Here is a 230,686-nt window from a genome sequence, read left to right as displayed (position 1 = left end):
TTACACGCAGGTTGGCGTCATTAAAGACGAAACCATTGCTGCTCTGCTGGCTGAAGATGAAACGCTGGATGGTTCAGAAATCGGCGATATCGTGCATAGCCTCGAAAAAACCGTCGTTCGTACCCGTATCCTGAATGGCGAGCCACGTATCGATGGCCGTGAAAAAGATATGATCCGCGGTCTGGACGTGCGTACTGGCGTATTGCCACGTACCCATGGTTCATCACTGTTCACCCGTGGTGAGACGCAGGCGCTGGTTACGGCCACGCTGGGTACAACCCGCGATGCGCAGAACCTGGATGAGCTGATGGGCGAACGTACCGACAGCTTCCTGTTCCATTACAACTTCCCTCCGTACTCTGTCGGCGAAACCGGCATGGTAGGTTCGCCTAAGCGTCGTGAAATTGGTCACGGTCGTCTGGCGAAACGTGGCGTGTTAGCCGTTATGCCAAAAGCGGAAGATTTCCCTTACACCGTGCGTGTAGTGTCTGAAATCACCGAATCTAACGGTTCTTCTTCAATGGCCTCTGTCTGTGGTGCTTCACTGGCGCTGATGGATGCAGGTGTGCCAATCAAAGCCGCCGTTGCGGGTATCGCAATGGGTCTGGTGAAAGAAGATGAGAAGTTTGTGGTTCTGTCTGACATCCTGGGCGATGAAGATCACCTGGGCGACATGGACTTCAAAGTAGCCGGTAGCCGTGAAGGTATCACCGCGCTGCAGATGGACATCAAAATCGAAGGCATCACGCGTGAAATCATGCAGGAAGCGCTGAACCAGGCTAAGGGTGCGCGTCTGCACATCCTCGGCGTTATGGAACAGGCTATCAGCACACCGCGTACCGAGATTTCTGAATTTGCTCCACGCATCTACACCATCAAAATCAGCTCTGACAAGATCAAAGATGTGATTGGTAAAGGCGGCTCAGTGATTCGTGCACTGACCGAAGAGACCGGCACAACGATTGAAATTGAAGATGACGGCACCGTTAAAATTGCTGCGACCGATGGTCTGAAAGCGAAAGAAGCGATTCGTCGTATCGAAGAGATCACTGCAGAAATCGAAGTGGGCCGCGTTTACAGTGGTAAAGTGACCCGCATCGTTGACTTCGGTGCCTTCGTCGCTATCGGTGGTGGTAAAGAAGGTCTGGTTCACATTTCACAAATCGCTGATAAGCGCGTTGAGAAAGTGACTGATTATCTGCAGATGGGTCAGGAAGTGCCGGTTAAGGTGATGGAAGTTGATCGCCAGGGCCGCGTACGTCTGAGCATCAAAGAAGCGACAGAATCTAAGCCGCAGACTGAAGAAGCTGCAGCGGTGATTACACCTGACGCGGAATAAGACGTTGCTGGTTTGCCCCTCTTTGCCTGGCAGAGAGGGGCGTTTGTATCATCGCGAGGGCGGGAATCCTTGTGCACAGCAGGCGGATGACAGGATGGTTATCCCAATGTTTGTATTCGGGAGTGGGAAATGAAGCCTTTTCTGCGCTGGTGTTTTGTTGCGACAGCTTTGACGCTGGCAGGATGCAGCAACTCCAATTGGCGTAAGAACGAAGTTCTTGCAGTGCCTTTACAGCCCACACTGCAGCAGGAAGTGATACTGGCGCGCATGGAACAAATTCTTGCCAGTCGCGCTCTCACCGATGATGAACGCGCACAGCTGTTATATGAGCGCGGAGTGTTGTATGATAGTTTAGGTCTGCGGGCATTAGCGCGGAACGATTTTTCGCAAGCGCTGTCTATAAGACCAGATATGCCCGAAGTGTTTAACTACTTAGGCATATATTTAACGCAGGCGGGCAACTTTGATGCCGCCTATGACGCGTTTGATTCTGTACTTGAGCTTGATCCAACTTACAACTATGCGCATTTAAACCGTGGTATCGCCCTCTATTACGGCGGTCGATACAAGTTAGCGCAAGATGATCTGCTGGCGTTTTATCAAGACGATCCTAACGATCCTTTCCGCAGTCTGTGGCTCTATCTCGTTGAACGTGAGATGGATGCTGACAAGGCAAAAGTGGCGCTTCAACAGCGTTACGACAAAGCGGCGAAAGATCAATGGGGATGGAATATTGTCGAGTTCTACCTTGGAGATATCAACGAGAAAACGTTGATGGAAAGTCTCAAGGCGGACGCAACGGATAACACCTCGCTCGCTGAACATCTCAGTGAAACCAACTTCTATTTAGGTAAGTACTACCTAAGTCTGGGGGAGAAGGACGACGCGAAAGCGTTGTTCAAACTGGCGGTGGCCAACAACGTCAATAACTTTGTTGAACACCGATACGCATTGTTGGAACTGGCGCAACTCGGCCAGGCACAAGACGATTTATCAGAATCTGACCAGCAATAGCTGACGAACTTAATTTGCCTGTAAAACCTGTTAAGTCATCATCTTAAAGGATGAAGGCTTTTCTGTTCGTCAAAACTTTTAATTTGAGCCGGTTCACACTTTTTGATGAAAATGACTGAAAGTTTTCACGACGAGTTATGTAGACTGGCCGCCGCAATCTAAGAGGCACGTGTACTACATGACTGATATTCAAACCACTTTTGCTGACCTTGGCCTGAACGCCGACATCCTTGAATCACTGAATGGCATGGGCTACGTAAAGCCATCCCCAATCCAGGCTGAGTGTATTCCTCACCTGCTGGCGGGCCGTGACGTGTTAGGCATGGCGCAGACCGGGAGTGGTAAAACTGCGGCTTTCTCTCTGCCGCTGTTACACAACATTGATCCTACTGTTAAAGCGCCACAGATCCTGGTGCTGGCACCTACCCGCGAACTGGCGGTACAGGTTGCTGAAGCAGTTACCGAATTCTCTAAACACATGCGTGGCCTGAACGTCGTCGCCCTTTACGGCGGCCAGCGTTATGACGTGCAGCTGCGCGCACTGCGTCAGGGTCCACAGGTTGTTGTAGGTACGCCTGGTCGTCTGCTTGACCACCTGAAACGCGGTACGTTAGACCTGTCTAACCTGCGTGGTCTGGTGCTGGATGAAGCTGATGAAATGCTGCGTATGGGCTTCATCGAAGACGTTGAAACCATCATGGCACAGATTCCAGCGGATCATCAGACTGCGCTGTTCTCTGCAACTATGCCGGAAGCGATTCGTCGTATCACTAAACGCTTCATGAAAGATCCACAGGAAGTGCGTATTCAGTCAAGCCTGACCACGCGTCCTGATATCAGCCAGAGCTACTGGACTGCTTATGGTCGTAAGACCGATGCACTGGTTCGCTTCCTGGAAGCTGAAGACTTTGATGCTGCTATTATCTTCGTGCGTACTAAAAACGCGACCCTTGAAGTGGCAGAAGCGCTGGAGCGTAGTGGCTATAACAGCGCCGCGCTGAACGGTGACATGAACCAGGCACTGCGTGAGCAGACGCTGGAACGCCTGAAAGATGGTCGTCTCGACATCCTGATTGCAACCGACGTTGCGGCCCGTGGCCTGGACGTAGAGCGCATCAGCCTGGTTGTGAACTACGACATCCCGATGGATTCAGAGTCTTACGTTCACCGTATCGGCCGTACCGGTCGTGCCGGTCGTGCTGGCCGTGCGCTGCTGTTTGTTGAGAACCGCGAGCGTCGTCTGCTGCGTAACATCGAACGTACAATGAAGCTGACCATTCCTGAAGTTGAACTGCCTAACGCAGAACTGCTGGGTGAGCGTCGTCTGGCTAAATTTGCCGCGAAAGTACAGCAGCAGCTGGAAAGCAGCGATCTGGATCAGTACCGTGCTCTGCTGGCTAAAATGCAGCCTGAAGATGAAATGGATCTGGAAACACTGGCAGCTGCACTGCTGAAGATGGCACAGGGCGAACGTCCTCTGATTCTGCCACCAGAAGCACCACGTCCTGCACGTCGCGAATACCGCGATCGTGACGAGCGTGATGGCCGTCGTGACAGCCGTGAAGCGCGTGGCGATCGTGCTCCGCGTGAAAACCGCGAAAGCCGTGATGGCGACCGTCCACGTCGCGAACGTCGTGACGTTGGTGAAATGCAGCTGTACCGCATTGAAGTAGGCCGCGATGATGGTGTTGAAGTTCGTCACATTGTTGGCGCTATCGCTAACGAAGGCGACATCAGCAGCCGCTATATCGGTAACATCAAGCTGTTTGGCACCCACTCAACTATCGAGCTGCCGAAAGGCATGCCAGGCGATGTGCTGCAGCACTTCACCCGTACGCGTATTCTGAACAAACCGATGAATATGCAGCTGCTGGGTGATGCACAGCCAAACGAAGGCCGTGGTGATCGTCGTCCAGCTGGCGGTGAGCGTCGTGGTCCAGGTGCTGGCGGTCCGGGCGCAGCTAACCGTGAAGGTGGTCGTCGCTTCTCTTCTGAACGCCGTGAAGGTGGTCGTGAAGGCGGTGGACGTACATTTAACCGTGAAGGTAGCCGTGGTCCACGTCGTGAAGAAGGCGCAGCTGCCGCTCCACGTCGTCGTGATGCATAACGACTTAGCGTCGTAGTAAAAAGGGAAGCCACTGGCTTCCCTTTTTTTATGCCCGTCAGGCACCGCCGCTAATCATGACGCGCTCTCCGCTGACATAGGCGGACTCCTCAGAGGCCAGAAAAAGCGCCACCTGCGCGACATCCTCTGGCAGACCAAAACGCCCCAACGGCGTAGCCGCCAGCAGCTGCGCTTTGAGCTGCGGACTCATCCTCTTCGCTGCCAGTAATCCCTCAGTCAGGATCATGCCAGGCGCCAGGGCGTTAACCCGTATGTTCCTGGCACCCAGCTCGCGCGCCAGTCCCTGAGTCAGGGTATCCACCGCACCTTTGGTGGCTGCCCAGAGTACGGAGCCCGGCGTGCTGTTTTTACTGTTAAGGGCGCTGAGGTTAATAATGCTGCCGCCGTGCGCGGGGAAGTGGCGAATCGCCTGCTGACAGACCATCAGCGTGCCGAGCAGGTTAACGTTAATTTGCTGCTGCATCTCCTCCTGTGTCAGCGCCTCAAACTCGCCGTGATGAAAGCTGCCTGCATTGTTCACCACAATGTCAGGTGCGCCGAAACAGTCTGCGGTGGTGGCGAACAGCCGTTCCACATCCCGCAGGCGAGAGATATCTGCCTGAACTGCCACGGCTTCACTGCCCAGGGTGATGATATCGCTGACTACGTCAGCGGCCCCGACTTCATCCTGACGATAATTGACCACGACGCGTGCGCCCGCTGCGGCAAAGGCGATAGCAATCGCCGCACCTATGCCTTTCGAGGCGCCGGTCACCAGTGCGATTTTGTTCTGCAGTGCTTTCATTATGTCATTCTCCGCCGTAATGATTGCGTCGAAAGACTATGCGCGCTGGTGCTGAGAAGCGGGTAGCGCAATCCTGCAAGCTTTTTGCACAATCCTGCAAAAGTGCCTTATCGCAACAGGTATTTGGCCGGAGGTCAGGTAATATCAGCACAGCGAGCAGGAGGGGGAAGAACAGAGTGACAGAGAGTGATAAGTGGCAGGCGCTGGCACAGTTAATTGCCCGTCATGCGCCGGAGGATGGCCGGCATTCCAGTGCCATCGATTGCTTGTTTTTTGGCCGGGTTTCAGCGCCCACTGAGCCCATGCACTTTGCTCAATGGGCCAGTTTTGCGCTGGTGGCGCAGGGCAGTAAAGCGCTGCATATGGGTGATGAGGTGCTGCACTATGGGCCGGGTGATCTGCTGCTGGTGACTCTCGATATGCCGGTACGCGCCTGCGTGACTGTCGCCACGCCGGAAAAGCCGAATCTGGGGATTGGTATTGCCATCAACGAATCCCGGCTGAGGCGCTATCTTGAAAAGTTTCCTCCCGCGCTGCCGCTGGCGATCGCACCTGATGAACGCGGCGTCACCGTACACAAAGTCTCACCTTTGCTGGTGGATGCGGTCATTCGACTGGTACGCCTGCTTGACCATCCCGAAGATATTGATGCTCTGGCTCCGCTCATTGAGCAGGAGATTTTCTACCGGTTGCTGACCGGGCCAGAAGGCTCGCGGATTTTAAACATGGCGCTGGCTGAGCGGCCGGGCAGTCGGGTGGCACAGGCTGCACGCTGGCTGCGGGAGAATTTTCATCAGCCGCTGAAAATCGATCAGCTTGCCAGTAATGTCGGCATGAGTATCTCTTCACTGCATCATCACTTCAAAGCCGTCACTGCCATGACGCCGATGCAATACCAGAAACAGCTTCGGCTGAATGAGGCACGGCGTTTAATGTTGGTTGAAAAGCTGGATGCCGGTACGGCAGGTTATCGGGTGGGGTATCAGAGCGCGTCACAGTTCAGCCGGGAGTATCGCCGCCTGTATGGGCAATCACCGGCGAGGGACAGCCGTGAACTGGCGGTGAGCACGGAGACCCGCCGCCCACCGCAAAACTGATTAGAGGCTGTTTGCCGCTTCCATCGCAATGGCAAAGGATTTGAGGCGCGCATCGCGGTTAAAAATCTGGCCGTTGACCATAATCTCATCCGCCTGGGTTTCACGCATCAGTGAGGCCAGCCCATGACGCACTTTATCAATATCGCCGACCAGTGACATGCTGAGTGCCTGCTGAACACCATATTGTTCTGACGGTGACCAGAGGTTATCCATGTTTTCAACCGGTGCCGGTAGCGGGCCCGGTTTGCCGCGGCGCAGGTTAATAAACTGCTGCTGCATTGAGGTAAACAGGAAACGTGCATCCCGCTCATTATCAGCGGCAACCACATTAATGCAGACCATGGCATAAGGTTTGTCGAGACGCGCCGATGGCTTGAAGTTCTCGCGATAGACGTGCAGGGCCTGGAACAGCTGGTCAGGCGCAAAGTGGGAGGCAAACGCAAACGGCAGGCCCATTTTTGCTGACAGCTGTGCGCTGTAAAGACTGGAGCCGAGCAGCCAGACCGGAATTTTCAGACCCAGACCGGGCACCGGTTGCACTGGCAGCTGCGCATCCGCGTCAGCATCGAACCAGTTAATCAGTTCAGCGACATCTTCGGGAAAGGTGTCGATGTGCATGTTGGCCTGATGACGGCGCAGCGCCATCATGGTGCGCTGGTCAGAACCTGGCGCACGACCTAAGCCGAGATCAATACGCCCAGGATAAAGGGAAGCTAGCGTGCCAAACTGCTCGCCGATGACCAGCGGCGCATGGTTAGGCAGCATGATCCCGCCCGATCCCAGCCTCAGGGTCTCGGTATTCGCCGCCAGATAGCCAATCAGCACTGACGTCGCGGCGCTGGCAATCCCTGTCATGTTGTGATGTTCAGCCAGCCAGTAGCGTTCGAAACCCAGTTTTTCCGCCTGACGCGCCAGCGCCAGTGAATTATGGAACGCATCCCTTGCGGTCGCGCCCTGTGGAATCGGCGCAAGATCCAGTACGGACAGGCGAAGAGGTTTTTTATCAGACATGACTACTCCCGTTGAATGGCGCAGGCATTAAGTGAAGGCCTGCACCATTAAGTATTACGCATCATTCCTTCTATTAAAACTGCTAACCTGTGCAGGAATATAGCCGGTATGTGCTTTTACTCAGGAGACCAGCGTCATACCCGCCAGTTTGCGCCAGTAACCGTTACAATCGCTGCCTTTCGCGACCATTAACGGTGCCTGGCCGTTTTCATTGGCGCGGAAACGGTCGATCTCCGCCAGCGTCGTGACACCCTGCGGCGAGAGCCGGACACAATCAACCCGATCGCGCATACCGGCCAGATCGTTACCCAGGTTATAGCAGTAGCCGCTCATGGTCTGAATGCCATTGAGGACGAACACCTGCTGTCCCTCCTGAGAGTTAACGCGACGGCCTGCTGGATAGTTGATGCAGCAGGTTTCGCAGTCATCTTTCGCGCGGTTTTCCGAGCGGGCGGTGAAGCAGCGCGCCGAGAGCGCCAGCGGCAGATGACCGTAGCCCAGCACCTCCACCTCAAATTGCTGCCGGATACCTCGTCTCTCGCACTGCTCCAGCAGCTGTAGCAGCCAGTCACGGGACATCTCCACCGGCATACACCAGCGCGTCATGCCCTCTTTGACCAGCAGTTGTAGCGTGTCAGCGTTATAGACATTCAGCGTCGGGCCCGCGACAAAAGGCAGGTGACGTTCAGCGGCCATATTGACCGCGCCGATATCATTAGCTTCAATCAGAAACTCGCCGTTCTCAACGTAACGCTGCAGCTCTTTCAGCTCAGAGGGTGACTGCAGCAATGCCAGCGTGCTCAGCACCACCTGTTTGCCGCTGGCCGCGACTTCGCGGGCCAGATCCATCCAGCGCGCATAGGGCGTGGCGCGGCGTTTACTGCACACCGCTTCGCCGAGATAGATAATATCTGCGCGACTGCGGACAGCCTGTTGATAGAAATCTTCCAGCGTATCGGTTGGCCAGTACCAGAGCACCGGCCCAAGGGCATATTGCATCATGACTCCTTATTGCCATTCACGGTGATAAGCACCCAGCGTGGTTTGCGTGCCCTCGGAGAGATCGCCCAGCGTCTGCATCCACTGCGGCGCGACGTCAAACTGTTCCGGCTGCGCTTTGCAGCGATCGATGGCCTGACGCCAGACGCGCGCCACGTCAGCAACATAGGCGGGACTGCGCTGACGGCCTTCGATTTTCACTGAGGCGATGCCTGCCCGCAGCAGTTCCGGCAGCAGTTCCAGGGTGTTGAGGCTGGTGGGTTCTTCCAGCACGTGATAACGCTGATTGTTAACCTCATAACGCCCTTTACATAGCGTCGGGTAACCTGCACTTTCGTCCGGCGCGTAGCGATCAATCAGCACTTCATTGAGACGTGACTCCATGCCCTTTGGCGTCTGCTGCCAGCGCACAAATTTCGCCGGGGAACAGGCGCCCGCGCTGTTAGGTGATTCGCCAGTCAGCCAGGAGGAGAGGTAGCAGCGGCCTTCGGCCATAATGCACAGGCTGCCAAAGGCGAACACCTCCAGCGGCACCGGCGTGCTGCGCGCCAGCTGTTTAACCTGATGAATCGACAGCACGCGCGGCAGCACGACACGTTGCAGATTGAAGTGGCGATGGTAAAAGCGAATTGCCTCCAGATTGGTCGCGGAAGCCTGGACAGAGAGATGACGTTCAACCTGCGGATAGTGCTTCGCGGCATATTCCAGCGTGGCGATATCGGCCAGGATCAGCGCATCGGCGCCGTTTTGCGCCGCTACATCGATTGCCCGCTGCCAGCGCCCCATACCATCCGGATGGGCAAACGTGTTAATTGCCACATGCAGTTTGCGCCGATGCTGATGCAGATAGCGCGCCGCTTCAGCCAGCTTTTTATCGGTGAAATTCAGGCCCGCAAAGTGACGGGCATTGGTGTCATCTTTCAGTCCCACATAGACTGCATCAGCCCCATTCTCTGTGGCGGTGCGGACGGCGGGTAAATTTCCTGCCGGACAGAGCAGTTCCATAGATGTTCCTCTCAACATGCGATGGGCGTCGAGTCTAGGCATCTGATCCGGCAAGAGTGTTGATTTGGGGCAGAAAAATTCCAGTTCATCCGTACTGGCGGCACTTTTTTCCTTGCCACCGCAGCCGTTTTTATTGATCTCAGAGGAGGCGCGCAGAAAAGGATATGGCAATATACGTAAAATTTTCTAAAGGGAGTGACGAAAGTGTTAGAGCGGATACATGCCCATTTTGTAAAAAACGGCCCTAAAATCTTAGGGTTACCCGCAGCACTCACCCCATTTCCGGTCAAACAGTTGATTCTGCAACAACTCTTAAACTGGCAATTTCGCCATGCTTTGGCTGAAGGTGAGTTAGACTTTCTGAACGGTCGCCTGCTGGGTATCGAGATTGCCGATCTCAATCTGCACTGGATCACCACGCTGCAGGACGGCCGACTGGCGGTATTGCAACAGTCCGAAGCGGATGTCTGGTTTCGGGGCAATGCCAATGATCTGTTGCTGGTGGCAGCACGTAAAGCAGATCCCGATATGCTGTTCTTTCAACGCCGGCTGGTGATTGAAGGTGACACTGAACTGGGACTTGAGGTGAAGAACGTAATGGATGCTATTGAACCTGAGGCTATGCCCACCGCGTTACGCACGGCAATTGAACAGATGGCGAAATTTATCGATGCCGGTATGAAACAGGACGCGAAGGCCGCACGGGCGCGCGCGGGTGCCGCATGTTGATCCGTAGCGAAATTGGTGTTGATGCCGCGGGCATCGACGCATTGCTCAAACGCTGCTTCAGCACCCCGGCAGAAGCGGAACTGACTCAGGCGCTGCGTGAAGATGGTCTGCTGACGCTCGGCGTGGTCGCCACTGATGAGGAAGGACAGGTGCTGGGTTATGCCGCATTCAGTCCGGTCAGCGTTCAGGGTGAAGATCGCGGCTGGGTGGCTCTGGCACCGCTGGCCGTCGATGAGACGCTACGCGGCCAGGGTCTGGCCAGCAAGCTGATTTATGAGGGGCTGGATACGCTCAATGAATTTGGCTACAGCGCGGTCGTCGTGCTGGGCGATCCGGCGCTGTTCAACCGTTTTGGTTTTGAACCGGCGGCACGTTACGGTCTGCGCAGTCGCTGGCCGGGAACAGAGGCCGCATTCCAGGTCTACCGTCTGGCGGAGAATGCTTATGACGGCGCGGAAGGGCAGATCGACTACGCCGAACCCTTTAATCGCCAGCCGTAATACTCAGCCAGCTCTCCAGACTGATCGGCTGAGCCGCCACCAGCAGTAATTTCTGTTGGCGGGGCAGTTGCTTAACCTGATACTCCAGTCTGGAGGCGCTGGCACGATCGCCCGCTGCACAGTGAAACACCAGGTCCAGCGGACCTTTGCCGCGTAGCGCACGTGCGCCACGCCCGCTCTGGTGCTGAGCGACCCGGCGCACCACATCCGTGGTGATGCCGGTGTACAGAATCCCTTTCGCCGTGCGGACGATGTAGAGTTGCCACTGCTGACTCATCGCAATCATTTCCCAAAAAAAGGTGCCGGGCAGTGTAGCGCGCTTCACGCTCTGGTGCACCGCCAGGAGTTTATCTTGTCCGATCACGCCCATCTGGTTCGCTACCTCAGAAAGCAGCATGTGCTTTCACTCTGCTGTACCGCCGACGATCAGCTGTGGTGCGCTAACTGCTATTACGTCTTTGATGAGACGCGCATGGTCTTCTGGATCATGACCGAACCCGATACCCGCCATGGCGAGTTGATGGTGCAGAATCCGCAGGTGGCGGGCACCGTTAATGGTCAGCCCAGAAGTGTGTTGCTGATAAAAGGGGTGCAGTATCGTGGCTGGATTAAAAGGCTGGAGGAGGCCACAGAGCAGATTGCCAGAGCCGCTTACCAGAAACGTTTTCCGGTCTCACGCAAAGTGTCGGCACCGCTGTGGGAGATTGAGCTGGATGAGGTGAAAATGACGGATAATGCGCTGGGATTCGGCAAGAAAATTGCCTGGGTGCGGGAAAAATAGAAACGCCCCTTTCAGCTGAAAAGGGCGTATCGGGTTTACAGCGCTTCGAGGATCCGCAGGGATTCACGATTAAAGGCCGGTAAATCGTGCGGCGTGCGGCTGGTGACCAGCTTATCGCCGTCTACCACCACTTCTTTATCATGGAAGTCAGCACCGGCATTGATCAGGTCAATGGCAACGGCTTTAACCGTGGTCATCTTGCGACCGCGAACGCCATTCGCGCTGATCAGCAACTGTGGCCCGTGGCAAATGGCAAAAATGGGCTTGCCGCTGGCAACAAACTCTTTGGTAAAGGCCACGAAACGATCGTCGCCGCGCAGGGCGTCAGGCGAGTGACCGCCTGGCAGAAGCAGGGCGTCAAATTCAGCCGGGCTGACGTCATCGATGCTGCGATCGATGGTCACTTCCGCTTCGCCTTGCTTGCCTTTAACAACATTACCGGCTTGTTTCTCAATGGTAACCACCTCAAAACCAGCGCGTTTATACACTTCCGCAGGTGAAGTAAATTCTGAGTCTTCAAATTCATCGGTAATTAAAACCGCAACTTTCTTGCTCATCTTTTTCCTCCTGAAATTTGTGGAGCGCGAGGCGCGCTTTCCGGATAACGCTGTAAGTCTGGTCGCTGAGAGTCAGAACGCAAGCCAGCCCGTGAAGATCAGCTATCTTTTAACCTATACGCAGTGAAATAAGGACGAATCTGAGATGAATCGCGTATTACTGACCGGTGCAACCGGCTTAGTCGGGTCGCATCTGCTGCGCTTACTGATTCAGGATCCGCGCGTCGATGAAATCATCGCGCCAACCCGACGGCCACTGCCTGTGATGCAGAAAGTCGTGAACCCGGTTGAAGCCGATCTCACCGATGTGCTGGGGCCGCTGGACTGTTCACTGGATACGGTGTTCTGCTGTCTTGGCACCACGCGTAAGCAGGCGGGCAGCAAACAGGCATTCATCCACGTCGATTACACTCTGGTCGTGGACAGTGCATTGTGCGGATTACGCTTAGGGGAGAAGCAGATGATGGTGGTCAGCGCGCACGGCGCCAGTCGTCACTCACCGTTTTTATATAATCGTGTTAAAGGTGAAATGGAGAATGCGCTGCGTCATCAGGGCTGGCCGCGCCTGACGCTGGTGCGGCCTTCACTGCTGCTGGGAGAGCGCAAGCAGAAGCGCGGCGGTGAAAGCCTGGCGGGGCCACTTTTCGCGCTGCTGCCGGGTAACTGGCGCGCCGTGCATGCGCGCGACGTCGCGCGCTGTCTGCACCAGCAGGCTTTCACCCAGGGAGGTGAGAGTGTCACTGTCATTGAGTCAGGCGATATCCCGCGTCACTCAGCGTAACGGCCAGATAATCTGATTACGACTGCCGCGCCATTGCAGCGTGGCATCTTTCTCTTCTTCGACAAAGCGACCATCGATCAGTACGTCGAGATAGTCCAGCACAGCGCGCTGCGCGCTGTTCAGCTCCTGCATCCGGTAACCGGTCCAGAGCCAGATATCTTTATCGGGGCACGCCTGCCGCACCCGTTTTACCAGACGGCGGATGTGCGGCACGTTTTGCGGATGCAGCGGATCGCCGCCGCTCAGCGACAATCCCTGGCGCGGAATGCGCGTATCCTGCAAATCCGCCAGCAGTTGCTCCTCCATCTCAAGTGTAAAGGGCACGCCGGAGTCGAGCCGCCAGGTGCTCTGGTTGTAGCAGCCGCGACACTGATGTTCGCAACCGGCGACAAACAGTGTGCAGCGGGTGCCGGGACCATTAATAATATCGACATCATAGTAGCGATGGATATGCATCATCCCAGCGGTCCCTCTTCAAGATGTTTTACCCGACGCTGCACTTCCTGCTGCTTACCGGCGTTAAACGGCCGTGCATCCGGACTGCCCAGATAGCCACAGACCCGTCGGGTGACAGAGACGCGCGCCGGATCGTGGTTGCCGCAGTTCGGGCAGGTAAAGCCGCGGCTGGTACAGGTGAACTCGCCGTTGAAGCCGCACTCGTAGCATTCATCAATCGGTGTGTTAGTGCCGTAATAGGGCACGCGGTCATAGCTGTAATCCCAGACATCCTCCAGCGCTTTGAGATTGTGCTGCACATTCGGGTATTCGCCGTAACAGATGAATCCGCCATTCGACAGCGGCGGATAGGGTGCTTCAAAGTCGATTTTGTCGTAAGGATTGACCTTCTTCTCAACGTCGAGATGGAAGCTGTTGGTGTAGTAGCCCTTGTCGGTGACGCCCGGCACCAGGCCAAACTGCGCGGCATCAAGACGGCAAAAGCGGTCGCACAGATTCTCGCTCGGCGTGCTGTAAAGGCTAAAACCGTAGCTGGTTTCCTCTTTCCAGCGCTCGGTGGCATCACGCATACAGGCGATAATCTCCACACCTTTAGCACGCAGCGCCGCGTCATCGTAAGGGTGTTTATGACCGCCGCTGAGTGCATTCAGGGTTTCGTGCAGGCCGATATAGCCCAGCGACAGCGATGCACGGCCGTTTCGGAAAATAGGACCGACTTCATCATCCGCATTCAGCCGGACGCCACAGGCGCCTTCCATGTAGAGGATGGGCGCGACGCGTGCTTTGGTTTTCTCCAGCCGCGCCACCCGCGTCATGAGCGCCCGCTTAGCCAGCAGCAGGCGCGCATCGAGCAGCCTCCAGAAACGCGCCTCATCGCCGCCTGCTTCCAGCGCAATGCGCGGCAGATTCAGGCTGATCACGCCGATATTATTGCGCCCTTCATGAATCTGCTCGCCATTCTCTTCATAAACGCCCAGGAAGCTGCGGCAGCCCATTGGGGTTTTAAATGAGCCGGTCACTTTCACAACCTGATCGTAATTGAGGATGTCGGGATACATCCGCTTGCTGGCACACTCCAGCGCCAGTTGCTTGATGTCGTAGTTAACGTCGCCCGCCCGGCGGTTAACGCCCTCGCGAATGCTGAACACCAGTTTTGGAAACACCGCTGTTTTGCGATTTTTACCCAGCCCCGCTAGTCGGTTGCGCAGAATTGACTGCTGAATCAGCCGCGCTGCCCAGTCAGTCCCCAGACCAAAACCAAAGGTGACAAACGGCGTCTGGCCATTGGCGGTGTGCAGGGTATTCACCTCATACTCCAGCGACTGAAAAGCGTCGTAGCACTCTTTCTCCGTACGCTGGCGTGCATACTCTTCTGCCTGTGGAATCTGCCACTGCTCAGCAATCGCCAGATGCCGGGTATAGCTCTGCTCAACAAACGGAGCGAGCACTTCATCAATGCGGTTTATGGTGGTGCCACCGTAAATGTGGCTGGCGACCTGGGCGATGATCTGCGCCGTGACGGCGGTGGCGGTGGCGATCGATTTAGGCGGCTCGATCTCAGCATTGCCCATTTTGAAGCCGTTGGTCAGCATACCTTTCAGATCGATCAGCATGCAGTTGAACATCGGGAAGAAGGGCGAGTAGTCGAGATCGTGATAGTGGATCTCGCCGCGCTCGTGCGCCAGCACCACATCGCGCGGCAGGATCTGCTGCTGCGCGTAGTGCTTTGCCACGATCCCGGCCAGCAGATCGCGCTGCGTCGGGATCACTTTGCTGTCTTTGTTGGCATTTTCATTCAGCAGCGCCGCGTTGGTCTGATCGACCAGGCCGCGAATGGCGTGATGTAACTGGCTCTGACGATCGCGAGCGACATCGCGATCGTGCCGGTATTCAATGTAAGCGCGCGCCAGCTGCGGGTATGGGCCCGCCATCAGCGTTTCTTCCACTGCACACTGAATCTCCCGGATATCCACTTCCGGACGATCGGCCAGCCGCAGGGCAACCTGCTCAGCGACCTGCGTGCACCAGGCCAGGTCATCGACCTCTGCTGCCTGTGCCGCCGCCGCGACGGCCTGCTCAATACGCTGCGCATCAAAACCCGTCCGACATCCATCACGCTTGATGACCACCGTCGCCATTTCTCTCTCCGTAAACTACATATAGGTGTTTGATGGATTCTATCCCCTACATGTAGTGATTGCTGCGAATTATTGCGTTCTGTTTTGACCTGAAACAAGGAAGATTCAACACGGCAGGGAATGCCGACTGAGGTAAGAATCAGGTTTTGAGATCAGGTTTCCGGGTGATTAACTGGCGTATTGGCGTGCAGCAACTTTAATCAACGTTATGCCCTGTTAAAACGTTGACGTCACAAGGATGCCCGCCAATGTGGTTACCCCGTTCTCTGCTCCTGCTTTCAGCCTTTTGTCCACTCGTCCTGGCCAGTCCGCTGCCACTGATGCCCTGGCCGCAGCAGGTGGAGCAGCCCGCCAGTGGCGGTGCACTTACCCTGACGCCGCAACTGACGCTGCAAATCTCAGGTGATCATCTGGCAGGTGCTGAAGCACGCTGGCTGGCGCGAATCAGTAACCAGACGGGCTGGCCGCTGTTGCCTGCATCCCAGCCGGTGGCCGCGCCGACTATACGTATCGTCATTGCAAAGGCGGTGGACCCGCTGCCACTGCCCGACAGCGATGAGAGCTATCAGTTGCAGGTCGATGGCGACGGTGTCCTGTTAACTTCACCCAGCCGTTTTGGCGCGATGCGCGGTATGGAAACCCTGCTGCAACTGATCCAGAACGGTGCACAGGGCACGACGATTCCTTACGTGACCATCCACGATCATCCCCGCTTTCCGTGGCGTGGTGTGCTGATCGACACAGCGCGCCACTTTATGCCGGTAGAGACACTTAAACGTCAGATCGACGGCCTGGCCGCCGCGCGAATGAACGTCTTTCACTGGCATCTCACTGACGATCAGGGCTGGCGCTTTGCCTCCAGCCACTATCCCCAGCTGCAGCAGAAAGCCAGCGATGGCAACTACTACAGTCAGCAGCAGATGCGGGAGATTGTGAAATATGCCACCGAGCGTGGGGTGCGTGTGGTGCCTGAGCTGGATATGCCGGGACACGCCTCTGCGCTGGCGGTGGCGATGCCGGAGCTGATAAGCAGACCGGGAAATTATCAGATGGAGCGCGGCTGGGGCGTCTTTAAACCGCTGCTCGATCCCAGTAACGAACAGGTTTATCAGGTGATCGACACGCTGGTGGGTGAGATGGCGGCGATCTTCCCCGATCCCTGGCTGCACATCGGCGGCGATGAAGTCGATCCCACCCAGTGGAACGACTCACCCGCGATTCAGCAGTTCATGCGCGATCACAATCTGAAAGATGCGCATGCGCTTCAGGCGTACTTCAATCAGCGGGTGGAAAAGATCCTGGAAGCCCATCACCGTCAGATGGTGGGCTGGGATGAGATCGCCCATCCCGATCTGCCGCGCAGCATTCTGATCCAGTCGTGGCAGGGCCAGGATACGCTGAGTGCGCTGGCAAAAGAGAACACGCGCGGCATTCTCTCCACCGGGTTCTACCTCGATCAGCCCCAGCCTGCCAGCTACCACTACCGCAATGAGGTCACGCCGCGCGGGCTCAACGGCCTGGATCGTCTGCGGCCCGGCGATCAGGCGCAGAGCTGGTCATTCACGATGCCGCGCCTCAAAGGCAGCCCGGTGAAGGGCAGCTTTACGCTCATTCAGGGCGAGTCGGGCTGGCGCGGTTTTATCGACTTCGACGGCAAGTCCCGGCGGATGGTTCGTGAGATCAACTGGCTCTCGACGCAGCAGGTGCAGTTCAGCGTGGATAGCTGGATGGGACCGTTCCAGCCGGTGTTCACGCTGCAGCAGCCGTCCCTCAAAGGCTATGTGCTGGTAGGCAACGTCCGTTATCCCACCAGCGGTCAGCGCCTGATGCAGCCGCCGGCGGGCATCGCGCCCGTGCTGCCCATGCCAGAACAGGTGCAGCACAATCTGCTGGGTGGTGAGGCAGCGCTGTGGGCGGAAAACATCAACAGCCAGATTATTGATACCAAATTGTGGCCGCGCGCCTTTGTGGTGGCTGAGCGGTTATGGTCGGCAGAGGATGTCACGAACATGGATTCAATGTATTCGCGGCTGTCAGCGATGGATCGCTGGAGCACTGTATCGGTGGGAACGCTGCAGCAAGCCCAGACGGAGCAGCAAATGATGCGGCTGGCCAACGGGCACGATATTGCCCCACTGCAAATACTGGCTGAGGTGCTGGAACCGGCGCAGTACTACACCCGCCAGCATCTGAAGTTTCAGGCGGGCCATTACGACTATCACGAGCCGTTAAACCGGCTGGCGGATGTGCTGCCTGCCGAGAGTGAGGCGGTGCGCCAGCTGGCGCAGCATGTCGCCGTGTTAATCGCCAACCGTAATAACCCGGCCGCTGCCTCCGCAGTTCGTGCGCCGCTGCAGCGCTGGCAGGCCAACACGACTGCGGTAATGCCGATCATCAACGGTAGCGCGACGCTGAAGCCGCTGGCACACAGCGTGCAGCAGATTGAGGTGCTGAGCACCATGGGCCTCGCGCTGGTGAATGCTTACGTCCGCAATCAGGCGTTTGGTGCCAGTGAAGTGGCGGAGATGCATGCGACACTCGATGCCGCTGCGCAGGTGCAGGATGAAACGGTGATTGCGCTGGTCAGGCCGCTGGAGACGCTGTTGCGCGCCTTTCAGTAAATGCGGTGGCCGGTGCGGAACCGGCCACCGTGGCATCAGGCCGGGCCGCTGACTGAATGGCGACGCACCAGCGTCGGGCTGAACATGTGGGTGACTTCCGGCAGCGGCAGATCGTTAGCCAGTGCCAGCGCAAGCTGGGCTGCCTGCTGCGCCATGGTGACAATCGGATAGCGGACGGTGGTGAGGCGCGGTCGCACATAGCGCGACACCAGCACATCATCAAAGCCGATCAGTGACATCTCTTCCGGCACGCGAACACCGTTATCGCTCAGCACTGCCAGTGCACCTGCCGCCATGGAGTCGTTGTAACAGGCGACAGCGGTAAAGTTCCTGCCGCGCCCCAGCAGTTCCGTCATCGCCTGCTCACCGCCGACTTCATCCGGTTCGCCCCAGGTCACCAGCCGGTCGCTGCACGGCAGGCCGTGCTCTTTCAGCGCATCGTAGTAACCCTGAAGGCGATCTTCGGCATCAGAGATGGTGTGGGTCGAACAGATAAAGGCGATATTCTGATGGCCGAGCTGGATCAGATGACGGGTGGCAAGCCAGGCACCGTAGCGATCGTCAAGCGCAATACAGCGCTTTTCAAAGCCTTTTATCAGCCGGTTCAGCAGCACCATACCGGGCACCTGCTTCATCAGCACTTCCAGCTCTGCGTCGGGAATTTTCTTGGCGTGAACCACCAGCGCCGCGCAGCGATGACGCATCAGCTGTTCAATCGCCTGCCGCTCTTTTTGCTCATTATGGTAACCGTTACCAATCAGCAAAAAGTTACCGGTATCGCCTGCCACCTCATCCACGGCTTTAACCATCGCGCCAAAAAAGGGATCGGAGACGTCACCGACAATCAGGCCGAGCGTTTCGGTCGATTGTTGCGCCAGCGCGCGTGCGTTGGCATTCGGGTGATACTGAAGCTGCTCCATCGCCTGGCCTACGGCCTGTCGGGAGCTGTCGCTGGCTTTGGGAGAATTATTGATTACACGTGAGACTGTGGCGACAGAAACGCCCGCCAGTCGCGCAACATCCTTTATGGTAGCCATGCGTTGACCTGCTTTGGGGAAAACGTTTACACATCACATCAGTGTTACGGAAAAGGGCGGACACATCAACCCGACAGAATGTCAGCGTCGTCGCAAAAAGGGGCGAAATCGGGCACTCAGGCACATCTTCTGCTCAGCCGCCGCCCCGTGTTATGCTCAATCTCCCACCTGGCTACCGTGAAAAACAACGATGAAAACCAAAGTGCCACATCTGGCTCACTGGGGCGCCTTTACCGCCGTCACTGAAAACGATCGCCTGATTGGCTGCGAACCCTTCTTCGCCGATGCCGATCCGTCACCGATGATCCACACCATTCCTGAACTGGTCTACTCCGACAAACGCATTCGCCAGCCGATGGTGCGTCGGTCGTGGCTAAAGTCACGCGAAAAGAGCGATCGCACGCTGCGTGGCCGGGAAGATTTTGTCGCCGTCGACTGGGAAACTGCGCTGGACCTGGTGGCGGAGGAGAATCGCCGCGTGCGGGAGCGTTACGGTGCATCGGGCATTTTCAACGGCTCCTACGGCTGGTCATCGGCTGGACGTGTTAATCACGCCCGCACCCTGGTTCGTCGTTTCTACTTTCAGGGTGGCGGTGGCGTCGATCAGCAGGGCAACTACAGCTGGGGTGCCGCGCAGTTCTTCCTGCCCTATGTAATCGGCACGTATATGCCGCTGACCGGGCGCGTCACCGAATGGCCGCAGGTGGTGGAACACGCCGAAATTTTTGTCGCTTTTGGTGGGCTGGCGCTGAAAAACGCCCAGGTTGCCTCGGGTGGCGCAGGGCAGCACAGCCTGAAACCGGCGCTGATGCAGCTGGCGGCCAAAGGGACGCCGGTAATCAACATCAGCCCGATGCGCGATGACTGCCCGGAATTCGTTAACGCCGAGTGGATCCCGATTCGCCCCAATACCGACGTGGCGCTGATGCTGGCGCTGGGCCATGAAATCACCCAGCGCGGCGCGGTTGACGAAGCGTTTCTCGCCAGCCACTGCACCGGCTGGCCGCAGCTGCGTGCCTATCTGCTGGGTGAAACCGACGGCGTGGCGAAAACCGCTGGCTGGGCCAGTCGTATCACCGGCGTTCCAGCGGATAGAATTGTGCAGCTGGCGCAGCAGCTGACCGGCAAGCGCAGCTTTATTACCTGCTCCTATTCCGTTCAGCGCGCCCATCGCGGCGAACAGCCTTACTGGATGATGATTGCGCTGTCGTCGATGCTCGGCCAGCCAGGCCTGCCGGGCGCAGGTTTCTCCTTTGGTCACGGTTCAATGAACAGCGTTGGCAATCCGCGTCAGGAGGGGCCAGCCCCGATGATGAGCACCGGCCCCAATCCGTCCGGGCTGTCGATTCCGGTGGCGCGCATCAGCGATATGCTGCTCAATCCCGGCCAGCCGTACCGCTTCCAGGGCGAAACGCTGCACTATCCTGACATTCACATGGTGCACTGGGCGGGCGGCAATCCGTTCCATCATCACCAGCAGCTGAACCGGCTGGTGGAAGGCTGGCAACGGCCCGATACGGTGGTCGTGCAGGATATCGTCTGGACGCCTGCTGCGCAGATGGCGGATATCGTGCTGCCTGCCACCACCACGCTGGAGCGCAATGATATCGGTGGCTCCTCACGCGATCGCTTTGTGCTGGCGATGCATCAGGCGATCAAACCGCAGCACCAGGCGCGCAACGACTTCGATATTTTTGCGGACCTGGCCGAGCGCCTCGGCTATCGCGACACCTTCACCGAAGGGCGCAATGAGATGCAGTGGATCGCCCATCTTTATCAGCAGTGTGCGACCGCGCATCAGCGCAAAGGCATCGATTTCCCCGAATTTGATGCGTTCTGGCAGCGCGGCTTTGTGGAAATTCCGGAAGGCGGCAAGCCCTATCAGTTTATGGAGGCGTTCCGCGCCGATGCGCAGGCGAACCCGATTAAAACCGCCAGCGGCAAAATCGAGCTTTTCAGCCAGACCATTGCGGACTACCAGCTTGACGATTTTGCCGGTCATCCGGAGTGGCGTGAACCGCAGGAGTGGCTCGGCTCGCCGGTCAGCCACGACTATCCGCTGCACATGATCTCAATTCAGCCTTCGGACCGGTTACACAGCCAGCTGGATGCCACCGAAACGGTGCAGGGCAATAAAACTGCCGGACACGAAACGCTCTACATGCATCCACAGGATGCCGCAGCGCGCGGTCTGGTGGAGGGCGACGAGATTGAGGTGAGCAACGCACGCGGCGTGATGCTGGCGGGCGTGCGGATCACCGAGGGCGTGACGCAGGGCGTGGTCATTATCTCTACCGGTGCCTGGTTTGATCCTGGTTTTGGCAAGGCGTGGCAGCCGCACGATCGCGCGGGTAACCCCAATGTGCTGACGCTCGATATCGGAACCTCGTCGCTGACGCAGGGACCAAACGCCATGAGTTGCCTGGTGGAAATCAAAAAACATCAGGATTGCACAATAGCGTAAGGATCTCATGGCTGGTTACATTTTGCGGGTAACTGTTGCGTTTGAGAGATAGCAGCCGATTAATCCCTCTTGCTACATTCAGGGTCCCAGAGGTATTGATGGGTGAACATCAATAGATTTTCTTGATTACACCAACCTGCGCAGATGCGCAGGTTTTTTTTGCCCAAAATCTGCGGCCGATAACGAACTGATACACAGTTTTCCTGTTATACAGCCAGCGCTTTCTTTATAACTGCTGGCACCAGCCTCTTTCTCTTATTTTGCGCAGCGGAATGCCATGCCCCGGATTAAAAAACTACTGGGAAAAGACCAGATAAAAGCGCCATTTAACCCTTTTCGTTTTCGGCTGATCTGCCTGGGTGTCACGACCTGTCTGGTGGTGCTGCTGGCGCGCGTCGCGGACCTGCAGTTCCTGAATCAGCCGATGCTGGAGCACGAAGCCGATCAGCGATCGCTGCGTACCGTCACGCTGCCGACCAGCCGCGGTACCCTGCTGGATCGTAACGGTGAAGCGCTGGCGCTTAGCGTGCCATCGCGCGATGTCATTGCCGATCCGCAGCGAGTGCTTGAGAGTAACCCCGATTTCACCAGCGCTAAATGGGCCTATCTTGCGGCGGCGCTTAACACCCGTCCTGAAGAGCTGGCGGCGCAGATCACTGCTAACCCGAAACGTCGCTTCCTCTATCTGGGCCGTAAAGTTGAACTGGGCATCGCGAAAGATATTAAAGAACTGAAGCTGAAAGGCATCAGCGAAGTCTACGACGACAGCCGTTTCTATCCGATGAGCGAGGCCTCTGCGCCGCTGCTCGGCATTGTGGGTGCGGATAACGTGGGTCTTAATGGCCTGGAAAAAGGCTTTGATAAAGTGTTGCAGGGCGAACCGGGCAAAGAGGTCTATCGTCAGGATGCGGCGGGCAATATCATCGCCATGATCAACTATCAGCCGCCGACTCAGCCGCCAACGGTGCAGCTCAGCATCGACAAATATGACCAGTACACGCTTTACAGCAAACTGCGTGACGGCGTGCTGATCAACAAGGCGGATTCAGGCGCCGCCGTGCTGGTGAAAATTGACACCGGCGAGATTCTGGCGATGGCCTCCTATCCGTCGTTCAACCCTAATAACTACGAAGGGGCGACCCCGGCGCAGATGCGTAACTCGGCCATCAATGACAGCTATGAGCCGGGATCGACTGTTAAGCCGTTAGTGGTCATGGAGGCGCTGGAGCGCCACCTGGTGCGCCCGGATTCCGTCATCGATACCACGCCTTATAGCGTGAACGGCCACCTGATCCGCGACGTCGGTCACTGGCCGCGCCTGACCATGACGGGCATTCTGCAGAAATCGAGTGACATTGGCGTATCACACCTCGCGCTGGCGATGCCTGCGGAAGCGCTGGTGAATACCTATCAGGCGTTTGGCCTGGGTAAACCCACCGGATTAGGGCTGACCGGCGAAAGCGTCGGCTACTTCCCGCTGCACCGTACCCGCTGGGCCGATATCGAGCGGGCCACTTTCTCCTTTGGCTACGGCCTGCGTGTCACGCCGCTGCAGATTGCCCGTGAATACGCCACGCTCGGCTCTTATGGCGTTTACCGTCCGCTGTCGATCACCCGCGTTACGCCACCGGTCATGGGGCGGCAGGTTGCCAACCCGGAAACGGTAAAAGAGGTGGTGCATATGCTGGAGAGTGACGTCCTGCCGGGCGGAACCGGGCTGAAAGCCGCGGTGCCGGGTTATCGTCTGGCGACCAAAACCGGTACGGCGGAAAAAATGGGCACCAGCGGCAAGTATGATGGCGGCTACGTCAACTACACCGCCGGTATTGCGCCAGCCAGCCATCCTGAAGTGGCGCTGGTGGTGATGATCAACCATCCAACGGCAGGCGATCACTTCGGTGGCTCGGTTGCCGCACCAGTGTTCGGTAATATTATGGGGCCGGTGCTGAAACACATGAACATTGCGCCAGATGCCATTTACACGAAACCGGCGACCAATACTTCGGATAAATCTTAGTGGAATCAGAGTGTAAGCGAGACGTGAAAGATATTCACACCTCGTTGCACTTCCCCGAATTCGGTTGCGTTTTCTCGCTGTCCCCGGGCGGTCAATCAGTGCGAGGATAGCAGTCCCAGAGGTATTGATGGGTGTGAAAACAACACCGCTTCGGCAGTGAGATCTCTGTTATTACACCAACCCACGCAGATGCGTGGGTTTTTTTTGCCTGCTCGCCGGACGCTCTCTTCCCCGCTGTATAACCGCCGTTAAATCATCATCGTTCTTAACGAAACCCTGACAGTTTGCCAATAGAAAGGCGCGTCGGCTTTCACCGATAATGGCCGCCGTGAACCCTGGCGTTTTTTTGCTCGCCTCAGCCGGTTCACACTGCCGCATTCCGCATGTTCCGGGATTTCTTTTTCTGCTTACCTGAAGAGTTTGACGATGACTCACCTTTCTCGCCCCGGGCGTACTTTTGGGCTCAAATGGCTGCTCCTGTTGCTGGTGGTTGCGATTGTCGCGGGCGTTATCTGGCGTCTGCTGACGGCGGGTCATGGGCCGGGTGAGGGGATGCCGCCGGGCAGGCATGGCGCGCATGGCATGATGGGCGGCGGGGCGACGCTGGTTCACAGCGGTATGGCCAGCACGGCGGATGTGCCGGTGTGGCTCAATGCGCTCGGCACGGTGATCCCCAACGCCAGCGTGACGGTGACCAGCCGCGTTGACGGCCAGCTGGAGCAGGTTTTCTTTACCGAAGGGCAGAAGGTCAGTGCCGGGCAGTTGCTGGCGCAGATCGATCCGCGCAGCTATCAGGCGACGCTGAACCAGTATCAGGGCGAACTCAGCGAAAATCAGGCGCTGCTGAACAGCGCCGAACTGACGCTGGCGCGCTACCGCAAACTGGCGGCACAGGACGCGCTGGCGCGTCAGGATCTGGACAGCCAGATTGCCACCGTCGGGCAGTATCGCGGTGCGGTCGCCGCCGATCAGGCGCAGATCGCCAGTGCGAAGCTGAGCATTGAATATGCCCGCATCACCGCCCCGATCAGCGGGCGCGTCGGTTTGCGTCAGATCGACCCCGGCAACATGGTTCAGAGCGCCAGCAGCACGGGCCTGGTGACGATCACCCAGATGCAGCCCGCCGCCGTGACCTTTAGCGTGCCGCAAAGCGATATCCCGGCGCTGGTCAGCGTCCTGCATCAGGGCCAGAGCCTGCCCGCCACGCTGTTTGATCAGGACAACCAGCATCAGCTCGCCAGCGGCGAAGTAAAGTTCATCAGCAACCAGATCGACACCGCCACCGGCACCGTGGCGCTGAAGGCGGTGTTCGCCAACCAGGATGAGTCGCTGTTTGCTAACCAGTTTGTCAATCTGCGGCTGCAGCTCCGGGTGCTGAAAGGCGCGACGGTGATCCCGGCGCAGGCGCTGCAGCTCAGCAGCGACGGCAGCTTTGTCTTTGTGATCAATCAGGATCACACCGTCACGCGCAAAGCGGTCACCACCGGCCCCACGTTCGGCGACGATCAGCAGGCGATCCTCAGCGGCGTTTCGCCAGGCGATCGGCTGGTGACAGAAGGGATCGATCGCCTCACCAGCGGCAGCAAAGTCACGCTGGCCGATGAGACACCTGCTGCCGGTGCCGTGTCGAAATGAACCCGTCTCGCCTGTTTATCCTGCGTCCGGTCGCCACCATTCTGCTGATGGTCGGCGTGCTGATCTCCGGTATTTTTGCCTATAAATTTCTGTCGACCTCGGCGCTGCCTCAGGTCGACTATCCGACCATTCAGGTCACCACGCTCTATCCGGGCGCCAGCCCGGATGTCATGGCGTCGTCGGTCACGTCGCCGCTGGAGCGCCAGTTAGGGCAGATGGCCGGGCTGAGCCAGATGAGCTCCACCAGCGCCAGCGGCGCGTCGATCATTACCCTGAAGTTCAGCCTCGATCTGTCGCTGGATGTCGCCGAGCAGGAGGTGCAGGCGGCGATCAATGCGGCGAATAACCTGCTGCCCGACAATCTGCCCAATCCGCCGACCTATAAAAAGGTTAATCCGGCGGACAGTGCAGTGGTGACGCTGGCGGCGAGCTCCAGCACGCTGCCGCTGACCGAGGTGCAGGATCTGGTCAATACCCGGGTAGCACTAAAGCTGTCGCAGATCTCCGGTGTCGGGATGGTGACGCTGGCGGGCGGACATCAGCCCGCGATTCGGGTGCAGATGAATCCTCAGGCGCTGGCGGCGCATCATCTGACGCTGGAGGCGGTGAATACGCTGATTGGCAACAGCAACGTTAATGGCTCCAAAGGCGGCTTTGACGGGAAATATCATTCGGTCACCATCGATGCCAACGACCAGCTGCGCACCGCCGACGCGTACGGCAACCTGATTCTCACCTATGAAAATGGCGCGGCGCTGCGCCTGAAAGATATCGCCCATATTGAACAGGGCCCGGAGAACAGCTTCCAGTCAGCGTGGGCCAACAACCAGCCGGCGATTGTGATTAGCGTGCAGCGCCAGCCGGGCGCAAACGTAATTCAGGTGGTGGACAACATCAAGGCGCAGCTCCCCGCGCTGCAGGCGGCGCTGCCGGACGGGGTGAAGATGACGATTCTCTCCGACCGCACTCAGACCATCCGCGCCTCGATCAGTGATGTGCAGTTTGAGCTGATGCTGTCGATTGCGCTGGTGGTGATGGTGACCTTCCTGTTCCTGCGCAACGTGGCCGCTACGCTGATCCCCAGCGTGGCGGTGCCGCTGTCGCTGATCGGCACCTTTGGTGTGATGTATCTGGCAGGCTTCAGCCTGAATAACCTGTCGCTGATGGCGCTGACTATCGCCACCGGTTTTGTTATTGATGACGCCATCGTGGTGGTCGAGAACATTTCCCGGCGGCTGGAGCAGGGCGAGTCGCCGATGGAGGCTGCGCTGAAGGGCTCACAGCAGATTGGCTTCACCATCATCTCGCTCACCTTTTCACTGATTGCCGTACTGATCCCGCTGCTGTTTATGGGTGATGTGGTCGGGCGACTGTTTCGGGAGTTCGCGATCACGCTGGCGGTGGCGATTCTGGTGTCGATGCTGGTGTCGCTGACTCTGACGCCAATGCTGTGTGCGTATCTGCTGCGCCACATTCCGCCCGAACAGCAGTCAACTTTTTCCCGCAAGGGCGGCGAACTTTTCGATGCGCTGGTGCGCGGCTATGACCGGCTGCTGACCGTGGTACTTAACCATCAGAAACTGACGCTGCTGGTGGCGCTGGCGACCTTCGGGCTGACCGCGCTGCTCTATATGATGGTGCCGAAGGGCTTCTTTCCGACCCAGGATACCGGGCTGATTCAGGGCATTACTGTCGGCTCACAGGATGTCTCATTTAAAGCGATGGCCATGCGGCAGCAGGCATTGTCGGCTCTGATTCTGAAAAACCCGGCGGTGGAAAGCGTCTCATCGACGATTGGCATCGACGGCACCAACACCAGCCTCAACAGCGGACGGTTACAGATCAACCTTAAGCCATTTGGCTCGCGTGATGTGAAAGCGGATGAGGTGATTAAACAACTGCAACAGGCGACCGCCGATGTGCCAGGTATCCGGCTCTATCTGCAACCGGCGCAGGATCTCACCGTCAACGACCAGGTCTCGCCGAGTCAGTATCAGTTCACCCTGGACGACGCCGACAGTGAGAATCTGGTCAGCGGGTCGTCAAAAATGGTGGCAGCGTTGCAGCAGCGGCCCGAATTTAATGGCGTGGTAAGTAACCTGCAGGATCAGGGGCGCGTCTCATACGTTGAGCTGAACCGCGATAAAGCGGCGCGCTTTGGTATTACTGCGTCGGACGTGGACACCGCGCTCTATAACGCTTTTGGTCAGCGTCTGGTCTCGACTATTTTCACCCAGTCGAATCAGTATCGGGTGGTGCTGGAAGTCGCTCCGGCTTACCAGCAGGGTCCGGCGTCGTTTGATGATGTTTATCTGCAGCCCTCTTCCGGCAGCAGCTCGTCATCAACCACCAGCACGGCTTCATCCACCTCTTCGTCATCAACATCAACATCAATATCAACGTCTTCATCAACGTCGACGTCCAGCTCAGCTTCTGATAGCGACACGGCCAGCAGCGGCATGGTGAAACTTACCGCTATCGCCACTATTCATCAGCGCACCGGCTCGCTGATGCACATGCGGCTGAATCAGTTTCCGGCGGTGATGATCTCCTTCAACCTTAATCCGGGCTACTCGCTGGAGGATGGGCAGCGGGCGATCGCCGACGTGCGGCAGCAGTTGCACCTGCCAGAGAGCACCACGCTGCGTTACCAGGGCGAAACCTCGGCGTTCCAGAGTGCCACCGGCAACACGCTGTGGCTGATTCTGGCGGCGCTGATCACTATGTATGTGGTACTCGGCATCCTCTACGAGAGCTTTATCCATCCGGTCACCATTCTCTCAACGCTGCCGTCGGCGGCGGTGGGCGCGCTGCTGACGCTGTTGCTGGCAGGCACGGAGTTCAGCCTGATTGCGCTGATTGGGGTCATCCTGCTCATCGGCATCGTGAAAAAGAACGCCATCATGATGATCGACTTCGCGCTGGAGGCAGAACATAAGCAGCATCTCAGCCCGCGTGACGCGATTCATCAGGCCTGTCTGCTGCGCTTCCGCCCGATCCTGATGACGACCATGGCGGCGTTGCTCGGCGCGTTACCGCTGATGCTGGCTTCCGGCTCGGGCGCAGAGCTGCGGCAGCCGCTGGGGCTGGTGATTGTCGGCGGGCTGATTGTCAGTCAGGTGCTGACGCTCTTTTCCACGCCGGTGATCTACCTGCTGTTTGATGGGCTGGCGCAGCGCGGCAACGCCTGGGTGAAACGCCGTCAGCAGCAGGCGCGGAGTGGACAATGAATCTGACCCGGCTGTTTATCTTTCGTCCGGTGGCGACGCTGTTGCTGACGCTGGCGATACTGTTGCTCGGCGCGCTGGGCTACCGGCTGCTGCCGGTGGCACCGCTGCCGCAGGTCGATTTCCCGACCATCATGGTCAGCGCCAGCCTGGCGGGGGCCAGCCCGGAAACGATGGCCGCCACCGTCGCGACGCCGCTGGAGCGTTCGCTGGGGCAGATTGCCGGTATTAGTGAGATGACCTCCAGCAGTTCGCAGGGCTCCAGCACGGTCATCCTGCAGTTTGATCTGGACCGCGATATCAATGGCGCGGCACGCGACGTACAGGCGGCGATCAACGCGGCGCGCAGCCTGCTGCCGAGCGCGATGGCCTCGCTGCCAACTTATCGCAAAGCCAACCCGTCAGATGCGCCAATTGTCATGCTGGCGCTGACCTCCGCCACCCGCTCGCCCGGCGAGCTTTATGACCTGGCAGAGAGCAAAATCGAACAGGTGATGGGGCAGGTGCAGGGCGTCGGCGAAGTCTCGCTGATGGGCAGCGCTTTACCCGCGGTGCGCATCGATCTGCAGCCGCTGAAGCTGACGCATTACGGCATCTCGCTGGAGACGGTGCGCGCCGCTGTCGCCAACAGCACCACCAATCTGCCTAAGGGGATTTTGCAGAGCAGTGACCAGTCGTGGCTGGTGGACAGCAACGGACAGCTGGAAAAGGCCGCCAGCTACCGCGATCTGATCATCACCTGGCAGCAGGGCAAAGCGGTGCGGCTGCGCGACGTCGCCACGGTCTATGACTCGGTGGAAGATCGTTATCAGGCGGGATTCCTCAATGCCACGCCTGCGGTGATGATCGGCATTAAACGTCAGGCGGGCGCGAACATGCTCGAAACCATCGACGCGATCAAAGCGCAATTGCCGCTGCTGGAAAAAAGTCTGCCCGCTGACAGCCAGCTGAAAGTGGTGGTTGACCGTTCGCCCGGCGTGCGCGCCTCACTGTATGACACCGAAGAGACGCTGCTGATCGCGGTGCTGCTGGTGATTGCGGTGGTGTTTATTTTCCTGCGCAATCTGCAGGCGGTGATCATTCCGGCGCTGGCGCTGCCGGTGTCGCTGATCGGCACCTGCGCGGTGATGTACCTGCTGGGTTACAGCCTGGATAACCTGTCGCTGATGGCGCTGATCGTCTCCACTGGCTTCGTGGTGGATGATGCGATTGTGGTGCTGGAGAATATCACTCGCCATATTGAGCGTGGGCTGAGTCCGCTGCGGGCGGCGCTGCGCGGGGCGCAGGAGGTGAGCTTCACCGTGCTGTCGATGACCGTGTCGCTGATTGCGGTGTTTATCCCGATCCTGCTGATGGGCAGCATTGTTGGACGGCTGTTCCGCGAATTCGCCGTAACGCTCACCGTGTCGCTGCTGATCTCGCTGTTCGTCTCACTCAGCCTGACACCGATGCTCTGCGCACGCCTGCTAAAGCCCAAACCGCCCGTCAGCCAGCGACCACATCCGCTTTATCAGTTTATTGAAAATCAGCTGAACCGCCTGCTGGCTGCCTACGGACGCGGGCTGGCCTGGGTGATGCGCCATCAGAAGCTGACGCTGCTCAGCCTGCTGCTGACCGTGCTGCTGAACGTTTTTCTCTTTACCGTGGTGCAAAAGGGCTTTTTCCCCAATCAGGACACCGGGCTGCTGATGGGCGCGCTGCGTGCCGATCAGAACATCTCATTCCAGGCGATGAAGCCGAAAATGCTGATGTTTACAAAGATCATTCAGAAAGATCCGGCGGTCGAGAGTGTGATGTCGTCTATGGGCAGCGGGATGTTTGGCTCCCGCAACAGCGCCAACTTCTTTGTGCGGCTCAAGGATTTTAGCCAGCGCGATGCCACGGCTACTGAAGTGGCTAACCGACTGACGCGCAAAACCAGCCATATCGCCGGGGCGCAGATGTTCCTGATGGCGGCGCAGGATCTGCACATTGGCGGACGTAGCGCTAACGCGACGTATCAGTACAGCCTGCAGGCGGACGATCTTGCGCTGCTGCGGGTCTGGACGCCGAAAGTGCAGGCGGCGCTGGCAGCCATTCCCCAGCTTAACAGCGTAGATTCCGACTCGCAGACGGGCGGTCAGGAGGTGGAGCTGACGATTGACCGCGACCGCGCCACCCGACTGGGCGTCAACGTGAAAATGCTGGATACACTGCTGAATAATGCTTTCAGCCAGCGGCAGATCGCCACGCTCTATCACACTCTGAATCAGTATCACGTGGTGATGTCGTTGCAGGACAGCGACACCGCGAATCCGGCGACGCTACAGCAACTCTATGTGATTAACGACAGCGGTGATCGCGTGCCGCTCTCCGCCTTTGTCCGTTTCAGCGGTGGCAACGCGCCGCTGTCGGTAGCGCATCAGGGCCAGTCTGCCACCAGCACGGTGGCATTTAACCTCAATGATGGCGTTTCGCTGGAGCAGGCGCAGTTACTGATTAAACAGGCGATGGCTAAGCTGGGCCTGCCCTCGACCATTCATGCCGGTTTTGCCGGTACCGCCGCGGCCTTTTCACAGCTGACCGCCACCATGCCGTGGCTGATTCTGGCGGCGCTGGCGGCGGTCTACATCGTGCTCGGCGTGCTCTATGAGAGCTATATCCATCCGCTGACCATTCTCTCGACGCTGCCGTCAGCGGGCGTCGGAGCGATGCTGCTGCTGCTGCTGACCAACACGCAGCTCACGGTGATCGCGCTGATTGGCATCATCCTGTTGATCGGCATCGTGAAAAAGAACGCCATCATGATGATTGATTTCGCCATTGATGCGGAGCGGCGGCTGGGCATGTCGCCGCAGCAGGCGATCACCCAGGCGTGCCTGATGCGCTTCCGGCCAATCATGATGACCACACTGGCCGCCTTTTTTGGCGCCTTGCCGCTGGCGCTGGGCAGCGGCGGTGATGCCGACCTGCGCAGTCCGCTGGGGATAGCGATTGCAGGTGGGCTGGCGCTTAGCCAGCTGCTGACACTGTTCACCACGCCGGTTGTTTATCTTTGGCTCGATCGTCTGGGCCGTGCCACTCAACGTCAATGGCGTCGTTTGCGCCCTGCGGAATCCTGATCCATGAAACCTCTCATCCCGTTTGTTGTGATGCTGCTGTGCGGCTGTAGCGTGGGTCCTGACTATCAGCGCCCGTCTGTAGCGATGCCGGTTCACTATAAAGAGGCCCGAGGCTGGCAGCCGGCGACACCGCTGGATGCGCAAAGCAAAGGCGAGTGGTGGACGGTTTACCATGACGCCACGCTGAGCGGGCTGTTGAGCCAGGTCAGCGTGTCGAATCAGAACGTAGCAACCTATGCCGCGCAGTACCGGCAGGCGCAGGCTCTGGCGGCTGAGTCACGTGCAGCGCTGTTTCCCTCGCTGGACTATGACGGCAGCGTAACGCGCAGCGGCAGCCATGCCACCAACAGCAGCGTTCGCACCACCAGCAGCAGCCATCAGGCGGAATTGAGTGCCAGCTGGGAGCTGGATCTGTGGGGTAAACTGCGGCGCACGCTGGAGGAGAACCGCGCCAGTGCTTCGGCTAGCGCGGCAGAACTGGCCAACATCACGCTGAGCGCCCAGTCTGAGCTGGCGCAGGACTATTTCCAGCTGCGCATCATGGATCAGAAAATCGCGCTCTATCAGCAGAGCGTCGATGCTTATCAGCACTATCTGAACGTGATTATCAGCCAGTATCAGGCGGGCACCGCGTCGCGTGCCACGCTGGCCCAGGCGCAGCTGCAACGGGAGAGCGCCAGCGCCTCGGCGCAGGATTATCAGTGGCAGCGTGCGCAGATGGAGCACGCCATTGCACTGCTGATCGGCAAAGCTCCGGCCGACTTCAGTCTGCCCGCTGCGCCACTGACGGCCACATTACCCGCGATTCCGGCAGCCCTGCCGGGCGAGCTGTTACAGCGCCGTCCCGATATCGCGTACGCCGAACGTAATATGGCCGCCGCCAATGCCGCCATCGGTGTGGCGGTAGCTGGTTACTATCCTGACCTGACTCTGAGCGCGAGTGGTGGTGTCAGCGCCTCCGTGCTGCATTCGCTCTTCTCGCTGCCGAACCGCGTCTGGTCACTGGGACCGGCGCTAAGCGGTACGTTGCTCGATGCGGGTGCGACCTCGGCGAAGGTCGATCAGGCGCGGGCAAGCTGGGATGCCAGCGTAGCCACCTATCGTCAGACGGTGCTGACCGCGATGCAGGAGGTGGAAGATAAGCTGGTGGAGCTGAACACGCTGCAGGGCGAAATCGCCGCGCAGCAGCGCGCCACCGACGCGGCCCAGACTTCGGCGCGGGTGACACGCCTGCAGTATGAGGCGGGCATGATTGACTACCTGGATGTGGCGACCACTGAGAACAGCAGCCTGAGCGCACAGCAGAGTTTGCTGACGCTTGCGACCACGCAGTGGGTCAGCAGCGTCGCGCTGATTGCCGCGCTGGGCGGTGGCTGGCAGGCCCCCTGAAGCAGTATCAGATTGCCGATAATTCGGTTGTCGAACCGAGTCAAATCCTGCATCGTGAGGGCTATTTTTCACGATGCTAAGGAGCTGGCATGGCTTTCACATTTTTACGCCTGATATTTCGCCTGTTATGGCGGGTCGAACTGCGGGGCGACGTCGCCGAACTGCATAAGCAGAAGGTATTGATCACACCGAACCATATGTCGTTTCTGGACGGCATGTTGCTGGCGCTATTTTTGCCTGTTAAACCGGTGTTTGCCGTCTACTCGACCATCAGCGAAAGCTGGTTTATGCGTCTGGTTAAACCCTTTATCGACTTTGTGCCGCTGGATCCCACCCGGCCCATGGCGCTGAAGCAGCTGGTTCGGCTGATTGATACGGGCCGTCCGGTGGTCATCTTCCCGGAAGGACGAATTACTGTTACCGGCTCGCTGATGAAAATCTACAGCGGGGCAGGCTTTGTCGCGGCGCGTTCCGGCGCTAACGTCGTGCCAATGCGCATTGAAGGCGCTGAATACACGCCGTTTGGTCGTCTGGCGGGCGTGTTTAAACGTCGCCTGTTCCCGCGCATCACTCTCACCGTTCTGCCCGCCACCCGCATTCCGATGCCAGAGGCGAAACGGGCGCGCGATCGCCGCGTGCTGGCCGGTGAGCATCTGCATCATGTGATGATGGAAGCGCGCATGGCAGTGCGTCCGCGTGAAACCCTGTTTGAGGCGTTTCTGGCGGCGCGGACGCGTTACGGCGCGTTTAAGCGCTGCATCGAAGATGTGAATTTCAAACCCGACAGCTATAACGGCCTGCTGAAGAAGTCGCTGGGCGTAGGCCGTATTCTGGAGCGTTACAGCCAGCCGCGTGAAGTGGTGGGGCTCCTGCTGCCTAATACCACCGTGACGGCGGCGGCGATTTTCGGTGCCACACTGCGCGGGCGCGTTCCGGCCATGCTCAACTATAGCGCGGGCGTTAACGGCATGCGTGCAGCACTGACCGCGGCGCAGATTAAAACCGTCTTCACGTCGCGGCAGTTCCTGGACAAAGGCAATCTGTGGCATCTGCCGCAGGGGCTGGACGATGTGCAGTGGATCTACCTGGAAGATCTGAAAGATACCGTCACGGGCAAAGACAAGCTGTGGATCCTTGCCCATCTGCTGATGCCGCATCGCGCCCAGTTACCTCAACAGCCGGAAGATGCCGCGATGGTGCTGTTTACCTCCGGCTCTGAAGGCAACCCTAAAGGCGTGGTGCATTCCCATAAAAGTCTGCTGGCGAACGTCGAGCAGATCCGCACCATCGCCGACTTCACGCCGCGCGACCGCTTTATGTCGGCGCTGCCGCTGTTCCATGCGTTTGGTCTGACCGTCGGGCTGTTTACGCCGCTGATGACCGGTGCTCAGGTCTTTCTCTATCCCAGCCCTCTGCACTATCGCATCGTGCCGGAGCTGGTTTATGACCGTAACTGCACCGTGCTGTTCGGCACCTCAACCTTCCTGGGTAACTACGCGCGCTTTGCCGCGCCCTATGATTTTGCCCGTCTGCGCTATGTCGTTGCGGGTGCGGAGAAGCTGCAGGAGAACACCCGTCAGCTCTATATCGAGAAGTATGGCATTCGCATTCTCGAAGGCTACGGCGTCACCGAGTGCGCGCCGGTTGTGGCGATTAATGTGCCGATGGCAGCGAAGACACACACTGTGGGACGCATTCTGCCGGGCATGGATTCACGCCTGATGTCAGTGCCGGGCATTGAGCAGGGCGGACGCCTGCAACTGCGTGGACCAAACGTGATGAAGGGCTATCTGCGGGTCGAAAATCCTGGCGTGCTGGAAGCCCCGGCCGCCGACGATGGCGAAGGTAATCTGGAAGCGGGCTGGTATGACACCGGTGATATCGTCAGCTTCGATGAAGGCGGTTTCTGCCAGATTCAGGGACGTGCCAAACGCTTTGCGAAGATCGCGGGTGAGATGGTGTCGCTGGAGATCGTCGAGCAGATCGCGCTGAAGGCGTCGCCGGAGAAACAACATGCGGCGTCGCTGCGTCCGGATGGACAGCGCGGCGAGGCACTGGTGCTGTTCACCACGGACGCTGAACTGGTGCGCGACAGGCTGCAGAAAGCAGCCCGCGAGCTGGGTGCGCCAGAGCTGGCACTGCCGCGTGATATCCGCGTCATGAAGCAGTTGCCGCAGCTGGGCAGTGGTAAACCCGATTACGTCACGCTGAAAAAAATGGCGGAAGAGGAGCAGGCATGAGCCTTGATCGTAATGCGCCGCTGATGTCGCGCAGCATGATTGCCGTGATTATCGCCCAGTTCTTTTCGGCGTTTGGCGATAACGCGCTACTGTTTGCCACGCTGGCGGTACTGAAAAGTCAGTTCTATCCCGACTGGAGCCAGCCGGTCTTACAGATGCTGTTTGTCGCGGCCTATATTCTGCTGGCGCCGTTTGTCGGTCAGGTGGCGGACAGCATGGCGAAAGGGCGGGTGATGATGCTCGCTAATAGCCTGAAGCTGCTGGGCGCGCTGGTGATCTGCTTCGGCTTCAATCCTTTCATCGGCTATACCCTGGTAGGCGCGGGCGCAGCGGCTTACTCGCCGGCCAAATATGGCATCCTCGGTGAGATCACCCACGGCGAGAAGCTGGTGAAAGCCAACGGGCTGATGGAGGCATCGACCATCGCCGCCATTCTGCTGGGTTCGGTGGCGGGCGGCATGCTGGCTGACTGGCATATTCTGGCGGCGCTGGGCATCTGTGCGCTGACCTACGGCATCGCTGTGGTCGCGAACCTGTTTATCCCGAAACTGCAGGCGGCGCGGCCTGGTCAGAGCTGGCAGTTCGGCGTGATGGTACGCAGCTTTTTCAGTGCTGCCGCGCTGCTATGGCGTGATGCAGAAACCCGCTTCTCGCTGCTCGGCACCAGTCTGTTCTGGGGCGCAGGCGTTACGCTGCGTTTCCTGCTGGTGCTCTGGGTGCCGGTGGCGCTGGGGATCAATGACAACACCACGCCAACCACGCTGAATGCCATGGTGGCAATTGGCATTGTGATTGGCGCAGCGGCGGCGGCGAAGCTGGTGACGCTGGAGACCGTGCGTCGCTGTATGCCGGCTGGTGTGCTGATTGGTGTCATGGTGGTGGTCTTTGCGCTGCAGCACTCTCTGCTGAATGCTTATTTAGTGCTGATGCTGATTGGTGCACTGGGCGGTTTCTTTGTGGTGCCGCTGAATGCGCTGTTACAGGCGCGGGGCAAAGAGAGTGTCGGTTCAGGCAACGCCATTGCGGTACAGAACCTGGGTGAGAACAGCGCCATGCTGATTATGCTGGGGCTCTATACACTGGCGATTAAGGCGGGCGCGCCTGCGGTAGCGACGGGCGTCGGCTTTGGCGTGCTGTTTGCGCTGGCGATCGCCGTGTTGTGGCTGTGGCGACCTGCTAAGCGTTAAGTGATTCACCGCCGCTCTCCTGTATCCCCGGAGAGCGGCGGCTTACGCTTTAGCGACGAATCGCAATCGCTTCGATTTCGATTTTCACATCTTTTGGCAGACGCGCCACTTCGACACAGGAACGCGCCGGGAAGTGAGCTTCATGCTCGGTGAAAAACGCTTCATAGGTCGCGTTGACCGTGGCGAAATCATTCAGGTCCTTTACGAACACCGTGGTCTTCACGATGTCGCCAACCTTCAGACCCGCAGCTTCAACAATCGCCTTCACATTTTCCAGTGACTGACGCGCCTGTGCGGCAATGTCATCTGCCACCTGGCCGGTCGCCGGATCAACCGGAATCTGACCGGAGGTCATGATCATGCTGCCCAGATCGACACCCTGAACATAGGGACCGATAGCGGCAGGGGCTTTTTCAGTACTGATTTCACGTGACATCATGGCTCCTTTGATTACGTCGTCAGGCGGCGATGCCGCCAGTGTTGCCCATTATAAGGTCGGGCAGGGCGATTACCAGTGACCGAGCACCACATGGCGGGCGAACTCTTTCTCGCAATATTTGCACTTCAGATGCACATCGTCGGCGCGCTGCTTCACGGTAAAGCTGGAGAAGACCGGCTCGCTGCGGCTGATACAGTTGCTGTTGGGGCAGGTCAGCACCCGTTCAACATGATCCGGCAGCGTCGGGGCGATCTTCGCCACCACTTCATAATCGTCGATGCGGTTAACCGTGGCATGGGGTGCATAGACCGCCAGCTGATTGACCTGATCGTCAGTGAGAAACGTATTTTCAATCTTAATCAGGTCTTTGCGGCCCATCTCACCCGACGGCAGATTCAGACCGATGGTAATGCGCTGATCGGTTTCGGTCAGCCGGAACAGGGAGAGCAGTTTAAAGCCAATCTGCGCCGGAATGTGGTCGATGACCGTGCCGCGTTTGATTGCTTCGACCTGCAATTTGTTGTCTTGCGTCATGGGAAATCTCCTTACAGGGCGAGTTCGCTGTTTAAAACCAGAGCCAGCAGAGCCTGGCGCGCATAGATGCCGTTACCCGCCTGCTGGAAATACCAGGCGTAAGGGGTTTTGTCGACATCGGTGGTGATCTCATCGATGCGCGGCAGCGGATGCAGCACTTTCATGTTGTCACGTGCCGTCGTGAGATCGGTGGCGCGCAGAATAAACTGCGCTTTTACGTTGGCATATTCTGACGGATCGAGCCGCTCTTTCTGCACCCGCGTCATGTAAAGAATATCAAGCTGCGGCATCACTTCTTCAAAGCTGTCGTGACGTGACCAGGCGATATTCTTCTCATCCAGCATGTCAGTGATATAAGCCGGCATTGCCAGCGCATCGGGCGCGATAAAGAAGAAGCGGTTACCATCAAACTTCGCCAGCGCCTGCGTCAGAGAGTGCACCGTGCGGCCATATTTCAGGTCACCGACCATCGCCACATTCAGCTGACCAAGACGGCCCTGGGTCTCCTGAATGGTGAAGAGATCGAGCAGGGTCTGGGTCGGATGCTGGTTCGCGCCGTCACCGGCGTTGAGAATCGGAATGCCGCCAGAGAACTCCGTTGCCAGCCGCGCCGCGCCTTCCTGCGGATGACGCATCACAATCGCATCAACGTAGGTGCTGATCACGGAAATGGTATCGGCCAGGGTTTCGCCTTTCTTGCCCAGCGAGGTATTACTGCCGTCAGCAAAGCCTACCGCTGATGCGCCAAGGCGATGAATCGCGGTCTCAAACGACAGGCGGGTACGGGTCGAGGCTTCAAAGAAGCAACTGGCAATAACCTTGTGCTTCAGCAGTTCCGGCTGCGGATGGGCTTTCAGCCTGGCGGCGGTGTCCAGTGCCAGTTCCAGCTCTTCACGACTGAGGTCGTTGATTGAAATGATGTGCTTGCGATATAGCGGGTTAGGCATAGCTCTCTCCTCTGCGCGGCCGGATTGCGGACAAAAAAAAACCCCTCAATGAGGGGCTTTTTTTAAGATCGGTGACGCCAGGTAAGGAAAAACGACACTGCCCGCCTGCGGTGAGGCGCGTCTGGGCGACAATGTCAGCGGTGTTTAACAACATACTTCCTCCCGGCAAATCGCCGCAAAGTATACGCGGTTCCGCAGTGACTTCAAGACGTGATCCCGCTTCTTGTTGACATATCGGACCACGTTTCCTCATCTGCAGGGGGATTTAACAGTCTGAGGATCCGGCGATGCAACTGACGGGTTTGCTGCGTGTTACGTGGGGCAATCCAGATACTGTTGTTGGTGGCAACAATACCCAGTATCCCCGGCAGTTCGCCGTGTTCAATCACCCGGGCTATCGCACGGGCATATCCTGCAACCACATGAACTATAACAAAATTATCGTTAAAATCAGCGTCGATCACCATCGCGCAAAGCGGGCTGATTGCATCGGGTTTCGCCTGCGTTAACGGGTTTAAAGCGTAGATTCTCTCTCCTCTGGCATTGGCTATTTTAATCACGTCCAGCAAGGTTATCAGCTTTGAGATCGTTGACTGACTGATATCAGGCCAGCCACGCTGCTGGAAGGCCAGCCTGATCTCCTGCTGACTGTGAAAACTGTGGTTGGCGATAAGCTGGCGGCAAAGTGCCAGCTGCTGCTGTTCTCTCTCTAATGTTGCCCTGGATTTTTTTACCATCGCATTATTTTACGCTGTGGTGGGTGGGGAATAAGGCCGTAGTGAATCAATAAAGTTTTTATTAATTATGAGGTTATAATGCTGCCCCGAGGCCAATTACCGCCATCAGCAGCACGAAGAGGATCAGCAGCAGCGGGGCGATCCATTTCACCCAGCGCACGTAGGGTACGCGAGCAATCGCCAGGCCGCCCATCACCACGGCGGAAGTGGGGGTGATCAGATTAACCAACCCGGAAGCTGACTGATAGGCCGTCACGACCAGATCCCGGTTGATACTGGCGAAATCGGCCAGCGGGGCGAGGATCGGCATGGTTAACACTGCCAACCCGGAAGAGGAAGGTACCAGAAATGATAAGATCACCTCGAGGAGGAACATCACGCTGATAAAAGCGACGGATGAGAGGCCGGTGACGATCTCTTCAGCAGCATGCAGAACGGTATGGGTAATCATCCCGTTATCCATGACCACCACGATGCCGCGGGCGATACCAATAATCAGTGCCACCCCCAACAGATCTCGCGCACCGTCGATAAAGGTGGTGGTCAGCTCTTTCTCGCTCATCCGGGCAATCAGTCCAATCATAATCGCAGCCACCAGAAACACGCCGGAGATTTGCGCCATCCACCACCCCTGCACGGAGACGCCATAAATCATGATGGCAAAGGCTAAAGCAAACAGCAGCAGGATCACTTTACGCACCGGCGTGAAGGCCAGCATGTTGCCGCTGGGTTGATTACGCAGGAAAAACGATCGGTGTTCTTCCTGCAGATCTGCCACAATCGACCTGGCCGGATCTTTACGGATACCGATCGCATAGCGCATCACCCAGGCGACGCAGATCAGCCAGCCGAGCAACAGAATGATCAGACGCAGCCCGATCCCGGCGGTAAATGGGATCCCCGCAGCATTGGAGGCTATTACGGTAGCAAAGGGATTGATCGTCGATCCCAGGGTGCCGATTCCGGCTCCCAGCATTACTACAGCAGCGGCAACCACCGAGTCGAAACGGGCGGTAAGCATCACCGGCACTAGCAGAGAATAGAAAGGTAGCGACTCTTCGGCCATGCCATAAATGGTGCCGCCTGCGGCAAACAGCGCCATCAGTATCGGGATCATCCACTCTTCTTTGCCCCGCAGGCGCTGCGTCACCCGCTCAATACCGGCATCAATTGCCCCGGTTTTGGTCACCACGCCAAGAAACCCGCCAATCACCAGAATAAATAGCGCGACATCAATCGCCCCGGCCTGGTCGGTCTTGTGATTATAAAAACCGTCGCCTGGGGCCAGTACTATTGCCACCAGCCCCTGTGGTTGCGGGGCCGTTGGCTGCCAGGTTCCGGCAATGGGCACCTCTTTATTCAGGGCCGGGTTCATCTCCATCCGGTATTGCCCGGCAGGAATAACCCAGGTCAGGCCAGCCACCAGGGCAATCAGCACCAGCAAAATGGTATAGGCCGAAGGAAAGCTGAATTTATGCATAACGTCTTATCCTTTGTCGTCAGCCAGCCGCCCCCGCACCAGGTACGGCGGCGGCTGAGGGAGTTAACTGCCCAGAGTCGCCACCATCACCGATTTGATGGTGTGCATACGATTTTCCGCTTGGTCAAAAACAATCGAATGAGAGGATTCGAACACGTCATCGGTGACCTCCAGCCCCTTCAGCCCGTAAGCCATTTCGATTTCGCGACCTGTTTGCGTCTGCTCATTGTGGAAAGCAGGCAGGCAGTGCATAAATTTCACCTGCGGGCTTTGCGTGGCCTTCAGTACGGCAGCATTCACCTGATAAGGGGTCATCAGCGCCACTCGCTCGGCCCAGGCGTCCTTGCTCTCTCCCATTGAGACCCACACATCGGTGTAGAGGAAATCCACACCTGCCACGCCTTCTGCCACATCCTCAGTCAGTACGATCCTTGCGCCGCTCTCCTTCGCCAGCTCGCGACATTGCGCAACCAGCTCTTCCTCCGGCCAGAAGGACCGTGGGGCTACCAGGCGAATATCCATCCCCATCTTCGCAGCCCCCACCATCAGGGAATTTCCCATATTGTTGCGGGCGTCGCCGAGATAGGCAAAGGCGATTTGATGCAGCTGTTTGCCCGGCGCGTGTTCCAGCATGGTCATCAGATCGGCCAGGATTTGCGTGGGGTGAAATTCGTTGGTCAGGCCGTTCCAGACCGGCACGCCGGCAAAGGCGGCTAGCTCCTCGACGATTTGCTGCCCAAAGCCGCGGTACTCAATACCGTCATACATCCTGCCCAGCACACGGGCGGTATCTTTCATCGACTCTTTATGGCCAATCTGCGAGCCGCTGGGGCCGAGATAGGTCACCTTAGCGCCCTGATCGAAGGCCGCCACCTCGAATGCGCAACGAGTACGGGTGGAAGTCTTCTCAAAAATCAGCGCGATATTTTTCCCAATCAGCTTCTGCTCCTCGTGGCCGCTGTATTTGGCTTTTTTAAGCGAGAAGGAAAGATCAATCAGGAACTGAATCTCTGTGCGGCTGAAATCAAGCAGCTTGAGAAAATGGCGGTTATGTAATGAAACAGGCATGATTTTTTCCTTTTATTTTGTTGAATGGGTGGCAATAAGGGTGCCTTTATGGCCCCGGAGAATCTCTGTGGCATCGGCGAGAGAGCCAATCCCGGCTATCCCTGCGCGTTGTGTCACAAACTCACAGGCGGCGGCGATTTTCGGACCCATCGATCCGGCATCAAACGGAATACCCAGCAAGTCGGCAGGCGTCACGTGATGCAATGCGCGGCAGTCAGCTTTTCCCCAGTTGAGGTACACGGCATCCGCATCGGTGAGGATCAGCAGAGCATCGGCGGAAAGTTGGGTCGCCAGCAGTGCGCTTGAGAGATCTTTATCAATAACGGCTTCGGCTCCGTGGCGCTGGCCTTGCTGGTTCCGGATCACCGGAATGCCGCCGCCGCCATTGCAGATCACCAGATGTCCCAACTCCGTCAGCGCGAGGATCGCTTCGTGCTCTACGATGTGAACTGGCAGGGGAGAAGGCACCACCCGGCGGACGTACTCGCCATCGGCTTTCATCGTCCAGCCCTGTTCTTTCGCCAGTTGCCTGGCCTGCTGAGGGGAATAAACCGGGCCGATATATTTGGTTGGGTTGAGGAAGGCGGGATCGCTGACAGCGATTTCGACCTGGGTAAGCAGCATACTGATTTGGACATCCGGCAGATGGTTTTGCAGCGCCTGCTGCAGCAGATAGCCGATCATTCCCTGGGTCTCGGCCACAAGAATATCCAGTGGATAGGGGGCTGCCGCATCGCAGGCACTGTTCTGCAGAGCCAGTAAGCCCACCTGTGGCCCGTTGCCGTGTACCAGAATCACCCGCCATTCAGCGGTGAGGGCGGCAATGGCTTCTGCCGCCTGTTCGATATTTCTGCGCTGAACATCGGCTTCCAACGGCTCGCCCCGCTTCAGCAGGGCATTGCCGCCCAGCGCGACTACCAGTAAAGGTTTTTTCATTGCTCTCTCCCTGTTCAAAGGTCGTCACGTTCCAGCGGACAACTCATACAGCGTGCGCCGCCGCGACCTCTGCCCAGCTCGTTGCCGGGAATCGGCAGCACCGTGATGCCTGCTTTGTCATATTTTTCATTGGTATAGGTATTACGCTCGTAGCCAATTACCACGCCAGGACGCACAGTCAGCACGTTGTTGGCATCGTTCCACTGCTCGCGTTCGGCTTCAAAGCGGTCGCCTCCGGTGGTGATCAGGCACAGCTGGTCGAGATGGAGTGCCTGCTCAATAGCCTGCATAAAACTGCTCTCTTCTTTGCGGTTCAGGCCACCGCGTCCGTTGCTGGTCAGGGTCCAGCAGCGGGTTTGCTGATCGATGACCTCCGGGTAGACGGAGAAAATACTATGGTCGAGCTGGGTCATCACGGTATCGAGATGCATACAGGCGCGGTGTTTTGGCAGCTCGATGGCAATCACCCTGCTGGCCTGTTTATGCTGAAAGAGCGAACAGGCGAGGAACTCGATGCCGCAGGAGGTAGTGCGTTCCGACATGCCAATCATTACCGTGCCATTGCCCAGAACCAGCACGTCGCCGCCTTCCAGTGTGGCATGCTCATAATTGGTGGTTTCATCGCCGAAATATTTAATAAAGTCGCCGTGGGAAAATGCGGGGTGCCAGCGATAAATCGCCCGCAGGTTATTGGTTTCCCGCTGGCGGGCGGTTTTCGCCATCGGATTGATTGAGACGCCGTTGTAGATCCAGCAAGAGGTGTCGCGGGTAAAAAGATGGTTGGGGAGAGGCGCCATGATGAAATCATCCGGCGAATGCAGATCGATGGCCATATTGCTGAAAGCCGCTGGAATTTCACCGTAGGTCAGGCCGCCAGAGAGGTAGCGCGCTAGCTGGCGATGGTCGACATCTGCCAACCAGCCGCGGATATCGGCAGCGAAAGAGGGGCCGAGGTTATAATCTGAAACCTGATTATCCAGCAGCCAGGCTTTCGCCTGGGGAATGCCGAGCGTTTCAGCCAGCAGATCGGTAAAAAGCAGTACTTCAACACCCTGCTGACGCAGTGTTTTAGAGAACACGTCGTGTTCTTCTCCGGCTTTCTCTACCGAAAGCACGTCGTCAAACAGCAGCGACTGACAGTTGGAAGGTGTTAATCTTTTCAGGCTTAAATTGGGGCGGTGCAGCATCACGGATCGCAGCTGCCCAATCTCAGATCCGACATAATGTCTGTTCATCTTCAGTTCCCTACGTTTTAAGCAATAGTGGGCCCGGGTGAATATTTCTTTTCACCTTGTTTGACCCGCTTAGCGATTAAGTTTCGGGGGGATAATAAGCGTTGATGAAATGCTGAACGTGATTTTTATCACGTTACAAACAGTAGGGTGAAGGAATCTCAATGAAGTTGATAAACGTCATCAATAACAGATTTAAGTTTTATGCGTGAGTGAATATTTAAGGGTTGTTGATGACTTATTTTAAGGTGCATTCCCTTTTTAGAGCCGTTTTTGCCTTTTTTATTTATCTTATGCATATGAATTTAATAGGATTTATTCTTGATTTGAATTTTTATATTTTATGACTGAGTAAATATTTTTAATTAAATGATGAAAGTACAATAGATATTCAATCGCGTTATGGGTAAACAGAAATCTATTCCTGTGACCCTCTCGTGGTTTTAATTTTTTTAAGTCGTGGTTCAAAGAGTTAAAAATAAAACCGAAGCGGGTAAGTCGGGAATATGTTCAGGTGATGAATAATTATTTTGAAATGAATTCAGCAGAAGTGGGGGGGCGGAGATAATTATATCGGATCAGAAACTGGGAGGTTACTGTGGGCCAGCCAGGCTGACCCACAGTTCTGCCGTTAATGTTGGTCCGAGAGCGTGGCCACCATCACCGCTTTAATGGTGTGCATCCGGTTCTCGGCCTGGTCGAACACAATGCTGTGCGGCGACTCAAACACCTCGTTGCTCACTTCCATGCCGTTGGGCAGATCGTACTGCTCTGCCATCTGCTGACCCAGCGTGGTCTGATCATCGTGGAAAGCGGGCAGGCAGTGCAGGAATTTAACCTGCGGATTGCCGGTCAGATCGAGCATCGCGCGGTTAACCTGATAGTCACGCAGCAGGGCGATACGCTCGGCCCAGACTTCTTTGGCTTCGCCCATCGACACCCAGACGTCGGTGTAGATAAAGTCAGCGCCTTTCACACCGTCGGCAATATGTTCGGTAAGGGTGATTTTACCCCCGGTCTGCTGCGCGGCGTGACGGCACTGCGCCACCAGTTCGTCCTCTGGCCAGCAGCTTTTCGGTGCCACCAGACGCAGATCCAGACCCACCTGTGCCGCCGCTTCCAGCATAGTGTTACCCATGTTGTTGCGCGCATCGCCCACATAAACCAGCGTCATCTCACTGAGCTTTTTGCCCGGCAGGTGCTCCTGCATGGTCAGCAGGTCAGCCAGCAACTGGGTCGGGTGAAACTCGGTAGTCAGACCGTTCCACACCGGCACGCCCGCATGTTCCGCCAGCGTCTCCACCAGCGCCTGACCGTAGCCGCGATACTGAATACCATCGTACATGCGTCCCAGCACCCTTGCAGTGTCGCGCATCGACTCTTTATGGCCGATCTGACTGCCGCTCGGGCCCAGATAAGTGACGTTTGCACCCTGATCGTAAGCGGCAACTTCGAAAGAGCATCGTGTACGGGTCGAGTCTTTTTCGAAGATGAGCGCGATGTTTTTACCTTTCAGATACTGCACTTCGCTGGCGCTTTTTTTCGCCTGTTTTAATTCAGCGGAAAGGGACAGCAGATGATCAATTTCGGCGGGGGTAAAATCCAGAAGTCTGAGGAAATGGCGCTGATACAGCTGACTCATACAACACTCCGGTAAGCATTAAAATGAATTAAAATTCAATTTAACCGTATGAATATTCATTTTCAAGTGTGAGCTGAATAAACTTTTCGTTTTGTGTAGTGGCGCGACAGGCAGTGTGGGAAAATAATTGATTATTGCCGAACTCAGAGAGGACATTGTCATGGCATATGAAGCATTACTGGAAGAGCAGCAGGAAGAGACGCGGCAGGTTATTGAAGAGCTGCTGGAGGATGGCAGCGATCCTGATGCGCTCTATACCATCGAGCATCATCTCTCATGCAATAATTTTGATTCACTGGAAAAAGCCGCGGTTGACGCCTTCAAGCTGGGTTATGAAGTGACCGAGCCGGAAGAGCTGGAGCTGGAAGATGGCACCACGGTGATGTGTGTCGATATTATCAGCGAATCTGCACTGAAGCCGGAGCTGATTGATGCGCAGGTTGAACAGCTGGTGAACCTGATTGGCAAGTACAACGTCGATTATGACGGCTGGGGCACCTATTTCGAAGATCCCGATGCCGAAGATGAAGACGAAGATGACGACGCCATCGAAGATGAAGATGATAATGGTATTCGCCACTAAGTAGCTGGGGCGGAGAGTTCTCCGCCTGTCACCTCTGCCACACCTGTTTTGACATCATGAACTACGCACCGTTACTTGAACCGATCTATCAGTTTCTGCACTGTCGCACGCCACAGGCCTGGATTGATGAGGCGCGCAAACCAGAAAATCTGACTCTGCTGTTAACCGACCATCTGGTGTGCGAACTGAAAGCCGCGCAGACTGCGGTGTGGTTGATCCGCAAATATGTCGCCGACAAACCCAGCGGCGACGCTATTCTGGCGTGGCTGAAGCCCTATGAAGATTTTATCTTCCGCGAAGATGGCGACAGCGACTTTATCAATGCCCATAAAAACCTGACGAAACGCATCATTGTGCGCAATGCGCTGCCCTGGGCGGATGAGCTGGTGGAGAAGATGGTGTTGCTGATTAAAGAGGAGCTGCATCACTTCTATCAGGTGTGGGAAATTATGCAGTCGCGCGGGCTGGTTTATCAGAAGATCACCTCCAGCCGCTACGCCAAATCGCTGCTGCGTGAAGTGACGACGCATGAGCCGGAAACCCTGGTGGATAAGCTGATTTGTGGCGCTTACATTGAGGCGCGCTCCTGCGAGCGCTTCGCCAGTCTGGCACCCTATCTTGATGACGAACTGGCAAAGTTCTATCTGTCGCTGCTGCGCTCAGAGGCGCGGCACTATCAGGATTATTTAACGCTGGCGGCGCAGATTGCCACTAAAGACATTACGCCACGCGTGCAGGCGATTGGGATAACAGAAGGGCGGTTAATCAGCGAACCTGACACCGAATTACGCTTTCACAGCGGCGTTCCGGCGCTCTGAACCAATTATAGTCACGGGGCTGGCAGCCCCGATTTTCATAGCTGTTTAAGCATCCGCACTTCGCAGTCGACATGGCCGGTACAACCCATCGCGCTATCGATATGCTCAAAGCCCAGCGACTCATAGAGTTTAATCGCCCGCGTCAGGCTGGCGGTGGTTTCCAGATAGCAACGACGGAAGCCGTGGCCGCGTGCATGCTCCATCGCCCTCAGCGCCAGTTCGCGCGCCAGACCCTGCCCGCGCACCTCCGGCAGAAAGTACATCTTTTGCAACTCGCAGATATCGGGCGCGCTGCAGGCGAGAGGCGCAACACCGCCGCCACCGACCACCTTGCCCTGATATTCAATAATCCAGTAGGCGCTCTGGTCGGCACTGTAGAGCTCAAACAGGTGATCCAGCTGGGGATCGGAGACGGTGTAGCCCTTGTCAGCCGTCAGGCCGAACTCCGCAGAAACATCGCGAATCACCTGGGCAATATGCGGATTATCGGCGACAGTAATCGGCCGTATTATGAGTGAGGGCTGGGTTTCAGGGGTCATGGCAAAATAGCGTGGTTAAAATCGGTTAGACATTCACCAGAAATAGCATTATCGTCAGGGAAAAGCAATATTGATTGACGTGCATGGAGGCATTAAGTGATTTTCTCTCGATTTTTTAAAATCATCAAAGAGCTATTTCCTCTTTTTATTATCGCAGGTTTTATTAACGTATGGGGCTATTTAAAATGGATAGGCAGACTGGATGTTTTTCCGCTTATTATTAATAATGTGTCTGGCGTAATTGCTGTGTTAATTACTTCACTACTTTTCTTTAGTGTCTTTTCTATGACGCTACTCCTGCCTTCTGGATTTTGCACACTTTCAGGCACGCTGAGTAAGAAGAAAACAAAACTAAAAATCAGATATAATGAGGGATGCTGCGCAATTAGCGCGCTGACCGCGATATTGGTTGCTTTTTTTGCACTTCTCTTTTTGGGTAAATTATCTATCTGGTGGGTTGCAGGAGCGGCAGCTATCATCGCCTTTCTATTACATGTTTATGTTAATAACAAGTTCAATGGGCACAGACAACAGCATCGTCGTTTCCTGATAGCGCGTAGTAAAAGAATAAGAAGTTGCTCTGCGCCTCTGACGCCAAAAATCAGGTGGCGATTCATTTGGGAAAAGATAAAAGCGAGTAAGGCGTTTATTAATTTAATTTACACCCTATTTGCATTAATGGTCGCTCTTTTTTCCGTTTTGCCGCTTAGGTTTCTGGTGCAAGGAAATATCTATTTCACACATGAGAAACCGTGGGTGCAATATTTTATTGTAGTCGCAATTTATATTCTTCTTTTTATGCCGTCTTTACTTTCTCTTTTGACGAATAAGGTCAAAGCTCAGCATGGTTTTAAAGCTGTCATGGCTTTCTTTCCGGCGCTGGTAATTGCCATTTTCTGGCTATTTTCCGTTCAGCTTATACAGATTAATCAACGCGCGATTGAAATCGTCGGCATGGCTTCCTGGCATGATCAGGTTTTTGCTTTTAAAACGGAGAGCTTTCCAGCCTATTATTTCCCCCAGAATATTTGGGGAGTAAATAATATGAGGGGCACAGAACGTATGATAGTAGGGATCAAGGCTTTTTCAAACGGTGAAACGTATCTGATCTGCCCAAAACAGTTGGGCGCATTGAGGGAGATCGCATTAAAAAATAATGCCTTCACCTGGCAGGTCGATGAAAAAGCCAAAGCAGAACTTGTCGAAATGAGTCAGTACTGTTTGCTAGCGAAGAGCGATCAGGTCCGGTCTGGTGCCGCGATTAGCGCACTCTTTAGGTCGTTACCCTACACGTTACATTTTTATCCATAAAAAAACCCCGCGCCAGCGCGCAGGGTTTTTTTTCAGAGCAATGAATTAATCAGAGCGCCGCAATGACCGCCTGCTGTTCAATCAGTTTTGCTTTTGATTGTTGCAGGTCTGCCACGCGTTCGCGCTCTTTCGCAACGACCGCTTCCGGCGCGCGTGAAACAAAGCCTTCGTTCGCCAGCTTGGTCTCGATCTTCTCGATCTCCACATCCAGCTTAACCAGCTCTTTCGCCAGACGCTCGAGCTCAGCGGTTTTGTCCACCAGATCCGCCATCGGGATCAGCAGCTCTGCGCCTTCAACCAGCTTGGTCACCGACACCGGACCTTTCTCGCCCGCAGGCAGAATGGTCAGGCTTTCCAGACGCGCCAGGCGCGACAGGAAGTTGCGGTTAGCTTCAACGCGACGCAGCGCAGCAGGCGAGCAGTCACGCAGCAGCACATCCAGCGGCTTGCTCAGCGCGATGTTCATCTCGGCACGAATATTACGCACCGCGACGATCGCCTGCTTCATCCACTCAATGTCCGCTTTCGCTTCGGCATCTTCTTTCGACGCATCATAGTGCGGGAAAGGCTGCAGCATAATGGTGTCGTCGCTGATATTTTTCAGTCCCTTCACGCGCTGCCAGATGGTTTCAGTGATAAACGGAATGATCGGATGCGCCAGGCGCAGCAGCGCTTCCAGCACGTGAACCAGCGTATGGCGGGTGCCACGCAATTCAGATTCACTGCCGCTGTTCATCACCGGCTTGGTCAGCTCCAGATACCAGTCGCAGAACTGGTTCCAGGTGAAGTCATACAGCAGGTTAGCCGCGATATCGAAACGGTAGCTATCCAGCGCTTCACGGTAGGCTTTTACTGTGTTGTTGAACTCGGTCAGAATCCAGCGATCCGCCAGCGACAGCGTCATATCGCCGCCGTTCTGTCCGCAATCCTGGTCCTCAGTGTTCATCAGCACAAAGCGGCTGGCGTTCCACAGCTTGTTACAGAAGTTGCGATACCCTTCCAGGCGCTTCATGTCCCAGTTGATGTCGCGACCGGTTGAGGCCAGTGCTGCCAGCGTGAAACGCAGCGCATCGGTGCCTGATGGCTCGATGCCGTCCGGGAACTGCTTCTCGGTACGTTTGCGGATCTTCTCAGCCAGCTGTGGCTGCATCATGTTGCCGGTGCGTTTTTCCAGCAGCGCTTCCAGCGAAATGCCGTCGACCATATCCAGTGGGTCAATCACGTTGCCCTTGGATTTCGACATCTTCTGACCTTCTTCATCACGGATCAGACCGGTCATGTAGACGGTTTTAAACGGCACCTGCGGTTTGCCGTTTTCATCTTTGATGAAGTGCATGGTCAGCATGATCATGCGGGCAATCCAGAAGAAGATGATGTCGAAGCCGCTGACCAGCACGCTGGTCGGATGGAAGGTACGCAGCGCTTCGGTGTTTTCCGGCCAACCCAGGGTGGAGAAGGTCCACAGACCGGATGAGAACCAGGTATCCAGCACGTCGTCATCCTGACGCAGCGCCACATCGGCGGCCAGGTTGTTCTCAGCGCGGACTTCCTCTTCGGTACGGCCAACGTAGACGTTACCGTTGTCGTCATACCAGGCCGGGATGCGGTGACCCCACCAGAGCTGACGGGAAATACACCAGTCCTGAATATCACGCATCCAGGAGAAGTACATGTTTTCATACTGCTTCGGCACGAACTGGATGTCGCCATTCTCAACGGCTTCAACCGCCACTTTCGCCAGCGGCGCGGTACGCACATACCACTGGTCGGTCAGCATCGGCTCGATAACCACACCGCCACGGTCGCCGTAAGGTACGGTCAGGTCGTGCGGTTTGATCTCTTCAAGCAGACCCAGTTCATCGACGGCGGCGACAATCGCTTTACGCGCGGCAAAGCGCTCCATGTGCTGGAAAGCAGCCGGGATCTCATCGGAACAGGCATCGCTGGCTTCGCCGTTGGTGTCATACACCTGAGCGCGGTCGCGGATATCACCGTCGAAGGTCAGAATGTTGATCATTGGCAGTTTGTGACGACGACCGACTTCGTAGTCGTTGAAGTCATGCGCCGGGGTGATCTTGACGCAGCCGGTGCCTTTTTCCATGTCGGCATGTTCATCGCCCACGATCGGAATCAGACGACCCACCAGCGGCAGCATTACAAATTTGCCGATCAGATCTTTATAACGTGGATCTTCCGGGTTAACCGCCACGCCGGTATCACCCAGCAGGGTTTCCGGACGGGTAGTGGCGACCACCAGGTAATCTTTGCCGTCAGCGGTTTTTGCGCCGTCAGCCAGCGGATAGCGGATATGCCACATTGAGCCTTTGCTCTCGCGGTTTTCCACTTCCAGATCGGAGATCGCCGTGCGCAGCTTAGGATCCCAGTTTACCAGGCGCTTGCCACGGTAGATCAGGTTCTCTTTATAGAGGCGAACAAACACTTCTTTAACGGCATTGGAGAGGCCATCGTCCATGGTGAAGCGCTCGCGCTCCCAGTCGACGGAGTTACCCAGACGGCGCATCTGACGGGTAATGGTGCCGCCAGATTCTGCTTTCCACTGCCAGATTTTGTCGATGAATGCATCGCGGCCATAGTCCTGGCGCGTTTTGCCTTCTTCAGCCGCAATTTTGCGCTCAACCACCATCTGCGTGGCGATGCCCGCGTGGTCAGTACCCGCCTGCCACAGGGTATTTTTCCCCTGCATGCGCTGGTAACGGATCATGGTGTCCATGATGGTTTGCTGGAAGGCGTGACCCATGTGCAAGCTACCGGTGACGTTCGGCGGCGGGATCATGATGCAAAAGCTTTCCTGGCTGGTATCGCCATTCGGTTTGAAGTAGCCCTGCTTTTCCCAATGCTCGTAAAGCGGCTGCTCGATATCTTGCGGGTTATATGTCTTTTCCATTTCTGCTATGTCGTTTGCGGCTGTGGTGGCGCTGCCGTATTCAATTGGAATCCAACGCTGCGATACGCTTTATAGCGGTCGCGCGCCAGTTGTTTGAGAGCGTCTTCGTAAGGAACGAAGTCTATCACTTCATGGAAAGCAGTAGCAAAATCTGCGAAGTGGGGCAGCAGGCTAATCAGCAGGTCGCGCTGTGAACTGCCGCGACGCTGGGGCCAGGCCAGTTCGACCGGCGCACCGTAGCGCGGGCCTTCGCCCGCCAGGTTGTGCGGCACAAAGGCATTTGCTGGCCGTTGCCACAGTGCTTCATCAAGACGAATGGCTTGCTGCTCATCTTCGCAGGCGATCAACACCCGCTTTCCGGCCCGCCAGCGTGTTTCCGCCAGATTGCACACCAGCGCTTCAACGGCGCTAAGGCCATCGCTCGTTGCATCGGTTTCCAGCACGTAGAAGGTTGCGTTTTTCATCGGTTTGCTCATCAGAAGATCAAGGGCGGAATCAGATCCGCCCTTGCTGTCAGAAAAGAGGGCGCTTAGTCGTCGCCGTTCAATCCTGCCCGATTCAACAGAAACTGCGACAGCATCGGCACCGGTCGTCCGGTGGCGCCTTTGGCTTTACCGGAGCGCCAGGCGGTGCCGGCGATATCCAGGTGCGCCCAGTTATATTTGCGGGCGAAACGTGCCAGGAAGCAGGCGGCGGTAATTGCGCCGCCAGGACGGCCACCAATGTTCGCCATATCGGCAAAGTTGGACTCCAGCTGCTCATGGAACTCATCCGCCATCGGCAGACGCCAGGCGCGATCGCCTGACTGCTCAGAGGCGCTAATCAGCTCATGTGCCAGCGGATTGTGGTTCGACAGCAGCCCGCTGATGTGATGGCCCAGCGCAATCACGCAGGCGCCGGTCAGTGTCGCCACGTCAATCACCACTTCCGGGTCGAAACGTTCGACATAGGTCAGCGCATCGCACAGGACCAGTCGGCCTTCGGCGTCGGTATTCAGCACTTCAACGGTCTGGCCAGACATGGTGGTCAGCACATCGCCCGGACGCATTGAACGTCCGTCCGGCATGTTTTCACAGCCCGCCAGTACGCCGACCACGTTCAGCGGCAGATTCAGCTCTGCCACCATACGCATCACACCATAGACGGCGGCTGCGCCGCACATGTCATACTTCATTTCGTCCATGCTGTCGGCAGGCTTGATGGAGATGCCGCCGGAGTCAAAGGTCAGCCCTTTGCCTACCAGCACAATCGGCCGCGCTTCCGCATCCGGATTGCCTTTGTATTCAATCACCGACATCAGCGATTCGTTTTGTGAACCGGCACCGACCGCAAGATAGGCGTTCATGCCCAGCTCTTTCATCTGCTGTTCGCCGATCACGCGGGTTGTGACATTTTTACTGAAAGCGTCCGCCAGCTGACGTGCCTGTGACGCCAGATAAGCGGCGTTACAGATATTGGGTGGCATGTTGCCGAGATCTTTCGCTGCTTTCATACCGGCTGCAACCGCTAAGCCATGCTGGATTGCGCGTTCGCCGCTGGTCAGTTCACGGCGGGTCGGCACGTTAAACACCAGTTTGCGCAGCGGACGACGCGGCTCTGCTTTGTTACTTTTCAGCTGATCAAAGTTGTAGAGTGCCTCTTTAGAGGTCTCCACCGCCTGACGCACTTTCCAGTAAGTATTGCGGCCTTTGACATGCAACTCGGTCAGGAAGCAGACCGCTTCCATTGAGCCGGTATCGTTCAGCGTATTAATGGTTTTTTGAATGACTTGCTTGTACTGGCGTTCATCCAGCTCACGCTCTTTACCGCAGCCAATCAGCAGAATACGCTCTGACAGGATATTTGGCACATGATGCAGCAGCAGTGTCTGGCCCACTTTTCCTTCCAGCTCGCCGCGGCGCAGCAGGGCGCTGATATAGCCGTCGCTGATTTTATCCAGCTGCTCGGCAATCGGTGACAGACGACGCGGTTCGAAAACGCCAACGACAATGCAGGCACTGCGTTGTTTTTCCGGGCTTCCGCTTTTTACACTGAACTCCATGCACTCTCCTGAATCTTAAAGACAACGGCCGCTGCTGCCGCTAGAATGTAGCGCGCTCATGACCCATTTATTCATTGTCGCAGCATGACATTCTGCCGCTGGAGGTCATAATGAATCAGGGTGACAAGATGTTGTTTTTTCACCACCCGGACGCGTTTTTCATACAAATTTAGCTACGGCGACGGCCATTGATGAAGAAAAATGGCTGATAAGCGTTGAAACTAGCGATTTTCCTGCAAAAAGACAAGTTTTCACAGGCGTACTAAGCGTGATCATCATTAGATATCTGGTTCGGGAAACGCTCAAAAGCCAGCTGGCTATCCTGTTTATCCTGTTACTCATCTTCTTTTGTCAGAAGTTAGTCAGGATCCTGGGTGCCGCGGTGGATGGCGAAGTGCCGACAAACCTCGTTCTGACATTGTTAGGACTCGGTGTGCCTCAAATGGCACAACTTATACTGCCCTTAAGTCTGTTTCTGGCAATTCTGATGACGCTGGGGCGTCTCTACACGGAAAGTGAAATTACCGTGATGCACGCCTGCGGCCTGAGTAAAGCCGTCCTGGTGAAAGCCGCGATGATATTGATGCTGTTCACCTCCGTGGTGGCAGCGGTTAATGTCATCTGGCTGGGACCATGGTCATCCCGTTATCAGGATGAGGTGACGCAGAACGCCAAAGCCAATCCAGGCGCGGCAGCCATGGCCGCCGGACAGTTCCAGACCTCCGGCGACGGCAGCGCCGTGCTGTTTGTCGAGAATGTGAAGGGCAACAACTTTGGTAACGTGTTCCTGGCGCAGTTACGGCCAAAAGGCAACGCGCGCCCTTCGGTGGTGCTGGCTGACAGCGGCCACCTGGAACAGCGTAAAGATGGCTCGCAGGTGGTGACGCTGGATAAAGGCACCCGCTTTGAGGGCACCGCACTGCTGCGTGATTTCCGTATTACCGACTTCACCAACTATCAGGCGATTGTGGGCTATAAAGCGGCAACGCTTGACCCTAACGATTCAGAGCAGGCGAGCCTGAGCGACCTGGTCGCGAATAAAACACCTGATTTCCAGGCTGAGCTGCACTGGCGTCTGACGCTGGTGTTCGCGGTGCTGGTGATGGCGCTGATGGTCGTGCCGCTCAGTGTGGTGAATCCACGTCAGGGGCGCGTGCTGTCAATGCTGCCTGCGATGCTGCTCTATCTGATTTTCTTCCTGCTGCAGAGCTCGCTGAAGTCGAGCGGGGCGAAAGGGCGGCTCGATCCGGCGCTCTGGATGTGGGTAGTGAATATCAGCTATCTGGTGCTGGCGGTGCTCCTTAACCTGTGGGATACGGTGCCGATGCGTCGGATTCGCGCCCGCTTTACCCGCGGAGGGTCGGTCTGATGTTTCGCGTACTTGACCGCTATATTGGTAAAACCATCTTCAATACCATCATGCTGACGCTGTTCATGCTGGTGTCGCTTTCCGGCATCATCAAGTTCGTGGACCAGCTGCGTAAAACCGGCCAGGGCAGCTACAGCGCGCTGAGCGCCGGTTATTACACTCTGCTGAGCGTGCCTAAAGATATTGAGATTTTCTTCCCGATGGCGGCGCTGCTGGGTGCGCTGCTGGGACTGGGCGCGCTGGCGCAGCGCAGTGAGCTGGTAGTGATGCAGGCGGCGGGCTTTACCCGTATGCAGGTGGCGCTGTCAGTCATGAAAACGGCGATTCCGCTGGTGCTGCTGACCATGGCGATTGGCGAGTTTGTCGCGCCGTCGGGCGAGCAGATGGCACGTAACTACCGGGCGCAGCAGCTTTACGGTGGTGCACTGGTCTCGACGCAGAATGGTCTGTGGGCGAAAGATGGCAATAGCTTCATCTATATTGAGCGCATTAAAGGCGACAACGAAATTGATGGCGTCAGCATCTACAATTTCAATGACCAGCGTCGTCTGCAGAGTGTACGTTACGCGGCGACGGCCACATGGGACAAAGACAAAAAACGCTGGTTGCTGTCCCAGGTCGATGAGTCGAACCTCACCGATCCAAAGCAGATTACCGGTTCACAGAGCCTGAGTGGCGAATGGAAAACGAATCTGACGCCAGATAAGCTGGGTGTCGTCGCGCTGGATCCAGACGCATTATCGATTCGCGGTCTCCATAGCTACAGTAAATATCTGAAGCAGAGTGGTCAGGAAGCGGGAAGATATGAGCTGAATATGTGGAGCAAAATCTTCCAGCCGCTGTCCGTCGCGGTGATGATGCTGATGGCGCTGTCATTTATCTTTGGTCCGCTGCGCAGCGTGTCGATGGGTGTGCGTGTCGTCACCGGTATCAGCTTTGGCTTCCTGTTCTACGTGCTGGACCAGATTTTCGGCCCGCTAAGCCTGGTTTACGGCTTGCCGCCGATTCTGGGCGCGATTCTGCCGAGCTTTGCGTTCTTCGCGATCAGTATGTTTATGTTGATTAAGCGGCGCTAACAGTCAGCCGCAAAAAGGCCGCCTCTCAGGGCGGCCTTTTTCATGGCACGCACCCTGTGCCATTTCAGTCATCCCGCAGTGTCATAAATCCCTTCATTAATGCATCAACGCATCCAGTCGTTTATCACTGCACCATACAGCGTTTCCGCTTCTGCTAACCGGGTCAGCAGGCAATACTCATCGGTCTGATGTGCCATTGAGGGCTCGCCGGGACCCAGGATAATACAGGGCGGCGTGCCCAGCGCGGGCAGCAGTAATGATGCATCGGTAAAGTAGGGCACAATGCGCGGTGTCAGCGGGGCGTCATGTAATGCCTGACAGTGCTGATAAACCGACTGAATCCAGGCCTGATTCTCTTCGCTCAACACCGCTGGCAGATCCACCAGCGTCGTCACCGTGACGCTCTCTCCCAGTAATGTTGTCAATTGCTGACGAATTGCTGCGTGATGCAGATTGGGCGCGCTACGGATATCCACGTCAAACTGCGTACGATCGGGCACGGAATTAATGTTCAGACCGCCGGCAATGCGTCCGACGTTAATGGTTGGCTGCTTCATCAGCGGATGAGGTGCGCCGGGTGAGAAGTGCTGAATCTTGCCCAGTGCCTCCGCCGCCAGATAAATGGCATTAATACCCAGCTCAGGCATCGCGCCATGCGCTGTTTTGCCCCGGGTTTCACAGCGTAGCCAGAGTGCGCCTTTGTGGCCGATAACCGGATAGTTGCTGGTAGGCTCGCCGACAATCAATGCGCCAACCTCGGGCAGGTCGGTGGTATCAATCAGTGCTTGCGCGCCGTCGCACCCCGTCTCTTCCCCGCCTGTGATCAACAGGACAACACCCGACCCTTGCTGAATTGCCTGCTGGTGCGTCACACAGGCGACGGCAAAAGCCGCGACGGCGGCCTTCATGTCACTCGATCCCCGCCCATATAGCCTGTCGCCCACAACTTCCCCAAACGGATCGTACTGCCAGCCGGCGTTGCCGAGAGGAACCGTATCCAGATGGCCGGTAAACGCTAACTTCGGTCCAGGCAGGCTGCCAGGCAGGCTGGCAATCAGGTTCAGGCGGTTTTCACCGAAGGTCGACAGGGTGACGTCGAAGCCACGCTGCGTCAGCCAGTCTGCCAGGAACTGCATGCAGGCTGCTTCATTGCCCGGGGGATTAATGGTGTCAAAACGCAGCAGTTGCTGCGCCAGTATCAGGCTCTGGCTCATTCGCCACGCACCGTTAACCAGTCCAGACAGTTGATCCACAGCTGGCGATAACCCGGCCACTGTGCAAATTCCTGCGGCAGCCAGTGCGCCGACATATCACTGGTCCAGACCAGTGAACGGCCCTGCTGATATTCGCGCACCGCCAGCAGCGGATGTTCCGTGCCGGCAATGGTCGCCAGCAGTTTGCCTTCAGGGTGCATTTCCACCTCGTTATAACCCAGTAACCATGGCCATTCGTTGGGGATATCACTAAATAGCGGGTGAGATTCCGTGACGCTGGGATAAGCCCCTTCAGGCGTTTCAATGCGGTCATCCCAGGCCAGGCAGCGCACTGGCAAGACTTTCTCCACGGCCGTGTTGCGATAGCGCGCACCGCCATTGATACCCTGAAAACTAAAGTAGCCGCCAATCATCATCAGTGCGCCGCCTGCGGCCACATAGTCGTGGATCAGTGTCAGGCGGTTCGCTGTGCGCTGGCTCTTTAGCCAGGTATCCGGGTGCAGCAGCAACGTATTCGCACCGATGTCGGACAGAATGATCGCGTCCCACTGCGAAAGCCCATCAGGCGTGAGTGGAAACTCGGTGGCGGCAGCATGAGCGGGCATGTAGGTGATGGCATAATCACTGTCGGCCAGCGCTGCCATAAAGTCGGTTGCGCCATTATGCCAGGTAGCAGTGGCAAACTGATCGAAGCCTTTGACGTGAACGGACGTGCTGGTCCAGGACTCACCGACCAGTAAAATTTTCTTCTGCATTACGGTTCTCCCTTACCCACCAAAAACGCGCTGTGGGTTAGCAATCAGTAAGGTTTCAAGTTGTTCGCCGCTGACGCCATGGCGTTTCAGGCGCGGAACAAAATGTTTAAGGATGTAGCCATAGCCATGACCGCCGTAGCGGGTCAGCATGGTTTTCAGGAACACGTCCTGCGACAACAACACCTGTTCAATAAAGCCGTCATCAATCAGCTCGCGAATGGCGCGGGCATTCTCCTCATCGGACGGCGACTGCGCAGATTCATCGGCGTAGTAATAACTCATGCCGATCATGTCGTACTCCAGGAAGGCTCCGCGCTCTGCAAGCTCGCGCTGGTAACGCTTATCCGCAAAGCTGGGGTTCATATGGCACAGCACGACATGGCGCAGGTCAGCCCCTTCTTCTTCAAGAATATCCAGGACACGATGACCCAGACGCTCCCAGCCGGGCAGATGCACCTCAATCGGCACATTTGTCGCAGCGCTGGCGCGGCCTGCAGCCCGCAGGGATTTCTCTTCATTGGGTGTAAAGCGGCTGGAAACGCCGATCTCACCAATAAGACCTGCCAGCACGTCGGGTTTATCTTCTCTGCCGCCCAGGTCGTAAATCAGCTTGTCGGTCAGTGCTTCAATGCTGATCGTTTTCATCCAGTCCGGATGTGACGGTTCCAGATACAGCCCGGTGCTCATGATGATATTCAGCCCGGTCAGGCGCGCGATCCGCTGCAGGGCTTTGGGATCGCGGCCAATGCCGATATTCGTGGGATCCACCACCGTATCGCCGCCCAGCGCCCGGAACTTCATCAGCTCTTCAATCGCCAAATCCACATCAAACAGCTGACAGTTGTCGCGGCTGATAAGCGGGTTGAGTGACAGTTCGCCCAGGTTTTCAATGCTGACCGGCATTTCCGCCAGATGACGATCGCCGCAGCAGCAGGGCGGCACCCATTTGCCTGAGGCATCCAGCAGGATATGTTCGTGCATCAGCGTTACGCCCATTTCACTCACCGGCAATGGGCCGAGCACGGTCATCACATAGCCGCTACTGATACCCAGTGGCAGCGGATCGGGATGGCGAAAAATAGAATGTTTCATGCGCTATCCTTTCGCCGCCGACCGCGTCGGGTTGAGAATGCGGGTGTTCAGCCAGATGGCCAGCAGAATAATCGTACCGGTGGCGATCTGCGTATAAAACGGGGAGATATGCGACAAAATCAGGCCGTTCTGGATGATGGCAATCGACAGCGCGCCTAACAGCGTGCCAACAACGGTGCCGAAGCCGCCGAACAGGCTGGTACTGCCCAGCACCACCGCAGCGATGACCTGCAGCTCAAAGCCTTCGCCCTGGTTAGAAGAGCCGCTGCCCAGGCGAGCAGTGATGATCATGCCCGCCAGCGCCGCCGCCATACCACTGATGATGTAAACTTTCATGGTGACGGCTTTGGTATTAATTCCGCTACGGCGCGCACCTTCTGCATTTGCGCCAATGGCCGTGACATAGCGACCAAAACGCATATGGTTCAGCACGATATGGCCGACCACCAGCACCACGATGCCAATCAGCGCAGGCATCGGCACACCCAGCACCCATGCGCGTCCCATAAAGGCGAACAGGCTATCAGCGGGGATGGGAATGGAGTAACCCTGAGTGATCAGCAGCGCCACGCCGCGCACCACCGCCAGCGTCGCCAGCGTGACGATAAAGGCAGGAATGCCTTCATAGGCGATAAAAAAGCCGTTGATAGCACCGACCAGCGCACCCAGCAGCAGGCCGCCCAGCAAGACCACCGGCCAGGGCAGGCCCCAGTTATTCAGGGCGATAGCGGACAAGGCGCCGACAAGGGCCAGTGTTGACCCCACGGAAAGATCGATCCCACCCGTGGTGATCACCAGCGTCATTGCCGTGGCGACGATCAGCAATGGCGCACTCTGACGGATGATATTCAGCCAGTTAGCGCTACTGAGAAAGTTGCCGGTGATCAGGGAAAACACCACGCAGCAGAATACGAAAAACAGCGCGATGCTGACTACGCCAGAGTGGTTATGCAGAAGGCGACGCGGCAGCGAGTGCTGTGCCATACGGGAACTGCTCAGATTCATAATAGTCATCCTGTTACCTCGCTCAGTGCGCTGCGGCCGAGCGGGCGACAAATTTTTCACCCACGATCAAATTGACGATCTCAGTCAGGTCCGTATCGGCCACCCGGCGTTCCGCCACGTTGGTGCCCTCGTACATCACCATGATGCGATCGCAGACCAGGAACAGATCCTGCAGGCGATGCGTGATCAGGATGACGCTCACGCCACGTGCTGACACCCGGCGGATCAACTCCAGTACCGCCTCCACTTCGGCGACGGCCAGCGCGGCGGTAGGTTCATCCATGATCAGCACTTTGGGATCGAAAGCGGCCGCGCGCGCAATGGCAATCGCCTGGCGCTGCCCGCCGGATAAATTGCGCACCAGCAGCCGGGTGTCCGGGATAGAAATCCCCAGCCCTTTCAGCATCTCCCGTGCATCAGCGTGCATTTTCTCTTCATCCAGAAACGGAATGCCGAGAATGGACTTCATCGGCTCACGTCCCATAAACAGGTTGCCTGCCACATCGACGGTATCGCACAGCGACAGGTCCTGATAAACCATCTCGATATGGCAGCGGCGAGAATCCGCCGGGTTACTGAAATGCTGGTCCTCACCATCAATACGAATCGTACCGCTGGTTGGCACGACAGCCCCTGACAGCACCTTGGTCAGGGTCGATTTGCCCGCGCCGTTGTCGCCCACCAGCCCCAGCACTTCACCTTTAGCCAGTTGCAGGTTTACGCCGCGAAGCGACCGTATCGCGCCGTAGGTCTTGGTAATATTCACCATCTCTACCCGTGTCTGGGCAGTTTGTGCTTGCTGCATGTGATTACTCCCATCACCGCTAACAGGACTGTCAATCTGCATGTAAAAAGGGTTATCCGGCACGGTTTACACCCTTGTAAACCGGTTTACCTGCAGGATAAAACCTTTGTCTCAACACACAGAACAACACGCTACAACGATATTTGTTTGCCAGGTACGACATTGCAGCTTCCGTGCCAGCCTGTGAACAGGCGCTACACTCGCGGTCTAACTAACTGTAATAAAATGCATTTAACATTTTACTTTAGGTAAACCGGTTTACTTACTATAAACCTGAGAAATTAAAAAGCTCATTATTTGCGCCAAAGCTGTGCGCTTTTGCGCCATTCTGGGACGTTGTTAACAAATTTGGATCGAGTCACGCGCCACCCACTCTACCGGCAGGCGGGTTTCGGCGGGGATCGACAGGTCATCATTCAGAATACGCAACATAATCTCTACCGCCGTGCGGCCCAGCTCGCGTGCGGGCTGGCGGATGGTTGAAATACGGGGTAGGGTGAAGTCGGCATAGGTCGCGTCATCAAAGCCAACCAGCGACAGCGCTTCGGGTGCTTTGAGTCCGCGCGCGCGCAGGCCATCCATCAATCCCAGCACGAGAAAATCACTGGCAGCAAAGACGGCGGTAGGGCGCTCAGCGCAGCTAAACAGCCGTTCCAGCGCCTGTTTACCGAACTCGCGCTGGTATTCGCCATACATCACCCATTCAGGCAGGACATGCAGGCCAGCCTGCTCCATGGCGGTGCAAAAGCCCTGGTAGCGTTCACGCACACTCATCAGTTCATCCGGACCGCCGACAAAGGCAATGTGCCGGTGACCTGCGGCGATCAGGTTTTCGGTAGCAATCCGGCCTCCCTGAACGTTGTCGGCAAAGACCTTAGGCACCACGCTACCCGGAATATCTTCATCCAGCAGCACGATGCGCTGGTGGCGGTTAATTTCTTTACGTAACAGGCCGTTATCAGGATGGTTGGTGGTAAACAGCAGGCCGTCCACCTGGCAGGTATCCAGCCAGCGGATAAACTGACTCTCTTTGCCAGGGTGGTTTCGGGTAATGCAGAGCACCAGGCTGTAGCCATGGGCAGAGGCGGCTTCTTCGGCGGCATCCGCCAGTTCGGCAAAGAAGGGGTTGGTAATATCGGGTAGCACCAGCCCCAGGGTTTCACTGCCGCCCTTGCTCAGGCGACGAGCCAGGCTATTACCGCGATAATCCAGCTGGCGAATCGCCGCTTCAATGCGGTCGATCGTCTCCTGCGGCAGGATAATGCTTTGATTCATATAGCGGGAAACGGTCGCTTTTGACAGTCCGGCCAGCGCTGCAACATCGGATAACAGCACCCGTTTTTTACTCATATCATCTGCCATCTTGCCCGGAATCGGCTATCAGTAACACAGTTGCGCGCAGCGAATACAGTTTTTTCCCTGACCGCTGACGATAAAATAATCGCTTGACAAAATTTAAGCAGAAGCGAATGTTAGAGGCAGTTTACCGCATTACCCGGGAGTCACTCCCAAGCCCGATTACTCTCTTTCATACGTGCACCATAATGGACGGTGTGCAGAAAGTCGATTATTCAGGTCCTGGCTGAAGCAGCCATTCAGACGATATTTGCCCGCCAACAATAATCCCTCTGCATTTCGATGCGGAGATCGACTGGTTATCTCTCATTCCCGACGAGGAATTTTAAGATGATGGCATTTAACACCAGAAAACTGCGCGCTGTTGCACTGGCAACCGGCTTACTGTCTGCGGGTTCGTTATTTTCATTGGCGCAAGCCGCTTCCACATATGCGCTGGTTCAGATTAATCAGCAGGCCCTGTTTTTTAATCAGATGAACAAGGGCGCCCAGGAAGCAGCGAAAGCAAGTGGTAAAAATTTAGTGATCTTCAATGCCAACGATAATCCCGTGTCGCAGAACGATGCGATAGAAAATTATATTCAGCAGGGCGTGAAGGGCATTATGGTGGATGCAATTGACGTCAACGGCATTATGCCAGCCATAAAAGAAGCAGCGGCAGCTAAAATACCGGTGATTGCCATTGATGCGGTATTACCAGCGGGGCCGCAGGCAGCACAGGTGGGCGTGGATAACCTGGAAGGCGGCAAAATTATTGGTAAATATTTTGTCGACTACGTGGCGAAAGATATGGGCGGCAAAGCGCGGCTGGGCATTGTGGGCGCACTGAATTCGGCCGTACAGAACCAGCGTCAGAAAGGGTTTGAAGAAACCATCAAGAGCAATCCGGGTATCACCGTGGCGGATGTGGTTGATGGTCAGAACGTGCAGGATACTGCGATGACAGCAGCAGAAAACCTGATTACCGGTAACCCGGATTTAACGGCTATCTACGCGACCGGTGAACCCGCTCTGCTGGGTGCGATTGCTGCCGTTGAAAATCAGGGGCGCCAGAAGGAAATCAAAGTCTTTGGCTGGGATCTGACCTCAAAAGCCATCAGCGGCATTGATGGCGGTTATGTCACGGCCGTGCTGCAGCAGGATCCGAAAAAGATGGGTGAAGAGGCAGTAAAAGCGCTGAACGCGCTTACGTCGGGCAAAACGGTGGCAAAAACCATTCTGGTGCCGGCCACAGTGGTAACCAAAACTAACGTGGACAGCTACCGCGCGATGTTTAAGTAATCGCTGACTCGCCGCCTGACTGGAGCAGTGCGGCGAGCTCTTCTGCAGTGGGAAAGGCCTGACGTGTGCCATAACGGCTGACGGTCAGCGCAGCAGCCTGACTGGCATGCGCGAGTGCTAATGCATCAATGTCACCCTCGCGCAGGATCGCGGAAGCCAGCATCACGGCCAGAAAAGTATCGCCTGCGCCGGTGGTATCTACTGCATCGGCGGGGTGCGCCGGGCAGAATATTCGCTGGTCGCCCTGAGTGAGCCAGACACCTGCACTTCCGAGCGTAGTCACCACTGTGTTTACTGCGTCGGGCTGTAACTGTTGCGCTTCGTGCTGATTGACCACGGCGATATCCACCAGCGACCAGCATGCGGCAAAACCGGCGTGCACTGGCGAGGGGTTAAAGACGGTAATCAGTCCCTGGGACTTAGCCAGACTGAACAGCGCATGGGTTTTCTCAGGGGAGAAATTGCCCTGCTGCACCAGCAGATCGCCCGGACGCGCGCTGGCAAGATGGTGGCGAGGCGTATCAATATCCAGCGCCTCGGCCGCCGTCTTACTGGTAATAATGGCGTTATCGCCATCGGCGCTGTGCAGAATAAGTGAGGTGTCGCTCAACGCGGTAATGGACTGCGTGGGCAATAACGTCACGGGCTCGTTCATGAGCTGCTGACGGATCCATTTTCCATTGCTGTCATGACCGGTCGCGGCAAGTAAACAGGTCTCGATGCCGCAGCGGGATAATACGATCGCCTGGTTCGCGCCTTTGCCGCCGATATCCTGCGAACGTTGATAACCGTGAACAGAGGCGCCCTTAGCTGGAATATCGGTAACAGACCAGGTTTCATCGACAGTAATATTACCAGCCACATAAACACGCATAGTGTTTTCCTGAACAGGATTAAGAAGCGATGGTTGCTATATCAGCAGAAAAAATTGATGCAATACAAGCGATATTTTCCCGTCCTAAAGCTGTTATTGGTGTTATTCACTGTGACCCTTTTCCGGGTTCGCCTAAATATCGCGGTAAACCCGTCAGCGCGATAATTGATCGAGCATTACGTGATGCGGAAAACTATATTCTGGGCGGCGTTCACGGCCTGATTGTGGAAAATCATGGCGATATTCCTTTTTCCAAACCTGAGGATATCGGCCCGGAAACGCCGGCGCTGATGGCGGTGATTACGGAAAAAGTACGCGAACGTTTCGGCGTGCCGCTGGGTATTAACGTGCTGGCGAACGCTGCATTACCTGCTTTTGCCACCGCGCTGGCGGGCGGGGCGGATTTTATCCGCGTCAATCAGTGGGCCAATGCTTATATCGCCAACGAAGGTTTTATTGAAGGGGCTGCCGCGAAAGCGCTGCGCTACCGCAGCCAGCTGCGCGCCGAACATATTCGGGTGTTTGCCGACAGTCACGTTAAACACGGCAGCCATGCGATAGTGGCCGATCGCTCCATTCAGGAACTGACACGCGATGTTGATTTCTTTGAAGCAGATGCAGTTATCGCCACCGGACAGCGCACCGGTGACAGCGCCACACTGGAGGAAATCGACGAGATCCGCGCCGCCACCACCTTACCCCTGCTGGTGGGGTCGGGCGTCACACCCGCTAACGTCTGCCAGATTCTGGGCCGCACGCAGGCCGTAATTGTGGCCAGTGCACTTAAGGTGGATGGTGTCTGGTGGACCGATGTGGATCGCGAGAGGGTAAAACACTTTATGGCGATCGCACAGGCTGCGCTGGATCCGGCTTAACCACCTTTTATCACCTGGCGCAGACCACAAAAAAACCTGCTGATGAGGCGTAATGCTTGTCAGTTAAGCTTTTAAGAACGCCGCAGCGGGTAACGCTGCGGTTTCTTTTTTACCGCCCGCGGATAATGCTTCTTTAAGGATTTTCACTCAGCCACTGGATCGTTCAACCGATCATTTCTGTCTTAACTGATCGGCATTACGCGAAAGCGGCCTTTTTAGTTGGCTAACCGTGCCAGCTCAGGGAGCATACGTTTATTAGCCGTCTGCGAATGACAGTTTCAGCCGCTTTTCTCTATACCCACAGGCTGTTTATGCTTAGCGCCGGGTGGTCTCCAAAAGTGTCCTGATAAGTTGTTCTCTGCTGAGTGCGACACAATAGGCGGGTGTCGCACGCTCGAAACGCCAGCCTTCCGCTAACGCGCCCGCATCCACCGCATCAAACCCAAAGGCATCATAAAGCGCCGTGACGATAGCCTTTCCTTCGCTGTCATCTCCCGCCAGCGGTAGCGCCTGACGGTTCGCATCGCCCGGGGGCAGGCCCTGGGTTTCCAGATCGGTCATGCGGATGGCATTAAATGCCTTGGTGATCCGGCTGCCGGGAAACTGGCGGGCAAGCCGTTCACTGGTGCTGATGCCACCACTAAGTAGCTCTTCGATGTCGCCATCGCGGTCGGGATAGTAATTGACCGCATCAAGCACGATTTTTCCCCGTAACTCCGCTGCCGGGAGGTGCTCAGTTGCCGTGAGCGGCACAGCGATCACGACCACTTCGCCGAAGTTTGCAGCCTCGGTGGCAGTACCGGTTTCGCAACCAATCATCGGTTTCAGACTGAACAGCGTTCGTGGGTCGCGTGAGTTGCTGAGCATCACCTCATGTCCCGTTTTAATCGCCAGTTTTGCAATCGCCCGGCCAACAAAGCCTGCGCCAATAATGCCTATTTTCATGGGTTGTTCCTCGATGAGTTTCACATCCTGACCTTAATTAAAAACAGGAGGTGAATAAATCGACAAACGGACGCAATATAAACAACCAACAGGAGGGAATCATGGATCGGCTCACCAGCATGAACGTGTTTGTTACCGTCGCAGAATCAGGTTCGTTTGCCGCCGCTGCCGGGAAATTGCTCATCTCACCGCAAATGGTGGCGAAGCATATCGCCACGCTGGAGAAGCACCTTGGCACACTTCTTCTGCATCGAACCACCCGACGACAAAGTCTGACGGATGTGGGCCGCAACTATTATGAACGCTGCAAAATCGTGCTGGCTGAAGTGCAGGAAGCGGATGCAATTGCGCTGGATATGCAGCAGCGCCCGTCTGGTACGCTAAAGGTCAGCGCGCCGGTCACCTTTGGTTCTTTTAGCCTGGCACCGTTTGTGACCCGCTATCTTGATCGGTTTCCTGATACGCAGGTTGATCTTGAACTCAGCGATCGGCTGGTTGATCCGTTTGAAGAGGGATATGAGGTGGTGATCCGGATTGGTGCACTGCCCGATAGTTCGATTATCGCCCATCCTTTAAAGCCCTATGAGCTGATAGCCTGTGCGTCACCCGCCTATCTGGCACGGCACGGTTTTCCTGCCACGCCAGCAGATCTGGAGAACCACGCCTGTCTCGTTTATGGCATCTGGTCGCCTTCAAAACCCTGCCGCTGGGTGTTTACTCAGGCCGGGAAAGTCGAAGAAGTGCATCCGCAGGGAAGAATGCGATCGAATGACTGGAAAGCGCTCCTGCACGCAGCGCTGGAGGGCTACGGCATTACCCTGGGACCCGCCAGCATTCTGTCTGAGGAGATCAGGCAGGGACGACTGGTCCAGGTGCTACCCGATTATGCCGGGCCAGCACGTCCCATGCATGTGCTAATCCCAGCGGGCCGTCGCCAGACGGTGAAAATCCGCAGCTTTGTTAAGGCCATCATCACCGGGTTTGGCCTCTATCCACCTGCATCCGGCTAACCCAGGCGGTTAGCGGCTCAGCAGCGGGATTAACTGGGGTAGCTGCGACAGCAGATAGAGAATCAGCCCGATGGTGCCGCCAACCAGCGTGCCGTTGATGCGGATAAACTGCAGGTCTTTGCCGATATTGAGTTCGATCTGCTGCGACATGTCGCGCGCATCCCAGCTTTTCACCGTGTCGCTGATGTGACGCGTCAGGAAGCTGGCAAACTCCGGCGCCACGCTGCGCGCCGCCTGCTCCAGATGCTGATTCATGGAGTCGCGCAGCGCCGGGTCGGCTGCCAGGGTTTCACCCAGCCACAGCGCGGCACCGCGTACTTTCTCCTGCACCCGCGAATCCTCACTGCTGAGATCGGCTTTGAGCCAGTTGCGCATGTCATTCCACAGTTCGCCGATGTAGCGGTTGAATGAGGCATCCTCTTTCAGCCAGCCTTTGATCTCTTCGGCGCGCTGGGCCATTTCCGGATCGTTCTGCAATTTAACGATCAGCTTGTCTACCGCCCGATTGAAGCCGAGACGCAGATCATGGCCCTGATCCAGTGCCACATCATCCAGCAGCGAGTCGACCGCGTTTGCCACCAGCTCGGCGCTGTGTTCGCCCAGCCATTCGGTCGGCAACATTTTGGCTTTGATCGGATGCTCGCGTTTCAGCCAGCGCACCAGCTGCATGGCAATAAACTCGCGGGTCGCGGGTTTATGCAGCAATTTCAGCAGCTGTTCGATGGCCGCGTCCAGCAGCGCCTGATGACGGTTATTTTTGGTCAGGCTCTCCAGCACCATGGCGCTGGTCTGGCTGAGGTCGACCTTGTCAATCGCACGATGCACGGCGCGGCGCATAAAGGTCTGGATCCGCGCGTCATCGGTCAGATCGAGGAAGCCACGCATCACCTGCAGCAGATGGCGGCCAATGCGGTCCGCGTTGCCCGGCGCATTCAGCCACTGCGCCAGCAGGTTTGAAGGATCGTGACGGCGAATGAGATTCAGCAGTGAATCAGTATCAAGAAACTTCTCCTGCACAAAGCGCCCGAGGTTTTCGCCGATACGATCTTTGTTGCGCGGGATGATGGCGGTATGGCGTGAGATAAAGGGCACTGGCACGCGCCGGAACAGCGCCACCACCGCAAACCAGTCCGCCAGTGCGCCGACCATTGCGGCCTCCGCAATCGCTTTGACGCCGCTGACCCAAAAGCCAGGGGGCAGAAAAAGGGTGACGATAAAAGTGGCTGCGGCGAGCAGTAACAGCAACAGTGCCAGACGTTTCGTCCGTTTCAGTTCGTATTGTTTATCCATAACCTGATCTTAGCAGAGAGCCGGGTTCATCGGCGACGGCCACCCAGCAGGCTGCCGAGTACCCCACGAATGATCTGACTGGTGATCTGGCGGGTGGCGCTTTTCGCCATGGTTTGCACCACACCGTCGTGCTTACCGCCGCGCGGCCCGGTTCGGCCAAACAGGATCTCTTTCAGACCACCGATAATGCCATCGTCTGCCGCAACCTCGTCGCCTTTGGCGGGTGGCGCACCGGCTTCATCGCTGGCGGCCTGGACGCCTTTTTGCAGCTTTTCAAACGCCGATTCGCGATCGATTTCAGTGTCATATTTGCCATACAGCGGCGAATGGTTGATTAAGCCGTTGCGTTCATCGCCGGTAACCGGACCCATGCGCGAGCCGGGCGCAATCACCATGGCGCGTTCCACGACCGACGGGCTGCCTTTTGCATCCAGGAAGGAGATCAGCGCTTCGCCGGTGCCCAGTGCCTGAATCGCCTCAACACTGTTAAATGACGGGTTTGCACGCAGTGTATCGGCGGCGGTTTTTACTGCTTTCTGATCTTTAGGGGTGAAAGCACGCAGGGCATGCTGCACGCGGTTGCCGAGCTGCCCCAGCACCCGATCGGGAATATCTCCTGGGTTCTGGGTGACAAACCAGACGCCGACGCCTTTGGAGCGGATGAGCCGCATCACCTGTTCGATTTTCTCCAGCAGCACCACGGGTGCGTCGGTAAACAGCAGATGCGCCTCATCAAAGAAGAACACCAGCTTTGGCTGATCGAGATCGCCCGCTTCCGGCAGATGCTCATAAAGCTCCGACAGCAGCCACAGCAGGCTGGTGGCATAGAGTTTCGGCATTTGATAAAGCTTCTCGGCGGAAAGGATGTTGATCACCCCTTTGCCATTGCTGTCGACGCGCATCCAGTCGGCGATATCCAGCATCGGTTCACCAAAGAAGTGTTCCGCGCCCTGTTGCTCCAGCGTCAGTAATCCACGCTGGATCGCGCCGACCGAGGCGCTGTTGATGTTGCCGTAATGCGTCTGGAAACTTTTGGCGTTGTCACCAATGTACTGAGTCATGGCGCGCAGATCTTTGAAGTCCAGCAGCAGCAAACCCTGGTCATCGGCGATGCGGAAAATAATCTGCAGCACGCCGCTTTGTACTTCATTGAGGTTCAGCAGACGCGCCAGCAGCAGCGGCCCAAGGTCGGAGACAGTGGCACGCACCGGATGACCTTTCTCGCCGAAGATATCCCATAACACCACCGGACTGCTTTGCGGCTGCCAGTCGGTGACGCCGATTTTCGCCAGCCTTTCCTGCAGCTTTTCGCTGGACTGTCCCGCCATTGCCACGCCGGTCAGGTCGCCTTTGACGTCGGCCATAAAGACCGGTACGCCACTGGCAGAGAACGATTCGGCCAGCTTCTGCAGCGTGACGGTTTTACCGGTACCGGTCGCGCCGGTGATCAGGCCATGGCGGTTGGCCATTTGCGGTAACAGATGAAGTTCGACATCTGGCGTACGGGCAATCAGTAGCGGGGAAGTCATGATTTTCCACTCTCAGGCTGAAGGTTATGCCTGAAGGATAGCAAGCCAGAGCGGCACAGGAGGAGAACTATTCACCAAAAAAGGCCGCGGCTGCGTGAAGCAACGGCCTCAAACCAGGACTTACTTCTGCACCTCTTCAAAATTCAGCAGACTGACACCGATGCCCTGCTGCAGGTGATTAAGGTTGCTGCGCACCGCCACCTGGACGGCACCCTGTAGCAGCACAACAAACGGCGAATCCTGCTGAATGCGGGTTTGCAGCCTGGTGTAGAGGTTGCGACGTTTCACGATTTCGCTCTCTCCGGCGGCAGCGCGGGTCTGGGCGCTGAGTTCCGGAATGGACCAGCCGACGCGCCACGCCAGGGTTTTGCCGCCGCCTGGCACGTTAGAGGCAAAGGTGCTGGCATTCGTGTTAGGGTCGATATAGTCCGCGCCCCAGTAGGTGAAGATTGCCTGAAAGTCGCGGCTGCGCATTTTGCTCCACAGCTCTGATTCCGCCACCGGCTGGATATCGAGATTCACATCCGCTTTGGCAAAACTCGCCTGCAGTGCCTGCGCTACATCAATATAGGGCGGCTGGTTCACTACCGTGAGCGCGATATGCGTGCCGGGTTTAATGCCGCCTTTTTGCAATATTGCCTGCGCCTTTTTCAGATCGTAATGGAACGGCGTGCTGTTCAGCGCACCGTCAAAGCCGTCCGGCAGGAAGCTTTGATGGATGCGGTACTGACCTTTCAACAGCTGGTTTGCCAGGCTGTCATAGTCAACCAGCCAGCGTGCCGCCTGCCACAGCGCCGGATTTCCCAGCGCCGGTTGCTGCGGACTTTGGGTATTAAAGCCAAGGTAATAGATCAGGCTGGACGGAAAAGCATCGACCCGCACATTGGCAGTATTTTTCAGTGCGGCAATTTGATCCGGGCCGAGCTGACAGGCGACATCCACATCACCCTGCTGGATCAGCAGACGCCGGGATCCGGGATCGGCCACACCTTTCAGTAATACGCGCTTCAGATGCGGCTTCTGCGTGCTGTGGGGGTTGGCCTCCAGCACCAGCGCCTGCAGCGGCACAAACTGTTTTATGGCATAAGCCGTACTGCCAGCGGAGTGGTTCTTCAGCCAGGCATTGCCGTAATCGTTGCTGCTGGCGTGTTCCTGCGCCAGTTTACTGTCGACGATGGAGGCGACCGGCGCGGTAAGCAGGCGCAGCGCCAGATCGCTGCCGATCTCCGCGGGCCAGCGCAGCTCAAACTGGTGGTCATTGATCGCCGTGAATTGCTGATCGATATTTTCCGGCGTCCAGCCAAACTCGCCCAGGATAAAAGAGGGCGCTTTATTGAGTCTGACGGCGCGGGTTAAGGAGAAAACAACATCCTGCGCAGTGAGCGGATGACCGCTGGCGAAATGAGCCTGCGGGTTGAGGTCAAACACCAGGCTGTGGGGCGTTTTCCCGGCCTGCCAGCGTGTGGCAGCCAGTGGCGAGAGCTTCTGCGGGTTCTGGTGATCCGGCTCCAGCAGCGTCTGGTAGATATTGCGCAGGCTGCTATTACTGACGGTTTCAAAACTTTCCGCCGGATCGAAACTGATGATGCCATCGAGTGGCACAGCGACCACCAGAGTGTCAGCAGGCGTGGCGGCATGTGCCGGGTGAACCAGTGCCAGAGCAGTAACCAGTGACAAGAGTGTTTTGCGCATTGAGCATTATCCTGAGCCGTTGATTGCTCTACTCTATCGGGCGCCTGATAATCTCAAAATGCCGGTTTGTTATGAGCTTTGCACAAATATTTGCGCAGCGATTTGGGCAAAGAGACAAAATAAGATAGTGTCTGTCAGTAATTATTTCGTCGTTACTTTAAAATGCACAAAATTAATACGCTTTTACTCATACGATCACAAATTGCGCACTGTCTGATTGTGCGGCTGATAAAGCCACTATAGTGTTAGCGATAAGAAACGCTTTTCTTGTATGGAAGTATGATTTTTTTTTATCGGTTAGCAGACGTGATGATGACAGAGTGAAAATAACGCCCTCCATTCTGCGTCGAATCAGCCAAATACCCGATGTTTATGCGGTTTTATCCCCGATTTCAGCGATGTAAATCTTTTACCTCTCGATAACCCTTCTGCAACACCATGATAAACTTTCACTTCGACATCTTTTTAATTCAATTTTTACATTCAGAAATATTTATATCCCTAATATTGCCAGGTTATTAACCGATAAGTTCCGTTAGTCACCGAACCATAATTTTACCCGCCCTTGTCTGTTTTGCCGTCGTCAGTGCTGTTTGCATTTATCTCTGCGTGGAGTTTCCTGACTCTATTCAGCCTTTCAGCGACATAACAAATTAAACGGGTATTTAGCAGATGAGAGTCGTGCGGATATGCTTTTAGAAAAACCCACCACCAGGCGTAAATTTTTGCTCGGTTCACTGCTGGCGTTGCCATTAAGTGAGCTGGTCCTGAAAGGCATGACTGCGGCACAGGCTGCAGAGATGGCTGCACCCGAGTTAACCGATTACAAACCGATCTTTTTCAGCGCCGATGAGTGGCAATTCATTCTGGCTGCTACCGACCGCCTGATTCCGGCGGGCGGCAAAGGCAAAGCGCCGGGCGCGCTGGAAACCAACGTGCCAATCTTTATCGATCAGCAGCTGCACAGCGAGGCGTTTGGCAGCGAAATCTACCTGCAGGGGCCTTTTAATACCCAGGCGCCGGCCACCATGGGTTATCAGATTCCGTTCCGCCCACAGCAGATGTATCAGACCGGTATCCGGCTGATTAATCAGTGGTCGCAGAACACACATCAGAAAGCGTTTCATGCACTGACGCTGGAAGAGAAAGATGCGGTGCTGACCCAGGTCAACAAAAACGAGATCGATTTTGCCGCGCTGGGCGAAGCCGATCTTAAACCTTCCCATTTCTTCAGCCAGCTGCTTTCAGATACCAAGCATGGCTACCTGGCCGACCCGATGTACGGCGGTAATAAAGGCATGAAAGCCTGGATCGCCATCGGATTCCCGGGCGCCCGTGCCAGCTTCACCGAATGGGTGAAACAGCACAACGTGCCTTATCCGCTGGGCCCGGTCAGCATCAAAGGTGAACGCGCATAACGCGCTTCCACATCAGGTATTTGAAACAGGATTATCATGGCACAGGTTACTAAAAAAGAAGTCGACGTCGTGGTCTGCGGCCTCGGCTGGGCAGGCTCGCTGATGAGCATCGAGCTGGCGCTGGCCGGTCTGGACGTGCGCGCGCTGGAGCGTGGCGGCGATCGTGATTACGACGAGTTCGCCTATCCAAAACCGGCGGATGAATACGCCTATGCAGTGCGCAACAAAGTGTTTGCAACGCCCGCCGAAGTGGCGGTCACCGTACGCTACAACAGCAGCCAGACCGCATTGCCCACCCGTAAATGGGGCGCGTTTGCACCGGGCACCGGCGTAGGTGGTTCTGGCCTGCACTGGACAGCGGTACTGATCCGTCCGACGCCAACCGATATCAAACTGAAGACCTATGTCGACGAGGCGTATAAGCCGGGCATTCTGCAGGATGATATGCGGGTAATGGACTTCCCGTTCAGCTGGGAAGAGATCGAACCTTATTACTACAAATTCGAACTGATTTGCGGCCAGTCGGGCAACACCGGCAACCTGCGCGGCAAAATCATGGAAGGAGGCGATCCGTTTGAAGGCCCGCGCTCTGAGCCTTATCCGCTGCCTGCACTGGATGACACGTTAAACAACGTAATGTTCAAAGAGGTGGCGACCAAACTCGGTTACCATCCGTTCCCGAACCCGTCAGCCTGTGTGTCGCGTGCGTGGAAAAACCCGTACGGCAACCAGATCGCCCCGTGCAACTACTGCGGCTACTGCAGTAAATATCCCTGCCTGAACTATTCCAAAGCATCGCCGCAGACCGCAGTCATGGATTCGCTGAAGCGCATGCCGAACTTCTCGTATGAAGTCAACGCAGAAGTGATCAAGGTGGTGCTGAACGATGATAAGAAAACCGCGAAAGGCGTGATCTACATCGATGCGCAGGGCAACGAGTGCTTCCAGCCCGCGAAAATTGTGGTGCTGAGCAGCTTCCAGCTCTACAACGTGCGTCTGATGCTGCTCTCCGGCATCGGCAAGCCTTACAACCCGATTACCGAAGAGGGCGTGGTAGGGCGTAACTACGCGTTCCTGTCGAACGGCGGCGCGACGCTGTTCTTCAAAGATAAAAACTTCAATCCGTACGCCACGGCGGGCGCGACCGGCCAGATGTTTAACGATATCTCGCCAGGCAACTTCGACGGTCCTTCGCTCGGTTTCCTGGGCGGTGCGAAGATCCACAGCTCACAGGCGACCGGTACGCCGATCAGTACTGCGCTGCCAAAAGGCACGCCATCCTGGGGCATGGGTTACAAGGAAGGTCTGGAAGAGTGGTACGGTCATTCGATGAAGATCAGCATCACCACCACCTGCCAGTCTTACCGCGATATCTATCTGGATCTCGATCCCAACTACAACGATCACCGTGGGCTGCCACTGCTGCGCATGACGTTTAACTGGAAAGAGAACGAGCTGAAGCTGCAGCAGCATCTGAAAGGCATCGTCGGCAACATCGCCAAAGAGCTGAACCCGGACAGCATGAGTATGAGCTTCCTGCCGATGGGCGCGGATTTCGATCTCACTAAATATGTCTCTACCCACAACGTGGGCGGCGCAGTGATGGGCGATAACCCGAAAACTTCTGCACTCAACAAGTATCTGCAGAGCTGGGATGTGCATAACGTCTTTGTGCCGGGCGGTAATGCCTTCCCGCAGAACTTCCAGGCGAACCCGACCGATACCATCGGTGCAATTACCCTGATGGCGGCGCAGGCGATCAAAGATCACTACCTGAAAAATCCCGGCCCACTGGTACAGGCATAAGCGCATGAATAAGCTGAAACTGAAGTCTTTTATTTTTGCCAACGCGGTGCTGCTGGCCAGCGGATTTGCGCTGCCGGCTCACGCCGAAGATGAAGCGCAACTGATTAAGCAGGGCGAATATCTCTCCCGGCTGGGCGACTGCATGGCGTGCCACTCACTGCCCGGCAAGCCTGCCTATTCGGGTGGACTGGCGATTGAGTCGAACCTTGGCACCATCTTCTCCACCAACATCACGCCCGATAAGCAGCACGGTATCGGCAACTACAGCGAGCAGCAGTTCTCTGACGCGGTGCGCAAGGGAGTGTTACCGGATGGATCGCATCTCTATCCGGCGATGCCATACCCTGATTACGCCAAAATCAGTGATGCCGATATCCACGCGCTTTACGTCTACTTCATGAAAGGCGTGCAGCCGAGCGCAGAACAGCCGCCGGAAACCGATCTGAGCTTCCCGTTCAGCCAGCGCTGGGGCATGCGCTTCTGGAACTGGGCGTTCGCGTCAGATAAGCCGTTCCAGCCGATTGGTGGCGCATCAGCCGAGGTTAATCGCGGTGCCTATATCGTGGAGAGTCTGGGCCACTGCGGCAGTTGCCATACGCCGCGCGGTCTGGGCATGAACGAGAAAGCGCTGGACAGTGGTGATGATAAATTCCTGGCAGGCGGCAGCCTGAACAACTGGGATGTGCCGTCACTGCGCGGTGTGCCGCACTGGAGCGAGCAGGAGATCGTGGATTACCTCCAGACCGGCCGTAACGATAAAGCGGCAGTGGGCGGTGAGATGACCTCGGTGGTTGAGCACAGCAGCTCACACATGACCGATGCCGATCTGAAAGCCATCGCGGCCTACCTGAAGTTCCTGGGCGGCAATCCGCCATTGCAGGCGTTCAGCGTGCAGGCGCAGCAGGCAACGGAAGCGAAGCTCACGGCGGCGAAGAACCTCAGCGAAGGGGAGCGTCTCTATCTGGATAACTGCGGTGCCTGTCACTTCGTGACCGGCAAAGGCGCACCCGCGATCTTCCCGGAGCTGGATGGGGCAACCATCGTGAATGCGAAGGATCCAACCGGTCTGATCCATACCATTCTGGCCGGTGCGCAGCAGCCTTCTACGGCGAAAGCACCGTCTACGCTGGCGATGCCGGGCTTTGCCCAGCGTCTGAGCGATGATGAAGTCGCGCAGCTCGCGACTTTTATTCGCCAGGGCTGGAGCAACACCGCGCCAGCGGTGAGTAAAGATCAGGTTGCAGAGGTACGTAAAACGCTGAAGTAATCAGGCAGTCCCCTCTGCCCGTCAGGAGAGGGGACATTCCGGATCAGTGAAAGGTGCGCACCACTTCCAGCACGCCGTTAATGATGAACTGCACGCCCATGCAGACCAGCAAAAATCCCATCAGGCGCGAGATCGCCTCAATGCCGCTTTTGCCCACCAGCTTCATGATGGCTCCCGAACTGCGCAGAGAGATCCAGAGGATCAGGCTCACCAGCAGGAAGGTCAGCACCGGCGCCACGCTAATCACCCAGGCGGGAAAATCAACGCCACTTCTGACCGTCGAGGCGGACGAGATGATCATCGCAATGGTCCCGGGTCCCGCGGTGCTAGGCATCGCCAGTGGCACAAAGGCGATATTCACCGGCTCTTTGGCTTCATCCAGCTCATCCAGTTTCTGCTTTGCTTCAACCGAATGGCCCGCAGGCTTGGCCGGAAACAGCATCCGAAAACCGATAAAGGCAACGATCAGCCCACCGGCCATACGCAGACCCGGTATCGAGATGCCAAAGGTATGCAGCACCGCGCTGCCTGCGTACCACGCCACCACCATGATGGCAAAAACATAAATTGACGCCTGGCGCGCCTGCCGGTTCCGCTGCTGGTAATTCATATCACCCGCCAGCCCCAAAAACAGCGCCACGGTGGTGAGTGGATTGGCGAGCGGCAGGATCACGACAAGCCCCAGACTAACGGCTTTAATCAGCTCCAGCATGTCTGCACTCCCTGATTAGTGTTTCGGGCGCTCCAGCGCCTCAAGCAGCTCCGGGAAGAAGTCCTGCAGGATTTCTGGCGTCATCAGTTCGGGATACTGCATCAGATGTTCGCGGATACGCTCGTTGACGTCCGGCAACAGACGCTGAGCCGCAGCACTGGCGGTGATTTTGTGCTTCTTCATGGCGCGCAGCAGATCGCCTGGCAGCGTGTCTTCGTCGTCGGCGTCATCGACCATCTCCAGCGCATCGAGCTCGTCGAACATCTCCATCAGTGCTTCAGTCTGCGGCGTGCGGGACTCATATTCACGCGGATGTTCATCTTCCAGGAAGCGCAGCATGGCGCGCATAGGCGTGCCGTCTGGCGTGGACGGTGGTTCGGTGGCGAACCAGCTCAGCAGCTGATGCATGGTGACCTGATGGACGCGGAATCCACTGTCGACCAGCTCATCGGCCAGCAGTTCGGCCGTTTCGTTCTCAATCAGGCAGATGTGCGTGCGTTTGGGTTCATACTGCTCCAGCCACTGGTAGATCTCTTCTATCACGCCATCGTCATACTCGAATTTTTTGCTGAGATAGCTGTCATCCTGTTCGTGAACGCAGGCCTGAATCTGATCGGGGTCGAAGTAAAGTGCGATGTTGATGCCTTTCATGCGTGCTGTCCTGTAGAAACCAAAACAACACTATAGCGCTCAACCCCAGGTTATGGGAATGTCAGGCATCACAGCATGGCGGGGTTTAATGCTCCCCTCAGTGCTGCGAGGGGAGAGATGAATAGGGGGATCAGGAGATAAAGTTTTTACCCTGCTTCAGTACCACGTCGCAGGCTTTGGTTTTGAGCTTCTCACCCATGGGTGAGTTGCTCAGGCTTTGCAGATTCAGCTGCTGGCCATTTCCGGTATTCAGCAGGCCTGCCACGCCCTGGGTGTAATCGGTTTTCTGTTCCTGCGCGGTGGTGGTGTTAAGACCGAGCTTGCTCAGCACCTGATCTTTCACCGACTGCACATTGTTTTTCACCACGTTGTGTTCGACGCAATACTGCATCACACCAGCCGCGTTGGTCATGCTGTTGGCGCTGACCGCTTTGTCGCCGCCGCCCAGCATGCTGGTAATAGAAGAGAGCGACAGACCACCATTCTGCTGCGTGGTGCTGGTGGTGCTACCGTTGTTCTGCTGGCTGAGCTGCGACGCTGCACTGCTCAGCTGATCCTGCCAGCTTGCCGCTGTTGCACTGCCCGCGACCAGAAGTGCCGCCATGCCCAAAACCCATGCACTGCGTTGTGCCTGCTTCATCTTAACCTCAGTATCTTCTTATTTAGTTTTGCTAAGAGAGGCTGACGAGCAGAAAGTTCCTGAAATTTTGGTTTAAATAGCGCTTTGAGAATGTTCTGTAATTGAGCGGGGGGTATCTGGATGAGTGAGGATATTATTGTTTCGTGATGAGGTTTTATTGTTGGGTAATAATCGCGGTACTGCTGAGAAATTAATTGATATTCTTTTGGGGTTTGTCAGGAGTCGTGTTAGTTGAATTAATTTATCATATCTCTTATTTGAAAGTTCCAGCAGTCGATGCTTAAAGTTTGTTGGTATTTATATGTGAAATTATATTTTTATACCGGGTTGTATTGTGTTTTTATTACGGTGTAAATAAAAGTCGCATTAGTGAAATTAAATTCCAAAAGTAAAGTGCGGCTAAAAATTTCTTTATCCTGTCTGGCGAACATCACCCTATTCACGTTTTATCAATCCTGTTCCGCAAGAGGCAGGGCAGGGGGCGTAAAGTATCTGGTCTGAACTCACGACGACTTAAGCTGGTTTTCCGGGCTTAAGTCAGTGCAGGTTAATGGCGGTCTGGCTTTTCAGCAATCAGATGAGTCAGGCCATAAACAACCAGTCCCGCGACAAGAACAAGCAGCGGAGCAATGATGCGCATGGCACCTTCGTTCAGCGTGGCAGCCAAAAATATGCCCACGACCATAGCCATTAATACCAGGCCGCCGGACAATTCGGCGATGAGCTTACGAAGAAGTCTAATAATTTTCGATAGCATTAATAAATTCTCTGGAGGCCGAGGGGTTTTTACGAAGCATTTCACCCATTCTGATGAAGTTCTGCAGGGGTTCTTCAAACAAGAAATAGAGCATGTCGTAGTCGTTGACCCGCAGTTTCCGCCACAGTTCAGGATTTTGCATTTGAAGTCGCCTGGAGGCTTCACAGGCGCGGGAAATGACGCCCTGAGCGATAACGCCACCAGTCAGGCCACCGGTCAGGCCTCGGAGTGCCACGCGGGAAATGAATGACAGCATAACACCACTGATGACCTTTGATCCCAGGTAAGAAGACAATGTTAGTTGTGTAGCCGTCCGGCTTGTCATTGACGTTGCATTGCCTATAAGCTTGTCATAAACCTTACGCAGTGCGGGTTCGGGAAGGTACTGCAGCGAATCATCAATGATGATATTAACGATTTTCGCTATCTTATTTCTGTCCCTGAAAGCCTGGTAGACAGCCCGGCCAACGCGGACGTCGTCATGCATATTGCGTGACTGAATGCGTTTGCCACCGTCAGAAAGGTTTAAATCCTGAAAGGTTCGCTCCAGTCCCAGATAAAAATCCATTGGTACTGAAACCACGCCCGATAAGACTGAACTGGCGAGCATTTTTGCGTCCATTGCTTTTCCCCGGAAGCCGTGTCCTTTGATGCGTAAACATTAAAATATTGTAACTGTCATGGCAATCTTTTGACGGTCAGGGCCGCGCCAAAATGACAATTATTAAAGATTTTATGTAAAAACTTTCTGTAAAGTTTCTACGGATAACCGGCGTGCATAACCGTGACCACAAAGAGAGCCTGACTGAGAAGGTGAAGGATAAAGCCAGCGAAGTGAAGGATAAGGTCGAAAATAAACTGCATCATGACCATACGCATTGAGGCGACGGACCTGACAACAGGCGATGACGGGCAGATTTGATGCCCGATGCTGATAATGCAAGATGCAAGAAGGAGCCAACCGACAGGTTGAATCTTTGCGTTGGTGGGCGGTAAAAACTGATAACGGCGTCATATCTTCTTCGATATAATCAGGAGCTATCCGAACAGGTCGGGTCATTTAAATGCATCAGTTTGTTTATTTTATTTTCTCACTTCTGTCATTAGCTTTCTTCATTTTGCTCATCTGGTATTGCTTCAAGCCTTTGCCCCTTAAAAAAGGGCTCCCTCCTTCTCCAGGAATGATGAAAAAGATATCGGCTAACACCCCGATATTGAAAAAGTTGGGCATGAACACGGAAGATTATTACTATGACTGCGACTTCCTGTATCAGCAGCGCGAAGGCGAAACGCTTTGCAAAGTTCCGCTGAAGAATATTATCAGGATAAAAGTCAGCGGAACTGAAGTCAGTAATCGCCGGGTATGGCTTGTTCGTTACGTCACCGGGTCTTATAGCACCGAAAGGGAGTTCAGAGTCCTGAACAACTACACCCTTTTTAATCGGGAGTTTGTTGGTTTTCTTGCCGCCGTGAAAGAGGCCAATCCAGCGGCTGAGGTGCAGGAAATGACCCTGACGCGACTGTAAAACGGCAGGGAGGTGTGGCACTTCTGCGCCTGTTTTGACCCGTGGTGAGAGCGATATCAGCACTGATATCAGAAATAAAACATAAGGGAATAAAGTGAACTGTAAACCGATGCTTTTCATGCTGGCGATGCTATCCCTCTCGGCTCAGGCCGCGCAGAGCGCAAGAACCCTTGAGCACAAAGACTGGGAAGTTGCCTGTGATAACACGTTGACCTGCCGCATTGCCGGTTATGGCAAAGAAGAGGATCCCTCCGGCTCCATCCTGCTCACCCGTGATGCGGGTCCTGGAATCGAGCCAACAGGAGAAGTGACGCTGGGCGACACCGAAGATGACAGCGAACCGGCGGAAAAGCTGACGCTCTGGATCGACGGTAAACCAGCGGGCGATCTTCTGGCTGCTGATGACAACTGGCAAATGTCGGCCAGCCAGACCTCTGCGGTAATTAAGGCAGTGAAAGGCAGCGGTAAAGTGGAATTTAAAGGCGGTTCCAAACCTTTCATGCTTTCCAATGAAGGCGCTTATGCCGTGCTGCTAAAAGCGGACGACGTGCAGGGCCGTATCGGCACGCCAGGCGCGCTCACCAAAAAGGGCAATAAACCGGAAAGCAGCGTGGCTAAGGCTGTGCCCGCACCCGTAATACAGGCGGCAAAGACCCTTAGCGGTGAACCCCGTTTGTTGACCGATCCAGAAATCGCTGCGCTGAAAACCCGACTGCTTCCGACGGTTAATCGTAATGACGATGACACGTGCGACAGCCTGTTTACATCGGCAGAGAACATCGACCCGGAAACCGACGGACCCACGCTTACGCCACTGGATGACAGCCACGCGTTACTTTCGGCACTCTGCTGGCGAGCTGCGTATAACGAAGGCTATGGCTACTGGGTGATTGATAACCAGCTTAAAGGTCAGCCGGTGCTGGTGACCGTTTCGGGGTCGGATTACGACAAAGGCGAGATCACCAGTGTGCAGAAAGGCCGGGGCATCGGGGACTGCATGAGTCAGGAAAGCTGGGTCTGGGACGGCCAGGCATTCCGCAAAAGCTATGACGGCGGGACCGGCATGTGTCGTTATATCCATGCGGGCGGCACCTGGGATCTGCCGACATTCGTAACGGATGTGAAGCCTGTTTCGGGTTAGATGGTTTGTTATGTGAGTAGAACCTGCGAGCCAAAAGACGTTTTTTTCAGCAGTTGCACCATCGCCTGCGGATAAGGGTTGCGGAAACAGGGGGTAACGGTATAATCCTCAACGTTTTCCGCATACCCTTCAGTGCCGAAGTGGCGAAATCGGTAGACGCAGTTGATTCAAAATCAACCGCCGCGAGGCGTGCCGGTTCGATTCCGGCCTTCGGCACCATTTACACTTTTCTTAGTTAAATCAAGCAGATAGGATGTTTACTCTATCTTTCTTGCTCCTAGAAATTGTCTAAACTCTTTCCCGTATAAAAGCCACTGCGTTTGTTAATGGCTTTGGTATGTTATCACGCTGTGGCAAGTAGTTTCCAGGCTCAACCTTGTACTGCTGTTTCCTTTGAAGCCGGAAGATGTGCCAGCATCTCTAAACCTTATACCAAGACACGATTGATCACACGCATTTAAGCCCGATGTGCGGCCTTATGGCTGCGTAAACAGGTCTATGGTGGTATATGCCCCGGTAGCTACAGATCCGGCTCTGCCAGCGTCTCAGCCACGCTCCTAACGGTACACGGTTATCCTGATAAGGTGTGATCATTCTGGACAATTGATGAAGTCGCTTCGCTCCGCTTGTTGCTATTACCACCAACGGGGCTTTATGGCTGCTATTGTCTAAAAAATAGCTTTTATTTTACTATTCCTTGTTAGCCTTTTTTAAAAGCTTAAGGTGATTGGCGATAGCCTTGGCTATTTCTTCCTTCATCTTTAAGCCCCTAGCGCCACACTCCGCTTTAAACGTCCTGTATAGCTCTAAATCAATCTCAGCGCTGATCTTGAACAGCTTAGCCTTTGCTAATTCGTCTGCCGTGAGCGGGTGATAGTACTCTTTCTTCTGTGTCATTGGCTTACCCTCCAAAGATGTTTAGAGGGAAGGATACAAGAAAGGCCAGCACTATGCCAGCCCTCTAAATGTACTGATAACATTGTTTTAATGATTTCAATAAAAGCATTAAGTGGTGGTTAATTAAGTACGGGGGCAGGCGTAATAATCCTGCAAGGCGCTCCAGATAGGAACATAGGCATCTTGAGTGCTATATTCCGGGTGCGCAATCAAAAATTTTTTAACCTTGTCAGCTGTATCTACATAAGTTTCTTCGTCAGGAATACACAGCTTACTCCTCATAGCATCTGTAACCGATGCTACATAACCCAAGAAATACGCTGTACTGAAATTTCTGCCATTTGCTCCCTGATATCCATTAGCAAAGTCATATAAAGTGCGCGAATTGATCGCCAGCGCCGGAGCGCTCACCAACGAAGCCAATACAGCTACAGCTAATAAACGTTTAATCATTTCCATTTTCTCTAAAATTTTTATTCTAAATCTGGTCATTTCAAAATAGAACAGAGAGCACTAGGAGCAAGGGAAAGAATCAACTAAAGCAAATTCTACAAGAGTCTTACTTGTACCATTGTATAGTTCTTTGTGCCGGAGAATTGAGTAAGCAACCTTAGACAGGATTTCTCCATTGCTAGTGTCAGGCGGGACACATAGCTTGATTTGTGTGGCTTCTCCTATACCCATCACATAGCCCGAGAAGATATCGCTATAGAAATCACCGTCTTTCTTATAAACATAGGAATCTGCACCTTTGATGACGCTTTTAATCTCAATGGCAGAGGCAGGACCAGTAGCAAAAAACAGAGCAATAGCACTTCCTAGCATTAAACGTTTAATCACTTAAATTTCCTTTTCTGCAATTACTTACATTCGTAAGCGCTGCCAATGATCAGCTTACCGTCAGTTGTGTAGTCTTTGATTATGTACATTTTATTGGTTGTGCCTTTTACATACGGGCTATCGATCACTAGTTTATTAGAACCGTTGTTAAATTTCACCCACTGATCGCCAGTGTTATAAGTGATTAAGGTAACGTCTTTCCCTTGATAGAAGTCTTTACCTGCATAGATAGCGAACTTACACACTTCTACGCCTGTTATACGTGGGGTAACTGGAGCTGGAGCCGCTTTAGGGTTCACGGGCGCACGATGAGCACAACCGGATAATAATATAGAACTTAGCACCGCCAAAGACGCAATAATCTTAACGTTCATTTAACACCCTTTTGATTTTTAAGCTTATATTCTGATTTAATTTCACAAGCAAAACAACGAGTAATCAAGTTTCACACTCATTCCTAACTGAGAAGCATCCCCGAAGATTTTTAGCATTCTTGCAGTCCAGCTTATGTAAATTGCTTAGATTTCAATGTGTGACACTGCAATGCCAGCACTTTTAGCGCTCAGCTTTAGATAGGCTTTGGTACTCTGGAAATTGGTGTGATTCAGAAGATCGCTAACCTGTGCTAAGTCTTTTGTCTTATCTAACACCTGTGTAGCGCCATACTTGCGGAAGCTATGAGCGCTGATTGTTCCATCAATGCCTAGCTTTGTTGCCGCCTTCTTGATCGACGTTGATACGTATACGCGGCTTACTGGCGTATCCTTTTTGCAGCGGTTGCCCTTGCCCGCAAAGATAAAAGTATCTTTGGGGTAGGCCGCACGACGATTAGCCACCATTGACCTGCTCCCCGTTGATTAATACACCGCGATGTTAGTAATGTCTTCATAAGCCACATGAGGACATCCCCATGAAGAAGCGTTTTTCCGACGAACAGATCATCAGTATTCTCCGCGAGGCTGAAGCCGGCGTTTCTGCCCGGGAACTCTGCCGTAAGCACGCCATTTCCGACGCCACGTTTTATACCTGGCGTAAGAAGTATGGCGGCATGGAGGTGCCTGAGGTTAAGCGCCTGAAGTCACTTGAGGAAGAGAACGCCAGACTCAAGAAGCTGCTCGCCGAGGCCATGCTGGATAAGGAGGCGCTTCAGGTGGCTCTTGGGCGAAAGTACTGACGACAGACCAGAAGCGCGAAGTCGTGGTGTTGATGTGTGATGCGACCGGTCTGTCGCAACGTCGTGCCTGCAGACTCACAGGTTTGTCCCTGTCGACCTGCCGCTATGACGCTCAGCGTCCGGCGGCTGATGCCCATTTATCAGGGCGCATTACTGAACTGGCACTGGAGCGCAGGCGTTTTGGCTACCGCCGCATATGGCAGTTGCTGCGCCGTGAAGGGCTTCTGGTTAATCACAAGCGCGTGTACCGCCTTTATCATCTGAACGGGCTGGGCGTTAAACGCAGACGTCGTCGTAAAGGGCTGGCAACAGAGCGTCTGCCACTGCTCCGCCCGGCGGCGCCCAACATGACCTGGTCGATGGATTTCGTCATGGATGCGCTGGCTACTGGTCGCAGGATCAAGTGCCTTACCTGCGTCGATGACTTCACAAAGGAATGCCTGACGGTCACTGTTGCCTTCGGGATTTCAGGCGTGCAGGTCACGCGTATTCTGGACAGCATTGCGCTGTTTCGTGGATATCCTGCGACGATAAGAACCGATCAGGGCCCGGAGTTTACCTGCCGCGCGCTCGATCAGTGGGCCTTTGAGCATAGAGTGGAGCTGCGACTTATCCAGCCCGGCAAGCCGACACAGAACGGATTTATTGAGAGTTTTAACGGACGCTTTCGCGATGAATGCCTGAATGAGCACTGGTTCAGCGACGTCAGTCATGCCAGGAAAACCATCAGTGAATGGCGTCAGGATTATAATGAGTGCCGCCCGCACTCCGCGCTCAATTATCAGACGCCGTCTGAATTTGCGGCGGGCTGGAGAAAGGGTAATTCTGAGAGTGAAGGATCCGACATTACTAACTGAGCCTTGTATCTAATACTGGGGGCATGTCATTGAATGGTGTTGTGTTCTTGGATATCGGCGGCTTGCCTCAGTATGAAAAATACCTGGCAGACAAAGACGGCTTTGTTGCTGTTCCTCGCCTGATTGGTGCATCGCTGTTTGATCTGCACGTAGGGAAGGCTGTACGCCATATGGAAAGCCACGTATTAGATGATAACGGAATCGGTAGCTATCTCACCTATGATCAGCGCTGGGGCTTCCCTGGTGTGCATACAGAGGTTAGCATCCTGCCTGTTGTCCAGCAGCCGCAAGCAATCGTTTATGGTGGCGTTACAGGCGAAATCTAACATCTTTAGATCTTAGGGTCTAAGCCATAAGGGGCGGGGCTTAAAGGCTTCGTCCCTTTTGTTATTTATAAAGAGAGAGTGAATTAATAATGCAAATGATCCTAAAGAGTGCCGGAACACATATTGAAGTTGATTTAAACAAACACGAAAGCGCTATTAATGTTAGCTGGATGTGTAAGCTACTTGATGTGAAATACAGCACAGTTAAATCTTACATTCACAGAGACGGATTATCACTGGATGCAGCGCTAAAGAAAGCTGTAGACAACCAAAGCAAATAATCAAAGCGATTATGTAAACTACATTTAAATATTAAAGGGGAATCGTTAGGATGAATGTTCAAAAGCTAACGAACGTTGTAGATTTTAAAGTTGATAGAAAGTCTTTTAATGATGCAAAGAAATCTATTGAGCAACTAAAGAAATATTCTGAATCTGTCAAAGTGCGCCAGGCACCTGCTAAAAAGTTTAATGACAGTCAGAAGAAAGCAGAGCGTGAGCTAGCCCGAGTGAAGGCACAGAATGCACGTAAGCAACTTAGCGACCAGAAAGCCGCAGAACGCGCACAGAAGGCCGCAGACAGGGAAGCCCTTGCAGGGGCAAGACGTGCAGAACAAGCCGACTTAAAACGCCGCTCAGCGCTTCTACAGCTTAACGGCATTGTAGGACGCACAGCAGACGAAGAGAACAAAGTGAGTCGTGAGATTCACCGACAGGCTCGGGAACTGGAACACGGACGCCAGAGCGTTGCACGTACCAACTTAGAGATCAGGGAACAGATCACACTCTTGCGCCGTGCTGCTGCACAGAGACGTAAAGCGGAAGGCGGCGGCGCTGGTGCTGGCGGTGCTGGAGGCGGTCACGGATTTGCCGGAGGTGTCGCAGGTGGAGCCGCTAGAGACTTCGTGAAGAAAGGGAGCCTTTCAGAGGGCTTGTTAGGCGGTTTGGGCGCTGCTGGCGTAGGTGCTTTGGGTGTGGGTGCTGTGGGGCTGGGCTTAAGCAAAGCAATCGATACAGTGCGCGACACGACAGAAGCAAACCGCGAAGTAATCAACACTGCTAAATCTCTTGGGATCAATGCCAACAGTCTGCTAGCGATGACTCAGGCACAGAAAGCCGCTGGCTTCCTTGACGCCAACAACGAGAAATCAGGCGATCAGATTAAAGATACCAGGGAAAAGATCGGTGACTTCGTAAACAATGCCACACTGAATAAACAAGGGGAATGGAGCGGCGGCGGGGCCGTGGGCGATATTGCCAACCAATTTGGCTGGGATAAAGACACGATCAAAAGCTTTCAGCAAAACCCGCTTGATTTTATTCAAGCTACAGTGAATGCAGGACAGCAGAAAGGGCTATCAGATGCACAGACAGCCAACCTGATCGAAAGTTTAGGTGATCAGCTTACATACCTGTTGCCAGCGCTTAAGAACAACGGACAGGGGCTTGTAGACGTTATTAAACAGATGACGTATGCAGGGGCCAACCTCACAGACGAGACAGCCAACAACACAGAGAAGGCTACGCGGTTTAGCGCTGTACTCGATCAGGCTTCACAAGGGCTTAGCAACGAGTTTAGCAACGGTGTATTGGATGCTGTAGGCAGTAGTGACCAGTTGAAAGAAGCATTACACGATCTGCTTCCCGCTGCTAAGTGGATGGGGCAACAAGTGGGCGATTTCATCACTCAATTGGGAAGCCTGGTTAAGAGTATTCGAGAGACAAAAGAAAGCCTGTCTAATCTCTTCCATCGCAACGAAGTGACGCCAGAACAGCGCAAGGATGTGTCTAACGCTCTCAGCTTCAAGCCTGCACCTGTTAACCCTAATACTGGTATTGCTGGCGCTGATCCGGCTGCAATGGCTAACGCTAATGCGTCAGGAGATGCACTCTGGAACTGGATCAAAGGCTTTAGCGGTAGATCTCAGGAAGCAGCACAGAACACATCGAATATGTTCGCCCCTGTCCTGGGTGAAAAGCCTAACCAGCTTGATAGCAGCGCTCAACAGATGATCAGCGCATTTAGTCCTAAAGGGGCTATGTCACAGCCTGTAGGTTATCAGTCTGCACCGCCTGTTATTGTTAACATTCCTGACATTATCGTTAGGAGTGAAACAGGCGTTAATGATAGTGAGTTTAGCCGAGTTATTAACACTAACGTTACTGCAATCTTTGAAGCAGGACAGCAGCGCCAGACGCAGGCTCTACAATCTTCATATGCTGGATGGTGATCGATGTTTCAACGTAACAAGAAAGAAGAAGAGCCAGAGAGTAAGCTGGCTTTTGCCTGGTGCATTATCGCTGTGCTTTTTGTCTGGTATGAATCCACATTGCCAGCAAGCCAACAGCTTTCAATAGGGGATATCTTCAAGGTGTTAGCAGCAGTATTTCTATGAATAAGGCTAAGGCTAAGGCGCAGAACGTTCTTCTTATGCTCTCGCGCCGATAAATCTATCAGTTATCGCCTGATTTTATTTCGAAAGCGACTTTCTCAATATATTCTGATAACTCAGCAGGCGAAGCGGAGTTTTTCGAATATGTTTTAAAACTTTCCGTATTGCCGCGCTCGTGTCCTGCAAGCAAAGCGATACGGTCTTCAGGTATTTTTTCTCTATCCAACTGGCTTATAAACATTCCCCTTAACGAATGGAAAACTTTATATTCATTTCCATTTTCTCCCAAAGCCTTACGCTTAGCCCTGGTAAATCGTTGTGTGTGCCACGTAGAGCGCTTGCCGTCTGCACGGTCTGTGATTGATGCACGGTAGAAAAGGAAGCCGTCATAAGGCTTTTGTTGCAGCCTAATAACCAACCCCTTTAATTGACTATGCACAGGGACAATCCTTGCTGCTGATTTCGTTTTCCCCTCCTTGATTTCAAAACACAATACACCCTCGATTGTCTTGATACTTTCTGATTTCAGTGAACAGATCTCATTGAGTCGCATCCCGCTATACATCCCAATTAATGTAACTGCTTGCATCTCTTCGTCACCTTCCAATGCAGCAAATACTTTTGCTAACTCTGACACTGTGAACGGTTGATAACTCACCTTACTGCTTTTTGCCTCCAAAGCGTGACCACGCCAGGGGTTATCCTGTGGTGCATCGTGATACCGGTTCCTAGCCAGATCCCAAATCTGAGCAAGGGAGCTAATGTAGTTTTGTATTGTCTGTGCGGCCTTATCTTCCTTAAGGCTATCTATCCAGGCTGTTACTGTTGTTCTGTTCACATCCTTCAACTTCACATCACGTTTTTTGAGGTGCAATAACAGCACTTCAACCGCTTTATTGGTTTTCGATAGGGTAGTGAGCTTTCTCTTCTCACTGAATTTCAAAATGTAGATGTCACGCATCATAAGTAGGGTAGGGACACCGCCAGTTTGCACACTACTGAATTGCTGCATCGGCATTTCAAATGCACTTATACTGGCTGATTTTAGCTCTTCAATAGCCTTTTCAATCTTGCTGGCTTCTTTAGGTTTAACCTGTTCCCGTAAACGTGCCCATTCAACGGCTATAGCGTCTCTGAATAGCCTTGCTTGCCTTATGTCACTTGTTCCTGTGCTCTTTACGAAATAGCGCTTCTGTTCAAACAGATGACGCATATATGCAGGGATGGTGATCCTTACATAGTAGTTTCCGCATAAATCTAAGACGAGATAACGATCTTTCTTGACCTGCATATAAACCCCAGTTATTTTGCAGGTGCTTTTACACGGTAGAATTGCTTGTGTAGATTGTCGAAGTGGCAAAATTGTAGCTGTTGATTCAATAGCTTAGATCAGCTTGCTGGATAAGCGACCACCGCCGCGAGGCGTGCCGGTTCGATTCCGGCCTTCGGCACCATCGGAACATCAATAGACGTCAACGGACGTCTTTTTTTGTGCCTGAAATCCAGTATCCGCAAGGCTTTCCTCGCTTTTTCACTCAACCTAAGTCAACCTGATTCAATCTACATCAACTTACTGATGCGGGTACATCTGCGGGTATATCCCGGTTCGATAATGTTTGTACCCACACAGAACCCTTGAAAGGATACTCATCATGGCTCTGAGTGATGTGAAGGTTCGTTCGGCGAAACCGGAAGCAAAAGCCTATAAACTGACTGACGGCGAAGGCATGGTTTTGCTGGTTCACCCTAACGGTTCTAAATACTCGAGGTAAACCCATCCCTGACAACCGGGGTGATATCTCTACCCGATTGATGGAGCATATTCGTGATAATCCGGCTAAGGACGTTTACGAAGATAATTTTTTCAGAATTCGTTACTTTCAGAAGGGTACGGCTCATCTAACGTTTAAACGCTTGGAGTTGATTGAGCGTATGAACGACATCATCGCGAAGCACTATCCGGCACTGCTGAGGCAATAGCAGTAATTTTAAAGCCGTTGAAAATCGAATTGGGCATTTTGTAGAGTAACTGACTGAATTTATTGAAACACCTTTAACTAATTTTTTTGTTGCTTCCCTTGAACAGGTAGTGACTGAATTAAGATTAATCCGATAAGATGCAGATATCCCATTTCTAAATCGCCTTACACACGGAGTATGTGATGGTTCAGGATTCCTCTGCATTAGCCTCTTTCTTTCATTCTCATATCGCAAAAAATAATCAATACAGCCCCGATTGGGGCAAAGACTATCGTCAGCTTGTAGAACAGATTCAAGCCGAAAAACCCAACTTTTCTACGGATACAATTCGACAGATTTGGTACGAGCGTAGTAATGGCATCTCCAGCCTCCGACAGGGCGGTATGTCCCAATTTGAATTCGAAACGGCGCAAAAACAGCTGCTCTCTCTCACTCGCATGATGGCAGAAGAGTGTACGCAGGAGAATTACGACCGGGTGATTAAGCGCCTTATTAAACTTAAAGCGGACGAAATATTGAACAAGGTGTACTGGGCTCTCTGCCATCGCGCCTTTGCCGCTCTCTATCCGTCAAAAATTACGAATGTCGTGAATATCAGCAATTTTTTTAGCAGTTACAACTACTGCAATAACCATTTTCAACTTGGCCTTTCAGAGGATCAGGAGTGGTTCGCTCGCAATCTTGATCTCAAGAAAGCATTGCACCGCGCACTAGGTAATGATGTCGATCCTATCGAGCTGAATATGTCTCTCTGGCATCTCTATACGCAGGTTATTCAGAAGAACGATATTGGATTAATTGGTAACGAGACTACCTTGCCGGAAGACGATCAAGACGAGGAAGTTACCACCCCGCAACTGCCAAAAAATACTATCCTCTATGGTCCGCCAGGTACTGGTAAAACTTACCGCACAATCGATCTGGCCGTACGTGCTTGTGAACCGGCAGCCTACTCGCTTCAGGAAGGTAAAGAGGAGCACGAAAAACGCCGTGAGCTGAAAAAGATTTATGACCGACTTATTGCTGAAAAGCGGGTGCGCTTTATCACCTTCCATCAGAGTTTTGGCTATGAAGAGTTCATCGAAGGGCTAAGAGCAGAGACTACCGAAGACGGCAATGTGCGCTACGAAATCAAAGCGGGCATTTTTAAGCAAATTTGTGAAGATGCTGCTTTTGGTCACGCCGGTGTTCAGCAGAAGCTTGACGAGGCACTTGCCCGCCTACAAGAACGTTTATCTGAAACTGGAAGCATTACCCTTGAAACACTGCAGGGCAAAGCCTTCCAACTGGCTTACAAAAGCCAGACCACCTTCGGTATTTTCCCTTCGCAATCGAAAAAAGAAGATTTAGGGCAGGGCTACAATGCTTACCTTAAGAATATCAGTCTGGTTTACCAAAACCCTCAGGCAAAGGTACACAATCCGTCATATGTACGTAGCATCCTTAATTACTTGATTAAACAGGAAGGTTTGCCTTCCAATCCACAGGAATCAGTATCTGAAAAACGACAAAATTACGTTCTGATTATTGACGAGATCAACCGTGGCAATATCTCCAAAATCTTTGGTGAACTGATCACTCTGATTGAAACCTCAAAACGATTCGGAGAACCGGAGGCGCTTAGCGTTATGCTGCCTTACTCTTCTACCTCATTCAGCGTCCCGAACAATCTTTATTTAATCGGCACAATGAACACCGCTGACCGTTCGCTCACCGCACTGGATACCGCCTTGCGTCGCCGATTTGAGTTTGAAGCGATGCTGCCGGATATCACGGTTCTGAAAGATACGGTCGTCAAAGGCATTGATCTGCCACGACTGTTACAGACACTTAATGACCGTATTCAGGTGCTGTACGACAGAGAACATACTCTGGGCCATGCTTTTTTCATTCCGGTTGTACAGGCTAAAGAGGACGAAGAGCTGGCCTTCGAAAGGCTGAAGCGGATTATGCGAAATAAAGTGTTGCCTCTGCTGGAAGAGTACTTCTACAACGACTGGCAAAAAATCCGCATGGTGCTGGGCGACAATCAGAAAAGTGAAAACCCGCACCTACAGTTCGTATGCGAGGTGAAAGACCAGAAACAGTTTGCGGATCTTTTTGGCAATAGCGGAACTGAAGATCTGCATGATATCGGTGCCAGTTTCCATTTGGCCTCTGAGAGCGATGATGTCTGGAATAATCCGCTCGCCTGGCAACAAATTTATGCGCCAAAAAATAGTAAACCTGGGAGCAGGGAATGACATCTTGTCAAAACTTTACCGTCTTCGAGTACGGACTTCTGATTGATGAGAAAGATGGTGGCCGCATAAATAATGCGGTCGTTTTGCCCTCCAGGCTGTTTGAGTGGCTTGAGGAACGGTGTCTGAAAGATGACGCGGATAACACTCATCGTCTGCTAACCCTGCGCAGCCGGGGGAGTGTAAAAACTCTGCAAGTAAAAAATTATGCTGGTGTTATCTCTCTTCCAGGAAATGCGTTTATTGAAGTGTTGCCAAAAACGGGGCGGCGTGATGAGAACATTGATAATGCGCGTCAGCAGCTTTTGATGATGCTACGTACGCTAAAATCTTTTCGCCATATTGCCACTTCAGCATCCAGAGTTCGAACCTCGAAGATGCCGCTGATGGATGTATTTATTCAACAGTTTATCGATAGCGTACAGCAGATTGTGCGCCAAGGTTTAAAGCGTGACTATATACGTCAGCAGGACAATTTGCCCTGGATGAAAGGAAAGTTACGGGTCTCCGCACAATTAAGCAAAAACTGTGTGCGTCGGGATCGCTTTCAAGTGGAGTTTGACGATTACAGCGCTGAACGTCCGGAAAACCGAATACTGAGAGCTGCGATCGATAAAATTCGCCGTCAGATCAGCAATCCACAGTTACTACTACAAGTTAACTCTTTACAGGTCCACTTTGACGATATTGCGCCTGTTGGTGATTTTCGCATTGCCTTCGACCAGGTGTGTCTCGACCGACATATGCGTCACTATGAGCTTGCTTTGGCGTGGGCGCGGCTGATTTTGATGGGGCAGTCGCCCCACTGCATGCAGGGTGACGCCAACGCAATTTCACTGCTTTTCCCAATGGAAGCTGTGTTTGAATCTTTTGTGACTGCGTGGATGCGTCATCGTTGTAACGATAACTGGCATGTCAAGGCACAGGTGGATTCGCACACCTTGGTTCGTCTCAATGGCAAAGGAGTTTTTAAGCTTAGGCCCGATATCCATCTACGACCCCGTGGGGAGAATGGGGATCAGGCGATGATTTGTGATGTTAAATGGAAAATGGTGGAAAGCGGAAAGGCGACACTCGAACAGTCGCAGGCTGACCTCTACCAGTTGCTGGCCTACGGTTTGAACTATCAGGATGGAATAGGGGATATGCTTCTGATTTACCCTTCACATGAGGGTTTTAATCAGCCATCAGCTCATCCCTATGAATTCAGCCATCAAAAGGAAAACCCGCTGCGTTTATGGGTTGTGCCATTTATCATTGGCGACACTTTGCAAAATTCTGGCCTGCATTTCCCTGATGGGAAAAACTTGATATAAAATCCCTGTTATTCTCTTTTCACGGTTAGCCATATCGGTGATGGGTAATACCATTCCAACACCACGGGATGTCCACTTTTTGCTTAAGTGGACATCCCTGCGCATTTCTTGCATGTTTACTTTTTGGTTTCCACCTGTGGTAATTTTTCAAGTGTCAGCAGCTCCTGACTCTTTACCCTACGGCAATGAGAAACTGCATCCTGAAGTTTGCCACGAACGCTATCATCATAGGCGGTATCCAATAGTTGGTATTGAAGACTGTCTTTGTATGATTGAATGATATTTAGTGGACAGATAAGGCGTATGTCTCCGAGTGAATAAATTTTCACTGCCTTAAGTAAATAGTATTTTTCATCTGAAGATCGTACACTCTGCCAGGCCGAGTCTCTAAAATATTCAGCAGGATATGCGGCAGTCGGTACGCCATAAGTATGAGGTGTCAGGTCCATTATCCCTGATGTTTTAAGGAACATCGTTAGTATCAACGCTGGTACCATATGCACAAAAGTAAAAATGAGGAATAGTATTCCAGCCATGATTCCACCCGTAACAGTTACTTGATGTAACAAGCTGGTGCGGGTTCTTAACCTGAGGAAAACAACGCCGGGAATAAGTGAGAAAATAATCAGGAACATGGATAGCGCTATAACAGTCAACGCCTGCCAGATCTCGTTTGTTCCGTCCGGAAACTCCAACGTACGAAGAAATAACTCAAGAGGAAAAATATATATACAGGCTGTAAGGGAGAAGAGCACTGGTTGTAAAAAATGCATAGAAAGAACCTTTTTGATCTTCTTCCACTTACCCTCTGTGCTTATCAGTCTATAAGTAATAGAGCCATTGAACCACAGGGAAAGTATAAAGCTGCAAAGCCAAATAGTACTTAACTGAAGTGACACATTCTGTGCAACTTCTTTTCCAACGTTGTGCATGAGGAAAAAATAGCCAAAAAATATCAGTATTGACAATAGCGAGGTCAGAAGAACGATTTTGATGTTGTTTTCTGTCAGCTCATTCCGGAAACTGCTTTCCCCCTGATAGTTGGAAATAAAGAGTCCCGTCAGTATCGAGGGCATAAATAATACAATGCAAAAAAGGAGCATGCTGACACAAGCAAAGACCATCAGATAACTGAATAATGATGAAAAAGAGATGCTGTCAAAAAAAAGTCCTGTTTGTCCAATACGCGCAAGATGCGACCAGACAAACAATGCCGCAATAGAAGTTGACGCGAACGCAGGTGTAAGGATTGTTAAAAACCAAGAACGTATTTTTATAAAGCGTTTGTTTATTCTGTTATTTTCCATATTCTAGTATCCATCCAAGTTTGACATATGGCCTAAATAGCTGTTCCTAATTGTGCTACACCTTGTGTCGAGCCTTGCTGCGTAAGGGATTACTCATTATCGGCAAGAAATCCAGCTACCACAGTGCTTCACTGAACACTATGGTTAATTGGCTAAAAACCACTCAGTGCGTCAAGTGGAGCGGTATTCGGAACAGCTATTTAGCTAATGACTCCATTTTAGGTCATAGCTCACCAACTACCTCTCAGGTGATTATGTTCAGTTGTTGCCCTTCAGGAAAGCAGCTCTTCCTACCTGGATCTTGCATTCAAAGCTTTATAAGTGTTCTACTGATATAGCTTTATACCCACTAATGTTGTCTGTTTTTTATACGGATTGTAACTTGTGGGTACAAGTGCGGGTATAACCATTTATTCCTGCTTCTAAACTACATTGATATCAGTCTGTTGGGTGTGAAATTCGAGTCCGGCCTTCGCACCACGTATGCAAATTAAAGTCGCTCAAGGGCGGCTTTTTTTGTGTCTGAGCTCTGAAATTTGCAGCGTTTACCCCGTCTAATCCCTCAGCCTGTTTCAGTCAACATCAACTGAAAAGAGATATGCTCATCAACGGATATTGCATCATTCAATAATGTTTGTAATCACGCACATTCTCTTCAGAGCTCCCTCATCTGGTTAAAATAAGGTGAAGGTTAGTCCGGTCGAATCTGTAGGAATAGCCTGCAAATTACCTGAAATAAAAGGTGTAAAGGATTTAAGGCAGATTTATGAACATTAACGTTTTGATCGAAGGCCCCTCCCTGGACCTTCCTCTAATTTGCTAATAGCGAGCAGCTACCGTTTCATTGCCTCAACCAGTCTTAGCCGGTCAGATTTGCTCATATTTCCCGCCAGGCTATCCAGATCTTGCTGATTAAGCTGCGATGGTAAATAAGGCAGTAAAAAGATGGCTGTTGATAACCTGCTGTCACCCGTGCCATTGAGCATATTTACCGCATCATCCACGCTGATTTTAGCGGGCAAGACACTACCTAATGCTTCTATTGTCCGCTGGCGAGTACTGTTCTTAGTCATGCCCAAAAGTGTCAGAACTGATGTGCTATCCTGATCTTTTGCCAGTCGTGAAGCCAGTAAATAAACCCCGGAATACCACGAATCGTTCATGCTTCTTAAGATAGATTCTGTATCGCTCCCCTTCAGTCCAGCAGCTAAATGAGGAACCAACGATTCCAGGCCGCGTGAACGTGCGCTGTTTTGCGTATTACCTAACAAATGCGCTCCTTCAGCCGCAGTTAGATTATCAGGTAGCCTTGGCGCAAGTGTAGAAAGTGTAGCGGTCCAGCTGTCATTCGTATTTTCGAGTAGTTTCAGTGCGCCGGAAAGCGTCAGCGTTTTTGGAAGCACTGGTTGCATCGCTTCAATGGTATTGCTGCGCTGGCTATTATTAATGGACGTCAATAACATGCCAAAGCTCTCTTCGGGAAGCGGCTGAGGCAGCAAATTGACCAGCGTGCGAATGGCTCCGCTTCGGCTATCATTCATCGGCCTTAAGATTCTCTCGACAATGGCCAGGTCAAATGGTGCAACGGCTTTGGGAGCAATGTGCTCAAGTACGCGAGCGCGGCTTGAGGATGAAGTGGTTCCCAGCAATGCCAGAACCTCTTCACTTTTGAGGTTATCTTGTAAGGCCGGATTTAACGTAGTGACTGCAGATGCCCAGCTATCACCGGTTAAATTCAGTAGTTTCAGCGCGTCAGGAACAGCAATGGGTTGCTCTGTGAAAGGCAGCAGATTTTCGATTAGATTGCTACGCTGGCTGTTTTTAGTGCCGCTCAGCAGCGACAGCATTTGTTCCGCAGTGAGCTTCTGACTTTCCATTAGCGGACTTTTTTGTAATGCCTCAATACGATCACCAGGAGGCAGTTGTCTGGTGCTGGCTACCAATGTACTGATGTCGTCTGTTGCTGCTTCCTTTTCAGGTGCGGCAGAGCGGGTGGGATTTTGTGAAGGTGTCACCACTTTGGCTTCACGATGCTGTGGCTGCTCGGCTTCAGATGGCGCTGATTTAGTGGCAGAGGGAGCAGCCTGTGGAGACGGTGCTGGCTGAACGGTCTGCGTCTGAGGCGTGTCATCCCGCGATGTCACGATGACAACGCCAGAAATCGCTATGAGCGCTAGTGCACCGACGCCCATATAGATTTTATTATTGGATTTTGGTTTCTGTGAAGTAACCTTTTCAGAACGGGCATGCTTCGTGGGATCTTTAACGTCGCTGGATTTTAAACTTTCTGTCAGTGCCGGATTATCGACTACGATAGCGGGCCTCGCACCGGAAACATTCAGTTTACTGGCGGCTATCTGGCGGAGAAGCGCTTCCGTCAGTCGTGTCATGGTTCCTTCATAGTTAGCAAACAAATCAAGGAACTGAGCATTAGTCAGGCTATACACCAGCGCATTACGTGGGACTACATCTTCAATTCGTACCGGTATCATCGGTTTACTTTGGCCACTGGCAATGGCCATTTCACGCGGGATTTCTTTGGAATTATTCGCGTGGTCGCTAAATAACAGCACCATTGCTGGAGCCGCCTCAAGCGCATCAACAATAGATTTCTGATAATCGGCACCGGGTTCAATGTCACGTGAGCTAATCCAGCAAGGAACGCCACGTTTTTCCAGATCGTTAATGAGTCGATAGGCCCAGTCCCGATCGCGGGAAGAGTGGCTAATAAAAATTGGTGATGACATATCTATCTCTTTCCTGAAATCAAAATAAAGTCATAGTGGTAATTTGCTGGAGCTAGTGAAGATGTACCACTTATCCCTGTCATCCAATACTATTTCAAGGAACTGCTTAACTTCTTTGCGCAGCGCGGCTTCATCTGTCAGTAACCTCTGCTCGTTAACAACCAGTCCTTGTGCGAAGTTATCCAGCAATAGTTTTGTCTGATGGCACTGCTGCGCTAATTTTTCATATTCAGCGGTTGAGGCAATGCCGTGGCAACATGAGCCAAGCGCGGGAAGAATGGCAGAAAGGGCAGAAAGCGCGGCCGAGTGGACAAAAAAGTGCGCCAGGCAGCAGACCAGCGTCAGAATAAAGCTCCATTTGGCAATAGTATGAAGGCGATGCTGAACAAAATGATATTCGTTTTTTTTCTGAGCGTTGTAGGCCTGTTGTTCGGCGAGTATTACTTGTAAGCGGCGAAACATCGTTTCGGCGGAGGGAATGGAGGCATTCAGTACGGCATCCGGAATATGATACTTACGAATCACATTGTCTGGTTTAAGCCAGACTATCGCGTCCTGATAGCGTAAAATTTCACTATGAGTACGATGCCGCTGCCAGTTTCCCCGCCAGTTCTGAAATAGAAGACGGCCAGATCCATTATCTTTGTTTGACATGCCGGAAACATAGATGGCGATAATTAACGCAATTGCGATCAGTTCCAGTAATACAAATAAAAAGCCATAATGATGAATGGTTTCTTCCCGAATTATTCCAGAAATAGGGATGACTGCGAACACTACCGCAAGGAATCCAAGGGTATAACTTAGCAGAACGCCGCCACGAAATAAGCAACTGTAATGATGCGACTGTTCTTCATGCCAGTTCAGATCATGCCACTCATCGGTGTAGGAAGACGGAGAGGCTTCTTCATGATGGCTTTGCTCATGCTGGCTATGTTTTTTTAAATAGGCGTTATGCCATGTTGAGATTTTTTTAAGCGTAAAATGTAAAGGGTTCATTTATCCTGTACCACATCCAAAGGTATTAATTTGCGATTAGTCACTATTTTTTTTTTGCCCAGGGCTCGGAAATAATAATATTGCTCATTATTAACTGCGGTTTTCAAAACAGTAAAGTCCTGAAACAGATGAGTAATCTGGGCAGTGCCACCCATTCCCTGTGCCGGCTTGCCATTCCATGCAGAGAAAAGAACATCGGATTGGTTTGCGATATAAACGCCTACGCTAAGGTACTGAAAATTTCTGCCGTAAACATCAGGCTGAATCTCGCTTTCCGCTAGCCATGGGCAGCGCGGTAGAGTAAAGACCGTTTGCGCCCTTTCCAGTAAAGAATGAAATTCAGCGAGGGAATCTGGAAAATCATGTTCGTAATTTTTCTGTTCAAGGGGAAGTGGTACGCAATAAGGAATGCCCAGTTGTAATAATGCCTGAGCAAAAATGCGGTCTGCACCTTCCGCAAGCGGCGTTAAGCCACATACCGCATTACCATCAGCTAGCAGTAACTCACTCTGACGTAATATTGTTTTAAACAGATTTTCAGGATCTGGTATGCGCCGATGACCGGTAATTCCCCAGACGGATTTTCCCTCGGCAGGCATACGTTATCCCTTCAGTTAAGCAGGCTATTTTTCTCACAGAATACAGGATGCCTTTAACATTACAACTGCCAAAGTCAATAGTTTGAATCTCTAAGTCTGCATCAGCAGGCAGGAAAAAAAGCAATAGTGAACAGCCAGAGAGTACAGCCCGGATGTGATTACCTGTACACAGTCAAAAAATAAAATTGAGAGATCAGGCAAAGTATTGTCTCACTACAGGCCCATGTTTTGCATTCTGTATGCAGAATAGGGCAAAACTAAAGTCGCCTGCTCTCAAAGAGCAAAGGGATAATCGCTGTACAGTACTAAAATCGGACAGGTATCCCTTTCATGCTCCGGCTGGCGCAATAAAGCTAAATCAAAAAACGCATTATGAGTCTGTTTAAACAGGTAGTAAGAATCGGCCTGTTGAGGCACTGTTATCCATTGTTAAACACATTAGAAAAAGTTAAGCTAAAAAGTTACGGGTCTCAATAACGGAGAGGCCTGCACAGTGATGGATTGATACTGCTGATGACTAAATCCAGCTTTGAGTTTCTTAAAGGCGTCAACGACTTTACTTACGCTATCGCCTGCGCGGCGGAGAACAATTATCCGGACGATCCCAACACCACGCTGGTTAAGATGCGTATGTTTGGTGAAGCGACAGCTAAACATCTTGGCCTGCTGCTGGGTATACCGACCTGCGAGAATCAACACGATCTCCTGCGTGAGCTGGGTAAAATTGCGTTCGTTGACGACACCATCCTTTCTGTATTCCACAAATTGCGCCGTATTGGTAACCAGGCGGTGCATGAATACCATAACGATCTCGACGACGCGCAGATGTGTCTGCGGCTCGGTTTCCGTCTGGGTGTCTGGTACTACCGTCTGGTCACCAAAAATTATGACTTCGCGGTACCTGTCTTTGCATTGCCGGAACGTGGTGAAAACTTCTACTACCAGGAAGTGCTGACACTGAAACAGCAGCTGGAACAGCAGACTCGCGAAAAAGCGCAGAGTCAGTCAGAACTGGCAGCGCAGCAACAAAAACTGATCAGTCTGAATGGTTATATCGCTATTCTGGAAGGTAAGCAGCAGGAAACCGAAGCACAAACGCAGGCACGGCTCGCGGCACTTGAAGCCCAGCTGGCTGAGAAAAATGCGGAGCTGGCGAAACAGACCGAGCAGGAACGAAAAGCTTATCAGAATGAAATTACCGATCAGGCCATCAAACGTACGCTCGACCTGACAGAAGAAGAAAGCCGCTTCCTGATTGATGCGCAGCTGCGTAAAGCTGGCTGGCAGGCCGATAGCAAAGCATTGCGCTTCTCAGAAGGCGCACGTCCGGAGCCGGGTGTCAGTAAAGCAATTGCTGAATGGCCAACCGGTAAAGATGAAACGGGCAAGCAGGGCTTTGCAGATTACGTTTTATTCGTTGGCCTTAAGCCCATCGCGGTCGTTGAGGCGAAACGTAAAAATATCGACGTTCCCGATAAACTTAACGAGTCCTATCGCTACAGTAAATACTTCGACAATGCATTCTTGCGCGATACGTTACTGGAAGAGTTCGCTGCCGAAGAGGTGCACGAAGCGGTGCCAGCGTATGAAATCAGCTGGCAGGATACCAGCGGTGAACAGCGCTTTAAAATTCCCTTCTGCTACTCCACCAACGGGCGCGAATACCGCGCGGCGATGAAGACCAAAAGTGGCATTTGGTATCGTGACGTCCGTTACACCACCAACATGTCGAAAGCCTTGCCGGAGTGGCATCGACCGGAAGAGCTGCTGGATATGCTCGGCAGCGATCCGCAGAGGCAAAATCAGTGGTTTGCTGATAATCCGGAGATGAGCGAATTGGGCCTGCGCTACTATCAGGAAGATGCTGTGCGGGCGGTAGAAACTGCCATCGTGAATGGGCAGCAGGAGATCCTGCTGGCGATGGCCACCGGTACAGGCAAAACCCGTACCGCGATCGCTCTGATGTTCCGTCTTATTCAGTCCCAGCGTTTTAAGCGCATTCTCTTTCTGGTGGACCGACGTTCTCTCGGTGAGCAGGCACTGGGCGCATTTGACGATACGCGTATTAACGGCGATACCTTTAATAGCATCTTCGATATCAAAGGGCTGACGGATAAATTCCCGGAAGACAGTACTAAAATTCACGTTGCCACGGTTCAGTCGCTGGTTAAACGCACCTTGCAATCGGACGAACCCATGCCGGTTGGCCGTTATGACTGTATCGTCGTGGATGAAGCACATCGTGGCTACATTCTTGATAAAGAGCAGACTGAGGGAGAACTGCAATTCCGCAGCCAGCTTGATTATGTCTCAGCCTATCGTCGTATTCTGGACCACTTTGATGCCGTCAAAGTCGCGCTGACCGCCACGCCTGCACTGCATACGGTGCAGATCTTCGGCGATCCGGTTTATCGCTACACCTACCGTACTGCGGTTATCGACGGTTATCTTATCGACCAGGATCCGCCGATTCAGATCATAACTCGCAATGCACAGGAGGGCGTCTATCTTGCTCAGGGAGCGCAGGTAGAACGCATTAACTCGCAGGGTGAAATGATCAACGATACCTTGGAAGATGAGCAGGAATTTGAGGTTGCCAGTTTTAACCGCGACGTGATTATTCCCGGATTTAACCGCGCTGTCTGTAATGAACTGACCGAGTATCTTGATCCAACCGGGCTGCAAAAAACACTGGTGTTTTGTGTCACTAATGACCATGCCGATATGGTAGTGGAAGAGCTGCGTGCCGCGTTTAAGAAAAAGTATCCGCAGCTGGAACACGACGCGATTATCAAGATTACCGGCGATGCCGATAAAGACTCACGCAAAGTACAGACCATGATCACCCGCTTTAACAAAGAACGGCTGCCAAATATCGTTGTCACTGTCGATCTGCTGACCACCGGCGTGGATATCCCGTCGATTTGTAATATCGTTTTCCTGCGTAAGGTACGCAGCCGCATTCTGTACGAGCAGATGAAAGGCCGTGCGACGCGCCTTTGTCCTGCGGTAGCGAAAACGAGCTTTAAGATTTTTGACTGTGTCGATATCTATGGCTCGCTGGAAAGTGTCGATACCATGCGCCCGGTGGTTGTCCGTCCTCAGGTCGAACTGCAAACGCTGGTCAATGAAATCACTGATTCTGAGACCCACAAAACGATCGAGGCAGATGGTCGCAGCTTTGCCGAGCACAGCCATGAACAGCTGATCGCTAAGCTCCAGCGTATTATCGGCCTGGCCACGTTTAATCGTGACCGCAGCGAAACTGTAGATAAGCAGGTGCGTCGTCTGGATGAACTATGCCAGGACGCGGCAGGTGTTAATTTTAACGGTTTCGCTTCGCGTCTGCGGGAAAAAGGGGTGAACTGGAGTGCTGAAGTCTTAAACAAACTGCCAGGCTTCATTGGCCGTCTTGAGAAGCTCAAAGCAGATATCAACAGCCTGAATGATGCGCCAATCTTCCTTGATATTGACGACGAAGTGGTTAGCGTTAAGTCGCTCTATGGGAATTACGACACGCCGCAGGATTTCCTCGAAGCCTTTGATTCGCTGGTACAACGTTCCCCGAATGCGCAGCCCGCCCTGCAGGCAGTGATTAATCGTCCGCGCGATCTTACACGCAAAGGACTGGTCGAACTGCAGGAGTGGTTTGATCGCCAGCACTTCGAGGAGTCTTCCCTGCGCAAAGCGTGGAAAGAGACACGCAATGAAGATATCGCCGCCCGCCTGATCGGCCATATTCGCCGTGCAGCGGTGGGTGATGCGCTAAAGCCATTTGATGAACGTGTCGACCATGCCCTTGAGCGCATAAAAGGCGAAAACGACTGGAACAGTGAGCAACTGATTTGGCTCGATCGTTTAGCCACCGCGCTGAAAGAGAAGGTGGTGCTTGACGACGACGTCTTCAAAACGGGTAATTTCCATCGCCGTGGCGGCAAAACGATGCTGCAAAAAACGTTCGACGATGATCTCGATAACCTGCTCGATAAGTTCAGCGATTACATTTGGGACGAGCCTGCTTAACGCGTTATCATCCCCGGCAATGTCTTCTTCTGCGGCCCTGAACAGGGCCGCTGTTTATTTACGGAATACGCAATGAACAACAACGATCTGGTCGCGAAGCTGTGGAAGCTCTGCGACAACCTGCGCGACGGCGGTGTCTCCTATCAAAACTACGTTAACGAACTCGCCTCGCTGCTGTTTCTGAAGATGTGTAAAGAGACCGGTCAGGAAGCGGACTACCTGCCTGAGGGCTATCGATGGGATGATCTAAAAGCCCGCATCGGCCAGGATCAGCTGCAGTTCTACCGTAACCTGCTGGTTCATCTGGGCGCTGATAACCAGAAACTGGTGCAGGCGGTATTTCAGAACGTCAACACCACGATCACTCAGCCAAAACAGTTAACCGAGCTGGTCAGCAATATGGATTCGCTGGACTGGTATAACGGTGCGCACGGGAAATCCCGCGATGACTTCGGCGATATGTACGAAGGGTTGTTACAGAAGAATGCGAACGAAACCAAGTCGGGAGCAGGTCAGTACTTTACCCCGCGTCCGCTGATCAAAACCATTATTCACCTGCTGAAACCGCAGCCGCGTGAAATCGTACAGGACCCGGCAGCCGGTACAGCGGGCTTTCTGATTGAAGCCGATCGCTACGTCAAGTCGCAGACCAACGATCTGGATGACCTGGATAACGATACGCAGGATTTCCAGATCCATCGCGCTTTCGTGGGCTTGGAACTGGTGCCGGGCACCCGCCGTCTGGCGCTGATGAACTGCCTGCTGCATGACATAGAAGGGAATCTCGATCACGGTGGCGCAATCCGTCTGGGAAACACGCTGGGCAGCGATGGTGAAACATTACCGATGGCGCATGTGGTCGCGACCAACCCCCCGTTTGGCAGCGCAGCGGGCACCAACATCACCCGTACTTTCGTTCATCCGACCAGCAACAAACAGCTCTGCTTTATGCAGCATATCGTTGAAACCCTGCTCCCTGGCGGCCGTGCAGCGGTGGTAGTACCGGATAACGTGTTGTTTGAAGGTGGCAAAGGGACCGACATTCGTCGCGATCTGATGGATAAGTGTCATCTACATACTATTCTGCGCCTGCCAACTGGTATTTTTTACGCTCAGGGCGTGAAAACCAACGTGCTGTTCTTCACCAAGGGCACCGTGGCGAAGCCGACGCAGGATAAGAACTGCACCGATGACGTCTGGGTCTATGACCTGCGAACCAATATGCCGAGCTTTGGCAAGCGCACGCCATTCACCGACGACCATTTACAGCCGTTCGAACGTGTATTTGGCGAAGACCCGCACGGCTTAAGCCCGCGCAGCGAAGGCGAGTGGAGCTTTAACGCCGAAGAGGCGGAAATAGCCGACAGCGAAGAGAACAAAAATACCGATCAGCATCTGGCGACCAGCCGCTGGCGCAAATTCAGCCGCGAATGGATCCGCACAACGAAGTCCGATTCGCTGGATATCTCCTGGCTGAAAGATAAAGACAGCATCGACGCCGACAGTTTGCCAGAGCCAGGTATTTTAGCGGCAGAAGCGATGGGTGAACTGGTTCAGGCGATGGGCGAACTGGATGCGCTAATGCGTGAACTGGGTGCAAGCGATGAAGCCGATGCACAGCGTCAGTTGCTGCAGGAAGCATTTGGTGAGGTGAAGGAATGAGTGCGGGGAAATTGCCGGAGGGGTGGGTGCTCTCTAAATTTACAGATTTAATGGATGTACAAGGTGGAACTCAACCGCCTAAATCCGAGTTTATTGCTGAGGAAAAAGAAGGATATATTCGTTTATTACAGATTAGGGACTTTGGTAAGAAACCTGTTCCAACATATATTCCTGAGACAAAAAAACTAAAAACATGCCGAAAAGAGGATTTGCTAATCGGTCGATATGGTGCATCTCTCGGAAGAATATGCACAGGGCATGAAGGGGCATACAATGTTGCTCTTGCAAAAGTGATCTATCCTCAGGAATTAGAACGCTCCTATATTCGTTACTATCTTGAGTCCGAGATATTTCAATTTCCTTTGAAACTATTATCTCGCTCTGCACAAAATGGATTTAACAAAGAGGACCTTAGTAGATTCGATTTTTTACTTGCGCCACGTGACGAACAAAAAATCATCGCTGAAAAACTCGATACGTTGCTGGTGCAGGTTGACAGCACCAAAGCACGTCTTGAGCAAATCCCACAAATCCTGAAACGTTTTCGTCAGGCTGTGTTGGCTGCGGCAGTTAGTGGGAAACTAACAGAAGATTATAGGGAAAACCAAGTAATTACTAGCTGGGACAACACTACGCTGGGTACGCTCATTATCGATTCTTGTAATGGTCTTGCAAAACGAAGCGGAACTGATGGCGAAGATATTACTATATTACGTTTAGCGGATTTCAAAAATGCACAACGCATTCATGGTAATGAAAGAAAGATCACATTAGATAGTAAAGAAATAAATAAATACTCCCTAAAGAAAAGCGATATTTTAGTTATTCGAGTAAATGGTAGTGCAGACTTAGCCGGTAGGTTTATTGAATATAAACAGACTTATGAAATCGAAGGTTTTTGCGACCACTTCATACGTTTACGTTTAAATTCAGAAAAAATATCCTCTAGGTTTTTAACTTTCATAGCTAATGAAGGTGAAGGCCGCTTCTATCTTCGTAATAGTTTGTCAACAAGTGCAGGCCAAAATACTATTAATCAGACATCAATAAAAGGCCTTGCACTTTCTCTCCCCACACTCCCAGAACAACATGAAATCGTCCGCCGTGTAGAACAGCTTTTCGCCTATGCCGACACCATTGAGAAACAGGTCAACAATGCCTTAACCCGCGTCAACAACCTTACTCAATCAATCCTTGTGAAAGCATTCCGTGGTGAACTCACAGCCCAGTGGCGGGCAGAAAATTCGGAATTGATCAGCGGTGAAAAAAGCGCCGCCGCGTTGCTTGAAAAAATTAAATCCGAACGGGCAGCCAGCACAGGTAAAAAAGCCTCGCGTAAAAAATTCTGATCCTTATTTTATTGCGCACCTTTTCGGTGCGCGTCTTATTGTTTTCAGCCAGAAAAAATTAATATTTATATTCAAATGATTTTATAAACAGCTTATTTTACGCTGCTTTCAGCTGGACTTTTTTTCGCTTTCCTGATGATATGTACAGGTGTTTAGCGCGGTGCGAATGTGCGCCAACACACCCGCGCCGCTAATCAAAACTACTATTTACGGAGAATAGTAATCATGACTGACGCCCATTCTATTGCACAACTGTCTGAACCAGAAGTCTCACCTTCAAATAACCGTCAATTAACTGTTGGCTACGCGAGCCGCTATCCGGATTACAGTCAGATTCCCGCCATCACCATGAAAGGACAATGGCTGGAAGCTGCCGGTTTTGCCATGGGTACAGTAGTAGACGTAAAGGTAATGGAAGGCTGTATTGTGCTCACTGCCCGGCAGGAGAGCGAACTGATGCAGTCGCTGCGCCAGGTATGCAAGCTGTCGGCGCGGAAACAAAAGCAGGTGCAGGATTTTATTCAGGCCATTACCGGTAAACAGAAAGTCGTCTGAGGGAAAAGCCGCTCCCGACATCGCATCGGGGGCGGTTAAATATCAGGGTGTATAATGTTGAGCGAGGAAATTTCAGGCTGCATTTTCGCGGCCCGCTTGGTATATCGTTAGGCTACATCACTTTACAACACCGAACTGATTCCATGGCTATTCGGCAGGCATTACTCAATACCTCACAAGTAAAATTACGTAACGGGCTAATGTCTTTTGGCACAATTGAGTTGGTGTTAAATGGAAGCGAAACCTGTCAAGGCGGGGGGTTAGAATCCTTATCGCCGTCACCTTGCTCGTAATAACTTTCCTTCTGGTAAAGCCATCAGATCAATCTACAGAGGGAGAGCAGAATTTTTGGACAGCGTTAGCAAAGCTATACAATCAACGCGATATTGAAGGTTTGTGAGGGTTACGCTAATAGTCATCAGAACAGTGCTAACCCTCAACGGTTATCAGATCATAGTCAGAGTGATTGAGAAGAAGATGAATAAAAAAAACGAATTTTATAATAAGTGAAGTAGTTTTTTGCCCCTCGCATTGCCATAAGGTCGTAACAGGGAAGGAGCGTTGAACATGAAAAACAAAATATTGCTGGGTGTCGTATTTCTCTTAACGGGATGTCCTGGGCCTGGCGATCGAATGGTGGGGCGCGTATCTACAACGGCGTTTCTCAAAGACAATCGAGTTTGTGTAGTGTCGCCACTGGAGCCACAAGAAAGTATCACTGCCATTCAAATCAACAGCGATAAAAGTGACTCCTTTCACAGGGTTTTTGATGACAAGCCTGTTTATGTTCCAAAAGGTGAGTGCCTTCCTGTGTTCGGATTTAAATTCACAACAGGAGAGCGATACTATTTCGCCTATGAGGTTCAATCTGCTAAGTCAGTTTCGCATCTAGTCACAGCTGATTTCTCTTATCCCAAAGAATAAGAAGGCGGAGCGCCCGCTTTGTTGCCCAAACCGGCATGCAGCACACCTGGAATATTAATCAATGGTAAGCAGGTTAATGAAACAGCTTCCCGGCTGGACTGTCTGAAAAATCATCTATACCATTCACGAGCAAACTACATAAGGAGATGTAAGTATGAGCACCCGAAGAGAAATTAAGGATGGGGTATCCTTTGACGTACTCGACAGAGGCATAGTTTACACCGAGGTGTTGGGCTGGATTGATATGGGCCATGCCCGTGGCAATGACGTGGCTGCGTTGAGGCGTCAGTTCGCTGAAGGTGAGCGTAGCAGCAAGCCATCTTATCCAGTCATGTACCGGCAGGATATGGGCGTTTTTAAGTTCAAATCGCGGTTTGGCGTTGGGAAGTTTTCTCACTGGGAAATCAAGCGAGGCCGGGACACCGATGAGATTAACAGAATCATGCTGGCGATGATGATAAACACCGCATCCAGATTCGAAAGCCTGCAAAGTCTGCGTTCATTCTCATGGTATACAGACAGCGGTTTCAGTGGCGAGGATTTGGTTTCCGATTTGTTTGGTTTTTATCGGGCTATCATACCGGGTCGGTATGGCTATCGTCTCAAGCCAGTCAGCTATGATTCAGCTGTTCGGCGCTGGGACTACTATGGGGCTATCGGTTCCCATAAAAATCATGGATTCCGTCCGATTCTTTTTCCCGACCCGGATGATAAATGCCTGCGACATCAGCCGTATAAAGTATATCTTCCGCATTTTATGACTTGGCTCAGGCCGTGGAACGATTTCACATCTGGAATTGTTAAGGTCGTTACCAATGATGGGACATCACTCTCATTCATGGGGACGAAGCAATGAAAAACCTGTTTAAGTGGTCCGCGCTTATGGTTGCTACCGTGCTTATTTGTGGCGGTCTGTTTGTCTGGTTTGTTGCAGCGTGCTCAAATGAGGCGACTGTTTACACACAACACGATTTTTTTAAATACCATACACTGACAGACTCAGATATCGAAAAAGCACCACGTATAACGGACGAGTTCTATTTCGAGTCGCACCCTGGCGACGGTTATTCCCCTTCAAATAGCATCGTATTTAAAGGAGCTGCAGATACTGCATCGCTGCGCGCTTATCTCGAAAAGCTGGGATACACGAAGCAAAAGCGCAGTCTGGGTGAAAAGGAAATATGGGCAAGACCTGATCAGTTGGATGGGGATCAGTTCTATCTGTACTTTAATCCCATAACCCGTGAGGTTGAGCTGACCAAGGTTCTGAATAATTGAGTCGCCGAGGTTACGACTTTGAAAAACATTGACATAGCCGGACTGGATAGCCTTATTGCCATCTATTTTGGACAAGACTACGACCTGTTCGGTAGTGGTGAAAGTATCGATGCTCAAATCAACGCATGGATTGCAGATTCTACTCCCGCCTCTCGGCACGGCTTGATAGGTGATATTGAACAATTTATGAGGGAGAGTGACAACCTGGAGCAGGACTTCTAAAGCCGCTATGGCGCGGAATTTTCTACAGAATTATGGGAAACGACGCCAGCAGAATTCCTTAACCTTTTGAAGAAAAAGGTGAGTGCATCTCTTGCTTAAGGCTGAATGCTGATTTGCCATTCGGATAAAAAGCGCCCCCACTATAAACCCTTGCTAATGAGGTTATACCTGCATTGAGTCGCCTGACCGGACTGAATCCACTAAACGGGAAAATGCTATGGCGATGTCGGTCTCTGCCGCTGGTTATCGCGCTGCTGCTGGTCATCGCGCTGCTGCTGACAGGATGCGCCCGCTCTGACGCGTTGTGGACGGTCACGCATGACCTCTGCATGAATAACTATCACTATCGTCGCGATCCAGCTCCCTGCCAGCAAGTCTATCTTCCGCAGGACGCCACACAGGGCTACAGCATCATCCAGAATCCTCGCCATAAGCTGCACTTTATTCTGGTGCCTACGGTAGCGATGTCCGGCATTGAGAGCATTGCGCTGACGCGGCCCGGACGTCCCGATTATTTCGGCTACGCCTGGTTAATGCGTTATCGTCTGATGGCGGCCTATGGCGCTGAAGTGCCGGAGGATCGGCTCGGTATGGCGCTGAACTCCGCTTATGGCCGCAGCCAGAATCAACTGCATATTCATCTGACCTGCCTGCGGGAGGATGTCTATCGCCAGCTTCAGGCCGAGAGGCGCTATATTGGTGATGACTGGCGACCCTTGCCCGACCGTTTGCTAAACCACACCTACTATGCCCGACGCGTTATGCAGCCCACGGCGATGGGGATCTATCCTGTCTCCTCCGTAGCGAGCCATTTTCATCTGTCGCCGCCGCAGCTGGCGGAGTCTGGCGTGGCGCTCATCCCCACAACGTTCTCGGGAGAAAAAGGATTTATCCTGCTCACCACCCGGCGCGGCTGGGATAAGGGCAATCGGGCATCCGTTGAGTCGCTACTGGATAAACGCTGCGCTATTCTTTCAGCGCCGCCGGCTGACGTTTCAGTCAGGGAGTAACCAATCTTCATCACCCTGAACCTTCAACCAACCCAACCGCACTGCTGTAATTAAGCCCTCTGATAGCATGAACCCGGCTGAAGAGGACGAGATCACCCGCGCAGAAAAACCAGCTCATGGCTCACGCATGAATAAAGACCAGCGGCCCCGCGCGCTGCCAGTGGCATCCTGTCATGCACACGCTGTAAACCCTCCCTTTTTTAAACAGAGTCATCGACAGCAGAAAACTTCTGGTAGAATGCCGATAAAATGAAACGGTGTTTCATTTATTGAAAGTCATCGGAGGCAATATGTCCAAAAATGCAGCATTACTCCTGGCCACAGGATTTGAAGAAGCAGAAGCGTTTATTACTCTCGATATCCTCAGCCGGCTTGGCATCAAAGTCACCACCGTTGCCTGTCAGACTCAGCGCGAGATCGTCAGCTACCACGGTGCCGTCATTAAAGCAGATACGCTGATTGAAGAATTAGCGGACGCACATTTATTCGATGCGCTGATCATGCCAGGCGGGCCTGAGGGTTCTAAGAATCTGGCCGCCAGCTCTGCTGTTACTGCTTTAATTCAGCGACATGATGACGCCGGCATGTTGATTGCACCTATCTGCTCTGCCGCCGCCCGGGTGCTGGGTGGCAATAACCTTCTGAAAGGCCGTCGCTATACATGTTCAGGCGAGCTGGGGCTGGAGGTCAAAGATGGCGAGTATGTAATGGAGGATGTGGTGGAGGATGGCAATCTGCTCAGTGGCCGGGGGCTGGGTGTCGCCTTCGATTTTGCATTAACGCTGGCTCAGCGTCTCACCGGTAATAAAGGCGCGGTCGATTTCCAGGCTGAACACATTTATTACCGTCCGTGGCTGAAGAGGTCGCTTCGCTAAACGCCCCTGAATTTTAGTCAGCCGCACAGAGCGCTGAGTGTTGTGATAGCAGCAAAAGAGACACCGAATCCTCAGTGTCTCTTTGAATCGCAGCCGTGTTCCACTAGTCATTGGTGACTGGCTTACCGATACAGCCCCGCTTTCCCCACCGAACTAAACAGCGCCATCTTCGCTGCGACCACTTCACTTGCCGCCTGCATCGGTTTAACGAAGAGTGAATTAGGCTCGTGTCCGCCCTGTTTCAGCTCCTGATCCAGCGCCACAAAAAAAGCCTTCTTCATGTCGCTGGAGATATTAATCTTGCCGACGCCATAACGAATCGACTCCGCGACCTCACAGTCTTTGTTACCCGAACCGCCATGCAGCACCAGCGGAATATCCACCACCTTACGAATCTGCTGCAAACGCTCGATATCCAGCTTCGGCTGCTTCCCTTTGGGATAGAGGCCATGCGAGGTGCCGATGGCGACCGCCAGCGTATCGGTGCCGGTTTCGCGTACAAAGGTCTCGGCCTGCTGCGGATCGGTATAGAGAATCTCGTTGCTGCCGCCTTCGCCGCTGCCTTCCGCCACACCGATGGTGCCCAGCTCCGCTTCCACGGAGACATTAATCGTGTGCGCTATCTCGACAATCTTCTTCGTCAGCGCAATATTCTGCTCGAAAGGATGAGACGAGGCGTCAATCATCACCGAGGTAAAACCGGCGTAGATCGCTTTCATCACCTCTTCCAGCGAACGGCCATGGTCCAGATGGATTACCACTGGCACACGCGCCTGAATCGCCAGCGTCCGCAGATAGCCGATAAATTCCGGGCCGGTAAACGCCATCTCCTCAGGATGGATCTCCAGAATCAGCGGTGAATCCAGCCGCTCGGCAGTCTCAACCGCCACCCGTCCAAACTCCGCGCTGGCGATGTTGAACGCGCCCACACCAAACTGATGCTGTTGTGCAACGCTGAGCAGATCTTTCATGTTGTAAAGCATAGGTTTTATCCTTGTTGTTCAGGAACGGAGATATCTTTTTTCAGAAACAGCAGGATCAGCGCCGTCAGCAGACTGCCTGCAGCAATCGCAAACAGATAACCCATGACATTGCTGATCACGTTAGGAATGAAGATGACGAAGATGCCGCCGTGCGGGGCGCGTGAAGCACAGCCCAGCATCATCGACAGGGCGCCCGCTAAGCCGGAACCCGCCACAATGGCCGGGATGACGCGCAGTGGATCGGCGACCGCATAGGGGATCGCGCCTTCGGTAATAAACGACAGGCCGAGGATGTAAGTGACTTTGCCGGTCTCACGCTCTTGCTCTGTGAATTTGCGGCGGAAGAGGGTGGTTGCCAGCGCGATGCCCAGCGGCGGCACCATGCCCGCCGCCATACAGGCGGCAATCGGTCCATAGATGCCGCTCGACATCAGGCCAATCGCAAACATACAGACGGTTTTATTTAGCGGACCGCCCATATCGAAAGCCACCATCATGCCGAACAGCAGGCCGAGGAGGGCGGCGTTAGCGTTACCCAGAGAACTCAGGAAGGCGGTCAGCCAGCCGAGCAGCATTTTAATCGGTTCACCAATCAACAGCGCCATCAGTGCACCGGTCAGCAGCACACTCAGCAGCGGCACAATCAAAATGGGTTTCAGGCCGGCGACCGCTTTAGGCAGATGAATATGGTTATTGATCAACAGCGTGATGTATCCTGCCAGGAACCCCGCAATCAGTGCCCCGAGGAAGCCGGAGCCGGTGTGGATCGCCATCATCCCGCCCACTGCACCCGCCACGATGCCCGCTTTGCCGCTGATAGACTGGCTGATGCCCAGTGCCAGAATCGGCAGCATCAGGGCAAAAGCCGAACCGCCGCCGATATCAGAGAGCATCTTCGCTATCGGGCTGAAATTCGCGTCCCCTGGTGTGGCCGCGGTAATCCCGAATGAAAAGCTCAGAGCGATCAGAATGCCGCCCGCCACGACAAACGGGATCATCAGGTTTACACCGGTGATGAGGTGCACATAAATCTCAGACATCCAGGAGCGGGAACCTGACGTTTCACGGGCACTGTTAGCCGGTTCAGACGCATTCGGCTGCGATGCTGAATCCACCAGGCGGGGAGCCAGCTCACCGTTCACGATGGCGTTTAACAGGCCTTCGGCATCTTTTGCGGCTCGGGTAACGGGCACCTCAATCACGTTTTTGTGCTGGAAGCGCGCCATCTCGACTTTCTTATCCGCGGCAATTAACACCACGTCGGCCCGATGAATATCGTCTTCGCTGAAAATATATTCGCTTTCAATCGCGCCCTGGGTTTCAACTAATACATTCAGGCCCAGTTTTTTAGCCGCTTTTTTCAAATTACTTTCGGCCAGGTAGGTGTGGGCGACACCTGTAGGACAGGCGGTAATGGCAATAATGTTCATAAACGTTCTCCAGTGAAAATTTTATATTTATGTTTTTCGGTCTGAAGGAATGGCTACAACCTGGAATACCTCCTTAAGCTTTTTATCTCATTACATTCTCTGATTTATTCAGGATCCCGAGCGGGACAACAGTAAATGAAACATCTCTTCTCGATGCGGGACAGTCAGTAACTGTTCGACGACATCTTCATCGCCCAGCGCAATGGATATTCTGGCGAGCATTTTGATATGACCGACATCTTTATCAGACTCTTTTACCGCGAAAAGAATCACTAAACGAACACTGGTGCCGTCAATGGTTTCCCATGGAATATCGCGGCGTAAACGGCCCACGGCAATCCGGGTTTTTGCGACGGCAGCGGATTTACCGTGCGGAATCGCAATATGGTTTTCAAATCCGGTAGAGCCTAATTCTTCACGCAGATAAACATCCTTCAGAAATGCTGCTTTATCGGTGACCGCGCCGGTCTGGCAGAGCAGGTCAGTCAACTGAGAAATAATCTGCTCTTTTGTCTGGCAATCGACATCGAGAATAATGCACTCTTCTTTCAGAACTTCATTAATCGCCACGGCTGTTGTCATGTTACTTCTCCATTATTAATTAATTGAATTCGATACCAGACATTCTGTGACTCTTGCGATATCTTTCGCCGAAAACAGCGCTGAAACATAAACCACCGGTTTTTCCAGCGGCTCCAGCCGGATGGTGGATATCACCACATCACACTCATGGCGTTTCAGGGAGTCCGCGATATTTTTCCCAGGCACGATGTCGATGATCTTCCAGTCGGGAAAGGCGCGGATAATCCGCCCGTAAAGCAGCTGCGACGTGCCCAGACCGCTGGAGCAGACCAGCAGTACCCGCTTTACTTTGATGCTGTTTTCAATGGCCGCCTGGATATGCACCGTCAGGTACGCCACCTCATCGTCACTGATCTCATCCAGGCTGTACTCCTGCGTCAGCTGGTTGATCACCGCTTTGACGGCGGCAAAAACCGTTCCCAGCTCGGTCTGGATATCATGCAGCAGCGGATTTTTAATCCGGATGTGATATCTCAGACGGTTCAGCATCGGCTTGATATGCGAGGACAAGGACGCCTGCAGGTTCTGGTCGGTCGTGATTTCAATGTTGATGCGCTGCGCCACCCGGCTAATCAACTCCTGCGCAAAGCGGGTTTCACGTTCTGAAATTAGCGACTCATCCTGCAATGGCACCTCACCGCCCGCTTTACCGGAGGAGACAAGATATTGATAGATAGAGTGAGACTCTTCAGCCACCAGCACCGTATTACAGGCGGTCTCGATGCGCTCTACCACCGCCAGCGAAACCTGCCAGGCGTGATGATCGCTGACCCGGCTCATGGTCACAGCGCGCGCGTCGGTCCTGTGCGTCGGCGAGTGACTGCGGTGAATCAGCACCAGAATGTGGGTAAACAAATTAATGTAGTAAGGATCGCTAATCGTATAGTGCAGTTGCTGTTCAATAAAATTGATGAGTTGCAGGGTAAAATGGACAGCCTGCTGACCAAATTTTTCTGAAAGCTCCTGCAGTGTGCTTTCATCCAGGCGGCTTTCCATCATGTCCTGACGGTTATAAATCGATTTTAATACCAGCGCTTTCATCGCCATGCGAATATTCTGGTCACTGCCTTTAATACTGGTGCCGACGCGGCTTTTCAATAACGTTAAATTAAACTGATGCAACCAGACTTCCAGTGTTTTTAAATCATTCACTATCGACGCGCGGCTGATAAAATATTTATCCGCGAGTTCGCTAATGGATGAACTTTTTGGTGAAAGCATTAATAAATCCGATGCTATTTTCAGCATCCTGAAGTTGCTGCTGAAATCATCCACCTCGGTTGAAAAAATCCGGCGCGCAGCTATTTCTGCCTGGGCATCAGAGAATTTAATTGTGATCCCTCTCCCACTTTTTCCGCTGATATTGATGCCCTGTTCAGCCAGCTTTTCATTAATGTCAGCGATGTCGCGGCGTAAGGTTCGGCTGGTGATGGCTGTTTTTTCAGAAATAAATTGCAGGCTCACGTAACTGTTATGAGAAATAAGCTGTCGCATAATCGTCAGTTGCCGCTCAGTCAGCGCCTTCATCATCATCAGGTTCCGCTTAATTTGTTATTCGAGGTGTCAGTTATCATCTAAACAAAGGCCCTCAGCCATGTAAATATTAAAACATGGCCACAACAGAGTGGGCAGGCTGACCACCTGAAGGGGTATTTTTGAAATAATTCGGGTGGAGTGAAACATGTGAGGGAAGAGATTGGGAGGGTTTTGACAGCTCATCGACAGTGACCGAATTTGGTACGATACTCCGATGGCTATGGGCAGAACCTGTCGGGTCTGCGTGGCGAAATCACTACCTGTTTCAGCCGGGTTACGCTAACGCGAAAAAAGCCCGGCATACACCGGGCCAGATTTTATCTTTATGCCATCTTCAACGGCGGGACCTTTATTCGAAGCAGATCCCGGGCATCAGATCAATGCAGACAGCACTGCTTATATTTTTTGCCGCTGCCGCACGGGCAGGGATCGTTGCGGCCAGGTAGCTTCTCTGCCGCGACCGGTTTCTGAGGCACGGGAATCGCTTCCGGCTGAGAGATCCAGTGATCGTGCAGCGCCAGGGCGGCAGGGCGGATCGCCTCAATGCTGGCTTCCATTTCGTCTGGCGTCATGGCGTCGATCTTGTCGAGGTTCTCTTCCACGCCGTGCAGAGCGATAGCGTCCAGCGCAGGCTGCAGATCCGCAGGCAGGGCAGACCAGTCGGTCAGCGCGACACCGCGCATGTAGCCGAAGCACCACTCTTCCACCACGGTAAATTCCAGACCTTCCATCTCGCGGATGCCAAACAGCGGTTCAAACTGCTCCGGGAACTCAGATAAGCGGTCAGCCACATCATTCATATGCTGGAAGCACAGCGACATAAAGCGCGTCATTTCACGCTCGTTGCTCCATTTTGGAATCTGCTTCTCGCCACCCCAAAGAGCCACCAGCCACTGGCTGGGTTCAACGGTAGTGGGGCCGGAGAGAACGGCAGTCAGCAGACCATCCAGCTCGGAGACATCAATAATCGACGCTTCGCTGCCATATTTTTCCAGCATATCTTCCAGCCATTGCAGCTCTTTCTCGGACAGTGGGCCTTCTTTCATGCGGTTGCCTCCCGGGCATGTGAAAATTTCAGCGCGGCGTTGAGCCTTAAAACCGCAGCAGTGTACACCCTTGTGGGCGTTCAACACAGCTAACCCTGTCCGGCGCTGGCATGGGGTTAAACCGCGTTTAACACCATTTTGACCCCATTATGCAGGCGATAGCCTGCTGCACTTTGTGGTACATTTTTGCGCTACAGAGAGGCTGCTGCGTAGTAAATAAAATTAACCTGATGATTATTAAATGAAAAATGGATTTTCCGGCAGCCAGGCTTTAGCTGTATATCTCGCACCACTGGCCGAGAGCAGCCACGGGATCGGCAGAGTCATAATGCGATTTATGCCCGTCATGATCTTCCTGCTGGCGGGCTGCGGAACCCTGTCGCAAACCTCCGCGCCGGTGGGCGACCGTGTTTATTTGACCCACGCCACCTTTAAAGAAAATGTCGATGACATCGTGCATCACTACATGCAGCAGAAGCAGGTTCCCGGCATCAGCATCGCCGTTATTCATCACGGCGGCCCGACGCGCTATTACCCGTTTGGCGTCACTGACAAGGTGCATCGCTATCCTGTCACGCCCGATACCCTGTTTGCGCTGGGATCGCTGAGTAAAGGCGTGACGGCTGAAGTGATTATCCAGCTGGTTGAACAGGGTAAGCTGCGCTGGAGTGATACGCTGGCCGACCTGCTACCGAAAGAGGTTCATCTTAGTCCTGATGCGCAGCGCATCACCCTACTGCAACTGGTAACCCACACCTCAGGCCTGCCGCGTCAGGATATGGACCTGCCGATGCTGTTGCAATTCGTTCGTTATCTTGGCACTGGCGAGAATTTCTATGGCAATCTCGACAGTGACAGGCTGCTGACTTATCTGGCGGACTTCTCTGCACCTGCGGTACGCATGCCACACTACTCCAATCTCGGCTATGCGCTGCTCGGTTTTATCATACGCACCCGTTTTCATCAGGAGATTCAGACGCTGGCATCACAGCTTATCTTTACCCCGTTAAAGATGACTCAAAGCAGTTTTGTCCCGGAAACGCTGCCAGGCTATCCGCTGCGTGCGCTGGGCCATGCAGGCGATCAGCCAAAATTTATCCGCCGCGGCTCGCTGACGCCCGACTGGCATTTTCGCGGCAACATGGTGGCGGCGGCCAGTCTCTACAGTAATGCGCGTGACCTGAGTGCTTATTTGCGCGCACATCTTGATGCCACCGATGATACGGCGCAGGATCGGGCGTTTAGGGCGGTGAACCGCGCATGGTATCAGCAGGGTACGCAGGCGCAGAACATCGCCTGGGTTACCGACACGATTGAAGGTCAGCAGATCACCTATCAGGTGGGGTATATCGGCGGTTACGCCAGTTTTATCGGCTATGATAAACGTAACGGCAATGCGATCGTGGTGTTGCAGAACGGCTTTAACTGGAGCAACTATTTAGGCATTGCGTTGTTGGTCGATTTGGCAACTCAGGATAAAGTGGTCGAACAGTGATCCGTTACCTGAGCTGTGCACAGTAAAGTGAATCGCGCTGTGTTGCCTTACACATAGCATTAGCGTACCGGAACTGAAGTGCGATAAATTTTAGCCTGACTGTCAAAATTCAACGTGGAAATCATTATGCGCAGGACTCAACGTGTACTTTTATCAATGGGATTACTGGTTGGCTCACTGAGCCTGATCCCCGCTGTACAGGCTGCTGGCGAAGCAACGGATAGCGTTCCGCCACCACCGCAGATTCAGCCTGCAAACCCGGGTGCCCAGCCCGCTACGCCTGATACGGGCAGCGCTCAGCCAGACACCGGTGCCGCGCAAAACCAGCCGCAGACCAGCTCACAATCTAATGATGGCATTACGCCGACGACGCCGACTTCTCCGGCACCGTCCAACGGCGCACGCCCTAATTACGAACTCAGCACCATCATCATCGACTACAAAGAGTATAAAATCGGTGACATCGTGCCAGAGAAGTACACCGATAAAACGTACACCATCACCGAGTGGCAAAAGCGTAATCTGCCCGCCCCGCAGGCAAATACCCACTGGGCCTATATCAACGCCAACTACATTCTTATTACCAATGACACCGGCAAAATTGTCATGGGTAAATCAGGCGATATCTTCTTCCGCGGTTAACCTATGCGGTTAAAAAATCAGCCGGTCAGTCAGACCGGCTTTTTTTGCTGAAACGTCTGTCCGCAATGCCTGCCACCCTCGCGGGCTCTCTGCCAGGAGCAATGCTCTGCATCAACCTCCGGGCTGCACCAGAATCCCGCGACCACCGCACACTTTCTGTCATGACCTGACGCCTGACGCCTCACCGGGCAGGTTCATGAGGCCAGCCCAGTAACCGACTTAGCTGACGCATCGCTGACGTAATTTGTGTGTCGCTACAGTTACCGTATCCAATAACCAGACCCTGCTGCGCCGGTTCGGTCAGATAGAAGGTCGAGAGGGCTGTGGGTGCGTAGCCAGCCTGAAGCAGTTTGCGGGCAATGGCGACGTCATCCTGATGCGCATCGAGCGGCAGCACCAGATGCATCCCGCTGTTACCGCCCAGCAACGGCATTGCCTGACCCGCCGCGCGCTGCAGTTCGGTTCGCAGTAATCCCTGTCGCTGACGATAGAGACGACGCATTTTGCCCAGATGGCGGCGATACTCACCATTGAGAATAAAACGGGTCAGCGCCTGTTGCGCCAGACGATGACCACCACGCAGGATCTGATGAAGCGCCGGTCGCAGGCGGCTGACCAGCGGCGCGGGCAGCACCATAAATCCGATACGTAGCGCAGGAAACAGTGTCTTGCTGAATGAGCCGAGATAGATAACCGGCGCATTTTCGGTCATGCCCTGCATCGCCATGACAGGCTCGCCGTGGTAATGGAAGTCGCCATCGTAATCATCTTCAATAATCCAGGCTTGGTGCTGTCGGGCGGCGGCAATCAGCGCCAGACGCCGGGCCGCGCTCATCACCACGCCGGTAGGATACTGATGGGTTGGCGTCGTATAAATCAGGCGAGGTGGCGCCGCATTCCAGTGCTCCGGCTCGGGCGCCATTCCTTGTTCATCGGTGGGGATCGGGACAAGGTTAAGCTGCCCGGCCTGCAGAGCCGCTTTGGCATTGCGGTAGCCCGGCTCTTCAATCCAGCCCTGATCGCCCGGATTACTTAGCAGGGCGACACACAGCGCAAGCGCCTGCTGCACACCTTCAGTAATCACGATCTGTCCGGCATCACAACGTACACCGCGCGTGATACGTAACTGTTGCGCCAGCACGGAACGCAATTCTGCTTCGCCAAACGGATCGCCATAGCCGTGCAGATGCGGTGACGTGTGGCTCATGACCTGACTCAGCGCCCGGCGCCATGCCGCCATCGGGAAATGGTTCAGGGCAGGTATGCCGGGACGCAGGGGCAATGAGCCGGTGTCGATCCACTGGCCTTGGTTAAGGGCATCAATCCGTTTTGCCAGCGGCCAGCTGGCTAACGTGTCGTCATCCGCCTGCCGGGCCGGCAAAGCCAGTGAGCTGATGCGGCTGCCTTGCCTATCGCTCATCAGATAGCCCTCTGCCTGCAGCTGTGTCCAGACGTTCAGCACGGTATTCCGCGAAACCTGCAGCTCATGTGCCAGCTGCCGTGTCGCCGGTAACACCGTGCCGGCAGCCAGCTGGCCTTGCAGAATGCCTTGTTTTATCCGCTGATAGAGTTGCTGCTGCAGCGTCATTCCGGCTGCGGATCGTAAGGGAGCCAGCAGTAATGGCGGGATCACCGATTTCATTGTCTCTTCTCGTGGGTCTATCATTCTTCACGATAGTGGACCTTTTTAACCCACCAGGATAGTGGCAATCTGCGGCTATCATCTGCAGCCGGGAGGCGATATGTCACAACATCTGAATCAATACGGTCAGCCGGTCGGTCAGCCTTTACCAGACTGGCAAACCCGTCCATTACCGCAGCATCAGATTTTCACTGGCCAGGCGTGCCGGCTGGAGCCTTACAGCGTGGCACGGCATAGCGATGCCCTGTTTGAGGCGTGGTCGCTGGCGGAGGATGAGCGTGACTGGACTTATCTGTTTATGGGGCCGTTTAGTGACCGGCAGGCATTTCAGGATTATGCAATGCAACTGGAGGCCAGCCGCGACCCGCTGCATTTCGCTGTGATCGATCTCGCAACAGATCAGGCGGTGGGCACCCTGTCGTTAATGCGCATTCAGCCTGAACATGGCGTGATAGAGGTCGGACATGTCGCCTTTTCGCCCCGGCTGAAGCAAACCCGCATGGCAACGGAGGCGCACTTTTTGCTGATGCGCTACGCGTTTGAAACGCTGGGTTATCGCCGTTATGAATGGAAGTGCGACAGCTGTAATGCCCCTTCACGAAAAGCGGCGGCACGGCTTGGTTTCCGCTTCGAAGGCGAGTTCCGTCAGGCCATCGTCTATAAAGGGCGTTCGCGTGACACCCGCTGGTTCTCGATTATCGACAGCGAATGGCCACGGGTGAAAAAGGGGATGCAGCGCTGGCTGTCCGGGGATAACTTTACCGCCGACGGTCAGCAGCGCGAGAAGCTGGAAACGCTGCGCGACAGGCCCTGAGCGGGGAGCTGACCCGGTGAAGTCAGACAGGATTTGAGGTGATGGGCCTCTGCGGTAATCCGCAGAGGCGTGACCAGAAAAACGGGCGTTATGACTGTGGCACGATTTTAATTTCAACCATACCAATGCCTAATTTGCGCGGATCCTGACCGGTGATATTGCCGGTGTTACTCAGTTGCGGCTCCGGTGGTGCAATCACCAGACGATGGCTGGCCGTTGGGTTGTCAAAATGCAGGGTATGCGTCGAAACCTCTTCACCCAACGACAGCAACTGCTGCTGGTCGCCGACCCGAACCGGAATGGCGCGGTGTGCATTGGGGCCATACGCGCGCGCGGTGATCACCAGATCGAACTTTGCGGGCAGCGCATCGACATAGTCGATATGCACTTCTGGTGCGAGATTGGCGTTAGACCAGCGTCCCCAGATCTCTGGCCGTGAGATGCCGCTAAAGCTTTTAACACTTTCCGGTGCGCCAGGCACGTCGAGCCGGAAGCTGTCGGCGCTGTAGCGAATATTGTTATCTTCAATACGAAGCTGCGCCAGGTTCTGCTGGTAACGCGCATCGCTGACGGCGCCGTCCGGGAACTTCACGTTGCCTTTCCACTGCGCTTTATCGACGTGCGTCACCGACGGCGTGCCACCGAGCTGCCCCATCGCCACACAGAGATCGCCGGAGAGGGCCAGCGAAGGCTGCCAGAGCCGCGCCATTTTAAAACAGCGATCCACCCAGAGGAATTTATCAGCGGAGGTGAAATCGGCCAGCTGATAGCGCAGCGGAGCCGAATATTCTCCTTCCGGCATTGGCTCTACATGCTTGTCACTGATACGGAACAGAATCGGCAATTTAAAGGTGGTGCCTGAGAAGCTGAAGGTATTCTTCGCCTGATCCACCGTGAAGTTGTCTATCTTCTTCGGGAAGTTCCACAACTGGATGATGTCAGGTTTCCAGCTCGTCACCTTACTTTTCATATCGTCGAACTGGGTGGAGAGCGAAATCGAGGAGAGGCTGCTGCGGCCCAGACCAATCGCATTGTCACCACCGAGAATATCCAGCAGCGTGGCGCCATTATCCAGCGTGCTGCGCTTCGCTTCCATCAGCTCCGCCTGCGGTTTATCGCCGCGAATCACCATGAACAGATTGCGACGAGGCTGTTTAACCAGCCACGCATGCGCCGTGTTGTTCATCGCCAGATGATCGGAACTCACCACAATCACGGTATTTTTGAACCACGGTGATGCCTGTATGCGCGAAATCAGACGCGCAACATGCTCCTGCGAACAGGCGACTGCACTGAATGACTGGTTTGGTTTGCCCTCAATGCTGTAACTCCGGCGATCGCAGCTGCGCGAGATAAACCCGTCAGGATGATGGGTGTCGACGGTCAGGGTAAACAGCGCAAAAGGTTTACCGGCCTGTGAGAGTTCCTGATATTTCTCAAAGACTTCATCCAGCACGGTGTCGTCGTAATAACCCCAGTTATTGCGGTAGGTGGGATCGGCAACGCGGCTTTTCAGTTCCTGCGAACCATACAGGTTTTCGGGATCGAAACCGTGCGATTTCAGGAAGACGTCTTTACCGGCAAAACGCAGATCGGCGCCCTGAATAAACCAGTTCTGGTAGCCGGAGTTTTTCAGGATGTCGCCCAGACAGACGTTCTGGGGATAGAAACTGGAGAGTGACGCCGACGCATTGCCATCAAATGGCGCAAACAGCGGAATGCCACACTGTGAGGCAACCATGCCCGCGATAGTGTAATCGGTGCCAGGCAACTGTTCGGTTTCGCTGAAGTCGATGCTCTGCTCTTTCTGCCGGCTTAGCTCCGGCGCTAAACCAGGAAAAGCGATGGGGTTAAAATAGGTGCGCTCTAAGCTTTCACCATAAATGTAAACCACGTTGAGGTGCGGCTGCTCAATGCGATTACGCGGCACCCTGTAGAAGTTGTCGAAGTCAGAATCCGCCAGTTGGGTATGCGACACAATCAGCGTCGCGACCTGGCGAAAAGCCGGGGTGGTCTGCACGGAGCCGAGCGCGCAGACAGCCGCCAGCAGCGACCAGCCCATGTGATGGGGACGCTTACGCCGACGCAGAATCCACGACAGCAGGCAGAACAGCAGAAACAGTACGATGATCAGGCCAATCGCCGGCACCACATATTTACTGACGCCCGCGCCGGTCAGGCTATTGGTCAGGGTATACAGCACCGCATCGTTGATGCCGTCACCCGTAAAATAGTTGCTGGCATAAAGGGTGGCGTTCAGCACAACGAAAAGCACCAGCAGAATCAGAACAACAATAAACCAGAATTTGTTACGCCCGGCTTTACAGGAATAAATGGCAATAGCGGCCAGAAACAAGGCGACGGACACCAATTCGGACAATGGGAAATCCTCTTTTCAGGGTTACGCGAGGCTTCACGCAACCAGCCATCTTCGGGGGATGGTTTTTCGACAATCTATATTGGCTGTCATCCGGCTGCAACATATCCGGCCCGAATTGTGCGGTGGAGAGCAGATTGGTTAATTGTCATTCCAGAAGGGAGGTTATCAGGCGTGACGGTGGCTGGCGCGCACCGTCAGCAGAGCAGAGGTCAGGACGTTTTTCAGAGTTTGCCGGTGAGATATTGTGCTTCGCCGTCGGCAAAACTCCAGTCACCTTTGTCGTTGGTGATAAAGCTGATCATTAAATCGTTGCCCTGTACACCACAATGTTCGCGCAGCTCACGTGCCAGCTCCGCCATAAATTGCTGTTTCTGTTCGCTGCTGCGTGGGCTGGTATAGACCCGCACCATTACCAGATTATCGCTGCGTGTAAATCCCAGTCCGGTATCCTGAAACACCATCTGATAGCGCTTGTTTTCCTGAACAATCTGGTAGCGATCGCGTTCAGGCACGTTAAAGGCCGTAAGCACAGCGCGGTGCGCTGCATCCAGTAGTGTACGAAGTTCGGATTCTGAACGACCCTGAATAACATCAAATTGCAGCAGTGGCATAGCGAATTCCTCATCATGATTAATAACGCTATGGTGACCGCTTTATCCGGCGGGAAAAAGCGCGTAGCCTGAAATGATTATTCACTATAGTGAACAATCACAATGAAAGAGATGAAAACGGATGCGCTGTGGGATCATCTGCACTGGCTGACCGTACTGGCAGAGCAGGGCAGTTTTACCCGCGCGGCAGAGCGGCTCGATGTCAGCAAAGCGGCGATGAGTCAGAAAATCAAAGAGCTGGAAGAGATGGCTGGTGTGTTGCTGGTACAGCGCACCACGCGCAGTGTGCGACTGACGTCAGCAGGCGAGAAGCTGGTGGAGGAGCTCCGCGAACCGTTTTCCCGCATCGAGCAGAGTTTTTTCAGCGTGCGCGATACCGCCGGACCGGTGCGGGGTCTGGTGCGGATGACCGCGCCAGTGGCGTTTGCCCGTCAGCAACTGGTGCCAATCATTGGCGAGTTTCTGCGTGACTATCCGCAGGTGCGTCTGCAGCTGGATGTGACAGACCGCATCGTGTCACTGAGCAGCGAAGGCTTTGATCTGGCAATTCGACACAGTGACACGCTACCGGAAACCCATGTCGCGTTGCCGCTATGCGATACCCGGACGTTGCTGGTGGCCTCACCCGCCTATCTCAGCCTGCAGGGTGTACCGCAGTCGCCACAGGATCTGAAACAGCACAACTGTCTTTACTACCCACGTGGCATCGAGTCACCGCGCTGGCGGTTTGAGACGACAACGGATAGCGAACAGGTGCAGGTTCGGATTCAGGGCAGCTTTGCCACCAACAACAGCGAGTCAATACGCGATGCGGCGCTGCAGGGACTGGGGATTGCGATGCTGCCCGATTTCAGCGCCCGTGAGGCGCTGGCAGCCGGTACATTGCGGCAGGTGCTGCCGGCGTGGCAGCCTGTTGAGGCCTTTGCAGCCCGCCTGTGGATCGTCCGGCCCTGGGCGGCGCAGGTCCCCCGCGCGGTCACCACGTTCACGCAGTGGCTACGCGCGCGCTTTGACCGCTGAGGGCAATGCCAGCGCAGGCGGTGTGGTCTGCATCATCTCGCCGATCAAACTGCTGCGGTTATACAAACCCAGCCGCAGATTGAAGTCGAGATGCAGCCGCTCGTTGCCGGTTAATTTGATAATCGGCGGCGGCGTCTGTGGCCGCTGATGAAACATCACGGATTGCGCAAAGGCGCTGCTGCTGTCGGCATGTAAACGCTGATAGTACCAGGCGCTGGCTTCGCCTTTACGCAGATAGAGATTGGCCCGCCGGTATTCACGCATCGCAACCTGCTGTGCCAGCGACAGGAGCTGGCGCGAGGGATTATCAATATTCTGCACAATCAGCGGAAAATCATCGCGCTTCTTCAGTTCATGGAAATAGTTGCGGATACCGACGTTTTTAACCGGCGCCAGTTGTTTCAGCCATTCGCGAATAAACGGGTTTTGCGGTGGCGCGGCCAGAAACCAGCTCTCAGTAACCGGCGCCAGCAGGTTCATCGTTGACTGCTCGCGGTAGTAACCGATGAGATCCATTGGCCGTGCCTCGTGCGCGCGATGCACCCAGGCGAGGTTCTCAAACAGCAGGGTGCTGCAGTCGATGCCGATGCCACCATAACGGTGAATCAGCTCAAGCCGGATAATTTCACTTTTATGGGCCAGCGTCAGATCCGAAGAGATAAAGCTGAGTTCGGGCAGCCACTGCGACAGCGTGCGCTGTGTAATCAGATGCACCTGGTGATCGGGATTATCCCGCCGGATTTTACTGATGTTCAGCGCCATTGAGGTGGGCAGGTGATCGTTATGCCAGACCATCCAGACAATTTTTGGAATCTCCGGCAGATCTTTCTGCTGCGAGACCAATACGACATTATCTTCCTGTCCCGGATCATATTCCGGTGCCTGACAGAGTCTCTGCTGTTTCTTATTCCATAACATCTGGCTACTGAACGATATTCTTTTCCAGTTACGCCAGATTTTATGCGCTGGACGTTGGCGATGTGAAGTCATGGTGCACCTGTTATTTTTATTTTCCCGTCACAGTACAGGCTCTGCCCGTTCCGCGTGCGGCGGCAACGGCTGGCATTGCATACTGGCTGCAATTCCGATGAGTGCGGGAATGAATGAATGGTTTTCCCTGGTGGCGACGCAGTGGTTTAGCGCGCGGAAGTTTCCTCACGGCTGTTTAATTGCACTGCACCTTTTTAATAAAACATTATTTACACATTAGCTATGTCTTTTTTTGATTTTAGGATAATACGGAAATAATCCGGTCATCTTGTCTAAATAATAATATGGTCGCTGTTAATCATTTATTTAAATATAACGAAACCCTTAATTAAGGAATATCTTAATATCATGCTTTATTATCGGGCTGACATAAGGCCTGGTCACCGCAGTCGTGAATATTGCACTTAATAGGTGGGGTAAGCCCGGCTCATCAATCCGCAGCATCAGACAGGCTGAAGAGGATTGTCTACGCTTAAGAAGAACTTACTGAGAAAGGAGTGCGCATGCAGAGTGAAGCTTACGGTTTACTGGCGGTCGATAAACAGGGTAATCGCGTCCTGTTTCTTAATCCGGAAACCTTCGCGGTCGAGCGGGAACTGAACGCTTTTCCACCGCGGCCGCATGAACTCCTGATGCTGGCCCCCTGGGGTAAGGCCTATGTGCCTATTTATGGCGACGGCGTTCAAGGTAATAACCCGCATCCGGGTCATAAAGTGGCGGTCATTGATTTACAGCGTCGCGAGATCAGTGGCTTTATCGATCTGTCGCCGCTGCGGGCACCCCACAGCGGACAGCTGGGGCGCGATGGCAAAGTCTATCTATGCTGTGAGCAGAGTGCCGCCGTGGCGGTGATCGATCCGCAGACTGACAAAGTAGAAAAAATTATCCCGATTCCTTCTCACAATGCGCATCGCCTGACACTGTCACCCAGCGGCCGCAAGCTGTTCACCGATAACGAAGAGGATGCGACCATCACCGTCGTGGATCTCTGTGAAGCTGAAGGACGGGTGATCGATACCATCCTGCTTCCTGGCCCGATTGCGGGCATTGCCGCATCACCGAAACACCCTTATCTGGTCGCCAGTGCCGCTGACGCGCCGCTGCTCTATCTGATCGATCGGCAGAGCCACCGTATTCGCCAGCGCATTACGTTGCCGGGTCATCAGCAGCCTTGTCAGGTGGTTCGCTTCAGCGCCGATGGCGAACAGCTGGTGGCAATAGGGGATCAGGAACCGCGGGTGACACTGTTTGACGATCTGCTGAATCCGCTGGGCGATATCAGCGTGGGTAACATGCCGATGGATGGCTGCTTCACGCCCGACAGGCAACAGCTGCTGATTGCCAATCAGGATGATGGCACGCTGAGTGTGATCGATCTGGCACAGCGTAAAGTCATTGCCACGCCGCGTGTTGGCACGGGCTGTGAGGTACTGGGCTATTTTCCGCTCGGTCAGATAAACGGACGATGATAGATCGCAGTGCTCCAGTGCCGGCTGCTGGCATGCTTCTCTGCCTGCCAGCCGCGTTTTCGTAACTCACGCGCAATCATTTTGTTCATGATGCCGTGGCCCAGCAGCAGTACCGTGCCTTGCTGTGAATGATCGATCAGTTTTTCTGCCGCCGCCGAAGCGCGGCTGCGTGCATGTTGCAGCGACTCCGCGTCGCCTGCATAACCGCAAAACCACAAAAGCCGCAGCAGGGCCAGCCAGCACACGGTCGGTAATTGTACCTCACCGGTTTTCACCAGCGGCACGGCGACTTCGCTGAACAGCGCATCAACCTCATGGGGTTCCAGACCGAGCTGGCTCAGTGAGGATTGCGCGCGGGGCAGGGGACTGCAGACGATAAACGTAGCCTGACGGGCAATTTCGATGCTGCGCGGCGGCGGTCCGTCACTGACCTGTGACAGATCGTACGCTTCGCACCAGTCAGCCAGTGCCTGCACACTCTGGCGACCCGCCGCCTGGTGGTCAGGTTTACCGTGTCGCATCAGAATAATTTTCATCGTATCTCTGTCCGGCCTTTTGGTCAGGGTAACGCATTGCCTGTGTTTACGGTGATTTTTCAGAATAAACAGCCAGTGTCATTTGCAGGTAATCTGCGCGTGCGATAACTGAAAATGATGAAGGGAACGTTGCCCCTTTTATCGTGCTTAATGATTAGTGAATCAGATAACTTACAGGCGCTGGTAACTTTTTTTGTGCAATAAGAAGGCGTTTAACTCGCTGAATTTGCGCAAAAAATGGGTGATGACGGAATGTTATAATGAAGTTTTTCTAACAAATATCGTCAGGATCTATTGATTTATCTACGCGCGTAGATACACTAAGTCCCCAGTGATTGCTCACGGTGCCCGATGCACAGTAGGCTCCATCGATTGTTAAGTTATATTCGCTCAGTTTAAGCGACCGGTGAAAAATACACCGGCGAAAGGGGGCGATGAATACGATTCCAACACCAGGGAATCCTTTAACCTTTCATCATGGTTCGCCCACTGAACGTCGTCACCGGGGGATTCCGCTTTCATCAGGGAATCGACCCATGGACGGGCGTTTATCGATCTGCATACTCATTCAGGGATAGGGTTATGACGGCACACAATTCCGTTAAGCAGCAGGCATCACTGTCATCCACTTCAGCCGCCGATGAGCGGTTTGACACCCCTTCAGGCCGCAAAGATTTCTGGCGCGCCACTTTCTCATGCTGGCTCGGAACGGCAATGGAGTACGCGGATTTCGCGCTCTATGGCCTGGCTGCCGGTATCATCTTTGGCGACGTCTTCTTTCCCGAATCAACCCCAGCCATGGCGCTGCTCTCCAGCTTCGCGACCTGGTCAGTCGGCTTTGTTGCCCGGCCCATCGGCGCGTTGTTTTTTGGCTGGCTCGGCGATCGCAAAGGCCGAAAGGTCGTCATGATCTCCACCATTATTCTGATGGGTGCTTCCACAACCTTTATCGGCTTAATCCCGGGCTACGCCTCTATTGGCGTATGGGCGCCTGCCTGCCTGGTTCTGCTCCGCTTTACACAGGGATTCGGCGCGGGTGCGGAGTTATCGGGCGGCACGGTGATGCTGGGCGAATATGCGCCGACAGAGCGCCGCGGACTGGTCTCTTCTGTGATCGCGCTGGGTTCCAATAGTGGCACGCTGCTGGCTTCGCTGGTCTGGCTGCTGGTGGTGCAGATGGATCAGCAGAGCCTGCTGGAGTGGGGCTGGCGCATTCCTTTCCTCAGCAGTGCGCTGATTGCACTGGTTGCGCTGTGGATTCGCCGTCATTTGCGAGAAACGCCGGTGTTTGAGCGCAGAAAAGCGGAGATGGAAGCGGAACGTGCTGGCATGAAGGCAGCGTCGGTGGTCGATCAGCGGCCTTTCTTCCAGCGTACCCGCGCTTTCTGGACCATGGTTGGCCTGCGCATCGGCGAAAACGGCCCTTCCTATCTGGCGCAGGGCTTCATCGTGGGTTACGTCGCAAAAGTGCTGATGGTGGATAAGTCTGTACCGACCACCGCCGTGTTTCTCGCGTCGCTGCTGGGCTTCCTGATCATTCCTTTAGCGGGCTGGCTCTCTGACCGCTTTGGTCGCCGGATCGTGTATCGCGTTTTCTGTCTGTTGCTGATGTTTTACGCCTGGCCTGCTTTTACGCTGCTGGATACCCGTGAACCGATGCTGGTGATTCCGGTAATCGTGGTCGGTATGGCGCTGGCGTCACTGGGTATTTTTGGCGTGCAGGCGGCCTGGGGTGTCGAGATGTTCGGTGTTCATCATCGCTATACCAAAATGGCGGTGGCTAAAGAACTGGGCTCGATTTTGTCCGGCGGCACCGCACCGCTTGTTGCCGCTGCTATGCTTTCTTATACCGGTCACTGGTGGCCGATTGCAGTCTATTTCTCGGCAATGGCCGCCATTGGATTCTTTACTACCTTTGTCGCGCCTGAGACGCGAGGGCGAAATCTGAATCTGCCTGAAGATGCCATCTAGCAGTACCTGAGGATCTCATCTGCCAGAAGAGAGCGACAACCAGCAGGCCGTGTAAAGCGGCCTGTTTTTATGGAGGGACATGATGTGCCTAAGTCATTAACGGGAAAAGTGACCCGCAGAGAAGTTGCGAAAGCGGCAGGCACCTCAGTGGCAGTCGTCAGTTATGTCATTAACAACGGGCCGCGTCCGGTCGCTGAGGCCACCCGTCAGCGGGTACTTGAAGCGATTAAAGCGACGGGTTACCGGCCAAATGCCGCAGCACGCGCACTGGCATCCGGTAATACCAAGACCTTTGGATTGGTGGTGCCTAATATCGGCAATCCTTTTGTCGCCTCCATGGCGCACATGTTGCTGCAGGAGTCGATGAACCACGGTCACGTTATGCTGCTGGGAGATGCCGGTGATGACCGCAGGCGAGAACTGGAGTTAATTCAGGGACTGCTTAACCGTCAGGTGGATGGGCTGTTTTACAACAGCGTCGATCGCCATCCTTACATTGATTTGATTAAAGCCAGCGGTACGCCGCTGGTGATGCTGGAGCGGGTTGAGCCACAGCCGGGCGTTAACATGCTGCGGGTGAATGAACGTCAGGCCGCCTGGCAGGTAACGGCGCATCTGTTAAGTCACGGCTATCAGCAGGTCGGCATTATCAGCGGTCCGGTCGATATGCTCAATGCACAGGATCGCATCCAGGGCTGGCGTGATGCAATGCAGGATCGTGGCCTGCACATTGATGAGTCGCTGATGTTTCCCGCCAGCTACACCCCTCAGGGTGGCTACGAGGCAGCGCAGGCTATGATCGCGCGGGGTTGTGTGCCGCGTGCACTGTTTACCAGTAACGAAGGTCAGGCGATTGGTGCGCTTCGCGCCTTTTCCGAACATCAGATTCGGGTGCCGCAGGATGTGGCGCTGGTCTGCTTTAACGGAACCAATCACTCGTCATTTCATGTCCCGACATTAACGACTGTGCGCCAGCCACTGCGTGACATGGCCCGCTCTGCGATTCAGATGCTGAAAGAGGGCGAGAGCGAAGCGCAATTGAAGGAGTTTCCACACTATCTTGAAATCGGTGAATCCTGCGGTTGCCAGCCGCAAAGTCAGAGTTAACGTATAAAAATATGAAAAGAATCATTATTGATTGCGATCCCGGCAACGGTATCGCGGGTGCCAACACCGATGATGGGCTGGCGATTGCGCTGGCATTAGCTTCACCTGCACTGTCGCTGGAATTAATCACTACCGTGGCGGGCAATACACCCAGCGACGTGGGCGCGCGCGTCGCCAAAGATCTGATTGTCCGGCTGGGATCGTCTGTTCCGGTCATCCAGGGTGCGACGCAGGCGTTACAGGAAGATCCTGCGCCGTGGCGTGAAACGCTGGATAATCGGGTCAATCAGCTTGCGCTGAGTGAGCTGTGGAAGGGCGTGCGTCAACCAGCAGATGTTGCAGCGGATGCGTTTGATGCTGCTGACGCGATGGGCAAACTGATTTGCGACAATCCGGGCGAAATTACCCTGGTGGCGATTGGCCCGCTGACGAATGTGGCGCTGGCAATGCAGCGCTATCCTGCGATGGCAGACTCTGTGGCAGAAATTGTCATCATGGGTGGCGTGTTTACGCTGGATGATTATATCAAAGACACCAATTTTGGCCTGGATCCGGAGGCTGCGCATCAGGTATTGCACAGCGGTGCCGCCGTGACGCTGGTGCCAATGGATGTCACCACGCAGACGCTGCTGACCCAGCAGGATCTCACCCGTCTTACTGCTGTCGATCATCCGCTGGCCGATTTTGTGCGAGACACGCTGCGTCCATGGATCAACTATTCCATGGAAACGCGTCAACTGGCGGGATGCTGGATCCACGATGCACTGGTTGTGGCCTGGCTGCTGAACCAGCGGGTCGCGTCTGGCATCGATTACCGTGTCGATATCGAGCTACGTCCCGGTGCAACGCGCGGTAAAAGCTGGCGTTATCGTCAGCCGCTACGGCTTGCTGTCGGCGTACCTGAGCACTGCGGCGCATGGGTTCATGTGCTGCACCGCGTCGATAACACGATGCTGTTGTCGATCATCGAAGAAGCCTTTAAGCGGCTGACTGAGATGGGCGATTAACTCACCCGCTTACTGGCGCGCCTGATAGGTTTGCATGATGCGGCAATGACCCTCAAAGGCTGATAAACGCTGTCAGGAGGTGTGCAGCATCAGGGCTGGATCAAGAGATGCAAAGCATTACATCGCTTCGCACACGTCGATCCAGCGGGCGTTGGTCAGCTCAGCCATCTGCTGTGGCGAGATGCGGACGGCACTGTGGATAGCGCCAGCGGCGGGTAACACTTCGTCGAAACTGCGCAGTGAGACATCACAGTAAACGGTCAGCGGATTCTCCAGACCGAACGGACAGACGCCGCCAACCGGATGGCCGGTCCAGTTAATAACCTCATCAACGCTCAGCATCCGCGCTTTTGCGCCTAGCGCGGCTTTCAGCTTGCGATTGTCCAGCCGGGCATCGCCGCGTGTCACAATCAGCACGACGTCGTTTTTCACTTTCAGTGACAGGGTTTTCGCAATCTCTCCTGGCGTCACGCCATGGGCGCGCGCAGCCATTCCGACCGTTGCAGTGCTTTCTGCCAGCTCGATAATTTCAATTTCAGGGGCGTGTTCGGCAAAGAACTGGCGCACGGACTCCAGACTCATCTTTCTCTCCAGGCTGATCGAAGGCGTAAAAATTGCCACAAGCCTCAGTGCCTGTAAACGAGATAAACGGAGAATTCGTGGTAATTACGTCTGTTTAGCTGCCGCTCAGGGTGCAATTGCCGCATTGTTCGACATCAGGGATGCGATAACGCTGGCAACAGCTGCGACGGACCAGTTCGCCATTGCGCATGATCATGGTGCGGTAGAGCGGATTTTCGCTGCCATCCAGCAGTTTCTGGTTAAAGAATAGCGCCTGCTCCAGTTGCAGTACCAGCGTCTCATCGATCTGACTTTTCAGCTCACCCAGAAACCACTGCAATGAGTAGCCCATGTTGTTCCAGATGAGTCGGGCGTTGATATCACCATGCTGAGTAATACCATTAACCACCGGGATCAGATGCTGCTGAATCAGCCGATCAATACGCTGCTGAGGGTTAAGATAGCGGGCTTCTTCATCCTCCTGCACATCAATCCAGAACGTGGCCGGATGACCATTCTCATGAAAACCGACACGAATATGCTCTGGTGAGCAGTCCAGCGCGCGCGACTCCTGTAACAACGCCATGATCATCGGGGGCAGCAGCAGGCCAAAATACCATTGCGCCCACAGAGAGAGCACCGGCTTTGCTTCACGAACCGCATCAGGATGATCGCGATAGAGATAATCGCTGTAGCGCTGGATAAGTTGGGCAAAAGCCTCTGATTGTGACCAGGCAACGAGTGTCTGCGTGTCGTGCGGAGCGGGCTGGCTGAATTTAACAGAATCAAGAAGATAACTACGCTGTTGCTGCAGCCGCTCGTGCAGACTTTCCGCCAGTGGACGGTCATTCTGCCGAAAGATCATCGACTGAGCGTTGAAACGCTGTTCCTGAGCTGAAACGGTTGCCATGACGACTCGCGAAAAGTGTAGATAAGAAAGCAAATGATAATCGTTATTGATTAACTCTACAAGTCGCGTAAAAAAACGTCGCTGCCATCGGGGATTGGGTGGGGAATGCGATCAGCGAACAAACCCGTCTGCGCAGTGCAGAACCGGCCATAGCGCGGCAATGTCAGGGTTATTACCAGCCGAGTTGTGCTTAATCAGGCTGGTTCACTTAAGGTCTCATGCTGTTTTCGCGGAAGATCTTCCCAGGCAAGAATAGTATTCCGGCCCTGATTCTTAGCCACATATAATGCGCTGTCAGCATTGGCTACCGCCTGATCAAAATCATTATCGTAGATAGGCGCAATGCCGGCGCTGATGGTGACGTGGGTTGAAACAGTCTCATTAAAAAGATGGGGTATTTCTAAATCCAGCACATACTGACGGATGCGCTCTGCCAGTTTCATGGCGATGGAGCTGTTCACATTGGTCATTAACACCAGAAACTCTTCGCCGCCATAGCGGGTGACGACATCGCGTGAACGGACTGCATCCCGAATAGCCACAGAGACCCGCGCCAGTGCCTGATCACCCATCGCATGCCCATAATTATCGTTGTAGGCTTTGAAATGATCGATATCCAGCAGCAGCACATAGTGGCTGCCAGCATGGTTTTCCAGAATATTGTCCAGTCGGTTCTTCAGGCCACGACGGTTATACAGTCCGGTCAGTGGGTCGAGCATGCTGAGGTCACTGAAGGTCTCTTTCTCTTCATAGAGTTGGTGCATCAGCCGCAGGGTAAAGTTGTCGGCACGGCGACGCATAAGATGCTGGAGTGAGAAACCAATCAGCGGCAGCATAATGGTCAGCAGAATCAGCGGCAGGTGCTGCCCATTATCAAGTAGTAATACGGTGAGCACCGGTGGCGCGACATGGAGACAAAAAGCCCCCAGATAATCGCTCAGGGCGATGGCACTAACAAATAACACACTGATCAAACTGATAATAAGAAAGCCGCCATCAAAATAGAATACCTGATGAAAACGATAATTAATGTGCCAGGCCCAGAGCGCGCCCAGCACCAGCGCGACAGGATTTAAAAGGGGGAGTTTTACTTTAGACCATATTAAATGTGCAATTAACATTATGCCGCTAAAAGATGCGACACAAATTACCGGCAACGTGGTATCGATTTTCTCATTGCTCATTATTGGCAGCAGATAAAATAGCGAAACGGCGATATTTAAAAACAGAAAAAGCATCACTGAAAGCCGGTATTTACTCTGTTTCAGTTCTTCATATGATTGTAATTTCATTATAAATACTCGTGACGACCCTGAAATACCAAAGCGCAAGCCGGCATAAACAGGTTGTGCCAGACAGTGAGCAAATTATTGCTGGTGCTGTTATTAAAGGTGTTATCGGTCGCAATCTAGCATTTTCCAACTGGTCTGTCATCTTCGTTGCCAGGCGTGACAAAAACAGGCTGCAAGCAAAGCAAAACTGACATATGATAATGGGAATGCTTATCATTTGAGGTTTGCGTCATGGGAATAGCGATTATTGCGGCCTGCGGTTTGTGGGGCGTCAGTTGGGCGCTGGGTAAAAAACTGGATAGTGCGTGGGGCGTATTGTTGCCCTGCATCGCGCTGCCGCTGTTCGCGTTATGGGAACCCAGCTTCAGCCAGTGGCGGCTGGTGATGACAGTTGCGCTGCTGCTGACTGTCGTCATGCTATTTAACCAGCGTCTGCGTCACTATCTGTTATTGCCTTCGTGTCTGGCGTTAGCAGGTGGACTGGCGGCGATCTCTGTGAATTTTCATCTGAGTTAATACAGGCGTAAAGGCGTAAAGCGGGTGTTCAGGGTGTCGCGACCGGGAAAGTGAATGCCACGGGAAGAAAACAAAACAGGAAAGGGATAAAGCGACGCTGCAACAATGCAGCTGAGACCAGCAGGAAAGCCAGAGGATGACAACGTTGGTGCGAAGAGAGGGACTTGAACCCTCACGTCCGTTAAGACACTAACACCTGAAGCTAGCGCGTCTACCAATTCCGCCACCTTCGCATCGAGTTGTCTGTTCATATCACCGCAATGGTGCGAAGAGAGGGACTTGAACCCTCACGTCCGTTAAGACACTAACACCTGAAGCTAGCGCGTCTACCAATTCCGCCACCTTCGCGCAGTGCTCGCGATATGAAACATGTGATTTTGGTGCGAAGAGAGGGACTTGAACCCTCACGTCCGTTAGGACACTAACACCTGAAGCTAGCGCGTCTACCAATTCCGCCACCTTCGCATACCCGTAACATCCTGAGAATGTTACAACCACGGAGGCGCATTCTAGAGATTTTACTCTTTGCGTCAACAACTATTTCGTCGGGCTGAAACGATCGCTGTAAAAAGCAACGTTTTCAGCCCGGCAACGCGATTAATGACGTTAAAAGCCCTTATCGTGTTTTGGCACCACGACCATAGACGGCGCGATAAACTTTAAAGCGGCCGGTCTGTGCGATGACTTCGTGGCTGCCGAAAGCTTCATCCAGCACCTGCGGATAAGGCAGGAACGTGTTCGCAACAATACGCAGTTCGCCACCGGTGTTCAGGTGCTTTACTGCTCCCCGGATCAGCGCCTGTGCGGCGTCGAGGCTGGTCTGGGTGCCTTCATGGAACGGCGGGTTAGAGATAATCATGTCGAAACGGCCGGTCACGTCAGAGAAGACGTTGCTGGCGAAAACTTCGCCCTCGATGCCATTGGCGGCCAGCGTCAATTTACTCGCTTCAATGGCTGCGGCATGCACGTCGCACAGCCACAGGCGTACTTTAGGCGAACGGGCAGGCAGTGAGGCGGCAATTACGCCTGCGCCACAGCCCATATCCAGCACTTTACCTTTAGTGTGCGGGGTAAAGGTCGACAGCAGCAGGGCGCTGCCGCTATCCAGACCGTCACGGCTGAAGACGCCAGGCAGAGTGTGAATGGTCAGACCATCCAGCTGATACTGATGACCAAAGGTGCTGGCATCGAATGCAGGCTGTTTGTCGAGGCGACCATGATAGAGACCACAGCGACGCGCGCTGTCGATCTTCTCCAGCTTCACCCACGACTCCAGCATGCCTTCGGCACTGCGGACGCCGCTGCGGTTTTCACCCACCACGAACACGTCGCAGCCCACTGGCAGCATCGAGAGCAGGTTCTCCAGCTGGAACTGTACTTCCGGCTTATTTTTGGTCCAGAAGTAGACCAGGGTATCGCATCCCTGCACATCTTCCGGCTGCGCAACCATTCCGTAACGCGCCTGCTCGCCCATACGGCGGCTCAGGTTTTGCCAGTGATGATATTGCTGGGTGTGAACGCGCGATGAGGCGGTTTCCAGCTGAGCGGGCAGGTCATCCTGCAGATCGCCAGCAAATAAAACATGGCGGGCGGTAAATTCATCACTGTGGCGCAGAATGACTTCGCTGGCCGGGGTAAAAGCAGACATGTAGGGCTCCTGTAAGATCTGAGCGGGGATTATAGTGGTTTGTTGGCGCATGTTCGATGGGTTTGCTAGCATAGCGTCGCATTCAGCTAGCAGAACAGGTAACACCATGACGTCCAGGCGCGACTGGCTTTTACAGCAAATGGGAATTACGCAGTATCAGCTGCGCCGCCCGCGCGTGCTTCAGGGCGAAATTGCCGTCACGCTGGCACCGGACACGCAGTTAATTATTGTCGCTGACGCGCCACCCGGTCTGCATGAACCGCTGATGCGCGATGTGCTGCATACCCTCAATCTGCAACCCGCTCAGGTAATGACCGTGACGCCGGATCAGCTGCAGATGCTGCCGGAAACGCTGAACTGCGCGGGCTGGCTGCTCGGCGTAGAGAGCGAACAGACTTTTAATGGCGTGGCATTAACCAGCGCCTCTTTCAATGAACTGATCAGCAGCGGCGTCGCCAAACGCGCGCTCTGGCAACAGATGTGTAACCATGACAGCCATCTCTTTACTCACCCCTGACGACCTGGCGCAGGCCTTTGCCATTGAGCGTCGTAGCCACGCGTTTCCCTGGAGTGAAAAGACGTTTGCCAGCAATCAGGGCGAGCGCTTTATTAATTTACGTCTCGACGCCGACGGCAAAATGGTCGCCTTTGCCATTACTCAGGTGGTGCTGGACGAAGCCTCGCTGTTTAACATCGCGGTCGATCCTGACTTTCAGCGCCGGGGATATGGCCGCCAGCTGTTGCAGCATCTGATCGATGAGCTGATCAAACGCAACGTGCTGACGCTGTGGCTGGAAGTGCGGGCCTCGAACCTGCCCGCCATTGCGCTCTATGAGCAGCTTGGATTCAATCAGGTCAGTCGTCGCCCCAACTATTATCCCACCGCCAGCGGCCGTGAAGATGCCATTCTCATGGCCCTGACGCCGTAGTGGTGTTAAGGAGCTTTAATGACAGATAACTGGGACTGCATCCTGTTTGATGCGGACGATACCCTTTTCCATTTCGACGCCTATGCCGGTTTGCAGCGCCTGTTCGCCGGCTATGACGTGCAGTTCACCGACCAGGATTACAGCGATTATCAGGCGATCAACAAGCCGCTGTGGGTCGATTATCAGAACGGCGCCATCTCAGCGTTACAGTTGCAGACTCAGCGTTTCAACCACTGGAGCGAAAAGCTCAGCGTGGCACCAGAGATCCTCAACAGCGGCTTCCTCAGCGCGATGGGCGAGATCTGCACGCCGCTGCCGGGCGCGGTCAGCCTGATGAACCAGCTGCATGGCAAGGTAAAGATGGGGATCATCACCAACGGCTTTACCGCGCTGCAGCAGACGCGTCTGGAGCGCACCGGCTTCCGTGATTACTTCTCGGCGCTGGTAATCTCTGAGCAGGTTGGCGTGCCAAAACCGGCGGCCGCGATTTTTGACTACGCGCTGGAGCTGATGGGCAATCCGGATCGTGAGCGGGTGCTGATGGTGGGGGATACGCCAGAGTCAGATATTCTGGGCGGGATGAACGCGGGAGTGAAAACCTGCTGGCTCGATCATGGCACCCGACCGCTGCCAGAACATATCAAACCCACCTGGCAGGTTAAATCGCTGGGTGAGCTGGAAGCGTTGTTGATTGGCTAACGGAACACGCCTCGCAAATCCACATTTTTCCACTAATAAGGCCGCATTGCATGCCTTCAGACTGCTGAAAAACTCAAATCAAGGCACATCTGGCAACGATTGATTAGCTCAATACGCAGGGAACCGGGTCAGAGGAGGAAAGCGTCCCGCGCCATGGAGGGCGCGGGCCGAGCGGGCCAGGGATTGGCGTAAGCGACTTTCCGATCTGACCCGCTTTCCTGCGCAGGCTCGGTCTCACAGCGATCAGGCCAGGGTTTGTCAGCAGTCTGAGGCCCACACAGCGGGCCTTTCTCGTTTTATCTTTACCGCAGCGCAGAACACTACTCTTTCTTCTCGTCGTCCTCATCCCGGTCCTCTTTCACCGGGGTGCTGGCGGTAAGCAGGAACGGCGACTGCTGCCAGCGGGTGCGGCGATGGCGCAGCAGGGTGCGGGAGAGAATAATGCCGATCGCCAGTGCCAGCAGCATCATCAGACGCAGAATATTGGTGGTGTTATCGACCTGATGCGAGTCGGTGACCAGCACGTGGGTATCCAGCGTCACGCGCAGGAAGCCCAGCGGGCCATCGCTCCCGGCCAGCGGCTGCACAATCTGATGGTTGAAATAGCTGCCTGCGCGCTGACCATCGAGCGCCAGCCGATCACGCACATTAATATTTTCACCGCTGTGCGCCACCAGACTGCCGTCGCCGTCATACACCGACGCATCCAGAATACGACTGTTAGCCGTCATCTGGTTAAGAATGGCTTCTATCTGAGTGCGGTTATTTTCACTGTTGTCCATCAACGGCTTAAGACTAAACGCCACCTGGCTGGTCAGTGTATGTGCCAGCTCCTCGACCTGTTCAGAACGCGCCGCCTGATGACCAAGACTGAACCAGGATGCGCCCTGCATCAGCACAACCAGCAGCGCCATGGAGATCAGAACGATCACGGTCCGATGTAAGCGAAATTTCAGTGCGGTTTTAGCCATTACTCATCCGGGTCATATCACAACAGAAAGCCTGGAGATTATGTTGCCAGAAGCGGCGCAGACAAGGTAGCCTCTTGCGTGGTTTTGTTGTCCCTACAGGAGCTCTGATGCCAAATCGTTTAACCTGGTGCGATCTTCCCGCCGATGTTTCCCTCTGGCCGGGTTTGCCCCTTTCTCTTAGCGGTGATGAAGTGATGCCGCTGGATTATCGCGCTGGCCGCACCGGCTGGCTGCTGTATGGCCGCGGGCTGGACAAGCAGCGGCTCACCGATTACCAGCACCAGCTGGGGGCCGCGATGGTGATCGTCAGCGCCTGGAACGTCGATGAGTATCAGGTGATTCGACTGGCAGGATCGCTGACGCCGTTTGCCAGCAAGCTGGCGCACGATGCCGGGCTGGATGTTGCGCCGCTGGGCAAAATCCCGTATCTCAAGACGCCAGGCCTGCTGGTGATGGATATGGACTCGACCGCGATTCAGATCGAGTGCATCGATGAGATTGCAAAACTGGCGGGCTGCGGCGAGCAGGTGGCGGAAGTCACGGAGCGTGCGATGCGCGGCGAACTCGACTTCACCGCCAGCCTGCGTCAGCGCGTCGCCACGCTGCAGGGCGCAGATGCCAATATTCTGAAACAGGTACGTGATGCTCTGCCATTAATGCCAGGCTTAACGACGCTGACGCAGAAGCTGCAGGCGCTGGGCTGGCAGATTGCTATCGCTTCCGGCGGCTTTACCTATTACGCCGAATACCTGCGCGACAAGCTGCATCTGTCGGCGGTGGTGGCCAATGAACTCGAAATTCGCGACGGCAAACTGACCGGCAACGTGCTGGGTCCGATTGTCGACGCACAATACAAAGCCGATACCCTGAAGAAGCTGGCGGAGCGTTTTAATATCGCGCCGGAACAGACGGTGGCGATCGGCGATGGTGCCAATGACCTGCTGATGATCAAAGCCTCAGCGCTGGGCATTGCGTTCCATGCTAAACCTAAGGTGAATGAGCAGACCGCGGTCACCATTCGCCATGCCGATTTAATGGGGGTGTTCTGCATCCTCACCGGCAGCCTGATTCACGAAGAGCGTTAACTGAGGTATTGATTTGGCCAAAGCGGCAAAACGCGCATTTGTCTGTAACGAATGTGGCGCAGATTACCCACGCTGGCAGGGGCAATGCAGCGCCTGTCACGCCTGGAACACCATCACCGAGGTGCGCATTGCTGCCTCGCCTGCTGCTGCGCGTAACGAGCGCCTGAGTGGCTATGCCGGCAGCGCCGGAACCAGCCGGGTGCAGAAGCTCTCTGAAATCAGCCTGGAGGCGTTACCGCGCTTCTCGACCAGCTTCAAAGAGTTTGATCGGGTACTGGGCGGCGGGGTGGTGCCGGGCAGCGCCATTCTGATTGGCGGCAGTCCTGGTGCGGGTAAATCCACGCTGCTGCTGCAGGTGATGTGCCGGTTGTCAGAGGGGATGAAAACCCTGTACGTCACCGGTGAAGAGTCACTGCAACAGGTTGCGATGCGCGCCCATCGTCTGGGATTACCCACCGAAAATGTGAATATGCTGTCGGAAACCAGCATTGAGCAGATCTGCCTGATCGCCGAACAGGAGCAGCCGCAGCTGATGGTGATCGACTCGATCCAGGTGATGCACATGGCGGAGATCCAGTCATCACCCGGCAGCGTCGCGCAGGTGCGTGAAACCGCCGCCTACCTGACGCGCTTCGCTAAAACGCGCGGCGTCGCGATCATCATGGTCGGTCACGTGACTAAAGATGGCTCACTGGCCGGGCCGAAAGTGCTGGAGCACTGTATCGACTGTTCGGTGCTGCTGGATGGCGATGCCGACTCCCGTTTCCGCACCCTTCGCAGCCATAAAAACCGCTTCGGTGCGGTCAATGAGCTGGGGGTGTTTGCCATGACAGAGCAGGGCATGCGTGAAGTCAGCAACCCGTCCGCTATCTTCCTGTCACGGGGCGAAGAGGTTACCTCTGGCAGCTCGGTGATGGTGCTGTGGGAAGGCACGCGTCCACTGCTGGTGGAGATTCAGGCGCTGGTCGATCACTCCATGATGGGCAACCCACGCCGCGTAGCGGTGGGTCTGGAGCAGAACCGCCTGGCGATACTGCTGGCCGTTTTACATCGTCATGGCGGATTGCAGATGGCGGATCAGGATGTATTCGTCAACGTGGTTGGTGGTGTTAAAGTCACCGAAACCAGTGCGGACCTGGCGCTGATGCTGTCGATGGTGTCGAGCCTGCGCGATCGTCCGTTGCCGCAGGATCTGGTGATCTTCGGCGAAGTGGGACTGGCCGGTGAGATCCGTCCGGTGCCCAGCGGTCAGGAGCGCATCTCTGAAGCGGCGAAGCATGGCTTCAAACGCGCCATTGTACCGGCAGGGAATGCACCGAAAAAACCGATTGCCGGGATGCAGGTTTTCAGCGCGAAGAAGCTGGCCGATGCGCTGGCGATTCTGGACGATCTGTAATGCGCCTGCGGCCTGCCAGCCGGCGTCGCGGGCAGGCCGCTCCCACCTTAACCGCATTGATGCAGGAGGCACGACATGTCGTCGTTTGATTATCTGAAAACGGCTATTCGCCAGCAGGGCCATACGCTGCAACAGGTCGCTGATGCCAGCGGCATGACCAAAGGCTATCTAAGCCAGTTGCTCAATGCCAAAATCAAAAGCCCCAGCGCGCAAAAACTGGAGGCGCTTCACCGATTCCTGGGCCTTGAATTTCCGCGCCGCGATAAAACGGTGGGCGTGGTATTTGGTAAGTTTTATCCGCTGCACACCGGCCATATCTATCTGATTCAGCGCGCCTGCAGTCAGGTGGATGAGCTGCATATCATTATGGGTTATGACGAGCCGCGTGACCGTGAACTGTTTGAGAACAGCGCGATGTCACAGCAGCCTACGGTCAGCGATCGCCTGCGCTGGCTGCTGCAGACCTTTAAGTATCAGAAAAATATCCGCATCCACGCCTTTGATGAGGAGGGGATTGAACCCTATCCGCATGGCTGGGATGTCTGGAGCAAGGGCGTCAGCGCGTTTCTGAGCGAGCACGGCATTGCACCTGATTGCATCTACACCAGTGAAGCGCCCGATGCGGAGATGTATCAGCAGCACCTTGGCATTCAGACCGTGCTGGTCGATCCCAACCGATCCTTTATGAGCATCAGTGGCGCGCAGATTCGTCAGGATCCGTTCCGCTTCTGGGATTACATTCCTACGGAAGTGAAGCCGTTCTTTGTGCGCACCGTGGCGATTCTCGGCGGCGAGTCGAGCGGTAAATCGACGCTGGTGAATAAGCTCGCCAACATCTTTAACACCACCAGCGCCTGGGAATATGGCCGCGACTATGTCTTCTCCCATCTGGGCGGTGACGAAATGGCGCTGCAATATTCCGATTACGACAAGATCGCGCTGGGTCAGGCACAGTACATCGATTTCGCCGTTAAATACGCCAATAAAGTGGCGTTTATCGACACCGATTTTGTGACCACGCAGGCATTCTGTCTGAAGTATGAAGGGCGCGAACATCCCTTTGTGCAGGCACTGATCGATGAATACCGTTTTGATCTGGTGATTCTGTTAGAGAATAACGTGCCCTGGGTCGCAGATGGATTGCGCAGTCTGGGCAGTTCCGTGGATCGGCGGGAGTTTCAGTCGATGCTGGTGACAATGTTGCGTGAAAACAACATCGAATTCCTGCACGTGCAGGAAGATGATTATGATGCGCGTTTCCTGCGCTGCATTGAGCTGGTCAAAGCGATGCTGGGCGAGAAAAACGCCCAGCCGTAACGCCAGCTGTGACCCGGTCTGCCGCACGGCAGCCGGGTCAGCGCATTAATAGACCATGACCACTTTGCCGCGCATGTGGCCTTCCAGCACACGCTGATGGGCGGCAGTTAACGTCTCAACGCTTAAGCCGTGCAGCGTTTCGCTCAGCGTGGTTTGCAGTTTACCTTCATCCAGCAATGCTGATACCGCATCCAGAATCTCGCCCTGACGCGCCATATCCGGGGTATTAAACATGCTGCGGGTGTACATCAGCTCGAAGTGCAGTGCCGCACTCTTCAGCTTCAGTTGATCCATCGACAGCGGATGTTCGTTTTCCACGATGGTGCAGATATGACCCTGTGGTGCGATCAGCTTCGCCATCGTCTCCCAGTGACCGTCGGTATCGTTCAGGCAGAAAATATAATCAACCTGCTTAATGCCCTGTTTCTCCAGCTCACCGATCATATCTTTGTAATTGATCACCACATCGGCTCCGCGATCGCGGCACCACTGGGCGGAATCTTCACGCGAGGCAGTCGCAATGATCTTCACTTTGCTGCGCAGCTTCGCCAGGGGGATCGCCAGTGATCCAACACCACCTGCGCCGCCAACGATCAGCAGAGTCTGATCTTCCGATGCCGTCTCCAGGTTCAGTCGTTCAAACAAACCTTCCCATGCGGTCAGGGCCGTCAGTGGGATCGCGGCAGACTGTGCCCAGTCCAGACTCTCTGGCTTATGGCCGGTGATGCGTGAGTCCACCAGCTGCTCAGTGCTGTTGCTGCCTGGACGGGTCAGATCGCCGGCGTAGAAGACTTCATCGCCAGGCTTAAAGTTGCTGACTGAGCTGCCCACTTCCAGCACAACGCCGCTGGCATCCCAGCCCAGGATACGTGGCTGCTGTAAGCCGTTCTTCTTCGCCCCTTTGTGCACCTTGGTATCAACCGGGTTGACCGAGGCGGCTTTGACCTCGACACGCAGGTCATACTCGCCTGGCGTGGGGGTTTCAGGGAAAATTTCAGTAAAGTGTTCAGGATTTTCGGGATTAATTGCGATAGCGCGAATAGACATAACGTTTTCCTGTGTAGTTAAGCAAAGAGTCTGGCTCTTTTCTCTGACAGCCTGGTCGGGAGTCGGTGTACATACTCTCTATGGCAAGACCAGCTGTAATGATGAAGACAGGCCTTAAGTGTAGAACCTGATTTTAACGGTGATAAGATGGACAATCTTTCATAGAGTGTTCGTCTGAGGTGAACAATGGCATTTCGTCAGTGGCAGGACATGGCGCTGTTTGCGCTGGTGGCGGAGTGCGGCAGCTTTACCGGCGCGGCAGAACGCGCAGGCCTGCCTAAATCCAGTGTCAGTCAGCGTATCAGCCAGCTGGAGCAGCGGCTGGGGATTCGTTTGCTGAATCGCACCACCCGCCAGCTCAATCTGACTTTTGCCGGTGAGCGCTATCTGCTGCATTGTCAGGAGATGATGCAGGCCAGTGAACGCGCCGATCAGGCTATCGCCAGCCTGCGTGAAAACCCCAGCGGTCGTCTGCGCATCACCAGTCCGGCGGGCATTGGGGCCACACTGCTGGCGCGCTGTAATGCAGCGTTTTTGCGTCTCTATCCTGATGTGACGCTGGATGTCTCGATTTCCGATGAGATGCGGGATCTGGTACAGGAGGGCTTTGATGTGGCGCTGCGCACCGGTCAGCCGCAGGAGTCCTCGCTGATTGGCCGCCGGATAGGCAACTGCCCACGACTGCTGGTGGCTTCGCAGCACTATCTTAATCAGCACCCGCCGCTGCTTCACCCACAGCAGCTGTCAGCTCACCGCTGTATCGCGCATCGCGCATGGAATGAATGGGTATTGCAGCGTGATGGCGCGTTCTATCGCTGGCTGCTGCCGCCTGGCCATCTCACCGACAATTTACTCTATGCGCGCGAATCGGCGCTGGGCGATGCAGGCATTACGCTGCTGCCGCACTTTCTGACCGATGGGGCGATGGCGGATCCCCGGCTGGTGCCGGTGCTGCCGGAATGGGAAGTCGAGGGAAATGAGCTGTGGCTGGTCTATCCGGGCCGTAAACTGAATTCGCCTGCGCTGGCGCGCTTTATTGAGTTTGCGCTGCAGTCACCGGTGTTCAGAGAGTTTTATCGCTGAGTGAACCATCAAAAAGGGCGGCATCGCTGCCGCCCGTTTATTCGATTACTTCGTCATACGCTTGTACTTGATGCGCTTCGGCTCCAGTGCGTCGGCGCCGAGAGTACGCTTCTTGTACTCTTCATATTCGGTAAAGTTACCTTCGAAGAATTCGATATTACCCTCATCCTGGTAATCCAGGATGTGCGTCGCGATACGGTCCAGGAACCAGCGGTCATGCGAGATGACCATGGCACAGCCCGGGAACTCCAGCAGGGCGTTTTCCAGCGCGCGCAGGGTTTCGATATCCAGGTCGTTGGTCGGTTCATCGAGCAGCAACATGTTGCCGCCAACCTGCAGCAGTTTCGCGAGGTGCAGACGACCACGCTCACCACCCGACAGTTCGCCAACGCGTTTGCCCTGATCGACGCCTTTAAAGTTAAAGCGGCCAACATAGGCGCGGCTTGGCATCTCGGTGTTACCGATACGCATGATGTCCTGACCACCGGAAACTTCTTCCCACACGGTTTTGGAGTTATCCATGCTGTCGCGGAACTGATCGACGGACGCCAGTTTCACCGTCTCGCCCAGCACAATGCTGCCGGAATCAGGCTGTTCCTGACCGGACATCATGCGGAACAGCGTCGATTTACCCGCGCCGTTAGGACCGATAATCCCGACAATTGCCCCTTTTGGCACGGAGAACGAAAGATCGTCAATCAGCACACGGTCGCCATAGGACTTACGCAGATTGCTGACTTCCAGCACTTTGTCACCCAGACGGGCACCAGGCGGAATAAACAGTTCGTTGGTTTCGTTACGCTTCTGGTAGTCCGTGTTGTTCAGCTCTTCAAAGCGAGCCAGACGGGCTTTTCCTTTAGACTGCTGGCCTTTTGGCCCTTTGCGCACCCACTCCAGCTCTTTCTCAATCGACTTACGACGCGCGGCTTCAGAAGAAGCTTCCTGCGCCAGACGCGCATCTTTCTGCTCCAGCCAGGAGGAGTAGTTGCCTTCCCACGGAATACCTTCACCGCGGTCAAGTTCCAGAATCCAGCCTGCCACGTTATCCAGGAAGTAACGGTCATGCGTAATCGCGACCACAGTGCCTTCGAAGTCATGCAGGAAGCGCTCCAGCCAGGCGACAGATTCGGCGTCCAGGTGGTTCGTCGGTTCGTCCAGCAGCAGCATGTCTGGTTTTTCCAGCAGCAGGCGGCAGAGGGCGACGCGGCGACGTTCACCACCGGAAAGGGTGGCGATCTTCGCGTCCCAGTCTGGCAGGCGCAGCGCATCGGCAGCACGTTCCAGTTGGGTATTCAGGTTGTGACCATCGTGCGCCTGGATGATCTCTTCAAGACGGCCCTGCTCAGCGGCCAGCTTGTCGAAGTCTGCATCCTCTTCGGCATAGAGCGCATAAACTTCGTCGAGACGTTTCAGTGCGCCAACTACTTCTGACAGCGCTTCTTCAACCGACTCGCGCACGGTGTGTTCAAGGTTAAGCTGCGGCTCCTGCGGCAGGTAGCCAATCTTGATGCCTGGCTGCGGACGCGCTTCCCCTTCGATATCTTTATCGATGCCGGCCATGATGCGCAGCAGGGTAGATTTACCCGCGCCATTCAGGCCGAGTACGCCGATTTTTGCGCCGGGGAAGAAGCTGAGTGAGATGTTTTTCAGGATATGTCGCTTCGGCGGGACCACTTTGCCGACGCGATGCATGCTATAGACGAATTGAGCCACGTTGGATTGAGCCTCTGGGTCTGTTGGTCGTTGGAATGATGTCGAAGTTTAGCCTTTTTCACCGTTTAATCCCAGCCGGGGGGCGGCGAATAATGCCCTGAGGGCGGTGATGCCGGACAACGTATGAAATAACTGTCTGATTTCCGCGCGTAATCGCTGAAATGACGGCAGAGGCAGGCTCAGGGCAGGCGAAGCGGTATCGCCTGCTGCGCCAGCCAGTTCTGTAACGCCTGATCGGGTGCGCTGTCACTCACCAGCAGGTCAAAACGCTGCAGCCCGGCAATGCGGGCAGGCAGCACCTTGCCATATTTACTGCTGTCAGCCACCAGTACCGACGTTCGGGCACGCAGCATGGCGTGATGTTTCATCATCAGTTCATTGGTGTTGTAGCAGGTCGCCCCCTGATCTTTGTCGATACCCGCCGCAGAGATCAAAGCCAGCGTCGGACAAAGATCGTCCAGGATGGTGTGTACGCCAATCGGTGTAAACAGAGCGTTGTCAGCATGAAATTCACCGCCACTGAGAATAACGTTACAGCCAGGTTTCTCTTTCAGCGTCAGAAAGGTGTTCATAGCACAGCAGATGGCAGTGAACGACAGCGTGTCGGGAATCGCATCAACGATATAGGGCAGGGTAGTGCCGCAATCGAAAAAGACCGTATCGTTTTCGTTAATCAGGCTGGCCGCCGCCTGCGCCAGTCGCTGCTTTCTGGCCGCATTCTGCCCATGCTGATCGCTGACAAAATAGTGGCCGGTATGACTTTTTGGGTCGCTGACAATGTAGCCGCCCAGTAACACCACGCTGGAGCCCGGTTCGGTTAAATCGCGGCGAACCGTCATCTCTGAGACACCCAGCAGCTGGGCCGCGTCTTTGAGATGCAGTTTATCGGTGCGTTTAAGCGCCTGTGTCAGCTTGTGAATGCGTTCGTCGCGCCGGGTTTCCATGGTCATCTCTGTTTACCTATCCTGCAATGCGGAGGAAAGACGCCGGAACCGACGTCAATACGCGACAAACCTCACAGATTTTAATGAGTTGCGTCTCATCCGCCAGGCTGGCAACCAATCTTACCCGCATTCTGAAAGGCCCGCAAACCTCCGCTGTGCGGTGACTACCGCTCATCGCCGCAGGCGTTCACATTGCTCAGCCAGCAGGCTCAATGATGTTATTTTGTTATAATAGTAACACTTAAAATCCCGCTCCCTGTCGCATATTGTCGATTTTGCGCACTCATGTTGTGGTTTTTGTCACACATTTAACTTTTAAGAAAGGTTATTGTGACTTTAATAACATTTGAAGTTTGCAAAATATCCAGGAGAAATGGTCATGACAATTGCGGTCATCGGCTCAAACATGGTCGATTTGATTACCTATACCAACAGCCTGCCGAAAGCGGGCGAAACCCTTGAAGCGCCTGACTTTGCGATTGGCTGCGGCGGTAAGGGCGCTAACCAGGCGGTTGCGGCGGCGAAAATGGGCGGCAGCGTGATGATGGTCAGCAAAGTTGGCGACGATCTCTTTGCGCCCAACACCGTCGCGAACCTGCAGCAGCAGGGCGTGGACACGCGATTTGTCACCACTGCACCAGGCAACTCCAGCGGTGTGGCACCGATTTTTGTCGATGACCAGTCGCAAAACCGCATTCTGATTATCAAAGGTGCCAACCAGCAGCTGAAACCGGCTGATATCGACGACGCGGCAGAGGCGCTGAAAGCCTGTGAGCTGATCATCCTGCAGCTGGAGATCCCGCTGGAGACGGTCTATTACGCCATCGATTTTGCCCGCCAGCATCAGATCAACGTGATCCTGAATCCGGCACCGGCCGTCGCTTCGCTGGATATTCACTACGCCTGCAAATGCGACTTCTTTATGCCGAACGAAACCGAACTGGAGATCCTCACCGGCCTGCCCGTCAGCACCGATGACGAGGTGATCCTGGCGGGGCAGTCGCTGCTGAAGCGCGGCCTTAAAAATCTGATCATTACTCTGGGCAGCCGGGGCTCGGTCTGGATGAGCGGCGACAAGGTGCATCGCGTGGCCGCGACGCCGGTTCAGGCGGTCGATACCAGCGGCGCAGGTGATGCCTTTATCGGCTGCTTTGCCTATCTGCTGGTGAAAACCGGCGATGTGGCCGCCGCCATGACACAGGCGTCGGCCTATGCCGCCTGCAGCGTCACCGGGCGCGGCACGCAGCGCGCTTATCCCGACGCAGAGACTTTCCAGCGTTTTCTCAACCGTAACTGAGGTTCTGCTATGCAACAGAAAATTGTTCAGCAATCTGATGGCTATCTGAATAAAACGCCGCTGTTCCAGTTCATTCTGCTGTCGTGCCTCTTCCCGCTCTGGGGCTGTGCAGCGAGTCTCAACGATATCCTGATTACCCAGTTTAAAAGTGTGTTTGCCCTGAGCGACTTCGCCAGTGCGCTGGTGCAGAGCGCCTTTTATGGCGGCTATTTTCTGATTGCGATCCCCGCCTCGCTGGTGATCCGCAAAACCAGTTACAAGATGGCGATTATGATCGGTCTGGCGCTCTACATTGCCGGCTGTATCGCCTTTTATCCTGCTTCGCACATGGCGACCTACACCATGTTCCTCGCGGCGATCTTTGCGATTGCCATTGGCCTGAGTTTCCTGGAAACGGCGGCCAACACCTACAGCTCGATGATTGGTCATCGTGATCATGCGACGCTGCGCCTCAACGTCAGCCAGACCTTCTATCCGATCGGTGCGCTGATGGGGATTGTGCTGGGTAAATATCTGGTGTTCCAGGATGGCGACAGTCTGGAGAGTCAGATGGCAGCCATGACGGCAGAGCAGGCGCATGCTTTCCGCCTGACAATGCTGGAGCACACGCTGGAGCCTTACAAATATCTGGTGATGGTGCTGGTGGTCGTGATGCTGCTGTTTATGTTCACCCGCTATCCGCGCTGCAAACCAGAGAGTAATGAGACATCCCGGCCGTCACTGGGCGAGACCTTCCGCTATCTGGCGGCTAACCGTCACTTTAAACGCGGCATTTTGACCCAGTTCCTGTATGTCGGCATGCAGGTGGCGGTCTGGTCATTTACCATTCGTCTGGCGCTGACGCTGGGGGCGGCCAATGAACGTCACGCCTCTAACTTTATGATCTACAGCTTCGTCTGCTTCTTTATCGGCAAGTTCGTGGCGAACTTCCTGATGACCCGCTTCCGTGCCGAGAAAGTGCTGATCGCCTATTCGGTGCTGGGCGTGCTGACGCTGGCTTATGTGATGCTGGTGCCGAACTTTACCGCCGTCTACGCCGCCGTTTTTGTCAGCGTGCTGTTTGGGCCCTGCTGGGCAACGATCTACGCCGGTACGCTGGCGACGGTCGATAATAAATACACTGAAGTGGCGGGCGCGTTTATCGTGATGGCGATTGTCGGCGCGGCCTTTGTCCCGGCGCTACAGGGCCTGGTGTCTGACACGCTGGGATCAATGCAGCTGGCGTTTGGCGTCTCGCTGCTCTGCTTCGCCTGGGTCGGATTCTACTTCTACGGCGAACTGCGCCATAAAAAACAGCCGGTTGCGGCCGGTCGTCTGGTGGAGGAGTTACCATGAGAACCCGTTTACCCTTAGCGCGTGACCAGTTTCACACCACGCCCTCGCTGCTGCTGGAAAGCGATGACTTCCGGGTTGAGGTGTTTCGCTATCCGGCAGGAATCGAGGCAGTGCGCATTCATAACCGGCGCGGCAGCGTGACCGTGCTGCCGTTTCTCGGGCAGATGATCTGGGACGTGCAGTTTGACGATCATAACCTGACCATGGGCCACAGCTTTAAGCAGCCGCTGCCCGCGAATTCGATCATAGATACCTATGGCTGTTTTGCCTTTCATTCGGGGCTGCTGGCTAACGGCTGTCCCGCGCCAGAGGACAATCATCCGCTGCACGGGGAAATGGCCTGCGCCCGCATGGATAGTGCCTGGCTGGTGCTGGACGATCAGACACTGTCGCTGGAAGGGGAGTGTGAATATGTTAAAGGCTTCGGCCATCATTACCTTGCGGCACCCGCCGTTCGCATTCAGGCCGACAGGCCCCGTCTGACGATAGAGATGACGGTGACCAATCTGGCGGGTGCACCGATGCCGTTGCAATACATGTGTCACCTCAACAGCGCGTGGATCGATCAGGGGCGCTTCCGGCAGTCGATCCCCGAAGGGGCATTCCAACTGCGTCGCTCGATCCCGGCGCACCTGCGACCAACGCCCGCCTGGCGGGATTACACGGATCAACTGGCGCGCGTTCCGCAGGCGTTACAGCAGCTCGATCAACCGCAGCTCTGCGATCCCGAGATCGTCTTATTTGCGGACGATCTGCCGCAGTATGGTGATGAGGTACAGTTTGAGTTGCATGCGCCGCAGGGCTACGCGCTGATGACGCGCTTCTCTACCGCGCAGTTCCCGCACGCGACCCGCTGGCTGCTGCACAACCATGACCAGCAGGTGGCGGCCTATATTCTGCCCGCCACCTGTCGGCCAGAGGGTTTTCTTGCCGCGCAGCAGGCCGGCACGCTGATCACCCTGGCGAGCGGCGAGCAGCGTCACTTCTCTGTGGAGACCGGCCTGCTCTGAGTCGGGTTTAAATCGCCACCAGGCCGCGCACACCTTCTGCTTCCATGGTGTCGCCGCGGCCACGCTGCACAATTTCACCGCGCGACATCACCAGATAGCTGTCCGCCAGTTCTGCCGCGAAGTCATAAAACTGCTCAACCAGCAGGATCGCCATATCTCCCCGTTGCGCCAGCTGGCGGATTACCGCGCCGATCTCTTTGATCACCGAGGGCTGGATCCCTTCGGTCGGCTCATCAAGGATCAGCAGCTGTGGCCGACAGGCCAGCGCCCGGCCGATCGCCAGCTGCTGCTGCTGACCACCCGAGAGATCGCCGCCCCGGCGTGACTTCATCGCCAGCAGCACCGGAAAGAGCTGATAGATCTCCTCCGGCACTTCACGCGCCTGCGCCGCCGGAAAGCGCGACAGGCCCATCAGCAGGTTCTCTTCGACCGTCAGACGCGGAAAGATTTCCCGTCCCTGCGGCACATAGGCGATGCCCGCCTGCACCCGCTGGTGCGGCTTGCGGCCATTCATCCGCTGCTGCTGCCACTGAATCTCGCCTGACTTCGCCGGGATCAGCCCCATCAGGCACTTCAGCAGCGTGGTTTTTCCCACGCCATTGCGCCCAAGCAGACAGGTGATTTCGCCAATTTTTACCTCAAACGACAGGCCGCGCAGAATATGACTGCCGCCATAATATTGATTCAGTTCAGTAACCTGTAACATTTTAGCGCCCCAGATAAACGTCGATAACCTGCTCACTGGCCTGAACCTCGCGCAGCGAACCCTCGGCCAGCACCTGCCCCTGATGCAGCACCGTGACATGGTCGGCGATGGTCTCGACAAAGCCCATGTCATGCTCCACTACCATCAGGGAGTGTTTGCCCGCCAGGCTGCGGAACAACTCGGCGGTGTAGGCCGTCTCTGCGTCAGTCATGCCTGCCGCCGGTTCATCCAGCAGCAGCAGATGCGGCTCCTGAACCAGCAGCATGCCAATCTCCAGAAATTGCTTCTGGCCGTGCGATAGCAGGCCCGCACGGCGCTGGCGTTCGCCACCCAGCCGCAGCAGTTTCAGCACCTCATCAATTCTGTCGCGCTGTTCGCTGCTGAGACGAGCGCGCAGGCTGGCCCAGACCGATTTATTGGCTTTAAGCGCGATCTCAAGATTCTCAAATACGGTTAATGCCTCAAACACCGTAGGCTTCTGGAACTTACGGCCAATGCCGGCGCGGGCGATCTCTACCGGCGACAGACGGGTCAGATCGCTGTCCTGGTCGTAGATCACCCGGCCGGCGTCGGGGCGGGTTTTGCCGGTGATCACATCCATCAGCGTAGTTTTGCCTGCGCCGTTGGGGCCGATCACGCAGCGCAGTTCCCCGATGCCGATCTGCAGCGAAAGATCGGTCAGCGCCCGGAAGCCGTCAAACGAGACGCTGATCTTCTCCAGTTGCAGGACGGGATCGCGCTGCGCCCGATGGCGATCCGCGAGCTGAGGCTGGGTAAACAGGGCATCACTCATTTTTTCCTCCGGCGCAGCAGGCCAATCACGCCGTGCGGCAGAAACAGTGTCACCAGGATGAACATCAGTCCCAGGAAAAACAGCCAGTATTCAGGGAAGGCGACGGTGAAGAAGCTGCGTGCGCCGTTAACAATTGCTGCGCCCAGCAGCGGGCCAATCAGCGTACCGCGTCCACCCAGCGCCACCCAGATCGCGGCTTCTATTGAGTTGGCTGGTGACATCTCTCCCGGATTGATAATGCCGACCTGCGGCACATAGAGCGCCCCGGCAAGACCGCACAGCACGGCGGAGAGCGTCCAGACTAATAGCTTGAAGCCGCGCGGATCGTAACCACAAAACATCAGACGGTTTTCGGCATCCCGCACCGCAGTCAGTACCCGGCCAAACTTGCTGCGCGCCAGGGTGAAGCCAATCACCAGGCTCAGCAGCAGCAGCAGTACCGTGGCGATAAATAGCCCGATGCGGGTTCCGGTCGCCGTCACCGAAAAGCCGAGCAGGGTAGTAAAGCCGGTGAAGCCGTTGTTGCCGCCAAATCCGGTTTCATTACGGAAGAACAGCAGCATACCGGCGTAGGTCAGCGCCTGGGTCATGATGGAGAAGTAGACGCCTTTGATCTTTGAGCGAAAGGCGAAGAAGCCAAACAGCAGCGCCAGCAGGCCCGGCACCAGCATGCTCAGGCAGAGCGCCCAGGCGAAGTATTCGGTGCCGGTCCAGAACCAGGGCAGCTCTCGCCAGGAGAGAAAGGACATAAAGGCGGGCAAGCCTTCGCCTGCGGCCTGGCGCATCAGGTACATGCCCATGGCATAACCGCCGAGGGCAAAGAACAGCCCGTGGCCCAGCGACAGCAGTCCGGCGTAACCCCACACCAGATCCAGCGCCACGGCGACCACCGCATAGCAGAGGATTTTGCCGACCAGCGTCAGGGTATAAGTGGAGATCGCCAGCGGATGGGCGGCGGGCAGCAGCGCCAGAAACGGCATCACCAGTAACGCCAGAGTGATCGCCACGCCGATGCTGATCGCCAGGCGCGGCGCGGTGCGCGCCATGCGAAGTGTGATGGGTTGCGTCATCAGTCAGTCACCCTTCCTTTAACCGCAAACAGTCCCTGCGGACGTTTCTGAATAAAAAGCACGATAATCACCAGAATCAGGATCTTACCCAGCACCGCGCCAATCTGCGGCTCCAGCACTTTGTTCAGAATGCCCAGGCTGAACGCGGCAACCACGGTGCCTGCCAGCTGGCCGACGCCACCCAGCACCACCACCAGGAACGAGTCAATGATATAGCCCTGACCCAGCTCCGGTCCGACGTTACCAAGCTGCGACAGCGCCACGCCTCCCAACCCGGCAATGCCCGAACCAAGGCCAAACGCCAGCATATCGACGCGACCCGTTGGCACGCCGCAGCACTCCGCCATGGCGCGGTTCTGGGTCACGGCGCGCACGTTCATGCCAAGGCGGGTCCGGTTCAGCAGCAGCCAGGTGAGCGCCAGCACAAACACCACAAACAGGATCACCGCGATGCGGTTCCACGGCAGCACCAGGTTGGGCAGCAGCTGCAGGCCACCTGAGAGCCACGACGGATTCGCCACTTCCAGGTTTTGCGCCCCGAACAGCACCCGTACCAGCTGGATCAGCATCAGGCTGATTCCCCAGGTAGCGAGCAGCGTCTCAAGCGGACGGCCATAGAGATGGCGGATGATGGTGCGTTCCAGCGCCATGCCGATGGCGGCGGTGACCATAAAGGCGACCGGCAACGCCAGCAGTGGATACCAGGCTAAATAGTCCGGTGCAAACTGCTGAAACAGGCTCTGCACCCACCAGGTGGCGTACGCGCCGAGCATCAGCATTTCACCGTGCGCCATGTTGATCACCCCCAGCAGCCCGTAGGTGATCGCCAGGCCCAGCGCGGCCAGCAGCAGGATGGAGCCCAGCGACAGGCCGCTGAAGGCCTGCCCCAGCAGATCGCCCCACATTAGCCGTTTCTGAATCTGTTGCAGGCTTTCGGCCGCTGCCGCCCGTACCGTGACATCTGGCTCATTCGCGGGCTGGGTCAGGCGTTGCAGGCTGGCCTGCGTATTGGGATCGCTGGACTCACCCAGCAGTTTCACCGCCCGCAGGCGCACCATCGGTTCGCCATCCGCCAGTTGCAGATTCGCCAGTGCCAGCGCTAATGCAGCATGTACCCGGCTGTCCTGTTCAGCGGCCAGCCGCTGTTCCAGCAGCGGCAACTGGTCTGCGGCACCCTCATTTTGCAGCTGCTGCGCTGCGCGCAGACGCAGGGCCGCATCACTGCTCACCAGCTGGTGCGCAGCCAGCGCGTTGTTTACCAGCACGCGCAGGCGATTGTTCATAAATAGCTTTTTCAGGTTACCCGTGGGCTGTGCCACCGCATCCAGCGGCTGCAGCGTCGATCCCTGCTGGCTGAATGGCTGTTTGTTCTGGTCGATGACCACGGTTTCTGCTTTTAACGCTTCCAGCAGCGGCAGACGCTGACTGTCCGGCGCGGCAGCCCATTGTTGCAGCAGCGTGGCCTGCTGGCTGCGGCTGGCGGCGGCAAAGTCAGCCGCCGGTCCGGCGCTGGCAAACAGCGGCAGCAACAGAAGCAGGCTGAAAAAACAGCGACATAGATTCATAAAAGGAGCCTCGTTTGGGGAGGTCAGCACGGCAGTCGAATGACCACTGCCGTGCTGCCGCTTTACAGCGGGTGACGCTTTCTTATCAGCAACGAAAATTACTGCGCAGTCTTCACCGGGTAATCGGGCTTCTTGTCGTTACCGGCAATGTACGGGCTCCAGGGCTGGGCACGCACGGGTTTATCGGTCTGCCACACCACGCTGAACTGGCCGTTCTCTTCCACTTCACCAATCATGACGGGCTTATGCAGATGGTGGTTGGTCTGGTCCATGGTCAGGGTAAAGCCATCCGGCGCTTTAAAGGTCTGACCGGCCATTGCCGCCCGCACTTTGTCCGGGTCCGTCGTGCCCGCTTTTTCCACCGCCTGCGCCCACATATGGATGCCGACATAAGTCGCTTCCATCGGGTCGTTGGTCACCACGGTGGCGGCGTTCGGCAGGTTATGTGCTTTGGCGTAAGCGCGGTAATCGGCAACAAATTTCGCGTTGGTCGGATTATCGATCGACTCGAAATAGTTCCAGGCCGCTAACTGACCCACCAGCGGTTTGGTGTCGATGCCGCGGAGCTCTTCCTCTCCCACTGAGAAGGCGACCACCGGAATGTCAGTGGCTTTGATGCCCTGGTTAGCCAGCTCTTTGTAGAACGGCACATTGGAGTCGCCGTTGATGGTGGAGACCACCGCCGTTTTACCGCCTGCCGCGAATTTTTTAATGTTGGAGACAATGGTCTGATAGTCGCTGTAACCAAACGGCGTGTAGACCTCTTCGATATCTTTATCTGCCACGCCTTTGCTGTGCAGGAAGGCACGCAGGATCTTGTTGGTGGTGCGCGGATAGACGTAGTCGGTGCCCAGCAGGAAGAAGCGTTTTGCACTGCCGCCATCTTCGCTCATCAGGTATTCCACTGCCGGAATCGCCTGCTGGTTAGGCGCCGCGCCGGTGTAGAAGACGTTAGGTGACATCTCTTCCCCTTCATACTGCACCGGATAGAAGAGCAGGCCGTTCAGCTCTTCAAACACCGGCAGCACCGATTTGCGTGATACCGAGGTCCAGCAGCCAAACACCACCGCCGCTTTATCCTGGGTCAGCAACTGCCGTGCTTTCTCGGCAAACAGCGGCCAGTTAGAGGCGGGATCGACCACTACCGGCTCCAGCTTTTTCCCCAGCAGGCCCCCTTTGGCGTTGATCTCATCGATGGTCATCAGCGCCACATCTTTCAGCGGCGTTTCAGAGATCGCCATGGTGCCGGAGAGCGAATGCATGATCCCCACTTTGATGGTGTCAGCCGCCTGCGCACTCCAGGCGAAACCCATACTGACAACGGTAGCGGAGAGGGCGAAAGCCTTGATCAACGAACGTCTTTTCATCATTTAAACCCCTGAGTGGTTGTTATGTTATTCGGTGAGCTGGAGCCGGGCCTGCTGGAGGCGGTGCAGTGTGATCTTCCTGACCTCCGCCTTACTGACAGCGATGTGATCGGTCAGGATGCGTTGCGCCTCATCTGTCTGCTGCGCAAAAATCGCCTGTAAAATCTGAGCATGTTCCTGATAAGTCGCACAGATGCGATCATCGCGGGTGAAGTCGAGCCGACGGATGATGCGGATCTTCTCGGTGAGTTCGGCGTGTATGCGCGCCATCTCCGGGTTACCCGCGGCCGCGACCAGCGCCATGTGAAACGCTTCGTCATGCTGCGACACCACCAGACCTTCGGTGAGCGCCTCCGCTTCACACCAGAACTGGTTGAGTTCGTGTAACAGCGCGGCACACTGAGGCGCGGGCAGGGCGCAGAGGCGTTTTACCGCCTCGCACTCCAGCACGGTGCGCAGGTCATACAGCGATTCGAACCAGGCAAAATCGAAGTTTTTAATCTGCCAGCCGCTGCGGAACCAGACTTCGACAAAGCCTTCGCGCTCCAGCCGGAATAGCGCCTGGCGAACCGGCGTGCGGCTGACCGCCATCCGTCCGGCGATTTCGCTTTCGCTGAAGCGATCGCCCGGCATCAGGCGAAAGGCGAAAATATCGGCCTTCAGCGCCTGATAGACCCGTTCGGCCAGCGCTTCCGGGCGCGCTTTAGGGGATTGAGGTTGGGTTGTCATCGGCGCTCCTTATTCCAGCCACAGCAGGGTATCGCCAGGGCTGACCGGGCGGCCCGCCTGGCAGGCGATCCGCGTCACCCGACCGGCCTGCGGCGCGACAATCGCCAGCTCCATCTTCATCGCCTCGACGATAATCAGCGTCTGTCCGGCGCTGACCTCGTCGCCCGGCTGCACCAGCACTTTCCAGATGTTGCCATTGAGGTCGGCCTGCACCGCGAGTCCGCCTTCATCCACTTCACCCACGCTGTCAGGCACTTCATCTGCCGCCGGTGCGTTCTGTTCTTCCTGCGCCCATAACTGCACTTCCTGTTCAAAGGCGGTCGCCTGGCGCTGACGGAAGTCCGCAATCTCAGCGGCATGGTCGGCGAGGAACTGCTGGTGCGCGGCAAAATCAAACTGCGTCTCTTCGATGCGCAGGCTGGCGCGGCCTTCACGGAAATCTTCGCGCAGCTGGTTGAGCTCGGTTTCACTCACCGGATAGAAGCGCACCTGATCGAAGAAGCGCAGCAGCCACGGCGCATCGGCTGTGAACTGCGGATTCTTCAGGAAGGTGTTCCAGATGGGCAGCGTGCGGCCTACCAGCTGATAGCCGCCGGGCGAATCCATGCCGTAGATGCACATGTACATGCCGCCAATGCCGACCGTGCCTTCGGCGGTAAAGGTACGTGCCGGACTGTATTTGGAACTCAGCAGGCGATGGCGCGGATCGATCGGCACGGCGCAGGGCGCGCCGAGGTAAACATCGCCCAGCCCCAGCACCAGATAGCTGCCGTTGAACAGGGTGTCGCGCACCTCATCGCGGCTGCTTAAGCCATTAATGCGCTGGATAAAGTCCACGTTGTTGGGCAGCCAGGGCGCACTGGCACGCACCGTCTCCTGATAGCGGCTGACCGCACCCAGCGTGGCGCTGTCTTCAAACGCCATCGGCATCCACACCACGCGCGACGGGACTTTCAGCGTGCTGACATCGCCCAGCGTCGCTTCCAGCGCCAGCAGCAGCGACATCAGGGCGGACTGTGAAATAATGCGGCTGTCGTAGCGTACCTGCAGTGAGCGCACGCCTGGCGATAGCTCCTCAACGCCTGGCTCCGCCTGCGCCGTCAGCGCATTCATCAGCAGGTGCACGCGCAGACGCAGCGCCAGATCCAGCACGTTGTCGCCATACTCAATCAACACATATTTGTCGCCGGCCTGACGATAGACCACTTTCGGCGTGCTGCCGGTGGCCTCGATGGCGGACAGAATCGTGGCGGAGCCGTGGGCGGTTTCAGCCAGCGACGGCACGGCAAAGGTCGGGGGATGATCCGGCCGCAGGGTATCGATCAGGTGCATCTGCGCTTTTTCCCGCGCCAGTGCATCGTCTGCGGTAATCGGGTGGAAGCGGATGGTGTCGCCCGGTTTGACCTGGCCCACTTTCCACAGCTCGGCTTTGGCGATGGTCACCGGACAGACGAAGCCGCCCAGGCTCGGGCCGTCGTGTGTCAGGATCACCGGGAAGTCGCCGGTGAAATTGACCGCGCCGATGGCATATTCACAGTCGTGAACGTTGGAGGGATGCAGGCCTGCTTCGCCACCGTTGGCGCGGGTCCAGGTTGGTTTCGGACCCACCAGCCGTACGCCGAGGCGGTTGGAGTTGTAGTGCACCTGCCAGTCGCTGGCAAAGAATTCGTCGATGGCGGCCTGGGTGAAGAAGTCCGGTGCGCCGTGCGGGCCATAAAGCACGCCGATGCGCCATTCGCTGCCGTAGTGGGGAATCAGCGTCGCATCAAGCGGCTGCGGATCGCTGACCGGGGCCGGTGTAGTGCAGGCTGCCCGTTCAGGCCGGGAGATTGCCAGCATATCGGCCACCCGCAGGGTGCGTCCGGCGTGACCGCCAAACTGGCCCAGTGAAAAGGTGCTGCGGCTGCCCAGATATTCCGGCACGTCGAAGCCGTTGCGCACCGCCAGATAGCTGCGGCAGCCCTGCCGGGCGCGTCCCAGTGCCAGGGTCTGTCCCGCTTTCACCGCCAGCGGCTGCCAGGCGCTGACCGGTTCGCCATCAAGCCGGGCGTCGCAGTCCGCGCCGGTCAGCGCCAGAATGGCATCACAGTGGAAACGCAGCGTCGGCCCCTGCAGGGTAAACTCCAGGCCTGCTGCTGCCTCGTGGTTACCCACGATTCGGTTTGCCAGACGGAACGCGAAATCATCCATCGGGCCGGAAGGCGGCACGCCGATATCCCAGTAGCCGAGGCGGCCGGGATAGTCCTGCACCGAACTGAAGGTGCCGGGTTGCAGCACTTCCACCACGGAGGCGGCAGGCACAACGCTGTCGAGATAGCGCGTCCAGACGTTGCCGCTGCGAAACGCGTCGCTGCGGGTGATCTGGCGCAGATAGTCGAGGTTGGTGGCGATGCCATGCAGCTGAGTCGCATCCAGCGCATGATGAAGTTTTTCCAGTGCCGCCTCGCGCGTGTCGGCATGCACAATCAGCTTGGCGATCATCGGGTCGTAGAAGCTGGAGACCTCGCTGCCGGTTTCGATGCCGCTGTCGACCCGCACGCCGTCAGGAAAGGTGACACCGGTTAACAGGCCGGGGCTGGGCTGAAAGTTCTTCAGCGGATCTTCCGCGTAGAGCCGCACTTCAATCGCTGCGCCCTGCGGCGCCTGCTGCAGACGTGACCAGTCCACTGCATCGCCCGCCGCCACCTGCAACATGCACTCCACCAGATCGAGGCCGGTGACGCATTCGGTGACCGGATGCTCCACCTGCAGGCGGGTGTTCACTTCGAGAAAGTAAAAGGCCTGCTGGCTGACGTCGTAGATATACTCCACGGTGCCTGCGCTGCGGTAGTTGACCCGCTCGCCGAGCCGCACCGCCGAGGCAAGCAGGGCATCACGCGTCGCCTGCGACAGGCCGGGCGCAGGCGTCTCTTCCACCACCTTCTGATTGCGGCGCTGCAGTGAGCAGTCGCGTTCGCCCAGCGCTACCACGTTGCCTTTGCCGTCTCCAAAAATCTGAACTTCAACGTGCCGGGCGCGATCGATACAGCGTTCCAGAAATACGCCTGCATCACTGAAAAACTGCTCACCAAGACGGCGCACGCTCTCCCAGGCGCTGGCGAGCGCATCGGCGTCGGCGCAGCGCGTCAGGCCAATGCCGCCGCCGCCCGCCGTGCTTTTCAGCATCACCGGATAGCCAATCTTATCAGCTGCCTGCATTGCCTCTTCCAGCGAGGCGAGCAGGGGTGTGCCGGGCGTCATCGGCACACCCGCGCTGGCGGCCAGTTCACGAGCGCGGTGCTTAAGGCCGAACTCCCCAATCTGCTGTGCGGTGGGGCCGACAAAGGCGATACCTGCCGCATCGCAGGCGTCGGCAAACGGCTGGCTTTCGGAAAGAAATCCGTAGCCGGGCCAGATCGCCTGCGCGCCGCTCTGCTGCGCCGCCGCCAGAATTTTGTCGATGCGCAGATAGCTGTCGCTGGCCTTCTCGCCGCCCAGGGCGATGGCGATATCCGCCTGCTTAACGTGCTGCGCATTACGGTCAGCGTCTGAATAGACCGCGACGCTTTTCACGCCGAGGCGTTTCAGGGTCCGAATGGCGCGGCAGGCAATTTCGCCGCGGTTGGCAATCAGTACGGTAGTGAACATGATCAGTGACTCCCCTGTGATGCCAGCCAGTTGCGCCAGCCGCCCGTCTCAGTGATTTCCAGCGCACTCTTCAGCGCTGAGCCTTCGCAGATAAAGCCTTTAACAACGCGGCCATCGGCCAGCGTCAGGCTGCCGATCCCCAGTGGGGCCGGAATCTCCGCCACAAACTCGCCGAAACGGGCCAGTGGGATATCCCACAGCTCAACGGTGATCGCCGCTCCCTGTTCGTCACGCATCAGGCCCGGTTTTTTGATTGCACCTTCCAGCAGGGCAAAGAGGCGGTAGTGTGGCGCGGTCTTCGTCTCTTCCACCCAGACGGCATTGCGTTCGGTGAGCTGGAAATTGAGCGGCATGCCGGTGAGATGCGCGCCCACTACCGCCAGCCGGACGTGGTCAGGTGAGACAGGTAAGGTTGTGGATCGGGTCGGCCACGGCTGACCGGTCGCGCCCAGCGGCAGGGCGAGCTGCTGCTGCCAGCGAAGGCCGAATTCCGCCAGCGCCCGATCGTGCCAGGCGGGTGCAATCAGCGTGATGCCTGCCGGGAGATCGTCGTTGCGGAACGGTGCGGGCAGCGCCAGGGCAGAGAGGTCGGCGAGATTGGTGAAGTTGGTGTAGGTGCCAAACTGCGAGTTGAAGTAAATCGGCTCCTGTTTCATCTCCTCCAGGGTATGAATGGTGGGTGAGGTCGGCACCACCAGCGCGTCAAACTGTGCCAGCGTCTCCTGAATCTGACGCGTCAGTTCGGCCCGCAGATACTCCGCCTTGTAGGCGTCCACCGCGCTGTATTTCAGGCCGCTGGTGACTATCTCATGCACTACCGGGTCCATCTCCGCCGGACGGTCAAGCATCTCACCCACCGCCGCTGTGCGTTCGGCGACCCAGGGACCGTAGTAGAGCTGTTCAGCGAGCGTCCGGAACGGCGTGAAGTCGATGGGATGCAGCGTCGCGCCGCCCGCCTGCAACGCTTCCAGTGCCTGATCCCAGGCCGCTTCAGCGGCAGCATCATCAAAAAACGCCGGGTGCGCCGGAATAGCGAAACGGGGATGACGCGGCAGGCTGGCTGGGGCGGTGCGCGGATTAATACGCGAATAGGCATCACCGGCATCGTAGCCACCCATGATACTGGCGACGCTAAACGCATCTTCTGCCGTCAGCGCAAATACCGAAATGGTGTCGTTAAGGCGACAGGCGGGCACCACGCCGCGTGCAGAGAACCAGCCCTTGGTCGGCTTGAGTCCGACGATATTATTAAAGCCCGCCGGCACGCGGCCCGATCCTGCGGTATCGGTGCCCAGTGAAAAAGCGACCAGTCCGCGCGCCAGCACCGATGCCGAGCCAGAGCTGGAGCCACCGCTGACGTAATCAGCGTCAAAGGTATTACTGACCGCGCCATAGGGCGAGCGGGTGCCGACCAGGCCGGTTGCGAACTGATCGAGGTTGGTTTTACCGATGACGACTGCGCCAGCGGCTTTCAGCCGGGCGACGGCGACCGCATCTTCGCTGGCGGTATAGGTAAACGCAGGGCAGGCGGCGCTGGTCGGCCAGCCTGCGACATCAATGTTATCTTTTACGGCGAAGGGCACACCAAACAGCGGCAGCGACGCGGGATCGCGTTCATAGTCTGCCAGCAGCGGTTCAATCTGTGCCGCTAACTGGTCAGGTGTCGCCAGATAGATCCAGGCATTATCGTGTGTGTCGAGCGCTGCCAGGTGCGCACTCAGCAGCGAACGGATCTGTTGTGGTGCCTGCTGAGTGCGCTGCTGCCAGGCGGGAAGCGTCAGGCCGAAGGTAGAAGTCATACGAAGAATTCCAGCTGGTATACAAGATGGAATTCAACAGAGCAAAGCGTGTGCCAGTTTTTAACGCAATGATTCAACAGTTTAAATCGCTGGGTAATAAGATTTACTGATGATAATTTGCACAATCACGGCGCGTACGCTGAGCGATGACGGTGCGTTAACTGTCTGTATGCGTAAATTTTGTGAAGAACATGGCAAGAGTGCGGTGGCCCGGTTAGCATGAAGACTGTCTGGCAAGTTGCCGGCCCCAGCAACAGAGGAGATTTACGTGGTGAAGTGGCGTAACTGGATGATAGGGATCTGCCTGGTCGGTTCGGCCAGCAGCGCATGGGCCGATTCGCTTGATCAACAACGGCAACGTTATCAACAAATTAAACAAGCCTGGGACAGTAACCAGATGGCCACCGTGGATCAGCTGTTGCCTACGCTACAGGACTATCCGCTCTATCCTTATCTGCAATATCGCCTGCTGGCTCAGGATCTCGATCAGGAGACCACCCTGGCCGTGCAGAACTTTATTCGCCAGTACCCGACATTGCCTCCCGCGCGATCGCTCAGCACCCGCTTTATCAACGTGCTGGCTTACCGACAGGACTGGCAGGGCGTGCTGAACTTCAGCCCGACCGAACCCAAGCCGGTGCAGGCGCGTTGTAACTGGTATTACGCCAAATGGGCCACCGGGCAGCAGCAGGCCGCGTTTGATGGCGCGAAGCAGATCTGGCTGCGTGGCACGGCGCTGCCTGCGGATTGCGATAAGCTCTTCTCGGTCTGGCAGGCGTCCGGTCAGATTTCGCCGATTACTATCCTGGAACGTATCCGGCTGGCGATGAAAGCCGGTAATGACAACCTGGTGAGCTATCTGGCGAAGACGCTGCCTGCCGATTATCAGACCATGTCTGACGCGATACAGGCCCTGCAAAAGGATCCTTTAACCGTCAGCACCTTCGCCAGTGCCGTGGGGCCAACCGACTTTACCCGTCAGGCCACCATTTACGCCTTTACGCGTGTGGCGCGGCAGGACATGGAAAATGCCCGCAGCCTGATTCCGATTCTGGTCCGGGCCCAGAAAATGGGGCCGGAAGATGAGCAGGCGCTGAAGGAGATTGTGGTCTGGCGCATGATGGGCAGCGATCTCACCTCTGAGCAGGCACGCTGGCGCGATGCAGTAGTGATGAACAGCGAGTCTACCGCGCTGGTGGAACGCCGGGTGCGGCTGGCGCTCTCTCAGCATGACCGACGCGGCCTGAACACCTGGATTGCTCGTCTGCCGCTGGAAGCCAAAGAGAAAGATGAGTGGCAGTACTGGCAGGCCGATCTGCTGTTTGAGAAAGATCGTAAAGAGGAAGCGGAAGAGATCCTGCGCAAGCTGATGAAAGAACGCGGCTTCTATCCGATGGTGGCTGCTCAGCGGCTGGGCGTAGACTATCCGTTGCAGATTGATGAAGCGCCGAAGCCTGACAGCGCCACCCTCCAGGGACCCGAGCTGGCCCGCGTCCGCGAGCTGATGTACTGGGGGCTGGATAACCTGGCCCGTAGCGAATGGAGCAATCTGATCGGCAGCCGGACGCATACGCAGCAGCAGATGCTGGCGCGCTACGCCAACGAGCAGGACTGGTGGGATCTCAGCGTGCAGGCGACTATCACCGCCAAAATGTGGGACAGCCTGAAAGAGCGTTTCCCGCTGGCGTGGCGGAGTGTCTATGAGCGAAATACCGAGGTGAAGCAGATCCCACCGAGCTATGCGATGGCGATTTCGCGTCAGGAGAGCGCCTGGAACCCGAAAGCGCGTTCGCCGGTCGGCGCCAGTGGTCTGATGCAGATTATGCCTGCCACGGCGGCGCATACTGTGAAGATGTACGATATACCTGGCTACAGCAACACCAGCCAGCTGCTTGATCCGGAAACCAATATCCAGATTGGTACGCAGTATCTGGAGTATGTCTATCAGCAGTTCGACCAGAACCGGATTTTCGCCTCAGCGGCCTATAACGCCGGGCCGGGCCGGGTGCGAAGCTGGCTGAAAACCAGCGCGGGCAATCTCGACGCCGTAGCATTTATTGAGACCATTCCGTTCTCTGAAACGCGCGGCTACGTGAAGAGTGTGCTGGCGTATGACGCCTACTATCGTTACTTCATGGGCAAGCCTGACAAGATCCTGTCAGATGCTGAGTGGAATCGCCGTTACTAGCTGTGCTAAGCTTCCGTACTCTTTAGCGAGTACGGAAGCCTCTTCATGACCCATTCTGATTCCCTCTCTACCGATGCACATCCGGCAGAAGATAGCTGGCAGCGCTTTGTCGTGCTGATGCAGCAGGCCTTTGCTGATGGCCATGCACTGCCTCTGATGCAACTGATGATGACGCCCGATGAGCGGGAAGCGTTCGGCACCCGTCTGCGGATTATCGAAGAGTTAATGAATGGCGAGATGAGCCAGCGCGAGCTGAAAAATGAGCTCGGCGTCGGCATCGCGACGATTACCCGTGGGTCTAATAGCCTGAAAGAGGCGCCGCCCGAGCTGAAACGCTGGCTGGAAGCGCGTCTGGGACGCGCCTGATTACTGTTGATAGAGCGGATGAACGAACGGGCAGAGCGCCAGAATCAGTGCCTGATGATAGACACTGGATCGGCTGAGCAGGCCGTTCGTAAACGCCCCGATTGCGCCACCCTTGTGTTTGATATTGTCGATGCCGGTTAATCGCGCCATCTCTTCGCCGAGTTCACGGCCTTCACGCAGACCCGCCAGCACCACCGGAGGCAGGGTGAAACTGGCCGAGCGCGACTCGCCACGCTGTTTCTGATTTTCCACCACCATCCAGGCAAATGCGCTGTCATCTTCGATGCCCGCCTCAATGGCGACCCAGAATGCCGCTTCTGGTCGGACCTGCCGGGCATTCATCACGCGCTGACGTGCGCCAGTTCGCGTTTCGAGATGGGTTAACGGTTGTGCAGCAACGCCGCTATCGACCTCGACCCCTTCAATATGGCAGGATCCCTCGCCGAAAACGTCGCTGAAAGCCTGAGCAATCGCGTGAATCTTCGCTGGGTTGGTTGTGGCTGCGACAACATGGTACATAATTGATTAAACCCTCAGATGATTAAGCGCCTGACCCATCCGGCTGTTTTCGTTGTCATTCTGAACCCGGGCTGTGCTGACAACCCTCACGTACTGCGTGTACGCCGGATTGTTCCGCGCTGCCTGTGTCTGGAATGTCTGCAACAATGACGTTTGATGGAACAGGGTCTAAAGCGATTTTTGTCGCAGTATAACGGAAACTAACATGCTACAGGTCTATCTTGTTCGTCACGGTGAAACGGTATGGAATGCGGAACGCCGTATTCAGGGTCAGTCCGACAGTCCGCTGACGGAAAAAGGTGAGCAACAAGCCTGGCAGGTGGGTGAGCGCGTGAAGCATTTGGGCATCACGCACATTATTGCCAGCGATCTGGGGCGCACGCGTCGCACCGCCGAGATTATCGCAGATGCCTGCGGTTGCTCAGTGACGCTTGATGCGCGCTTGCGTGAACTGAATATGGGTGTGCTGGAGAAGCGTCCGCTGGATGGCTTAACGACGGAAGAGGAGCAGTGGCGCGCTGCACTGGTCAACGGGACCGAAGGTGGCCGTATCCCTGAAGGAGAGTCGATGACGGAGATGGCGACGCGCATGCACGCCGCGCTGAATGCCTGTCTCGATCTGCCTGCCGGAAGCCGTCCGCTGCTGGTCAGCCACGGTATGGCGCTCGGGTCTCTGGTCAGTACAATTCTGGGGCTGCCCGCCTATGCGGAACGTCGCCTGCGCCTGCGTAACTGCTCTATTTCACGTGTGGATTATCAGCAGAGCGCCTGGCTGGCAGAAGGCTGGATTGTAGAGACGGCGGGGGATATTTCCCATCTGGATGCGCCTGCGCTCGACGAGCTGCAACGCTGATTGCTTAAGGCTGCCGTCACGATGACGACAGCCTTAAACTTAGCTGGCTTCAGCCTGCTGGCGGCGAATCGGAATCAGATATTCGCACCGAATCTCAGTCGGTGGCTCACTGCGCTTTTTACCGCCATGGGTATAAAAGCGTTCGATATCCTGCCCTTCACGGCGGGTCAGCCCCAGCGTTGGCATGCAGGTACCGTAGAGCAGCAGGATAAATTCCTGCAAATTGACACGCGGACCGTTAAAGGTGAACTGCACATAGTCGCCACCTTCCAGAATAACCTTCTGACCAGAATGCAGGTTCACCGCGCTGTCAGCAGGCACCGCAGTGGTATAAAGAATCTCCTGCTCGTCATCTTTGTCCTGGCTGGCACGCACCTGATGCAGGCCATACAGCACAGGCGGAATCGTGTCCGTTTCCAGCAGGAACTGCTTCCAGAAGTGCATTCGCATTTCATCGCGGTAGCTGGAAATCTGCTCCAGAATACAGGTGTAGTTCTGGGTTTGTCCCACCAGCACCGTTTCCGGCAGGCTGACGAAAGCCGGTTCCGGCTGCGTCTCATCATCCAGGCGAATCGGGGGACGGATACCGAATGAATTCCATTCGGAAGAGCGACGATACCAGGCCGGTGTCTGTGCAAACTGTTTTTTGAATGCACGCGTAAAAGTCTGTTGTGAATCAAAACGATACTGCAGTGCGATGTCCAGGATCGGGCGACTGGTCAGGCGCAGCGCCACGGCGGCTTTAGACAAACGACGGGCACGGATATAGGCGCCGATTGCGTGCCCGGTCACGTCTTTGAACATCCTTTGCAGATGCCACTTAGAGTAACCCGCTTTCTGGGCAACATTGTCCAGTGAAAGGGGTTGATCCAGATGGCTCTCCAGCCAGACAAGCAAATCGCGAATGATACCGGCTTGGTCCATAAAACATCCTCTACTCTGGTGGTGCAGCTAAACGCATTCGAAGAATATTAGCACTCATTGCTCAAAAGACGTGGGACGTTTCTCGGGGAAGGTTGTGCTAAATCAGTACGGGCTAAAACCCGTTTTGGTTTGGTCATTGTATCGATTAACAGTACATTACATTCTCATCTATTCCATTTGCAATGGTAACTCCATGACAATATCCCGACTTATGATCGCTGCGCTGACTACGCTGACCTTTTCCAGCCCGCTTTTTGCCGAACAGATTGGCTCTGTTGATACGGTCTTCAAGATATTCGGGCCTGACCACAAGATTATTGTTGAAGCTTTCGATGACCCGGATGTTAAAAATGTAACCTGCTATATCAGCCGGGCAAAAACCGGGGGAATCAAAGGCGGATTGGGGCTGGCAGAGGATACCTCTGATGCCGCCATTTCCTGTCAGCAGGTCGGTCCGGTTGAAGTGAGTGATAAAATTGCACAGGGCAAAGCAGAGGGGGAAGTAGTATTCCGCCAGCGCACCTCTTTAATCTTTAAGAAGCTGCAGGTTGTCCGCTTCTACGACAAAAAGCGCAATGCGCTGGTCTATCTGACCTATTCCGATAAAGTGGTTGATGGCTCACCGAAAAATGCGCTCAGCGCCGTGCCGATTATGCCGTGGCACTGATAATGTTGTGGCATTCATAATGCCGTGGCACTGAACATAAAAAAACGCCCCAGGAGGCGTTTTTTTATTTGCTGCATCAAACAAGCACTTACTCGTGCAGGTCGCCGCAGAAGCGATAACCTTCACCATGAATGGTGGCGATGATCTCTGGCGTATCCGGCGTGGATTCGAAATGCTTACGGATGCGACGAATGGTGACATCGACGGTGCGATCGTGCGGCTTGAGGTCGCGGCCGGTCATTTTCTTCAGCAGGTCGGCACGGGTCTGAATTTTGCCCGGATTTTCGCAGAAGTGCAGCATGGCGCGAAACTCACTACGTGGCAGTTTATACTGCTCGCCGTTCGGATTGATCAGAGAGCGGCTATTAATATCCAGCTCCCAGCCATTGAATTTATAGCTTTCTACCTGACGGCGCTCTTCCCCTGGCATAGCCAGATTCATGGTGCGCGACAGCAGGTTACGGGCACGAATAGTCAGCTCACGCGGGTTAAACGGTTTGGTGATGTAATCATCAGCGCCAATTTCCAGACCGAGGATTTTATCGACTTCGTTGTCACGGCCGGTCAGAAACATCAGGGCGACATTGGCCTGCTCACGCAGTTCACGGGCAAGCAACAGACCGTTTTTGCCAGGCAGGTTGATGTCCATGATGACCAGGTTAACGTCATTGTCGGTCAGCACCTGATGCATTTCAGCACCATCAGTCGCCTCATACACCACATAACCTTCCGCCTCAAAAATACTCTTGAGGGTATTACGCGTGACCAGTTCGTCTTCAACGATAAGAATGTGCGGGGTCTGCATGTTTAGCTACCTAAAATTTGCCAACAAATTGAAAACAGGGCGTACAGCGGTATGGCGTTCTCCATCATCGAGAGCGGCGGGCCGCGCAGAACCGTTGTACGAAATCATATTTTGATAAGCCATCTATCAACGTCAACAACAGTATTAGCTCAGCCAGTCAGGATGAAAATTGCATGCCCCGGGCGTTAATGATAATGGCGCATATCCTAACTGTATTAACAGCAACCTAACAGCACCAACTACAACCGATAAGCATAAAAACAACGCTTCGTTGACTTATATCAAATGCAATTGTAGCACGTTAACACTTTTGTGAAAAACTTCTCGCAGAATGCCTGTTTAGCTCACAAAAAGCATCATTTTCGTTACATTTTTAACTCATGCAGGCCAGAATTGAACCGGCTGGAAATCACATTTTATCTTATTGAATTTAAATGGATAAATAACGTTTTTTTTAATAAAACGCCTTCTGCCCATAAAAAGGTTCAGGCCATCAGTTTTAACCAGTTTTAACATCATTAATCCACAATTTTCTTATTACCTTCTGGCACCTGAATCTTTAAGAGCCATGTTAATATGACGTTAGATAAATTGACCAATGGATTAAATATGCTTTTCCCACTGATTCTCGTCTCGCCTGCGCGGCCAGAAAACATCGGCGCTGCGGCGCGTGCCATGAAAACCATGGGGTTCAGCCAGCTGCGCATCGTGGCCAGCGACGCCTGGCAGGATCCTGCTGCGCGGCGTGTGGCACATGGTGCTGGCGACATTCTTGATAACATTCAGACCTTTGCTACCCTGGCAGACGCGTTAGCGGACATCGATTTTTCTGTCGCAACCACTGCGCGCAGCCGGGCAAAGTTTCGTTACTACGCCACACCAGAACAGGTTGAAACGCAACTGCTGGAGAAGCGTCAGTGGGTCAACAGTATGGCGCTGGTATTTGGTCGCGAAGACAGCGGGCTGACTAATGAAGAGCTGGAACAGGTCGACCTGCTGACGGGCATCCCGATGGCGAATGACTATCCTTCACTGAATCTCGGTCAGGCGGTGATGGTCTATTGCTATCAACTCTCGACGCTGAATCAGGTTGAGGCGCCTGTTGCGTCTGCCGCCGATGGTCAGCAGTTACAGGCGCTGCGCCAGCGATTCCATCAGCTGCTGGCGCAACTGGAGGTCAGTGATGATGAGAAGCTGTCAGACTGGATCGATCAGCGGGTAGGTCTGCTGGAACAGCGCGACAGTGCGATGCTGCACCGTCTGCTGCACGATATTGAAAAAAAACTCACAGATAAATCCTCGGCAAAAAGCTGATTTTATAGCAACAGATCGCAGAGGATTTCAGCATGGCAAACGATCGCATAGCGTTTCACGGTTTCAGCGGTGGCTGTGCGCAGTGGTTGAAATCTGTCCACCGGACAAATCGGGTTGACTTAACGTGCGCTTTGCTTTACTTCTGGACGCAAGACGGACAGACAAAAACAGACAGACAATAAATCTAAATGCGTAAAATCAGCCTGAACACCACAATTATTACCACCACCATTACCACAGGTAACGGTGCGGGCTGACGCATACAGGAAAAACAGAAAAAAAGCCCGCACCTAACCAGTGCGGGCTTTTTTTTCGGCTTAAATTCAGGAGAGTTTATATCATGCGAGTGCTGAAATTCGGCGGGACCTCGGTAGCGAATGCGGAACGTTTTCTTCGCGTCGCTGACATTCTGGAAAGTAATGCGCAACAAGGACAGGTTGCAACCGTGCTCTCTGCGCCAGCAAAGATCACTAACCATCTGGTGGCGATGATTGAAAAAACCATCAGTGGTCAGGACGCTCTGCCGAATATCAGCGACGCCGAACGCATTTTCAGCGAGCTGCTGCAGGGACTGGCTGATGCACAGCCGGGCTTTGAGTTTGATCGACTCAAAACCCGCGTTGACCTTGAGTTTGCGCAGTTAAAACAGGTTCTGCACGGTATCAGCCTGCTGGGACAGTGCCCGGACAGCGTGAACGCGGCGATTATCTGTCGCGGAGAAAAACTCTCGATTGCGATCATGGAAGCGCTGCTGCAGGCACGCGGTCATGAGGTCAGCGTGATCGACCCGGTGGAGAAATTGCTGGCAATAGGCCACTACCTGGAATCCACAGTTGATATTGCCGAATCGACCCGCCGCATCGAAGCCAGTCAAATTCCACCACAAAACATGATCCTGATGGCGGGTTTTACGGCCGGTAATGAGCGTGGCGAGCTGGTAGTGCTGGGCCGCAACGGTTCAGACTATTCAGCCGCTGTGCTGGCCGCCTGTCTGCGCGCCGACTGCTGTGAAATCTGGACCGATGTAGATGGCGTCTATACCTGCGATCCGCGTCAGGTGCCGGATGCGCGTCTGCTGAAGTCGATGTCCTATCAGGAGGCGATGGAGCTCTCCTACTTCGGTGCCAAAGTGCTGCATCCCCGCACCATCGCGCCGATTGCCCAGTTCCAGATCCCTTGCCTGATCAAAAATACCGCCAATCCACAGGCACCCGGCACCCTGATTGGTGCCGAAGGCGAGCCGGATGAAAGCCCGGTAAAAGGCATCACTAACCTGAATAATATGGCGATGGTGAACGTCTCCGGTCCCGGCATGAAAGGGATGGTCGGAATGGCGGCCAGAGTCTTTGCGGCCATGTCGCGTACCGGCATCTCTGTCGTGCTGATCACCCAATCCTCTTCCGAATACAGCATCAGTTTCTGCGTGCCGCAGAGCGAGCTGGCGCGGGCGCGTCATGTGCTGGAAGAGGAGTTCTATCTGGAGCTGAAAGATGGGCTGCTCGATCCGCTGGATATCATTGAAAACCTGGCGGTGATCTCGGTAGTGGGTGATGGCATGCGCACCCTGCGCGGCATCTCAGCAAAATTCTTCTCGGCACTGGCACGCGCCAATATCAATATCGTGGCGATAGCGCAGGGCTCCTCTGAGCGTTCTATCTCGGTCGTGGTGAATAATGACGAAGTGATCACCGGCGTGCGCGTGGTGCATCAGATGCTGTTCGCCACCGATCAGGTGATCGAAGTGTTCGTGGTGGGTGTCGGCGGAGTCGGTGGTGCGCTGCTGGATCAGTTGCATCGCCAGCAGGCGTGGCTGAAGAAAAAGCATATCGACCTGCGTGTGTGCGGTATCGCTAACTCGCAGGCGTTGTTAACCCACGTTCACGGTATTGATTTAAGCAACTGGCAGTCGGCATTAGCCGAAGCCAAAGAGCCCTTTAACCTGGGCCGTCTGACCCGTCTGGTAAAAGAGTATCATCTGCTCAATCCGGTGATTGTGGATTGCACCTCCAGCCAGGCCGTTGCCGATCAGTATGCTGACTTCCTCAGCGAAGGCTTCCATGTGGTGACGCCGAACAAAAAGGCCAACACGTCATCCTGGAATTACTATCAGCAGATGCGTGCCGCCGCGGCCAAATCGCGTCGTAAATTCCTTTACGATACCAACGTCGGTGCCGGACTGCCGGTGATCGAAAACCTGCAGAACCTGATGAACGCGGGTGATGAACTGCTGCGTTTCTCCGGCATCCTCTCTGGCTCACTGTCGTTTATCTTCGGCAAGCTGGATGAAGGCGTTTCGCTGTCGCAGGCGACAAACATGGCGCGTGAGATGGGCTTCACCGAGCCCGATCCGCGTGACGATCTGGCTGGCACCGATGTGGCGCGTAAGTTGCTGATCCTGGCGCGTGAAGCGGGTCATCAGCTTGAGATGAGTGATATTGAGATCGAGCCGCTGCTGCCCGCCAGTCTGACCGAAATTCAGGATGTTGAGCAGTTTATGCAGCGTCTGCCCGAGCTGGATAACGCCTTTGCCGATCGCGTTGCACAAGCGCAGAATGAGGGCAAAGTCCTGCGCTACGTGGGCGTGATCGAAGAGGGTGGCGTCTGTAAAGTGAAGGTCGACGCCGTTGACGGCAACGATCCGCTCTATAAAGTGAAAAACGGCGAGAATGCCCTGGCGTTTTACAGCCGTTACTATCAACCGATTCCGCTGGTGCTGCGTGGATACGGTGCAGGAAATGATGTCACAGCGGCCGGTGTTTTTGCCGATCTGCTGCGTACGCTGTCATGGAAGTTGGGAGTTTAATCATGGTAAAAATTTACGCACCGGCCTCGATTGGCAACGTCAGCGTCGGCTTCGATGTGCTGGGCGCGGCGGTGTCGCCGGTCGATGGCTCCCTGCTGGGTGACTGTGTCTCTGTGGAAGCAGCTGAGCAGTTTTCTCTGACCAACGCCGGACGTTTTGTCAGCAAGCTGCCCGCCGATCCGAAAGAGAATATTGTCTATCAGTGCTGGCAGCTTTTCTGCGAGACGGTGGGCAAAGCGATCCCGGTGGCGATGACTCTGGAGAAGAATATGCCCATCGGCTCCGGTCTGGGTTCCAGCGCCTGCTCGGTAGTGGCCGGTTTAATGGCGATGAACGAATTCTGCGGCAAGCCACTCAGCGACAGCACATTGCTGACGCTGATGGGCGAGCTGGAAGGGCGGATCTCCGGCAGCGTGCATTATGATAATGTCGCTCCCTGCTTCCTCGGTGGCATTCAGCTGATGCTGCAGGAAAATGAGATCATCAGCCAGGCGGTGCCGGGCTTTGACGACTGGCTGTGGGTGATGGCCTATCCGGGCATCAAAGTTTCGACCGCAGAAGCGCGCGCTATTTTACCGGCGCAGTACCGCAAAGAGGACTGTATCAAACATGGCCGTTTGCTGGCCGGCTTCATTCACGCCTGTCATACGCGTCAGCCGCAGCTGGCCGCTAAACTGATGCAGGATGTGATTGCAGAACCCTACCGGACCCGACTGCTGCCTGGCTTCGCCGAGGCGCGGCAGGCCGCGAAAGATATTGGCGCACTGGCGTGCGGTATCTCAGGCTCTGGTCCGACACTTTTCGCCGTTTGCAATCAGATGGAAACGGCACAGCGGATGGCTGACTGGCTGAGCCAGCACTATCTGCAGAATGATGAAGGCTTCGTCCATATCTGCCGTCTCGACACGGCTGGCGCACGACAATTGGGATAACGCATGAAACTCTACAATCTTAAGGATCACAACGAGCAGGTCAGCTTCGCCCAGGCGGTGAAACAGGGTCTGGGTTCGCAGCAGGGTCTGTTCTTTCCGCTGGAACTGCCAGAGTTTGAACTGACCGACATCGACGCGATGCTGGAGATGGATTTTGTCAGCCGCAGCAGCAAAATTCTCTCGGCTTTCATTGGTGACGAGATTCCGGCCCAGCAGCTGCAGGAGCGTGTTAAAGCCGCTTTTGCCTTCCCGGCCCCGGTAAAAGCTGTCAGCGAAGATATCGCCTGTCTGGAGCTGTTCCACGGCCCGACGCTGGCATTTAAAGATTTCGGCGGCCGTTTTATGGCGCAGATGCTGTCGTATGTTTCAGGCTCTGATGAGCAGATCACGATTCTGACCGCCACCTCTGGTGATACCGGTGCGGCTGTGGCGCACGCGTTCTACGGCATGAAGAACGTGCGTGTGGTGATCCTCTATCCGCAGGGCAAAATCAGTCCGCTGCAGGAGAAACTCTTCTGTACGCTGGGCGGCAACATTGAAACCATCGCTATCGACGGCGACTTTGATGCCTGCCAGTCGCTGGTCAAACAGGCGTTCGATGATGAAGTGCTGAAGCGGACGATTGGCCTGAACTCGGCTAACTCCATCAACATCAGCCGCCTGCTGGCGCAGATTTGCTACTACTTTGAGGCGGTCGCACAGCTGCCACAGGAAAAACGCAATCAGCTGGTGGTCTCTGTACCGAGCGGCAACTTTGGTGATTTGACGGCCGGTCTGCTGGCGAAATCACTGGGTCTGCCCATCAAACGCTTTATCGCTGCCACGAATGCTAACGATACGGTGCCGCGCTTCCTCGGCAACGGCGAGTGGCAGCCTAACCAGACGGTCTCTACGCTGTCGAACGCCATGGATGTCAGCCAGCCTAACAACTGGCCGCGTGTGGAAGAGCTGTTCCGCCGTAAAACCTGGCGCTTAACCGATCTCGCCTGTGGTGCGGTTTCTGATGAGACCACGCGCGCTGCCATGCGTGAACTGGCGGAAATTGGCTACGTTTCCGAGCCACATGCTGCCATCGCCTGGCGTCTGCTGCGCGATCAGCTGCAGGAAGGCGAATACGGTCTGTTCCTCGGCACTGCGCATCCGGCGAAATTCCGCGAAAGCGTGGAAGCGATTCTTGAGCAGACCCTGACGCTGCCGCTGGAGTTAGCGGAGCGCGCCGATCTGCCGCTGCTGTCGCATCAGATGAAGGGTGACTTCGCCTCGCTGCGGGCGTTCCTGCTGAAGTAATGCGGTGAAAGGCTTCCCGGATTACGGGAAGCCTGTTTATGGCAGGTAGAGTGCGTGGGCGTTACTGCTCCGCGCGCTTGTTACTGCTCCGCGCGCTTAAAGACCAGCTCGCTCTCGCTGCTGCTGATCGCATCAAAACGATAGCCATCCACATCAAACGCCTTAAGCTGTTCCGGCGTTGTCAGACGCTGCTGAATCACATAGCGACTCATCAATCCACGCGCCTTTTTGGCATAGAAGCTAATGACTTTATAGCTGCCGTTCTTCTCATCAAGGAACACCGGCTTAATCAGCTGTGCCTGCAGTTTCTTCGGCTTAACCGCCCTGAAATATTCGTCTGACGCGAGGTTGATCAGCACCTCATCACCCTGTTTTGCCAGTGCGGCATTCAATGTTTCAGTGATGAGATCGCCCCAGAAGGTGTAGAGATCTTTACCCGCCGGATTCGCCAGACGAATGCCCATCTCCAGCCGGTAAGGCTGCATGAGATCGAGCGGACGCAGCACGCCATACAGGCCCGACAACATGCGCAGATGCTGCTGAGCAAAATCGAAATCCTGTTCGCTGAAGGTGTCGGCCTGCAAACCGGTATAGACATCACCTTTAAACGCCAGGATAGCCTGACGGGCATTCTGAGGTGAGAAGTCGGGGTGCCAGCTGTTAAAGCGATCGGCATTGAGGTGCGCCAGTTTGTCACTGATGCCCATTAACGAGGCGATGCTGGCGGGTGACAGATCGCGCGCAATCTCAATCAGCTGTTGTGACTTTTCTAACAGCGCAGGCTGGGTGAAACGCGTTGTCGCCAGCGGGCTTTCATAATCCAGCGTCTTAGCAGGAGAGATCACCATCAACATAGTTGCTTCCTCGGTTAATGCCTGGTTTAACAGGGCATTGGCGGCTTATCAGGCTTCGCAGTGTACCAAAAAAGCCGCAAAGAATGACGAATCACTCCTATTTGTTCGCGCTATCGTAAACGGCATTCCCTGACCTTGCGCCACCGTTGACGCGTGATATTATCGCAACAGCTTTTTTCACACTGACAGTTAACTAAGAGAAAAGAACATGACGGACAAACTTACCTCCCTGCGTCAGCTTACTACCGTAGTCGCCGACACCGGTGACATTGCAGCCATGAAGCTGTATCAGCCACAAGACGCCACCACCAACCCTTCTCTGATTCTCAACGCCGCACAAATCCCTGAATACCGTAAACTGATCGATGAAGCGATTAGCTGGGCGCGTGAGCAGAGCAGCAACAAAGAAGAGCAGCTGCAGCTGGTTTCTGACAAGCTGGCCGTTAACATTGGTCTGGAAATTCTGAAACTGATCCCAGGCCGCATCTCGACTGAAGTCGATGCGCGTCTCTCTTACGACACAGAAGGCAGCATCGCGAAAGCCCGCAGCCTGATCAAACTCTACAATGATGCCGGTATCAGCAATGACCGCATCCTGATCAAACTGGCGTCTACCTGGCAGGGCATCCGTGCTGCAGAGCAGCTGGAAAAAGAAGGTATCAACTGTAACCTGACTTTGCTGTTCTCCTTTGCTCAGGCGCGTGCCTGTGCCGAAGCGGGCGTGTTCCTGATCTCTCCGTTTGTTGGCCGTATCCTCGACTGGTATAAAGCGAACACCGATAAGAAAGAGTATGCCGCGCACGAAGATCCAGGCGTGGTTTCAGTTTCTGAAATCTACAACTACTACAAGCAGCACGGCTATGAAACCGTCGTGATGGGCGCGAGCTTCCGTAACGTCGGCGAAATCATCGAGCTGGCTGGCTGTGACCGTCTGACCATTTCTCCTGCGCTGCTGAAAGAGCTGGCAGAGAGCGAAGGCACCCTGGAGCGTAAACTGAGCTACAGCGGCGAAGTGAAAGCGCGTCCGGCCCGCATGACCGAGTCTGAGTTCCTGTGGCAGCACAACCAGGATCCTATGGCGGTTGCGAAGCTGGCAGAAGGTATCCGCAACTTTGCCGTTGATCAGGGCAAACTTGAGAAGATGCTGGCAGAACTGCTGTAACCGGCTGACCGTGGCGGCGCAGGCTGCCACGGTTTTCCCTTTTCCGACCCTTTCACTTTATATTATCCTCTCTGCTATTCCCCTTTTACTCCACCGCACCGCGGTAAATCACAGCGAAGCTAATCATGAATACATTACGCATTGGCCTGATCTCGGTCTCCGATCGCGCCGCGAACGGCATCTATCAGGATGAGGGGATCCCCGCGCTGGAGAGCTGGCTGAGTCGCGCACTCAGCAGCCCGTTTGAGATTGAGTCCCGTCTGGTGCCTGACGAGCAGCCGATGATTGAGCACGCGATCTGCGAGCTGGTCGATGAACGCTTTTGCCACCTGGTATTAACCACTGGCGGCACCGGTCCGGCCCGGCGCGATGTGACGCCGGATGCCACCTTAGCCGTTGCCGATCGGGAAATGCCGGGTTTTGGTGAGCAGATGCGCCAGATCAGCCTGCAGTTTGTGCCGACCGCGATTCTGTCGCGTCAGGTTGGGGTAATTCGCAAACAGTCGCTGATCCTCAACCTTCCGGGTCAGCCGAAGGCGATCAAAGAGACGCTGGAAGGGCTGAAGGATGAGCAGGGCAACGTAAAAGTGCACGGCATTTTTGCTTCCGTACCCTATTGTTTACAGCTGCTGGAAGGGCCTTATGTCGAAACGCATCGCGAGGTCGTAGCAGCATTTCGCCCTAAAAGCGCGATACGTGAGATAAATAACTAAATATTCCCCATTTCAGGCATAAGCTACAGCCTGGCTGGTGTGGCAAAAGATTGACGGTATAGTAAGGCTATCTTTACAACGTTCTCTCTTTGCCTCTGGAATATTATGAATCCGACTCACACACAGCGTCTGACCGGTAAGGATTACAAAACCCTGGCGCTGGCCGCGCTCGGCGGCGCGCTGGAATTCTACGACTTCATCATTTTTGTCTTCTTCGCCACGGTGATTGGCGAACTCTTCTTCCCCGCAGATATTCCGGAGTGGCTGCGACAGCTGCAGACGTTTGCCATTTTTGCCGCAGGCTATCTGGCACGTCCGCTGGGCGGCATTGTGATGGCGCATTTTGGCGATAAACTCGGGCGCAAGAAGATGTTCAGCCTGAGTATTCTGCTGATGGCGCTGCCAACCTTAATGATGGGCGCTTTACCCACCTGGCAGACGATTGGGATTGCAGCGCCACTGCTGATGTTGCTGATGCGAATGTTACAGGGCGCGGCGATTGGCGGAGAGGTGCCCGGCGCGTGGGTGTTTGTCGCTGAACACGTGCCTTATAAACGTATCGGCATCGCCTGTGGCACACTGACGGCCGGGCTGACCATCGGCATTTTACTGGGGTCGCTGGTGGCGACACTGATCAATACCTCGATGTCGCAGCAGGCGATTCATGACGGCGGCTGGCGTATTCCGTTCTTCCTGGGCGGCGTGTTTGGGTTGCTCGCGATGTTCCTGCGCCGCTGGCTGCATGAAACACCGGTCTTCATTGAGATGCAGCAGCGCAAAGCGCTGGCTGAAACCCTGCCGCTGAAAACCGTGCTGGCGGAGCACAAAAAATCGATTGTGATCTCCATGCTGCTGACCTGGCTGCTCTCCGCCTGCATCGTCGTGGTGATCCTGATGTCGCCGGTCTGGCTGCAGAAGCAGCAGGGCATCGCGCCCGCACTGACTCTGCAGGCCAACAGCATTGCCACCGTAATGCTCTGCATTGGCTGCATTATTGCCGGACTCGCTGCGGATCGTTTTGGTGCCAGTCGTACCCTGTGTGTCGGCAGCCTGCTGCTGGCGATCTGTAGCTGGCAGTTTTATCATCTGAGCGCCCTCTATCCGCAGCAGCTCTTCCTGCTCTATGGCGTGGCGGGGCTCAGCGTCGGTATCGTCGGCGTGGTGCCGTTTGTGATGGTGCGCGCCTTTCCGGCAGAGGTGCGTTTTACCGGACTCTCATTCTCCTACAATCTTTCCTACGCGATCTTTGGCGGCCTGACACCGATCCTGGTGTCGCTGCTGATGAATGTCTCCGTGATGGCACCGTGCTGGTATGTGATGGCGCTGGCGCTGGTGGGATTGCTGACAGGGATCTGGCTGCGGCGTGATGTCAGCCACGAGCCGGGACTGAATCAGGGGATTAATTCGTTGTAAAGTAAGAACGCGGAGCCAGGCTCCGCGTTTTTTTATGGCTGAAAATATGCTTAACGTATTTTTGCGCCAATCGGCAAAAGGGTGCGTCCAAAGGTTTCATTCAGCACCTCGCCCATCGCCAGATAGCAGGCGCTGGCACCACAGATGATCCCGACCCAGCCCGCAGAGACCACCAGCGCAGGCAGGTGCATGAGATGAGCCACGGCCAGCAGCAGAAACAGCAGCGTAAGCGAGCCGAAAACAAACTGCAGCATCCGCGTACCTTTTAGTGTGCCGATAAACATGAACAGCGTGAAGATGCCCCACAGTGCCAGCCAGACACCCAGGAAGCGTTCATCAGGCGCGTTTGCCAGACCCATTTGCGGTAACAGCAGGATCGCCACGAAGCTTAACCAGAACATGCCGTATGAGGTAAAAGCCGTCAGCCCAAAGGTATTGTTCTTCTTAAACTCCAGCAGACCGGCCAGCACCTGCGCGATCCCGCCATAAAAAATCCCCATCGCTAAAATTGCGACATCCAGGGCAAACAGGCCCGTGTTGTGCAGGTTCAGCAAAATGGTTGTCATGCCAAAACCCATCAATCCCAGCGGGGCAGGGTTAGCCAGCGTTGAATTCGCCATAATTCCTCGGCAGTGAAAGAGTGTTGATTACATAAACGGATTCCATCCTGCTCCCCGGGAGGAGCAAGGGGACGCATCATATTCAGCGTTGTGTCAGCGTTCTTTGATCCCGGCAGGGCCAGCGATAAAAAATTTTTTTTGGTTTAACCCTTGATGCGCATCGAAGCGGCCCCATTTACTTGTCATCGAGCGTTGTGAACGTTGGAAAAAAAGCATGTGCTGGCAGGTTGAATGCAAACAACTCGCCCACATAAAAGGTTCACAACCCAAATTGGCAACGAATTTAAGTGGGAGATGTTTAGATGGGTAAGATTATTGGTATTGACCTGGGTACAACCAACTCTTGTGTTGCGATCATGGATGGCACCAAAGCACGCGTGCTGGAAAATGCCGAGGGCGATCGCACCACGCCTTCAATTATTGCGTATACACAGGATGGCGAAATTCTGGTCGGTCAACCGGCTAAACGTCAGGCAGTGACCAACCCGCAGAATACCCTGTTCGCAATTAAGCGTCTGATCGGTCGTCGCTTCCAGGACGAAGAAGTACAGCGTGACATTAAAATCATGCCGTACAAAATCACCGGCGCTGACAACGGCGACGCATGGCTGGAAGTAAAAGGTCAGAGAATGGCACCTCCGCAGATCTCTGCTGAAGTGCTGAAGAAAATGAAGAAGACCGCCGAAGATTACCTCGGTGAGCCAGTGACTGAAGCGGTTATTACCGTACCGGCCTACTTCAACGATGCGCAGCGCCAGGCGACCAAAGATGCCGGCCGTATCGCAGGTCTGGAAGTCAAACGTATCATTAACGAACCGACTGCAGCAGCACTGGCATACGGTCTGGATAAAGGCCAGGGCAACCGCACCATCGCGGTTTATGACCTGGGTGGCGGTACCTTCGATATCTCAATCATCGAGATCGACGAAGTTGACGGCGAAAAAACCTTTGAAGTTCTGGCGACCAACGGTGATACCCACCTGGGTGGTGAAGACTTCGATAGCCGCCTGATTAACTATCTGGTTGCTGAATTCAAAAAAGACCAGGGTATCGATCTGCACAACGATCCACTGGCGATGCAGCGTCTGAAAGAAGCCGCAGAGAAAGCAAAAATCGAGCTTTCTTCTGCACAGCAGACCGACGTTAACCTGCCATACATCACGGCAGATGCGACCGGTCCTAAGCACCTGAACATCAAAGTGACCCGTTCTAAACTGGAATCACTGGTTGAAGATCTGGTTGCACGCTCAATCGCGCCTCTGAAAGTTGCGCTGCAGGATGCCGGCCTGTCTGTTTCAGACATCAACGACGTTATCCTGGTCGGTGGTCAGACACGTATGCCACTGGTTCAGGCCAAAGTGACTGAGTTCTTCGGTAAAGAGCCACGTAAAGACGTGAACCCGGACGAAGCGGTTGCTGTGGGTGCTGCGGTTCAGGGTGGTGTACTGGGTGGCGACGTGAAAGACGTGCTGCTGCTGGACGTTACCCCGCTGTCACTGGGTATCGAAACGATGGGTGGCGTGATGACCTCGCTGATCAGCAAGAACACCACCATCCCAACCAAGCACAGCCAGGTCTTCTCGACGGCTGAAGATAACCAGTCAGCCGTGACCATTCACGTGCTGCAGGGTGAGCGTAAGCGTGCCAATGACAACAAGTCACTGGGCCAGTTCAACCTCGACGGTATCCAGAATGCGCCACGCGGTATGCCGCAGATCGAAGTGACCTTCGACATCGATGCCGACGGTATCCTGCACGTATCAGCGAAAGACAAGAACAGCGGTAAAGAGCAGAAAATCACCATCAAAGCCTCTTCAGGTCTGAGCGATGATGAGATCCAGAAAATGGTGCGTGATGCGGAAGCGAATGCTGAATCTGACCGTAAGTTTGAAGAGCTGGTTCAGACGCGTAACCAGGGTGACCAGATTGCCCACAGCACGCGTAAGCAGCTGGAAGAAGCAGGCGACAAACTGTCAGCTGATGACAAAGCGCCAATCGAAGCCGCACTGGCCGCGCTGGAAACTGCGCTGAAAGGCGAAGACAAAGCGGAAATCGACGCCAAAATGCAGGCGCTGATGGAAGTGTCTGGCAAACTGATGGAAGCAGCACAGCAGTCTCAGGCGGGTGCAGCAGATGCCGGTGACGCGTCAGCGAAGAAAGATGACGACGTTGTCGATGCTGAATTCGAAGAAGTGAAAGACAACAAGAAATAATTGCCCCTGACCGGGCGCGACGGTTGGCCTGACAGCCGTTGAAACCAGCACGGGCGTAGGAGATCTCTCCACGCCCGTGCGATCATGTTAAGGGCTAAATAAACATGGCGAAGAGTGATTACTACGAGATTTTAGGCGTCGCCAAATCCGCGGACGAGCGTGAAATCAAAAAGGCTTACAAACGCCTGGCAATGAAATTTCACCCGGACCGCAATCCAGGTGATAAAGAAGCCGAAGCTAAATTCAAAGAGGTCAAGGAAGCGTACGAAATCCTGACCGATGCGCAGAAGCGTGCGGCTTACGATCAGTATGGTCATGCAGCCTTTGAACAGGGCGGCATGGGTGGCGGTGGATTCGGCGGCGGCGGCTTTGGTGGCGGCGGTGCAGACTTCAGCGATATCTTTGGCGACGTGTTCGGTGACATCTTTGGTGGTGGACGCCGTCAGCGCGCATCCCGTGGCGCCGATTTACGCTATAACATGGAGCTGTCGCTGGAAGAAGCGGTACGCGGCGTGACCAAAGAGATCCGCATTCCAACGCTGGAAGAGTGTGATGTCTGCCACGGCAGCGGCGCGAAAGCGGGCACCCAGCCACAAACCTGTTCAACCTGTCACGGTGCAGGCCAGGTGCAGATGCGCCAGGGCTTCTTCACTGTTCAGCAGGCCTGTCCGACCTGTCATGGTCGTGGCTCGGTGATTAAAGATCCGTGCAACGCCTGTCATGGCCACGGCCGCGTTGAGAAGTCGAAAACGCTGTCAGTGAAAATCCCGGCAGGGGTCGACACCGGCGATCGCATCCGTCTGAGTGGCGAAGGTGAAGCGGGCGAGCAGGGCGCACCAGCGGGCGATCTCTACGTTCAGGTCTCGGTGAAGAAGCACCCGATCTTCGAACGTGAAGAGAACAACCTTTACTGTGAAGTGCCGATCAACTTTGCAATGGCGGCGCTGGGCGGTGAGATTGAAGTACCGACACTGGATGGTCGCGTGAAGCTGAAAGTGCCGTCAGAAACCCAGACCGGCAAGCTGTTCCGCATGCGCGGACGTGGCGTCAAATCTGTCCGTGGCGGCGCGGTCGGCGATCTGCTGTGCCGTGTTGTGGTGGAGACACCGGTCAGCCTGAACGAAAAACAGAAAACGCTGTTGCGTGAACTGGAAGAGAGTTTTGGCGGCCCAAGCGGCGAGCATAACAGCCCACGCTCTAAGAGCTTCTTCGACGGTGTGAAGAAATTCTTTGACGATCTGACACGCTAAACCGTATCAGACTAAAAAACGGAGCCGCGGGCTCCGTTTTTTTTGCTGGATGCTATACGCCATCTGTTATTAGCATCAACCGGCTTTTCGCCCTTAATTCGGTTAAACCGAAGAAAAGGCGAGGCATAAGCTGCTTTTAACGAACTATATGAGCCGCTACACTCTTTATCTTTCTATCGCTGATCAGGAAGATAAACGTTGAATAAGCCTCGTAGTCTCAAAAACCTGCTTAAAAGCTTCATTGAAAGTGACGCCAGTAATGGCATGGTGTTAATCATGGCAGCTGTGGCGGCCATGATTCTCGCCAACTCTGCCGAAACCGCTCACGGCTATCAGGCGTTTCTCAATGAACCCGTTCAAATCCGCTTCGGTGCACTGGATATCAGTAAAAATCTGCTGTTATGGATCAACGATGCGCTGATGGCGCTGTTTTTCCTGCTGATTGGTCTGGAAGTGAAGCGTGAGCTGATAGTCGGCGAACTTGCCAGTCGTGACAAGGCGATCTTTCCCGTCATTGCGGCATTAGGCGGTATGGCACTGCCCGCGCTTGTTTTCCTCGGCTTCAACCATGGTGATGAGATAGCACGCAACGGCTGGGCTATCCCTACGGCGACCGATATCGCGTTTGCTCTGGGTGTCCTCGCCCTGCTTGGCAGCCGTGTTCCTGCTGCACTGAAAGTTTTCCTGATGGCGCTGGCGATTATCGATGATCTCGGGGCTATCGTTATTATCGCCCTGTTCTACACCAGTGGCCTCTCAATGCTCTCCCTGGGCGTTGCGGCAGGGGCGATTGTTGTGCTGGCACTGCTCAATTACTTTAATGTCCGTAAAATCTCGGTCTATATGCTGGTTGGGATCGTGCTCTGGACCGCCGTGCTGAAGTCCGGCGTCCATGCCACGCTGGCGGGCGTCATTGTGGGCTTCTTCATACCGCTGGAAAAGAGAGAAGGGCATTCACCCGCAGAACATCTGGCGCACGGTCTGATGCCGTGGGTGAACTGGCTTATTCTGCCGCTGTTTGCCTTCGCGAACGCCGGTATTTCACTGACCGGTATTACGCTGAGTGATGTCTTTTCACCGGAGCCGTCTGGCATCATCCTCGGCCTGTTAATCGGTAAACCTTTGGGCATTACCCTGTTCTGCTGGCTGGCTGTCAAACTGCGGCTGGCGGTATTACCTCACGGCACCACCATCCGCGATATCATGGCGATTGGCGTGCTGTGCGGCATCGGTTTTACGATGTCTATTTTCATCAGTTCGCTCGCCTTCGATTCGGCACATGAGCAGCTTGTGACCTTCTCTAAACTGGGGATCCTGACGGGTTCTGTGCTGTCAGCGGTTATTGGTTATACCCTGCTGCGGATTAAACTGCGTTAATGGAGAGGAGGCGAAAGCCTCCTTTTTTTCGATGAATCAGCTCAATTTTAACCATCTCTATTACTTCTGGCAGATCTGCAAAAGCGGCTCTGTGACAGCGGCAGCAGAGGTACTCTCTCTGACTCCCCAGACCATTACCGGGCAGATTAAGACGCTTGAGGAGCGCCTGCAGGGCAAGCTGTTCCGTCGTCAGGGGCGGGGTCTGGTGCCGACTGAACTGGGGCAACTGGTGTTCCGCTATGCTGACCGCATGTTTATGCTGGGTCAGGAGATGCTGGATATCGTGAACTACCGCAAGGAGTCCCACCTGTTGCTGGATGTCGGAGTCGCCGATGCGCTCTCTAAGCAGCTGGTCAGTAAGGTGCTGGAAACGGCGGTGGTTGCAGAGGAGAAGACGCATCTGCGCTGTTTTGAGTCGACCCACGAAATGCTGCTGGAGCAGCTCAGTCAGCATAAGCTGGATATGATTATCTCTGACTGCTCCATCGACCCCACTCAACAGGAAGGGCTGTTTTCGGTGAAGCTGGGGGAGTGCCCGGTCAGTTTCTGGTCTGCTCAGCCGCTCACCGGTCTCACTTTTCCTGCCTGCCTGGAAGCGCGTCCGCTGCTGATTCCAGGACGCCGCTCAATGCTCGGCCGGAAAATCCTCAACTGGATTACGACTCAGGGGCTGCAGGTGGAGATTCTGGGGGAGTTTGATGATGCGGCACTGATGAAGGCGTTTGGTGCGCGTAAGAATGCCATATTTGTCGCGCCAGTGCTGGATGAGCAGGATAGCGGGCAGCGTGATGCGGTTACAGAGGTTGGTCGGCTTGATACCGTGTCAGAGGAGTACCATATCATCTTTGCCGAACGGATGATTCAGCATCCGGCGGTGCAGCGTCTCTGTCACGCAGACTTCAGCGGACTCTTTCCCCGCCAGAGTACAGACGAAAAAAAACCGGCGTAAGCCGGCTTTTTCAACAAAGCGATTAACAAGCGGCGATTAAGCCAGTTTGTTGATCTGTGCAGTCAGGTTAGATTTATAACGTGCAGCTTTGTTTTTGTGGATCAGACCTTTAGCGGCCTGACGATCCACAAGTGGTTGCATTTCATTGAATGCGTTCTGCGCAGCAGCTTTGTCGCCTGAAGCGATCGCCGCGTATACTTTCTTAACGAAGGTACGCATCATTGAGCGGCGGCTAGCGTTATGCTTACGGCGTTTCTCAGATGTTACGGCGCGTTTCTTAGCTGATTTGATATTAGCCAAGGTCCAACTCCCAAATGTGTTCTATAGAGACAAATCAAAGGCCGAGGACTATGCCCTTCTAACCTGATTTTGTCAATGGATTTGTGCAAATAAGCGTCGCTCTAAGAACGGCACTCGATTACGTATTTGATGGCGCAAGATTCTACCAGCTTCCCCTCACTGAATACAGTATTTAGCGACAAAATTCTTAACATGCACATCTGCAACAGGAAATGCAGCCGCTAAAGCATGAAAGGCGTGCAGACGGGTTAACCTGAGCCGCTTTCAAGGGTATAATCCGCCGATTTCCACCGGTTTGGGCCAGCCATGAAGTTTATCCGCGGTATTCATAATCTTAACGAGCAGCATCGCGGCTGCGTTCTGACCATTGGTAATTTCGATGGTGTACATCGCGGGCATCAGGCGCTGCTGTCGCGACTGTGTGAAGAGGGACTTAAGCGTCATCTGCCCGTCGTGGTGATGGTATTTGAGCCACAGCCGCTGGAGCTGTTTGCCGGTGATAAAGCCCCGGCGCGCCTGACACGCCTGCGTGAAAAACTGCGCTATATGGCGGAAGCGGGTGTGGATAAAGTATTGTGCGTGCGGTTTGATCGTCGCTTTGCGGCCTTGTCTGCACAGCGCTTTATCAGTGACCTGTTAGTCGACAAGCTGGATGTAAAGTACCTTGCGGTAGGTGATGATTTCCGCTTCGGCGCTGGTCGCCAGGGGGATTTCCTGTTATTACAGAAAGCCGGTGTGGAGTATGGCTTTGAGGTCGTCAGCACCGAAACCTTCTGTGACGGTGGTAAGCGAATCAGCAGCACTGCCGTGCGTCAGGCGCTGGCTGCGGATGATTTAGCACTGGCGCAGTCGCTGTTAGGTCATCCCTTCACTATTTCCGGCCGCGTCGTGCACGGTGATGCACTGGGACGCACGCTGGGTTTCCCGACTGCGAACCTCCCTTTACGCCGCAGCGTCACGCCGGTGAAAGGAGTGTATGCCGTGGAGGTACAGGGTCTGACGCCCGAGCCACTGCCGGGTGTTGCTAATATCGGCACCCGTCCGACCGTAAAAGGTTTACGCCAGCAGCTTGAAGTTCACCTGCTCGACATCAATATCGATCTCTATGGTCGTCACATTGATGTGGTGCTGAAACAGAAAATACGAAACGAGCAGCGCTTTGCCTCACTGGAGGCGTTGAAAGAACAAATTGCGAACGATGTGGTAACGGCCCGGCAGTTCTTTGGGCTGCTTTAACCTGAGCGAAAAACGGAATCGAGAATCTGATGAGTGACTATAAATCTACCCTGAATTTGCCGGAAACGGGATTCCCGATGCGTGGCGATCTGGCCAAACGCGAACCGGGAATGTTGCAACGCTGGTATGCCGACAACCTGTACGGCATCATCCGCGAAGCCAAAAAAGGGAAAAAAACCTTTATCCTGCATGATGGCCCTCCTTATGCGAACGGCAGCATTCATATTGGTCACTCCGTTAACAAGATTCTGAAAGACATTATCGTTAAGTCGAAAGGCATGGCGGGTTATGACTCGCCGTATGTGCCCGGCTGGGACTGCCACGGTCTGCCAATCGAACACAAAGTTGAGCAGATGATCGGCAAGCCAGGCGAGAAAGTCACCGCCGCGGAATTTCGTGCCGCATGCCGCAAATATGCTGCTGAACAGGTTGAAGGCCAGAAAGCGGACTTTATCCGTCTGGGCGTGCTGGGCGACTGGGATCGTCCTTACCTGACCATGGATTTTGGTACCGAAGCCAACATCATTCGTGCGCTGGGTAAAATCATCGGTAATGGCCATCTGCACAAAGGCGCGAAGCCGGTGCACTGGTGCCTGGATTGCCGTTCTGCCCTGGCAGAAGCGGAAGTGGAATATTACGACAAAACGTCACCGTCGATTGATGTGATGTTTAACGCCATTGATGCCGACGCGGTGCGTGGGGCGTTCGGCGTATCCCAGGTTAATGGCCCGATCTCACTGGTTATCTGGACCACGACGCCGTGGACATTACCGGCTAACCGCGCGATCTCCCTGCATCCTGAATTTGAATACCAGCTGATCCAGATCGACGGCCGCGCCCTGATCCTGGCGAAAGAGCTGGTGGAAAGCGTCATGAAGCGCGCCGGTGTCAGCGAATGGCAGGTGCTGGGCGAATGTCAGGGCGCTGCGCTGGAGCTGCAGAAGTTCCAGCATCCGTTCCTGGCGCTTGAGTCGCTGGTCGTACTGGGCGAGCACGTGACCCTGGACGCGGGTACCGGTGCCGTTCACACCGCGCCAGGCCACGGCCCGGATGACTATGTTATTGGCCAGAAATATGGCATCGAAACCGCGAATCCGGTAGGACCGGATGGCGCCTATCTGCCAGGCACGTATCCGACGCTGGATGGGGTCAATGTCTTTAAAGCCAACGACATGATCGTTGAACTGCTGAAAGAGAAAGGCGCGCTGCTGCACGTTGAGAAACTGCTGCACAGCTACCCGCACTGCTGGCGCCATAAAACGCCGATCATCTTCCGCGCCACGCCGCAGTGGTTCATCAGCATGGATCAGAAAGGATTGCGTGCGCAGTCGCTGAAAGAGATCAAAGGCGTGCAGTGGATCCCGGACTGGGGCCAGGCGCGTATCGAATCGATGGTGGCGAACCGTCCTGACTGGTGTATCTCTCGTCAGCGTACCTGGGGCGTACCGATGGCGCTGTTCGTTCACAAAGAGAGCGAAGAGCTGCACCCTGACACGCTGGCGCTGATGGAGAAAGTGGCGCAGCGTGTTGAGCAGGAGGGTATTCAGGCCTGGTGGGATCTTGACCCGCGTGAACTGATGGGCGACGACGCCGATCACTACGTTAAAGTGCCGGATACGCTGGATGTCTGGTTTGACTCCGGCTCAACCAGCTATTCTGTAGTGGATGCGCGTCCGGAATTTGGCGGACATGCGCCAGACCTCTATCTGGAAGGATCCGATCAGCATCGCGGCTGGTTTATGTCCTCGCTGATGATCTCCACGGCAATGAAGGGCCAAGCGCCTTATCGTCAGGTACTGACGCACGGTTTCACCGTGGATGGTCAGGGCCGTAAAATGTCGAAATCAATCGGCAACACGGTCGCGCCGCAGGATGTGATGAACAAACTGGGCGCCGATATTCTGCGTCTGTGGGTGGCCTCAACCGACTACTCGGGTGAAATGGCGGTCTCCGATGAGATCCTCAAGCGCTCTGCCGATGCCTATCGTCGTATCCGTAACACCGCGCGTTTCCTGCTGGCTAACCTTAGCGGCTTCAACCCGGTCACCGATCTGGTGAAACCGGAAGAGATGGTCGTGGTCGATCGCTGGGCAGTGGGTCGCGCACAGGCGGCACAGGCTGATATCGTTGCCTCATACGAGAACTACGATTTCCATGAAGTGATCCAGCGTCTGATGCAGTTCTGTTCGATTGAGATGGGCAGCTTCTATCTCGATATTATCAAGGATCGTCAGTACACCGCGAAAGGTGATGGCCTGGCGCGTCGCAGCTGCCAGACCGCGCTGTGGCACATCGTCGAAGCGCTGGTGCGCTGGATGGCACCGATCATGTCCTTTACAGCGGATGAGATCTGGGGCTACCTGCCAGGCGAACGTGCGCAGTATGTCTTCACCGAAGAGTGGTATCAGGGTCTGTTTGGCCTGGCGGAAGATGAAGCGCTGAATGATGCCTACTGGGCCGAGCTGCTGAAAGTGCGTGGCGAAGTGAACAAGGTGATCGAGCAGGCGCGTGCGGATAAACGTATCGGTGGTGCACTGGAAGCAACGGTGACGCTGTATGCCGATCCGGAGCTGGCCGCTAAACTGCATGCGCTGGGTAATGAGCTGCGTTTTGTGCTGCTGACTTCTGGCGCACAGGTGGCGGATTACGCGCTGGCGAACGATGAAGCGCAGCAGAGTGAACTGCTGAAAGGTCTGAAAATCGCGCTGCACAAGGCGGAAGGCGAGAAATGTCAGCGCTGCTGGCATTACACTACCGACGTCGGACAGAATCCTGAGCATGCTGAGGTCTGTGGTCGTTGTTACACTAACGTAGCCGGTGACGGCGAACAGCGTGAATTTGCCTGATGCGTAAACCTATTTTATCAACCGGATTGCGCTGGCTGTGGCTGGTGCTGGTGGTGATTGTTGTCGACTTCGCCAGTAAGCAGTGGGTGATGAACAACATGATGCTGCATGAAACCCAGCCGCTGATGCCCTACCTGAACCTGTTCTATGCGCACAACTATGGCGCGGCGTTCAGTTTCCTGGCGGACAAAGGCGGCTGGCAGCGCTGGTTCTTTGCGGGTATCGCGCTGGCTATCGTGATCTCACTGGTGGTGATGATGTATCGCAATCATGCCAGTCAGAAGATGGCCAATATCGCCTATGCTCTGATCATTGGCGGCGCGATCGGCAATTTGTTTGATCGCTCGTACCATGGCTTTGTGGTCGATTTTATCGATTTTTATGTCGGTAACTGGCACTTCGCTACATTTAATATCGCTGACTGCGGCATCTGTATTGGGGCTGCACTGGTGGTGCTGGAGGGCTTTTTCAGCCCGAACGGCAAACAGGCTAAACAGAAAGGGTAAGTGATGACTGAGTTCGTGCAGCGCGAAAGCGCGGTGTTGGTGCATTTTACGCTGAAGCTGGAAGATGGCTCGACGGCGGAATCGACCCGTGCAAACGGCAAGCCCGCGCTGTTCCGTCTTGGTGATGGCAGCCTCTCTGCAGCGCTTGAGCAGGCATTGCTGGGGCTGAAAGCGGGTCAGACTAAACAGTTTACTCTGGAACCGGAAGATGCCTTTGGTGGCGTCAGCCCTGACCTGATCCAGTATTTCTCGCGTCGGGACTTTATTGATGCAGGCGAACCGGAAGTGGGTGCCATCATGCTGTTCAGCGGCATGGGCGGCAGTGAAATGCCAGGCGTGATCCGCGAAGTCTCCGGTGATTCTATCACCGTCGATTTCAACCATCCGCTGGCGGGTCGCCGTATTCAGTTTGATGTAGAAGTGCTGGAAATCGATCCGGCACTGGAGACGAACGATGCAAATCCTGTTAGCTAATCCGCGCGGCTTCTGCGCTGGCGTTGATCGCGCCATCAGTATTGTTGAGCGCGCGCTGGAGATGTATGGCGCGCCCATCTACGTCCGTCACGAAGTGGTGCATAACCGTTACGTGGTGAACAGCCTGCGTGAGCGCGGTGCCATCTTTATTGAAGAGATCAGCGAAGTGCCGGATAACGCCATTCTGATCTTCTCCGCGCACGGGGTTTCACAGGCGGTGCGTGCCGAAGCTAAAGCGCGCAATCTGACCATGCTGTTCGATGCTACCTGTCCGCTGGTCACCAAAGTTCATATGGAAGTCGCACGCGCCAGCCGTAAAGGCGTGGAAGCGATTCTGATTGGTCACGCGGGTCATCCGGAAGTTGAAGGCACCATGGGGCAATACAACAACCCCAATGGTGGCATGTATCTGGTGGAGTCGCCGGAAGATGTCTTCAGACTGACCGTCAAAGACGAAAACAATCTGAGCTTCATGACGCAGACCACGCTTTCTGTGGATGACACTTCAGACATCATTGATGCCCTGCGTCAGCGTTTCCCGGCGATCATCGGGCCGCGTAAAGATGATATCTGCTACGCCACCACCAACCGTCAGGAAGCCGTTCGTACACTGGCGAAAGATGCGGAAGTGGTGCTGGTGGTCGGTTCGAAAAACTCCTCGAACTCTAACCGTCTGGCCGAGCTGGCACAGCGTGCCGGTAAACTGGCGAAGCTGATCGATTCTGCCGATGATATACAGGAAGAGTGGGTAAAAGGCGTGGCCTGCATCGGCGTTACCGCAGGTGCTTCAGCCCCCGATATTCTGGTGCAGCAGGTGATCCAGCGGTTACGTGAGCTGGGTGGCGAAGCGGCGATTGAGCTGATTGGCCGTGAAGAGAATATTGTTTTTGAAGTGCCTAAAGAGCTGCGCGTCGACGTACGTAACGTGCAGTAACGCTTCGATATGACTGATAAAAAGGCCGACTCTGTTCGGTCTTTTTTGTTTTTATAGCCCGGCTGAAATGCCGTTGTTCACTGCGATGATTGCTTTTACTGATAATCACAGGCGGCTGGCATAAAATTCTTATTATCATGGATTATTAGTGGCGTGACTGTTAACTCACCGTTAACCTGATGACGCTTTGGATGCATAGTTTTGTTTTAGGAATGAATAAATATGAACACTATCCGGATTGCTATTGTGGGCGCGCCGGGCCGTATGGGCCGTAATCTGATTCTGGCGACGCAGCAGGCAGAAGGCGTTGAGCTGGGTGCGGCACTGGCCCGTCCAGGCTCATCGCTGATCGGCAGCGACGCTGGTGAATTAGCGGGCATCGGAAAGAATGGCATCCTCATCGCTGACGATTTACGCGCGGTGACTAACGACTTTGATGTGCTGATCGACTTCACCCGTCCGGAAGGCACGCTGGAGTATATGGCGATCTGCCGTGAGCACGGAAAAGCGATGGTGATTGGCACCACCGGTTTTGATGAGGCAGGCAAAGCAGCCATTCGCGCGGCGGCGGAAGATATCGCCATTGTCTTTGCCGCTAACTTCAGCGTGGGGGTTAACCTGGTGCTGAAGCTGCTGGAGAAGGCTGCCAAAGTCATGGGTGAATATGCGGATATTGAGATTGTCGAAGCCCATCACCGCCATAAAGTGGATGCGCCGTCTGGCACCGCGCTGGCGATGGGTGAGGCGATAGCCGATGCCATGCAGTGGAAACTGGACGAGCATGCGGTTTATACGCGTGAAGGCTACACCGGTGAACGCCAGCCACAGACCATTGGTTTTGCTACGGTTCGCGCGGGTGACATCGTGGGTGAGCATACGGCGATGTTTGCAGATATCGGTGAGCGTGTAGAGATTACCCACAAGGCCTCAAGTCGCATGACCTTTGCAAATGGCGCCGTTAAGTCAGCTTTATGGCTAAAAGATAAGAAATCTGGTTTGTTTGATATGCGTGACGTGCTGGATTTGTCGATGTTGTGAGTGTTGTGAACCATCGTGATGTGGTTATTTCAATCGTTAATACCTTGATTGAAAAGGGGCAATGTTTTCATTGCCCTTAATTTTATCTTAAAATATCCATTCTGATTCAAAATTACTTTCTGGTTGTTGTTTTCCCATCTTTTCTTCATTTATTTTCCCTGATGGACGCCGTTTTTGACCATTTGGTCAAAAATAAGGGGCCGCTTAAGCCGGTTTCGTTTTTATGTCGCCTGGCAAACGATTATTCTGCCGGGTTTTCCTCTCTTTTTGCCGCTCATACCTGTTTTTTACCTCATAAGGCAGATAAGTGTGAAAAAATCCCGCTGCAGGGTAGACAATGACCAGGGCTGTCATTAGAATGCGCGCAATTTGCCAAAAATCGACAATTCAGGCGGTTTTTGCATTGATTCAGGCGGCTATTTTGAATTAATATGCAGATATATTGACTGTTTATTCCCTGGAGGATGTTTTGATAAAGTCAGCAATCCTGGTTCTGGAAGACGGAACCCAATTCCACGGTCGGGCCATCGGGGCAACAGGATCGGCAGTGGGAGAAGTCGTTTTCAACACTTCAATGACCGGCTATCAAGAAATCCTCACTGATCCTTCCTATTCCCGCCAAATCGTTACTCTCACTTATCCCCATATCGGTAATGTCGGTGCCAATGCCGCCGACGAAGAATCCAGCCAGATTCATGCGCAGGGCCTGGTTATTCGTGACCTGCCGCTGATTGCCAGCAACTTCCGTAGCGAAGAAGGCCTGTCGGCCTACCTGCAGCGCAACAACATTGTGGCGATTGCCGATATCGATACCCGCAAGCTGACGCGCTTGCTGCGTGAGAAAGGGGCGCAGAACGGCTGCATTATTGCCGGCGACAATCCGGATGCCGCACTGGCGCTGCAAAAGGCCCAGGCATTCCCGGGACTGAAAGGAATGGATCTGGCGAAAGAGGTCTGCACCACTGAGACTTACAGCTGGCAGCAGGGCAGCTGGACACTGGACGCAGGTCTGCCAGAGCAGGCTGCTGCGGAGTCGCTGCCATATCACGTGGTGGCTTATGACTACGGCGCCAAGCGCAACATTCTGCGTATGCTGGTCGATCGCGGCTGCCGTCTGACTGTGGTTCCGGCACAGACGCCAGCTGAAGAGGTGCTGAAGCTGAATCCGGATGGCATTTTCCTCTCCAACGGTCCTGGTGACCCGGAGCCGTGCGACTACGCGATCAGCGCGATTCAGGACTTCCTGAAGACAGATATTCCGGTGTTCGGTATCTGCCTGGGTCATCAGCTGCTGGCGCTGGCCAGCGGTGCTAAAACCGTGAAGATGAAACTCGGCCACCATGGTGGTAACCATCCGGTGAAAGATCTCGAAAATAACCGCGTGATGATCACCGCGCAGAACCACGGTTTTGCGGTCGACGAGAACAATCTGCCAGCGAACCTGCGTGTGACCCACATTTCGTTGTTCGATAAAACCGTGCAGGGCATCCATCGCACTGACAAGCCAGCATTCAGCTTCCAGGGTCACCCGGAAGCCAGCCCGGGGCCGGGTGATGCTGCGCCGCTGTTTGACCACTTTATTGAATTGATTGACGCATTCCGTCTGCAAGCGAAGTAATCAGGAGCTAATTCATGCCAAAACGTACAGACCTAAAATCCATCCTGATTCTTGGTGCCGGTCCGATTGTGATCGGCCAGGCCTGCGAATTTGACTATTCCGGTGCGCAGGCGTGTAAAGCGCTGCGTGAAGAGGGTTACCGCGTCATTCTGGTGAACTCCAACCCGGCGACGATCATGACTGACCCGGAAATGGCTGATGCGACCTACATTGAGCCGATTCACTGGGAAGTGGTGCGCAAAATCATCGAAAAAGAGCGCCCGGATGCAGTACTGCCCACCATGGGCGGACAGACAGCGCTGAACTGTGCGCTGGAGCTGGAACGTCATGGCGTGCTGGAAGAGTTTGGCGTCACCATGATTGGTGCGACTGCTGATGCGATCGACAAAGCAGAAGATCGTCGTCGTTTCGACGTGGCGATGAAAAGCATTGGTCTGGATACGGCGCGCTCCGGCATCGCACACACTATGGAAGAAGCGCTGGCCGTGGCAGAAGATGTTGGCTTCCCGTGCATTATCCGTCCTTCCTTTACCATGGGCGGCACCGGTGGCGGCATCGCTTACAACCGCGAAGAGTTTGAAGAGATTTGTGAACGCGGTCTCGATCTCTCTCCCACCAATGAGCTGCTGATTGATGAGTCGCTGATTGGCTGGAAAGAGTATGAGATGGAAGTGGTGCGCGATAAAAACGATAACTGCATCATCGTCTGCTCAATCGAAAACTTCGACGCAATGGGGATTCACACCGGTGACTCCATCACGGTAGCGCCTGCCCAGACGCTGACTGACAAAGAGTATCAAATCATGCGTAACGCCTCGCTGGCGGTACTGCGTGAGATCGGTGTTGAAACCGGCGGCTCCAACGTGCAGTTCTCCGTTAACCCGAAAGATGGCCGACTGATTGTCATCGAGATGAACCCGCGCGTGTCACGCTCCTCAGCGCTGGCGTCAAAAGCGACCGGCTTCCCGATTGCTAAAGTGGCGGCCAAACTGGCGGTTGGCTATACCCTCGACGAGCTGATGAACGATATCACCGGCGGTTTAACGCCTGCCTCGTTCGAGCCTTCAATCGACTACGTTGTTACCAAGATCCCACGTTTCAACTTCGAAAAATTTGCCGGTGCCAACGATCGCCTGACCACGCAGATGAAGTCGGTCGGCGAAGTGATGGCGATTGGCCGTACCTTCCAGGAGTCCATGCAGAAAGCGCTGCGCGGCCTGGAAGTAGGCGCTAACGGCTTCGACCCGAAAGTGCACCTCGATGACCCGGAAGCGTTAACCCGCATCCGTCGTGAGCTGAAAGATGCCGGTTCAGACCGTATCTGGTATATCGCAGATGCTTTCCGTGCAGGCATGTCCGTCGATGGCGTGTTCAATCTGACCAACATTGACCGCTGGTTCCTGGTGCAGATTGAAGAGCTAGTTAAACTGGAAGATCAGGTCGCCCGCGAAGGCGTTAATAGCCTGGATGCGAATTTCCTGCGCACGCTGAAGCGTAAAGGCTTTGCCGATGCACGGCTGGCGACGCTGGCGGGTGTGGCGGAGAGCGAAATCCGCAAGCTGCGTCAGCAGTTTAATCTGCACCCGGTTTACAAGCGCGTAGATACCTGTGCCGCAGAGTTCGCGACGGACACGGCCTACATGTACTCCACCTATGAGGAGGAGTGCGAAGCCAATCCGAGTCCGGATCGTGAAAAAATCATGATTCTGGGTGGTGGACCCAACCGTATCGGCCAGGGAATTGAATTCGACTACTGCTGCGTTCACGCCGCACTGGCGCTGCGTGAAGATGGCTACCAGACCATTATGGTTAACTGTAACCCGGAAACCGTTTCGACCGACTACGACACCTCCGATCGCCTCTACTTCGAGCCGGTTACGCTGGAAGATGTGCTGGAGATTGTGCGCATCGAGCAGCCAAAAGGCGTGATCGTGCAGTATGGCGGTCAGACCCCGCTGAAACTGGCGCGTGCGCTGGAAGCCGCAGGCGTACCGGTTATCGGCACCAGCCCGGATTCCATTGACCGTGCTGAAGACCGTGAACGTTTCCAGCAGGCGGTTGATCGCCTGAATCTGAAGCAACCGGCTAACGCCACCGTCGCGACGCTGGAGCAGGCGGTGGAGAAAGCTGCTGGCCTGGGTTATCCGCTGGTGGTCCGTCCTTCTTATGTGCTGGGCGGCCGTGCCATGGAGATCGTCTACGATGAAATCGACCTGAAGCGCTACTTCCAGACGGCGGTTTCGGTTTCCAACGATGCGCCGGTGCTGCTGGATCGCTTCCTGGATGATGCGGTCGAAGTGGATGTGGATGCGATCTGCGACGGCGAGCGGGTGCTGATTGGTGGCATCATGGAACACATCGAGCAGGCTGGTGTTCACTCCGGTGACTCCGCCTGTTCACTGCCGGCCTACACGCTGAGTCAGGAGATTCAGAATGTGATGCGCCAGCAGGTTGAGAAGCTGGCATTCGAGCTGAATGTTCGCGGCCTGATGAACGTCCAGTTCGCGGTGAAAGACAACGAAGTCTACCTGATTGAAGTCAACCCACGTGCGGCGCGTACCGTTCCGTTCGTCTCTAAAGCGACGGGTGTACCGCTGGCGAAAGTGGCCGCGCGCGTGATGGCAGGTAAAACGCTGGCAGAGCAGGGCGTCACTGAAGAGGTGATTCCGCCTTACTACTCCGTTAAAGAAGTGGTGCTGCCGTTCAACAAGTTCCAGGGCGTTGACCCGATTCTGGGACCAGAAATGCGCTCTACCGGTGAAGTCATGGGTGTGGGCCGCACGTTCGCTGAGGCGTTCTCGAAAGCGATGCTGGGCGCACAGAGCAATATGAAGAAGTCGGGCCGTGCGCTGTTGTCGGTGCGTGAAGGCGACAAGAAACGTATCGTTGACCTGGCGGCTAAGCTGCAGAAGTTCGGTTTTGAACTGGATGCGACTCACGGCACGGCGGTGGTACTGGGCGAGGCGGGCATTAATCCGCGCCTGGTTAACAAGGTGCATGAAGGTCGTCCGCATATTCAGGACCGTCTGAAGAATGGCGAGTATAGCTACATCGTGAATACCACGGCGGGTCGTCAGGCGATTGAAGATTCGAAGCTGATTCGCCGTAGCGCACTGCAGTATAAAGTGCACTACGACACTACGCTGAACGGCGGTTTCGCGACTGCGATGGCGCTGAATGCAGATCCGACGGAACAGGTTATCTCCGTGCAGGAAATGCATGCCCAGATAAAGGCGATGTAATGTGAAAACGGCTCCTCCGGGAGCCGTTTTTTTTGGCCCTTTCACTGGCGATAATCTGAAAGTCAGGTCCGGGAAGGGGTTGGGATTTGTGTTAAAGTGACTGATTTGGCTTAATTTTTTAGCTTTAGGTGCGAATGGGGCTGGTTCGCACAAATTTATAATATAAACACTTCCTGTACGGATTTTTCGCCAGTACTATGCCTGCCGCTCATCACTGGAGCGTATCAGGACATAATTAAAAAATGAAAATGCGTACTTTTTCTCTGAGTGCAGTGGCTGCACTGATGGCTATTCTTCCTTTCGCCAGCCAGGCGGAAGTGACGTTGTTAAAGCAGGATCCGCAGGCGGGCGATCCGCTTAGCCGTCTTAATTTTAAGGTTGGCGGCAGCATTCGTGCTCAGTTCAATCATCAGACCGGCGTGGATGACAAATCTTACAAGCGTGACGGTTTTGATGGCGGCACCCGTTTCCGTTTCGGTGCTGACTATTACCTGTTTGATGACGTGAGCTGGATCAGCTATTACGAGCTGGGCGTTAACGTCCCGGCAGTTTTCGGCTGGGATCGCCACTATGCTGACGGTGCCAATAACACCACGCGTCGCCAGCTCTACACCGGTCTGAAAAGCAAAACCTGGGGTCAGTTTACCTTTGGTCAGCAGAACAGCGTGTATTATGACACTGTGGGCGCCAAGACCGATATCTGGGATTACGACATGATCGGCCAGGCACCGGGCAACGGAATCAACGGTGACTACGACGGATCTTACCGTTCACGCAAGCAGCTGAAATATAAAAACACCTTCGGCGATGCGGATATTTACGCCTCTTATCTGTTCGACGATAACGAATATCTGCCAGGCAATGGCCTGCGCTATAAGCGCAAAGGCGGCGGCTCGCTGGGCGTGGATTACCATATCTCTGATGAACTGAGCTGGGGCACGGCGTGGAACTACACCCGCGCGGCGATGCGTAACCCGAACAATGGCGACAGCCGCGATTACGATCAGAACATTTACGGCTCTGCATTAAGCTGGACACCAGGCAACTGGACGCTGTCAGCCGGTGGTGGCTGGTATCAGAACTTCATGACGACCAAACGCAAAGACGCGCGTAACTACTTTGCTGGCGATGCGTGGGGCGTTGAATATTTCGCTGGTTACAAAATCCCGGTGGGGCAGTATGGTCTGAAAGCGGTTCAGCCTTATGTTATGGGTGATCGCATTGAGGTCATGACCGGTCGTGATTACCAGCGCATCGACAACGGTCTGGGTGTGGTGCTGTTCCTCGACTACGGCTTCCGTGTTGACTACGAACATGTCTTCACCTCCAGCACCGATAATCTGGGTGATATGAATCTGGTGCGTCTGCGCTACGACTTCTGATCATCCTGACGAGCCTTAATCAGGCTTGCAGCGATAAACGATCTTAACGGGCAGGGAACACAGGCAGAGGAGGAAAGCGTCCCGCGCCATGGAAAAAAACGCCGGGAGCGTTTTGAACAACGCAAAGCGTTGGCCCGTATACGGGCGCACCTCAGGGATGAGGTGCGTAATCGCGCGGGCCGAGCGGTCATGGATGACAGCTTTTGCGTGTTTCCGATCTGACTGTGTTCCCTGTGCTGCACCGATCTTACCGCTAGCCAGACCAGGCTTTACGGCTCCTCCGGGAGCCGTTTCCTTTTGCGCACGCTTTTTGTGCCAGCCTGAGGCCAGTCGCTGGCGAGCTGCGGCAAACTGACGCGATTACGCGGTGAAAAACGCTGCACAGGGCATGAAAAGCGGCATCATGAAAAGCTTTACGCAAATAGACCTTTTCCCCTATCGACGAAAGTTTCACCTTTACGTATCATGGCGCCAATTTTTTCAGTGAGTGGTTAACATGATTAGTCTTATCGCGGCATTAGCAGCAGATCGCATTATTGGAATGGAGAACGCCATGCCGTGGGACCTGCCTGCAGATCTGGCGTGGTTCAAGCGCAATACGCTGAAGAAACCGGTCATTATGGGTCGACTGACCTTTGAATCTATTGGTCGTCCGTTACCTGGCCGACTGAACATCGTGGTCAGCAGCCAGCCGGGCACCACGGAAGGCGTCACCTGGGTCACCTCCCTGGATGAGGCGATACAGGCAGCCGGTGATGCTGAAGAGATCATGGTGATTGGCGGTGGACGCGTCTATGAGCAGATGCTGAAGCGCGCCGATCGTCTCTATCTGACGCACATTGATGCAGAAGTTGAAGGTGATACACAGTTCCCGGATTACGAGCCGGATGAGTGGCAGTCTACGTTCAGCGAGTTTCACGATGCTGACGAGCAGAACTCCCACAGCTACTGCTTTGAGATCCTTGACCGTCGTTGCTGATCCTCCCTTTGCCAGACTGTAACCTGGCTGTCATCTCTGTTCATTAGCATTGCTTCTTTTCTGGGATCTTCATGAAGGAAGCAATTAATAATGAAAACCGAACTCTCCGCATTAAGCACTGACCGTCTGCGTGATCCTCTTCGTCGTAAATTCATTGCCGGTTCCGGCGCTCTCGGGCTGACCGGCTTTCTCAGCGGCGGCCTCACACTCTCAGGAAGCGCACTGGCGCAGGAGAAGCCAGCGGGAAGCCCATTGCTGGGCTTTCAGGGGATTGCCGCATCCACCGCCGATGAGGTTGTGGTGGCCCCCGGCTATCGCGCAGACGTGCTGATCTCCTGGGGAGATCCGCTGGTGAATGGCGCCGTCGCATTTGATCCGCACGGCAATAACAGCGCGGAAGATCAGGAAAAGCAGTTCGGTGACAACAACGACGGTATGAGCTTCTTCGCCATTAATGACCAGCGTGGCGTCATGGCGATCAACAATGAATATGTGAATGAGCCGACGCTGTTCGCCCACGGCGGCAGCAAAGCGACCAGCCTGGAAGATGTGAAAAAGTCGCAGGCGGCGCACGGCATCTCCATCGTTGAAGTCAAACGGGATGAGGACAATCGCTGGCAGGTGGTGCGTCCTTCTGAGTTCAACCGCCGTATTACCGCCAATACTCCGATGCGCTTTTCCGGTCCGGCAGCGGGCGATAAAGCGCTGCAGACCGCCGCCGATCCACAGGGAATGCATGTCCTTGGCACCTTTGGTAACTGTGCCAACGGTAAAACGCCGTGGGGGACTTATCTCACCTGTGAAGAGAACTACGACACCTACTTTGGTACCCATCAGGCGGACTTTACGCCAACGCCGCAGCAAAAGCGCTATACCCTGAATGCCGCCGAGCCAGAGCGTAACTGGGCCGACTTTGATCCCCGTTTCGACATCGCCAAAAACCCCAATGAATTTAACCGCCACGGCTGGATTGTCGAAATCGATCCCTTTGATCCTCACTCCGTGCCGGTAAAACGCACTGCACTGGGGCGCTTCAAGCACGAAAATGCCGCCGTTACGGTCGCTAAAACCGGTCAGCTGGTGGTTTACATGGGCGACGATGAGCGCGGCGAGTATATCTATAAATATGTCTCAGACGACAACGTCATCCCGGATGATGCCAAAGCCAATCACGGACTGCTGGATAAAGGCACGCTCTATGTGGCGCAGTTCAATGGCGATGCGCAGGGCACGCCGCTGAAAGGTACCGGCCGCTGGCTGGCGCTGAAGTGGGGTGAAAATGGACTCACCGCTGAAAAGGGGTTTAACAGTCAGGCCGATATTCTGATTAATGCGCGTGCGGCGGCTGATGTGGTTAACGCCACGCGGATGGACCGGCCAGAGTGGATTGCTGTTAACCCGCATGATGGTCGTGCTTACTGCACGCTGACTAACAATAACAAACGCGGCAATGAAGGCATGCCGGTTAATGCGGCGAATCCGCGTCCTAAAAATATCTACGGCCAGATTATCCGCTGGGATGAAAAGGGCGATGCCACGGCGCAGGCGTTTGAGTGGGATATCTATGCGTTGTGCGGCAATCCGATCGCGCATCCTGAAGGGATCTATCGCGGTACACCTAACATCACCGCTGAAAACACCTTTAACAGTCCCGATGGTCTGGGGTTTGATGCGCACGGGCGGTTATGGATCCTGACCGATGGCAAGTACAGTAATAAAGAGGATTATCAGGGGCAGGGGAACAATCAGATGCTGGTAGGGGATCCGGATAGTGGGGAGATCCGCCGGTTCATGGTTGGCCCCAAATCATGCGAGCTGACGGGCATCACCTTCACGCCAGATTACAAAACGCTGTTCGTCAATGTGCAGCATCCCGGCGAAGAGGGTGACTCGCACTTTCCCGATAACAGTCCGCGTCCCCGGTCGTCAGTGATCATGATCACCCGCGAAGATGGCGGCATTATCGGCGCATAAGAGAGGATGCTGGCCTTGCCGGCCAGCATCGCCGTTATAGCGCGGGCGGTGCCAGACTTTCGCTGGAGGCCAGCGCTTTTTCGCGATTGGAGGGCTGCACCATATAGCGCTGCGTTTCCCAGTGCAGCAGCGTCAGCGTTCCGCCCCAGCAGCAACCGGTATCCAGACCGATGATTCCCTCAGGCGTCCCTTTGCCTTCCAGCGAGGCCCAGTGACCGAACACAATGGTGTAGTCACGTGCGACCGGACCTGCAATGTTAAACCAGGGTTTTAGCGGAGGAAGGGCAGATTCAGGGGCATCTTTGCAGATCATATCCAGCTGACCATTGGGAAAGCAGTAACGCATGCGGGTCAGCGCGTTGGTGCTGAAGCGCAGACGTGCCAGACCAGTCAGATCTTCACTCCAGTTATTCGGCATGTCGCCATACATCGCATCCAGAAACAGCGGATAACTGTCGCTGGCAAGTACCGCTTCGACTTCACGCGCGCACTTTTTCGCGGTCTCGATATCCCATTGCGGTGTGATACCGGCGTGTCCCATCACCAGCTTTTTCTCTTCATCAACCTGTAACAGCGGCTGACGACGCAGCCAGTTGATCAGCTCATCCGCATCGTCCGCTTCCAGCAACGGTGTCAGGCGATCTTTGGGCTTATTACGGCTGATTCCAGCGTAGACCGCCAGCAGATGTAAATCGTGATTGCCCAGCACCAGACGCACTGCGTCGCCCAGCGATTTTACATAGCGCAGAACCTCAAGTGAGCCCGGACCCCGCGCCACTAAGTCGCCGGTCAGCCACAGGGTATCCTGCTCAGGATTGAAATCAACCTGTTGCAGCAAGGCACGTAATTCGTCGTAGCAACCATGAACGTCGCCAATCAGGTATGTGCTCATAAGGTTTTATCCATCAGGAAGCTGCCCGACTAAACGGGCAAAAAGCGTATGAATTAATGAATGTGGGTCTGAATGGCGAGGCGGAACACCGGGATCTCGACATGGAAGGTGTCACCCTGTTCGTCGACCATCACATAGTGTCCCTGCATGGTGCCCATCGGTGTTTCGATCACGGCTCCGCTGGTGTACTGAAACTCATTGCCTGGCGCGATAAGCGGTTGTTCACCCACCACGCCTTCGCCCTGAACTTCCGTTTCGCGGCCGTTACCGTTGGTAATCAGCCAGTAACGTCCCAGCAGTTGCACTGAGGAACGGCCCAGATTGCGAATCGTAATGGTATAGGCGAAGACGTAACGATCATCATCCGGTGAGGATTGTGAGGCAACGTACTGGCTTTGCACATGGACGGAGACGCGGGCCGTTTCACTCATGACTTACTCCTGCGATTTTCCCTGATGATTCGCCAGCCAGTTCGCCAGCTGACAATATTGCGCGACGGAGACGTTCTCGGCACGCAGGGTTGGATCTATGGATAACTCCTCCAGCGCGCCGGCAGCCACCATGTGGCTCAGGCTGTTGCGCAGCGTTTTACGACGCTGGCCGAACGCTTCAGTGGTAATACGGCTCAAAATACGCACATCGCTGACCGGATACGGCGGCTCGGCATACGGCACCAGACGCACCACGGCAGAGTCCACTTTCGGTGGCGGCGTAAAGGAGTGCGGAGGCACTTCCAGCACCGGAATGATCTGGCAGTAGTACTGCGCCATTACCGTCAGACGACCGTAGGTTTTATTACCCGGACCGGCGACCAGACGATTAACCACCTCTTTCTGCAGCATGAAGTGCATATCTTTGATCGAACCAGTATAGCTGAAAAGGTGGAACATCAGCGGGGTCGAAATATTGTATGGCAGGTTACCAAATACCCGCAGCGGCTGGCCTCTCTCCTGCGCCAGTGCGGCGAAGTCGAACGTCATGGCATCCTGCTGGAAGATAGTCAGTTTCGGGCCAAGGAACGGATGCGTTTCCAGACGCGCAGCGAGATCGCGGTCCAGTTCTATCACCGTTAATTTATCGAGGCGTTCGCCTACCGGCTCGGTCAAGGCACCCAGGCCTGGGCCGATCTCTACCAGCGCTTCATCGCGCTGTGGATGGATGGCGGAGACAATGCTGTCGATAATGTACTGATCGTTCAGGAAGTTCTGCCCGAAACGTTTACGGGCGTAGTGCCCCTGATGGACGCGATTATTCATTACTGCTCTTGATCATAGTGATGGCGAGGTTAAGCGCCGTGATGAAGCTGCCCGGTTCAGCCTGACCCAGACCGGCGAGTTCAAGCGCGGTGCCGTGGTCAACTGAAGTCCGGATAAAGGGCAGGCCCAGGGTGATATTTACCGCCCGGCCAAACCCCTGAAATTTGAGTACCGGCAGACCCTGGTCATGATACATCGCCAGCACTGCATCGGCATGTTGCAGATATTTAGGCTGGAAAAGGGTATCCGCAGGCAGCGGGCCGGTCAGTTTAATGCCCTGCTGACGCAGTTCATTAAGGGCTGGCGTAATGGTCTCAATCTCTTCCCGACCCATGTGGCCGCTTTCGCCCGCATGAGGGTTAAGACCACAGACGTAGATATGCGGCTCGGCAATGGCAAACTTCTGCTGCAGATCACGATGAAGAATCGTGATCACTTCATGCAGACAGTCGCGGGTCACCGCAGCGGGGACATCTTTCAGCGGCAGATGGGTAGTAGCCAGCGCGACGCGTAGCTGCTCTGTCGCCAGCATCATGACGACCCGATGGCCGCCTGCGCGATCGGCGAAGAATTCAGTATGGCCAGTAAAGGCGATGCCGGCATCATTAATGACGCCTTTGTGCACCGGACCGGTAATCAGGGCCGCGAATTCACCGTCGAGACAACCGTCACAGGCACGCGCCAGCGTGGCCAGCACGTAGTCACTGTTGGCGACGCAAAGCTCGCCGGGCGTGACCGTCGCGGCCGTTTCGACTGGCAGGATAGTCAGTGTCCCCGCCTGCTGTGGCTCAGCGGCCACGCCAGGCTGATAGGGACGCAGGGTCAGCGGTAAACCGAGTTGCGCCGCACGCTGCTGCAACAGGGCAGGCGAGGCGCAGACGACCAGTTCAACCGGCCAGGAGTGCTGGGCCAGCTGAACGGTAAGATCGGGACCAATCCCGGCAGGTTCGCCGGGCGTGATCACCACACGGTGATTACTGCGCATTGCCATCCAGAATCTTCACGTAGGCGCTGGCACGTTGTTCCTGCATCCAGGTCTGTGCTTCTTCCGCAAACTTACGGTTAAACAGCATACGGTAAGCACGCTCTTTCTGGGCCGCATCGGTTTTGTCCACCTGACGGGTATCCAGCAACTGAATCAGATGCCAGCCGAAAGAGGAGTGAACCGGCTGGCTGGTCTGGCCTTTTTTCAGGCGCAGCAGCGCGTCACGGAAGGCCGGATCAAAGACTTCCGGAGAGGTCCAGCCAAGATCGCCGCCCTGGTTCGCTGAACCCGGATCATCAGAGTACTGCTTAGCCGCCGCCGCGAAGGTGGTTTTACCACTGCGGATATCGTTAGCAATCTGCTCCAGCTGTGCGCGTGCCTGCTCATCTGTCAGGATTGGCGATGGCTTCAGCAGAATGTGACGTGAATGAACTTCAGTGACTGAGACATTTTTGTTCTCGCCACGCAGATCGTTCACTTTCAGGATGTGGAAGCCCACACCCGAGCGAATCGGACCGACGATATCGCCTTTTTTGGCGCTCGACAGGGCCTGAGCAAACAGGGTCGGTAACTCTTCGATTTTACCCCAGCCCATGTTGCCGCCTTTCAGCGCCTGCGAATCGGCAGAGTAGGTCACGGCCATTTTGCCGAAGTCAGCGCCATTTTTCAGTTCGCCAACCAGCTGTTTCGCCAGCGTTTCCTGCTCATCAACCTGCTGTTGTGTCGGGTTTTCCGGCAGTGGCAGCAGAATATGGCTGACGTTCAGTTCGGTGCCCTGACTGTTCTGAGAGCCAATCTGTTTCGCCAGCGTATCGACTTCCTGCGGCAGAATCGTGATGCGACGACGCACTTCGTTGTTGCGCACTTCAGCAATGGTCATCTCTTTACGAATCTGAGAACGATAAACGCTGTAGTTCATGCCGTCATAAGCCAGACGGCTGCGCAGCTGATCAAGGCTCATCTTATTCTGCGCCGCGATGTTCTGAATCGCCTGGTCCAGCTGCTCATCGCTGATCTGAACCCCGGCTTTATCACCCATCTGCAGAATGATGTTATCCATGATCTGACGTTCCAGAATCTGATGGCGCAACGTTTTATCATCCGGCAACTGCTGACCAGCCTGCTGGGCCTGAGATTTAACGGTGCTCATCATGCCATCCACGTCACTCTCAAGAACCACGCCGTTATTGACCACGGCTGCAACTTTATCAACGACTTGTGGTGCTGCGAACGCGGTGTTAGCACTGATTGCCACACCAAGAATCAGCATTCTCCAGTTCTTCATACTTTATCCATTGTTGGTTCCGCACTGCGGGATTGCCTGTTAAACATCACAACATCAGAAAGCAGGCTGGTAAGGGATAATGCCCTGACGCAGCATATCGTTGGTGCCTAAGCCATAGTTAGGACTCAGACCACGCAGCTCAATGTTGAATGAGATTTGGTTGTCGTACTTACTGTCGTCGTTTTCCCAACCGTTAATTTTGCGCTCGTAACCGACCCGGAGAGCGTAACAGCATGAGCTGTATTGCAGGCCAACCAGCTGCGACGCCGGACGCTTGTTGCGGGTATCGTAGTAGTAAGCACCTACCACAGACCATGCATCGGCAATCGGCCAGCTGGCCGTGGTGCCCACCTGTGAAATCCCATTTTTGTAGATAGGATTGGTCACCAGGTTGCTGTCATTTAACGCTGCCGCGATATATTCCGGGCTGCTGTAGCGGTAGCTCAACTGCACCATACGGTCGGCATCACGACGGTACTCCAGAACAGTATTGCCCTGGGAGACGTTGTCGAGTTTGGTGTCATATTGCAGCCCGCCCCGAACACCCCAGCGATCGCTGATTTTCCAGTATGTATCGCCAGCCCAAATCAGACTGCCGGTATCATCTTCTTTATTGGTTTGATTCACACCAGTACGAGAAGGGGTAAACGAGTAGATTTGACCCACAGAAACGTTAAAACGTTCAACCAGATCGTTATCATAAATACGCGAGGTAACACCGGTTGCCACTTCATTGGCTGAAGCGATGCGATCCAGGCCGCTATAGGTACGATCGCGGAACAGACCGGTGTAGTCGGTTTGCAGCAGCGTAGAGTCGTACGGATAGATATTGCTTTGGTCGCGGTAAGGGATATAAAGATACTGCACGCGTGGTTCCAGCGTCTGGGTATAACCCACTGCGGAGTCCATATCGCGGTCAAACACCAGCCGGCCATCCACTTTAAACTGCGGCAGGGTGCGGTTTACCGATTCATCCAGTTCGCCGCTATTGCTTCCTCTGAAGCCATTGGCCGTATTGTTATAATAATCAACGTCAGTCTGCTGATAGTGGGTCGCCAGGAACTTCGCTTCGGTATCCAGGCTGGCCCAGCCGTTGGAGAGCGGCAGGTTCAGGGTTGGCTCAACGTGTAAACGGGTCGCTTCAGGAAGACGACTGTTGACGTTGGTGAATTTCACCGCCTGAGCATAAACCCGGCCATCAAACGGGCCGATATCATTCTGATAGAGGTTAACATCCAACTGCGGCATCGCGCGGTAGACGTTATTGCTGGTAGTACTGCCAAACACCTGGAAATCTTTGGCTGAGAGTGTGGCGTCCCAGTTGGTGTCCGCATAACCAACGCTGAATTTCTGCGTGGCGTAGTTGTCGGTGGAGCTGTAGTACTTCGAGTCGAGATCGTTGAAGTAGTATTGATCGCTGACTTTGGTGTAGTTGGCGTTGAAACGCCAGTGCTGTTCATAGACACCGGCATGCTGCCAGTAGAACAACCAGCGGTCGGAGCTGGAATCCTCGGCGATGCCACGAAGTGCTTTGTCGTTATCGTACTGCTTATCGGAGCCAAGGTAGTCGAATTCGACCAGACCGGCACCCAGCGTCGTCAGATAACGGAATTCGTTTTCAAATTTCATGCCGCGCTTACTGATGTAGTGCGGCGTGATGGTCGCATCGGCCTGGGGCGCAATGTTCCAGTAATAAGGCAGCACGAACTCAAAGCCGTTGTTGCTGCCAAATTTTGCATTCGGGATCAGGAAACCGGATCGACGACGATCGCCAATCGGTAACTGCAGATAGGGACTGTAGAACACCGGAACCGGACCCAGCTTAAAGCGGGCGTTCCAGATCTCCGCCACTTCCTCTTCGCGATCCTGGATGACTTGTGAACCGACCACGCTCCAGCTGTTGGAACCGGGCAGACAGGACGTAAAGGTGCCGTTCTCCAGAATGGTGTAGCGGTTATCGCCGCGCAGCTTCATCTGGTCGGCGGTGCCGCGTCCCTGACGATCCACCATCTGATAATCACCGTTCCAGACGTTGGTATCTTTGCTGTTGAGGTTTGACCAGGCTTTCGGACCTTTCAGGATGACCTGGTTGTCATCGTAGTGCACATTACCCAGGGCATCGACGGTACGCACTGGCGCCGTCTGGCCTTCCTGCTGACGCTGATGAAGCTGAACTTCATCCGCCTGCATACGGCTGTTGCCCTGCTCAATATTCACATTGCCGGTAAAGACCGCATCATTGGGATAGTTCCCTTTGGCGGCGTCGGAGTGAATAGTGACAGGCAGCTGGTTGGTATCACCGTTGACCAGCGGGCGGTTATAACTCGGCACGCCTAACATACACTGCGACATCAAATCGTCGGCAAAGGCTTGCTGGCTAATGGCTGCGCCGATCAGTGTGGCCAGCAGGGTAGGTATATGTTTTTTCATACGCGGTATCGAGAATTCCATGAAAACTGGCATCATGCCGACAATCGGGTCAGAGACTAACTTACTGCCCGGCGTTGCGCCAGTGTTAATCCTGGTCTGTCAGCGTTGCCGTTAGGCGCTGAGATAAATGACAGGTATGATAATGCAATTTTCAGCCGCAAGCATGGCGAATTGAGGAGTTTATGCGCTACTGGGGAAAAGTTATGGGTCTGGCGGTGGGATTACTTTCCGGCGCAGGCTTTTGGGGTATTGTGATCGGTTTGATCATTGGCCATATGATTGACAAAGTACGTGGCGCACAAGGCAAGGCTTACTTTTCAAATAATCAGACCCGGCAGACGCTGTTTTTCAGCACCACCTTTCAGGTGATGGGCCATCTGACCAAGTCAAAAGGGCGGGTTACGGAAGCGGATATCCAGATTGCTTCACTGCTCATGGAGCGGATGCAGCTGCACGGTGACTCACGCACGGCTGCTCAGCGCGCGTTCCGCGAAGGTAAGCAGGCGGATTACCCGTTGCGCAGCAAGCTGCGAGAACTGCGCAGCGCCTGTTTTGGCCGGTTCGATCTGATTCGGATGTTCCTGGAGATTCAGATCCAGGCCGCCTTTGCCGACGGCTCACTGCACCCCAATGAGCGACAGGTACTCTACGTGATTGCCGAAGAGCTGGGCATTTCGCGTGGTCAGTTCGATCAGTTCCTGCGCATGATGGAGGGCGGCCAGCAGTTTGGCGGCGGGCAGCGCAGTTCAGGCGGCTTTCAGCAGGCGCAACGTGGTCCAACGCTGGAAGATGCCTGTAGCGTTTTGGGCGTGAAGAGCAGTGATGACGCCACCACGATTAAACGTGCTTACCGCAAGCTCATGAGTGAGCATCATCCTGATAAGCTGGTGGCGAAAGGGTTACCGCCAGAGATGATGGAGATGGCGAAGCAGAAAGCGCAGGAAATTCAGGCGGCTTACGATCTGATTCGCAAAGAGAAAGGCTTCAAGTAATGCGTCGCTCCTGTGGCCTCTTCTGCAACAGAGGAGGCCACGGCGACAGTCCTGCCGTAAACCTTAAAAGTCCGCGGGCTGACGAAACGTCATGGCATTACCAAATGCCGGATGGGTAATGGTAAGTGACTCCGCATGCAGCAGTAAACGGGGCGCCATCGCTTTCGCCTCCGGATGTGCATAGAAGTTGTCCCCCAGAATCGGGTGGCCCAGCGCCAGCATATGCACCCTTAGCTGGTGCGAGCGGCCAGTAATCGGCTTAAGCGAAATCCGCGTACTGTTGTCCGCCCGATACTCCAGCACCTGATATTCTGTCTGTGCGGCTTTGCCGTTCTCGAAGCAAACCATCTGCTTTGGACGATTTGGCCAGTCGCAAATCAGCGGCAGATCAACCAGCCCCTCTTCCTTCTCCGGATGACCCCAGATGCAGGCCACATACGTTTTGGAAGGCTCCCGCTCACGGAATTGTCGTTTCAGCTCACGCTCCGCCGCCTTGGTCAGCGCCACGACCATCACGCCACTGGTCGCCATGTCAAGTCGGTGCACAGATTCCGCCTGCGGGAAATCACGCTGTATCCGCGTCATCACGCTATCTTTGTGCTCATCCAGACGACCGGGTACCGAGAGCAGACCGCTGGGTTTGTTCACCACCATGATATGCGCATCCTGATAAAGGATGTGCAGCCAGGGTTCACGCGGTGGGTTGTAAGGTTCCATGGGGCTTTCCAAAAATAAGGGGCCATGCGGCCCCTGAGCTTACTGGTGTGTCACCACAATCAGGCGCAGCGCGTCAAGACGCCAGTTGGCCTCATCCAGACTTTGCAGCACCTGTTCACGATTGCTTTCCAGCGCCTCAACTTCGTCGTCGCGGATGTTCGGGTTGACGGCTTTCAGCGCGTTAAGACGCGAAAGCTCGGCACCCAGCTTCTCATTCGCCTCGGTCCGTGCCGCCTCAATCACGGCACGCGCTTCGCTGACGACGCTCTCTTCGGCCTGAGTCAGAATCGCATGGACATCCTGCTGCACCGCATTCACCAGTTTACTGGCGGTGTGACGGTTAACGGCATTCAACTGACGGTTAAAGCTTTCGAACTCCACTTTGCCTGCCAGGTTAGTGCCTTTCGTATCCATCAGCAGACGGATTGGCGTTGGCGGCAGGAAGCGGGTCAGTTGCAGATGCTTCGGTGCCTGGGCTTCAACCACATAGATCAGCTCGACCAGCAGCGTCCCCACCGGCAGCGCCTTGTTCTTCAGCAGTGACAGGGCGCTGCTGCCGGTGTCGCCCGACAGAATCAGATCCAGTCCGTTGCGAATCAGCGGATGCTCCCAGGTAATGAACTGAGTATCTTCACGTGACAGCGCCTGATCGCGGTTAAAGGTGATGGTGCAGCCATCTTCCGGCAGGCCAGGGAAATCGGGCACCAGCATGTGATCGGAAGGGGTCAGCACAATGAGGTTATCGCTGCGATCTTCCTGATTGATACCGACAATATCAAACAGGTTAAGCGCGAAGTTCACCAGGCCGGTGTCGTTATCCTGCTCGCTGATAGCGTTAGCCAGCAACTGAGCCGATTCACCGCCGTTTGAATTCAGCTCCAGCAGGCGATCGCGACCCTGTTCCAGCTGCAGTTTCAGCGCGTCATGCTGTTTGCGGCAGTCGGTGATAAAGGCATCAAAGCCTTCGCTGTTTTCCGGTGCGGCCAGATAGCCGATGAGCTGTGAATGGACGCTGTCATAGATTGTCCGGCCGGTCGGGCAGGTGTGTTCAAATGCGTCCAGCCCTTCGTGATACCAGCGCAGCAGCACGGCCTGTGCGGTCTGCTCCAGCCACGGCACCAGAATCTGAATATCGTGTGCCTGACCGATACGATCCAGACGACCTATACGCTGCTCCAGCAGGTCCGGGTTAAACGGCAGATCGAACATCACCAGACGGCTGGCAAACTGGAAATTACGGCCTTCTGAACCAATCTCAGAGCACAACAGCACCTGCGCGCCATTCTCTTCTGAGGCGAACCAGGCGGCAGCACGGTCACGTTCAATGATCGACAGACCTTCGTGGAACACCGCTGCACGAATACCTTCGCGCTCGCGCAGTACCTGCTCCAGCTGCAGCGCGGTGGCCGCTTTGGCGCAGATCACCAGCACTTTCTCTTTACGGTTAGTGGTGAGATAGCCCATCAGCCATTCCACGCGCGGATCGAAGTTCCACCAGGTGCCGCTGTCGCCTTCAAATTCCTGATAAATCTGCTCCGGATAGAGCAGGTCGCGCGCCCGCTCTTCTGCGCTTTTGCGCGCGCCCATAATGCCGGAGACTTTAATTGCCGTCTGATACTGCGCAGGCAGCGGCAGGCGGATCTGATGCAGTTCGCGTTTCGGGAAACCTTTAACCCCATTACGGGTGTTACGGAACAGCACGCGGCTGGTGCCGTGGCGATCCATCAGCATGGAGATCAGTTCCTGACGCGCTTCCAGCTTGCCTTCACGGTCGCTGTTGGCAACCTGCAGCAGCGGCTCGATGTCCTGCTCGCCGACCAGATCGTTGATCCGGTTCATCTCCGCCTGGGAGATCGCTTTATCCGCCAGCAGCGCGGTAACGGCATCGGCGATGGGGCGGAAATGCTGCTGCTCTTCAACAAAGGCGGCAAAGTCATGGAAACGGTCCGGGTCAAGCAGGCGCAGACGGGCGAAGTGACTCTCCATGCCCAGCTGCTCTGGCGTCGCGGTCAGCAGCAGAACCCCGGCAGTTTTTTCAGCCAGCTGTTCAATAACCTGATATTCACGGCTTGGCTCGCCTTCTGACCAGGCCAGATGGTGCGCTTCATCGACCACCAGCAGATCCCATTCGGCATCGGCCAGCATTTCAAGACGCTGTTTGTTGCGACGCACGAAGTCGAGTGAGCAGATAATCAGCTGCTCAGTTTCAAACGGATTGTCGCTGTCGTGTTGCGCTTCGGTGTAGCGGTCGTCGTCAAACAGCGCAAAGCGCAGGTTGAAGCGGCGCAGCATCTCAACAAGCCATTGATGCTGCAGGGTTTCAGGCACCACGATAAGTACGCGCTCGGCACGGCCAGCCAGCAGTTGCTGCTGGATGATCATCCCGGCTTCGATGGTTTTACCCAGGCCAACTTCATCAGCCAGCAGCACGCGCGGCGCATGGCGGCGGCCCACATCATGGGCGATGTGCAGCTGGTGAGGGATCAGGTTAGTACGCATACCGCGTAAGCCGCTAATCGGCAGGCGGTATTGCTCACTCTGGTATTTACGGGCGCGGAAGCGCAGGGCAAAACGGTCCATCCGGTCGAGCTGGCCGGCAAACAGACGATCCTGCGGCTTACTGAATACCAGCTTGCTGTCGAGCATCACTTCGCGCAGCATCACGTCGCTTTCTTCGGTATCCAGACGGGTACCGATATAGGTCATCAGGTCATTTTCGTTGCGTACTTCATCAACGCGCATCTGCCAGCCTTCGTGGCTGGTGATGGTATCACCCGGATTAAAGATGACGCGGGTAACCGGCGAATCGTTGCGGGCGTAAAGGCGGTTTTCTCCCGTAGCGGGGAACAGCAGGGTGATCATACGTGTATCGATCGCCACCACGGTGCCCAGTCCCAGTTCACTTTCCGTATCACTAATCCAGCGCTGACCTAATGTAAAAACCATATATTGTTTGCTCGAATTTTAACGTTTTTAAAGGTGTTCCCAAAGCTCAGGCAATAGCGCTACCACCAGACAACAAGGTCTGGAGCGGGCTTTAAGAGCGGTGAGTTTCAGGAAGGGCGCTATGGTACTGGATGGCAGGGCATTCGTCACCTGTCAAAAAAGCCCCAGCTGCCCGGTAATAAGTGTAGCAAAGTCCCCTTCGACAAAGGGCAGAATCCCCTCCGCGACCGGTTGAAGTTGCTTCGTAACGTAGTGGTCGTAATCCAGCGGCGTGCTGCGTGCCTCCAGTGGCTCGGGGCCTGCCGTGGCAATGACGTAACGAATCCGGCCTCCATTCTGATACTGCAAAGGCCGGTTTAATTTACGATTCTGCTCATCCGCCAGCCTGGCGGCACGCACGTGCGGGGGCACGTTTCGTTCATATTCTTTTAACGGACGTCGCAGACGCTTTTTGTAGATCAGCTGATCGTCGAGTTCACCCGCCAGCAGCTGCGCGACGGTGGTGCGAATGTAATCCTGCCACGGCTCACGGTGGAAGATACGGTGGTAGAGCTGCTGCTGAAACGCTTTTGCCAGTGGGGTCCAGTCCGTTCGCACCGACTCCAGCCCCTTGAAAACCATGCGTTCACCGGCGGCGTCACGAATCAGTCCGGCATAGCGTTTCTTGCTGCCCTGTTCCGCGCCGCGAATGGTCGGCATCAGAAAACGACAAAAATGATTTTCATACTCCAGCTCGAGTGCGCTGGTCAGCCCGTGGGTCTGCTGCAGGTGGTCACGCCACCAGGCATTCACTTTCTGCACCAGTTGCTGACCAATCGCGGCGGCCTGCTCTTCACTGTGGGCGGACTTCAGCCAGACAAAAGTGGAGTCGGTGTCGCCATAGATCACGTCATAGCCTTCCGCCTCGATCAGCGCGCGTGTCTGCTGCATGATGGCGTGACCGCGCAGGGTAATTGAGGAGGCGAGGCGCGGATCAAAGAAACGGCAGGCGCTGGTGCCCAGCACACCGTAAAAGGCATTCATGATAATCTTTAGCGCCTGAGACAGCGGCTGGTTTTTCTGCTTTTTCGCCGCTTCACGCCCCAGCCAGATCTGCTCGACGATCGCAGGCAGGCAGTGAGTGTGCCGGGAGAAACGCGCTTCGCGAAAACCTTCGATTGAATCGGCATCATCAGGATGAGCCAGTCCTTCTACCAGACCCACCGGGTCGATCAGGAAGGTGCGGATAATCGACGGATAGAGACTTTTATAATCCAGCACCAGCACCGAGTCATACAGACCAGGGCGCGAATCCATCACATAGCCGCCCGGACTGGCTTCCGGCGCCACATCACCCAGGTTCGGTGCGACAAATCCCGCGCGATGCATCCGGGGAATATAAAGATGACCAAAGGCGGCCACCGAACCGCCGTGGCGATCGACTGCCAGGCCATTCACCGCCGCGCGTTCCAGCAGAAACGGCATTATCGCCGTTTTATGAAAAATGCGCGTCACCAGCTCGCAGTCTTTGAGGTTGTAGCGTGCCAGCGCCGGTTTATCGTTGGCAAAACGCCAGTTGATCTCCTCCATGCGCTGCCAGGGATTATCGATTGCTTTACCTTCACCCAGCAGTTGTTGCGATACCGACTCCAGGCTGAATGAGGGAAAATCCCAGAACGCTGATTTCAGCGCGTCAATGCCATCAATAATCAACCGCCCGCTGGCCTGCGCAAAATAAACGCCGGGCTTAAAGCCATGTTCACGCCACTCCAGCGCGGCCTGCTGGCGACCAAGACGAAGTGGAATGCCGTAACGATCGGCATGCTTTTGCAACACCCGCAGGTCAAACTGCACCACGTTCCAGCCAATCAACACATCCGGATCGTGATCTGCAAACCACTGGTTCAGCGCTTCAAGCAGCTGTGGTCGGCTGTCGAGATAGATCAGCTCGAAATCCAGCGTGCTGGCATCACCGTTGGCCGGGCCGAGCATATAAACCTGACGCTGACCGCAGCCCTCCAGCCCGATGCAGTAGAGCTCGCCATGCTGTGTGGTTTCAATATCCAGCGAGACCCACTTCAGTGGCGGGCGATAGTCGGGATGGGGTTTGAGCCGCGCATTGACTACGCTATCACCGCGCTGCTCGCCCTCAAACCAGACCGGCGCGGTAATAAAACGCTCCATCAGGTAGCGCTCCGGCGGGCGAATATCCGCTTCATACACCGGAATGCCCTGTTCACGCAGCCGTTTTTCAATGCGCTGCAGCTGACGATGCTGCGGGCAGTAGAGGCCAAAAACCGGGCGGCGGCGGAAATCTTTCAGCGCCAGCGACTGAATCCGAAACTGACGTTCATCTTTGAGGAGCTCGCTGACCTGCGCCTGAAATTCTTCGGGAATAAACGCGACAGACTCCTGCACGGGCAGCACCACGCGCTGCGCACCGGCATCAGTGGCGAGCCAGAGGATAATTTCGGTGCCATGCGGGCTGTCGCGCCAGTGGCGGGTGAGCAGAAAACCTGCGCGGGGCATATTCAGATGTTCTCCGGACTCAGTATTTCAGGGGTGAGAAAACGGCTTAAGTATACCATGGATATTTATACAGTTCTCGTCACCGGTTTTGTCAACATTGTCCTACAATTCTTGCCTTGACGCTGTGTGGCTGGCTCTGGACAATCCAGCCTTCTGCTTTTACTTAGGATGATTATGGAAGCCTGGATTCAACAACTGATTACGCAGTCTCTGGAATGGGCGCTGTTTGCCGTTGCGCTGGTGACGTTTCTGGAGTCGCTGGCGCTGGTCGGCCTGTTGCTGCCAGGTACAGTGATGATGGCCAGCCTGGGCGCGCTGATCGGCAGTGGCGAGCTGGGCCTTTACCCGGCCTGGGCCGCGGGTTTTGCGGGCTGCCTGATTGGTGACTGGGTTTCTTACGGTATCGGCTGGAAATTCCAGGGGCCGCTGCACCGCTGGAAGTATCTGCAAAAGTACAAAGGCCTGCTGGATAAAACCGAGCACGCCCTGCATCAGCACAGCATGTTTACGATTCTGGTCGGGCGCTTTGTGGGACCTACGCGTCCGCTGATCCCGCTGGCGGCCGGTATGCTGGAGCTGCCGGTGCGTAAATTTCTGCCGCCGAACATTATCGGCTGCATCCTCTGGCCACCGCTCTATCTGCTGCCTGGTATTCTGGCAGGCGTGGCGATCGATGTGCCGAAAGCCGCGCAGGGCGGCAGCTTTAAATGGCTGTTACTTGGCGCAGCACTGCTGATATGGCTCGGGGGCTGGTTATGCTGGCGCTGGTGGCGCAGTGGCAAGAGTCGTGACTGGGCGACTGCCTGGCTGCCGCCGGAGCGTTTGCGCTGGGCAGGTCCGCTGGGGCTGGTGATCGCCGTCGCAGCGTTTGTCGGCATTCAGTTCCATCCGATGATGCCGATTTTCCGTCATCTGCTGTGGCAGGTTTTCTTCGCGTAACGCTTAACGGCGCGGGATGCCGAGGACCTCGGCCTCCCGCGTGTCACCCGACAGCAGCTGTCGGGTCTCGCCATCCCAGTAAACCCGTCCATCCACAATCACTACGCTGCGCGGCGCAATCTGCCGGGCATCTTCCAGACTGTGCGACACCATCAGCAGTGTAATGCTGCGCGCTTCGCACACTGAACGCACCAGTTGCAGCATCTCGCCGCGCAACGCGGGATCCAGTGCAGAAAAAGGCTCATCCAGCAGCAGCACCGGACGATCACGCAGCAGACAGCGCGCCAGCGCCACACGCTGTCGCTGTCCGCCCGACAGCTCGCCCGGCAAACGGTTTAGCAGATCGCCTAATCCCACCTGATCGGCCAGTGCAGCCAGTTGCTGACGCTGCTCAGCGCTGAGTTTTAATCCCGGATGCAGCCCCAGCGCCATGTTCTGCTGTACGCTGAGGTGCGGAAACAGGTTGTTCTCCTGAAACAGCATCGAAACCGGTCGTCTGGCTGGCACGCTGTGGGTGTGATCCTGCCCGTCAATCATCAGGGTGCCCTGTTTCACCGGCAGGAAACCGGCAATCAGGCTCAGCAGGGTGCTCTTCCCGGCTCCGCTGGGGCCGAGAATGGCGATGCGCTCGCCACGTGTGGCCTTGAGGCTGAAGCGCATCGGCAGATGCTGATAAAGGTAAGTGAGGTTATCAAGAGTCAGCATGGCGGCCTGGTAATTTTTCCATTAGCGTGAACAGCAATAAGCAGAGCAGCAGTAATAGCAGGGCGGTGACCGCGCCATCTGCGCCGCGATAGGCACCAATCTGCTGATAAAGGTAGAACGGCAGTGTGCGGAAGTCAGCGTTGCCAAACAGTGCCACCACGCCGAAATCACCAATCGACAGTACGCAGGCAAAGGCCAGCGCCTGGGCAAGCGGACGTTTCAGCGCCCGCAGCTCGATCAGCCGCAGCCGGTTCCAGCCGTGGATATCCAGCGAATCGCAGAGCCTGCCGTAACGCTCTGCGACATCCCGCATCGGGTTTTCCAGTACTTTCAGCGCATAGGGAATGGCGATCAGCGCATTGGTAAAGATCACCAGCCCTTCTGCCGAATCAGGCAGGCCAATAGTGGCATTGAACAGCAGGAAAAAGCCGGTGGCGAGCACAATGCCTGGCATCGCCAGAATCAGCATGCCGCTGGTGTCGATCAACTGTGCCGCCGCCGGACGCTGGCGCAGACGCAGTTCCCGACTGCTCCACAGCAGCATCATGGTCAGCACCACACAGATCAGACCGGCACCGATGGCGATACGCAATGACGTCAAGGTGGCCTGCCACAGTGCAGGCTGCGCCAGCGCGCCACGCAGTCCGCCGTGCAGACCATCGACGATGACCGCCGCCAGCGGGGGCAGCAGCAGCATCAGCGCCAGCAGAATCAGCAGCGCATCCATCAGCTGTGCTCCACGCGAATCCTGCGGATCACGCCAGCCGTTCAGCTGACTGGTTCCGGCGGGAATCGCCTTGCTGAAACGCTGGCTGAGCAGCACAAGCGTCAGACAGCAGCCGAGCTGGATGAGCGCCAGTAGCGCTGCGCGTCCGGGATCGTAGTCATAACTCAGCGCCTGGAAGATCGCCAGCTCAATGGTGGTGGCCTGCGGACCGCCGCCGAGTGACAGTACGGTGGCAAAGCTGGCGAAACAGAGCATGAAGATCAGCGCACCGGTCGGCAACAGCTGACGCCGCAGCCATGGCCACTCCAGCAGACGAAAATGATGCCAGCCGCGCAGGTCGAGCTGTGCCGCCAGCTGACGCTGTTCCGCCGGAATACTCTCCAGCGCCTGCAGCATCAGGCGGGTCGCCAGCGGCAGGTTAAAGAAGACGTGCGCCAGCAAGATGCCTGGCAGACCATACGGGGAGAAGTGATAACCCATCCCTGCCAGCTGGCACAACTGCGCCAGCCAGCCATTGCGACCATAGACGGTCAGCAGACCGAACACCGCGACCAGCACCGGCAGCACCAGCGTCATGGCGCACAGGCGCAGCAGCAGCAGACGACCTGGAAAACGGCGTCGATAGAGCGCCCGCGCCAGCGGCACCGCAGGCAGCAGCGACAGCAGGGCGGAGAGCAGTGCCTGACCAAAAGTGAACGCGATAACGTGATGCAGATAGTCATCCTGCAGCACGCTACGTAAGTCCGTGTCCGGTGCGGCGCTCCAGAGTGCACCGAACGCCATAAATGCCACGATGGTCAGCAATATCGTGGCGAGCGAACCGGGAATCAGCCAGCGCGGCATCAGCGGCTGACGGCGCGTTGCCACTGGCTAATCCAGCCTGAACGCTGGCTGGCCACCTCTTCCGGTGAGAACTGCAGAGCGGTGGAAGGCACGTTGAGCGCCGCGAAACCTGCTGGCAGCGGCGTATCGATCACCGGGTACATCCAGTTGCCGGTGGGGATGGTGCGCTGGAAGTCAGGTGAGACCATAAACTTCATAAACTGCTGTGCCAGCGCCGGCTGTTTGCTGCTGGCTAGCTGCGCGGCAACTTCGACCTGCAGATAATGACCCTCTGCAAAGGGTGCAGCGGCGTAATTCTCTTTCTTCTCTTCGATGATGTGGTAAGCCGGAGAGGTGGTGTAGCTCAGCACCAGATCGCCTTCGCCCTTGAGGAACAGGCCATAGGCTTCACTCCAGCCTTTGGTGACCGTCACGGTTTTCTGCGCCAGCTTTTGCCACGCCTGCGGAGCCTGATCGCCATAGACTTTCTGCATCCAGAGCAGCAGACCTAAGCCGGGCGTGCTGGTGCGGGGATCTTCGTAGATCACCCGCCACTTCTCCGGGCTGTCGACCAGCTCTTTCAGGCTTTTTGGCGGATTTTTCAGCCGCGTTTTGTCATAAACAAACGCGAAGTAGCCATAATCGAACGGCACGAAGGTGGTGCTGTGCCAGCCATCGGGCAGTTTTAATGTCGATGTGTCGACCTGACTTTCGGCAAACAGACCGGTTTTCTGCGCGGCCTGCACCAGATTGTTATCCAGCCCCAGCACCACATCGGCTTTACTGTTTTTGCCTTCCATCCGCACGCGGTTCAGCAGCGACACGCCATCTTCCAGCGTGACGAATTTCAGCTCGCAGTCGCACTGTGCTTCAAAGGCTTTTTTAACCGCCGGGCCAGGGCCCCAGTCGGCGGAGAAGGAGTCGTAGGTGTAGACCGTGAGAACCGGCTTAGCCGCCAGAACGGGGGCGGAGAGTAACAGCAGCACCGGCAGAACTTTGTTTAACACTTTGCGCTCCTTCAGGAGAATAGGGGATGAGTCGCAAAGGATCTGAGCACAGAGGCCTCTCAAATCCCTACGTCGGTATTAACCGAATCAGGTTCGACGGGTCTCTCTCAGCGGCTTGCTTGTGGCAGGCCGCACCCCGTTGAGAACGTCACATTCTAGTCATTTCAGCGCCGGGGCGAAAGCGTCACAGCGCGGGTGGGGCGAACCAGGCCGATTTAAAATCAAACCAGCCCAGCGTATTCATCCGGACGCCGCGCATACTGCGCTGCCCTTCAAGCAACAGCCAGTGATGAAACAGCGGATGCAGGCCGGCTTCGTCGACCAGCTGTTTGCTCCATTCGGCCAGCGGCAGCGCTTTCTCGCGCCAGCGGGCCGCATCGCCGTGCCAGTCGATAGCAAGGCAGTGATGCAGCAGCGGGATCTCATAAAGCTGTGCGAACAGCGAATAATTCAGCGGCAGGGTAAAGTTCACGCTTCCCAACCAGATATCACTCTCCGTTTCGCCCTGATACCAGCTTTCGTAGCTGATCTCACGGGTCTCCAGCGTGACGCCATGCTCTGCCAGCAGCGGACGCAGCGCATTCGCGATGCCTTCATGCTCCACGTGCTGGCTGTACCAGGTCAGCGTCAGATGGGTTAAGTCGGGCGGTTTTTCTACTGGCGTCAGGTCACGGCGATGATGCCAGCGTGGCAGCAGACCATACGCCGGAAACCAGTAGCGCTGATAGCCGACACCAGCGTGATTGAGCAGGGCGATGGGGTTAAACAGGTAGCTGACCCAGCGCCGGACCGCTTCGTTGCGACCCTGCTCTGAACGCTGGTCGAACAAAAGATAGTAGCAGCCCTCTTCAAGGCGGCTCTCCTCCTGAACTTCATCGGTGCTGCCGCCCTGCAGACGGACACCCGCATAGACCAGCTCATCGCTGATGTCGGGCAGTACCCAGATAGAGACATCATCAATCAGCGCGCGAAAACCGAAGTAGTCATCAAACGCTTCGATCTTCAGCTGGCTCTCCTGATTGCGGATCACCCGGTAAGGACCGGTGCCAACTGGCTGGCGAGCAAAGTCGTGCAGCGTCGGCCATTCGCGCGGCAGGATCATCGCACTGACGCTGCCCAGCAGCCAGGGCAAGCCCTCGTCGGGCTGGCTTAAACGGATATCCAGCGTCCAGGGGGCAGGTGAGTCGATTTGCGCAATATGGGAAAAGAGCGGATGGGGGCGCTGACGCTCCAGCGTGGCGAGCACATCCTCCATCTCCAGTTCTCTGCCGTGATGGAAGCGAATCGCCGGACGCAGGAAGAAGCGCCAGTGAAGTGGAGACGTCTGCTGCCAGTGGTGCGCAATATCGGGTTCGATTTCCCCGTTTTCCTCATTTATCCGCGTCAGACCGTTGAAAATCTGTCGGGCAATGTGGGTTTCCGAGCGCCGCAGCGGCGAGCCGGGCAAAAGGTTGAGCAGCGGACGATAGTAGAGCACCCGCAGGATATGCTTGCCCTGCCGGAAACTGCGCCCCAGGTGCGCGCTGATCATCTGCCGCACCTGGTTTTTATCGCCTACCAGCTGGACCAGCTGATCGATGCGATCCTGTTCCAGCAAATCCTCGGCACGCTGCTGCTGCAGGGCCAGGCCCGTGTAGCAGAAGATAAGCTGCGATCGCTTGCCGCGTCCGGCTTCAGCCTGCCAGGTCAGCCAGCCTGCGGCCTGCATCCGGTTGAGCAGATTGCGCATATGGCGGCGCGAGCAGTGCAGCAGATCAGCCAGTTCGCTGAGCGTAATCTCCTGCGTCTGGCCCTGACAACTCTGCCACAGGCGGATGAACTGCTGCTTCAGACGTGATGAGGACATAAAAGGGGAACTCCCTGTGAAAAGCGCTCTGTTTTTCCTGCCCCATTTTAAGAGCAAACTTTACGCTATGGGAAGAGCGGGAGGCATTCAGCAGTGAATGGCGTTCGACCCTCACTTCGCTGTTCAGCGGAGTGCTTTTCTGAGTAGGGTGCATTTACACCGCCAGCAGATGATCTCTGCTGGCTTTTTTCATGTTGCGCGGTATCGTCTACCCTTCTTTTTTCCCCTCTGTTTGTTCTGTAAGGGATTTCGAATGAAATCGCTGTTAACGCGGCAGCGCCGCATCAACCCGGTTTACCTCGCTTTTATGGTCGCCTCGTTCATGCTGGGCATCGCGGGTGCTCTGCAGGCACCGACGCTCAGCCTGTTTCTGACGCGCGAGGTACAGGCGCGGCCCTTCTGGGTCGGGCTGTTTTTCACCATTAATGCGGTGGCCGGTATCGTAGTGAGTATGCTGGTGGCAAAGCGCTCAGACAGCGTCGGCGATCGTCGTCATATCATTCTTTTCTGCTGCCTGATGGCGCTGGTGAATGCGCTACTGTTTGCCTTTACCCGCGACTATCTGACTCTGCTGACACTGGGTGTACTGCTGTCAGCGCTGGCCAGTGTTTCTATGCCGCAGCTGTTTGCGCTGGCACGAGAGTATGCCGATCAGTCGGCGCGTGAAGCAGTGATGTTCAGTTCTGTGATGCGTGCGCAGCTGTCGCTGGCGTGGGTGATTGGGCCGCCGTTATCGTTCGCGCTGGCGCTGAACTACGGCTTTGTGACGCTGTTTATGGTGGCCGCGGTGCTGTTTCTGCTGTGTATTCTTCTGGTCTGGTTTACCCTGCCGTCGGTGCCACGTTCGCAGCCACTGATGCAAAGCGGCGGGCTGCCGTTGAGCGGCTGGCGCGATCGCGATGTGCGTTTGCTGTTCCTCGCCTCGGTGGCGATGTGGACCTGCAACACGATGTATATCATTGATATGCCGCTCTATATCAGCACAACGCTGGGTCTGCCGGAGAAACTGGCCGGTCTGCTGATGGGAACGGCGGCCGGGCTGGAAATCCCGGTGATGCTGCTGGCGGGCCATTACGCGCGTCGCATCGGCAAGCGGCGGTTAATGCTGATCGCGGTGGCTGCGGGCGTCCTGTTTTATCTGGGGCTGGTGCTGTTCAACTCCCGCACCTCGCTGATGGTGTTACAGCTGTTTAATGCGGTGTTTGTCGGGATTATTGCTGGCATAGGGATGCTGTGGTTCCAGGATCTGATGCCAGGACGACCCGGTGCGGCGACCACCATGTTCACCAATTCGATCTCAACGGGCATGATTCTGGCTGGGGTGATTCAGGGAACACTGAGTGAGCGGCTTGGGCATGAGGCGGTTTACTGGCTGGCATTCGGGCTGGCGATAGTGGCGCTGGTGATGTCGGCGCGGGTGCGCGACGTATAAAGAAGAAGGGCGACGGGATGTCGCCCTGCTTTAACGCAATCAGCGCAGGAAGGCGGGCTGATTCTGCTCATACTGCGAAATCGACGCTTCATGCTGCAGCGTCAGGCCGATGCTGTCGAGGCCATTAATCATGCAGTGGCGACGGAAGCTATCGAGTTCAAACGAATAGACTTTGTCGCCTGCCGTCACCGTCTGTGCTTCCAGATCGACTGTGAAGCTGATGCCTGGCTGGGCCGCTACCAGTCTGAACAGCTCATCCACTTCCTCTTCGCTTAATTTCACCGGCAACAGCTGGTTGTTGAAACTGTTGCCGTAAAAGATATCCGCGAAGCTCGGCGCAATCACCACGTGGAAACCGAAATCGGTCAGCGCCCACGGGGCATGCTCACGTGAGGAGCCGCAGCCAAAGTTTTCGCGCGCCAGCAGGATGCTGGTGCCTTTAAACTCCGGCTTATTCAGCACAAAGCCAGGCGTCGGCACCGTACCAGCGTCATCTTCAAAGCGCCAGTCATGGAACAGATGCTGACCGAAACCGGTACGGGTCACCTTCTGCAAAAACTGCTTGGGAATGATCGCGTCCGTATCGACGTTCGCGGCATCCAGCGGTGCAACAATGCCAGTGTGCTGAGTAAATTTATTCGCCATGACTTAAGCTCCTGTCGTCAGTTCACGGATGTCGGCAAAGTGGCCGGTCACGGCAGCCGCCGCGGCCATCGCCGGGCTGACCAGATGGGTACGTCCACCACGGCCCTGGCGACCTTCAAAGTTACGGTTGCTGGTAGATGCGCAACGCTCGCCCGGATTCAGGCGGTCATTGTTCATCGCCAGGCACATTGAGCAGCCAGGCAGACGCCATTCAAAGCCCGCTTCCAGGAAGATTTTATCCAGACCTTCCGCTTCAGCCTGCGCTTTGACCGGGCCGGAACCCGGCACCACCATCGCGACCACGCCAGGCGCGACTTTGCGGCCTTTGGCGATAGCGGCGGCGGCACGCAGATCTTCAATACGTGAGTTGGTGCAGGAGCCGATAAACACTTTATCAATCGCAACATCGGTCAGTTTAATGCCCGGCTGCAGGTTCATGTAGGCCAGCGCTTTTTCCGCTGAGGCGCGCTCAACCGGATCGGCGAATGAGGCCGGGTTCGGGATCAACTGATCAACGGCAATCACCTGGCCCGGGTTGGTGCCCCAGGTGACCTGCGGTGCAATCTCTTCAGCATGCAGCGTCACTACCGCATCATACTTCGCGCCTTCATCAGATTTCAGGGTGCGCCAGTATTCAACGGCCTGCTCCCATTTCTCGCCCTGTGGGGAGAACTGACGACCTTTCAGGTAGTTGAAAGTAGTGTCATCCGGTGCTACCAGGCCCGCTTTCGCGCCCATCTCAATCGCCATGTTGCACAGGGTCATACGACCTTCCATGCTCAGCGCCTGAATGGCCGGGCCGCAGAATTCAACCACATAACCAGTACCGCCTGCGCTGCCGGTTTTACCGATGATCGCCAGCACGATATCTTTGGCGGTAATGCCGGTGGACGCCTGGCCCAGTACTTCAATCTTCATGGTTTTCGCCCGACCCTGTTTCAGGGTCTGAGTGGCAAATACATGTTCCACTTCAGAGGTGCCGATACCAAACGCCAGCGAGCCGAACGCGCCGTGGGTGGCGGTGTGCGAGTCGCCGCACACAATGGTCATGCCCGGCAGCGTCATACCCTGCTCAGGACCGATAACGTGGACGATGCCCTGGAATGGGTGATTCAGGTCATACAGCTGTACGCCAAATTCTTCGCAGTTCTTCATCAGCTCCTGCATCTGAATACGCGCCATCTCGCCCGACGCATTGATATCTTTGGTCTGGGTAGAGACGTTGTGATCCATCGTGGCAAAGGTTTTGCCCGGCTGACGGACTTTACGTCCGTGCGCCCGCAGACCATCAAAGGCCTGGGGCGAGGTCACTTCATGGATCAGATGGCGATCAATGTAGAGTAATGGGGTTTCTTCTGGCGTTTCATGGACGACATGTGCATCAAATAACTTCTGGTATAAGGTTTTCATTTTTTTATTTTTCCTCGGCGATAAAGCGGGCAATGATGCTGCCCATCTCATCTGTGCTGACCGCTGGGCCATCACCGGCTAAATCTTTGGTGCGGTAGCCCTGTTCCAGTGCACGACTGATGGCGCGTTCGATACTGTCGGCTGCCGCATCGGCATTCAGGCTGTAACGCAGCAGCAATGACAGCGACAGAATCTGGGCGACCGGGTTGGCAATATTCTGTCCGGCGATATCCGGCGCTGATCCCCCCGCCGGTTCGAACAGGCCAAAGCCCGCTTCATTCAGGCTGGCTGACGGCAGCATACCCATCGAGCCGGTGATCATGGCGCACTCATCAGACAGAATGTCACCAAACAGGTTGGAGCAGAGCAGCACGTCAAACTGCGACGGGTCTTTGATCAACTGCATGGTCGCGTTGTCGATGTAGATGTGGCTCAGTTGCACGTCCGGGTATTCTTTAGCCACTTCGTTGACGATTTCGCGCCACATCACCGAGGTCTGCAGCACGTTAGCTTTATCAACCGAGGTGACTTTGTTGCGACGTTTGCGCGCCGATTCAAACGCGATACGGGCAATGCGCTCGATTTCGAAACGGTGATAGACCTCGGTATCAAAAGCACGCTCTTCCGGGCCGCTGCCTTCGCGTCCTTTCGGCTGGCCAAAATAGATGCCGCCAGTCAGTTCACGCACGCACAGAATGTCGAAGCCTTTAGCCGCGATGTCGGCGCGCAACGGGCAAAATGCTTCCAGACCGCTGTAGAGCGCAGCCGGACGCAGGTTACTGAACAGCTTAAAATGTTTGCGCAGCGGCAGCAGCGCACCGCGCTCCGGCTGTGATGCGGGCGGTAAGTGCTCCCACTTCGGACCGCCAACGGAACCAAACAGGATCGCGTCGGCCTGCTCGCAGCCTGCAACCGTTGCCGGTGGCAGAGGCTCTCCATGCTGATCGATAGCGATGCCGCCGACCGCATATTCCTGAGTAGTGATCTGCATATCAAAGCGCTGACGAATGGCATCAAGCACCTTCATCGCCTGCGCCATCACTTCCGGGCCGATACCATCACCGGGTAAAACTGCGATATGAGATGAACTGGACATGGTTATACGGTTTCCTTCTGGTCTTTAAATTTGCGCTGCAATTCTTGTTCAACCTGACGGGCACGCCAGATATTGTTCAGGGCGTTGACCATCGCTTTAGCGGAGGACTCCACAATATCGGTCGCCAGACCAATTCCGTGGAATTTGCGGCCGTTGTAGCTTACGACGATATCGACCTGGCCCAGCGCATTCTCGCCGTGGCCTTTAGCGGTCAGTTTGTAGTTAACCAACTCAGCGTCAAACTGGGTAATGCGGTTAATCGCCTGGTAAACCGCGTCAACCGGGCCGTTACCGGTAGCCGCATCAGATTTAGCAACATCGCCGCAACCCAGATTAACCGAGGCGGTGGCAGTCATGCTGGAACCGGTCTGGACGTTAAATTCGTGCAGCTGGAAATGCTCCGGCTCTTCATTCTGTTTGTTGATGAAGGCCAGCGCTTCCAGGTCGTAATCAAAGACCTGACCTTTTTTGTCGGCCAGTTTCAGGAAAGCGTCATACAGCGTATCCAGATTGTAATCCTGCTCGGCATAACCCATCTCTTCCATACGATGTTTTACCGCCGCACGGCCGGAACGAGAAGTCAGATTGAGCTGAATTTTATGTAAGCCGATCGATTCCGGCGTCAGGATTTCGTAGTTCTCGCGATTCTTCAGCACGCCATCCTGATGAATACCGGAAGAGTGGGCGAAAGCATTGGAGCCGACCACGGCTTTATTCGCTGGGATCGGCATGTTGCAGATCTGGCTGACCATCTGGCTGGTACGGTAAATTTCCTGATGATTGATATTGGTGTGTACGTTCATGATCTGCTGGCGGGTTTTAATCGCCATGATCACCTCTTCCAGCGCACAGTTACCGGCACGTTCACCCAGACCATTCATCGTGCCTTCAACCTGACGCGCGCCTGCTTGGACAGCAGCCAGGGCATTACCGGATGCCATACCCAGGTCATCGTGGGTATGCACAGAGATAATCGCTTTATCGATGTTAGGAACGCGGTTCATCAGTTCACTGATAATGTGCGCATATTCGCCTGGCAGGGTGTAACCAACGGTATCCGGGATGTTGATGGTGGTCGCACCGGCGTTAATCGTGGCTTCCACCATACGGCACAGGTCATCAATCGGGGTACGGCCGCCATCTTCACAGGAGAACTCAACGTCACTGGTGTAGTTACGCGCACGCTTCACCATATGTACCGCACGCTCAATCACTTCTGGCAGCGTGCTGCGCAGTTTGGTTGCGATGTGCATTGGGGAAGTGGCGATGAAGGTATGAATACGGAAGGCTTCGGCAACACGCAGTGACTCATAAGCTGCGTCGATATCTTTTTCTACACAGCGCGCCAGTCCGCAGACGCGGCTGTTTTTGATGGTACGCGCAATGGTCTGAACAGACTCAAAGTCGCCCGGTGAGGAGACCGGGAAACCGACTTCCATTACATCCACGCCCATGCGCTCCAGCGCTAACGCAATCTGCAATTTTTCTTTCACACTCAGGCTGGCCTGTAATGCCTGCTCACCGTCGCGCAGAGTGGTATCGAAAATAATGACTTGCTGGCTCATCGTATTCATCCTTATGCTTTTTCTGGCCTGGCAACGAGCATAAAAAAACCCGCGACAGGCGCGGGTTTTTAACTTTCAGCAGGTTTGAATCAGTGTTTGATTCCGCCCACAAGTCTACCGCGCAAGCTGAGTGCGTTTAGTAGTAGACCGAGAAGGCGAACAGAACGAAACATGGATTCAAACCTTATAAAATGTTGTGCTGTACATATTGGTACTGGAATCATTCAGGGATGTCAACCTTCAATGCAGGGGTATTCTCCTGGGCGCCAGAGGAAGATATTCTGTTATTTATCGGTCAGGCAGCGTAATGAACAGCGCGACCCTCACTGTGGACGCAATCAGCGCGGGAATGCGGGGCGCTGGGGCGCGATTTAAATTCTATTTAATTGAATTATAAGTATTTTGTTTGCATGGTGTTATGCGGGAACACAGCATTTATCACCTGCTGGTTAGCATAATCCAATGTGCTTTAGTGATTTCCTGGTTAATTACGCCAGAAAAGAAAAATGTCAGACGATAGTGGGCTATTGCAGCCGGTAATAAGTTTTCGTTATTTCTTAGATCACGCTGAAAATAATTTCATACCCAGCATTTTCCTCTGCGGTTCTGCCGCGTAATTAGTTTAATCCGCGTAGCCAATTCTTATCGGCCAGAGGCTTTACGTCCCTGCCTTTTAATTTACGCGGGTTTGCGGTTTGCCTGCCCGTGTAACTGCGGTTATGGTAATCGACCTACTCTCAGAAAAATAAACGCAACAGATTTCTCTGTAACCGGACAGCGGCTGACGTTTCCGCTGTCGTGCATAAACATAAGATTTTGATTGGCAAAGCAGGCACCGGGGCAACGTGATACGCATAAACGGGCGCATTCACAGAGCCGGGTCCGCAAGCCTGGAGGCAGAAGATGGAGATGTTGTCAGGAGCCGAAATGGTCGTCCGTTCGTTAATCGATCAGGGCGTGAAGCAGGTA

195 protein-coding genes, 5 tRNA genes, 2 pseudogenes, 1 riboswitch and 1 other annotated feature (2 of these 204 only partly in view) are annotated in these 230,686 nt (G+C 55.0%); of the genes and pseudogenes, 101 read left to right on the top strand and 101 right to left on the bottom strand.

The window, feature by feature from the left end:
• The 4 genes from pnp to IAI47_RS16990 all read left to right on the top strand — a co-directional run.
• Positions 1–1,339, top strand: the 3' portion of a protein-coding gene (pnp, locus tag IAI47_RS17005; protein ID WP_003851060.1) for a polyribonucleotide nucleotidyltransferase. Its footprint begins 797 nt before the window's first position; only the last 1,339 of its 2,136 coding nucleotides appear in the window; its start codon lies off the left edge, out of view; the stop codon is at positions 1,337–1,339.
• Positions 1,340–1,468: 129 nt separating this feature from the next.
• Positions 1,469–2,353: a lipoprotein NlpI gene (gene nlpI, locus IAI47_RS17000; RefSeq protein WP_003851059.1), complete on the top strand. Its 885-nt coding sequence runs from the start codon at positions 1,469–1,471 to the stop codon at positions 2,351–2,353.
• Between the two features lie 105 nt (positions 2,354–2,458).
• Positions 2,459–2,515: a protein YrbN gene (yrbN, locus tag IAI47_RS22205; protein ID WP_098053093.1), complete on the top strand. Its 57-nt coding sequence runs from the start codon at positions 2,459–2,461 to the stop codon at positions 2,513–2,515.
• 16 nt (positions 2,516–2,531) lie between these two features.
• Positions 2,532–4,460 carry a DEAD/DEAH family ATP-dependent RNA helicase gene (locus tag IAI47_RS16990; RefSeq protein WP_003851058.1) on the top strand — a complete coding sequence of 643 codons (1,929 nt, stop codon included), beginning with the start codon at positions 2,532–2,534 and terminating at the stop codon, positions 4,458–4,460.
• 55 nt (positions 4,461–4,515) lie between these two features.
• Here IAI47_RS16990 and IAI47_RS16985 read toward each other — a convergent pair whose 3' ends face one another.
• Positions 4,516–5,262, bottom strand: coding sequence for an SDR family NAD(P)-dependent oxidoreductase (locus IAI47_RS16985; protein ID WP_008925425.1), 747 nt, complete (start codon positions 5,260–5,262; stop codon positions 4,516–4,518).
• A 176-nt stretch (positions 5,263–5,438) separates the two neighbouring features.
• Here IAI47_RS16985 and IAI47_RS16980 point away from each other — a divergent pair, with 176 nt between their 5' ends.
• Positions 5,439–6,359 carry an AraC family transcriptional regulator gene (locus IAI47_RS16980; RefSeq protein ID WP_003851054.1) on the top strand — a complete coding sequence of 307 codons (921 nt, stop codon included), beginning with the start codon at positions 5,439–5,441 and terminating at the stop codon, positions 6,357–6,359.
• Here the strand turns inward: IAI47_RS16980 and IAI47_RS16975 are convergent, their stop codons facing one another.
• From IAI47_RS16975 to IAI47_RS16965, 3 genes are all read right to left on the bottom strand, one after another.
• Positions 6,360–7,370, bottom strand: a complete 1,011-nt coding sequence (locus tag IAI47_RS16975) for a luciferase-like monooxygenase (protein WP_008925426.1) — start codon at positions 7,368–7,370, stop codon at positions 6,360–6,362.
• Between the two features lie 120 nt (positions 7,371–7,490).
• Entirely contained in the window at positions 7,491–8,369 is an 879-nt protein-coding gene (locus IAI47_RS16970; RefSeq protein ID WP_008925427.1) for a U32 family peptidase, read from the bottom strand.
• Positions 8,370–8,378: 9 nt separating this feature from the next.
• Entirely contained in the window at positions 8,379–9,374 is a 996-nt protein-coding gene (locus IAI47_RS16965) for a peptidase U32 family protein (RefSeq protein WP_008925428.1), read from the bottom strand.
• Positions 9,375–9,578: 204 nt separating this feature from the next.
• Between IAI47_RS16965 and IAI47_RS16960 the strand changes: the two genes are divergently transcribed.
• The gene (locus tag IAI47_RS16960) at positions 9,579–10,103 is read left to right on the top strand and encodes an SCP2 domain-containing protein (RefSeq protein WP_003851052.1); all 525 of its coding nucleotides are present in this window, start codon (positions 9,579–9,581) and stop codon (positions 10,101–10,103) included.
• Positions 10,097–10,603 (top strand): GNAT family N-acetyltransferase, encoded by a 507-nt coding sequence (locus tag IAI47_RS16955; protein WP_008925429.1) that lies wholly within the window; start codon positions 10,097–10,099, stop codon positions 10,601–10,603. Before IAI47_RS16960 ends, IAI47_RS16955 begins: the two co-directional genes overlap by 7 nt.
• On the opposite strand, the gene IAI47_RS16950 is transcribed toward IAI47_RS16955, so the two are convergent.
• Positions 10,587–10,880 carry a GIY-YIG nuclease family protein gene (locus tag IAI47_RS16950; protein WP_033743118.1) on the bottom strand — a complete coding sequence of 98 codons (294 nt, stop codon included), beginning with the start codon at positions 10,878–10,880 and terminating at the stop codon, positions 10,587–10,589. The two genes, IAI47_RS16955 and IAI47_RS16950, sit on opposite strands and share 17 nt — an antisense overlap.
• A 75-nt stretch (positions 10,881–10,955) precedes the next feature.
• On the opposite strand from IAI47_RS16950, the gene IAI47_RS16945 reads away from it, so the two are divergent.
• Positions 10,956–11,384 (top strand): YhbP family protein, encoded by a 429-nt coding sequence (locus tag IAI47_RS16945; RefSeq protein WP_033743101.1) that lies wholly within the window; start codon positions 10,956–10,958, stop codon positions 11,382–11,384.
• 35 nt (positions 11,385–11,419) lie between these two features.
• On the opposite strand, the gene IAI47_RS16940 is transcribed toward IAI47_RS16945, so the two are convergent.
• A complete protein-coding gene (locus tag IAI47_RS16940) occupies positions 11,420–11,941 on the bottom strand; it encodes a type 1 glutamine amidotransferase domain-containing protein (protein ID WP_003851045.1) in 522 nt (173 codons plus the stop codon).
• Between the two features lie 145 nt (positions 11,942–12,086).
• Between IAI47_RS16940 and IAI47_RS16935 the strand changes: the two genes are divergently transcribed.
• Entirely contained in the window at positions 12,087–12,722 is a 636-nt protein-coding gene (locus tag IAI47_RS16935) for an NAD-dependent epimerase/dehydratase family protein (RefSeq protein ID WP_187961158.1), read from the top strand.
• On the opposite strand, the gene nrdG is transcribed toward IAI47_RS16935, so the two are convergent.
• Together nrdG and nrdD are read right to left on the bottom strand one after the other, a co-directional pair.
• A complete protein-coding gene (gene nrdG, locus IAI47_RS16930) occupies positions 12,714–13,178 on the bottom strand; it encodes an anaerobic ribonucleoside-triphosphate reductase-activating protein (RefSeq protein ID WP_181162224.1) in 465 nt (154 codons plus the stop codon). The genes IAI47_RS16935 and nrdG overlap by 9 nt on opposite strands.
• Positions 13,178–15,316, bottom strand: coding sequence for an anaerobic ribonucleoside-triphosphate reductase (nrdD, locus tag IAI47_RS16925; RefSeq protein ID WP_008925433.1), 2,139 nt, complete (start codon positions 15,314–15,316; stop codon positions 13,178–13,180). The genes nrdG and nrdD overlap by 1 nt, the downstream gene beginning before the upstream one ends.
• A gap of 248 nt (positions 15,317–15,564) precedes the next feature.
• Between nrdD and IAI47_RS16920 the strand changes: the two genes are divergently transcribed.
• The gene (locus IAI47_RS16920) at positions 15,565–17,937 is read left to right on the top strand and encodes a beta-N-acetylhexosaminidase (RefSeq protein WP_008925434.1); all 2,373 of its coding nucleotides are present in this window, start codon (positions 15,565–15,567) and stop codon (positions 17,935–17,937) included.
• Between the two features lie 35 nt (positions 17,938–17,972).
• On the opposite strand, the gene galR is transcribed toward IAI47_RS16920, so the two are convergent.
• A complete protein-coding gene (gene galR, locus IAI47_RS16915; protein ID WP_003851033.1) occupies positions 17,973–18,974 on the bottom strand; it encodes an HTH-type transcriptional regulator GalR in 1,002 nt (333 codons plus the stop codon).
• A 190-nt stretch (positions 18,975–19,164) separates the two neighbouring features.
• Between galR and IAI47_RS16910 the strand changes: the two genes are divergently transcribed.
• The 8 genes from IAI47_RS16910 to lplT all read left to right on the top strand — a co-directional run bounded on the left by IAI47_RS16910 (position 19,165) and on the right by lplT (position 36,234).
• A complete protein-coding gene (locus tag IAI47_RS16910) occupies positions 19,165–21,438 on the top strand; it encodes a molybdopterin guanine dinucleotide-containing S/N-oxide reductase (protein WP_008925435.1) in 2,274 nt (757 codons plus the stop codon).
• Positions 21,439–21,715: 277 nt separating this feature from the next.
• Positions 21,716–23,455, top strand: coding sequence for a penicillin-binding transpeptidase domain-containing protein (locus IAI47_RS16905; RefSeq protein ID WP_003851029.1), 1,740 nt, complete (start codon positions 21,716–21,718; stop codon positions 23,453–23,455).
• Positions 23,456–23,881: 426 nt separating this feature from the next.
• Positions 23,882–25,090, top strand: coding sequence for an MdtA/MuxA family multidrug efflux RND transporter periplasmic adaptor subunit (locus IAI47_RS16900; protein ID WP_008925436.1), 1,209 nt, complete (start codon positions 23,882–23,884; stop codon positions 25,088–25,090).
• Complete coding sequence (locus IAI47_RS16895; protein WP_008925437.1) at positions 25,087–28,320, top strand: efflux RND transporter permease subunit; 3,234 nt, start codon at positions 25,087–25,089, stop codon at positions 28,318–28,320. Before IAI47_RS16900 ends, IAI47_RS16895 begins: the two co-directional genes overlap by 4 nt.
• Entirely contained in the window at positions 28,317–31,418 is a 3,102-nt protein-coding gene (locus IAI47_RS16890; RefSeq protein ID WP_008925438.1) for an efflux RND transporter permease subunit, read from the top strand. The genes IAI47_RS16895 and IAI47_RS16890 overlap by 4 nt, the downstream gene beginning before the upstream one ends.
• A gap of 3 nt (positions 31,419–31,421) precedes the next feature.
• Positions 31,422–32,807 (top strand): efflux transporter outer membrane subunit, encoded by a 1,386-nt coding sequence (locus tag IAI47_RS16885; protein WP_187961157.1) that lies wholly within the window; start codon positions 31,422–31,424, stop codon positions 32,805–32,807.
• Positions 32,808–32,896: 89 nt separating this feature from the next.
• Positions 32,897–35,047, top strand: a complete 2,151-nt coding sequence (aas, locus tag IAI47_RS16880; RefSeq protein WP_008925440.1) for a bifunctional acyl-ACP--phospholipid O-acyltransferase/long-chain-fatty-acid--ACP ligase — start codon at positions 32,897–32,899, stop codon at positions 35,045–35,047.
• A complete protein-coding gene (gene lplT / locus IAI47_RS16875; RefSeq protein ID WP_008925441.1) occupies positions 35,044–36,234 on the top strand; it encodes a lysophospholipid transporter LplT in 1,191 nt (396 codons plus the stop codon). The genes aas and lplT overlap by 4 nt, the downstream gene beginning before the upstream one ends.
• Positions 36,235–36,283: 49 nt before the next feature.
• On the opposite strand, the gene ridA is transcribed toward lplT, so the two are convergent.
• From ridA to argF (IAI47_RS16830), 9 genes are all read right to left on the bottom strand, one after another.
• Complete coding sequence (ridA, locus tag IAI47_RS16870) at positions 36,284–36,670, bottom strand: 2-iminobutanoate/2-iminopropanoate deaminase (protein ID WP_003851016.1); 387 nt, start codon at positions 36,668–36,670, stop codon at positions 36,284–36,286.
• Positions 36,671–36,742: 72 nt separating this feature from the next.
• Positions 36,743–37,207 carry an aspartate carbamoyltransferase regulatory subunit gene (gene pyrI / locus IAI47_RS16865; protein ID WP_008925442.1) on the bottom strand — a complete coding sequence of 155 codons (465 nt, stop codon included), beginning with the start codon at positions 37,205–37,207 and terminating at the stop codon, positions 36,743–36,745.
• Positions 37,208–37,218: 11 nt separating this feature from the next.
• Positions 37,219–38,154 carry an aspartate carbamoyltransferase gene (gene pyrB / locus IAI47_RS16860; protein ID WP_008925443.1) on the bottom strand — a complete coding sequence of 312 codons (936 nt, stop codon included), beginning with the start codon at positions 38,152–38,154 and terminating at the stop codon, positions 37,219–37,221.
• Positions 38,155–38,357: 203 nt separating this feature from the next.
• Positions 38,358–38,891 (bottom strand): arginine repressor, encoded by a 534-nt coding sequence (locus IAI47_RS16855; RefSeq protein ID WP_003851014.1) that lies wholly within the window; start codon positions 38,889–38,891, stop codon positions 38,358–38,360.
• 73 nt (positions 38,892–38,964) lie between these two features.
• A complete protein-coding gene (locus IAI47_RS16850; protein ID WP_008925446.1) occupies positions 38,965–40,371 on the bottom strand; it encodes a YfcC family protein in 1,407 nt (468 codons plus the stop codon).
• A 63-nt stretch (positions 40,372–40,434) separates the two neighbouring features.
• Positions 40,435–41,439: an ornithine carbamoyltransferase gene (gene argF / locus IAI47_RS16845; RefSeq protein WP_008925447.1), complete on the bottom strand. Its 1,005-nt coding sequence runs from the start codon at positions 41,437–41,439 to the stop codon at positions 40,435–40,437.
• A gap of 12 nt (positions 41,440–41,451) precedes the next feature.
• Positions 41,452–42,375, bottom strand: a complete 924-nt coding sequence (gene arcC, locus IAI47_RS16840; protein WP_003851011.1) for a carbamate kinase — start codon at positions 42,373–42,375, stop codon at positions 41,452–41,454.
• A gap of 14 nt (positions 42,376–42,389) precedes the next feature.
• Entirely contained in the window at positions 42,390–43,610 is a 1,221-nt protein-coding gene (arcA, locus tag IAI47_RS16835) for an arginine deiminase (RefSeq protein WP_008925448.1), read from the bottom strand.
• Between the two features lie 628 nt (positions 43,611–44,238).
• Complete coding sequence (argF, locus tag IAI47_RS16830) at positions 44,239–45,249, bottom strand: ornithine carbamoyltransferase (protein ID WP_003851006.1); 1,011 nt, start codon at positions 45,247–45,249, stop codon at positions 44,239–44,241.
• 160 nt (positions 45,250–45,409) lie between these two features.
• On the opposite strand from argF (IAI47_RS16830), the gene rraB reads away from it, so the two are divergent.
• Together rraB and IAI47_RS16820 are read left to right on the top strand one after the other, a co-directional pair.
• On the top strand, positions 45,410–45,832 hold the full coding sequence (gene rraB / locus IAI47_RS16825) for a ribonuclease E inhibitor RraB (RefSeq protein ID WP_003851004.1): 423 nt from the start codon (positions 45,410–45,412) through the stop codon (positions 45,830–45,832).
• A gap of 56 nt (positions 45,833–45,888) precedes the next feature.
• Positions 45,889–46,650, top strand: coding sequence for a tRNA-(ms[2]io[6]A)-hydroxylase (locus IAI47_RS16820; RefSeq protein ID WP_008925450.1), 762 nt, complete (start codon positions 45,889–45,891; stop codon positions 46,648–46,650).
• 35 nt (positions 46,651–46,685) lie between these two features.
• Here the strand turns inward: IAI47_RS16820 and IAI47_RS16815 are convergent, their stop codons facing one another.
• Positions 46,686–47,189 carry a GNAT family N-acetyltransferase gene (locus IAI47_RS16815; RefSeq protein ID WP_008925451.1) on the bottom strand — a complete coding sequence of 168 codons (504 nt, stop codon included), beginning with the start codon at positions 47,187–47,189 and terminating at the stop codon, positions 46,686–46,688.
• A 96-nt stretch (positions 47,190–47,285) separates the two neighbouring features.
• On the opposite strand from IAI47_RS16815, the gene IAI47_RS16810 reads away from it, so the two are divergent.
• Positions 47,286–48,500, top strand: coding sequence for a hypothetical protein (locus IAI47_RS16810; protein WP_008925452.1), 1,215 nt, complete (start codon positions 47,286–47,288; stop codon positions 48,498–48,500).
• Positions 48,501–48,549: 49 nt separating this feature from the next.
• Here IAI47_RS16810 and IAI47_RS16805 read toward each other — a convergent pair whose 3' ends face one another.
• The 3 genes from IAI47_RS16805 to pepA all read right to left on the bottom strand — a co-directional run bounded on the left by IAI47_RS16805 (position 48,550) and on the right by pepA (position 53,446).
• Positions 48,550–51,405: a valine--tRNA ligase gene (locus IAI47_RS16805; RefSeq protein ID WP_003850996.1), complete on the bottom strand. Its 2,856-nt coding sequence runs from the start codon at positions 51,403–51,405 to the stop codon at positions 48,550–48,552.
• 5 nt (positions 51,406–51,410) lie between these two features.
• Positions 51,411–51,869: a DNA polymerase III subunit chi gene (locus tag IAI47_RS16800; RefSeq protein ID WP_008925453.1), complete on the bottom strand. Its 459-nt coding sequence runs from the start codon at positions 51,867–51,869 to the stop codon at positions 51,411–51,413.
• Positions 51,870–51,934: 65 nt separating this feature from the next.
• Positions 51,935–53,446: a leucyl aminopeptidase gene (pepA, locus tag IAI47_RS16795; protein ID WP_003850993.1), complete on the bottom strand. Its 1,512-nt coding sequence runs from the start codon at positions 53,444–53,446 to the stop codon at positions 51,935–51,937.
• 268 nt (positions 53,447–53,714) lie between these two features.
• On the opposite strand from pepA, the gene lptF reads away from it, so the two are divergent.
• Complete coding sequence (lptF, locus tag IAI47_RS16790) at positions 53,715–54,815, top strand: LPS export ABC transporter permease LptF (RefSeq protein ID WP_008925454.1); 1,101 nt, start codon at positions 53,715–53,717, stop codon at positions 54,813–54,815.
• Positions 54,815–55,891, top strand: coding sequence for an LPS export ABC transporter permease LptG (lptG, locus tag IAI47_RS16785; protein ID WP_008925455.1), 1,077 nt, complete (start codon positions 54,815–54,817; stop codon positions 55,889–55,891). Before lptF ends, lptG begins: the two co-directional genes overlap by 1 nt.
• 104 nt (positions 55,892–55,995) lie before the next feature.
• On the opposite strand, the gene IAI47_RS16780 is transcribed toward lptG, so the two are convergent.
• The 6 genes from IAI47_RS16780 to IAI47_RS16755 all read right to left on the bottom strand — a co-directional run bounded on the left by IAI47_RS16780 (position 55,996) and on the right by IAI47_RS16755 (position 62,124).
• The gene (locus IAI47_RS16780) at positions 55,996–57,105 is read right to left on the bottom strand and encodes a M20 family metallopeptidase (protein WP_008925456.1); all 1,110 of its coding nucleotides are present in this window, start codon (positions 57,103–57,105) and stop codon (positions 55,996–55,998) included.
• Positions 57,102–57,860: a glutamine amidotransferase gene (locus IAI47_RS16775; RefSeq protein ID WP_008925457.1), complete on the bottom strand. Its 759-nt coding sequence runs from the start codon at positions 57,858–57,860 to the stop codon at positions 57,102–57,104. Before IAI47_RS16775 ends, IAI47_RS16780 begins: the two co-directional genes overlap by 4 nt.
• Positions 57,861–57,872: 12 nt before the next feature.
• Positions 57,873–58,952, bottom strand: coding sequence for a phosphotriesterase (locus tag IAI47_RS16770; protein ID WP_008925458.1), 1,080 nt, complete (start codon positions 58,950–58,952; stop codon positions 57,873–57,875).
• A 3-nt stretch (positions 58,953–58,955) separates the two neighbouring features.
• Positions 58,956–59,957: an ABC transporter permease gene (locus IAI47_RS16765; protein ID WP_164913091.1), complete on the bottom strand. Its 1,002-nt coding sequence runs from the start codon at positions 59,955–59,957 to the stop codon at positions 58,956–58,958.
• A 22-nt stretch (positions 59,958–59,979) separates the two neighbouring features.
• On the bottom strand, positions 59,980–60,726 hold the full coding sequence (locus IAI47_RS16760) for an ATP-binding cassette domain-containing protein (RefSeq protein ID WP_003850984.1): 747 nt from the start codon (positions 60,724–60,726) through the stop codon (positions 59,980–59,982).
• Between the two features lie 375 nt (positions 60,727–61,101).
• Entirely contained in the window at positions 61,102–62,124 is a 1,023-nt protein-coding gene (locus IAI47_RS16755; protein ID WP_008925461.1) for a LacI family DNA-binding transcriptional regulator, read from the bottom strand.
• 324 nt (positions 62,125–62,448) lie between these two features.
• Here IAI47_RS16755 and IAI47_RS16750 point away from each other — a divergent pair, with 324 nt between their 5' ends.
• Positions 62,449–63,399, top strand: a complete 951-nt coding sequence (locus IAI47_RS16750) for a substrate-binding domain-containing protein (protein ID WP_008925462.1) — start codon at positions 62,449–62,451, stop codon at positions 63,397–63,399.
• Here IAI47_RS16750 and IAI47_RS16745 read toward each other — a convergent pair.
• Positions 63,392–64,273, bottom strand: a complete 882-nt coding sequence (locus tag IAI47_RS16745) for a PfkB family carbohydrate kinase (RefSeq protein ID WP_008925463.1) — start codon at positions 64,271–64,273, stop codon at positions 63,392–63,394. The two genes, IAI47_RS16750 and IAI47_RS16745, sit on opposite strands and share 8 nt — an antisense overlap.
• Before the next feature lie 29 nt (positions 64,274–64,302).
• On the opposite strand from IAI47_RS16745, the gene IAI47_RS16740 reads away from it, so the two are divergent.
• Positions 64,303–65,148 carry a BtpA/SgcQ family protein gene (locus IAI47_RS16740; protein WP_008925464.1) on the top strand — a complete coding sequence of 282 codons (846 nt, stop codon included), beginning with the start codon at positions 64,303–64,305 and terminating at the stop codon, positions 65,146–65,148.
• A gap of 315 nt (positions 65,149–65,463) precedes the next feature.
• Here the strand turns inward: IAI47_RS16740 and IAI47_RS16735 are convergent, their stop codons facing one another.
• Positions 65,464–66,093 (bottom strand): NADPH-dependent F420 reductase, encoded by a 630-nt coding sequence (locus IAI47_RS16735; protein ID WP_187961156.1) that lies wholly within the window; start codon positions 66,091–66,093, stop codon positions 65,464–65,466.
• A 101-nt stretch (positions 66,094–66,194) separates the two neighbouring features.
• Between IAI47_RS16735 and IAI47_RS16730 the strand changes: the two genes are divergently transcribed.
• Positions 66,195–67,103: a LysR family transcriptional regulator gene (locus tag IAI47_RS16730; protein ID WP_008925466.1), complete on the top strand. Its 909-nt coding sequence runs from the start codon at positions 66,195–66,197 to the stop codon at positions 67,101–67,103.
• 9 nt (positions 67,104–67,112) lie between these two features.
• Here the strand turns inward: IAI47_RS16730 and IAI47_RS16725 are convergent, their stop codons facing one another.
• From IAI47_RS16725 to IAI47_RS16715, 3 genes are all read right to left on the bottom strand, one after another.
• Positions 67,113–68,393 (bottom strand): DUF445 domain-containing protein, encoded by a 1,281-nt coding sequence (locus IAI47_RS16725; RefSeq protein WP_008925467.1) that lies wholly within the window; start codon positions 68,391–68,393, stop codon positions 67,113–67,115.
• 26 nt (positions 68,394–68,419) lie between these two features.
• Positions 68,420–69,922 carry a helicase HerA-like C-terminal domain-containing protein gene (locus IAI47_RS16720; protein ID WP_008925468.1) on the bottom strand — a complete coding sequence of 501 codons (1,503 nt, stop codon included), beginning with the start codon at positions 69,920–69,922 and terminating at the stop codon, positions 68,420–68,422.
• Positions 69,923–70,042: 120 nt separating this feature from the next.
• Positions 70,043–71,614, bottom strand: a complete 1,572-nt coding sequence (locus tag IAI47_RS16715) for an ABC transporter substrate-binding protein (protein WP_008925469.1) — start codon at positions 71,612–71,614, stop codon at positions 70,043–70,045.
• A gap of 689 nt (positions 71,615–72,303) precedes the next feature.
• Here IAI47_RS16715 and IAI47_RS16710 point away from each other — a divergent pair.
• Genes IAI47_RS16710 through IAI47_RS16700 form a run of 3 tightly spaced genes read left to right on the top strand, consistent with a single transcriptional unit; the run spans position 72,304 to position 76,105 of the window.
• Positions 72,304–73,032, top strand: coding sequence for a gluconate 2-dehydrogenase subunit 3 family protein (locus tag IAI47_RS16710; RefSeq protein ID WP_008925470.1), 729 nt, complete (start codon positions 72,304–72,306; stop codon positions 73,030–73,032).
• 36 nt (positions 73,033–73,068) lie between these two features.
• Entirely contained in the window at positions 73,069–74,838 is a 1,770-nt protein-coding gene (locus IAI47_RS16705; protein WP_008925471.1) for a GMC family oxidoreductase, read from the top strand.
• 4 nt (positions 74,839–74,842) lie between these two features.
• Entirely contained in the window at positions 74,843–76,105 is a 1,263-nt protein-coding gene (locus tag IAI47_RS16700) for a cytochrome c (RefSeq protein WP_008925472.1), read from the top strand.
• A 43-nt stretch (positions 76,106–76,148) separates the two neighbouring features.
• Here the strand turns inward: IAI47_RS16700 and IAI47_RS16695 are convergent, their stop codons facing one another.
• From IAI47_RS16695 to IAI47_RS16675, 5 genes are all read right to left on the bottom strand, one after another.
• The gene (locus IAI47_RS16695; protein ID WP_003850965.1) at positions 76,149–76,817 is read right to left on the bottom strand and encodes a MarC family NAAT transporter; all 669 of its coding nucleotides are present in this window, start codon (positions 76,815–76,817) and stop codon (positions 76,149–76,151) included.
• A 15-nt stretch (positions 76,818–76,832) separates the two neighbouring features.
• Complete coding sequence (locus tag IAI47_RS16690; protein WP_003850964.1) at positions 76,833–77,468, bottom strand: hypothetical protein; 636 nt, start codon at positions 77,466–77,468, stop codon at positions 76,833–76,835.
• A 130-nt stretch (positions 77,469–77,598) separates the two neighbouring features.
• A complete protein-coding gene (locus IAI47_RS16685) occupies positions 77,599–78,108 on the bottom strand; it encodes a DUF2501 domain-containing protein (RefSeq protein ID WP_008925473.1) in 510 nt (169 codons plus the stop codon).
• 547 nt (positions 78,109–78,655) lie between these two features.
• The gene (locus IAI47_RS16680; RefSeq protein WP_008925474.1) at positions 78,656–78,865 is read right to left on the bottom strand and encodes a hypothetical protein; all 210 of its coding nucleotides are present in this window, start codon (positions 78,863–78,865) and stop codon (positions 78,656–78,658) included.
• Positions 78,846–79,487, bottom strand: coding sequence for a hypothetical protein (locus tag IAI47_RS16675; protein ID WP_008925475.1), 642 nt, complete (start codon positions 79,485–79,487; stop codon positions 78,846–78,848). The genes IAI47_RS16680 and IAI47_RS16675 overlap by 20 nt, the downstream gene beginning before the upstream one ends.
• A gap of 442 nt (positions 79,488–79,929) precedes the next feature.
• On the opposite strand from IAI47_RS16675, the gene IAI47_RS16665 reads away from it, so the two are divergent.
• From IAI47_RS16665 to IAI47_RS16655, 3 genes are all read left to right on the top strand, one after another.
• Positions 79,930–80,391, top strand: coding sequence for a hypothetical protein (locus IAI47_RS16665; protein ID WP_008925477.1), 462 nt, complete (start codon positions 79,930–79,932; stop codon positions 80,389–80,391).
• A 109-nt stretch (positions 80,392–80,500) separates the two neighbouring features.
• Positions 80,501–81,532 (top strand): DUF1176 domain-containing protein, encoded by a 1,032-nt coding sequence (locus IAI47_RS16660; protein ID WP_008925478.1) that lies wholly within the window; start codon positions 80,501–80,503, stop codon positions 81,530–81,532.
• A 134-nt stretch (positions 81,533–81,666) separates the two neighbouring features.
• Positions 81,667–81,751: transfer RNA gene (locus IAI47_RS16655), tRNA-Leu, on the top strand.
• Between the two features lie 471 nt (positions 81,752–82,222).
• On the opposite strand, the gene IAI47_RS16650 is transcribed toward IAI47_RS16655, so the two are convergent.
• The 5 genes from IAI47_RS16650 to IAI47_RS16630 form a co-directional block, all read right to left on the bottom strand.
• Positions 82,223–82,429 (bottom strand): hypothetical protein, encoded by a 207-nt coding sequence (locus IAI47_RS16650; RefSeq protein WP_008925479.1) that lies wholly within the window; start codon positions 82,427–82,429, stop codon positions 82,223–82,225.
• A gap of 123 nt (positions 82,430–82,552) precedes the next feature.
• Positions 82,553–82,882 carry a Rap1a/Tai family immunity protein gene (locus IAI47_RS16645; RefSeq protein ID WP_008925480.1) on the bottom strand — a complete coding sequence of 110 codons (330 nt, stop codon included), beginning with the start codon at positions 82,880–82,882 and terminating at the stop codon, positions 82,553–82,555.
• A 60-nt stretch (positions 82,883–82,942) separates the two neighbouring features.
• Positions 82,943–83,269 carry a hypothetical protein gene (locus IAI47_RS16640; protein ID WP_008925481.1) on the bottom strand — a complete coding sequence of 109 codons (327 nt, stop codon included), beginning with the start codon at positions 83,267–83,269 and terminating at the stop codon, positions 82,943–82,945.
• Between the two features lie 20 nt (positions 83,270–83,289).
• Positions 83,290–83,643 carry a hypothetical protein gene (locus IAI47_RS16635; protein WP_008925482.1) on the bottom strand — a complete coding sequence of 118 codons (354 nt, stop codon included), beginning with the start codon at positions 83,641–83,643 and terminating at the stop codon, positions 83,290–83,292.
• A 144-nt stretch (positions 83,644–83,787) separates the two neighbouring features.
• Positions 83,788–84,108, bottom strand: a complete 321-nt coding sequence (locus tag IAI47_RS16630) for a tyrosine-type recombinase/integrase (protein WP_008925483.1) — start codon at positions 84,106–84,108, stop codon at positions 83,788–83,790.
• A gap of 71 nt (positions 84,109–84,179) precedes the next feature.
• Between IAI47_RS16630 and IAI47_RS16625 the strand changes: the two genes are divergently transcribed.
• The 4 genes from IAI47_RS16625 (at position 84,180) to IAI47_RS16610 (ending at position 88,021) form a co-directional block, all read left to right on the top strand.
• Positions 84,180–85,300, top strand: a protein-coding gene (locus IAI47_RS16625; protein WP_085980560.1) for an IS3 family transposase whose coding sequence is annotated in 2 segments (ribosomal slippage) — positions 84,180–84,438 and positions 84,438–85,300 — 1,122 coding nt in all. Because the reading frame shifts where the segments join, the coding sequence is not laid out codon by codon here.
• Between the two features lie 23 nt (positions 85,301–85,323).
• Positions 85,324–85,626, top strand: coding sequence for a hypothetical protein (locus tag IAI47_RS16620; RefSeq protein WP_008925485.1), 303 nt, complete (start codon positions 85,324–85,326; stop codon positions 85,624–85,626).
• Positions 85,627–85,957: 331 nt separating this feature from the next.
• Complete coding sequence (locus IAI47_RS16615) at positions 85,958–87,856, top strand: hypothetical protein (protein ID WP_008925487.1); 1,899 nt, start codon at positions 85,958–85,960, stop codon at positions 87,854–87,856.
• Positions 87,857–87,859: 3 nt separating this feature from the next.
• Positions 87,860–88,021 (top strand): hypothetical protein, encoded by a 162-nt coding sequence (locus IAI47_RS16610; RefSeq protein ID WP_008925488.1) that lies wholly within the window; start codon positions 87,860–87,862, stop codon positions 88,019–88,021.
• 58 nt (positions 88,022–88,079) lie between these two features.
• Here the strand turns inward: IAI47_RS16610 and IAI47_RS16605 are convergent, their stop codons facing one another.
• Complete coding sequence (locus tag IAI47_RS16605; protein ID WP_008925489.1) at positions 88,080–89,309, bottom strand: site-specific integrase; 1,230 nt, start codon at positions 89,307–89,309, stop codon at positions 88,080–88,082.
• 56 nt (positions 89,310–89,365) lie between these two features.
• Here IAI47_RS16605 and IAI47_RS16600 point away from each other — a divergent pair.
• From IAI47_RS16600 to IAI47_RS16580, 5 genes and pseudogenes are all read left to right on the top strand, one after another.
• Positions 89,366–89,472 (top strand) — tRNA-OTHER (locus tag IAI47_RS16600).
• 198 nt (positions 89,473–89,670) lie between these two features.
• Positions 89,671–89,787: pseudogene (locus IAI47_RS16595) on the top strand (Arm DNA-binding domain-containing protein); the annotation flags it as partial.
• Positions 89,786–89,998: pseudogene (locus tag IAI47_RS16590) on the top strand (DUF4942 domain-containing protein); the annotation flags it as partial. The pseudogenes IAI47_RS16595 and IAI47_RS16590, both read left to right, overlap by 2 nt.
• Positions 89,999–90,180: 182 nt before the next feature.
• Positions 90,181–92,241, top strand: coding sequence for an McrB family protein (locus IAI47_RS16585; protein WP_008925492.1), 2,061 nt, complete (start codon positions 90,181–90,183; stop codon positions 92,239–92,241).
• A complete protein-coding gene (locus tag IAI47_RS16580) occupies positions 92,238–93,554 on the top strand; it encodes an McrC family protein (protein ID WP_008925493.1) in 1,317 nt (438 codons plus the stop codon). Before IAI47_RS16585 ends, IAI47_RS16580 begins: the two co-directional genes overlap by 4 nt.
• Before the next feature lie 116 nt (positions 93,555–93,670).
• Here the strand turns inward: IAI47_RS16580 and IAI47_RS16575 are convergent, their stop codons facing one another.
• The 4 genes from IAI47_RS16575 to IAI47_RS16560 all read right to left on the bottom strand — a co-directional run bounded on the left by IAI47_RS16575 (position 93,671) and on the right by IAI47_RS16560 (position 99,206).
• A complete protein-coding gene (locus IAI47_RS16575) occupies positions 93,671–94,861 on the bottom strand; it encodes a hypothetical protein (protein ID WP_008925494.1) in 1,191 nt (396 codons plus the stop codon).
• 833 nt (positions 94,862–95,694) lie between these two features.
• The gene (locus tag IAI47_RS16570) at positions 95,695–97,608 is read right to left on the bottom strand and encodes a toll/interleukin-1 receptor domain-containing protein (protein WP_008925495.1); all 1,914 of its coding nucleotides are present in this window, start codon (positions 97,606–97,608) and stop codon (positions 95,695–95,697) included.
• Between the two features lie 30 nt (positions 97,609–97,638).
• Positions 97,639–98,607: a hypothetical protein gene (locus IAI47_RS16565; protein WP_187961155.1), complete on the bottom strand. Its 969-nt coding sequence runs from the start codon at positions 98,605–98,607 to the stop codon at positions 97,639–97,641.
• On the bottom strand, positions 98,604–99,206 hold the full coding sequence (locus IAI47_RS16560; RefSeq protein ID WP_187961154.1) for a hypothetical protein: 603 nt from the start codon (positions 99,204–99,206) through the stop codon (positions 98,604–98,606). Before IAI47_RS16560 ends, IAI47_RS16565 begins: the two co-directional genes overlap by 4 nt.
• A 513-nt stretch (positions 99,207–99,719) precedes the next feature.
• Here IAI47_RS16560 and hsdR point away from each other — a divergent pair.
• The 10 genes from hsdR to IAI47_RS16505 all read left to right on the top strand — a co-directional run bounded on the left by hsdR (position 99,720) and on the right by IAI47_RS16505 (position 111,104).
• Positions 99,720–103,229 (top strand): type I restriction-modification system endonuclease, encoded by a 3,510-nt coding sequence (hsdR, locus tag IAI47_RS16555; protein WP_008925498.1) that lies wholly within the window; start codon positions 99,720–99,722, stop codon positions 103,227–103,229.
• A 72-nt stretch (positions 103,230–103,301) separates the two neighbouring features.
• Positions 103,302–104,891, top strand: coding sequence for an N-6 DNA methylase (locus IAI47_RS16550; RefSeq protein WP_008925499.1), 1,590 nt, complete (start codon positions 103,302–103,304; stop codon positions 104,889–104,891).
• Positions 104,888–106,240: a restriction endonuclease subunit S gene (locus tag IAI47_RS16545; RefSeq protein WP_008925500.1), complete on the top strand. Its 1,353-nt coding sequence runs from the start codon at positions 104,888–104,890 to the stop codon at positions 106,238–106,240. The genes IAI47_RS16550 and IAI47_RS16545 overlap by 4 nt, the downstream gene beginning before the upstream one ends.
• Before the next feature lie 225 nt (positions 106,241–106,465).
• Entirely contained in the window at positions 106,466–106,795 is a 330-nt protein-coding gene (gene symE, locus IAI47_RS16540; protein WP_008925501.1) for an endoribonuclease SymE, read from the top strand.
• A gap of 567 nt (positions 106,796–107,362) precedes the next feature.
• The gene (locus IAI47_RS16530) at positions 107,363–107,719 is read left to right on the top strand and encodes a putative T6SS immunity periplasmic lipoprotein (RefSeq protein ID WP_008925502.1); all 357 of its coding nucleotides are present in this window, start codon (positions 107,363–107,365) and stop codon (positions 107,717–107,719) included.
• 154 nt (positions 107,720–107,873) lie between these two features.
• Entirely contained in the window at positions 107,874–108,575 is a 702-nt protein-coding gene (locus IAI47_RS16525) for a hypothetical protein (RefSeq protein ID WP_008925503.1), read from the top strand.
• Positions 108,572–108,997, top strand: a complete 426-nt coding sequence (locus IAI47_RS16520; protein WP_008925504.1) for a hypothetical protein — start codon at positions 108,572–108,574, stop codon at positions 108,995–108,997. The genes IAI47_RS16525 and IAI47_RS16520 overlap by 4 nt, the downstream gene beginning before the upstream one ends.
• 18 nt (positions 108,998–109,015) lie before the next feature.
• A complete protein-coding gene (locus IAI47_RS16515; protein WP_008925505.1) occupies positions 109,016–109,219 on the top strand; it encodes a contact-dependent growth inhibition system immunity protein in 204 nt (67 codons plus the stop codon).
• A gap of 212 nt (positions 109,220–109,431) precedes the next feature.
• The gene (locus IAI47_RS16510) at positions 109,432–110,229 is read left to right on the top strand and encodes a CDP-diacylglycerol diphosphatase (protein ID WP_033743104.1); all 798 of its coding nucleotides are present in this window, start codon (positions 109,432–109,434) and stop codon (positions 110,227–110,229) included.
• A 290-nt stretch (positions 110,230–110,519) separates the two neighbouring features.
• Positions 110,520–111,104 carry a DJ-1 family glyoxalase III gene (locus IAI47_RS16505; protein WP_008925507.1) on the top strand — a complete coding sequence of 195 codons (585 nt, stop codon included), beginning with the start codon at positions 110,520–110,522 and terminating at the stop codon, positions 111,102–111,104.
• A 122-nt stretch (positions 111,105–111,226) separates the two neighbouring features.
• Here the strand turns inward: IAI47_RS16505 and IAI47_RS16500 are convergent, their stop codons facing one another.
• The 5 genes from IAI47_RS16500 to IAI47_RS16480 form a co-directional block, all read right to left on the bottom strand.
• A complete protein-coding gene (locus IAI47_RS16500) occupies positions 111,227–112,087 on the bottom strand; it encodes a ketose-bisphosphate aldolase (protein WP_008925508.1) in 861 nt (286 codons plus the stop codon).
• Between the two features lie 5 nt (positions 112,088–112,092).
• The gene (locus IAI47_RS16495) at positions 112,093–113,517 is read right to left on the bottom strand and encodes a PTS fructose transporter subunit IIC (protein WP_008925509.1); all 1,425 of its coding nucleotides are present in this window, start codon (positions 113,515–113,517) and stop codon (positions 112,093–112,095) included.
• 108 nt (positions 113,518–113,625) lie between these two features.
• Positions 113,626–114,099, bottom strand: coding sequence for a PTS sugar transporter subunit IIA (locus IAI47_RS16490; RefSeq protein WP_008925510.1), 474 nt, complete (start codon positions 114,097–114,099; stop codon positions 113,626–113,628).
• Between the two features lie 15 nt (positions 114,100–114,114).
• On the bottom strand, positions 114,115–115,593 hold the full coding sequence (locus tag IAI47_RS16485; RefSeq protein WP_255348848.1) for a transcription antiterminator: 1,479 nt from the start codon (positions 115,591–115,593) through the stop codon (positions 114,115–114,117).
• Between the two features lie 419 nt (positions 115,594–116,012).
• Positions 116,013–116,681, bottom strand: coding sequence for a YecA family protein (locus IAI47_RS16480; RefSeq protein ID WP_008925512.1), 669 nt, complete (start codon positions 116,679–116,681; stop codon positions 116,013–116,015).
• A gap of 241 nt (positions 116,682–116,922) precedes the next feature.
• Here IAI47_RS16480 and IAI47_RS16475 point away from each other — a divergent pair, with 241 nt between their 5' ends.
• Together IAI47_RS16475 and IAI47_RS16470 are read left to right on the top strand one after the other, a co-directional pair.
• Positions 116,923–118,176, top strand: coding sequence for a serine hydrolase (locus IAI47_RS16475; RefSeq protein ID WP_033743105.1), 1,254 nt, complete (start codon positions 116,923–116,925; stop codon positions 118,174–118,176).
• A gap of 126 nt (positions 118,177–118,302) precedes the next feature.
• Positions 118,303–118,818 carry an RcnB family protein gene (locus IAI47_RS16470; RefSeq protein ID WP_008925514.1) on the top strand — a complete coding sequence of 172 codons (516 nt, stop codon included), beginning with the start codon at positions 118,303–118,305 and terminating at the stop codon, positions 118,816–118,818.
• Positions 118,819–118,999: 181 nt separating this feature from the next.
• Here IAI47_RS16470 and IAI47_RS16465 read toward each other — a convergent pair whose 3' ends face one another.
• Positions 119,000–120,460, bottom strand: coding sequence for a PLP-dependent aminotransferase family protein (locus IAI47_RS16465; protein WP_008925515.1), 1,461 nt, complete (start codon positions 120,458–120,460; stop codon positions 119,000–119,002).
• Between the two features lie 100 nt (positions 120,461–120,560).
• On the opposite strand from IAI47_RS16465, the gene IAI47_RS16460 reads away from it, so the two are divergent.
• Positions 120,561–121,274, top strand: a complete 714-nt coding sequence (locus IAI47_RS16460) for a GNAT family N-acetyltransferase (protein ID WP_008925516.1) — start codon at positions 120,561–120,563, stop codon at positions 121,272–121,274.
• 88 nt (positions 121,275–121,362) lie between these two features.
• Here the strand turns inward: IAI47_RS16460 and opgB are convergent, their stop codons facing one another.
• A complete protein-coding gene (opgB, locus tag IAI47_RS16455; RefSeq protein WP_008925517.1) occupies positions 121,363–123,654 on the bottom strand; it encodes a phosphatidylglycerol--membrane-oligosaccharide glycerophosphotransferase in 2,292 nt (763 codons plus the stop codon).
• 221 nt (positions 123,655–123,875) lie between these two features.
• The gene (locus IAI47_RS16450; protein WP_003850893.1) at positions 123,876–124,265 is read right to left on the bottom strand and encodes a tautomerase family protein; all 390 of its coding nucleotides are present in this window, start codon (positions 124,263–124,265) and stop codon (positions 123,876–123,878) included.
• A 102-nt stretch (positions 124,266–124,367) separates the two neighbouring features.
• On the opposite strand from IAI47_RS16450, the gene IAI47_RS16445 reads away from it, so the two are divergent.
• Positions 124,368–125,285: a LysR family transcriptional regulator gene (locus IAI47_RS16445; RefSeq protein ID WP_008925518.1), complete on the top strand. Its 918-nt coding sequence runs from the start codon at positions 124,368–124,370 to the stop codon at positions 125,283–125,285.
• Here the strand turns inward: IAI47_RS16445 and IAI47_RS16440 are convergent.
• Positions 125,262–126,275, bottom strand: coding sequence for a glycosyltransferase family 32 protein (locus tag IAI47_RS16440; protein WP_008925519.1), 1,014 nt, complete (start codon positions 126,273–126,275; stop codon positions 125,262–125,264). The genes IAI47_RS16445 and IAI47_RS16440 overlap by 24 nt on opposite strands.
• A 503-nt stretch (positions 126,276–126,778) precedes the next feature.
• On the opposite strand from IAI47_RS16440, the gene IAI47_RS16435 reads away from it, so the two are divergent.
• A complete protein-coding gene (locus IAI47_RS16435) occupies positions 126,779–127,744 on the top strand; it encodes a hypothetical protein (RefSeq protein WP_105099534.1) in 966 nt (321 codons plus the stop codon).
• On the opposite strand, the gene IAI47_RS16430 is transcribed toward IAI47_RS16435, so the two are convergent.
• A complete protein-coding gene (locus tag IAI47_RS16430) occupies positions 127,726–128,280 on the bottom strand; it encodes a histidine phosphatase family protein (RefSeq protein ID WP_008925521.1) in 555 nt (184 codons plus the stop codon). The genes IAI47_RS16435 and IAI47_RS16430 overlap by 19 nt on opposite strands.
• 582 nt (positions 128,281–128,862) lie before the next feature.
• Here IAI47_RS16430 and IAI47_RS16425 point away from each other — a divergent pair.
• The 3 genes from IAI47_RS16425 to IAI47_RS16415 all read left to right on the top strand — a co-directional run bounded on the left by IAI47_RS16425 (position 128,863) and on the right by IAI47_RS16415 (position 132,365).
• Positions 128,863–130,251 (top strand): MFS transporter, encoded by a 1,389-nt coding sequence (locus IAI47_RS16425; RefSeq protein WP_008925522.1) that lies wholly within the window; start codon positions 128,863–128,865, stop codon positions 130,249–130,251.
• 84 nt (positions 130,252–130,335) lie between these two features.
• Positions 130,336–131,358, top strand: coding sequence for a LacI family DNA-binding transcriptional regulator (locus tag IAI47_RS16420; protein WP_008925523.1), 1,023 nt, complete (start codon positions 130,336–130,338; stop codon positions 131,356–131,358).
• 11 nt (positions 131,359–131,369) lie between these two features.
• Positions 131,370–132,365 (top strand): nucleoside hydrolase, encoded by a 996-nt coding sequence (locus IAI47_RS16415; protein ID WP_008925524.1) that lies wholly within the window; start codon positions 131,370–131,372, stop codon positions 132,363–132,365.
• Between the two features lie 117 nt (positions 132,366–132,482).
• Here the strand turns inward: IAI47_RS16415 and IAI47_RS16410 are convergent, their stop codons facing one another.
• The 3 genes from IAI47_RS16410 to IAI47_RS16400 form a co-directional block, all read right to left on the bottom strand.
• Positions 132,483–132,947 (bottom strand): YbaK/EbsC family protein, encoded by a 465-nt coding sequence (locus IAI47_RS16410; protein ID WP_008925525.1) that lies wholly within the window; start codon positions 132,945–132,947, stop codon positions 132,483–132,485.
• Between the two features lie 94 nt (positions 132,948–133,041).
• Positions 133,042–133,836 (bottom strand): siderophore-iron reductase FhuF, encoded by a 795-nt coding sequence (gene fhuF / locus IAI47_RS16405; protein WP_003850871.1) that lies wholly within the window; start codon positions 133,834–133,836, stop codon positions 133,042–133,044.
• A 194-nt stretch (positions 133,837–134,030) separates the two neighbouring features.
• Complete coding sequence (locus IAI47_RS16400) at positions 134,031–135,128, bottom strand: diguanylate cyclase (RefSeq protein ID WP_008925526.1); 1,098 nt, start codon at positions 135,126–135,128, stop codon at positions 134,031–134,033.
• A gap of 231 nt (positions 135,129–135,359) precedes the next feature.
• On the opposite strand from IAI47_RS16400, the gene IAI47_RS16395 reads away from it, so the two are divergent.
• Positions 135,360–135,644 (top strand): DUF1435 domain-containing protein, encoded by a 285-nt coding sequence (locus tag IAI47_RS16395; protein ID WP_008925527.1) that lies wholly within the window; start codon positions 135,360–135,362, stop codon positions 135,642–135,644.
• A 146-nt stretch (positions 135,645–135,790) separates the two neighbouring features.
• On the opposite strand, the gene IAI47_RS16390 is transcribed toward IAI47_RS16395, so the two are convergent.
• From IAI47_RS16390 to rsmC, 4 genes are all read right to left on the bottom strand, one after another.
• Positions 135,791–135,877: transfer RNA gene (locus IAI47_RS16390), tRNA-Leu, on the bottom strand.
• Between the two features lie 28 nt (positions 135,878–135,905).
• A tRNA-Leu gene (locus IAI47_RS16385) sits at positions 135,906–135,992 on the bottom strand.
• A 30-nt stretch (positions 135,993–136,022) separates the two neighbouring features.
• A tRNA-Leu gene (locus IAI47_RS16380) sits at positions 136,023–136,109 on the bottom strand.
• 151 nt (positions 136,110–136,260) lie between these two features.
• Positions 136,261–137,292: a 16S rRNA (guanine(1207)-N(2))-methyltransferase RsmC gene (gene rsmC, locus IAI47_RS16375; RefSeq protein WP_008925528.1), complete on the bottom strand. Its 1,032-nt coding sequence runs from the start codon at positions 137,290–137,292 to the stop codon at positions 136,261–136,263.
• A 106-nt stretch (positions 137,293–137,398) separates the two neighbouring features.
• Between rsmC and IAI47_RS16370 the strand changes: the two genes are divergently transcribed.
• Genes IAI47_RS16370 through yjjG form a run of 3 tightly spaced genes read left to right on the top strand, consistent with a single transcriptional unit; the run spans position 137,399 to position 138,920 of the window.
• The gene (locus tag IAI47_RS16370) at positions 137,399–137,809 is read left to right on the top strand and encodes a DNA polymerase III subunit psi (protein WP_003850863.1); all 411 of its coding nucleotides are present in this window, start codon (positions 137,399–137,401) and stop codon (positions 137,807–137,809) included.
• Positions 137,781–138,221: a ribosomal protein S18-alanine N-acetyltransferase gene (rimI, locus tag IAI47_RS16365; RefSeq protein WP_003850861.1), complete on the top strand. Its 441-nt coding sequence runs from the start codon at positions 137,781–137,783 to the stop codon at positions 138,219–138,221. The genes IAI47_RS16370 and rimI overlap by 29 nt, the downstream gene beginning before the upstream one ends.
• 18 nt (positions 138,222–138,239) lie before the next feature.
• A complete protein-coding gene (yjjG, locus tag IAI47_RS16360; RefSeq protein WP_008925529.1) occupies positions 138,240–138,920 on the top strand; it encodes a pyrimidine 5'-nucleotidase in 681 nt (226 codons plus the stop codon).
• Between the two features lie 320 nt (positions 138,921–139,240).
• Here the strand turns inward: yjjG and IAI47_RS16355 are convergent, their stop codons facing one another.
• Positions 139,241–139,891 carry a YtjB family periplasmic protein gene (locus IAI47_RS16355; RefSeq protein ID WP_008925530.1) on the bottom strand — a complete coding sequence of 217 codons (651 nt, stop codon included), beginning with the start codon at positions 139,889–139,891 and terminating at the stop codon, positions 139,241–139,243.
• A 107-nt stretch (positions 139,892–139,998) separates the two neighbouring features.
• On the opposite strand from IAI47_RS16355, the gene serB reads away from it, so the two are divergent.
• The 3 genes from serB to nadR all read left to right on the top strand — a co-directional run bounded on the left by serB (position 139,999) and on the right by nadR (position 143,689).
• A complete protein-coding gene (serB, locus tag IAI47_RS16350; protein ID WP_187961153.1) occupies positions 139,999–140,976 on the top strand; it encodes a phosphoserine phosphatase in 978 nt (325 codons plus the stop codon).
• 13 nt (positions 140,977–140,989) lie between these two features.
• Positions 140,990–142,372, top strand: coding sequence for a DNA repair protein RadA (radA, locus tag IAI47_RS16345; protein WP_003854897.1), 1,383 nt, complete (start codon positions 140,990–140,992; stop codon positions 142,370–142,372).
• A gap of 75 nt (positions 142,373–142,447) precedes the next feature.
• On the top strand, positions 142,448–143,689 hold the full coding sequence (gene nadR / locus IAI47_RS16340) for a multifunctional transcriptional regulator/nicotinamide-nucleotide adenylyltransferase/ribosylnicotinamide kinase NadR (RefSeq protein WP_008925532.1): 1,242 nt from the start codon (positions 142,448–142,450) through the stop codon (positions 143,687–143,689).
• Between the two features lie 45 nt (positions 143,690–143,734).
• On the opposite strand, the gene IAI47_RS16335 is transcribed toward nadR, so the two are convergent.
• Positions 143,735–144,736 (bottom strand): zinc-binding alcohol dehydrogenase family protein, encoded by a 1,002-nt coding sequence (locus tag IAI47_RS16335; protein WP_003854895.1) that lies wholly within the window; start codon positions 144,734–144,736, stop codon positions 143,735–143,737.
• A gap of 186 nt (positions 144,737–144,922) precedes the next feature.
• On the opposite strand from IAI47_RS16335, the gene IAI47_RS16330 reads away from it, so the two are divergent.
• Positions 144,923–145,819 (top strand): LysR family transcriptional regulator, encoded by an 897-nt coding sequence (locus IAI47_RS16330; RefSeq protein ID WP_003854894.1) that lies wholly within the window; start codon positions 144,923–144,925, stop codon positions 145,817–145,819.
• A gap of 45 nt (positions 145,820–145,864) precedes the next feature.
• Here the strand turns inward: IAI47_RS16330 and ettA are convergent, their stop codons facing one another.
• Together ettA and deoR are read right to left on the bottom strand one after the other, a co-directional pair.
• Positions 145,865–147,532, bottom strand: coding sequence for an energy-dependent translational throttle protein EttA (ettA, locus tag IAI47_RS16325; protein WP_008925533.1), 1,668 nt, complete (start codon positions 147,530–147,532; stop codon positions 145,865–145,867).
• 179 nt (positions 147,533–147,711) lie between these two features.
• Positions 147,712–148,476, bottom strand: a complete 765-nt coding sequence (gene deoR / locus IAI47_RS16320) for a DNA-binding transcriptional repressor DeoR (RefSeq protein ID WP_033743124.1) — start codon at positions 148,474–148,476, stop codon at positions 147,712–147,714.
• Between the two features lie 379 nt (positions 148,477–148,855).
• Here deoR and rbsK point away from each other — a divergent pair, with 379 nt between their 5' ends.
• The 3 genes from rbsK to IAI47_RS16305 are packed head-to-tail and all read left to right on the top strand — an operon-like array spanning position 148,856 to position 152,118.
• On the top strand, positions 148,856–149,773 hold the full coding sequence (gene rbsK, locus IAI47_RS16315) for a ribokinase (protein WP_008925534.1): 918 nt from the start codon (positions 148,856–148,858) through the stop codon (positions 149,771–149,773).
• A gap of 9 nt (positions 149,774–149,782) precedes the next feature.
• A complete protein-coding gene (gene fucP / locus IAI47_RS16310; protein ID WP_008925535.1) occupies positions 149,783–151,108 on the top strand; it encodes an L-fucose:H+ symporter permease in 1,326 nt (441 codons plus the stop codon).
• Entirely contained in the window at positions 151,105–152,118 is a 1,014-nt protein-coding gene (locus tag IAI47_RS16305) for an aldose 1-epimerase family protein (protein ID WP_008925536.1), read from the top strand. The genes fucP and IAI47_RS16305 overlap by 4 nt, the downstream gene beginning before the upstream one ends.
• Positions 152,119–152,125: 7 nt before the next feature.
• On the opposite strand, the gene urtE is transcribed toward IAI47_RS16305, so the two are convergent.
• The 8 genes from urtE to atzF all read right to left on the bottom strand — a co-directional run bounded on the left by urtE (position 152,126) and on the right by atzF (position 163,774).
• Positions 152,126–152,824: an urea ABC transporter ATP-binding subunit UrtE gene (gene urtE / locus IAI47_RS16300; protein WP_003854882.1), complete on the bottom strand. Its 699-nt coding sequence runs from the start codon at positions 152,822–152,824 to the stop codon at positions 152,126–152,128.
• A 1-nt stretch (position 152,825) separates the two neighbouring features.
• Entirely contained in the window at positions 152,826–153,617 is a 792-nt protein-coding gene (gene urtD, locus IAI47_RS16295) for an urea ABC transporter ATP-binding protein UrtD (RefSeq protein WP_008925538.1), read from the bottom strand.
• Positions 153,614–154,687: an urea ABC transporter permease subunit UrtC gene (urtC, locus tag IAI47_RS16290; protein WP_008925539.1), complete on the bottom strand. Its 1,074-nt coding sequence runs from the start codon at positions 154,685–154,687 to the stop codon at positions 153,614–153,616. The genes urtD and urtC overlap by 4 nt, the downstream gene beginning before the upstream one ends.
• Positions 154,687–156,252, bottom strand: a complete 1,566-nt coding sequence (gene urtB / locus IAI47_RS16285; protein WP_008925540.1) for an urea ABC transporter permease subunit UrtB — start codon at positions 156,250–156,252, stop codon at positions 154,687–154,689. The genes urtC and urtB overlap by 1 nt, the downstream gene beginning before the upstream one ends.
• A gap of 98 nt (positions 156,253–156,350) precedes the next feature.
• On the bottom strand, positions 156,351–157,619 hold the full coding sequence (gene urtA / locus IAI47_RS16280) for an urea ABC transporter substrate-binding protein (RefSeq protein WP_033743125.1): 1,269 nt from the start codon (positions 157,617–157,619) through the stop codon (positions 156,351–156,353).
• A gap of 27 nt (positions 157,620–157,646) precedes the next feature.
• On the bottom strand, positions 157,647–158,348 hold the full coding sequence (locus IAI47_RS16275; RefSeq protein WP_008925542.1) for a GntR family transcriptional regulator: 702 nt from the start codon (positions 158,346–158,348) through the stop codon (positions 157,647–157,649).
• Between the two features lie 9 nt (positions 158,349–158,357).
• The gene (gene uca / locus IAI47_RS16270) at positions 158,358–161,975 is read right to left on the bottom strand and encodes an urea carboxylase (protein ID WP_008925543.1); all 3,618 of its coding nucleotides are present in this window, start codon (positions 161,973–161,975) and stop codon (positions 158,358–158,360) included.
• Positions 161,976–161,977: 2 nt separating this feature from the next.
• Positions 161,978–163,774: an allophanate hydrolase gene (atzF, locus tag IAI47_RS16265; RefSeq protein ID WP_003854868.1), complete on the bottom strand. Its 1,797-nt coding sequence runs from the start codon at positions 163,772–163,774 to the stop codon at positions 161,978–161,980.
• Between the two features lie 268 nt (positions 163,775–164,042).
• On the opposite strand from atzF, the gene sltY reads away from it, so the two are divergent.
• Entirely contained in the window at positions 164,043–165,962 is a 1,920-nt protein-coding gene (gene sltY, locus IAI47_RS16260) for a murein transglycosylase (RefSeq protein WP_003854865.1), read from the top strand.
• A gap of 45 nt (positions 165,963–166,007) precedes the next feature.
• Complete coding sequence (gene trpR, locus IAI47_RS16255; RefSeq protein WP_003854864.1) at positions 166,008–166,328, top strand: trp operon repressor; 321 nt, start codon at positions 166,008–166,010, stop codon at positions 166,326–166,328.
• On the opposite strand, the gene yjjX is transcribed toward trpR, so the two are convergent.
• Positions 166,329–166,847, bottom strand: coding sequence for an inosine/xanthosine triphosphatase (gene yjjX, locus IAI47_RS16250; protein ID WP_008925545.1), 519 nt, complete (start codon positions 166,845–166,847; stop codon positions 166,329–166,331).
• A gap of 205 nt (positions 166,848–167,052) precedes the next feature.
• On the opposite strand from yjjX, the gene gpmB reads away from it, so the two are divergent.
• On the top strand, positions 167,053–167,700 hold the full coding sequence (gene gpmB / locus IAI47_RS16245) for a 2,3-diphosphoglycerate-dependent phosphoglycerate mutase GpmB (RefSeq protein ID WP_003854857.1): 648 nt from the start codon (positions 167,053–167,055) through the stop codon (positions 167,698–167,700).
• A gap of 39 nt (positions 167,701–167,739) precedes the next feature.
• On the opposite strand, the gene robA is transcribed toward gpmB, so the two are convergent.
• A complete protein-coding gene (gene robA, locus IAI47_RS16240; protein ID WP_003854854.1) occupies positions 167,740–168,624 on the bottom strand; it encodes an MDR efflux pump AcrAB transcriptional activator RobA in 885 nt (294 codons plus the stop codon).
• 193 nt (positions 168,625–168,817) lie between these two features.
• On the opposite strand from robA, the gene creA reads away from it, so the two are divergent.
• Positions 168,818–169,291: a protein CreA gene (gene creA / locus IAI47_RS16235; RefSeq protein ID WP_033743110.1), complete on the top strand. Its 474-nt coding sequence runs from the start codon at positions 168,818–168,820 to the stop codon at positions 169,289–169,291.
• Positions 169,292–169,379: 88 nt separating this feature from the next.
• On the opposite strand, the gene arcA (IAI47_RS16230) is transcribed toward creA, so the two are convergent.
• The gene (arcA, locus tag IAI47_RS16230) at positions 169,380–170,096 is read right to left on the bottom strand and encodes a two-component system response regulator ArcA (RefSeq protein ID WP_003854852.1); all 717 of its coding nucleotides are present in this window, start codon (positions 170,094–170,096) and stop codon (positions 169,380–169,382) included.
• A gap of 609 nt (positions 170,097–170,705) precedes the next feature.
• Here arcA (IAI47_RS16230) and IAI47_RS16225 point away from each other — a divergent pair.
• The 5 genes from IAI47_RS16225 to thrC all read left to right on the top strand — a co-directional run bounded on the left by IAI47_RS16225 (position 170,706) and on the right by thrC (position 176,432).
• Positions 170,706–171,410, top strand: a complete 705-nt coding sequence (locus IAI47_RS16225; protein ID WP_003854850.1) for a tRNA/rRNA methyltransferase — start codon at positions 170,706–170,708, stop codon at positions 171,408–171,410.
• A gap of 188 nt (positions 171,411–171,598) precedes the next feature.
• Complete coding sequence (gene thrL / locus IAI47_RS16220) at positions 171,599–171,667, top strand: thr operon leader peptide (RefSeq protein ID WP_071591720.1); 69 nt, start codon at positions 171,599–171,601, stop codon at positions 171,665–171,667.
• Positions 171,606–171,724 (top strand) — a sequence feature (Thr leader region). It overlaps the preceding gene by 62 nt.
• A 26-nt stretch (positions 171,725–171,750) precedes the next feature.
• The gene (gene thrA / locus IAI47_RS16215) at positions 171,751–174,213 is read left to right on the top strand and encodes a bifunctional aspartate kinase/homoserine dehydrogenase I (RefSeq protein ID WP_008925548.1); all 2,463 of its coding nucleotides are present in this window, start codon (positions 171,751–171,753) and stop codon (positions 174,211–174,213) included.
• Positions 174,214–174,215: 2 nt separating this feature from the next.
• Complete coding sequence (gene thrB, locus IAI47_RS16210; protein WP_003854848.1) at positions 174,216–175,145, top strand: homoserine kinase; 930 nt, start codon at positions 174,216–174,218, stop codon at positions 175,143–175,145.
• 3 nt (positions 175,146–175,148) lie between these two features.
• The gene (gene thrC / locus IAI47_RS16205; RefSeq protein ID WP_008925549.1) at positions 175,149–176,432 is read left to right on the top strand and encodes a threonine synthase; all 1,284 of its coding nucleotides are present in this window, start codon (positions 175,149–175,151) and stop codon (positions 176,430–176,432) included.
• Between the two features lie 80 nt (positions 176,433–176,512).
• Here the strand turns inward: thrC and yaaA are convergent, their stop codons facing one another.
• Positions 176,513–177,286, bottom strand: coding sequence for a peroxide stress protein YaaA (gene yaaA, locus IAI47_RS16200; protein WP_003854844.1), 774 nt, complete (start codon positions 177,284–177,286; stop codon positions 176,513–176,515).
• A gap of 208 nt (positions 177,287–177,494) precedes the next feature.
• Between yaaA and tal the strand changes: the two genes are divergently transcribed.
• The 3 genes from tal (at position 177,495) to IAI47_RS16185 (ending at position 180,574) form a co-directional block, all read left to right on the top strand.
• On the top strand, positions 177,495–178,448 hold the full coding sequence (tal, locus tag IAI47_RS16195; protein WP_003854842.1) for a transaldolase: 954 nt from the start codon (positions 177,495–177,497) through the stop codon (positions 178,446–178,448).
• 125 nt (positions 178,449–178,573) lie between these two features.
• Positions 178,574–179,161 (top strand): molybdopterin adenylyltransferase, encoded by a 588-nt coding sequence (gene mog, locus IAI47_RS16190; RefSeq protein WP_008925550.1) that lies wholly within the window; start codon positions 178,574–178,576, stop codon positions 179,159–179,161.
• A 105-nt stretch (positions 179,162–179,266) separates the two neighbouring features.
• Positions 179,267–180,574: an MFS transporter gene (locus IAI47_RS16185; protein ID WP_008925551.1), complete on the top strand. Its 1,308-nt coding sequence runs from the start codon at positions 179,267–179,269 to the stop codon at positions 180,572–180,574.
• A gap of 50 nt (positions 180,575–180,624) precedes the next feature.
• Here the strand turns inward: IAI47_RS16185 and satP are convergent, their stop codons facing one another.
• A complete protein-coding gene (satP, locus tag IAI47_RS16180; protein WP_008925552.1) occupies positions 180,625–181,194 on the bottom strand; it encodes an acetate uptake transporter in 570 nt (189 codons plus the stop codon).
• A gap of 302 nt (positions 181,195–181,496) precedes the next feature.
• Between satP and dnaK the strand changes: the two genes are divergently transcribed.
• The 4 genes from dnaK (at position 181,497) to nhaR (ending at position 186,983) form a co-directional block, all read left to right on the top strand.
• On the top strand, positions 181,497–183,407 hold the full coding sequence (gene dnaK, locus IAI47_RS16175) for a molecular chaperone DnaK (protein WP_003854836.1): 1,911 nt from the start codon (positions 181,497–181,499) through the stop codon (positions 183,405–183,407).
• Positions 183,408–183,511: 104 nt separating this feature from the next.
• A complete protein-coding gene (gene dnaJ / locus IAI47_RS16170) occupies positions 183,512–184,657 on the top strand; it encodes a molecular chaperone DnaJ (RefSeq protein ID WP_003854835.1) in 1,146 nt (381 codons plus the stop codon).
• A gap of 198 nt (positions 184,658–184,855) precedes the next feature.
• The gene (gene nhaA / locus IAI47_RS16165) at positions 184,856–186,034 is read left to right on the top strand and encodes a Na+/H+ antiporter NhaA (RefSeq protein WP_003854833.1); all 1,179 of its coding nucleotides are present in this window, start codon (positions 184,856–184,858) and stop codon (positions 186,032–186,034) included.
• A gap of 31 nt (positions 186,035–186,065) precedes the next feature.
• The gene (gene nhaR / locus IAI47_RS16160) at positions 186,066–186,983 is read left to right on the top strand and encodes a transcriptional activator NhaR (protein WP_003854832.1); all 918 of its coding nucleotides are present in this window, start codon (positions 186,066–186,068) and stop codon (positions 186,981–186,983) included.
• Between the two features lie 36 nt (positions 186,984–187,019).
• Here nhaR and rpsT read toward each other — a convergent pair whose 3' ends face one another.
• The gene (rpsT, locus tag IAI47_RS16155; RefSeq protein WP_008925553.1) at positions 187,020–187,283 is read right to left on the bottom strand and encodes a 30S ribosomal protein S20; all 264 of its coding nucleotides are present in this window, start codon (positions 187,281–187,283) and stop codon (positions 187,020–187,022) included.
• 306 nt (positions 187,284–187,589) lie between these two features.
• Between rpsT and ribF the strand changes: the two genes are divergently transcribed.
• The 11 genes from ribF (at position 187,590) to IAI47_RS16100 (ending at position 203,512) form a co-directional block, all read left to right on the top strand.
• Complete coding sequence (ribF, locus tag IAI47_RS16150) at positions 187,590–188,519, top strand: bifunctional riboflavin kinase/FAD synthetase (RefSeq protein WP_008925554.1); 930 nt, start codon at positions 187,590–187,592, stop codon at positions 188,517–188,519.
• Between the two features lie 29 nt (positions 188,520–188,548).
• On the top strand, positions 188,549–191,365 hold the full coding sequence (ileS, locus tag IAI47_RS16145; protein ID WP_008925555.1) for an isoleucine--tRNA ligase: 2,817 nt from the start codon (positions 188,549–188,551) through the stop codon (positions 191,363–191,365).
• Positions 191,365–191,871, top strand: a complete 507-nt coding sequence (gene lspA / locus IAI47_RS16140; RefSeq protein WP_003854827.1) for a signal peptidase II — start codon at positions 191,365–191,367, stop codon at positions 191,869–191,871. The genes ileS and lspA overlap by 1 nt, the downstream gene beginning before the upstream one ends.
• Positions 191,872–191,874: 3 nt before the next feature.
• Positions 191,875–192,345, top strand: a complete 471-nt coding sequence (gene fkpB / locus IAI47_RS16135; RefSeq protein WP_003854824.1) for an FKBP-type peptidyl-prolyl cis-trans isomerase — start codon at positions 191,875–191,877, stop codon at positions 192,343–192,345.
• Positions 192,326–193,279 (top strand): 4-hydroxy-3-methylbut-2-enyl diphosphate reductase, encoded by a 954-nt coding sequence (gene ispH, locus IAI47_RS16130; RefSeq protein WP_003854823.1) that lies wholly within the window; start codon positions 192,326–192,328, stop codon positions 193,277–193,279. The genes fkpB and ispH overlap by 20 nt, the downstream gene beginning before the upstream one ends.
• Positions 193,280–193,501: 222 nt before the next feature.
• A complete protein-coding gene (gene dapB, locus IAI47_RS16125; RefSeq protein WP_008925556.1) occupies positions 193,502–194,317 on the top strand; it encodes a 4-hydroxy-tetrahydrodipicolinate reductase in 816 nt (271 codons plus the stop codon).
• A 469-nt stretch (positions 194,318–194,786) separates the two neighbouring features.
• Complete coding sequence (carA, locus tag IAI47_RS16120) at positions 194,787–195,935, top strand: glutamine-hydrolyzing carbamoyl-phosphate synthase small subunit (RefSeq protein ID WP_008925557.1); 1,149 nt, start codon at positions 194,787–194,789, stop codon at positions 195,933–195,935.
• A gap of 14 nt (positions 195,936–195,949) precedes the next feature.
• Positions 195,950–199,177: a carbamoyl-phosphate synthase large subunit gene (carB, locus tag IAI47_RS16115; protein WP_003854816.1), complete on the top strand. Its 3,228-nt coding sequence runs from the start codon at positions 195,950–195,952 to the stop codon at positions 199,175–199,177.
• Positions 199,178–199,419: 242 nt separating this feature from the next.
• Positions 199,420–200,559: a porin gene (locus IAI47_RS16110; RefSeq protein ID WP_008925558.1), complete on the top strand. Its 1,140-nt coding sequence runs from the start codon at positions 199,420–199,422 to the stop codon at positions 200,557–200,559.
• Between the two features lie 496 nt (positions 200,560–201,055).
• A complete protein-coding gene (folA, locus tag IAI47_RS16105) occupies positions 201,056–201,538 on the top strand; it encodes a type 3 dihydrofolate reductase (RefSeq protein WP_008925559.1) in 483 nt (160 codons plus the stop codon).
• A gap of 90 nt (positions 201,539–201,628) precedes the next feature.
• Complete coding sequence (locus IAI47_RS16100) at positions 201,629–203,512, top strand: PhoX family phosphatase (protein WP_008925560.1); 1,884 nt, start codon at positions 201,629–201,631, stop codon at positions 203,510–203,512.
• A 34-nt stretch (positions 203,513–203,546) separates the two neighbouring features.
• Here the strand turns inward: IAI47_RS16100 and apaH are convergent, their stop codons facing one another.
• The 6 genes from apaH to lptD are packed head-to-tail and all read right to left on the bottom strand — an operon-like array spanning position 203,547 to position 210,360.
• Positions 203,547–204,404 carry a bis(5'-nucleosyl)-tetraphosphatase (symmetrical) ApaH gene (gene apaH / locus IAI47_RS16095; RefSeq protein WP_008925561.1) on the bottom strand — a complete coding sequence of 286 codons (858 nt, stop codon included), beginning with the start codon at positions 204,402–204,404 and terminating at the stop codon, positions 203,547–203,549.
• 53 nt (positions 204,405–204,457) lie between these two features.
• A complete protein-coding gene (apaG, locus tag IAI47_RS16090; RefSeq protein WP_003854807.1) occupies positions 204,458–204,835 on the bottom strand; it encodes a Co2+/Mg2+ efflux protein ApaG in 378 nt (125 codons plus the stop codon).
• Between the two features lie 3 nt (positions 204,836–204,838).
• Positions 204,839–205,660 carry a 16S rRNA (adenine(1518)-N(6)/adenine(1519)-N(6))-dimethyltransferase RsmA gene (rsmA, locus tag IAI47_RS16085; protein ID WP_003854805.1) on the bottom strand — a complete coding sequence of 274 codons (822 nt, stop codon included), beginning with the start codon at positions 205,658–205,660 and terminating at the stop codon, positions 204,839–204,841.
• Positions 205,653–206,645, bottom strand: coding sequence for a 4-hydroxythreonine-4-phosphate dehydrogenase PdxA (gene pdxA / locus IAI47_RS16080; protein WP_008925562.1), 993 nt, complete (start codon positions 206,643–206,645; stop codon positions 205,653–205,655). The genes rsmA and pdxA overlap by 8 nt, the downstream gene beginning before the upstream one ends.
• On the bottom strand, positions 206,635–207,930 hold the full coding sequence (surA, locus tag IAI47_RS16075) for a peptidylprolyl isomerase SurA (protein ID WP_003854801.1): 1,296 nt from the start codon (positions 207,928–207,930) through the stop codon (positions 206,635–206,637). The genes pdxA and surA overlap by 11 nt, the downstream gene beginning before the upstream one ends.
• A gap of 54 nt (positions 207,931–207,984) precedes the next feature.
• On the bottom strand, positions 207,985–210,360 hold the full coding sequence (gene lptD / locus IAI47_RS16070; RefSeq protein WP_050540837.1) for an LPS assembly protein LptD: 2,376 nt from the start codon (positions 210,358–210,360) through the stop codon (positions 207,985–207,987).
• Between the two features lie 182 nt (positions 210,361–210,542).
• Between lptD and djlA the strand changes: the two genes are divergently transcribed.
• Positions 210,543–211,352, top strand: a complete 810-nt coding sequence (gene djlA, locus IAI47_RS16065; RefSeq protein ID WP_003854797.1) for a co-chaperone DjlA — start codon at positions 210,543–210,545, stop codon at positions 211,350–211,352.
• Between the two features lie 63 nt (positions 211,353–211,415).
• Here djlA and rluA read toward each other — a convergent pair whose 3' ends face one another.
• From rluA to polB, 3 genes are all read right to left on the bottom strand, one after another.
• On the bottom strand, positions 211,416–212,069 hold the full coding sequence (gene rluA / locus IAI47_RS16060) for a bifunctional tRNA pseudouridine(32) synthase/23S rRNA pseudouridine(746) synthase RluA (protein ID WP_003854796.1): 654 nt from the start codon (positions 212,067–212,069) through the stop codon (positions 211,416–211,418).
• A gap of 39 nt (positions 212,070–212,108) precedes the next feature.
• The gene (gene rapA, locus IAI47_RS16055) at positions 212,109–215,015 is read right to left on the bottom strand and encodes an RNA polymerase-associated protein RapA (RefSeq protein WP_003854794.1); all 2,907 of its coding nucleotides are present in this window, start codon (positions 215,013–215,015) and stop codon (positions 212,109–212,111) included.
• A gap of 153 nt (positions 215,016–215,168) precedes the next feature.
• Entirely contained in the window at positions 215,169–217,529 is a 2,361-nt protein-coding gene (polB, locus tag IAI47_RS16050) for a DNA polymerase II (RefSeq protein WP_085980562.1), read from the bottom strand.
• 168 nt (positions 217,530–217,697) lie between these two features.
• On the opposite strand from polB, the gene IAI47_RS16045 reads away from it, so the two are divergent.
• Complete coding sequence (locus IAI47_RS16045; protein WP_008925565.1) at positions 217,698–218,462, top strand: DedA family protein; 765 nt, start codon at positions 217,698–217,700, stop codon at positions 218,460–218,462.
• Positions 218,463–218,465: 3 nt separating this feature from the next.
• Here IAI47_RS16045 and thiQ read toward each other — a convergent pair whose 3' ends face one another.
• The 4 genes from thiQ to sgrR form a co-directional block, all read right to left on the bottom strand.
• Positions 218,466–219,167: a thiamine ABC transporter ATP-binding protein ThiQ gene (gene thiQ, locus IAI47_RS16040; RefSeq protein WP_008925566.1), complete on the bottom strand. Its 702-nt coding sequence runs from the start codon at positions 219,165–219,167 to the stop codon at positions 218,466–218,468.
• Positions 219,154–220,761: a thiamine/thiamine pyrophosphate ABC transporter permease ThiP gene (gene thiP, locus IAI47_RS16035; RefSeq protein ID WP_033743114.1), complete on the bottom strand. Its 1,608-nt coding sequence runs from the start codon at positions 220,759–220,761 to the stop codon at positions 219,154–219,156. Before thiP ends, thiQ begins: the two co-directional genes overlap by 14 nt.
• Positions 220,737–221,723: a thiamine ABC transporter substrate binding subunit gene (thiB, locus tag IAI47_RS16030; protein ID WP_008925568.1), complete on the bottom strand. Its 987-nt coding sequence runs from the start codon at positions 221,721–221,723 to the stop codon at positions 220,737–220,739. The genes thiP and thiB overlap by 25 nt, the downstream gene beginning before the upstream one ends.
• Before the next feature lie 46 nt (positions 221,724–221,769).
• Positions 221,770–221,872, bottom strand: a riboswitch (TPP riboswitch).
• Positions 221,873–221,907: 35 nt separating this feature from the next.
• On the bottom strand, positions 221,908–223,569 hold the full coding sequence (sgrR, locus tag IAI47_RS16025; protein WP_008925569.1) for an HTH-type transcriptional regulator SgrR: 1,662 nt from the start codon (positions 223,567–223,569) through the stop codon (positions 221,908–221,910).
• A 253-nt stretch (positions 223,570–223,822) separates the two neighbouring features.
• Here sgrR and IAI47_RS16020 point away from each other — a divergent pair, with 253 nt between their 5' ends.
• The gene (locus IAI47_RS16020; protein WP_003854780.1) at positions 223,823–225,001 is read left to right on the top strand and encodes an MFS transporter; all 1,179 of its coding nucleotides are present in this window, start codon (positions 223,823–223,825) and stop codon (positions 224,999–225,001) included.
• 39 nt (positions 225,002–225,040) lie between these two features.
• Here the strand turns inward: IAI47_RS16020 and leuD are convergent, their stop codons facing one another.
• From leuD to leuL, 5 genes are all read right to left on the bottom strand, one after another.
• Positions 225,041–225,646 carry a 3-isopropylmalate dehydratase small subunit gene (gene leuD / locus IAI47_RS16015; RefSeq protein WP_008925570.1) on the bottom strand — a complete coding sequence of 202 codons (606 nt, stop codon included), beginning with the start codon at positions 225,644–225,646 and terminating at the stop codon, positions 225,041–225,043.
• 3 nt (positions 225,647–225,649) lie between these two features.
• Complete coding sequence (gene leuC / locus IAI47_RS16010) at positions 225,650–227,056, bottom strand: 3-isopropylmalate dehydratase large subunit (protein ID WP_008925571.1); 1,407 nt, start codon at positions 227,054–227,056, stop codon at positions 225,650–225,652.
• A gap of 4 nt (positions 227,057–227,060) precedes the next feature.
• Positions 227,061–228,152, bottom strand: coding sequence for a 3-isopropylmalate dehydrogenase (gene leuB, locus IAI47_RS16005; RefSeq protein ID WP_003854775.1), 1,092 nt, complete (start codon positions 228,150–228,152; stop codon positions 227,061–227,063).
• A 2-nt stretch (positions 228,153–228,154) separates the two neighbouring features.
• Positions 228,155–229,717 (bottom strand): 2-isopropylmalate synthase, encoded by a 1,563-nt coding sequence (gene leuA / locus IAI47_RS16000; protein WP_003854773.1) that lies wholly within the window; start codon positions 229,715–229,717, stop codon positions 228,155–228,157.
• 89 nt (positions 229,718–229,806) lie between these two features.
• Positions 229,807–229,890: a leu operon leader peptide gene (gene leuL / locus IAI47_RS22200; protein ID WP_099257765.1), complete on the bottom strand. Its 84-nt coding sequence runs from the start codon at positions 229,888–229,890 to the stop codon at positions 229,807–229,809.
• A 730-nt stretch (positions 229,891–230,620) separates the two neighbouring features.
• Here leuL and ilvI point away from each other — a divergent pair.
• On the top strand, positions 230,621–230,686 hold the 5' portion of the coding sequence (ilvI, locus tag IAI47_RS15990) for an acetolactate synthase 3 large subunit (RefSeq protein ID WP_008925573.1). Its footprint extends 1,659 nt past the window's final position; only the first 66 of its 1,725 coding nucleotides appear in the window; its start codon is at positions 230,621–230,623; its stop codon lies beyond the right edge, outside the window.

It is taken from the genome of Pantoea sp. MT58 (genome assembly GCF_014495885.1).
GTDB lineage: Bacteria > Pseudomonadota > Gammaproteobacteria > Enterobacterales > Enterobacteriaceae > Pantoea > Pantoea eucalypti.
The sequence above is the reverse complement of the archived record's forward strand: the minus strand, read 5'-3'. Positions and strand labels throughout refer to the sequence as shown.

What these genes read in the sequence shown, in the direction of transcription:
- nlpI (WP_003851059.1), top strand. Translation starts at nt 1,469, where the DNA reads ATGAAGCCTTTTCTGCGCTGGTGTTTTGTTGCGACAGCTTTGACGCTG.
- IAI47_RS16990 (WP_003851058.1), top strand. Translation starts at nt 2,532, where the DNA reads ATGACTGATATTCAAACCACTTTTGCTGACCTTGGCCTGAACGCCGAC.
- IAI47_RS16985 (WP_008925425.1), bottom strand. Translation starts at nt 5,262, where the DNA reads ATGAAAGCACTGCAGAACAAAATCGCACTGGTGACCGGCGCCTCGAAA.
- IAI47_RS16975 (WP_008925426.1), bottom strand. Translation starts at nt 7,370, where the DNA reads ATGTCTGATAAAAAACCTCTTCGCCTGTCCGTACTGGATCTTGCGCCG.
- IAI47_RS16970 (WP_008925427.1), bottom strand. Translation starts at nt 8,369, where the DNA reads ATGCAATATGCCCTTGGGCCGGTGCTCTGGTACTGGCCAACCGATACG.
- IAI47_RS16965 (WP_008925428.1), bottom strand. Translation starts at nt 9,374, where the DNA reads ATGGAACTGCTCTGTCCGGCAGGAAATTTACCCGCCGTCCGCACCGCC.
- IAI47_RS16955 (WP_008925429.1), top strand. Translation starts at nt 10,097, where the DNA reads ATGTTGATCCGTAGCGAAATTGGTGTTGATGCCGCGGGCATCGACGCA.
- IAI47_RS16950 (WP_033743118.1), bottom strand. Translation starts at nt 10,880, where the DNA reads ATGAGTCAGCAGTGGCAACTCTACATCGTCCGCACGGCGAAAGGGATT.
- IAI47_RS16940 (WP_003851045.1), bottom strand. Translation starts at nt 11,941, where the DNA reads ATGAGCAAGAAAGTTGCGGTTTTAATTACCGATGAATTTGAAGACTCA.
- IAI47_RS16935 (WP_187961158.1), top strand. Translation starts at nt 12,087, where the DNA reads ATGAATCGCGTATTACTGACCGGTGCAACCGGCTTAGTCGGGTCGCAT.
- nrdG (WP_181162224.1), bottom strand. Translation starts at nt 13,178, where the DNA reads ATGCATATCCATCGCTACTATGATGTCGATATTATTAATGGTCCCGGC.
- nrdD (WP_008925433.1), bottom strand. Translation starts at nt 15,316, where the DNA reads ATGGCGACGGTGGTCATCAAGCGTGATGGATGTCGGACGGGTTTTGAT.
- IAI47_RS16920 (WP_008925434.1), top strand. Translation starts at nt 15,565, where the DNA reads ATGTGGTTACCCCGTTCTCTGCTCCTGCTTTCAGCCTTTTGTCCACTC.
- galR (WP_003851033.1), bottom strand. Translation starts at nt 18,974, where the DNA reads ATGGCTACCATAAAGGATGTTGCGCGACTGGCGGGCGTTTCTGTCGCC.
- IAI47_RS16910 (WP_008925435.1), top strand. Translation starts at nt 19,165, where the DNA reads ATGAAAACCAAAGTGCCACATCTGGCTCACTGGGGCGCCTTTACCGCC.
- IAI47_RS16905 (WP_003851029.1), top strand. Translation starts at nt 21,716, where the DNA reads ATGCCCCGGATTAAAAAACTACTGGGAAAAGACCAGATAAAAGCGCCA.
- IAI47_RS16900 (WP_008925436.1), top strand. Translation starts at nt 23,882, where the DNA reads ATGACTCACCTTTCTCGCCCCGGGCGTACTTTTGGGCTCAAATGGCTG.
- IAI47_RS16895 (WP_008925437.1), top strand. Translation starts at nt 25,087, where the DNA reads ATGAACCCGTCTCGCCTGTTTATCCTGCGTCCGGTCGCCACCATTCTG.
- IAI47_RS16890 (WP_008925438.1), top strand. Translation starts at nt 28,317, where the DNA reads ATGAATCTGACCCGGCTGTTTATCTTTCGTCCGGTGGCGACGCTGTTG.
- IAI47_RS16885 (WP_187961157.1), top strand. Translation starts at nt 31,422, where the DNA reads ATGAAACCTCTCATCCCGTTTGTTGTGATGCTGCTGTGCGGCTGTAGC.
- aas (WP_008925440.1), top strand. Translation starts at nt 32,897, where the DNA reads ATGGCTTTCACATTTTTACGCCTGATATTTCGCCTGTTATGGCGGGTC.
- lplT (WP_008925441.1), top strand. Translation starts at nt 35,044, where the DNA reads ATGAGCCTTGATCGTAATGCGCCGCTGATGTCGCGCAGCATGATTGCC.
- ridA (WP_003851016.1), bottom strand. Translation starts at nt 36,670, where the DNA reads ATGTCACGTGAAATCAGTACTGAAAAAGCCCCTGCCGCTATCGGTCCC.
- pyrI (WP_008925442.1), bottom strand. Translation starts at nt 37,207, where the DNA reads ATGACGCAAGACAACAAATTGCAGGTCGAAGCAATCAAACGCGGCACG.
- pyrB (WP_008925443.1), bottom strand. Translation starts at nt 38,154, where the DNA reads ATGCCTAACCCGCTATATCGCAAGCACATCATTTCAATCAACGACCTC.
- IAI47_RS16855 (WP_003851014.1), bottom strand. Translation starts at nt 38,891, where the DNA reads ATGGTAAAAAAATCCAGGGCAACATTAGAGAGAGAACAGCAGCAGCTG.
- IAI47_RS16850 (WP_008925446.1), bottom strand. Translation starts at nt 40,371, where the DNA reads ATGCATAAATTCAGCTTTCCTTCGGCCTATACCATTTTGCTGGTGCTG.
- argF (WP_008925447.1), bottom strand. Translation starts at nt 41,439, where the DNA reads ATGCCTGTTTCATTACATAACCGCCATTTTCTCAAGCTGCTTGATTTC.
- arcC (WP_003851011.1), bottom strand. Translation starts at nt 42,375, where the DNA reads ATGAAAAAACCTTTACTGGTAGTCGCGCTGGGCGGCAATGCCCTGCTG.
- arcA (WP_008925448.1), bottom strand. Translation starts at nt 43,610, where the DNA reads ATGAACAGACATTATGTCGGATCTGAGATTGGGCAGCTGCGATCCGTG.
- argF (WP_003851006.1), bottom strand. Translation starts at nt 45,249, where the DNA reads ATGAGTCAGCTGTATCAGCGCCATTTCCTCAGACTTCTGGATTTTACC.
- rraB (WP_003851004.1), top strand. Translation starts at nt 45,410, where the DNA reads ATGGCATATGAAGCATTACTGGAAGAGCAGCAGGAAGAGACGCGGCAG.
- IAI47_RS16820 (WP_008925450.1), top strand. Translation starts at nt 45,889, where the DNA reads ATGAACTACGCACCGTTACTTGAACCGATCTATCAGTTTCTGCACTGT.
- IAI47_RS16815 (WP_008925451.1), bottom strand. Translation starts at nt 47,189, where the DNA reads ATGACCCCTGAAACCCAGCCCTCACTCATAATACGGCCGATTACTGTC.
- IAI47_RS16805 (WP_003850996.1), bottom strand. Translation starts at nt 51,405, where the DNA reads ATGGAAAAGACATATAACCCGCAAGATATCGAGCAGCCGCTTTACGAG.
- IAI47_RS16800 (WP_008925453.1), bottom strand. Translation starts at nt 51,869, where the DNA reads ATGAAAAACGCAACCTTCTACGTGCTGGAAACCGATGCAACGAGCGAT.
- pepA (WP_003850993.1), bottom strand. Translation starts at nt 53,446, where the DNA reads ATGGAGTTCAGTGTAAAAAGCGGAAGCCCGGAAAAACAACGCAGTGCC.
- lptG (WP_008925455.1), top strand. Translation starts at nt 54,815, where the DNA reads ATGTTTCGCGTACTTGACCGCTATATTGGTAAAACCATCTTCAATACC.
- IAI47_RS16780 (WP_008925456.1), bottom strand. Translation starts at nt 57,105, where the DNA reads ATGAGCCAGAGCCTGATACTGGCGCAGCAACTGCTGCGTTTTGACACC.
- IAI47_RS16775 (WP_008925457.1), bottom strand. Translation starts at nt 57,860, where the DNA reads ATGCAGAAGAAAATTTTACTGGTCGGTGAGTCCTGGACCAGCACGTCC.
- IAI47_RS16770 (WP_008925458.1), bottom strand. Translation starts at nt 58,952, where the DNA reads ATGAAACATTCTATTTTTCGCCATCCCGATCCGCTGCCACTGGGTATC.
- IAI47_RS16765 (WP_164913091.1), bottom strand. Translation starts at nt 59,957, where the DNA reads ATGAATCTGAGCAGTTCCCGTATGGCACAGCACTCGCTGCCGCGTCGC.
- IAI47_RS16760 (WP_003850984.1), bottom strand. Translation starts at nt 60,726, where the DNA reads ATGGTGAATATTACCAAGACCTACGGCGCGATACGGTCGCTTCGCGGC.
- IAI47_RS16755 (WP_008925461.1), bottom strand. Translation starts at nt 62,124, where the DNA reads ATGGCAGATGATATGAGTAAAAAACGGGTGCTGTTATCCGATGTTGCA.
- IAI47_RS16750 (WP_008925462.1), top strand. Translation starts at nt 62,449, where the DNA reads ATGATGGCATTTAACACCAGAAAACTGCGCGCTGTTGCACTGGCAACC.
- IAI47_RS16745 (WP_008925463.1), bottom strand. Translation starts at nt 64,273, where the DNA reads ATGCGTGTTTATGTGGCTGGTAATATTACTGTCGATGAAACCTGGTCT.
- IAI47_RS16740 (WP_008925464.1), top strand. Translation starts at nt 64,303, where the DNA reads ATGGTTGCTATATCAGCAGAAAAAATTGATGCAATACAAGCGATATTT.
- IAI47_RS16735 (WP_187961156.1), bottom strand. Translation starts at nt 66,093, where the DNA reads ATGAAAATAGGCATTATTGGCGCAGGCTTTGTTGGCCGGGCGATTGCA.
- IAI47_RS16730 (WP_008925466.1), top strand. Translation starts at nt 66,195, where the DNA reads ATGGATCGGCTCACCAGCATGAACGTGTTTGTTACCGTCGCAGAATCA.
- IAI47_RS16725 (WP_008925467.1), bottom strand. Translation starts at nt 68,393, where the DNA reads ATGGATAAACAATACGAACTGAAACGGACGAAACGTCTGGCACTGTTG.
- IAI47_RS16720 (WP_008925468.1), bottom strand. Translation starts at nt 69,922, where the DNA reads ATGACTTCCCCGCTACTGATTGCCCGTACGCCAGATGTCGAACTTCAT.
- IAI47_RS16715 (WP_008925469.1), bottom strand. Translation starts at nt 71,614, where the DNA reads ATGCGCAAAACACTCTTGTCACTGGTTACTGCTCTGGCACTGGTTCAC.
- IAI47_RS16710 (WP_008925470.1), top strand. Translation starts at nt 72,304, where the DNA reads ATGCTTTTAGAAAAACCCACCACCAGGCGTAAATTTTTGCTCGGTTCA.
- IAI47_RS16705 (WP_008925471.1), top strand. Translation starts at nt 73,069, where the DNA reads ATGGCACAGGTTACTAAAAAAGAAGTCGACGTCGTGGTCTGCGGCCTC.
- IAI47_RS16700 (WP_008925472.1), top strand. Translation starts at nt 74,843, where the DNA reads ATGAATAAGCTGAAACTGAAGTCTTTTATTTTTGCCAACGCGGTGCTG.
- IAI47_RS16695 (WP_003850965.1), bottom strand. Translation starts at nt 76,817, where the DNA reads ATGCTGGAGCTGATTAAAGCCGTTAGTCTGGGGCTTGTCGTGATCCTG.
- IAI47_RS16690 (WP_003850964.1), bottom strand. Translation starts at nt 77,468, where the DNA reads ATGAAAGGCATCAACATCGCACTTTACTTCGACCCCGATCAGATTCAG.
- IAI47_RS16685 (WP_008925473.1), bottom strand. Translation starts at nt 78,108, where the DNA reads ATGAAGCAGGCACAACGCAGTGCATGGGTTTTGGGCATGGCGGCACTT.
- IAI47_RS16680 (WP_008925474.1), bottom strand. Translation starts at nt 78,865, where the DNA reads ATGCTATCGAAAATTATTAGACTTCTTCGTAAGCTCATCGCCGAATTG.
- IAI47_RS16675 (WP_008925475.1), bottom strand. Translation starts at nt 79,487, where the DNA reads ATGGACGCAAAAATGCTCGCCAGTTCAGTCTTATCGGGCGTGGTTTCA.
- IAI47_RS16665 (WP_008925477.1), top strand. Translation starts at nt 79,930, where the DNA reads ATGCATCAGTTTGTTTATTTTATTTTCTCACTTCTGTCATTAGCTTTC.
- IAI47_RS16660 (WP_008925478.1), top strand. Translation starts at nt 80,501, where the DNA reads ATGCTTTTCATGCTGGCGATGCTATCCCTCTCGGCTCAGGCCGCGCAG.
- IAI47_RS16650 (WP_008925479.1), bottom strand. Translation starts at nt 82,429, where the DNA reads ATGACACAGAAGAAAGAGTACTATCACCCGCTCACGGCAGACGAATTA.
- IAI47_RS16645 (WP_008925480.1), bottom strand. Translation starts at nt 82,882, where the DNA reads ATGATTAAACGTTTATTAGCTGTAGCTGTATTGGCTTCGTTGGTGAGC.
- IAI47_RS16635 (WP_008925482.1), bottom strand. Translation starts at nt 83,643, where the DNA reads ATGAACGTTAAGATTATTGCGTCTTTGGCGGTGCTAAGTTCTATATTA.
- IAI47_RS16630 (WP_008925483.1), bottom strand. Translation starts at nt 84,108, where the DNA reads ATGGTGGCTAATCGTCGTGCGGCCTACCCCAAAGATACTTTTATCTTT.
- IAI47_RS16620 (WP_008925485.1), top strand. Translation starts at nt 85,324, where the DNA reads ATGTCATTGAATGGTGTTGTGTTCTTGGATATCGGCGGCTTGCCTCAG.
- IAI47_RS16615 (WP_008925487.1), top strand. Translation starts at nt 85,958, where the DNA reads ATGAATGTTCAAAAGCTAACGAACGTTGTAGATTTTAAAGTTGATAGA.
- IAI47_RS16610 (WP_008925488.1), top strand. Translation starts at nt 87,860, where the DNA reads ATGTTTCAACGTAACAAGAAAGAAGAAGAGCCAGAGAGTAAGCTGGCT.
- IAI47_RS16605 (WP_008925489.1), bottom strand. Translation starts at nt 89,309, where the DNA reads ATGCAGGTCAAGAAAGATCGTTATCTCGTCTTAGATTTATGCGGAAAC.
- IAI47_RS16585 (WP_008925492.1), top strand. Translation starts at nt 90,181, where the DNA reads ATGGTTCAGGATTCCTCTGCATTAGCCTCTTTCTTTCATTCTCATATC.
- IAI47_RS16580 (WP_008925493.1), top strand. Translation starts at nt 92,238, where the DNA reads ATGACATCTTGTCAAAACTTTACCGTCTTCGAGTACGGACTTCTGATT.
- IAI47_RS16575 (WP_008925494.1), bottom strand. Translation starts at nt 94,861, where the DNA reads ATGGAAAATAACAGAATAAACAAACGCTTTATAAAAATACGTTCTTGG.
- IAI47_RS16570 (WP_008925495.1), bottom strand. Translation starts at nt 97,608, where the DNA reads ATGTCATCACCAATTTTTATTAGCCACTCTTCCCGCGATCGGGACTGG.
- IAI47_RS16565 (WP_187961155.1), bottom strand. Translation starts at nt 98,607, where the DNA reads ATGAACCCTTTACATTTTACGCTTAAAAAAATCTCAACATGGCATAAC.
- IAI47_RS16560 (WP_187961154.1), bottom strand. Translation starts at nt 99,206, where the DNA reads ATGCCTGCCGAGGGAAAATCCGTCTGGGGAATTACCGGTCATCGGCGC.
- hsdR (WP_008925498.1), top strand. Translation starts at nt 99,720, where the DNA reads ATGACTAAATCCAGCTTTGAGTTTCTTAAAGGCGTCAACGACTTTACT.
- IAI47_RS16550 (WP_008925499.1), top strand. Translation starts at nt 103,302, where the DNA reads ATGAACAACAACGATCTGGTCGCGAAGCTGTGGAAGCTCTGCGACAAC.
- IAI47_RS16545 (WP_008925500.1), top strand. Translation starts at nt 104,888, where the DNA reads ATGAGTGCGGGGAAATTGCCGGAGGGGTGGGTGCTCTCTAAATTTACA.
- symE (WP_008925501.1), top strand. Translation starts at nt 106,466, where the DNA reads ATGACTGACGCCCATTCTATTGCACAACTGTCTGAACCAGAAGTCTCA.
- IAI47_RS16530 (WP_008925502.1), top strand. Translation starts at nt 107,363, where the DNA reads ATGAAAAACAAAATATTGCTGGGTGTCGTATTTCTCTTAACGGGATGT.
- IAI47_RS16525 (WP_008925503.1), top strand. Translation starts at nt 107,874, where the DNA reads ATGAGCACCCGAAGAGAAATTAAGGATGGGGTATCCTTTGACGTACTC.
- IAI47_RS16520 (WP_008925504.1), top strand. Translation starts at nt 108,572, where the DNA reads ATGAAAAACCTGTTTAAGTGGTCCGCGCTTATGGTTGCTACCGTGCTT.
- IAI47_RS16510 (WP_033743104.1), top strand. Translation starts at nt 109,432, where the DNA reads ATGCTATGGCGATGTCGGTCTCTGCCGCTGGTTATCGCGCTGCTGCTG.
- IAI47_RS16505 (WP_008925507.1), top strand. Translation starts at nt 110,520, where the DNA reads ATGTCCAAAAATGCAGCATTACTCCTGGCCACAGGATTTGAAGAAGCA.
- IAI47_RS16500 (WP_008925508.1), bottom strand. Translation starts at nt 112,087, where the DNA reads ATGCTTTACAACATGAAAGATCTGCTCAGCGTTGCACAACAGCATCAG.
- IAI47_RS16495 (WP_008925509.1), bottom strand. Translation starts at nt 113,517, where the DNA reads ATGAACATTATTGCCATTACCGCCTGTCCTACAGGTGTCGCCCACACC.
- IAI47_RS16490 (WP_008925510.1), bottom strand. Translation starts at nt 114,099, where the DNA reads ATGACAACAGCCGTGGCGATTAATGAAGTTCTGAAAGAAGAGTGCATT.
- IAI47_RS16485 (WP_255348848.1), bottom strand. Translation starts at nt 115,593, where the DNA reads ATGCGACAGCTTATTTCTCATAACAGTTACGTGAGCCTGCAATTTATT.
- IAI47_RS16480 (WP_008925512.1), bottom strand. Translation starts at nt 116,681, where the DNA reads ATGAAAGAAGGCCCACTGTCCGAGAAAGAGCTGCAATGGCTGGAAGAT.
- IAI47_RS16475 (WP_033743105.1), top strand. Translation starts at nt 116,923, where the DNA reads ATGAAAAATGGATTTTCCGGCAGCCAGGCTTTAGCTGTATATCTCGCA.
- IAI47_RS16470 (WP_008925514.1), top strand. Translation starts at nt 118,303, where the DNA reads ATGCGCAGGACTCAACGTGTACTTTTATCAATGGGATTACTGGTTGGC.
- IAI47_RS16465 (WP_008925515.1), bottom strand. Translation starts at nt 120,460, where the DNA reads ATGAAATCGGTGATCCCGCCATTACTGCTGGCTCCCTTACGATCCGCA.
- IAI47_RS16460 (WP_008925516.1), top strand. Translation starts at nt 120,561, where the DNA reads ATGTCACAACATCTGAATCAATACGGTCAGCCGGTCGGTCAGCCTTTA.
- IAI47_RS16450 (WP_003850893.1), bottom strand. Translation starts at nt 124,265, where the DNA reads ATGCCACTGCTGCAATTTGATGTTATTCAGGGTCGTTCAGAATCCGAA.
- IAI47_RS16445 (WP_008925518.1), top strand. Translation starts at nt 124,368, where the DNA reads ATGAAAGAGATGAAAACGGATGCGCTGTGGGATCATCTGCACTGGCTG.
- IAI47_RS16440 (WP_008925519.1), bottom strand. Translation starts at nt 126,275, where the DNA reads ATGACTTCACATCGCCAACGTCCAGCGCATAAAATCTGGCGTAACTGG.
- IAI47_RS16435 (WP_105099534.1), top strand. Translation starts at nt 126,779, where the DNA reads ATGCAGAGTGAAGCTTACGGTTTACTGGCGGTCGATAAACAGGGTAAT.
- IAI47_RS16430 (WP_008925521.1), bottom strand. Translation starts at nt 128,280, where the DNA reads ATGAAAATTATTCTGATGCGACACGGTAAACCTGACCACCAGGCGGCG.
- IAI47_RS16425 (WP_008925522.1), top strand. Translation starts at nt 128,863, where the DNA reads ATGACGGCACACAATTCCGTTAAGCAGCAGGCATCACTGTCATCCACT.
- IAI47_RS16415 (WP_008925524.1), top strand. Translation starts at nt 131,370, where the DNA reads ATGAAAAGAATCATTATTGATTGCGATCCCGGCAACGGTATCGCGGGT.
- IAI47_RS16410 (WP_008925525.1), bottom strand. Translation starts at nt 132,947, where the DNA reads ATGAGTCTGGAGTCCGTGCGCCAGTTCTTTGCCGAACACGCCCCTGAA.
- fhuF (WP_003850871.1), bottom strand. Translation starts at nt 133,836, where the DNA reads ATGGCAACCGTTTCAGCTCAGGAACAGCGTTTCAACGCTCAGTCGATG.
- IAI47_RS16400 (WP_008925526.1), bottom strand. Translation starts at nt 135,128, where the DNA reads ATGAAATTACAATCATATGAAGAACTGAAACAGAGTAAATACCGGCTT.
- IAI47_RS16395 (WP_008925527.1), top strand. Translation starts at nt 135,360, where the DNA reads ATGGGAATAGCGATTATTGCGGCCTGCGGTTTGTGGGGCGTCAGTTGG.
- rsmC (WP_008925528.1), bottom strand. Translation starts at nt 137,292, where the DNA reads ATGTCTGCTTTTACCCCGGCCAGCGAAGTCATTCTGCGCCACAGTGAT.
- IAI47_RS16370 (WP_003850863.1), top strand. Translation starts at nt 137,399, where the DNA reads ATGACGTCCAGGCGCGACTGGCTTTTACAGCAAATGGGAATTACGCAG.
- rimI (WP_003850861.1), top strand. Translation starts at nt 137,781, where the DNA reads ATGACAGCCATCTCTTTACTCACCCCTGACGACCTGGCGCAGGCCTTT.
- yjjG (WP_008925529.1), top strand. Translation starts at nt 138,240, where the DNA reads ATGACAGATAACTGGGACTGCATCCTGTTTGATGCGGACGATACCCTT.
- IAI47_RS16355 (WP_008925530.1), bottom strand. Translation starts at nt 139,891, where the DNA reads ATGGCTAAAACCGCACTGAAATTTCGCTTACATCGGACCGTGATCGTT.
- serB (WP_187961153.1), top strand. Translation starts at nt 139,999, where the DNA reads ATGCCAAATCGTTTAACCTGGTGCGATCTTCCCGCCGATGTTTCCCTC.
- nadR (WP_008925532.1), top strand. Translation starts at nt 142,448, where the DNA reads ATGTCGTCGTTTGATTATCTGAAAACGGCTATTCGCCAGCAGGGCCAT.
- IAI47_RS16335 (WP_003854895.1), bottom strand. Translation starts at nt 144,736, where the DNA reads ATGTCTATTCGCGCTATCGCAATTAATCCCGAAAATCCTGAACACTTT.
- IAI47_RS16330 (WP_003854894.1), top strand. Translation starts at nt 144,923, where the DNA reads ATGGCATTTCGTCAGTGGCAGGACATGGCGCTGTTTGCGCTGGTGGCG.
- deoR (WP_033743124.1), bottom strand. Translation starts at nt 148,476, where the DNA reads ATGGAAACCCGGCGCGACGAACGCATTCACAAGCTGACACAGGCGCTT.
- rbsK (WP_008925534.1), top strand. Translation starts at nt 148,856, where the DNA reads ATGACAATTGCGGTCATCGGCTCAAACATGGTCGATTTGATTACCTAT.
- fucP (WP_008925535.1), top strand. Translation starts at nt 149,783, where the DNA reads ATGCAACAGAAAATTGTTCAGCAATCTGATGGCTATCTGAATAAAACG.
- IAI47_RS16305 (WP_008925536.1), top strand. Translation starts at nt 151,105, where the DNA reads ATGAGAACCCGTTTACCCTTAGCGCGTGACCAGTTTCACACCACGCCC.
- urtE (WP_003854882.1), bottom strand. Translation starts at nt 152,824, where the DNA reads ATGTTACAGGTTACTGAACTGAATCAATATTATGGCGGCAGTCATATT.
- urtD (WP_008925538.1), bottom strand. Translation starts at nt 153,617, where the DNA reads ATGAGTGATGCCCTGTTTACCCAGCCTCAGCTCGCGGATCGCCATCGG.
- urtC (WP_008925539.1), bottom strand. Translation starts at nt 154,687, where the DNA reads ATGACGCAACCCATCACACTTCGCATGGCGCGCACCGCGCCGCGCCTG.
- urtB (WP_008925540.1), bottom strand. Translation starts at nt 156,252, where the DNA reads ATGAATCTATGTCGCTGTTTTTTCAGCCTGCTTCTGTTGCTGCCGCTG.
- urtA (WP_033743125.1), bottom strand. Translation starts at nt 157,619, where the DNA reads ATGAAAAGACGTTCGTTGATCAAGGCTTTCGCCCTCTCCGCTACCGTT.
- IAI47_RS16275 (WP_008925542.1), bottom strand. Translation starts at nt 158,348, where the DNA reads ATGACAACCCAACCTCAATCCCCTAAAGCGCGCCCGGAAGCGCTGGCC.
- uca (WP_008925543.1), bottom strand. Translation starts at nt 161,975, where the DNA reads ATGTTCACTACCGTACTGATTGCCAACCGCGGCGAAATTGCCTGCCGC.
- atzF (WP_003854868.1), bottom strand. Translation starts at nt 163,774, where the DNA reads ATGACTTCTACCTTCGGCCTGACGCTTCCCGCCTGGCAGCAGCGCACT.
- trpR (WP_003854864.1), top strand. Translation starts at nt 166,008, where the DNA reads ATGACCCATTCTGATTCCCTCTCTACCGATGCACATCCGGCAGAAGAT.
- yjjX (WP_008925545.1), bottom strand. Translation starts at nt 166,847, where the DNA reads ATGTACCATGTTGTCGCAGCCACAACCAACCCAGCGAAGATTCACGCG.
- gpmB (WP_003854857.1), top strand. Translation starts at nt 167,053, where the DNA reads ATGCTACAGGTCTATCTTGTTCGTCACGGTGAAACGGTATGGAATGCG.
- robA (WP_003854854.1), bottom strand. Translation starts at nt 168,624, where the DNA reads ATGGACCAAGCCGGTATCATTCGCGATTTGCTTGTCTGGCTGGAGAGC.
- creA (WP_033743110.1), top strand. Translation starts at nt 168,818, where the DNA reads ATGACAATATCCCGACTTATGATCGCTGCGCTGACTACGCTGACCTTT.
- arcA (WP_003854852.1), bottom strand. Translation starts at nt 170,096, where the DNA reads ATGCAGACCCCGCACATTCTTATCGTTGAAGACGAACTGGTCACGCGT.
- IAI47_RS16225 (WP_003854850.1), top strand. Translation starts at nt 170,706, where the DNA reads ATGCTTTTCCCACTGATTCTCGTCTCGCCTGCGCGGCCAGAAAACATC.
- thrA (WP_008925548.1), top strand. Translation starts at nt 171,751, where the DNA reads ATGCGAGTGCTGAAATTCGGCGGGACCTCGGTAGCGAATGCGGAACGT.
- thrB (WP_003854848.1), top strand. Translation starts at nt 174,216, where the DNA reads ATGGTAAAAATTTACGCACCGGCCTCGATTGGCAACGTCAGCGTCGGC.
- thrC (WP_008925549.1), top strand. Translation starts at nt 175,149, where the DNA reads ATGAAACTCTACAATCTTAAGGATCACAACGAGCAGGTCAGCTTCGCC.
- yaaA (WP_003854844.1), bottom strand. Translation starts at nt 177,286, where the DNA reads ATGTTGATGGTGATCTCTCCTGCTAAGACGCTGGATTATGAAAGCCCG.
- tal (WP_003854842.1), top strand. Translation starts at nt 177,495, where the DNA reads ATGACGGACAAACTTACCTCCCTGCGTCAGCTTACTACCGTAGTCGCC.
- mog (WP_008925550.1), top strand. Translation starts at nt 178,574, where the DNA reads ATGAATACATTACGCATTGGCCTGATCTCGGTCTCCGATCGCGCCGCG.
- IAI47_RS16185 (WP_008925551.1), top strand. Translation starts at nt 179,267, where the DNA reads ATGAATCCGACTCACACACAGCGTCTGACCGGTAAGGATTACAAAACC.
- satP (WP_008925552.1), bottom strand. Translation starts at nt 181,194, where the DNA reads ATGGCGAATTCAACGCTGGCTAACCCTGCCCCGCTGGGATTGATGGGT.
- dnaK (WP_003854836.1), top strand. Translation starts at nt 181,497, where the DNA reads ATGGGTAAGATTATTGGTATTGACCTGGGTACAACCAACTCTTGTGTT.
- dnaJ (WP_003854835.1), top strand. Translation starts at nt 183,512, where the DNA reads ATGGCGAAGAGTGATTACTACGAGATTTTAGGCGTCGCCAAATCCGCG.
- nhaR (WP_003854832.1), top strand. Translation starts at nt 186,066, where the DNA reads ATGAATCAGCTCAATTTTAACCATCTCTATTACTTCTGGCAGATCTGC.
- ribF (WP_008925554.1), top strand. Translation starts at nt 187,590, where the DNA reads ATGAAGTTTATCCGCGGTATTCATAATCTTAACGAGCAGCATCGCGGC.
- ileS (WP_008925555.1), top strand. Translation starts at nt 188,549, where the DNA reads ATGAGTGACTATAAATCTACCCTGAATTTGCCGGAAACGGGATTCCCG.
- lspA (WP_003854827.1), top strand. Translation starts at nt 191,365, where the DNA reads ATGCGTAAACCTATTTTATCAACCGGATTGCGCTGGCTGTGGCTGGTG.
- fkpB (WP_003854824.1), top strand. Translation starts at nt 191,875, where the DNA reads ATGACTGAGTTCGTGCAGCGCGAAAGCGCGGTGTTGGTGCATTTTACG.
- ispH (WP_003854823.1), top strand. Translation starts at nt 192,326, where the DNA reads ATGCAAATCCTGTTAGCTAATCCGCGCGGCTTCTGCGCTGGCGTTGAT.
- dapB (WP_008925556.1), top strand. Translation starts at nt 193,502, where the DNA reads ATGAACACTATCCGGATTGCTATTGTGGGCGCGCCGGGCCGTATGGGC.
- carB (WP_003854816.1), top strand. Translation starts at nt 195,950, where the DNA reads ATGCCAAAACGTACAGACCTAAAATCCATCCTGATTCTTGGTGCCGGT.
- IAI47_RS16110 (WP_008925558.1), top strand. Translation starts at nt 199,420, where the DNA reads ATGAAAATGCGTACTTTTTCTCTGAGTGCAGTGGCTGCACTGATGGCT.
- folA (WP_008925559.1), top strand. Translation starts at nt 201,056, where the DNA reads ATGATTAGTCTTATCGCGGCATTAGCAGCAGATCGCATTATTGGAATG.
- IAI47_RS16100 (WP_008925560.1), top strand. Translation starts at nt 201,629, where the DNA reads ATGAAAACCGAACTCTCCGCATTAAGCACTGACCGTCTGCGTGATCCT.
- apaH (WP_008925561.1), bottom strand. Translation starts at nt 204,404, where the DNA reads ATGAGCACATACCTGATTGGCGACGTTCATGGTTGCTACGACGAATTA.
- apaG (WP_003854807.1), bottom strand. Translation starts at nt 204,835, where the DNA reads ATGAGTGAAACGGCCCGCGTCTCCGTCCATGTGCAAAGCCAGTACGTT.
- rsmA (WP_003854805.1), bottom strand. Translation starts at nt 205,660, where the DNA reads ATGAATAATCGCGTCCATCAGGGGCACTACGCCCGTAAACGTTTCGGG.
- pdxA (WP_008925562.1), bottom strand. Translation starts at nt 206,645, where the DNA reads ATGCGCAGTAATCACCGTGTGGTGATCACGCCCGGCGAACCTGCCGGG.
- surA (WP_003854801.1), bottom strand. Translation starts at nt 207,930, where the DNA reads ATGAAGAACTGGAGAATGCTGATTCTTGGTGTGGCAATCAGTGCTAAC.
- lptD (WP_050540837.1), bottom strand. Translation starts at nt 210,360, where the DNA reads ATGAAAAAACATATACCTACCCTGCTGGCCACACTGATCGGCGCAGCC.
- djlA (WP_003854797.1), top strand. Translation starts at nt 210,543, where the DNA reads ATGCGCTACTGGGGAAAAGTTATGGGTCTGGCGGTGGGATTACTTTCC.
- rluA (WP_003854796.1), bottom strand. Translation starts at nt 212,069, where the DNA reads ATGGAACCTTACAACCCACCGCGTGAACCCTGGCTGCACATCCTTTAT.
- rapA (WP_003854794.1), bottom strand. Translation starts at nt 215,015, where the DNA reads ATGGTTTTTACATTAGGTCAGCGCTGGATTAGTGATACGGAAAGTGAA.
- IAI47_RS16045 (WP_008925565.1), top strand. Translation starts at nt 217,698, where the DNA reads ATGGAAGCCTGGATTCAACAACTGATTACGCAGTCTCTGGAATGGGCG.
- thiQ (WP_008925566.1), bottom strand. Translation starts at nt 219,167, where the DNA reads ATGCTGACTCTTGATAACCTCACTTACCTTTATCAGCATCTGCCGATG.
- sgrR (WP_008925569.1), bottom strand. Translation starts at nt 223,569, where the DNA reads ATGTCCTCATCACGTCTGAAGCAGCAGTTCATCCGCCTGTGGCAGAGT.
- IAI47_RS16020 (WP_003854780.1), top strand. Translation starts at nt 223,823, where the DNA reads ATGAAATCGCTGTTAACGCGGCAGCGCCGCATCAACCCGGTTTACCTC.
- leuD (WP_008925570.1), bottom strand. Translation starts at nt 225,646, where the DNA reads ATGGCGAATAAATTTACTCAGCACACTGGCATTGTTGCACCGCTGGAT.
- leuC (WP_008925571.1), bottom strand. Translation starts at nt 227,056, where the DNA reads ATGAAAACCTTATACCAGAAGTTATTTGATGCACATGTCGTCCATGAA.
- leuB (WP_003854775.1), bottom strand. Translation starts at nt 228,152, where the DNA reads ATGTCCAGTTCATCTCATATCGCAGTTTTACCCGGTGATGGTATCGGC.
- leuA (WP_003854773.1), bottom strand. Translation starts at nt 229,717, where the DNA reads ATGAGCCAGCAAGTCATTATTTTCGATACCACTCTGCGCGACGGTGAG.
- leuL (WP_099257765.1), bottom strand. Translation starts at nt 229,890, where the DNA reads ATGTTTCGTTCTGTTCGCCTTCTCGGTCTACTACTAAACGCACTCAGC.